Origin of the sequence: Ferrigenium straubiae (assembly GCF_051257895.1) — a bacterium.
Lineage (GTDB): Bacteria > Pseudomonadota > Gammaproteobacteria > Burkholderiales > Gallionellaceae > Gallionella > Gallionella straubiae.
On record NZ_CP194331.1, the window covers coordinates 2,499,002 to 2,666,173 of the forward strand.

Consider the following 167,172-nt stretch of genomic DNA (forward strand, 5'->3'; position numbering starts at 1 on the left):
AAACACACGGTGATTGTGAGTTCTGCAAGCGGCATTCTCCACACGCAGAGTGTCGATGTGGACCCGGGCAAGACGGCGCATATCAGGCCGAAATTCTGTGATTAGCGAGACTTTCCTGAGACAGGATTCATGCGGATGAATATCGCAATTAAAAATTCATTGGGATGGTTGCCATGATCAGCCAGATAGGGCGCTACGAGGTGCTCGGCGAGCTCGGTCAGGGCGCGATGGGCATCGTCTACAAGGCCAAGGATCCGCTGATCGACCGCGTGGTTGCGATCAAGACGATCAACCTCGGGCTCGCGCTGGACGAGAAGGAAGAATACGAAGGCCGCTTCTACCAGGAAGCCAAGGCGGCCGGGCGGCTCAACCACCCGAACATCGTGACCATTTACGACGTGGGCAAGAGCGGCGACGTGGCTTACATCGCCATGGAATTCCTGCAAGGGCGCGAGTTGCGCGACATCATGAACGACAGCGGGCTGTTGCCGGTCGATCAGGTGCTGGATATCGTCGCACAGGTGGCGCAGGGACTGGCCTATGCGCACGAGCATGACATCGTGCACCGCGACGTCAAGCCTTCGAACATCATGGTGGTGCGCGACGGGCACGTGAAAATTACCGACTTCGGCATTGCGCGCATGGCTTCCTCGGCGGTGCGCACCCAGACCGGCATGGTGCTGGGCTCGCCCAAGTACATGTCGCCGGAGCAGGTGATGGGCAAGGCGATTGACCAGCGTTCGGATATCTTCTCGCTGGGGGTGATGCTCTACGAGATGCTGACCGGGCAAGCGCCGTTCAATGGCGAGAATGTCAACGCCATCATGTACCAGACCCTGAATGCGGTGCCGGCACCGCCTAATACATTGAATCCCGCGGTACCGGAAATGGCCAATTTCATCGTGGCCAAGGCCTTGGCCAAGAAGCTCGCGGATCGCTACCAGAACGCCAAGGATTTTGCCGTCGATTTGCGCGCCTGCCGCGATACCTTGCCTCGTTCCGGTAAAGAGATCGATGTTTCGCCGCACGCCGGTGGCGAGAAGAAATTGCCTGATGTGATCGATATCAGTGCACGCAAGAACATGGATGAAGAAGAGGTAAAGCTGGCGGCGGGTTTGTCGTCGGCCTTCGACTCCGCTGCCGCGACCATGCGGTTGGCCGCGCTGACAGGCAGCAGCGAAGATGTGGACGAATTGGCAAAGACCCTGAAAATCGAGCGCCCGAGCGCGGCGGCAATCAGCCAGGCGGCGCCGTCAGCCAAACCCTCCCGCCCTGTTGCGCGCCCCAGCCCGGTAGAATCGCCCGCCAAATCCGGCGGCAGCAATCTGATGCTGATAGCCGTTGCGATCCTGGTCCTGCTGGGCATCGCCGCAATTCTCATGGCCTGATTTTACGGCCCAAAGATGGCGCTCCAGACTTCGCTGCGCCTTGCCGTGTTGCTGCTGTTATCCCATATGCTGGTCGCCACCGTGGTGTGCCTGACTGCGGTGCCGCCGATAGTCAGGCTGGCGCTGCTCGTGACTATCCTGCTGAGCCTGTTCTACTATCTGGTGCGCGATGCGCTGTTGCTGCTTCCGGGTTCGTGGCGCAAAATTTCGCTCGATCAGGACAGCGTGTCGGTAACCACCCGGGGCGGCTCCACCCTCTCCGGCAAGATCACAGGCGGGACCGCCGTCACTCCCTATTTCGCCGTATTGCGCATCAGGCCGGAGGGCCGTTATTTTCGGGTTTCCCGGACCATCTTCTCGGATATGCTGGGCAAGGATGAATTCCGCGACTTGCGCGTGCGCCTGAGATTTTCCCGGAAGTTGTTTTAAAGATTTTCGGGCGTGAGGATGGTGGGGCGCGGCTCCGCCAGCATGCCCGGATAGTCCTTGCTGAAATGCAGGCCGCGGCTTTCGTGGCGCAGCAGGGCGCTTTGCACGATCAGTTCGGCGTTCATCACCAGGTTGCGCAGCTCCAGCAGGTCCGAGCTGACGTGAAAGTTGGTGTAGTACTCATGGATTTCGTCCTGCAGCAACTGGATGCGGTGCTGCGCGCGCTGCAATCGCTTGTTGGTGCGCACGATACCTACATAGTCCCACATGAAGTGGCGCAATTCCGCCCAGTTGTGCGAGATGACGATCTGCTCGTCCGCATCCGTCACGCGGCTTTCGTCCCATGCGGGCAGGGGCGGCGGCGCCTCGTGCGGTTTGCCCAGGATATCGCGGACCGCGGCATCCGCGAACACCAGGCATTCCAGCAGGGAATTGCTGGCCAGCCGGTTGGCCCCGTGCAGCCCGGTGCAGGCGGTTTCTCCCACCGCATACAGGTTCTCCATATCGGTACGTGCGTTCAGGTCGGTGACGACCCCGCCGCAGGTGTAGTGCGCCGCGGGAACCACCGGGATCGGTTCCTTGCTGATGTTGATGCCCAGGCTGAGGCAGCGCGCGTAGATGGTCGGGAAATGTTCCTGCAGGAATTCGACCGACTGGTGCGAGATATCCAGATAGACGCAATCCAGTCCGCGCTTCTTCATCTCGAAGTCGATCGCACGCGCCACCACGTCGCGCGGGGCGAGTTCGGCGCGCTCATCATGCCAAGGCATGAAACGCGTGCCGTCGGGCAGCTTCAGGATGCCGCCTTCGCCGCGCACCGCCTCGCTGATCAGGAAGGATTTCGCGTGCGGGTGGTACAAACAGGTCGGATGGAACTGGATGAACTCCATGTTGGCCACGCGGCAACCGGCGCGCCAGGCCATCGCGATGCCGTCGCCGGTCGCCGTGTCGGGGTTGGTGGTGTAGAGGTAGACCTTGCCGGTGCCGCCGGTCGCCAGGATGGTGTCCCGGGCGGCGATGGTGACGACCTCGTCGCTCAGGCTGTTCAGGGCGTATGCGCCATAGCAGCGATTGTCCGGCAGGCCGAGTTTCCGGCCGGTGATCAGGTCGACCGACAGGTGGTTTTCCAGCACCGTGATGTTCGGGTGCTTCAGCACACGCGCGGCAAGCGTTTCCTGCACCGCATGGCCGGTTGCATCCGCCGCATGGATGATGCGCCGGCGGCTGTGCCCGCCTTCTCGGGTGAGGTGGTAGCCCGTGCCGCTGGAGCTGTCCCTGGTGAACGGCACGCCCTGATCAATCAGCCAGTCGATGGCGGCCTTGCCGTGCTCGACGACATAGCGCGTGACATCTTCATCGCACAGGCCGGCGCCGGCGGTGAGGGTGTCCTGGATATGCGCATCCAGCGTATCGTCGGCGGACAGCACGGCGGCAATGCCGCCCTGCGCCTGGCCGCTCGCGCCGTCCAGCAGGGATTTCTTGGTAATCAGCCCGACTTTCCGGTGATCGGCCAGCTTGATGGCCAGCGCCAGCCCCGCCAGGCCGCTGCCGATAATCAGTGTGTCAAATCGCAGCAATTGGAATCCCGATTTATTTACCCGGATAGAACTATAGCAGACCGAGGGCAAGGAACGGTTCCGTCCCCTCGGCCGCAATGAATGGGAACTTATTCCCTGTTATCGGGTCGGATTTTGCGCATAATAAAGCGGGCTAACGCGCGCGGGGCGAAGCGGTTATACTTGCCTCCGCAAAAGGCGCGACAGTCACGATAACAACTTGGAAAAGTCAGGGATGGCAGACCGGGAAATCGATCAGCAGTTGGTGGAGCGCGTCCAGCGCGGTGACAAGCATGCCTTTGATTTGCTGGTATCCAAGTACCAGCGCAAGCTCGGGCGGCTCATTTCCCGCTTCGTGCGGGACCCGGCAGAAGCCGAGGATGTCACGCAGGATGCCTTTATCAAGGCGTACCGCGCCCTGCCGGGGTTCCGCGGCGAGAGCGCTTTTTATACCTGGCTGTACCGCATCGGCATCAATACGGCAAAAAATCATCTGCTGGCGAACAAGCGGCGTGCGCCGACCAGCACGCCGTTCGATGCGGAAGAGGCCGAGTCGTTCGAGGAAGGCGGCCTGCTGCATGAGGTCAGTACGCCGGAAAATGAACTCATGAGCAAACAGGTTGTCGATGTCGTGCAGACTTCGTTGCAGCAATTGCCGGAGGATTTGCGCAGCGCGCTGACGCTGCGCGAGATCGAGGGTCTGAGTTATGAGGAAATCGCCAGTGTGATGAATTGCCCGATCGGCACGGTGCGGTCGAGAATCTTCAGGGCGCGCGAGGCGGTGGCAGAGAATCTGCGCCCGCTGTTGGAAACCAGCAAGGGTAAGAGGTGGTAGACATGAAACAGGAAATTTCTGCATTGATGGACGGCGAGTTGTTCGAGGACGAGGCGGAAGATTTGTTCGACCGGATCAAACAGGATTCTGATGCGCACAGGGATTGGGCGGTTTATCATCTGATCGGTGATGTGCTGCGCCAGCCGGAGCATATCCATTGCGACCTGGGTGCGAAGGTGCGCGAGCGCATGCAGGATGAACCCACCGTTCTGGCGCCGCGTAGCCGGGCGGTAAAACAGAAAATGCGTGCGGTTGCGCTGTCGGCGGCGGCCTCGCTGGCGGCAGTCGGAGCGGTGGTCTGGATGTCGTTGCAGATCAGCCCGGAATCCGCGCCGCAGATGGCGATGCAGCAGCCTGCCTTGCGCCCGGTCAGTGCGCAGATTCAGCCCAAGTCCAATGACTATTTGATGGCGCACCAGGAGTTTTCCCCAAGCATCGACATGAATGGCGGCGCCTCCTATATCCGCACCGTTTCCTACAGCAGCGATGAAAAATAACACCGGGGCCGGGACAGCGATGAGGATATGCATTGCGCTTTGCGGACTGCTGCTGGTCGCCGCCAATACCCATGCGGGAGAGCGGGAGGTCAGCCTCGACTGGCTGAAGACCGTCGCTTTCGCAGCCCACCAGACCGACTACAGCGGGGTGTTTGTTTACCAGTATGACAACCGCGTCGAGACTTCGCGCATCACCCATGTCGTCGAACCGGACAGCGAATATGAAAAGCTGGAGAGCCTGGATGGGCCCAGGCGCGAAATCATCCGCCACCACGGGCAGGTCTGGTGTTACATCAGCCACAAGATGGTGCAGGTGGACAGCCAGCAGGGGCGTAGCAGGTTTCCGTCCCTGCTGCCCGAGCAGTTGTCATCGCTGAGTGCGAACTATCAGGCCCGGGAGGCCGGAGTGGAACGGGTGGCCGGGCACAACACCCATGTCATCCTGTTCCAGCCCATGGATAACCTGCGTTACGCGCACAAAATCTGGGCGCACACCGATTCCGGCCTGCTCCTGAAGGCGGCCGTCTTGGGCGATAAAAACAAGGTGATCGAGCAATATACCTTTACCCAATTGCAAATCGGCGGAAACATCGACCGCTCCTGGATCGGCGCACAGGACTCTGCAGGGCGCGGCGTGGGCGTAGCGCCGGAAACCGCCAAGGGGGGCACCGCCATCAATAGCGGCTGGGTGGTGGATGCGCTACCGGCCGGCTTCAGGAAAACGAAGGAGATCCAGCGGCCTATGCGCGGCAAGCATGCCCCCGTGACGCAGATGGTGTTTTCCGACGGATTAAGCGCGATTTCCATCTTCATCGAGCCTAATGATGAAGACGAAGACGACAGGAATGGTTTGACCAGCCGCGGTGCGGTGAATCTGCATCACAAAGTGCTGGATAAGAATTTAATTACCGTGGTCGGCGAAGTTCCGCCACGCACGGTGATGCAGGTGCTCGACTCGGTGCGTTACAACGGTAAATAGCCCGAGGTGCGAAGAGGGGCGATCGGCAGTTTCTGATTTTTTTAATATAAGGAAAATTTATGCTAAAAAAATTGCTTGGTTTTATTGCGCTGGCTGCGGGGATTGCCTTGGGGGCATCGGCATACGCCAAGGAATTGCCGGATTTCACCGATCTGGTGGAAAAGCAGGGGCCGGCGGTGGTCAACATCAGCACCACGCAAATCATCCGCAACGCCCAGGGATTCCACAATATTCCCGAAGGCGATCCTTTCCATGAATTTTTCCGCCGCTTTGCCCCGCAGATGCCGCGTGAGCAGGAGTCGCAATCGCTGGGTTCGGGTTTCATCATCAGCGCAGATGGCTACATCATGACCAACGCGCACGTGGTGGACAGCGCCGAAAAGATCACCGTACGCCTCACCGACAAGCGCGAGTTCCGCGCCAAGGTCATCGGCGCGGACAAACGCACCGATGTGGCCCTGCTGAAGATTGAAGCGACCGGGCTGCCGAAAATTACCGTCGGCGATCCGAATAAACTGAGAGTGGGCGAATGGGTGGTTGCCATCGGCTCGCCGTTCGGCTTTGACAGCAGCGTGACGGCGGGCATTGTCAGCGCCAAAGGGCGCTCCCTGCCGCAGGATAATTTCGTGCCGTTCATCCAGACCGATGTGGCGATCAACCCCGGCAATTCCGGCGGGCCGCTGTTCAACATGAACGGCGAAGTGGTTGGCATCAATTCTCAGATATATACCCGTTCCGGCGGCTCGATGGGCTTGTCCTTCGCCATTCCGATCGACGTGGCGACGCAGGTGACCGAACAATTACGCACCAGCGGCAAGGTGACGCGCGGGCGCATCGGGGTATCGATCCAGGAACTGACGCGCGAACTGGCCGAGTCGTTCGGCCTGAGCAAGCCGGCCGGTGCGCTGATCAGTAGCGTGGAAAAAAACGGTCCGGCGGACAAGGCGGGCATCGAAGCCAGCGACGTGATCCTCAAGTTCGACGGCAAGCCAGTGAACAGCTCCAGTGATTTGCCGCGCATGGTGGCCGCCACCAAACCCGGCAGCAAGGTGACGGTCGAGCTGTGGCGCAAGGGCGCGTCCAAACAGGTCACCGTGGAGGTCGCGGAAATGCCGGAAGACGGCAAGCTGGCGCGCGCCGCGAAGAAGCTCGCCGACGATGTAGCCGAGGCGATCTCGCGCCTGGGCATTGCGGTCAGCGAACTGAGCAAGGAGCAACTGGATGAGTTGCAGATCAACGGCGGGCTGCTGGTGGAAGAGGTCAAGGGCTCGGCCGCGCGTGCCGCCGGGCTGCAGCACGGCGACGTGCTGCTGGCCATCGGCAACATCCCGATCCGCTCGCTGGGCCAGTTCAACGAGATACTCAAGCAGGTTCCCAAGGGGAAAAATGTCGCCTTGCTGGTGCGGCGCGACGATGCCGCCTCGTATGTGGCGATCCGCCTGGACGAGAAATAACACAACCCTGCGTACTCCGCCCGAATCGGCTAGAATTCGCGCTTTGCGAATCAGTCGGTTCAGGCGTTTTATTTAGGCACTCATGCAGTTAATCCGCAATTTCTCCATCATCGCCCATATCGACCACGGCAAGTCCACGCTGGCAGACCGCATCATTCAACTGTGCGGCGGGCTGTCCGACCGCGAAATGGAGGCGCAGGTGCTCGACTCCATGGATCTGGAGCGCGAGCGCGGCATCACCATCAAGGCGCAGACCGCCGCGCTGCAATACCGGGCGCACGACGGGCAGGTGTACAACCTCAATCTGATCGACACGCCGGGGCATGTGGATTTTTCCTACGAAGTATCGCGCTCGCTGTCCGCCTGCGAAGGCGCGCTGCTGGTGGTGGACGCCTCGCAGGGTGTGGAGGCGCAGACCGTGGCAAACTGCTACACCGCGCTGGATCTGGGCGTGGAAGTGGTGCCGGTGCTGAACAAGATCGACCTGCCGTCCGCCAACCCGGACAACGCCATCGAGGAAATCGAGGAAGTGATCGGTATCGATGCACACGATGCGGTGCGTTGCTCGGCCAAGACCGGCGAAGGCGTGCGGGACGTGCTGGAAGCGTTGATTGCCAGGGTGCCTGCGCCGCAAGGCGATCCGGATGCGCCTCTGCAGGCGCTGATCATCGACTCATGGTTCGACAACTACGTCGGCGTGGTGATGCTGGTGCGGGTGGTGAACGGCACGCTCAGGCCCAAGGAAAAAATCCTGCTGATGGCCACTGGTGCGCAGCAACTGACCGAGCACATCGGCGTGTTTACGCCCAAGTCGCAGAACCGCGAAACGCTCACGGCCGGGCAGGTGGGCTTCGTGATTGCCGGCATCAAGGAGCTGAAAGCGGCCAAGGTCGGCGATACCATCACCCATCAGGCCAGGCCTGCACAGCAGCCGCTGCCGGGCTTCAAGGAAATCCAGCCGCAGGTGTTTGCCGGATTGTTCCCGGTGGAATCGAACCAGTACGAAGCGCTACGCGACTCACTGGAAAAGCTCAAGCTGAACGATGCCGCGTTGCGCTACGAGCCGGAGGTATCGCAGGCGCTGGGCTTCGGCTTCCGCTGCGGTTTCCTCGGCCTGCTGCATATGGAAATCGTGCAGGAGCGGCTGGAGCGCGAATTCGACATGGACCTGATCACCACGGCACCGACGGTGATCTACGAAGTGGTGTTGCGCGACGGCACGGTGCTGATGGTGGACAACCCGTCCAAGATGCCCGACCCGTCTAAAATCGAGGAAATCCGTGAGCCGATTGTCACGGTCAACCTGTATATGCCGCAGGAATACGTCGGTTCGGTGATTACGCTGTGCACCCAGAAACGCGGCGTGCAGATCAACATGAGCTATCACGGCAAGCAGGTGATGCTGGTGTATGAAATGCCGATGGCGGAGATCGTGCTCGACTTCTTCGATAAGCTGAAATCGGTGTCGCGCGGTTATGCGTCGATGGATTACGAGTTCAAGGAATACCGCGCGGCGGACGTGGTCAAGGTGGACATGCTGATCAACGGCGACAAGGTGGATGCGCTAGCAGTGATCGTACACCGCGCCAACAGCCAGTACCGCGGACGCGAGGTGGCGGCCAAGATGCGCGAACTGATCCCGCGCCAGATGTATGATGTGGCGATCCAGGCGACCATCGGATCGAACATCATCGCGCGCGAAAACGTCAAGGCGCTGCGCAAGAACGTGCTGGCCAAATGCTACGGTGGTGACATTTCGCGCAAGAAGAAGCTGCTGGAAAAACAGAAGGCTGGCAAGAAGCGCATGAAACAGGTGGGTAGCGTGGAAATTCCGCAGGAGGCGTTCCTGGCGATTCTGCGTGTGGATGAATAGGAAGAATAATGGATTTCGCACTGGTTCTGTTTATATTGCTGCTGGTCACCGGCGGGGTCTGGCTGCTGGATCGCTTTGTGCTGGCGGCAAAGCGCGGCAGCGAAGCCGCCGAACCCTGGTGGATTGAATACGCCAAGAGCTTCTTTCCGGTGATCCTGATCGTATTTTTCATCCGCTCCTTCCTCGTCGAGCCGTTCAAGATACCTTCCGGCTCGATGATACCGACCCTGCAGGTGGGTGACTTCATTCTGGTGAACAAATTCACCTACGGCATCCGCCTGCCCATCGTCAACAAAAAACTGGTGCAGGTCAACGATCCGCAGCGCGGCGACGTGATGGTGTTCCACTATCCGGAAAACCCCTCGCTGGATTACATCAAGCGCGTGGTGGCGCTCCCCGGTGATACGGTCGAGTATCGCAGCAAGCGGCTCTGGATCAACGGCGTCGAGCAAACACAGCGGCCGGACGGCGATTACAATTACGTTGAGACCGGCCTTAATTTTGTGCATACTGAAAAGCGCCTCGAAATGCTGGGCGGGCGCCAGCATGCTGTGCTGGTGAACCCCGAGCTGCCGACGCTGCATCTGGGATCGGTAGCCGAGTTCAAGGGGCGCGAGAATTGCCGCTACGACAACGAGATGGTGCGCTGCAAGGTGCCGGATGGGCATTACTTCATGCTCGGCGATAATCGCGACAACAGCCGCGATAGTCGCTACTGGGGGTTCGTGCCGGACAATCAGATCGTCGGCAAGGCGTTTTTTATCTGGATGAATTTTTCCGATCTGAAGCGGATCGGCCTGTCAATCAACTGAGCCAAAGAGCAACAAGTCAAAGGGGGAGAGCGACATGAACAAGGCAATGCCGGCAAGACAACGTGGGTTGACCTTTTCCGGGTTTATTTTCGGGGCATTCATCCTGGTGCTGGCCAGCATCGGGGGGTTGAAGCTCATCCCGGCCTATATGGAGGAGGCAAAAATCAGCAACCTGTTTACCGTGATCGCCAATGACCCGGAAATGCAGAAGGCCAGCCCGCGCGACATCCGCATGTCCTTTGCAAAGCGCGCCTCGATCGACAACATCACAGTTATCACGCCGGAAGACATCGAAATCAACAGCAGCGGCAGCCGTATGGTGTTGAGCGCCAGCTATGCCGTCAAGATACCGCTGGTCGCCAACGTCAGCCTGTACTTGGAATTCAGCCCGACTGGTGCCAAATAAACAAAGCAGCGCGCTATGCAGGCAACTGGGGCATGTCTTTGCACAGCCCCAGTTGCTGCAGCACGCCTTGACCCACCGCAGCTACGCACCGGAGCATAACGAACGCCTGGAATTCCTGGGCGACAGCGTGCTGGGCTGCGTCATTGCAAAATACCTGTATGACAACTACCCGCAGCTGAGCGAGGGCGAGCTGTCGCGGCTGCGCTCCAACTTGGTCAGGGAAGACACGCTGGCGGTACTTGCGCAGCAACTCGGTCTGGGCAGCCAATTGCGGCTGGGCGAAGGTGAGCGCAAGAGCGGCGGCTTTCGCCGCCCTTCCATCCTGGCGGATGCGATGGAGGCGCTGTTCGGCGCGGTGTTGCTTGACGGCGGTTATACCGCCGCCGAAAAAGCCGTGCTGGGCCTGTATGTGCCTTATCTCGCGAAAGTCGATGTGCAGACGCTGGGCAAGGACGCCAAGACCCTGCTGCAGGAATACCTGCAAGGAAAACGCATTGCTTTGCCAACCTACACCATCCTTGCCACCGGCGGCCAGGCGCACGAGCAATCCTTCGAGGTGGAGTGTGCCATCCCTTCGCTGAAAATCGCCACGCGCGGCGCAGGTGGCAGCCGCCGCAGCGCCGAACAACAGGCGGCGCAGGCCGCCTACCAACAGATAACCAAGACAACATGACCGAACAAGACTCTGCGGGCACCCACGCTACGGATAGCACGCCCGAACCATTCCGCAGCGGCTTCATCGCCATCGTCGGCCGGCCCAATGTGGGCAAGTCCACGCTGCTCAATCACCTGATCGGGCAGAAGATCAGCATCACCTCGCGCAAGGCACAGACCACGCGCCACCGCATCCACGGCATCCTCACCGACGAGCATGCGCAATTCGTGTTCGTCGACACGCCGGGGTTCCAGACCAAGCACCTGAACGCGCTGAACCGCGGCATGAACCGCGTTGTCACCAGCAGCCTGCGCGACGTGCAGGTGGTAGTGTTCGTGCTGGAAGCGCTGCGCTACGACGAGCGCGACCGCGAGGTGCTCAAGCTGCTGCCGGACAACCGCCCCGTCGTGCTGGTCATCAACAAGATCGACGAGGTGGAGGACAAGGGACAATTGTTCTCGTTCGCCGAGCGCGTCGCGCAGGATTTCAAGTTCGCCGACATCGTGCCGGTCAGCGCGAAGCAGGGAGCGAAGCTGGACGAACTGCGCGAGGCCTTGCGCCGCCACCTGCCGCCGGGCGAACTGATCTACGACGCGGACGACGTCACCGACCGCAGCGAGCGCTTTCTCGCGGCGGAGCTGCTGCGCGAAAAAGTGTTCCGCTTCACCGGCGAGGAGCTCCCGTACTCGACCAGCGTGGTGATCGAGCAATTCAAGCTCGAAGGCAAGCTGCGCCGCATCCATGCCGCAATTCTTGTGGACAAGGAGGCGCACAAGGCGATGCTGATCGGCAAGAAGGGCGAGAAGCTCAAGGAGATCGCCACGCAGGCGCGCCTCGACATGGAAAAGCTGTTCGACGGCAAGGTGTACCTCGAGGTGTTCGTCAAGCTGCGCAGCGGCTGGGCAGACGACACGCGCGTGCTGCGCTCACTGGGCTACGAATGACCGCAGCCAGCCGGAACAGGCAGCAGGATGAGCCGGCCTTCGTGCTGCACAGCTACCCGTTTCGCGAGACCAGCCTGATTCTCGACGTGTTCAGCCGCAGCCACGGGCGTTTACCCATCATGGCACGCGGCGCGCGGCGGCCCAAGTCCAGCCTGCGTGGCGTGCTGATGAACTTCCAGCCGCTGCTGCTCTCATGGTTCGGCAAGGGCGAGGTGCGCACCCTGCACGGCGCGGAATGGCAGGGCGGCCAGCCCTACCTGCAGGGCACGGCACTGATGTGCGGCTTCTATCTCAACGAGCTGCTGCTCAACCTGCTGGCGCGCGACGACCCACACGAGCAACTGTTCGACTACTATCGCGCGACGCTGTACCGTCTCGCGCACGAAAGCGACCATGCCGCGACGCTGCGCTGTTTCGAGAAGCACCTGCTGCAGGAACTCGGCTATGCGTTGCAACTGACCCATGAAGCGCGCACCGGCGAACCGATAGTCCCGGAAGTCTGCTATCGTTATATTGTTGAGCGCGGCCCGGTGCCGGACGAAGGCGAGTCCGAGGCGGGCCTGCCGATCGCGGGCAAGACGCTGCTCGATATCGCGGTCGACGATTACGTCGATGCGGTTACGGTACAGCAGAGCAAGCAACTGATGCGCATGCTGCTGAACCACTATCTCGGCGGCAAGGCATTGCATACGCGCGAACTCATCAAGGACCTACAGAAACTATGAAACTTGGACTGAACATCGACCATGTCGCCACCCTGCGCCAGGCGCGCGGGTCGCGCTATCCCAACGTGGTACGTGCCGCGCTGATCTGCGAGGAAGCCGGCGCCGACGCGATCACGCTGCACCTGCGCGAAGATCGCCGCCATATCCAGGATGCAGACGTGGAAATTCTGCGCAGCATGCTGCAAACGCGCATGAACCTCGAGTGCGCGGTCACCGAAGAGATGATCGCGAATGCGCTGCGCATCAAGCCGCACGATCTGTGTCTGGTCCCGGAGCGCCGCGAGGAACTGACCACCGAAGGCGGGCTGGACGTGGTGCGCTACTTCGACGCGGTTAAGGCGGCCTGCGAGCGCTGCGCCGCGGCTGGCATCCGCGTGTCGCTGTTCATCGATCCCGACGGAAAGCAGATCGACGCCGCGCGGCGCATCGGTGCGCCGGTGGTCGAGCTGCACACCGGCCAGTACGCCGAGGCTGACAGCGTGCCGGAGCGCGAACATGAGCTGGAGCGCATCCGCGCCGCGGTAGCGCACGCCCATGCACAGGGCCTGCAGGTGAACGCCGGGCACGGCCTGCACTACCACAACGTGCAGCCTATCGTCGCGATCCCCCATATCGCCGAGCTCAACATCGGCCACGCGATCGTCTCCGAAGCGCTGTTTATCGGGCTGGATGCGGCGGTGCGCAAGATGAAGGCGCTGCTCGCTCAAGCATGATATTTGGCATCGGCACCGACATCGTCGAAATTTCCCGCATCGAGGCGATCTGGGCGCGCTACGGCGAGCGCTTCGCAGGGCGCATTTTGAGCGAGAGCGAACTGGCGGAGCTGCGCGGGCAGGCCGCTCCCGCGAGATTCCTCGCCAAGCGCTTCGCCGCCAAGGAGGCGTTTGCCAAGGCGGCTGGCAGCGGCATGCGCCCTCCCGTGAGCTTTCATCGTATCGGCGTCACGCACGACGGCCTCGGTAAGCCGGTGTTGCAGTTCGACGAGACCTTGCGCGCTTATCTGGCCCAGTTGGGTGTCAACAGGCACCATGTTTCGATCAGCGACGAGAGGGGGATGGTGGTGACGTTTGTGGTGCTGGAGAGCGTGTAGCCGGTCGGGTTACGGCCTGCGGCCTGACCCGACCTGCAACTACGCCTTATAGGGTTGCGCCGCGAGCCTTACGCAGTTAAGGATGGCCTAAAATTTCTTTTTGCTGAGCTAAATACACTTCATTGCTGATTAGGCCAGAATCATGGAGTTTTTTAGCTTCCTTAAGTTTTTCTTCTTTTGTTTGAATGGTTGCTGCCGCAGTCTTGGAAGATGAATCTTGTCGAGATTCGTTGCTGGAAATTGCAGGCGATTCTTTTTCCATTACGATAGTAATATCTGCAGGGTAGGCGTACATAGCGCCAGTTATCATGTCAGTAATGCCAAAATCAAGCATCACTCCTGTAACGCCGGCTGTTGTTGCGCCGCTAACTATCCTAGTCGTTTTTTGTGGGTAACCTGGGGCCGAGCACTGGACTATTATGTCGTCCTTGTCTTTGTGAACCAAGATGGTATTTGAACTCGAACTTACGGAGCCTAACTCACCATCACCCGTCCGGCTCAAAATGCATTTTGCTTCTTTGGGCTCAAGCTTAAAAGATAAGGTCTGCGAGGTACCTTGGGTTACAGATGCACAGCCTGTCAGGCCAATAATAAAAACGGGCAAAAGAATAATACGCATGCAAATTTCCTCTCCAATTGGAATGAATGTGAATAAATAGGGATCATCCTTTTCCCTCCTGACTACGATTGCAGTGTCCTACCATATCTAGCAATAAACAATATGCCGAGCGGCATATACACTTTTCTCTGGAGTTATGGTAAGTGGCGCTGCTTTCTAGTGAATCCCCCGTATAATCCGCCACATTTTGAATTGACCGAGTGGGAGCAGATATGGGCTTAGGGCCGGTGATGCTGGATGTGGCGGGCAAGGCGCTGGCGGCGGAGGACGAGGCGCGGCTCAGGCATCCGCTGGTCGGCGGGGTGATCCTGTTTGCGCGCAACTACGAGTCGCCGGGGCAGTTGGCCGAGCTGACCGCGGCGATCCACGCGCTGCGCACGCCGCCGCTGCTGATTGCGGTCGATCACGAGGGCGGGCGGGTGCAGCGCTTCCGCGAGGGTTTCACGAAGATTCCCGCGATGCGCGAGCTTGGCAAAATCTGGGATGCGCATCCGCAGCGCGCGCGGCACCTCGCGCAGCAGGCGGGCTATGTGCTCGCGGCGGAGTTGCGCGCGTGCGGCGTGGACTTCAGCTTCACGCCGGTGCTGGACGTGGATTACGGGCAGAGCAGCGTGATCGGCGATCGCGCCTTCCACAGCGACCCGCAGGCGATTGCCGAGCTGGCGCACAGCCTGCTGCTTGGCCTCAAGCACGGCGGCATGCACACGGTCGGCAAGCATTTCCCCGGCCACGGTTACGTGCAGGCCGACTCGCATCTGGAGATTCCGGTGGACGAGCGCGAGTTCGTCGATATCGAGATGTGCGACTTGGTGCCGTTCCGGCGCATGGTGGATTACGGCCTGAGCGCGGTGATGCCCGCGCATGTCATCTATCCCAGGGTGGACAGCCGTCCGGCGGGGTTTTCGCCGATCTGGCTCAAGCATGTGCTGCGCGGCCTGCTCGGTTTCGAGGGTGTCATCTTCAGTGACGACCTCTCCATGGAGGGCGCGACGGTCGCGGGCGGCATCGTGCAGCGCGCCGAGGCCGCGCTGAACGCGGGTTGCGACATGGTGCTGGTATGCAACAAGCCGGAATCGGCGGACGAGCTGCTGCAGGGGCTGCGCTGGGAGATGTCCGCCGTCAGCCGTGCGCGCCTCGCGCAGATGCGCGGCCGCGCGCATCCCGAATCGCTGGCGCAGCTGCACGAGCAGCATGCCTTCCTCAAGGCGCTCGACGAGGTCGCAGCCATCGGCATAGGCAACGCGGAACTGCCGCTGGCGTGATGCCGCCCCGCTTGAGATAATTCCCCGCATGACTTTCTGGTGGATAGAGCATGAGTGAATTACAGGCAGCCCTGCTGGCTATCGGCGCCGGCGTGATCGTCGCGGTGTATGTCTTCGGCTGGTGGCAGCAGCGCAAGTACCGGCGCAAGTTCGGCGCGGCATTCAAGGCGAGCCATGCGGACGCACTGTATCAGGAAAGCGCCGCCAGACCTGTGGAGCATATTCTGGAACCATTGGCCGGAGAGGCGCCGGTCGATGTGGCCGAAGAGGCCGCTCCTGCCGCAGAGATACCTGCCGCCACGCTGCTGGACGGCTCATGCGCCCTGCTGGAGGTGCGCAGCGATTTCATCATCGAATTGCACCTGGCCGAGCCCGGCCCGGCCACTGTGCTGCACGGGCTGTGGCAGCGCAAGTTCGATTTCGGCAAGCCGGTGCAGGTGTGCGGGCTGACCCTGACCAGCCGATGGGAACGCGCTATCGCCGAGAGCCAGACCCTGTATTCGCGCTTTCGCATCGCGCTGCAGCTGGCGGATCGCGGCGGCGCGATCAGTGCGGCGAAGCTCGCGGATTTTCGCGACCTGGTGCTCGGCGTCGCCAAGCAGATCAAGGCCGATACGGCCGTTCCGGATGTCGACGAGACGCACCACCGTGCGGTCGAACTGGATGTGTTCTGCGCCGACGTGGACCAGATGGTCGGGATCAACCTCGTGCCGCCCGGCGAGCGTATGCTGCCCGGCGCGAGGATCGCGCAGGCCGCCGCGCTGCACGGCATGACGCTGGAAGCGGACGGCGCCTTCCATCTGCTGGACGCGCAGGGGCATAGCGCGTTCAGCCTGACCAGCCAGGACAGCAAACAGTTCCAGCACCACATGCTGGAGACCTTCGCCACGCCGGGGCTGACGCTGCTGCTCGACGTACCGCGCGTGAGGAATCCGACCGTGCAATTCGACGAAATGGTGCGCGTCGCACACGAACTCGCGAGGGAGTTGCAGGCCAACCTGGTGGACGATCACCGCGTGGTGCTGAGCGACAACGGGCTGGCGCGCATCCGCGCGCAGATCGCCGCGGTCGAGGCGAAGATGGTCGAGAACGGCATCGCGCCGGGCAGCGGGCAGGCGCGCCGGCTTTTCACCTGATGGATGTCGCTGCACGCATCGCCCAATTGCGCGCCGAGGTCGAGCGGCACAATCACGCCTACTACGTGCTCGATGCGCCGATTATTCCCGATGCGGAATACGACCGGCTGTTCCGCGAACTGCAAACCTTCGAAGCACAGTACCCCGGACTTCTTACTCCCGATTCGCCGACGCGCCGCGTCGGCGGCAAGCCGCTCGATGCGTTCGCGCCGGTGAAGCACGCCGTGCCGATGCTCTCAATTCGCACCGAGACCGACATCAGCGATGCGGGCGCAATCGCTTTCGATGCACGGGTGCGCAAGGAACTCGGGCTGGGTGAGAACGATGCGCCGGTCGAATATTCCTGCGAACTGAAATTCGACGGCCTCGCGATCAATCTGCGCTACGAGCGCGGCGTGCTGGTGCAGGCCGCGACGCGCGGCGACGGCGAGACCGGCGAGGACGTCACGCAGAACGTGCGCACCATCCACTGTATCCCTCTGCATCTCAAGGGTTGCGAGGCCGAGGTGCTGGAAGTGCGCGGCGAGGTGTACATGAGTCGCCGCGATTTCGAGCGCTACAACGAGAAGCAGCGCGCGCAGGGGCTGACTACGCTGGTGAATCCGCGCAACGGCGCGGCGGGCAGCATCCGCCAGCTCGACCCGGCGCTCGCCGCGAAGCGTCCGCTGTCATTCTTCGCCTACGGCCTCGGCGAGGCACAAGGCTGGGCGCTGCCTGCGACGCATGGCGCGGTGCTCGATGCGCTCGCGAGGATGGGCGTGCCGGTCAGCGATGAACGCGCGGTGGTGTATGGTGCAAAGGGCTTGGTGGACTTTCATCAACGCGTCGCGGCCAAGCGCGACAACCTGCCGTTCGATATCGACGGCGTGGTGTACAAGGTCAACCGCCTCGCGCTGCAGGCCGAACTCGGCTTCGTCTCGCGCGAGCCGCGCTGGGCCTGCGCGCACAAGTATCCTGCCGAGGAACAGATGACCGTAGTGCGCGACATCGACATCCAGGTCGGGCGCACCGGCAAGCTCACGCCGGTCGCCAAGCTGGAGCCGGTGTTCGTCGGCGGCACGACGGTTTCCAATGCGACGCTGCACAACGAGGATGAGACGCGGCGCAAGGACGTGCGCATCGGCGATACGGTGATCGTGCGCCGTGCGGGCGATGTGATCCCGGAGGTGGTGGGCGTGGTCATCGACCAGCGCCCGGCAAATGCCGGTGAACCATTTGATTTGTTCAAGCGCCTGCACGGCAAATGCCCGGTATGCGGCAGCCGCATCGCGCGTGAGGAGGGTGAAGCCGACTGGCACTGCACGGGCGGCCTGTTCTGCCCGGCGCAGCGCAAGCGGGCGTTGCTGCATTTCGCGGGGCGCGGCGCGATGGACATCGAAGGGCTTGGCTACAAGCTGGTCGATCAGTTGGTGGACAGGGGGATCGTGAACACGCCTGCCGATATCTACAAGCTGGGCATGAACGCCGTCGCCAACCTGGAGCGCATGGGCGAGAAGTCTGCACTCAACCTGCTCGATGCTATCGAGCAGAGCAAGCGCACCACGCTGGCGCGCTTCATCTACGCGCTCGGCATTCTCAATGTCGGTGAGGCGACGGCAAAAGACCTGGCGCAGCACTTCGGCTCGTTGGATAATCTGCTCGCCGTCGATGCGGATGGCCTGCAGCAGGTACGTGATGTCGGGCCGGTGGTCGCGCAGAGTATCGTGGATTTTCTGGCGGAGGCGCACAACCGTGAAGTCATCGCGCAGTTGCGCGCCAGCGGTTTGCACTGGCCGGAGCATGAGCGGCGCAAGATGGCGGAGTTGCCCTTCAGCGGCAAGACCTTCGTACTGACCGGCACGCTGGGCAGCATGGCGCGCGACGAGGCCAAGGAAAAACTCGAGGCGCTCGGCGCGAAGGTGGCGGGCTCGGTGTCGAAGAAGACCGATTACGTGGTGGCGGGTGCTGAGGCGGGCGGCAAGCTGGACAAGGCGCGCGAGCTGGGGGTGGCGGTGCTGGATGAGCCGCAGTTTTTGGCGTTATTGGAGAGCACATGAAAAAAATTACCAAGGCGGTGTTCCCCGTCGCCGGCATGGGCAGCCGTTTCCTGCCGGCCACCAAGGCCAGCCCCAAGGAGATGATGCCTATCGTGGACAAGCCGCTGATCCAGTATGCGGTGGAGGAGGCGGTGGCGGCGGGCATCACCGACATGGTGTTCATCACCGGGCGCAACAAGCGCGCGATCGAGGACCATTTCGACAAGGCCTACGAGCTGGAGGCAGAGCTGGAGATGCGCGGCAAGGAGGAGCTGCTGCGCCTGGTGCGCGAGGTGATACCCGCACACATCAACTGCATTTATATCCGCCAGGCCGAGGCGTTGGGTTTGGGGCACGCGGTGCTGTGCGCGCAACCGGTGGTGCAGGACGAGCCGTTTGCGGTGATTCTCGCGGACGACCTGATCGACGGCGACACGCCCATCGTCAGCCAGATGGTGGAGGTGTTCGGGCAGCATCAGTGTTCCATCCTCGGGGTGCAGGACGTGCCGCGCGAGCAGACCCGAAGCTACGGCATCGTCGCGGCCACTCCGCTGGGGCCGGACATCGAAGAGGTGCACTCCATCGTCGAAAAACCCAAACCGGAAGACGCCCCTTCGACGCTGGCCGTAGTGGGGCGCTACATCCTCACGCCGCGCATCTTCCATCACCTGCAACAAGTGCAGGCCGGGGCGGGCGGGGAGATCCAGCTCACCGACGGCATCGCCGCGCTGATGCGCGAAGAGAAGATGCTTGCCTACCGCTTCAAGGGTATCCGCTACGACTGCGGCTCGAAGCTCGGCTATCTGCAGGCGACCGTGGCATTGGGATTGAGGCATCCGGAAGTGCGCGACGAATTTGCAGCTTATCTGGACAGTTTGAAATGACCATCCCGGCTCAGCGCGCCCGCGACATCCTGCAACAGGCCGAATTGCTGTATCCGGCTGAGCAGGTGCAGGCGGCGCTGCACCGGGTTGCGCGGCAGATCAATGCCGCGCTGGCGGAGACGCATCCGCTGGTGCTGTCGGTGATGGGCGGTGCGGTGGTGTTTACCGGGCAGCTGCTGCCGCTGCTCGATTTTCCGCTGGATTTCGATTACGTGCATGCGTCGCGCTACGGCGATGCGACGCAGGGCGGAAAAATATGCTGGAAAGTCGAGCCGTGCGAGAGGGTGCGCGGCCGCACGGTGCTGGTGCTGGACGACATTCTCGATGAAGGCCATACTCTGGATGCGCTGCGCCGGCGCGTGATGGAGCTGGGCGTGGGCAAGTTCTACAGCGCGGTGCTCGCCGACAAGCGGCATGGCAGGGACAAGCCGATCCATGCCGATTTTGTGGGGATAGAGGTGCCGGACAGTTTCGTGTTCGGCTACGGCATGGATATCGAAGGGGCATGGCGCAACCTGCCCGCCATTTATGCAGTGAAGGAGTAAGAGAATGAAAACCTCAAAAAATCGTAGCGAGCGGTTCGAGAGCAAGGCGCGCGGCGCGCAGCGACAGAGACATACCGAGTGGGTAGGCGACGAGCGAGCACCGTGCAACGCCGCTATCAAATCGCGCAGTAGATTTTTGGAGGTTTTCTAATGTTGGCAATCATTGGCGGTCGCGGCCTCACCGAACTCGCGAGCCTGAAAATCACCCACCGTCAGGTTATGCGCACGCCCTACGGCGAGCCTTCCGGCGCGTTCCTGTTCGGCATACTGAACGAGCACGAGGTGATCTTCCTCGCGCGCCACGGCTATGGCCACACCATCCCGCCGCACCTCGTGAACTATCGCGCCAATTTGTGGGCGCTGCGCGAGCAGGGCGTAACCAACGTCATCTCGGTTGCGACGGTGGGCGGCATCCGCGCCGACCTTGCGCCGGGCACCATCGCCGTGCCGGACCAGATCATCGACTACACCCACGGGCGCGATGCCACCTTCTACGATACGCGCGACCAGAACTACGCCAACGCGAATTTCACCCTGCCCTATTGCCCGGAATTGCGCGGCCGCATCCTGCGCGGCGCGGCCATGGTGCAGCAACCCTGCGTGGACGGCGGCGTGTATGCCGCGACGCAGGGGCCGCGCCTCGACAGCATCGCGGAGATCAACCGCTACGAGCGCGACGGCGCGGACATGGTCGGCATGACCGGCATGCCGGAGACCGCGCTGGCGATGGAGCTGGAACTGAATTACGCCATCATCGCCGTGGCCGTGAATTATGCTGCGGGGCGCGGCGACAACCTGCGTGGCGTCAACATGGAGCAGGTCAACGCCACCGCCGGCGCGGCGATGGAGCGGGTGCGCAGCATCCTCGAATGCGTGGTGACATGCAATGGCGATTAGGCCGGTGCTGCGCATGGGCGACGCGCGTCTCTTGAGGCGCGCCGAGCCGGTCCAGAACTTCGGCGAAGAGATGCGCGCCCTGCTGCAGGACATGCGCGACACCATGCAGGCACAGAACGGTGTGGGGCTGGCCGCGCCGCAGATCGGCGTGAACCTGCGCGTGGTGATCTTCGGCGTAGAGAAGAGTTCGCGCTACCCCGAGGCGGAGGCGGTGCCGGAAACCGTGCTCATCAACCCGTCCATCATGGTGCTGGATGAAGCCATCGAGGAAGCATGGGAAGGCTGCCTGAGCCTGCCCGGCCTGCGCGGGCTCGTGCCGCGCTTCCGGGACATCCGCTACAAGGGGTATGATGAACAGGGGGCGCCGGTTGAAAGAACGGCGAGCGGATTCCATGCGCGCGTCATGCAGCACGAGTGCGATCATCTGGATGGGATTCTCTATCCGATGCGCATCCGCGATCTCGGCAAATTCGGCTTCACTGAAGAACTGTTTCCAGGACAGGCATTGCAGGACGAGTAACGAGGTGCCGAGGAGCCCCAGTTAGGGAACCTCTGAATAAGTCCGTTCGCCCTGAGCTTGTCGAAGGGCATGTGAGTTACACATTAATTGATAGTTGCCTCCGTTCATGGTTCGACAAGCTCACCACGAACGGAGGATTTATTCAGAAGTTCCTTAGGTATTTTGTAGTCACGCATTCCACCAACACGGAGGTTCTGTCATGACACACAACCTGTTCAACACCTGCCAGTCCTTCACCCTCGCCAACGGCGAACAGGGCAGGCTGTATTCGCTGCCCGCGCTCGAAGTCGCCAACGTCGGAAAAATCTCGCGCCTGCCGGTGTCGATCCGTATCGTGCTGGAATCGGTGCTGCGCAACTGCGACGGCAAAAAGGTCACCGAGGCGCATGTGCGCGAGCTCGCGAACTGGCAGCCGAACGCGCCGCGCAGCGCGGAAATTCCGTTCGTCGTGGCGCGCATCGTGCTTCAGGATTTTACGGGAGTCCCGCTGCTCGTCGATCTCGCCGCGATGCGCGATGCCGCCGCGAAGCTGGGCAAGGATCCGAAGGTCATCGAGCCGCTGGTGCCGGTTGACCTCGTGGTGGATCACTCGGTGCAGGTGGACTACTACAACCGCCCCGATGCGCTGCGCCTCAACATGGAGATGGAATTCGAGCGTAACGGCGAGCGTTACAAGTTCATGAAGTGGGGCATGCAGGCGTTCGACACCTTCAAGGTCGTGCCGCCCGGCGTCGGCATCGTGCACCAGGTCAACCTCGAATATCTCGCGCGCGGCGTGCAGCACCGGGACGGCGTCTATTACCCCGACACGCTGGTTGGCACCGATTCCCACACCACCATGATCAACGGTATCGGCGTGGTCGGCTGGGGCGTGGGCGGCATCGAGGCGGAGGCCGGCATGCTCGGCCAGCCGGTGTATTTCCTCACGCCCGACGTAGTCGGCGTGCACCTCAAGGGCAGGCTGCGCGAGGGCGTCACCGCGACCGACCTCGTGCTGACCGTCACCGAGCTGCTGCGCAAACAGAAAGTGGTCGGCAAGTTCGTCGAGTTTTTCGGCGCAGGCACGGCGGCGCTCTCCGTGCCGGACCGCGCGACCATCGCCAACATGGCACCCGAGTACGGCGCGACCATGGGCTTCTTCCCGGTGGACGATGTCACAGTGGACTACCTGCGCTACACCGGCCGCACGGGTGAGGAGGTTGAGGCCTTTGCCTCTTACTTCAGGGCGCAGAACCTTTACGGCGTCCCGCAGGAGGGCGAGATCGACTATAGCGGCGTCGTGGAGCTCGACCTCGCGAGCGTCGAGCCGTCGCTCGCCGGGCCGAAGCGGCCGCAGGACCGCGTCGCGCTGTCGAAGATGAAGGAGACCTTCAATGCGCTGTTCAGCAAACCGGTCGCGGAGAGCGGCTTCAACAAGCCCGCTGCCGAGCTCGGCAAGCGCTACGCCACCGGCCTGCCTGAGCGCAGGGCAGGTGTCTGTACCCCGATTGCCGGCGGCGGCCTGCAGGAGGCGGGCAAGGTGCGCAGCGGCAGCGAACTGGAGATGCTCGACGACCACCCCAACCCCGCGCTGCGCTGCGAGACCACGGAGGAGATGCTGACCGAGGTACAGATCGGCCACGGCGACGTGCTGATCGCCGCGATCACCTCCTGCACCAACACCTCCAACCCGAGCGTGCTGCTCGCGGCGGGCCTGCTCGCGAAGAAGGCCGTGGCGAAAGGCCTGCATGTCGCGCCGCACATCAAGACCTCGCTCGCTCCCGGATCGCGCGTCGTGACCGAGTACCTGAGCCGGGCGGGTCTGCTGGAGCCCCTGGCGCAACTCGGCTTCAGCCTCGCGGCCTATGGCTGCACCACCTGCATCGGCAACTCCGGTCCGCTGGACGCGAAGCTCGAAGAGGTCATCGCTGCCAACGACCTGATAGCGGCGGCGGTGCTGTCCGGCAACCGCAACTTCGAGGCGCGCGTGCACGCCAGCATCAAGGCCAACTTCCTTGCCTCGCCGCCGTTGGTGGTGGCCTACGCGATCGCGGGCCGCGCGAACATCGATCTCGACCGCGAACCGCTCAGCACCGGCAAAAATGGTGAGGCGGTATACCTGAAGGACATCTGGCCGAACAGCGCCGAGGTGCAGACGCTGATGAAGCATGCCGCCGATCCGGTCGCCTACCGCAGGCTGTACAGCGACCTGACCCGCGACCTGCCGCTGTGGAACGCGATCCCCGCGCCCGCCGGAAACCAGTACCGCTGGGACGAATCGACCTACATCGCGTGCCCGCCGTTCTTCGAGCAATTCACCATGCATCCCGGCGGCATCACGGAAATCCGCAACGCCAGGGCGCTCGCGATCTTCGGCGACTCGGTCACGACCGACCACATCAGCCCGGCAGGCAGCTTCAAGCCAACCACCCCGGCGGGCCAGTACCTGCAAGGCAAGGGCGTCGCGGCGAAGGACTTCAACAGCTACGGCGCGCGGCGTGGCAACCACGAGGTGATGATGCGCGGCACTTTCGCCAATGTGCGCATCAATAACCTGATGCTGCCGCCGAAGGCCGACGGCAGCCGCGTCGAGGGCGGCCACACGCTGTACTACGGCGAGCAGATGGCGATCTACGATGCGGCGATGAAATATATCGCGGACGGCACGCCGACGCTGATCTTCGCGGGCGAGGAATACGGTACCGGATCGAGCCGCGACTGGGCGGCCAAGGGCACGCAACTGCTCGGCGTGAAGGCGGTCATCGCGAAATCCTACGAGCGCATCCACCGCAGCAACCTGGTTGGCATGGGCGTGCTGCCGTTGCAGTTCAAGGGCGACGCCAGTGTCGCCGCACTCGATCTCAAGGGCGACGAAACCTTCGACCTCGGCGGCATCGACGAGAACACGAGACCGCAGCAGGACGTGATGCTCACCATCATGCGCAACGACGGCACGACGCAGCAGGTGCCGCTGCTGCTGCGCATCGACACGCCGATCGAGGTGGATTACTACCGGCACGGCGGCATCCTGCCGTATGTGCTGCGCGAACTGGTGTCGAAATAGAGACAGTAAACATGTAGGGTGGGCACGTTTTTGTGCCCACGCGGTTCCGTTATTCAGGACAAACAACCATGTCACGTTACCGCCGTGCAACGGCTGCAGGCGCAAGCTATTTTTTCACGGCGGTCGCTTACCGGCGGCAGCCGATCCTGTGCGACGAAGCGATTCGCGATGCATTGCGCACTGCGATTGAAACGGTGCGGATAAAGCGCCCTTTCGCCATCGATGCATGGGTATTGCTGCCAGACCATTTGCATTGCGTGTGGACATTGCCCGAGGGCGATGCCGATTTTTCGACCCGTTGGATGATAATAAAGCGGGCGGTTTCTTTGGTATGCAGAGAAGATTATCGCCGCGCGGACTGGGTGACTGCTTCAAAGCTCAGACACCGCGAATCGACGATCTGGCAACGGCGATTCTGGGAGCATCAAATTCGCGATGATGATGATTTTGCCCGCCATGTCGATTACATTCACTTCAACCCGGTCAGACACGGGCATGCGAAACAGGTAGCCGATTGGCCTTATTCGACATTCCACCGCTATGTGAGTGACGGGGTATATGCGCATGACTGGGCGGGCGAGGTGGATTGCGTGGTGCCGGGATATGATTGACGCTGTCCGCGTGGGCACAGAGTGCCCACCCTACCCTTTGCCTGTACCAAAATAACAATGTAGGGTGGGCATGTTTTTATGCCCACGCGGATTTTTCCCATAGGAGGAAATCATGGCCACCAGAACCGAGCACGATTCCTTCGGCGGCATCGAAGTGCCCGCCGAGCGCCTCTGGGGCGCGCAGACGCAGCGCTCGCTGCGGTACTTCCACATCTCGACCGAGCGCATGCCGCAGGAGCTTATCCTCGCGCTCGCCGCGGTGAAGCGCGCCTGCGCGCTGGTCAATCGCGACCTCGGGCTGCTGGGCGAGGAGAAGACGACCGCCATCGTGCAGGCGGCCGACGAGGTGCTCGCGGGCAAGTATGACCAGGAGTTTCCGCTGTCGGTATGGCAGACCGGCTCGGGCACGCAGTGCAACATGAACATGAACGAGGTGCTCGCCAACCGCGCCTCTGAGTTGCTCGGCGGCACGCGCGGCGCGGGCCGCCTCGTGCATCCCAATGATGAAATCAATCTCGGCCAGTCGTCCAACGATATCTTCCCCACCGCTATGCATGTCGCGGCGGCCAGCGGCATCATCCGCCGGCTGCTTCCGGCGCTGCGCACGCTGCGCACGACGCTGGAGAAAAAATCCGCCGCATTCGGCGACATCGTCAAGATCGGCCGCACCCATCTGCAGGATGCGACACCGCTGACGCTGGGGCAGGAGTTCTCCGGTTATGCGGCGCAACTGCAGCACGCGGAAGCGGCGATCCTCGAAGGGATGACGCCGCTATGCCAGCTGGCCGCCGGCGGCACCGCGGTCGGCACCGGGCTCAACACCCATGCCGAATTCGGCACGCGCGTCGCCACCGAACTGGTGCGCGGCATCGGCCTGCCGTTCCGGAGCGCGCCCAACAAGTTTGCCGCGCTCGCCGCGCACGACGAACTGGTTGCGGCGCACGGTGCGCTCAAGACGCTCGCCGTCGCGCTGATGAAGATCGCCAACGACGTGCGCTGGCTCGCTTCCGGCCCGCGCTCCGGCCTGGGCGAGATCAGCATCCCGGAGAACGAACCGGGCAGCTCGATCATGCCGGGCAAGGTGAACCCGACGCAGTGCGAGGCGCTGACCATGCTGTGCTGCCAGGTGTTGGGCAACGATGTCGCGATCAGCATCGGCGGCGCGTCGGGCAATTTCGAGCTGAATGTATACAAGCCGCTCATAGCGCACAACTTCCTGCAGAGCGTGCGCCTGCTAGCCGACGGCATGCTGAGCTTCGAGGAGCATTGCGTGCGCGGCATCGAGGCCAACGAGGTGCGCATTGCGGAACTACTGGAACGCTCGCTGATGCTGGTGACCGCGCTGGCCCCGCATATCGGCTACGACCGCGCCGCCGAGATCGCCAAACGCGCGCATCGCGATGGTACCTCGCTGAAGCAGGCGGCGCTGGCCTTGGGTTATGTCACTGAAGCCGACTTCGACCGCTGGGTACGTCCGGCGGATATGGTGCATCCCCAAAAAGCATGAGCGGCTGGATTTTCATTCTGATCGCACTGACGCCCGGAATGATGCTGGCCGCGTATGTCGTCGGGCGCAAACGAGTGGAAGCCGCACTGCAGGCGAACGAGGCGCGCTTGCGGGAAATCATCGACATGATTCCGGTGGCGCTGTTCACCAAGGATTCCGCCAGCAGGATTATCTTGATGAACCGCGCCTGTGAAGAGCTATGGGGCATGTCTTTTTCCGAGGTGCAGGGCACCGATGCCAGCCGGTTCTTTCCTCCTGACCAGATGGCGCTTTTCCTCGCAAAGGACCGGGAGGTGTTTGCCAACGGGCATCTGGTCGACTTCGAGGAAATTGCGTGGAGGACCGCGCTGAAGGAGAACCGGGTCATGCATACCCGCAAGAAACCGGTCTTCGATGAGGCGGGCAAGCCGCTATACCTGATCGGGGTGTCTACCGACATCACCGAACGCAAACGGGCGGAAGAGATGATGAGGCGCCACAAGCTGGTCATCGAAACGGCGATGGACGGTTTCTGGATGGTCGATATGGCGGGCAACTTGCGGGGAGCCAACGAGGCCTATGCGAAAATGACCGGCTATACGGTGGACGAGTTGCTGACGATGCATATCAGCCAGCTCGATGTCGGGGAAAAATCCGCAGAAGAGGTTGCTGCGCATGGCAAGAAAATCATCGCGCAGGGCTTCGATCAATTCGAAGCGCGGCACCGCCGCAAGGACGGCCAGGAGATCGATGTCGAGATTTTCGCCAGATTCATGCCGGAAACGCAGACGTTTTTCGCTTTCCTGCGCGACATCACCGAACGCAAACGGGTGGAGCGCGAACTGCGCGAGCTGAACGAGCAACTGGAGGAGCGGGTGGCGCAGCGCACCCTGGAGTTGACGCAGGCCAAGCAGCTGGCCGAATCGGCCAATCGCACCAAGGGCGAGTTTCTTGCCAACATGAGCCACGAGATACGCACGCCGATGAACAGTATCCTCGGGATGGCGAATCTGGCGCTGAATAACGAGGCCGATCCGAAGAGCCGCGAATACCTCGAAAAAATACGGCTGTCCGGTGAGCATCTGCTCGGCATCATCGACGACATTCTCGATTTTTCCAGGCTGGATGCGGGGAAGCTGAAGATCGATGCCGTCGATTTTGATCTGCCCCGTGTGCTGGAGAACATCAACAACCTGGTTGCGGGAAAGGTTGCAGCAAAGGAACTGGAGCTCGTTTTCGATACCGATGACGGCCTGTGTATCAACCTGCGCGGCGATCCGCTGCGGCTCGCTCAGATAGTGGCCAATTATGTCGACAATGCCGTCAAGTTCACCGAAAAAGGCCGGGTCGTCATTCGCACCCGGAAAATCGAGGAGGATGAGACGAGTTGCCTGTTGCGATTCGAGGTGCAGGATAGCGGCATCGGCATGAGCGAGGCGGAGCAAGCCAGATTGTTCCAGCCATTCCAGCAGGTCGATGCTTCCGCCACGCGCCGCTACGGGGGCACCGGCCTTGGCCTGGCTATCTGCAAGCAATTGGCCGGCATGATGCAGGACGGGGAAGTGGGGGTGGAGAGCGCGACAGGGCAGGGCAGCACCTTCTGGTTCAGCGTGCGGCTCGGCAAGACCGGGCAGCCTTGCCGCGCGGGGGGCGAAAACAAGGTGCGCGTGCCGCCGGCCATTTCCGGCGCGCGCGTTCTCCTGGTGGAAAACAACCTCTTCAACCAGCAGGTGGCAAGGGAATTCCTGGTAAACGCCGGAGCCACCGTCTGCGTCGCCCAAAACGGCAAGGAAGCGCTCGACCTTTTGCAGAAGGAAAATTTTGATTGCGTGCTGATGGACCTGCAGATGCCCGTTCTGGACGGCCTTGAGACGACCCGGCTGATCCGCGCCAACCCCGTTTTCGCGAGAATGCCGGTGATTGCCATGACCGCGAGCGTATCGGAGAGGGATCGCGAGCGCTGTCTGGCCGCCGGCATGAACGACTTCATCAGCAAGCCATTCAAGCCCGGCTTGTTCTATGCCGTGATCGCCGGATGCCTTTCGGGGCAGGCGTCAGATTCCGCCATGCAGGCCTCAGCGGCGGTCAAGGCGTCAGGGACAGGCGATCCCGGCGTCATCGACTTCCAGGTGCTGGCAGAATTGACGGGCGGCAGCAAGCTGAAAATGCGTGAGTTCGCCTTCAAATTCATGGCCTCAGTCCGTCGGGACATGGCGGCGGTCGAAGCGGCGCTGGAACGCAAGGATTTTGCAGCTTTGGGTGCGCTGGGGCATCACATCGGGGCGCCGGCCAGGATGGCGGGCGCGACTGGGTTTGCCGACCTGTGCCGGGTGCTGGAGCAGGATTGCAGGAAGGGCGGGAGCATGGAGCATATCCGGGGTATTGTCAGTCAGATGCGCTCGTCGCTGGAGCATGTCGATGAGCAGATAAACAAGGAGTTCCCGCTATCCCCCGATAATCGTTGACAGTGATTTTTGGTTTTTGCCCTTGGTGTGAGAGCACGATTTTGAAAGCAGACCTGCCTATTTTTTCGGTGTTTCCTCTTTCTTCTTGCCGAACAGACCCTCGACCCAGCCCCCGACCTTTGCGCCCATCGAGGTGCCGAATCCCGGGCCCAGGATGGCCGTGCCGACCGCCGCACCCGCCATGGTTGCGCCGGTGGGGTAGAGCAGCGGGCTGTCGAGCGTTCCCGCGACGTTGAGCGGCACGGTGGCGCTGGTGCCCAGCGCCTTGACCTGGGCGTTGATGCGTCCCGACAGTTCCTTCTTCGGGGAAATATCCACGTCGCCGTCGACGGCCAGCGAGCCCGAGGTGATCCTGAGTTGGGTGAAGCGGTAGCCGCCGTGCTCCATGACGAGATGTCCGGATAGTTGCTCGAAGCGGGTTTCTCCGCCGCTTGCTCCCTGTCTGGCCGGATTGCTCGCGGCTTTCTGGATATCCACTCCATAGAGCACGCCGTTCTGGACGTTGAAAAGCGATTCCAGCCGCAAGGCATCCATGAGCCAGTCCGCGGATGCCGCCGACGCGGAGAAGACCGGTTTGGCAGTGAGCTTGCCGCTGACATGGGTGCCGGGCGACAGCATCGAGGCGATTTGCTTCAACTCGAGATGGCCGATGTCGAGACTGCCGTCGAGCCGCAGCCTTTTCTGCCAGTTGATGGTCAGTTTGCCCGCCGCCGTGCCGCCATAGAGCCTGGCGCTCATCTTGTCCAGGCTGATGTCGTTGGGTGTCGCTACTCCATTGATGATCAATTCGTCGAATACGAGCGGCGGCCCGGCCGGCAGCGTCCACGATTTTGCGCTGGCATCAATCAGGTATTTTGAATTCTCGGGTTTGATGGTTGCCTTGAGCTTGCCGTCCCGCGTGGTGATCGATGCGTCCTCCGGCTCTCCCTTGCTGTCGAGGCTTACGCGCGCGTCAAACGGGCCGAAGTTTGCCTTGCCGAACTTGAGCAGGGCGTTGCTGAGGCGGATGTTCTCGACCCGCGCCGGCGGCGGCTCCGGCGGTTTCGCGGTATCCGGCTCGGTCCAGGCCGCAATCTTGCCGATCCCCTCCGGCGTCAGCGCCAGCGAATCGATCTCGATGTCCTTGATGATCTTGGTCGGCTGCAGCAGCGAGAAAAGATCGGGGGTGACCGTCACCCTGCCGAGTCTGATGTCGCCGCTCGTGCCGAGCGTGATGCCGTCGACCGTGACATGCGGCAACGGCAGAGCGGCCAAGCGGATGCTTTTTATCGACACCGGCTCCTTGAGTTGGGCCGAGGCCTCTTTTTCGATCTGCGGGATGTAGTTGTCGAGCGGGATGAGAAACGGCAAGGCCACCGCGACTGCAAGCAGCAGCACGAGTGCGAGCAGGATGCGCTTGAGCCATTTCATGCCGTACTCCTTCCTCAACTTTCATTCTGGGTGTCGCGGGAGGCGGGTGGGGACGCGCAGTCAGGGCGGTGGTGCGTGTCCGGCGCTGAAGGCAACAAGCCTCGCGAGCAGGCGTTCCAGCGCGCGGTTGGCGGCGCGCACGCCGCCATAGGCATCCTCGCTCTCAGCGTTCTCGGTTTCGTCGAACTCAGCGCTGGCGATGATCCGCCGCGTGCCGGTGTCTATCAGTTGCGCGCTAAGCGTGATCTGCACGCGGCTCGGTTTTATGCTGAAATCCTGCTGCAGCCGGATAAGCTCCGTGTCGAGGCGCAGCGCGGCCGAAACCGGGGAAGGCGTTTGCACTACTGCATGGAACGCCCCGGAGCGCTCCAGCGCCTGGACAAGCAGCGGCGCGAGCATGCGCGTGGGTGTATCCGCCCAGCGGTTGCGCGAGTACACCTCGAGTTTGTGCGGCTGGCGCACCCAGACCATCTGCGCAGTGTCGAATCCCGGACGTGCGTGCGGCATGCTGACCGCGAGCACGAGATCGCGCTTCGGAGCCGATGCCGGGGAGGATGTCGGGGACGCCTCAAGCAGGTAGAGGTTGTCCGGCGGGGGCGGAGGCGGCAGCGCCGAGCAGCCGCCGAGCAGCGCAAGGGCTGATGCGGCCGGGGCAAGTATGCGCATGAGACGGTTCGGTGTCATTGCGTTTCCCTCATGATGTCATTCGCCCGGCCCGGGCGGCACGGCCGGCCGCCCCTGCAGCAGCATGCCGGGGTTGCGCTCCAGCGCCTCGCTGAAGCGGCGCAGCGAGGCGGTGAGTTCGCGCAGTTCGGCAATCGCCTGACGCGCCTCGGGCAGGGCTTCGGCGCGCATGCTCTCGACGGTGCTCGCGGTGCTCGATCCGGCGCGCGCGGTTTCGCCGGCCATCCGGTCGAAGGCATCGGCGCTACGCTGGAGGCGCTTGATGAGCTGCGGCAGTTCGGCATTCGCGAGCGTGCCTGATAGACGTTCCAGGTTTGCCAGCGTGTTGCGCAGCGCGGCGCGATTTTTTTCGTCCAGCAGCGCGTTGATGCTCTCGCTGCTGCGGTTGAGGTTGGTGAGCAGTGCGGTGACTGCGCTGTCCAGGCGCAGCATCAGCGACGGCCCGGTGCGGATCACCGGGTATTTTTCGCCGGGGGCGGCTTTCAGCGGAGGTGCGTCGCGGCTTTCGCCGGAAAGCTCGACATGGGCGATGCCGGTCAGCCCCTGCACCCGCAGCACCGCCACCGTGTTCTGCTTTACCGGTGTGCCGCGTTCGATGTCCAGGGTGAGCTGCACCTGCTCGGCATTGCCCGGCGCGAGCGCGATGCGGCGTACGCCGCCGACCTGCACACCGCGATAGCGCACCGGGGCGTCGAGGTTCAGGCCGGCCACCGATTCGCTCATGTAGACCAGGTAGGTATCGTAGGCCTTGCGGTAGGACTTGCCGCTGGAAAGCCACAGGATACCGCCGATCAGCAGCGCGCCGAGTATCAGCACGAAGGCCCCGATCACCGCGAAATTTACTTTCGATTCCATGCCTGCTCCCGTGCGCCGCGGCCGCGTGGGCCGTAGAAATATTCCCGTATCACCGGATGCTCCAATTGCGCGAGCTCCTGCATCGTGCCGATGCCCAGGATGCTTCCCTCATCCAGCACTGCGACGCGGTCTGCGGCGCGCCACAGCAGGTCGAGGTCGTGAGTGACCATCATGATGGTGATTCCGAGCGCATCGCGCAAGTGGCGTACCAGTTCGTCGATACCGGCTGCGCTCAGGGGATCGAGGCCGGCGGTCGGCTCGTCGAGGAAGAGCAGCTCCGGATCCAGTGCGAGTGCGCGCGCCAGCGCCGCACGCTTGCGCATGCCGCCGGAGAGTTCGCTCGGGTACTTTGCGCCGGCGTCGGCCGGCAGGCCGGTGAGGGCAATCTTGAGGGCAGCGATCTCGTCTATCAGTGCCGCGCCGATGTGGGTGTGCTCCCTGAGCACCATGGCGACGTTCTCTGTCACGGTGAGCGAGCTGAACAGCGCGCCACGTTCGAACATCATGCCGAAGCGGCGCCTGAGCGGCAGCGCCTCTTCGTCGGAGAGCCCGATCACTTCCTGGCCGAACACCCGGATTGAGCCGGATACCGGCGGCTGCAGCAGGATGATCTCGCGCAGCATGGTCGATTTGCCGCAGCCGCTGCCGCCGACCAATGCGAAGATCTCGCCGCGGTGCACCGAGAGGCTCACGTCGCGGTGCACCACCGCGGCGCCGAAGCGGGTGTTCAGGCCGCGGACTTCGATGACGTTGTCAGGGGCGGCGGTGCTCACAGTTTCAGCCAGCTGAAAACGATGGAAAACAGCGCGTCGGCCAGGATCACCAGGAAGATCGACTGCACCACGCTGGTCGTGGTCTGGCGCCCGACGCTCTCGGCGCTGCCGCTGACCTGGAATCCCTGGTAGCAGCCTACCAGCGCTATGATCACCGCGAACACCGGAGCCTTGCCGATGCCGATGAGAAATGAAGTCAGGCTGACTGCATCGTCGAACCTGTTTATGAAGGTGGTGAAACCGACATCGAGCTGCGCGCGCGCCATGACCATGCCGCCGAGCACGCCCATGATGTCGGTGTAGAGGGTGAGCAGTGGCAGCGCAATCACCAGCGCAATCACCTTGGGCAGCACCAGCAGGTCGAGCGGCCCGATGCCGATGGTGCGCAGCGCATCGACCTCCTCGGTTACCTTCATGGTGCCGATCTGCGCCGCGTAGGCCGAGCCGGAGCGGCCGGCGATGATGATGGCGGTGATCAGCGGCGAGAGCTCGCGCAGCATCGACAGGCCGACCAGGTCGGCGATGTAGATATTCGCGCCGACGCGCCTCAGTTGTTCCGCACCCTGGTAGGCGATGACGATGCCGAGCAGGAAGGAGAGCAGGCCGGTGATCGGCAGCGCTCCGACGCCGGCGGTTTGCAGGTTGTACAGGATGGGCCGCCAGCGGATGCGCCGCGGCTGCATCAGGGCGCGCATCAGCGCGGTTGCGCTGGCGCCGAGGAAGGACATCAGCCCGAGTGCGCCCAGCAGGCCTTCCCATGCGCTGCGGCCGAGATGCGTGAACATGCCGGGTGCGGGCGGCGGTGCGGAGAGGGGGGCTGTAGTGCGCGCGGAGATCAGGCGGAGCAGTGCCTCGAATTCCGGCCGCAGGCCGGTGAAGCGCACGGTGTGCCCGCTGGTTTCCAGCTCGCGCCGGATGCGGTGCAGCAGCCATGCGCCCGAGGTGTCCATCGCGGTGATGGCTTGCGCATTGATGAGCAGTTCGCCTTCGAGCGGCTGCGCGATTGCTTTCAGGCATGCCTCGATCCGGGCCTCGGTCTGCGCCGCCGAGCGCAACAGCCATGCGCCCTCGCAGCGCAGTTCGCGCGGCGTCGCGCCGGGGCGGATATCCGCGGCGGCCTGCGTCAGGGTGTGGCGTGGCGTGATCGATACGTTCATCTGTCCTTTCGGCCGACATCGTATTGAGCAGCGGGGCTGCGATGCGGGACAAGCAGATGGCTCCGTATCGCCTGCCGGATGCTATGACGCCCCGTGGGGGCTGTCAAATGAGTGCGAGGGAGGCCGCTTGTATCATTCGGCAGCGACAACCTTCAGCAATACCAGCGCCGCTCCGCTGCCGCCGTATCCGGGAGCCGCGTCGCAAAAGGCCAGCACGTCCGGGCGCTGCACCAGCCAGTGGCGCGCGAGCCTGCGCAGCACGGCTTCGCCGCCCGGACTGTTCATGCCCTTGCCGTGGATCACCAGCACGCAGCGCAGACCCCGCTGCGCCGCCTCATGCAGGAATTCCTGCAGCAGCCGGCGCGCAGCATCCGTGGTGTTGCCGTGCAGGTCGAGGCTGTCCTGCACCGGCCAGTGGCTACGCCGCAGTTTGCGCAGGGCCATGCGCGACAGGCCGTTGCGCAGGAATTCGCCCGGCGCGTCTCCGGCGGCGAAGTCGGACAGCGTGTCGGGGATTTCAGGCGGCGGGGCGGAAGCGCGCAGCAAGGGTCTGCGCGGCGGTTTGTGCGGCTCGATGCGGTTCTGTTCGGGCAGCGGCTGCACTTCGCCGACTGCCGCGCGGAACAGCGCGGCGTCTTCGGTTTCGATCTTGTCAGCGGGTTTCTTCAAAAAAGCGCCTCACCACGAAGATCACGAAGAACACGAAGAACACGAAGAACACGAAGAACACGAAGAACACGAAGGTTTACTGGATGTTGATTCGGATTTTTCTTCGTGGCCTTCGTGGTGAGCAGTGGTTTCAAGATTCAGATTTTTCCCAGCGAAGCGAGGTATTTGTCTGCATCCAGCGCCGCCATGCAGCCGGTCGCCGCACTGGTGCAGGCTTGGCGGTAGATCTGGTCCTGCACGTCGCCCGCCGCGAACACGCCGGAGATGCTGGTCGCCGTGGCGTTGCCCTGCTGGCCGCCGCGCGTGCGGATGTAGCCGTTGTCCATCTCCAGCTGTCCGGCGAAGATGTCGGTATTCGGCTTGTGGCCGATGGCGATGAACACGCCCTTGAGCGCGATGTCCTGTTTTTCGCCGCTGTGCACATGCCTGATGCGCATGCCGGTCACGCCGGAGGCGTCGCCGAGCACTTCGTCGAGCACTTGGTGCAGCTGCAGCACGATCTTGCCTTCCTTCACTTTTTCCATGAGGTGGTCGATCATGATGCGCTCGGCGCGGAAGGTGTCGCGGCGGTGCACCAGCGTCACGCGGCTCGCGATGTTTGCGAGGTACAGCGCCTCTTCCACCGCGGTGTTGCCGCCGCCGATCACCGCGACCTCCTGGCCGCGGTAGAAGAAGCCGTCGCAGGTCGCGCAGCCGGAGACGCCGCGTCCCATGAAGGCTTCCTCGGAAGGCAGGCCGAGATATTGCGCCGAGGCGCCGGTGCAGATGATCAGCGCGTCGCAGGTGTAGCTGCCCGCATCGCCGGTCAGCAGGAATGGCTTCTGCTGCAGCTTGGCGGTGTGGATGTGGTCGAAGATGATCTGGGTGTTGAAGCGCTCCGCGTGTTTCTGGAAGCGCGCCATCAGTTCCGGTCCCTGCACGCCGTCCGGGTCGGCCGGCCAGTTGTCCACCTCGGTGGTGGTCATCAGCTGGCCGCCCTGCGCCAGCCCGGTGATCAGCACCGGCTTGAGGTTGGCGCGCGCGGCGTACACGGCGGCGGTATATCCGGCGGGGCCGGAGCCGAGGATGATGAGGGGGTGGTGCTGGACGAGTGAATTCATGATGCCGCTTTCATTTCGTGGTTATTGTGGATGGGTGAAATTTAGCAGTGGCGGGCCGGGCTGTCGAGTTAAAATGCGCGCATCATGCGCCTCGCTTTATCCCTGCTGCTGTTGTGCTCTTTCGCCGCCCCATTCGCCAGACTTTCGGCGGCCGCCGAACTTCCCGGTATTCCCCAGTTCATCGACGAGATGGTCGCCAGACACCAGTTCCGGCGCGACGAACTGGAGAATGTGTTTGCCCGTGCGCAGCACAACCCCGCGGTGATCGAGGCAATCTCCCGTCCCGCGACCATCAAGCCCTGGCCGGAATACCGCGCGGCCTTCGTGAACCCGAAGCGCATCCGGCTCGGGCTGGAGTTCTGGGACAAATACCGCCAGACCCTGCGCCGCGCCGAGAAGAAATACGGCGTGCCGCAGGAGATCATCGTCGCGGTGATCGGCGTGGAGACCCTCTACGGGCAGAATGCGGGACGCTTCCTGGTGCTGGATGCGCTGACCACGCTGGCGTTCGACTATCCGCGCCGCGCGGATTTTTTTCGCGGCGAGCTGGAGAACTACCTGCTGCTCGCGCGCGAGCAGGAGTTCGACCTGCTGGCGATCCGCGGTTCCTATGCCGGAGCGATGGGTATCCCGCAGTTCATGCCGGGGAGCTACCGCAACTATGCGGTGGATTTCAACGGCAACCACAAGATTGACCTGCTGCGCGAGGACAGTGATGCGATCGGCAGCGTGGCCAACTATCTGAAAGGCTACGGCTGGATAAAGGGCGAGCCGGTCGCGGTGCGCGCGCGGGTCGGCGAAGAAAACTGCCTCGGCGAGATCAGGACGCCGCGCAGCCTCGCCGAATGGGTGACGGCGGGAGTGGCGCCGGCCGAAGGCTTCGCGCCGGACAAATCTGCGCGCCTGGTCGATTTTACGGTGGTGGGGGGCAAGGAGTTCTGGCTGGCGTTCAACAACTTCGAGGTCATCACGCGCTACAACAACAGCGATTTTTACGCGATGTCGGTGTTCCAGCTGGCCGAGGAAATCAGGGCGGCGCGCAAAAAGCCGCCTTAAAAATTGCTGCGGAGGGCATCTGCGGCGTTGCGCGGTACTCGCAATCCTCATGTACTTTTGTGTACATTCCGGTTGCTGCGTTCCGTGCGCCTTGCACCCTTCCCTCCTCGCGAATTTTTAAGACAGCTTTTAGGCTAGTCTGAAGAAGTGACCCGCCGTGCGCCGTTGTAGCGGTCGCGCCAGTATTTCTCGCGCATGCTCGTCACCATGATGGCCTTGCCGCTGCTCGGGGAATGCACGAAGCGCTCCTCGCCGACATAGATGCCGACATGCGAGAACGGCCGCTGGCGCGTGTTGAAGAACACCAGGTCGCCGGGAAGCAGCCGGCCGGCATCCGGCGGCTCCCCGATGCGGCCCATCTCCGCGCTGGTGCGCGGCAGCCTGATGCCCAGCGTGTTCAGGTAGACATGCTGCACGAAGCCGCTGCAGTCGAAGCCGCCGTCGCCGGAGCTGCCGTCGCCGGAGCTGCCGCCGTAGCGGTAGGGCGTATCGGCCAGGCTCAGCGCATAGAGCGCGACATCGTTCATGTGTACGGTGCGGTCCGGTTCCGGTGGGCGGCTGGAGGTGGCGCAGGCGCCGAGCAGCAGGGCGAGCAGGGTAAGGCAGAGGCGTTGCATGGTGTAAAATTTACGGCAAAGCGGCATGGTTTGCAAAGAAAATTATTCATATGAAAAACACACTCGTGGCTCTTGCATTGTTGCTGTGCTCCGCGCCCGCCTGGGCGGCGCTGGAGGTCATCGAGCTCCGGCATCGCAGCGTCGAGGAGGTGCTGCCCGTTGTCCGGCCGCTGCTCGGCGAGGATGAGGCTGCCAGCGGCATGAACTACCGGCTCATCCTGCGTGCCTCGCCGCGCAGCATCGAGCAGATCAGGAAAGTGCTGGAAAAAATCGATGTTGCGCCGCGCCGCCTCAAGATCACCGTGATGCAGAACGTGGACAGCGAGACCGTCGCGCGGCTGACCGAGGTGTCAGGCAGTGTCGGGGTTGGGCGCGACGCGCGGGTTACCGTGCCGGGCAGCGGCGACAGCAGCGGGCTGAATGTCGAGCTCGGGCGGGGGCAGGACAGGCTGAAGGCCAGGGTGGATTCCACCCGCTCGATCGAGGACGAGCGCAACACCCAGCGGCTGCAGGTGCTGGAAGGCAGCCGCGCGCTGGTGCGCAGCGGGCAGTCCGTTCCGGTCCCGCAGCGCCAGGTGATCCAGGATCGCTGGGGCACGCGGGTGATCGACAGCACGCAATACCAGGAAGCGGGCAGCGGTTTCTACGTGCTGCCGCGCGTTCAGGGTGACCGCGTAACGCTGGAGATCAGCGCGCAGAACGACGCGTTCGTGCCGGGCAGCGGCGACCAGCCGGCCATACGCGTCCAGCAGACCTCCAGCACCGTCTCCGGCCGCTTGGGTGAATGGCTTGAAGTGGGCGGAGTGGGACAGCAGAAGAGCGGAAACGACACGACCATCTCTACGCGCGATGTCTCCAAAACGCAGGAGCGGCGCAGCATCCTGATTCGGGTGGAAGAGGCCGAGTAGCGGCTACGGTTTAAGGTGTAAAAATGTTTGGGTTCAGCAATAAAGGAAAATCGAATGTTTCATGTTTCAGGGTTTGAATGTCAGTCATGCGGCTTGATGCCGCTCATCGATTCCACAAGATACGCGCAAGCGAACAGCAGGAGGACGGTATGAAGCTATCCGCACATCCGCTCTGGCTGGCGGGCTTCCGCCCGTTTTTTGCCTTGACCTGCCTGGCCGGACTGAGCCTGCCGGTCCTGTGGGCGCTGTTCTTTTCCGGCGCCGTCGCCGCTCCGGCGACCTCGTTCTCCACGGTGCAGTGGCATGCGCACGAGATGTTTTTCGGCTTCGGCTGGGCGGTGCTCGGCGGCTTCCTGCTGACCTCGACCAAGAACTGGGTGAAGGTGCGCGGCTACCACGGCAATGCGCTGATGTTCCTGGCCGCCGCGTGGCTTTTCGAGCGCATCGGCATGTGGTTCGAGGGCAGCTGGCCGCCGTTCCTGTTTCGGTTTTCCAATAACCTGTTCCTCGGGGCTATCGTGGCGATGGTGCTGTGGACGCTGATCCGCCACCGCAAGGACGACGCCTACCCCGGCGGCAATCTTTTTTTCCTGGTGATCCTTCCGCTTTTCCTCGTGGCGAAGAACCTGATGCTCAGCGCCGAATACGCGCCGATCGGCTGGAGCATGGCGCTGGGGCTGTTCCGGCTGGCCTTCCTGGTGATGCTGGAGCGGACGCTGGCGCAGTTCATGAAGGGCGTGTTCAATGTGGCGATCCTGCAGAAACCCGCGCTCGACAACCCGATCAAGCTGATCGGGCTGCTGCTGGTCTTCGAGAGCCTGATGCCGGCATTGCTCTCCGGCTGGCTGTCATTGCTGCTCGCGCTGCTGCTGCTAGTGCGCTTCGTTTTCTGGAAGCCGCAGCAGGCGATGCGGCGGCTCGACATCGGCATCATGTACCTGGGCTATCTCGCCATCGTCGCGCAGCTGCTGATCGAATTCTCCAGGCATGCGCTTCATGCCGGGCTGACCTCGTCGGTATCCATGCATGTGTTCACCTTCGGCGTGATGGGGCTGATCGTTCCGGGGATGATCGTCAGGATATCGAAGGGGCATACCGGCCGGAAGGTGGTATTCGATGCGCTCGACAAGCTGTGCCTGTGGATCATGATGCTGGCCTTCGCGCTGCGCCTGGTCGCGCCGCAGGTACACCCGGCTGCTTACGCGCACTGGATCCAGCTCGCGGCGGCGTGCTGGTTCGCCTGCTTCGCGCTGCTCGGCTGGCGCTACATCCCCATGCTCATGCAACCGCGCATCGATGGCAAGGAACACTAGAGCCTGAGGGGCAGGACCGCGTCAAGCGCGGGGTCCTGCCGAATCAATTCCTAGAACTGCTTACCGATATCCTCGATGGCATCCACCACCATGCTGGTGCCTATGGCAACCAGCAGGATGTCTGAAGCGACCCGCACATAGCGATGCCCGCTGGGTGGAGTAGGCAGGCGAGTTAGCAGGTCATGCGGCAGGTCGTAGCGCCTCAGGTCCGCCGGCAAAGGTTGCCCCATTGCCCATTTCTTGGCCTGGCCGGGCGGCAGGCAGCCGTTCTTCTTCTTGGCCAGTCCAGGCGGGCACTTGCCGGCGCGGAATTTTGCGCCGTAGTAGTCATTGACGATGCGGCGGTTTTCATCGTCGAAATGGGGTTTCCCCGATTCGCGGCGGCTGGCGTCCTTGCGATCCGCGGCGGGCTTTTCACTCTTTTTCTCAGGCTTGTTTCCTTGGTCGCCCTCGACCCAGGAAGGCCGGTCTGCGGCTGCCGGTGTGGCGGCAAACAGGGCAATCAGGGTAACGGCGCAAAGGCAGGCGGGAAGTTTGGAATGATGGCTCATGATGCATCTCCTGTTCTCGGTTTAGGATAGCGACGGGGTCCACTTACCTGAAATTTGGCGACTGCGGAGCCACTCTAGCGCATTCCCCTTGATGCAACAACGGGAGGGACTAGGCCGAAATATCTAGGTATTTCGGCATATATGATTTCCGGAATATTTTATGTATGGTGCAAGCCAGTTGTATTCACTGGCCGGTTCCAGGTTGGTGTATGCCCCGGCGCTGCATCGGATTTGCAGTGGTTTTGTTTCTCAAGCAAGGAGTCAGTCACATGGTAACGGGTACGGTCAAATGGTTTAACGATGCAAAGGGCTTTGGTTTTATCACTCCCGATAATGGCGGCGATGATCTGTTCGCGCATTTCTCCGCGATCAATATGAACGGTTTCAAGACCCTGAAAGAAGGCCAGAAAGTCAGCTTTGAAGTGGTGCAAGGCCCCAAGGGCAAACAGGCTTCAAATATCCAGGCAGCTTAACGGTCGCCTTTGATGGCGAAAACCGGCGCTCGGCGGAGTTGCCGGGCAGGCGGTTTTTGCTCGTTTTTTCTGCTGACTAGCCAGCGGGCCTGGGTCAGGCAGCCGGCGACGAGGGAAACTTCGCGCCGCGCCGTTCCGCCATATTTTTCCCCAACTCCATGATTTGTTGCGGGCTGAGCAGGCGTGCGGAAAGCGGCAGCAACTCCGTCTCTTCGAGGTGGATATGGCGGGTATAGCTGCCGGACAGCCTTTCGATCATCGCTTCGGAAATGGGTGTATTTACCCCTTCGGCAATCTTCACCAATGCCGCGCGCATTTCGCTCCAGGCCGAAAACATGACCACATGCTGCGCGAGCAGGCGGTCGACCAGCGTTTCGACCTCCTCCTTGTTCGGGACATCCAGGGCGACCAGCATGGGAAACAGGTTTTCCTCTTCGTCCTGATGATGGAACTGTCCGGCGGTGTCGAAGTAGCGCAGGATGGCTTGTGCAGCCTGCTGCGCTTGCTGGTCGCAGCCGTGCTTGGGCAGGTGGGCGGCCAGCTTGTGCAGGGTATCGAGTTGCCGCTTGATCTTGCCATGGCAGGCATGCAGCATTTCCAGCGGGTTGTCGAAGGTGGGTGCGGCTTCCTGGGATGCGAACGGGATCATCTTGCGGTCCTTATTGAATAAACGGTAGGGGATTGTGGTTGCGGGCGACCAGCACGATGTAGGCGAACACCGCCATCGCGCCGAACCACGACACCATGCGCGCCGCCCTGGTCTTGCCGTGCTTGAGTGCGATGGTGCCGAGCAGGATGTACAGCACCAGGCCGAAGAACTTGGCGGTCAGCCATCCATCGACGAAGGGGTACTGGCCGATGGTGAAAGCCAGCATGAGCGCGCTGGCGAGCAGCGCCGTATCCACGGCATGCGGCACCACCTTGACCCAGCGCTGCCGCATGATGGGGGAACCGCGGAAGCTCCAGATGCCGCGCAGGAAGAACAGCGCGAAGCTGAGGCCGGCGCAGGAGACGTGGATATGTTTGAGCAGGAAGTAACTCATGGAGAATCTCAGGGCGAAGTTTGTTCGATTTTCAACAGGGTGCGCCGGTAAACGGCGATGCCGGTATAGACGCCGTAGCCCAGCAAAGCTCCCTGCAGCAGCAGGCCAAGCATCACCAGCCACCCCGCCGCATTCCACCAGGGTGCCAGCAGCGCCGCGAAGAGCGTTGCACCGTGCAGCCGCAGGTGGTGCCACATTCCGGATTCCGGGATGATCGCCTTCATGTTCGGCACGCCGGTTTTCAAGCCGCCACGGAACAGGTGGAACCAGACCAGGAAGGGGACGATCTTGTAGAGCATGCCCTGGATCAGGGATAGCGCGAAACCCAGCAGGAAGGCCAGGGCCGAGAGCGTGCGCAACTGCTCGGCGGCCGATGGGAACGCCAGCGCGGCCAGCGAAAACAGTGCGGCAGCCATGAGCGAGGCCATGCCCATGCGGAAGAAACTCAGGGGGGCGTCCGGGATATGGCGGCGGCGCTGGCTTTGCAGCCTGAGCGTGACGACGGCGAAGCTGCAGGCCAGCACCCAGAAGATGGTCTCCGCGGCGAATCCCGCCCATCTTGGCGTAGATTCCGGCAGCAGCAGCGCGAGGTTCAGCAGCAGGGTGGCGAAGATGGCGGGGGCCAGCCAGACTGTCATCCATTTCGGGTAATTCGGGGTGAGTTGGAACATCGGCACGACCTGGTATGACACGCCGATGGCCAGCAGCAGCACCCAGCCGCCCAGGGCCAGGCTGATATGGGCAGCTGACAGCTTCGCGTAGGGCAACGCCAGGCCGTTGGCGTAGCCCCTCGCGAGCAGCATGCCGAGCACGACGGCCCCCGCGAGTGAGAGGATGGCCAGCAGCAGGGCGGTTTTCGTCGCATTCTTCGCGGTGGCACGCGCCACGCTGGTCAGGCTTGCGGCGATGAACACCAAAAAGGCCAAGCCGAGCAGCGGCCAGGAAAGATCGAGCAACACCGGTTTGCCCAGCATGAAACCGGCGGACAGGAACAGCACGCCCGCTATCAGCGGCAGGAAGGTGAGCCATGCCACCCATCTGGAGGCGGGCATCGGGCTGCCGATCACCACCGGCAGCAATTGCTGGACGGCACCCATCATGACCATCGCCATGAATCCCAGGGTGATGTGATGCGTGGCGGCGATCTGTGCGGGGGAGCGCAGTTCCGCGATCGGATTGCCGTCGGCCATGGCCAGCAGCAGCGCGGCCAGCGCGAGAAAAGCCGGCGCCACGGCGAAGAAGCGCAGCGGCACGCTGATCGGCGGGGCCTGTTCGGCGCTGAGTGAGGCTATTTTCATGCGGTGCGGGTAATCAGGATCTTGAAGTCGCCGTTCCCGAGTGCGGTGGCTTGCCATGTGTAACCGGCATCGCGCAGCATTTCGTAGAGCGGAAAGGGTTCGCGGTGAATCAGCACTAGCAGGGTCTCGTTGGCGGAAAGCGTTTGCAGTGCGCGGGCGATGTTCTCGAAAGGCTCAGGCGGAGGCAGCCCGCGTACGTCAAGTTCCGGCATTATGGTCAGGCAGCCTGCATGCGGCCGAAGAGGGCCTCCCGCTCATTTGCCAGAATCTGATCCATGATCGGATAGAGAATATTCTCTTCCTTGTTGTTGTGCTGCTGCATCACCATCAGCAGGGTTTCCGAAAGGCCGGAATATTCCTGTCCCTCCTTGCGCTCTACCGCCGCGCCCATCTGCTTGAGGAGTTCCTTGATCTGCGCGTGCTCCATGAGCATGATATGCACCGGGCCGGAAGGGCCGCCGGAAGACGATAGCGCCGGGAAGAGCACCTCTTCTTCCATGCGGAAATGCCGCGCCATGTCATCGCGGAAGGCATTGAAGGCGGCTGTGGCATCATCCCAGTCGTCGGTGAGGGCAGCCGTTTCGGCAACGGCGAACTCGCCGTCACAGGCTTTATGGTCGGCGGTCATGAATTCCGCAATGGTTGTCATGTCAGACTCCTTTTAATAATAGTCGAGTATTACTGTCGCCTATTATAACAATAAAACACCTGCCGTCGACACCTCATCTAGAGCTGGAAATCAGGCCGGCGCAGCGCACGCCGCTCAGCACTGCGCCTTCCAGCGTGGCCGGGTAGTCTCCGGCGGTGTAGTCACCCGCCAGCAGCAGGCCGGGCAGGGCGGTCTGCGGCGGTGGGCGCTGCAGACTGGGCACGCAGGCGAAGGTGGCGCGTTTTTCGGCAATGACCCTGAACCATTCCGGCGTTTCCCCGATGTCGAATTCCTCGCGCAACTCCGCGATCACCTTCTGCGCCAGTTGTTCCTGGGGCAGTTCCTGATGGATGCCTTCCGCGCTGATCACGGCGGCGAGCAGGCCGTGCTGCCCGGCGATCCGGCCCTTGTCGAACAGCCACTGGCTGAAGCGCTGGTGCAGGCCGATCATCGGGTGAGGCAGGGCGACATGCGCCGGATAGCGCAGATAGACGGTATAGATCGGCTGGTGCTCCAGGCCTTCGATCTGCGCCACGGCGCTTTCGAGCCCCGCGAGCGGACGCAGCAGTTTTGCGGCAACTAGGGGCGGCGCTGCGCAGACCACGTGGCTGAACCGCTCCATCCCTTGCGCGGTGGCGAGTTCGATGCCATTTCCATGGGGAACGATCGCCTCCACGCCGCAGGAGGTAAGCACCCTGCCGCCGTGCCGTTCGACATAGCCTGCGGCGCGCTGTGGAAACAGCGCGCTGAAATCGACGCGCGGCAGCAGCATGTCGCTGTCGCTGCGTTTCCGGTTCAACGCGTCGCGCAGCACATTGAGCAGCACCTGTGCGGAAGCCTTGCGGATCGGCGTGTTCAGCGCGGCGATGCACAGCGGCTCCCAGAGTTTGAAGGTCAGGTCGGCGTCTTGGCCGTGCCGCGCGAGCAGCTCGGTCACCGTGGTGTCGTTGCCCTCTCCCCCAACCCCTCTCCCGTGAACGGGAGAGGGGAGCCTGAAGTTCATGCGGCGCAGCGCGAGCATGAAGCGTGCGGCTTTCAGGCGTTCGCTCAGCGACAGTCCTTGCGCGCCCAGCAGCGCGGTCATCAGGTGCAGCGGCGCGGGCAGGCGCGGCGCGCGCAAGGAAAATTCGCCGTGCAGGTCGAGCTGCAGCGGCAGGCGCAGGAAGTCCCGCTCGATGTCGCCGCCGACCAGTTCGATCAGGCGCAGGGTCTCGCGGTAGCAGCCGAGCAGTAGATGCTGGCCGTTGTCCAGTTGGGTATCTTGGTGCAACACGCCGCGCGCGCGCCCGCCGAGTTGCCTCGCGCTCTCGAATACGGTGACGGGAATGCCGCGCGCCGCGAGCGTTACCGCGGCCGCCATCCCGGCGTAGCCGCCGCCAATGATGGCCGGGTTAAGAAATTGCTTTTCACGATTGCTCCCTCTCCCGCTTGCGGGAGAGGGTTGGGGAGAGGGTATGCCTTTCAGTTCTTCAGCCATGCCTTGAAGGCGAGCCAGAGCTTATAGCCGGGGCCGAGCGAAACCCGCTCGCGCAGGACATGGCAGCCGCTTGCGACGACCTCGTCCAGCGTGGCGCGATAGATCGCCGCCATGATGAGGCCGGTGCGCTGCGCCTTGCGGTCTGCCGCAGGGAGGTGCTCGAGCGCCTGCCGGTAGTAGCGCTGCGCGCGCTCGACCTGGAAGGCCATCAGTTTGTGGAAGTTCTCCGTCTCGCGCGCGTTGAGGATGTCCGCCGCCGCCACGCCGAACTGTTGCAGCTCGTCCATCGGCAAATAGATGCGGTTGCGCCGCGCATCCTCGCCGACGTCGCGGATGATGTTGGTGAGCTGGAACGCGATGCCGAGGTCGTGCGCGTATTTCAGCGTCTGGCGGTCACGGTAGCCGAAGATTTCCGCCGAGAGCAGGCCGACCACCGATGCGACGCGGTAGCAATACAGTTGCAGCGACTTGAAATCCGGGTAGCGCGGCAGGTCGATGTCCATCTCCATGCCGTCGATGATCTCCAGCAGGAGCTCCTGCGCGAGGTTGAATTGCCGCACCACCGGAACCAGCGCCTGACAGACGGGATGCTGCGGGTGGCCCGCGTAGATTTCCGCCACCTCGCCGCGCCACCAGTTGAGCGTGGCGCGCGCGACATTGATGTCCGAGCATTCGTCTACGACATCGTCCACCTCGCGGCAGAAGGCATACAGCGCGGTAATGGCGCGGCGCTTGTGCGGCGGCAGGAACAGGAAGCTGTAGTAGAAGCTGGAGCCGCTCTTCGCGGCCTTGTCCTGGCAGTACTGATCGGGGGTCATATCAGAAGATAAACGGTGCGCTTTTCATCGCCATGATAAACCAGTCGTGCGGGCGCAGCACCGGGCGGCGGCGGAACATGTCGAAGCGCACACCTTTCAGCTTGTCGAGGATGCGCAGCCCACCCGCGATGATCATGCGCATCTCCATGCCGATGCGTCCGGTGAGGATGCTGCCGAGCGGCGCGCCCGAGATCATCATCGCGCGCGCACGCCTCGCCTGGAAATACATCAGCTCGCGCCAGGCGTCGTCGACGATGCCCTGCGCGATCTGCTCCTCGGTGATGCCGCACTTCGCCATCTCGTCCTGCGGCAGGTAGATGCGCCCGATGGCGTAATCCTTCGCGACGTCCTGCCAGAAGTTGATCAGTTGCAGGCTGGTGCAGATGGCATCCGAATACTTGATGTTGACCGGCGTGGCTTCCCCGTAGAGGTGCAGCAGCAGCAGGCCGACCGGGTTGGCCGAGCGGCGGCAGTAGTCGAGCAGCTCGTCGAAGTTCGCATAGCGCTTCTTCACCACGTCCTGCGAGAAGGCGTCGAGCAGGTCGTAGAACGGTTGAATCGGCAGCGCGTGTTCCTTGATCACTGCGGCGAGGTTCTGGAACAGCGGCGTGATGGGCGTCTCGCCCTCATCGATGCGCGCGAGTTCGGTGCGGAAGGCGTCGAGCTGCGCGAGCCGCTCCTCATCCGGCAGCTCGCCCTCGTCGGCGATGTCGTCCGCCGCGCGCGCGAAATGGTAGATCGCCGCCACCGGCTTGCGCAGCCGCCTGGGCATCAGGATGGATGCGACGGGAAAATTCTCGTAATGCTCGACGGACGACATCAGAGCAGGTCGTTCTTGTGCAGCATGAACACAAACTGGTCGCCTGCGCTGACGTCCAGCCAGGTGAACGGCAGGTCCGGGTAGGCGGCTTCGAGCGCTTCGCGGTTGTGGCCGATCTCGACCACGAGGATGCCGTTTTCGCTGAGGTGCCCGGCGGCCTGTTCGAGGATGATGCGCGCCGCATCCAGCCCGTCCTGGCCGCTGCCGAGCGCGAGCTTGGGCTCGTGCAGGTATTCCTGCGGCAGCGTGGCTACCGACGGGGCATCCACATAGGGCGGGTTGCTGATGATGAGGTCGTACTGCCTGCCGTTGAGTTTGGCGAACAGGTCGGATTCGACGAGGTGCACGCGGTCCTGCAGGCCGTAGTCGGCGACGTTGCGTTCGGCGACGGCCAGCGCGGCCGGCGACAGGTCTACCGCGTCGACGCTGGCATAGGGGAAGGCATGCGCGGCGAGGATGGCGAGGCAGCCGCTGCCGGTGCACAGGTCCAGCACGCTGCCGATTTCTTCCGGCTCGGTGATCCACGGCGCGAGCTGTTCGAGCAGCAGTTCGGCGATGAAGGAGCGCGGCACGATGACGCGTTCATCCACGTAGAAGCTGAAGTCGCCGAGGAAGGCCTCGTGCGTCAGATAGGCGGCCGGCACGCGCTGCTCGACGCGCTGCTGGATGATGTTCAGCACCTCGGCACGCTCCATGTCGGTCAGGCGCGCATCGAGAAACGGATCGAGCCGGTCCGGTGGCAGGTGCAGCGTGTGCAGGATCAGGTAGGCGGCCTCGTCGTAGGCGTTGCTGCTGCCGTGCCCGAAGAACAGCTTGGCCTGGTTGAAGCGGCTCACCGCGAAGCGCAGGAAGTCGCGCACCGTATGAAGATTTTGCGTCGCGCCGGAAAAATAGTTGCTCATCAGTCGCCTCCGCCTCCGCCCCCACCGCCGTCGCGGTTGTCGTGGGGAGACTTGCGCCGGTTCGCCCAGGCGATGGAAGCGATCCACAGCAGCGCGACAGCAAGCAGGATCAGGATGAGATATTTCATTCGGTAAGCAGTTTATGCAGGGTGAGGTAATAGATTTCAGAAAGCGCGTCGAGGTCGGCCACCGCCACGCATTCGTTGATCTTGTGGATGGTCGCGTTGAGCGGGCCGAGTTCGATCACCTGCGGGCAGATGTCGGCGATGAAGCGCCCGTCGGAAGTGCCACCGCTGGTGGAAAGCCTGGCATCGATCCCCTGCACCTGTTTGATCGCGGCAGCGGCCGCATCGACCAGGTTGCCGCGCGGCGTGAGGTAGGGTTTGGCTGACAGTTCCCAGCGCAGCTCGTATTCCAGGCCGTGTTTGTCGAGGATCGCGTGCACCCTGCTCTTCAGGCCCTCCACCGTGCTCGCGGTGGAGAAGCGGAAGTTGAACAGGATGTCCATCGTGCCGGGCACTACGTTGGTCGCACCCGTGCCGCCGCGGATGTTGGAGACCTGCCAGGAGGTCGGCGGAAAGTATTCGTTGCCCTCGTCCCACACCGTCGCGGCCAGTTCGGCGATCGCGGGCGCGGCGAGGTGGATGGGGTTTTTGACCAGGTGCGGATAGGCGATATGGCCCTGTACGCCCTTGACGGTGAGCGCGCCGGACAGCGAGCCGCGCCGCCCGTTCTTGATGGTGTCGCCCGAAGTTTTTTCCGAGGTCGGTTCGCCGACGATGCAGTAATCGATCGGCTCGTTGCGTTCCCGCAACGCCTCGACCACGCGCACCGTGCCGTCCACCGCCACGCCCTCCTCATCCGAAGTCAGCAGCACGGCGATGGAGCCGCGATGCTGCGGATGGGCGGCGACAAATTTTTCGATCGCGGTGACGAACGACGCCAGCGGCCCCTTCATGTCGGACGCGCCGCGCCCGTACAGCATGCCGTCGCGCACCTCCGGTGTGAACGGGTCGCTGTCCCAGCGCTCCACCGGCCCGGCCGGTACCACGTCGGTATGACCGGCGAAGCACACCAGCGGCCCGGCATCGCCGCGCCGCGCCCAGAGGTTATCCACCTCGCCGCAGCGCATTTTCTCGAGCCTGAAGCCGAGCGGCGCGAGGCGCGCACCGACGATGTCGATGCAGCCGTCATCCAGCGGCGTGAGGGAGCGGCGCGCGATGAGCTGTTGGGCGAGTTGCAGGGTTTCAGACATGAGATGAACGGCTGTGCGCCAGTTTATTTATTTTCATCCAGGTTGAGTTTGATGCCGCCGAAATCGGCCTGCGGCTTCGGTTTCGGCGCTTCCTGCTCCTGGCTGAATACCGGAACCTTCATGGTGTTGGTGCGCTCCGAGAAGTCGATCAGCGTGGAGAGGTTGCTCGCGGAGTCGGCGTTGCGCAGCGCCTCCTCCTTGGTGATCTGGCCGGTCTTGAACAGCTTGTAGAGCGCCTGCTCGAAGGTCTGCGAACCCGCGGAAACGCTCTTCTCGATGGCGTCGCGGATTTTTTCGATCTCGTCGTTCTTGATCAGGTCGGCGATCAGCGAGGTGTTGAGCAGGATTTCCACGGCGGGCATCTGCTTGCCCTGCACGTTGCGCACCAGGCGCTGCGAGACGACCGCGCGCAGGCACATCGACAGGTCGGACAGCACGCTCTGGCGCGAGTCGTAGGGGAAGAAATTCACGATGCGGTTCAGCGCGTGGTAGCTGTTGTTGGCGTGCAGCGTGGTCAGGCACAGGTGGCCGGTCTGCGCGAAGATCAGTGCCTGCCGCAGCGTCTCGCGGTCGCGCACCTCGCCGATCATCAGCACGTCCGGCGCCTCGCGCATGCCGCTGGACAGCGCATTGTCGTAGCTGAGGGTGTCGGTGCCGATCTCGCGCTGGTTCACGATGGATTTGCCGTGCCCGAAGATGTATTCGACCGGGTCCTCGATGGTCAGGATATGGCCGCTCCTGGTGGTGTTGCGGTGTTCGATCATTGCGGCAAGGGTGGTGGACTTGCCGGAACCAGTTGCGCCGACCACCAGCACCAGGCCGCGCTTTTCCATGATCAGCTCTTTCAGTACGGTGGGCAGGTGCAGGGTTTCCACATTGTCGATCTTGCCCTTGACGTGGCGGATCACGATGGCCATATCACCGCGCTGGCGGAAGACGTTGACGCGGAAGTTGCCGAGGCCGTCATAGCGGAACGAGAAGTTCATCTCCATCTTCGCTTCGAACTCGGCGATCTGCTTCGGCGACATCATCTCGTAGGCGATGCGCTTGATGATCTCGGCGTCCAGGTTTTGCGCATTGACCGGCATCGCGATGCCCTCGATCTTGATGTTGACCGGCGCGCCCACCGAGAAGAACAGGTCTGAGGCCTGCTTGTCGACGGCCAGTTGCAGCAATGGTGTAACGATCATCATGCGCTCCTTAAAACCAAAATTGCGTTGCCATACTGCGTTGTGCTCCCAAAATCTTGCTTGCATATTGCCACATATGCGGCGCTGCGATTTTGGTCGCACGCCTTGTCTGGCTTATAACCGGCCACTTGGCCACCGTTTTGTGTTGGCCTAGTGGAATGGCTAGTAGTTCACCAGAAATTTTGACTTTCAGGAGCGCCTGAACAGATTGCTAAATCCCGCGCAGCAACTCATTGATGCCCACCTTGCCGCGTGTCTTCTCATCCACCTTCTTCACGATCACCGCGCAGTACAGGCTGTAGCTGCCGTCCTTGGAAGGCAGGCTGCCGCTGACCACCACCGAGCCGGCCGGGACGCGGCCGTAGCTCACCTCGCCGGTTTCGCGGTCGTAGATCTTGGTGCTCTGGCCGATGAACACGCCCATCGAGATCACGCTGTTGTCCTCCACGATCACGCCCTCCACGATCTCCGAGCGCGCGCCGATGAAGCAGTTGTCGCCGATGATGGTGGGGTTGGCCTGGATCGGCTCCAGCACGCCGCCGATGCCCACGCCGCCGGAGAGGTGCACGTTCTTGCCAATCTGCGCGCACGAGCCGACCGTCGCCCAGGTGTCCACCATCGTGCCTTCGTCGACATAGGCGCCGATGTTCACGTAGGAGGGCATGAGCACCACGTTCTTCGCGATGAACGCGCCTTTGCGCGCCGCAGCAGGAGGCACCACGCGGAAGCCACCCTCGCGGAAATCGCGGCTGTTGTAGTCGGCGAACTTGGACGGCACCTTGTCGTAGTAGTTGGTGAAGCCGCCCTTGATGAAGGAATTGTCCTCCATGCGGAACGACAGCAGCACGGCCTTCTTCAGCCACTGGTGCGTCACCCACTGCCCGTCGATCTTCTCGGCGACGCGCAGCTTGCCCTGGTCGAGCCGCGTGATGACGGTGTCGACCGCCTCCTTGAGTTGCGCATCGGCGTTGTGCGGGTTGATCTCCGCGCGGCGTTCAAAGCCCTGTTCGATGATTTGCTGCAATTGATCCATGACGATTTCCTAGAACAAAGTTGGTAGACGTTAGTCGTTAGCTGTCAGTTGGTGTTGTCCGCTATGCGGGTTGTGCTTTAACTGGCGACTAACGTCTAACGACTGAAGTTAACTATTCTCAGCGCCGCCTCCACCGTCTCTTCCGTATTCGCGACCAGCGCGAGGCGCACGAAGTTCTGGCCGGGGTTCACGCCCTGCGCGGTGCGCGCGAGGTAGCTGCCCGGCAGCACGGTCACATTATAGTCGCGATAGAGTTGTTGCGCGAAGGCGGTGTCGGCGATCGGCGTGCGCACCCACAGGTAAAAGCCGGCATCCGGCATGGCGACCGGCAGCGCCGGCTTGAGTATCTCCAGCACCCTGTCGAATTTTTCCGCGTACAGGCGGCGGTTTTCCGCGACATGCGCCTCGTCGTTCCATGCGGCGATACTCGCGGCCTGGATCGCCGGGTTCATCGCCGAGCCGTGGTAGGTGCGGTATAGCGTGAATTTCGCGATCACCGCCGCGTCGCCCGCGACGAAGCCGGAGCGCATCCCCGGCACGTTGGAGCGCTTCGACAGGCTGGAGAACACCACGAGGTTGCGGTAGTCGTTGCGCCCGAGTTGCTGCGCGGCCTGAAGCGCGCCGAGCGGCGGTTCATCAAAATAGATTTCCGAATAGCACTCATCCGAGGCGATCACGAAGCCGTAGCGGTCCGACATCTCGAACAGGGTCTGCCATTCGGTGAGCGGCATCACGCGCCCGGTCGGGTTGCCCGGCGAGCAGACGTAGATCAGTTGCGTGCGCTGCCAGACTTCTTCCGGTAGTTGCGCGAAGTTCAGCGCATAGTTGTCTTCGGGCAGGGTGTTGAGGAAATAGGGTGTTGCACCCGCCAGCAATGCTGCGCCCTCGTAGATCTGGTAGAACGGGTTGGGGCAGACCACCACCGGGTCGTTTTTGCTGCGGTCGATCATCGTCTGGGCGAAGGCGAACAAGGCCTCGCGGCTGCCGTTCACCGGCAGGACCTGGGTCTTTGCATCGGGTGCCGGAATGCCGTAGCGCGCCGCCAGCCAGTTCGCGATGGCATGGCGCAGCGCGTCGCTGCCTGCAGTTGTGGGATAATTCGCCAGCCCGTCGAGGTTGGCGGTCAGCGCATCCTTGATGAACTGCGGCGTGGCATGTTTCGGTTCGCCGATGGACAGGCTGATCGCGCGGTAGTCCGGATTCGGCTGAACTTCGCGGAACAGCGCGGCGAGTTTCTGGAACGGATAGGGCTGCAGCCGGTTCAGGTCGGGATTCATTTATTGCTGGCCTTGGTGAAATTCATGATGCCGCTGCCGGAATGACGGAATTTGAAGTCTTTCAATTATAAAGGCGTAACGAGTGCCATCAAAACAAAATCTACTGCCGGTTGCAGGCGTGCTGAGCGGCTCGCTGGTGTGGGGGCTGGTCTGGTACCCCTACCGCCTCCTGGAGAATGCCGGCGTGCCCGGTGCGCTGGCGACGCTGCTCACCTATCTGCTTGCGATAGTGTGCGGCGCGTTCATGCTGCCGCGCGTGTGGCGCGAGCTGCGCCTGCCCGGGAAGAACGGGGCAGGGTTGTGGGTGCTGCTGCTCGCGTTGAGCGTGGGCTGGACGAATCTCGGCTATGTGCTGGCGGTGCTGCACGGCGAAGTGATGCGCGTGCTGCTGCTGTTCTACCTCGCGCCGCTCTGGACGATCCTGCTCTCCTACTGGATGCTCGGCGAGCGGCTCAACCATTACGGTTACATCGTCATCGCGCTGTCGCTTGGCGGCGCGTTCGTCATGCTGTGGGAGCCGCAGTCCGGCCTGCCGCTGCCGGCCAACACGGCAGAGTGGCTCGGCCTCTCGGCGGGCATGGCCTTCGCCTTGTCCAACGTCGTGTCGCGGCGCGCCACGCACCTCAGCGTCGAGGCGAAATCCTGCAGCGTGTGGCTCGGCACGGCGCTGCTGACCGCGCCGCTGCTGTGGTGGCAGGGCGGCTTCCAGGAGCGCCTGCTGGCGATCGACGCGCAGGGCTGGCTGCTGCTCGCGCTGCTCGGCGCCGTGCTGTGCGCCGTCAGCTTCACCGTGCAATACGGCATCACCCACATGCCGGCCAACCGCGCCATCGTTCTGTTCCTCTCCGAACTGGTGGTCGCCGCCGTAGCGTCGTACTTCCTTGCCGGCGAGGCGATGGAGCTGCGCGACTGGATCGGCGCGACGCTCATCGTCTCGGCCAGCCTGCTGTCGGGCAGGCTGTGCGCAGAATCGAAGTAGGGGGCTTGCGGGCTGTCGATGCCTTGAAAGGCGAGCAGGGAAGGTGTTTCAGGCCAGGAATTTTTCGGAAATTTCTTCGTAGTACGCCTGCTCGCTTTCGGGATGAATCCCGAGTTCTGCCAGCACATCGTCGCGTATCTTCCACCAGAGCTGATGGTCGGTGCGGCCGATGCGGTGGTAGAAATGGATCGCCAGCTGCAATATCGCCACCAGGGTGCGCACCGCACCGAGCTCCTCGTGCGGCATCTCGTGGTGGTACAGGATCGCCTTGCAGATGAAGTCCGGCAGCTTCCAGTGGTGCGCCACCAGATAGCCGATGCTGCAATGGTCGGCATTGAAATGCGCATCTTCCTCGCTGAGGCTCGGCCAGCAGGTGGCCTTGTCCAGGCGCAGCTTACCGCAGTAATCGGGAAAGCGCTGCATCAGCACCGGCACGCCGCACTCGTGGAAAATCCCCGCCATGTAAGCCTGCTCGGGAAAGATGTTGCACACCGAGACGCGGTCCGCCGCGATCAGCGCCGCAATCTGCGCCACTTCCTGCGAGCGTGTCCAGAAGATGTCGAAGGATTTGCGCGTCGTGCCGGAGATGCTGGTGGAAAGCGCGACGGCCTGCACCAGGTTGCAGGTCTGCTTGATGCCGATCGTCATCAGCACCTGCTCGATTGAGTCGAATTTCTTGCCGTTGCTGAATGCCGGCGAGCGCGCCGCCTTGAACAGCATGGCGGTAATGCCCGGGTCGCTGGAGATGATGCGCGCCAGATCGCCCATGCTGTAGTTGTCCGAGGCGAGCTTCTTCTGCAGATCGAGCAGAACCTTGGGTTGCGGCGGAAGCTTGATGCCCTTGGCTACAAGTTCCTTTATGGCTTTTTCGGCATCGACTTGCATGGTTCCTGACCAGTAATGCTTTTATTCGTAGGGCCATTATACCGGTCAATGAGGGTAAGGGCAGGCTCGCTTCCGGTGCTCATCAGGGGGCGCTGATTGATGGAGAATAATCGAGCCTGACCCCTTTATTCAGGCTGCTACCTGCGGCCAATCGCTTGCATGTTGATTCGGCATTCAAGAAGGAATGCGAAGCTGATCCTGGTTAACATTTTTGCAAGCTTGGTAAAGGGTGTCCACCTATTTCACAAGGTAGAGATGTAACCCACTCATCAAACCCCACATCTCTATCAAAAGTTAGAGGAATTCTTAGGGCTTTTTCATTTTCGTCATAAAGCAATGAGATGCCAGGAGCGTTTTGTGCAGAATTTCTTGAAATCAGACTAACGCCTTTTTCATATTTTCCGCAGTAATAAGAATAGGAACTGATATTGCTGCGATGCATTTTTTTCGTGCCTAAAATGGTTGTAACCTCAACCGCATCAGGCAATAGAGTTACCTTGTAGCCGATGGATACAATGATTAATTGGTATAGAGAAAAAATAACCACGATAAAACCGAATATCATTCCCCAAGACTTGTAACTGTCCGGGTGTTGTATGAGTGCTTGTGCAAATACTCCAAAAAATATGAAGCAAATCGCCCAACATAAAAATTGCTGACTTCCTCTCGGTTTGTAAACTCTCGGGTATGTCATTTTGAATATTTTCGGGAGAGGCCTAACGTGGAGCTAAGGGGCCGCGCGCTTTTGCGCGGTCCCGCTTGAGTGCAGGGTTAGATTTCGCAGTTGCCTATACGACTGAATTGCCATGAAGAATGAGGCACAGGCGAGGAGAAATGGAATAGCTGCAGCGCCTTTATTTCCAAGGGCGAGACAAGCGGGGACGATAACAAGGGCAACTTTGGAACCAGAAAAATCGCAACCGATGGATGTAAAGACCCGGAACGAAAGCCAATAGGAGAGGATAGCAACCGTCAAAAAAAGAAGGATAGGCGCGACTCGCTTTTGTTGAAGCCGCTGTTTTCTGAGTTTGCTTGTTCGCTTGTCCATTCCGTTTCCGTAAGATGGTAGGCAGAGAAATCTAACGTAAAGTAGACACCCTAAAATTCACCGACAAAGGCGAGCCGCTCACTTGCCTTTCTCCATCCTGCGCTCCCGCATGTGCAGCTTCAGTTCCTCCCTGATTTCGCGCAGCTTGGCCTTCATGATCGCCTCGTTTTTGCTGCCGATGCGCATGAGGATGCGCTGGCCGATGGAGCGGGCTTCGAGGTCGGGGTCGGCGTACTTGTAGTAAACGCTGGGCTGGATCAGCGCGACCGGCTCCTTGATGTTTGGCGCGGCGAGCAGGTCGTCGATGGCGACGATGAGGCGGTCGTTGAAGTATTTCTTCGGGTAGCCCAGCTCCTCGTAGGCCTCCTGGAACAGAGGGTAGAGGCGCACATACAGCCCGACCAGTTTCTTCGCGTCGATCGCCTCGGCGACCTTCATGTAGGGCGCGTAGCGCGCCGCGTTCTTCGGGCTGATGGTCAGGCCGTTTTCCTTGCCCTCGGTAACGAGCCAGCCTTCCGCGCGCTCGATGGGCATCACGTTCATCGGTGCGCGCCTCTGCGGCAGGTTGTCGATGGTGGCGACGATGTTGCGGATGATGCGGTCGGTGCGGAAGACCTTCATCAGCGACTTGTTGCCGACCAGCCCGGCGAGGGCGTCGAGCACGAACTTGTCGCTCTCGCCGAGTGTGGGCAGCGGGGGCGGTACGGGAGGCGCCTCGATCACCTGGCGCACTTCTGGCTTGGGCGGCGGGGGAGGCGGTGCCTGCACCTGCATCGGCGGGGGCGGGGGAGGTGGGGCGGGCTTGAAGAGGAAATAGGCGGCGATGCCGCCGACGATGACGACTGCCGCAACAATAATGGCAACTGCGGTGTTCTTTTTCATGGTTCAGCCTCCTCGTTGAGTTACGGAGCCTTCGGGAATTCCGGCCCGTCATTCCGGCGAAGGCCGGAATCCAGTGTCCTGGTTGCGGTACAACCTGAAGGTTGTGCCTTTACTGAAATTTCATTTTCGATAAGCTGGACACCGGCCTTCGCCGGTGCGACGAATCCATAAGGCCTGTTATGCCACCGTCACTTCCTTCGATGCATACACATCCTGGATCGCATTCAATAGTGTCACGCCGTCCTGCATCGGCTTCTGGAACGCCTTGCGCCCCGAAATCAGTCCCATGCCGCCCGCGCGCTTGTTGATGACCGCGGTGCGCACCGCTTGCTGCAGGTCGTTCTTGCCCGACTCGCCGCCGGAGTTGATCAGGCCGGCGCGCCCCATGTAGCAGTTCGCGACCTGGTAGCGCACCAGGTCGATCGGGTGGTCGGTGGTCAGTTCGCTGTACACCTTGGGGCTGGTCTTGCCGAACTTGATCGCGTTGTAGCCGCCGTTGTTCTCGGCCATCTTCTGCTTGATGATGTCGGCGTTGATCGTCACGCCGAGGTGGTTGGCCTGGCCGGTGAGATCGGCGGCGACATGGTAATCCTTGTCGGCGGTCTTGAACGCCGGGTTGCGCAGGTAGGCCCAGAGGATCGTCGCCATGCCGAGCTCGTGCGCGCGCTCGAAGGCATCGGAGATTTCCTGGATCTGGCGGCGTGATTCGGGTGAGCCGTAGAAAATCGTCGCGCCGACCGCCACCGCGCCCATGTCGAAGGCCTGCTCGACGCTCGCGAACAGCGTCTGGTCGAACTCGTTGGGGTAGGTGAGCAGTTCGTTGTGGTTGATCTTCACGATGAACGGAATCTTGTGCGCGTATTTGCGCGCGACCGAGCCGAGCACGCCGAGCGTCGAGGCCACGCCGTTGCAGCCGCCCTCGATGGCGAGTTTGACGATGTTCTCGGGGTCGAAATAGATCGGGTTGGGCGCGAACGACGCGCCGCCGGAATGTTCCACGCCCTGATCCACCGGCAGCAGCGACAGGTAGCCGGTGTTCGCGAGCCGCCCGGTGCCGTAGAGCGCCTGCAGGCTGCGCAGCACACCGGGCTTGCGGTCCTTCATCGCGACCACGCGGTCCACGTAATCCGGCCCCGGCAGGTGCAGCGCTTCCTTCCTGATGCCGGTGCAGCGATAGCCCAGCAAATGCTCTGCTTCTTCACCCAGTAATTGCACGATGTTCGTCATGGTCTCGCTCCTTATGGTGGGACACTTCTCGGAGAAACACTGGAAAGCTCGCCCGGCTATCTTACTCCTCTGTGTATAATTTTGCGCATTTCAAACACCAGTCACGGACAGCATGACCACCCCAATCAAACCGCTCATCTTCGGCACCCCGCTCACCCCTTCCGCGATCCGCGTCATGCTGCTCGGCAGCGGCGAGCTCGGCAAGGAAGTCATCATCGCGCTGCAGCGCCTCGGCGTGGAGGCCATCGCCGTGGATCGCTACGCCGATTCGCCCGGCCAGCAGGTGGCGCACCATGCGCGCGTCATCAACATGATGGACGGGGCGCAACTGCGCGCGCTGATCGAAAAGGAGAAGCCGCACCTCGTCGTGCCGGAGATCGAGGCGATCGCCACCGACACACTGGTCGAGATCGAGCGCGAAGGGCTGGCGCGCGTCATCCCGACCGCGCGCGCCGCCAGGCTCACGATGAACCGCGAGGGCATCCGCCGCCTCGTCGCCGAGACCTTGAAGCTGCCGGTCTCACCTTATCGTTTTGCTAACAGCCTGGAGGAGCTGCGCGCCGCGATCGCGGAGATCGGCTACCCGTGTTTCGTCAAGCCGCTGATGTCGTCCTCTGGCAAGGGGCAGTCGAAAGTGGATAGTGCGGCGGATATCGAGGCCGCGTGGAACTACGCCGCCAGCGGCTCGCGTGTCACGCAGGATCGCGTGATCGTCGAGGGCATGATTGCCTTCGACTACGAGATCACCCAGCTCACGGTGCGCGCGATGGGCAGTAACGGTGAGGTCGAGACGCATTTTTGCGAACCCATCGGGCACTTGCAGGTGCACGGTGATTACGTCGAAAGCTGGCAGCCGCAGGCCATGTCGCCGCTCGCCCTGCAACGCGCGCGCGACATTGCAAAGAAGGTCACCGACGCCCTCGGCGGTCTCGGCATCTTCGGCGTCGAATTATTCATCAAGGGCGACGAGGTCTGGTTCAGCGAAGTCAGCCCGCGCCCGCACGACACCGGCATGGTCACGATGTGCAGCCAGCGCTTCAGCGAGTTCGAACTCCACGCGCGCGCCATCCTCGGCCTGCCGGTGGATGTGAGCCTCAAGGCACCGGGCGCCTCGGCGGTGATCTACGGGCAACTGGAGGAGCAGGGCATCGCCTTCGCGGGCGTGGAAGAAGCCCTGCGCGTGCCGCAATCGGATATCCGTTTGTTCGGCAAGCCGGAATCCTTCGCACGCCGCCGCATGGGCGTGGCGCTGGCGAACGGCAGGGATACCGGCGAGGCGCGGGAGCGCGCGAAGCTCGCGGCGGGAAAGGTGAAGCCGGTCAGGGGAGGCTAAGGTGTGGTGAGGTGTCGAACCACAACGGATGTGGCGCGCACTCCATTCATGCTTCGATACCTCAGCATGAACGGAGTGTATTGTTTTGCGTAACCGTAATTGCTCTGCGCTGCCTGCCTACGGAGCCCCGCCGCAGTCATAGATACCCGCCTTGGTGCGTTCCATTTCTTCCTTCATGCTGTAATGGTGCCCCGCCGCGCCAGCCGCGATGACGGCCGGGCTGGGATGCCCCTCGTATTCCAGCAGTGACTTGATGGCGCCGTTGATATCGTTTATCGGCGGCACTTCGAGCAACGCCAGGCGATCGTAGACGTCCTGGTCAATCGTGACTTGTACTTGGTTTGACATGATAGCCTCCTTGGGAATGTGGATAGACACGAGCAAAGTCTAGTCCGAACATCGGGGCATTTATATAGGGCCTATTACCTACCGTTGAACCGGAAGGCGTAGCCCATCGTAATGAGGTTTTGCCGGGTCGAAGCGCCGGGCAGGCGCTTCCCGTCACGGCGCCGGATTCGGGAAAACCTTATGCACCGCCTCGATCTTCTCCAGCACTTCCGCCGTCAGTGCCACCTCCGCGCTGTCCAGATTTTCCTGCAGCTGCCGCACGCTGGTCGCGCCGAGGATCACGCTGGTGGCGAACCAGCGCGTGCGCGCGTAGGCGAGCGCCATCTGTGCCGGGCTGAGCCCCGCTTCGTTCGCGATGCGCACATATTCCTTCGTGGCGGCAGGCACGTTGGGCTTGTGGTAGCGCTGGCCGAAGCCGGGAAATAAGGTAACGCGCCCTTTTTCCTGCGGATCGGCGAGGTACTTGCCGGTAAGCCAGCCGAACGCCAGCGGGCTGTAGGCGAGCAGGCCGACGTTCGTATGGCGGCAGACTTCGGTGAGGCCGCTCTCGAAGGTGCGGTTCATCAGATGGTAGGCGTTCTGTATTGAAATAATTTTCGGCAGGCCGAGTTGCCCGGCGCAGCGCAGGAATTCCATCACGCCCCACGGCGTCTCGTTGGACAGTCCGATGTGGCGCACCTTGCCGGCCTTGACCAGATCGTCCAGCGCCTGCAACTGCTCGGCGATCGGCACGCTGTCGCGCTCCTGCGCCGCATCGTAACTGGTTGCGCCGAACATCGGTACGTAGCGATCCGGCCAGTGGATTTGATACAAGTCTACGTAGTCGGTCTGCAAACGGCGCAGGCTGCCGTCGATCGCTGCGTTGATCTGCGCGCGGTCGATGCGCGGGCCGCCGCGTATCCACGAAAAACCGCGCGCCGGCCCGGCGATCTTGCTCGCGACGACCAATTGGTCGCGCCGCTGGCGCTTGAGCCAGGTGCCGAGGTAGCTCTCGGTGCGGCCTGCCGTTTCGGCGCGCGGTGCGACGGGGTACATCTCGGCGGTATCGATGAAATTCACGCCATGCGCCACCGCGAGGTCGAGCTGCGCGTGCGCCTCGACCTCGCTGTTCTGCTCGCCGAAGGTCATCGTGCCGAGACTCAATGTCGACACCATCAGGTTGCTGTTGCCAAGTTTGCGGTATTCCATATCCGGTCCGGAAAAATAGTAGGTCGGGTTTCAATCCGACACACCCTGTCAGGCTAAAGCCTGACCTACAACATGGCCGCTACCGAGTGCAGCGCATCCGGCGACAGGCTCGCAAGCGGGATGCGCCGCGCCTCATCGAGATTCGCATAGTGGTTGGAGGTCGCGCGGAAGTAGCTCGGGTCGTAGTGCAGCGTGAGCAGCTCGGCGACCAGCGCGGAAAAGTCGCCGGCGCGGATCAATGCGGCCCAGTTCTCCAGCCGCTTGGCGCCGTGGAAGCGGTGTAGCGCCTGCAGATGCGCGATCAGCGTCTCCGGGCTTTCGGGGTAGTGGCGGTAGTCCTCCAGCAGCCCGGCGACGCGCAGATCGAGCGGCGTCTCCAGCAGCAGGCACTTACCGGCGTGCATCGCGCCGGACAGCGCATCGGGCAGGGTGAGGTTGCCGATCTTGCTGCTCTCCGCCTCCACGTAAACCGGGCGCGCCGGGTCGAGCTGCCGCAGTGCCTGCAGCAACTCGCTGTCGAATTGTTTCTGCGAGGGCTGCGGTTCTCCGGGCAGCCTGCCCAGCACCGAGCCGCGGTGCCGCGCGAGCGCTTCGAGGTCGAGCACCTGCCAGCCATTATTAGCCAGCGCCGCGAGCAGGCGGCTCTTGCCCGAGCCGGTCGGGCCGCAGATCACGTTGAATGCAAACTGCTGCGGCAGGCGGGCGAGTTCATCCAGCACGCCGCGCCGGTAAGTCTTGTAGCCGCCATCGAGCTGGTGTGCCGCCCAGCCGACCTGCGCGAGGATGATGCACATCGCGCCGCTGCGCTGCCCGCCGCGCCAGCAGTAGACCAGCGGGCGCCACGACTTGGGGTGGTCGTGGAAGCGCGTCTGCAGGTGATGCGCGATGTTCTTCGCGACCAGCGCAGCACCCATCTTGCGCGCCTCGAACGGCGACACCTGCTTGTACAGCGTACCGACTTTGACGCGCTCCTCGTCGGACAGCACCGGGCAGTTGATCGCGCCGGGAATGTGATCCTCGGCGAATTCCGCCGGGGTGCGCACGTCGATAATTTCGTCAAATTCGCCGAGCTGTGATAGGTTCGCGGTTCTGAAAAGCATTGTTGAAAGAGGAGTTGATGTGTCTGAAGTGAAATTGACCCAATTGTCGCACGGTGGCGGCTGCGGCTGCAAAATCGCACCGGCGCTGCTGCAGCAGATCCTGGGCGAGGCCAAGCAAAAGCTGCCGTTCGCCGACCTGCTGGTCGGCACCGAGACCAGCGACGATGCGGCGGTGTACCGCCTCAACGACCGGCAGGCGGTCATCGCGACCACCGATTTCTTCATGCCCATCGTCGACGATCCCTTCGACTTCGGCTGCATCGCCGCGACCAACGCGCTCTCCGACGTGTACGCGATGGGCGGCACGCCGATCATGGCGCTGGCCATCGTCGGCATGCCGGTCAACAAGCTGCCGGTCGAGGCGATCCGCGCGATCCTGCGGGGCGGCGAGGCTGTCTGCGAGGAGGCTGGCATCCCACTCGCGGGCGGGCATTCCATCGATACCCCTGAGCCGATCTACGGGCTGGTGGCCATCGGCATCGTGCATCCCGAGAGGCTCAAGAAAAACAGCGGTGCGCGGGCGGGCGATGTGCTGATCCTCGGCAAGGGGCTGGGTGTAGGTGTGCTCGCTGCTGCGCTGAAGAAGGGCGCGCTGTCCGCCGAGGGCTATGCGCAACTGATCGCCATCACCACCCAGCTCAACACGGTGGGCAGCACGCTGTCCGAATCGGACGGCGTGCACGCGCTGACCGACGTGACCGGCTTCGGCCTGCTCGGCCACCTGCTGGAAATATGCCGCGGCTCCGGGCTGGGCGCGGAGCTGAAGTTCGACCGGGTGCCGGTGCTCCCCGAGGCGCTCCCGCTCGCGCAGCAGGGTATCGGCCCCGGCGCGATCGAGCGCAACCTCGCGAGCTACGGGCATGAAGTGGACTTCGCGCCGCACCTGGAGGAATGGCAGCGCCGCCTGCTCGCCGACGCGCAGACCAGCGGCGGGCTGCTGGTGAGCGTCGCGCCGGAGGCGGCGGACGGGGTGCTGGACTGCTTCAGGAGCGCCGGGTTCGCGCATGCGGCGGTGATCGGCGAGATGCTGCAGGGTGCGCCGAAGGTAACGGTAATTTAGAAGCTGTCTGAAAATTGCAGCGTCGGCCGCAATGATATGATGCGCGGCGTTTGCAGCGTAAACACAAGACAATGAACCTCCTCAAAGCCCTCGCCACCGTCAGCAGCCTGACCCTGCTTTCGCGCATCCTCGCCTTCGTGCGCGACGTGCTGATCGCGCGGGTGTTCGGCGCGGGGGCGGCGACCGATGCGTTCTTCGTCGCCTTCAAGCTGCCCAACCTGCTGCGCCGCCTGTTCGCCGAGGGCGCGTTCTCGCAGGCCTTCGTGCCGATCTTCGGCGAATACCGGAACCGGCGCGGGCACGACGAGACCAAGCTGCTCGTCGATCACGTCACCACGATGCTGGCGCTGATCCTGTTCGTGGTCACGCTGATCGGCATCGTCGCCGCACCCATCCTCGTCTACATCAGCGCGCCGGGTTTTGCGGCGGATGCGGGGAAGTTCGAGCTCACCGTGCGATTGCTGCAAATCACCTCGCCGTACATCTTCTTCATCTCGCTGGTCTCGGTCGCGGCGGGCATCCTCAACACCTACAACAAATTCTGGGTGCCGGCCTTCGCGCCCATCCTGCTCAACGTCTGCTTCATCGGCGGCGCGCTGTGGCTCGCGCCTTATTTCGATCCGCCGATCCTGGCACTGGCCTGGGCGGTGTTCGTCGCGGGCATCGTGCAACTCGTGTTCCAGTTGCCGTTCCTGAAGAAGATCGGAATGTTGCCGAGCATCCGCCTCAACCTCAAGGATGAAGGCATGTGGCGCGTCATCAAACAGATGGGGCCGGCGGTGTTCGGCGTGTCCATCGCGCAGATCAGCCTGATTATCAACACCATCTTCGCCTCGTTCCTCGTCGCGGGCAGCGTGTCCTGGCTGTATTACGCCGACCGGCTGATGGAATTTCCCAATGGCCTGCTCGGCGTGGCGCTCGGCACCATCCTGCTGCCCTCTTTATCCAAATGCCACTCCAGCAACGACACGGTCGAATACTCGAGGCTGCTCGATTGGGGTCTGCGCCTGACCATCATGCTCACGCTGCCCGCCGCGCTGGCGCTAGGCATGATCGCCGTGCCGCTCTTGGCGACCTTTTTCCAGCACGGCGTATTTTCCGCGCACGACGTGCTGATGACGCGCAACGCGCTGGTCGGCTACAGCATCGGGCTGGTCGGTATGATCCTGGTGAAAATTCTCGCCCCCGGTTTCTACGCGCGGCAGGACATCAGGACGCCGGTGAAGATCGGCATCGCCACGCTGGTCGCGACGCAACTGATGAACCTCGCCTTCATCGGCTGGCTGCAGCACGCCGGCCTCGCGCTCGCCATCGGGCTCGGCGCATGCTTTAACTCCGCGATCCTGTTCCACCTGTTGCGCAAGCGTGGCATCTACCGGCCCGAGCCGGGCTGGGCGAAATTCTTCGCCAAGGTGTGCGTCGCGCTGCTCGCGCTCGGCCTCGTGCTGTGGTTCGGCATGGGCGCAGAGCAAAGCTGGCTGACCCGCACCGGCTGGCCGCGCATCCTGCACCTGGCCGCGCTGGTCGCGGGTGGTGTGGCGGTGTATTTCGTGGTGCTCGCCGCGCTGGGGTTCCGCCCGAGGGATTTTTCCAAGCGGGCGGTGAGTTGAACTGCCGCTTCTGCGGCTTGCCCTCGATTGTGGCGGGTAAAATAATTTGAAGCCGATCCTTTATAATCGGAAATGCGCAATTTCAAGGCCCAGATAATCGACTCTGGAGCTAGCCAGAACCCATTCCTCGCGATGGCTGAGGCTGGCGTTCAACCTGAAGAAATCAAGCAATTTGTCATCGACACATTGCTTCCATACTTTGAAAACCGCGATATCCTCGAAGAGTTTGCGATCGATGTATTAGCGCCGGAAGTTGTGAATATCTACAAGACAAAACAGAACCCAACCATCGAAGCTGGGTTTCACTTTGTGTTGCAACTTTATAGGCGCGCCAAGCTTTCTGATGGAAATGCATCACTGAATGCTTGTGCAGACGCCGAAGGCGATATTTCAGCAGGCCTTGCCCACTATTGGAGTTGCATGTATCTGGAGCAAGAAAAAGCCGAGCTTGAAATTCACGAATTTGCCTTTGAATGCTTTAGGCTTATGGGTACGCTGATCGAAGCATGCATTCAGCCTTTCCTTCGCGATCTATTGCGCCAAGCAAGAATTGTTCGGGGAAAGAATCCCACCCTACCAACTAATATGTCACTAGGAAATCTGGTAGGAGAGCTGTTTGATACGCTCGGTTTTCCAGAATTGATGGCCCCGTCTCCGTGGGGAATACGGCTTAACCAATGGCGAAACATTGCGCAGCATCACAGAACACGAGTTGAAGCTGACCGTATTGTTGGTACGTATGGGGAACATCCAAACGAACAAGAAGTGTCTCTGTCGCGCAGCGAGTTGATGGAGGCTCTCAGGGCCATTGCGGCAATTTTCAACGCTATTAAGCTAGCTCGAACGATCTACTTCATTGACAACCTCCGGCAGTTGAAGCCGTTACTCCGTGAAACAAATCTTCGAGAGGATGCTCGCCTCCTATCCATTGTTACTGCGATCTCCTCGCAGGGCTTCCGTGTTTCGAACATTCACCTCTCGGATTCCGAAGCCACACTAGAACTAGTCGACCTGCAAAGTCCTTCGGAGCAGCGGGTCATACATGCCAGTCAATTTCTTTTGCCCCTGTGGGCGGAAACAGAGCGCGCAAGCCTAAAGGTTGTATATAGCAATCAAGCTGGCGACTACGTTGTCGAGTTCGAAACAACCGGCGAAGCATGCTCATTGCTGGACAGTGAAGAGGCTACCGTTGAGCAGTACCTTCAACAGGTTTCATTTAAGCGACGTCCCACATGATAGAGCTGTTCAAGAATTAAAGGGGTTAGCTCAGCTTCACCTTTTATCTAGCCGCTCAGCGCTAGATGCGTTCCACCAGTTTCTCTACCTGCTGGGCGGTGGCGTCCCATATCCCCGTCGGCCCGGCCTTTATGATCTCATCCCCCTGCCAGTTTTCGAGATGCTTAAGCATGGTTTCCTCGACCCAACCGGCGAACTTGTCGCGTTCCTCCTTCAGTTTTTTCAGTTGCGTGCTGGCTACAAAGGCAGCCTATGCTGCTTGCCGCAATTCGTAATCCGCAATCAACACATCGGCGGGCAAGTCCAAGCCTTCGGACAGCCGCCGGATCATGGCAAGGGTGAGCGGGCGGGTGCGGTTTAATACCTCGGCCACGCGGCCACGGGTGCCGATGTAGGGCTCCAAATCCTTGCGCGTCAGGCCGCGCGTTTCTATCACGTAGTTCAAAAAATCGATGGGGTCGGGTGCGGGGATGGGGTGATGCCTGGCTTCGTATTTCTCCACCAGCATTGCCAGTACTTCGACTTTGTCCGCTTGCGGTGTGCCCTCCGGCGCATCGAACAGCACTTCGATTTCGCGCAGGGCTGCCTTGTATTCGGTTCTGGTTTTGATCGGTTTAAGTTCCATTTCTATACCCTTTCCGCGTTGATCGCGTCGTATTCGGCGTGGGTTCCAACGAAGCGTATGTACATCATGCGCCGGTTGTAATGCACGGCAACTACCAGGCGAAAATCATTGCCCTTGATGTTGAACACCACGCGGTTGCTTCCCACGAAACTGGCATTGCGGTGCGCCGCCTTGATTGCCGCCGGGTTTTTCCAGTCTGCCCGGCTGGCGTCGACAAACCACGCGCGCAGCGGCGTTTCCGCTTGCGGATGCTTGTTCCAGAATTCACGCAGGGTGCTCACGGCTATTACTCGCATGATGCCACTCTAGCATGCTCCCATTGTGGGTGCAATGATGCCGAGGCTATCGGGCGGTTGGCGGATGTCCGCGGATAAAAGCCTGTTATGTGCTGTGTGAGGATGAGGCGTTGCCATGAGCCTGGCAGGGCGCAACAAGCAACGCGCATGGCTTGGGCATCAATCAACCCATGTGGCGCAATACGCTTCCGCTATGGTGCTAGCGCTTTTCCGCGCGCAGCAGCGCATGCACGATCTCGCACACCATGGCCTTGTGTTTTGGCGTCAGGCGCTGGAAATCTTCCGGCAGGGAGGCGATGGCTTCTTCACCATAGGTGGCCCGCTCCTCCTCTACCTTGAATGTGGTCATATTCTTTTCGCCTTCTCCGTAGTGCAGCCAGTGGGGCGAGGCCTTCAGCCATTTTGCGAGGGCGCGGATTTTGTCCCCTGCGGGAATCGCCTCCCCGTTGAGCCACTTGCGCACGGCCTGGGCCGTGACCGGCTTGCCCAGATAACGCCGGTTGAATTCGTAAGCCACATGCGTGGGGCTGGCCGTGCCGATCCCAGCATCGTTCAGCAGGCGCGTCAGCCGCTTGCCGAAGGATTCTTTTTCGTTCATCAAAGTCATGTTTCAAAGCTATCACTTGGCAGGTAACTACCGGTTGCTTTGTGTGGTAACTGGTAGTAGATTGCGTGGGTGATCGGGCGTAATGGGTATTCACCGTGGACATTTGCTTTCCGCAGAATGAAGTGCATCGCATTTTCCGGCTAACTGGGACGCCGCTCGGAAAGGGCGGGTTTTCATGGAGCGCAAAATGGGCAGGCATGCATTCAAACTTTCGATAGAAGGCGACATGACGATTCCCCTGGTGGAGGAACTGGAGGAGGCGATCCTGCCTGTCATCGGGAAGTGCCGGCAAATCGAGATCGATCTCTCGCAAGTCTCGGAAATCGATCGGGCAGGGCTGTTGCTGATGGTGGTCCTCAAACTGGAAGCATTTACGCAAAATGTAGGTTTGTATTTTACTGGGCATAGCGAGCCTGTCATGGAAATGCTTGATTTGTGCGATTTGGGGAGGTTGCTCGATGCGCCTGCCGTGGCGGGGTTTGCCAGGCGTGGATTGATGTCTCACCGAATGGGCAGTGCGCGTTGACCTCGCGATCGTCGCACGCGAAGAGATTCAGGGAACCTTCTCAGCGCTCGATGCGCTCCACCAGCCTTTCCACCTGCTGGGCGACGGCGTCCCAGATGCCCATCGGCCCTGCGCTGCTGATGCTGTCCTCACGCCAGTTTTCGAGCGGTCTCTTGCGGGTTTCATCGAGCCAGGCGGCGAGCCGGTCGCGCTCCTCCATCAGTTTCTCCAGTTCCGCGCTGATGTCGGCCTCTCCGGGAGTGTGATTCAGCCTCTTCTCGGCCTGGGCCAGCAGCTCATCGACATGCCGCAGGCGCAGGTCGTATTCGCTGATGCGTTGCTCCGCCAGCAAGCGGTAGATGTCTCTCATTTGCGCCTCCGGTATCGGTGTGTCCGGAAGCATTATTTGTGCGGGGCCATCCCGCACAATGGGGGGGAAGTATGCAGTGGGCTACTTGTCGTTCAGCAACCCCTGCATCGCCGCGACCGGTTTGACCTGCGGGAAATACACCTGCTTATAGAAGTTGCCGAGGTTGCTCGACCACGGCATGCCGTCGCTGCGCCCGATCTGTTTCCAGTAGTCCATGAGGGCGGTGTCGTAGGCGTCGATGGCGGCCGGGTAGCCGGAGGCGTCGTAGTGCTCGTCGTGGCGGAAGGTCTTGATGTCCATGCGTGGCTTCGGTAGCACGTCATCCCTGATATGGCCGATGCACAGGCCGACCAGCGGGAAGGTGAGCGGCGGCAGGCCGAGCAGGTCTATTATGCCATGCGGGTTGCGGCGGATGCCGCCGATCGGGACGATGCCGAGGCCGAGCGATTCGGCGGCGGTGATCAACGTGCCGAGGACGATGCCCGCATCAGTCGCGGCGACGCCGAAGCCTTCCATACTTTCGTGGATGATCTGCGCCTGTCCCGCCTTGCGCGTACCGAGGTCGGTCTTGTGGAAGTCGATCGCGATGACGATGAACACCGGCGCCTGCGCGATCCACGGCTGTCCGCCGGCAAGTTCGGCGATGCGCGCGCGCTTTTCCGCGTCGCGCACCACGACCAGCGAAATCTCCTGCGCGTTCATCGAGGTCGGTGCGCGGTGTGCGGCGGCGACGATTTCATTGAGCATTTCATCGCTGACCGGGTCGGGTCTATAGCTGCGGATGCTGCGGTGGGATTGCTGGATGCGCAGGGTCTCGTTCATGGTTTTCTCCTGATTTTCATGGTGGATGCCGCTCTTGATGATGGAAATATATCCCCGTAGGAGCGCAGCTTGCTGCGCGAAAATTCACTTGTCACAGAGTACGATCGCCCGATGAATCGGGCTCCTACGGGGCAACGGAACATGATTTCACGTTAAGGGTTGACGTGCATGGCCTTCGCCACCGCCTCGTGGGTCAGGTGCGGGGCGAACAGCTCGATAAAGTCGTAGGTATAGCCGCGCAGGTATTCGTTCTTGCGGATCGCGATGCGCGTGGTGTTGGGCTTGAACAGGTGCTTGGCGCCGATCATGCGCAGGTGCCGGTCGCGCTCCGGGACGAAGGCGATCTCGGCGAGGATGCCGATACCCAGCCCGAGTTCCACGTAGGTTTTGATCACGTCGGCGTCGATGGCGGTGAGCGCGATGTTCGGCGTTATGTTCGCCTTCTCGAAGGCCTCGTTGATCTTGCCGCGTCCGCTGAAGGCGAAGTCGTAGGTGACGATGGGGTATTGCGCGATTTTCGCCAGCGTCAGCCGCTTCTCTTCCAGCAGCGGATGCCTGGGCGGCACGACCACGCAGTGGTGCCATTCGTAGCACGGCAATGTAACGAGGTCGTCATACAGCGACAGGCTTTCGGTGGCGATCGCGACATCGGCCTCGCCGTTCAGCACCTGCTCGGCGATCTGCGTCGGGTTGCCCTGATGCAGGCCGAGCTTCACTTTCGGGTAGCGTTTGATGAATTGCTTGACCACGGGCGGCAGGATGTAGCGCGCCTGGGTGTGCGTGGTGGCGATAGTCAGGTGGCCGCTGTCCTGCGCGTGGAATTCCTGCCCGACCTGGCGGAGGTTTTCCGCGTCGTGCAGCATGCGCCGGGCGATGTCGAGGATGGCCTGGCCGGGCTCGGTGATCGCGACGACGCGCTTGCCGTTGCGCACGAAGATGTCGATACCCAGCTCCTGCTCCAGTTGCCTGATCTGCTTGCTGATGTTGGGCTGTGAGGTGTACAGCACATCGGCGGCATCGGAAATCTTCAGGCCGCGCCGCACGATCTCGTTGAAGTAGCGCAGTTGCTGTAAATTCATGGCGGCGTTCCTATATAACCAATAGTTATGTAATGTTAACAGAAAACCATTTGGGAATATAATCCCGCGTGGCTAGAATGCGCTCCTGAATTTTACGGGTGGTTTGCATGGACTGGATGTACACACTGTCAGGCTTTCTGGTCGGGCTGATCGTCGGCATCACCGGCGTGGGCGGCGGGTCGCTGATGACGCCGCTGCTGGTGCTGTTCTTCGGCGTGTCGCCGGCCACGGCGGTGGGGACGGACCTGCTGTATGCCTCGCTGACCAAGACGGTGGGCGGCTGGGTGCACGGGCGGCGCGGCACGGTGGACTGGAAGGTGTTCGGCCTGCTCGCGATGGGCAGCCTGCCGGCCGCCGTGATCACGATCGCGCTGCTGAAGTACCTCGCGCTGGACGAAAAATCCCTGCGCAGCTTGGTGACCGGCGTGCTGAGCGTGGCGCTGCTGGCGACTGCGGCGGCGTTGCTGCTGAAGGATCAGATCAAGAAGCTCGCGCGGCGCAGGGACGGCACGGTGTACGAGCTGCACCACCGCTACCTGCCGGCCGCGACGATCGCGACCGGCGCAGTTGTCGGCGCGCTGGTGACGGTCTCCTCCATCGGCGCGGGCGTGCTGGGCACGGTCGCCCTGCTGTTCCTCTATCCGCGCATGCCGGCGGTGAAGGTGGTGGGCACGGACATCGTCCATGCCGTGCCGCTGACCGCGCTGGCCGGGATGGGGCACATGGCGCTGGGCACGGTGGACCTGGTGCTGCTGGGCAGCCTGCTGCTGGGCTCGCTGCCCGGCATCTGGATCGGCAGCCACCTGAGCGCGAAGGTTCCGGAGCATGTGCTGCGCCCGGTGCTGGCGAGTATGCTTTTAATCATTGGCATCAAGATGGTGATGTACTAATTAATTTCTATCGCCATGTATAACTTTAAGGAAATTTCGATGAGCGTGAACACACAGGATTTGTCCGACCAGGCGGAAATCGACCGCTTCGAGCAGACCATCCAGGCCTTTAACGCCGGGACTCTGGATCTCGATCGCATGACGGCGGTGCGCCTGCAGCATGGCGTATACGGCCAGCGCCAGCACGGCGTGCACATGTTCCGCATCAAGGTGCCCGGCGGGCGCATGACGCCGGACCAGCTGGATGCGGTCGCGGATGTCGCCGCAGACTACTCGCAGAAAGACATTGCGCATATCACCACGCGCCACTCGCTGCAGATCCATTTCATCCCGCTCGACAGCACGCCCGCCGCGATGCGCCGCATCGCCGAGGTCGGCATGACCACGCGCGAGGCGTGCAGCAACACGGTGCGCAACATGACGGCCTGCGGCCTGTCCGGCGTGTGCCCGCGCGAGCGCGTCGATGTGACGAAGCATCTCGACTTTGCGGTGGTGCATTTCCTGCGCAACCCGCTCAACCAGCAGTTGCCGCGCAAATTCAAGTTCAGCTTCTCGGCCTGCGAGGCGGATTGCGCGCAGGCGATGCTGCACGACTGCGGCGTGGTGGCGATCGAGAAGGACGGTCAACACGGCTTCATGGTCAAGGCGGGCGGCGGCCTCGGGCACAAGCCGCGCGAGGCGATCGTGGTCGAGGAATTCATTCCCGAGCGCGAGCTGCTGTTCTCGCTGGAGGCGCTGGTAGCGCTGCACAACCGCTATTCCGACCGCACCAAGCGCGCCAAGTCGCGCATCAAGTTTCTCGTCGAACGCTTCGGTGAGCAGGGCTTCGTGGAGAAATACCGCGAGGAGTTCGAGCGCACCAGGGAGGCGCTCGCCGCGCAGGCCTGGCCGCAGGGCGAATGGCGCGCGCCGACCGCTGGCGAAATCCCCGGCCCCGGCGCGCCGCGCAGGCTGTTCCCGCAGCATCAGGCTGGTTTATCTGTGCTGCCGGTCGCGGTGCCGAACGGCGACCTGAATGTGGCGCAGTTGCGCGGGCTCGCCGCGCTGTTGCGCGCGCAGGGGCTGGACGAAATCCGCACCACGCAGGACCAGAACCTCTCCATCTTCAACGTGCCTCAGTCCAGCGTGGCCGTACTGCGCAGCGGCCTGGCCGAACTCGGCCTGCGCGAGCCGGCCGCCGGGGACAACGTCGTGGCGTGCCCCGGCACCTCGACCTGCCGCCTCGGCATCACCGCCAGCCCGGTAATCGCGCCGCAACTGTCCGGCGGCAAGGCCGACCTGCGCATCCGCGTGTCGGGCTGCCACAACGGCTGCGCGCAGCCGGAAACCGGCGACATCGGCATCTACGGCGAAGGCAAGCGCATGCACGGCAAACTGGTGCCGCATTACCAGATGTACTTCGCGGGCAGCGGCATGCAGAACGGTGCGCTGGCCGTGAAGGGCCTCGCATTGCCGGTGGCGCGCATCAAGCAGGGCATAGAGCGCGTACAGGCGGCGCACCTCGCCAGCGGCGAGGCGAGCTTCTTCGCCTGGGCGCGCGCGCAGGCACCGGATTATTTCGCGCAGCTGCTGGCCGACCTCGCCGAGGTGAAGGCCGAGGATTTGCAGTCGGTGATGCGCGATTACGGCGAGGCCGGCGACTTCCGCGTGCTGAACATGGGTGGCGGCGAATGCGCGGGCGTGTCGCAGGTGCTGATCGGTGCGAATTTCTTCGAGGCGGCGCACGAGCGCGAATACCGCAACGCACTGGTGTTCCAGCGCAAATACGACGAGGCGGCGCACTGCAACGAGGCGATCCTGCGCCTGCTCGGCTCGGGCATCGTGCAGTTGCTGGAGGGAGCGCATGACGGCGACCTCGAACAGCTCGCCGCACAACTGCGCGAGCTCACGCCCGGCGCACTCGCCGAGGAATTCGCGCAGGCGGCGGGCAGCCTCGGCGGCGATGCCGAGATTGACGCCGACACGCTCGCGGCGATCAGCGCGGCGGTGGACGGGTGGACGGTCAAGGCGGCGTCCTTCGCCTCTGAAAAGGATGCACAGCTCGACCTCACGGAGGCCCTGCCAAAATGAGCCTGCAACAAAAAATCGAACAGACCGTTGCCGTGCTGCAGCAGGCCGCGCGCGACTTCGCTCCGGTGTGCTTTGCCAACAGCCTCGGCGCGGAAGACATGGTGCTGACCGACCTGATCGCCAGACACAAGTTGGATATCGAGATGTTCAGCCTCGATACCGGCCGCCTGCCGCAGGAGACCTACGACCTGATGCAGGAAGTGCACCGGCTCTATGGCGTGCCGCTGAAAATCTATTTCCCGGACTGCACCGCGGTCGAGGAGTATGTCGGGCAGAACGGCGCGAATGCGTTCTACGACAGCGTGGAACTCCGCAAGCGCTGCTGCTACATCCGCAAGGTCGAGCCGCTCAGGCGCGCGCTCGTGGGCAAGCGTGCCTGGATCACCGGCATGCGCCGCGAGCAGGCCGTCACGCGCGGCGGCCTGGAAGTGTCGTCGTTTGACGTGGAGCACGGCCTGCAGAAATTCAATCCGCTGCTGGACTGGACGAATGCCGAGGTATGGGAGTACATCAAACAAAACGATGTGCCGTACAATAAGCTGCACGACCATTTCTACCCCAGCATCGGCTGCGCGCCCTGCACGCGCGCGGTGACCCCCGGCGAAGACATCCGCGCCGGAAGGTGGTGGTGGGAAGACCCGGAAAACAAGGAGTGCGGCCTGCATGTTGGAAAAAGCAGCCCTATAAAACGCGCATGAATAAATCGTCATTCCCGCCTTCGCGGGAATGACGAATGAATTTGATGCTTGAAAAATGAAAGAAAACTGAAGATGACTGCACATACTTTTACCCATCTGGATGCGCTGGAAAGCGAGTCCATCCACATCATGCGCGAGGTCGCGGCGGAGTGCAAAAACCCCGCCATGCTGTTTTCCGGCGGCAAGGATTCCATCGTGATGCTGCGCCTTGCCGAAAAGGCGTTCCGCCCGGCGCGCTTCCCCTTCCCACTGGTGCATATCGACACCGAGCACAACTTCCCGGAGGTGATTTTCACCCGCGACAAGCTGGCTGCCGATCTGGGTGAGCGGCTCATCGTGCGCTCGCTGGAAGACTCGATCAAGCGCGGCACCATCGTCATCAAGGATCCGGACAAGCCGCGCAACCCATACCAGTCCGTGACGCTGCTCGAGACCATCGCCGAGTTCGGCTTCGATGCCTGCATGGGCGGCGCGCGGCGCGACGAGGAAAAGGCGCGCGCGAAGGAGCGCATCTTCTCGTTCCGCGACGAGTTCGGCCAGTGGGACCCGAAGAACCAGCGCCCCGAGCTGTGGGACATCTACAACACGCGCGTGCATGCGGGCGAGAACATCCGCGTGTTCCCGATCTCCAACTGGACCGAGATGGATATCTGGCAATACATTGCGCGCGAGAAGCTGTACATCCCGGAAATCTACTATGCGCACGAGCGCGAAGTGATCCGCCGCGGCAGCGCGGTCATTCCGGTGTCGCATCTGGTGCAGCCCAAGCCGGGCGAAAAAGTGGAGGTGCTCTCGGTGCGTTTCCGCACCGTAGGCGACATGACCTGTACCGCGCCGGTGGAATCGACCGCACGCAATGCGCAGGAAATCATCGACGAGACCTCGACCACGCGCATCACCGAGCGCGGTGCGACACGCATGGACGACCAGACTTCGGAGGCTTCGATGGAGCTGCGCAAGAAGGAAGGGTATTTCTGAACCGTCATTCCGGCGCAGGCCGGAATCCAGATAATTAAAGAAGGACCACCGCAACGCGGTGACAAGGCCTAAGGCATATTGAATAAACCGCTGGATTCCGGCCTGCGCCGGAATGACGAAGCCGAAAAATTTGAGGTTACATTATGAGCAACACGACACAACTGTTACGTTTCATCACCGCCGGCAGCGTGGACGACGGCAAGAGCACGCTGATCGGCCGCCTGCTGCACGACTCGAAGTCGATCTTCGAAGACCAGCTCTCCGCAATTTCCAAGACCAGCGAGAAGCGCGGTATGGCCGCCGTTGACCTCTCGCTGCTAACTGACGGCCTGCAGGCCGAGCGCGAGCAGGGCATCACCATTGACGTGGCCTACCGCTACTTCGCCACGCCGAAGCGCAAGTTCATTATTGGCGACACGCCGGGCCACGAGCAGTACACGCGCAACATGGTCACCGCCGCGAGCACGGCGAACCTGGTGGTCATTTTGATCGATGCGCGCAAGGGTGTGCTCACGCAGACGCGCCGCCATACTTTCCTCGCGAGCCTGGTCGGCGTGCCGCACATCGTGCTGGCCGTGAACAAGATGGACATGGTCGATTACTCCGAAGACACGTTCAACGCTATCGTCGCCGAGTACCGCGCCTTTGCGGCACAACTCGGCATCCATGAAGTGACCTGTATCCCGATGTCCGCCCTGAACGGCGACATGGTGGTGGAGCATGGCGACAACCTGAGCTGGTACAAGGGCGCACCGCTGCTGGAATTCCTGGAAAACGTGGCGATCGATTACGACGTGAACACCGCCGATTTCCGCTATCCGGTGCAATGGGTGTGCCGCCCGCAGACGCAGGAATACCATGATTTCCGCGGCTACATGGGGCGCATCGAATCGGGCGAGGTCGCGGTCGGCGACGAGATCACCGTGCTGCCCTCGGGCCGCACCAGCAAGGTGAAGGGGATCGTTGCCTACAACGACAAGCTGCAGCGCGCCTATGCGCCGCAATCCATCACCATCACGCTGGCCGACGAGATCGACATCTCGCGCGGCGACATGTTCGTGAAGGGGGGCGGAAATCCGCCCAGAGTGGAAAAGGAATTCGAGGCCATGCTGTGCTGGCTGGCCGAAGCGCCGCTGGACAAGAATCGCAAGTACATCATCAAGCACACCACGCGCATGGTGAAATGCCTGTTCTCGCACCTCGACTACCGCGTCGACGTGAACACCCTGGCGCACCACGAAACCGACAAGCTCAACATGAACGACATCGCGCGCGTTGCGATGAAGGTGCAGCAGCCGTTGGTGTTCGACCATTACCAGCACAACCGCGCCACCGGGAGCTTCATCGTGATCGACGAGGCGACGAACAACACCGTGGCGGCAGGGATGATCGTTTAACTCCCTGTCTTTGTGATCTCATTGGATGTTCGTTGGGCGGGTCTTGGCCCCGCCCTTTGATTTGCCTGGGCCTCCTCCTGCGCTGCTGCGCAATACAATCGTTGTGTGCTATCTTTCGCGCCATGCAAGTCGTTGAAACCTCCCCGATGCCATGAGCCTGTTTGCCCTGATCGCCGCGCTGTTGCTGGAGCAACTCCAGCCGCTCTCCTCGCGAAAATATCTGCATGGCTGGCTGTCCGGCTACGTCGATTTCTTCCAGCGGCACTTCAATGCCGGGCAGCACAGGCACGGCAAGATCGCCTGGCTGCTGGCGGTGCTGCCGTTGCTGGCTGGCGCGGTGGCGCTGTACTGGCTGCTGTGTCATGTGCATCCGGTGTTTGCCTGGGCTTTCAACGTGCTGGTGCTGTACCTCACGATGGGCTTTCGCCAGTTCAGCCACTATTTCACCGACATTCATGAGGCGTTGCGCAACGACAGGCTGGACGAGGCACGCGGGCTGCTGACCCGGTGGCGCGGCATTCCTGCGCACGAACTGAATGCCGAGGAAGTGGCGCGTGTCACCATCGAGGAAGCGCTGATCGCCTCACACCGCAACGTGTTTGGCGTGATCGTGTGGTTCGTGCTGTTCAGCGCAGTCGGCCTGGGCGGCGCGGCGGGCGCCTTGCTGTACCGTCTCGGGCAGTTCCTGCGCAAGCGCTGGGATGACGAGGATGCCGCCGCCGAGCCGGATATCCTGACGGGGGAGGACTGGGGCGGCGGCGAATTCGGCGGCTTCGCGCGCCAGGCGTTCTATGTGCTGGAATGGCTGCCGATCCGCATGACCGCCGCAACTTTCGCCATCGTCGGCGACTTCGAGGATACGGTGTATTGCTGGCGCACCCAGGCGGCGAGCTGGCCCGACCCTGAGGCGGGCATCCTGCTGGCCAGCGGCGCGGGGGCGCTCGGCGTGCGCCTCGGCATGCCGATCCCGCAGGGCGGCCTGCCGCTCGACAGGCCGGAGCTCGGCGTGGGCGACGATGCCGATGCCGACTTCATGCGCAGCACCATCGGCCTGGTGTGGCGCTCGGTGGTGTTCTGGATGATCCTGCTGTTGTTGCTGACGCTGGCGAGTTTACTGGGCTGACAGCGGCCTTCCGTGCCAGCCATGCCCCTCCCGAAACCACCCCAGCCCGCCATCCGGCGCCTGTCCCCGCTGCGCGACTTGTGGCCTTTCCTGCGTCCCTACCGTGCGCGGATCGCGCTTGCGCTTGCCTTGCTGTGCCTCGGCTCGGCCACCATGCTGCTGGTGCCGTTGGCATTCCGCGATCTGATCGATTTCGGTTTCGGGCAACGGGAAACAACCGGCAGCGGGCTGTTCGGCACATCCGGCCTGAGCAGTCACTTTGTCCTGCTGTTCGGGCTGGCGGCCCTCTGGGCGCTGACCGTGGCAGCGCGCTATTACACCGTGACCTGGGTCGGCGAGCGGGTTACGGCGGACCTGCGCAGCGCGGTGTACGCGCGCATGCTGATGCAGTCGCCGCAGTTCTTCGAGACGCTGCAGACCGGCGAAGTGCTCTCGCGGCTGACGGGCGATACCACGCTGATCCAGACCGTGGTCGGCAGCGCGATTTCGATGGGCCTGCGCAGCCTGTTCCAGTTCATCGGCGGCATGGTCATGCTGGCCGTGACCAGCTTCTACCTGTTCTCCCTGAACATCGGGCTGATGGCCCTGCTGATGCTGCCGATCTTCGCCATCGGCCGCAGGGTGAAGAAGCTGTCGCGCGAATCGCAGGACAGGATCGCCGACGCCTCGGCGCTGGCCAGCGAGATCCTCAACGCGATTCCGACGGTGCAGGCCTATACCCAGGAGCCGCAGGAAACCGGGCGCTTCGCGGGCCGCGCGGAGGCGAGCTTCGTCAGCGCGATCCGGCGCACGCGCGTGCGCGCTGCGATGACCGTCGTGGTCATCACCGCGGTGATGGGCACCATTATCTTCGTGCTGTGGGTCGGTGCGAACCAGGTGCAGCAGGGCAGCATGACCGGCGGGCAGCTGGCCTCGTTCATCCTCTACGCGGCGCTGGTGGCGGGCGGGGTGGGCACCATGGCGGAGACCTGGGGCGACGTGATGCGCGCGGCGGGGGCGACCGAGCGCCTGCTGGAGCTGCTGCATGCGGAAGCCGCCATCGTCGAGGCCGCCGCACCGCAGCCGCTGCCGAAGCCTTCACAGGCGGCGCTGCGCTTCGAGCAGGTCACCTTCCGCTACCCGGCGCGCCCGCAGCTCGCGGCGCTGTACGACGTCACGCTGGATGTCGCTCCCGGCGAAACTGTCGCGCTGGTCGGCCCTTCCGGCGCGGGCAAGACCACGCTGTTCCAGCTCTTGCTGCGCTTCTACGACGTGACGGACGGCTGCATCCGCTTCAACGGGCTGGACATCCGCCAGCTTGCGCTGCGCGAGCTGCGTGACAGGATCGCCATCGTGCCGCAGGACCCGGTGATCTTCTCGGCCGATGCGCTGGAGAACATTCGCTACGGCCGCCCCGATGCGAGCGACGCGGAAGTCGTCGCCGCCGCGAAGGCGGCGCTGGTGGACGAATTCATCGACCGTCTGCCGGAAGGCTACCAGACCTTCCTCGGCGAGCGCGGCATCCGCCTCTCCGGCGGACAGCGCCAGCGCATCGCCATCGCGCGCGCGATCCTGAAGGATGCGCCGCTGCTACTGCTCGACGAGGCCACCAGCGCGCTCGACGCGGAATCCGAAATCCTCGTGCAGCAGGGCTTGAACGCCGCGATGCAGGGGCGCACCACCCTCATCATCGCGCACCGGCTGGCCACCGTGCAGAAGGCCGACCGCATCGTCGTACTGGAGGAGGGGCGCATCATCGAGACCGGCGCGCCGGAAGACCTGCGCAAACAGGACGGGCTTTACGCGCGGCTCGCGAGCCTGCAGTTCGACGTTTGAACCGGCATCTCATCAGGACTTACGCCGCCTCCACAGCCATATGCCGGCTCCCGCCGCCAGGATGATGACCAGCACCGTTTCCTCGAATTGTTTGAGGTTGCCAATCCAGCTTTCCAGCGCCACGCCGAAATAGTACCCGGCTGACGCCACGGCAACGGCCCAGACCAGGGCGCCGGCCATGTTGAGCAAGGCGAATACCAGAAACGGGATGCTGCTCATGCCGATCACGAAGGGCCCCGCAATACGCAATCCATAAAAGAATCGTACTCCGAGGATGAGCGGAACATGATAACGATCCAGCAGCGACTGCACGACAGGCGCCTTGCGGCGCAGGGCGGGAAAACGCTGTAACAGCCGTTCGCCCTGCCACCGCCCGAGGAGGAACGCCGACTGGTCTCCCAGCGTGCTGGCGACAAAGGCGATGGCGATGACCCAGGATAAGTCGAGCATGCCGCGATGGGCGGCGAAACCGGCGGCGATCAGCACCGTCTCGCCTTCCAGGAAAGTGCCCGCGAACAGGGCATAGTAGCCGTAGCTGGCGATCAGTGCGGTGAGCGTCATGGCAATGGCTGCCTCAAGTTAACGGTGATCTTTACTTGAAATAGGCCTTGGTGATGTACTGGGACAGCATCCGCTCGGTGTTGAAGAACGATGCGTTGAGCGCGATCGAGTGGCGCATCAACTCGGCATAGCGATCCGGCTCGTTGCAGAACATCGGCAGGATGATCATCTCCAGCTTGTTGTACAGCGCGTGAGCGTCTTCGGCGCGGTTGTCGTGGCTCGCCATGCTGGCATCCTTGTCTCCGCCTATCGCCCAGCCGGTTATGCCTTCGATGCATCCTTCACCCCACCAGCCGTCCAGGATGCTGAACGAAGGAATGCCGTTGACGGCGGCCTTCATGCCGCTGGTGCCCGAGGCTTCGAGCGGCGGCTGCGGCGTGTTGAGCCAGAGGTCTACGCCGGAGGTGATCAGTTTTGCCAGATCGATACCGTAATCTTCCAGGTAAACCAGTTTGATTTTCCCCTTGAGCACCTCACTGATCTCGTGGATGCGGCGGATGACTTCCTTTCCCGGCGTGTCCTGCGGGTGCGCCTTGCCCGCATAGACGAGCTGGAACGGGCCGACCGTCTCCGCTATTCCGATGAGCCTCGCGGTGTCCCAGAACAGCAGGTCGGCGCGCTTGTAGACCGCCGCGCGCCGCGCGAAGCCGATGGTGAAGACATCGGGCTCGAAGTTCATGCCGGTGCGCCGGTTCACCTCTGCGAGAAGCGCTTCCTTTGCCTGGCGGTGCGCTGCCCAGATATGCCGTTTGGAGAGGTTGAGCGCGTAACGCAGGCTGGCGTTGTCCTCGCGCCAGCCCGGAATATGCTCGTCGAACAGCCTGGCGATGGAGGGACAGGCCCAGGTGGCCGCATGCACGCCGTTGGTGATGGAATGGATGTCGTACTTGGAGAACATCTGCTGTGCCACATGCCCGTGGCTCTTTGCCACGCCGTTGATGTAGTGGCTGTTGTCGAGCGCGAGGGAAGTCATATTCATCACGGCGTTGGGGCAAAATTCCTGCTCGCGTTCCGCAAACGCCCCCTCATAACCGGTGATCACGCTGTGCACGAGGTCCAGTGGAAACCTGTCCTGCCCGGCAGGCACCGGCGTGTGGGTCGTGAAAATGCACCTGGGTTTGACCAGATGCACCATCTCCGGCGTGATGGTGTGCCGGGTCTGCTCGTAGGCCATGTCCCAGGCTTGCCGGGAAAGTTCATACGCGAGCTCCAGGGTCAGCAGCGCGGCATGCCCTTCGTTCATATGGAAGCGCCTGATTTCGTTGGAGCCCCCATTCCCTCCGTAACCCAGGGCGCGCAGCATCCTGACCCCACCGATGCCCAGCACCGCCTCCTGGCAAAGCCGGTAGCGCAGGTCGCCGCCGTAAAGATGGTCGGTGAGGGGGCGATCCTGTGCGGCATTCTGTTCGAGGTCGGTATCGAGGAAATAAACCGGTACGCTGGAACCACCCACGCCTTTGACTTCGTACCTCCAGGCGCGCAGCAGAACCTGCCGCCCTTCGATCTCGATCGAGCAGCGCGGCTCCATTTCCTCCAACAGTTCGGCTACCGGCCAGACGGCGTCCGCTTCGCTTTGCCAGCCTGCGGCATCGAGCCGCTGGCGGAAATAGCCCTTGCGGTGCAGCAGGGTCACGACGACCATCGGAATGCCCAGATCCGCGGCGGAGCGCACGGTGTCTCCGGCCAGGATGCCGAGGCCGCCCGCATAGGTCGGCATGGCCTCAATGAGGCCGATCTCCATGGTGAAGTAGGCGATGTAGTCCTTGCCGTCCATGCCGGCCAGCGGGAAGGTTCGGCTACTTCACCGTCAAGCGTTTGGCAATCTCGGCGACATGCCGGCCCTGGAAGCGGGCGATCTCCAGCTCGTTCTCGCTCGGCGTGCGCTTGCCGTCGCCGCCAGCCAGAGTCGAAGCGCCGTAGGGCGAGCCGCCGGTGATCTCGGTCATCACGGTGAGTCCCTTGCAGGAATACGGCACGCCGACGATCACCATGCCGTGATGCAGCAGAGTCGAGTGGAAGGAGGTGATCGTCGTTTCCTGCCCGCCGTGCTGCGTGCCGGAGCTGGTGAATACGCTGCCGACCTTGCCGATCAACGAGCCGTTCATCCACAGCTTGCCAGTCTGGTCGAGGAAATTGCGCATCTGGGCGGCCATGTTGCCGAAGCGCGTCGGCGTGCCAAAGATGATCGCATCGAAATTGGCCAGTTCTTCGACGGTTGCGACCGGCGCCTTCTGGTCCAGCTTCACGCCCATGGCGCGGGCCCGGTCTTCGGGAATGATTTCCGGCACGCGTTTGACCACCGCCTCCACGCCGTCCACCATATATACTCCCTCGGCGATGGCATCCGCCATCTTCTCGATATGCCCATACATGCTGTAATACAAGACGAGTACTGTTGCCATGACAAGACCTCCTGTAGTTTCAGAATTAACACGATTAACACATACCAGACATCAGCGGCTTGCGGTGCGACTGAATCTTGTCAGACACGCTATCACCAAAACCCTTCGTTAACAATCAGATAAATGCCTTAGGAGCTACCCTGAAAGGAGCCATGGCGTCGTGCGGTATTCGAGTCCTGCCGCCATGCGGCGGGGTTAAAACAACTGGATGTCGTCGGAGTAATGCTCGCCGGCCAGCTTCCCGTCGGCAACCAGGTCCTCATAGGAACAGACCTGGTTCCTGCCGTGGTCTTTTGCGTAATACAGCGCCTGGTCCGCCCGGCCCACTATGGACGAAGGAACGTCGACGTTGACCAGGCGGGCGAAGCCGATGCTGACAGTCACCTTGCCGACCTGCGGGAAATGATAATGCTCGATCGCAGCACGGAAACGTTCCAGCACGCCTTTCGCGCTTTTCTGGCTGGCCCGGTCCAGCACGATGACAAATTCCTCGCCGCCGAAGCGGAACAGCTTGTCGGTCTGCCGGAAGGTTCGCCGCATGTTGCGCGAGAGCAACAGCAGCACCTCGTCGCCGTACAGATGCCCGAATTTGTCGTTGATACGCTTGAAGTGGTCGATGTCCATCACGGCCAGCCAGTGCGGCGCCTCGGTGTTTTCCGCACGCCGTACCAGATGCGGAGGACTGAGGGCGGTCAGCGCCTCGCCGGATGCCGAATGATCCGCAATGATCTTGCCGATGTTGTTGTCGAAAGTGCGGCGGTTCAGCAGGCCGGTGAGCGTGTCGGTTTCACTCTCGTCGAGTATCGCCAGATAGTTGCTGTACACCTTCAGGAAAGCCGAAATGAGGTGCTTCTCCGTGTCGCTGTGGGCATCCGAGATTATCTCGAGCAAACCGGCCATGCCATGCTGTCCGGCGATGGGATAGACGGACAGGAATGTCTTCCCGTCCAGCGGTTGTATGAGTTCTTTTCCGGAAGAGCAAACGGAGCTGAAATCGGCCCTACCTGAAACGGCAATGCTGATTTCCGGATCGGCCGATGCGTCGTCGGGATGGCTGCAGGCTTCCGCCACCAGGATGGCCTCATCGCCCCGGTCGGTGGGCAGGATGCGGTACATCGTGATGCGGCTGCTGGGTATCAGCTCGGTCAGCGTGTTTAACAACGTCCGGGCCAGCAGGTCACGGTCGCGCTGGCCGGTGATGGTGACGACTGATTGCAACACGCCGGCAGGCGTATTCCGTTTTGAAGCAGGGCGCAGAGAATGGGGCATTTGATACGAATTCCGATGCTGGGCGGGCTTGGGTTGCAGCCATCATAGCACCGGGAGAAACGTGGGTGGACTGATTGTTGCTCCGGGCTTCTTGCCTAGCTCGCATATTTCATGAGGCATTTCATGTAGGAGCCCGGTTCGCCGGACGATTTGCCCGCAAGCCTTATCGCGCAACAAGTTGCGCTCCTGCGTTCCATCCGGTTTTCATTTTGGCTGCAATCCCAATTGGATTTCACGCCACAGGCTTATCCCAATATCCACAAGGTTTTTCGTCGAATTCAACGAAGAGCAATGAAATATGCGGGCTAACCGCACGAGCCTTCCGAAGGGCTTTCGCCGGTTGACTTGTCGTTCTGCGTTGCCGGTTTAGGTTGCTGCCCAGCCTGCGCCTGCACGGCCAGCTTCTTCTGCGCGCGCAGTTCGAAATATTTTTCCGCGACCGCGCCCAGGATCGCAGCAGGCAGGAAGGCCAGCAGTTCCCAGTTTGGCGAGGCGAGCAGGGCGATAGCCGGGCCGGGGCAATAGCCGCTGATGCCCCAGCCGATGCCGAACAGGATCGCCCCGAGGATCATCGTGCGGTCGATATGCGTTTCCCTGGTAATCACGAAACGCTCCGCCAGCACAGGCTTGCCCATGCGCAGGATGAAACGGAAGCTGATGAGCGTGACGCCCACCGCGCCGCTCAGCACGAACAGCAGGCTCGCGTCCCACGGCCCGGCGACATCGAGGAAGCCCAGCACCTTCTGCGGGTGCGTCATGCCGGACAGCGCGAGGCCGAAGCCGAACAGCAGGCCTGCCAGCACACTCGCCAGATTGCGGCTCATCACATCACCCCCAGCAGGCGGCGCACCACGAAGGTGGTGACGATCGCGGTCAGCAGGAAGACCAGGGTCGCAACCAGCGAGCGCAGCGACAGCCGGCCGAGGCCGCACACGCCGTGGCCGCTGGTGCAGCCGTTGCCCAGCGAAGTGCCGTAGCCGACCAGGAACCCCGACACGACCAGCAGCCATACGGGAAAGGTTGCGCGTGCCGCCGGTGCGTTGTCATACATCGCGTAATACACCGCCGCGCCGCCCACCACGCCGGCGAGGAACAGCACGCGCCACAGCATGTCGCCCGGATTCGCGAAGAACAGACGCCACAGGATGCCGCTGACCCCGGCCAGCCTGCCGTTCAGCCACAGCAGCAGCGTGGCGGCAATGCCGATAAGAGCGCCGCCGATCAAGGCGGGCAGAAAAGCGTCGATGCCAATAACCATGTCAAACTTTCTCAAACAAGCCGCGCATGGTAGTGGCGTTGGGGAAGACTTTCAAGCCGTTCTGGCCGCGCAACCGCTGCGAGCCGTTACCCGCTTCCTGCGGTGTTGCCGGTCAGGTGGTGCCAGCTCGCGCAGCCAGGAGGCGGTTTTCGCGTCGCAGGTCGTGATAGAAGATCGCCTGGGAGACGGTGTTTTTCAACAGATATTCGCGCCAGGGTTTGCCGATGTAGCCGTAAATCTCGGAGCGGTTGATTGCATTCGCCAGCGTGTCCTTGTCGGCATGTCCGGACAGCAGGATGCGCACCGCATCCGGCTGTATCTTGCGGAATGCTTCGAGGAAGCGCAAGCCATCCATTTCCGGCATCAGGTAGTCCGCGATCACCACGTCATAGTCGATCTGTTTGGCGCGTTCCAGTGCCTGAATGGGCGAAGTGGTGGTGAAGATGTTGAAGCGCAGGTCGCGGCGCTCCAGCGGCAGGGTCGGGTCGGCCTGATACAGCATTGCAGTATGCAGGTCGGACCAGCCGCCGCGTGCGTTCAGGTCGTGGGTGATGGCGTTCAGCATGTTCGCCTCGTCGTCCACGACCAGCACCTGATACAGCCGGTCCGGATTCGGCGGGCGTTGCCAGTGATGTTGTTGCCGATACTGTTCCGCGAGTCGGCGGTTTTCCAGAATCTGCTCACGGTGCGCCAGCGCTTCGGCCAATGTGGCCGCCAGGCTGGGACTGTCCCACGGTTTGTCAATGAAGCGGTAGATATGCGCTTCGTTGACCGTGCCGACCAGCGCATCAAAATCGGCCTGGCCACTGAGCATCAGGCGCACTGCATCAGGTTGCAGTGCGCCAAATTGCCTGAGGAACTCGACGCCGTTCATTTCGGGCATCCGGTAATCGACGATCGCCACGTCGAAGCGGGCACCCCGGCAGTGCTGCAATGCCTCGCGGGGGTTAATGAACGCTTCTATGGCATAGCCGCCCTGCAATTCGCGTCGCAGTGCGTTGATGACGTTCTGTTCGTCATCGACCAGAAGTATTCGATACATGGTTGCTTCCTCCACTGTTCGCTGCTATACCGAATGCGTATAGATCGTCAGCGGTTTGCCGGCCGCCTGCTCGAATTCCTGTATCTTGCGGATGTATTCCGCGTTCAGCGTCGAGTCCTTGAGCAGCAGCAGCATCCCGTTGCTGGTCTCGATGTCGCGGGTAATCAGCATGCCTTCGCGCAGTTGGCTGCTGGCCAACTGGAACTCGGACCCGACATGGGCGTGCGGCCCCTCATGGGCAACCAGCTCGCGCAACATGTCGACAACCTGTGGGTCGTAGCGTGTGCCGCGGCCTTTGATGACCATGTCGAGCGCCTCGCCAGGGCCCAGATGATCGCTTTCGATCAGGCCTTCCTGCAGTGATTCATAATCGCTGGCGACCAGCAGGATGCGCGCGCCCAGGGGAATGGCGGATGCACCCAGGCCGGATGAGTTTCCGTTGTAATGCTCGCGATGATGGCGAATCAGCTGGGCGGCATCGGCTAATGGAGCAAGCGCCATCAATATCGCTGCCGCGCGCAGCGGGTGTTTGTCGAACTGGACGCGTTCTTCGTGGGACAGCTCGGTGAAAGGCCTGTCGAGCAGGCGGTCAGGCAGGCCGATCTTGCCGATGTTGTGCAGCAAGCCGGCAACCTCCAGGTTCGTGACCTCCGTTTCAGGGAGGTTCATCCTGCGTGCAATGTCGCAGCATAGTTGCGCGATGCGCCGCGAATGCCCGGCCATCGCGCCCTTGCGCAATTCCATCAGGTTGGCGAAGACCTGGATGGTGGTGAAATAATCTTTCTTGAGTTGCGCCAGCGCATCGCGCAGCTCCTCGGTACGCTGGCGCACCTTGTCTTCCAGGGTGGCGTTCAGCGTCTTCAGCTCGTTGAACTGGCGCTGGGTCAGCGCATCCAGCCGCTGTTTCTCCGCGAGCAGGCGCTTGTGTTCCAGCGCATCGCGCACGATCAGTATCATGTCGTTGTCGTCCCACGGCTTGGAGACGTAGCGGTAGATTTCACCGCGATTGATCGCGGCGATGGTCGAGGCCATGTCCGCATAACCCGTCAGCAAAATGCGCAACACATCCGGCCATTTGATGCGTATCTGCTCCAGCATCTCGGCGCCGTCCATTTGCGGCATGCGCATGTCGCAAATGACCAGGTCGATATTTTCCTTTTCCAGCAGCGCAAACGCTTCCGCGCCGCTTTCCGCCGTCAGGACGTTGTAGCCGAGCGGCCGGAACAGGCGTTTCAGCGCTGCCAGGATGTTGGCCTCGTCGTCGATGAGCAATAACGTGGGTTTTGCGTCCGGTGCTGGTTCGGGGGGTGCGGTCATGTCTCCTCCTTGTGGTTGTCCGGCTGCACTGGCAGGGTGACGCGGAAGGTGGAGCCTTTACCAACTTCGCTATGCACCTCGATCTTGCCATGATGGCGCTCCATGATGCCGTAAGAAACCGGCAAGCCGAGGCCGGTGCCGGTGCCCACCGGTTTGGTGGTGAAGAAGGGGTCGAAGATGCGCGGCAAGATGTCGGGCGGGATGCCTGCGCCGGTGTCGCTGATCTCGACCCAGACCCGGTCTCCCTCCTGCCCGGTGCGGAGGGTGATGGTGCCGTGCGTTTCGATGGCCTGTACGGCGTTCACCAGCAGGTTCATGAATACCTGTTCGAGCTGCGAGGGCAGGCAGTAGACTTGCGGCAATACGCCGAATTCCCTGACGACCTCGCATTTGTATTTCAGCTCGTTCCGCACGATGGCGAGGGTGTTCTCCAGACATTTGGCCAGATCCGCCCAGCGCCATGTTTCGTCGGCGCTGGAGCGGGAAAAATCCTTCAGGCCCAGCACGATCTCCTTGATGCGTTCCAGCCCTTCGCGCGACTCGGCAAGCAGGGACTGGATATCGTCGCGCAGGAAGCCGAAATCGAGTTTTTCCTTGAGCGCCTGCACCTCCTGCAGCCCCGGATGCGCGCACGTCAGCGCGGCTTTTTCGTATTCGTTCACTACCGCAAGAATGTCGGCCAGGTATTTCTCCAGCGTGCCGAGGTTGGAATTGATGTAGCCGACCGGGTTGTTGATCTCGTGCGCCACGCCGGCCGCGAGCAGGCCGATCGAGGCCATTTTTTCCGATTGCAGGAGTTGCTGCTGCGTGGATTTCAATTCCGCGTTGGCGTGCTCCAGTTGTTCGTTGGCTTCAACCAGCCGGGCATTGGTGGTTGCGGCCTGTTCGTATTGCGCCATCAATTGCTTTTCCAGCCGCTTGCGTTCGGTGATGTCTTCCTTGATGCCGATGTAGTGGGTGACATGTCCGCCGGCATCGCGTACCGGGGAGACGAAGGTGGACTCGATGTATTCTCTGCCGTCCCTGCGCCGGTTGATGAATTCGCCTTTCCAGGCTTCGCCGCGCGTGAGGTGCGTCCACATGTCGTCGTAGGTTTCCCTGGGGGTCTTGCCGGATTGCAGGATGCGGGGGTTCTGCCCGATCAGTTCGGCGCGGCTGTAGCCGCTTGCCCTGACGAAGCCCTCGTTGATGTATTCGAGCTTGGCGTCGAGGTCGGTGATCGCGATCGAATTGGGGCTCTGTTCTACGGCCAGCGAAAGCTTGCGCAGCGATTCCTCGGCCTGTTTGCGCACGGCCTCGCGGCTGAGATTTTCCAGCGCATAGCCGAGGTCCTCGGCCATCTCGATCAGCAGGTCCCGTTCGTTTTTGCCGAAGGCATTCGCTTCACCCGCATAAAGCGAAAATGCCCCGATTACTACACCGTCCCGATGCAGCGGTAGCGCGGCTGAGCTGCGCCAGCCCAGGGCAGCGCCGCGCTCGCGCCAGGGAGCCGTGAGCGTGGAATTCAGGAAATCCTGACACCAGAATGGCCGGTTTTCGCACAGTGCCTTCGCGGTCGGGCCTTGCCCGTATTCGCTGCAGGCATCCGCCGAGATTTTGATGTCGCGCAGGTATTCCTCCGCGCCTTCGCCGCTGCTGCTCGCCGGGATGAGCATGCGCGTGTTGGGATCGATCAGGCCGATCCAGGCCATTTTGAAACTGCCGTATTGCACGGCAATACGGCAGACTTGCGCGAACAGATCGGTCTCGTTTTTACTGCGCACGATGGCCTGGTTGCAACGGCTCAGCGCCGCATAGAGCTGCTCCAGCCGCCGGATATCGGCCTCGGCCTGCTTGCGCTCGGTGATGTCGCGTGCGGACGCGAACAGCAGCTTCTCGCCGATGGCCGGGGACGCCCTCCATTCCAGCCATCTGTAGCCGCCATCCCGGCAGCGGTAACGGTTGGAGAATTGCACGGTCTTGCCGCCGGCCAGTTGGCGCTCGACTTCCTGTACCGTCGCTGCCCTGTCGTCGGGGTGGATCAGGTCGAGGAAAGGCATGGCAAGGATTTCCTGCATGGTGTAACCGAGCAGCTCCTGCCATGCGGGGTTGATCTTCAGGAAATACCCGTCAGTCGTTGCGATACACACCAGGTCGGGAATCAGGTCGAAGAACCTTGCCAGATCTTCTTCTGCGCGCTTGCGCGCGGTAAAATCCTCAAAGGTGATGATGTTTCTGTTGCCCGCGGAAGAGAGGGATATCCTGACGTGGCGGATGGAGCCGTCCTTGCAGGTAACCCTGACTTCCCTGGGCTCGATGTCGCTATGTTCCCGGATGGCCTTTCCTGCCTGCGCTATCCATATGGCACGAAGTTGTTCCCGGTATTCCTCGTCCGGATAGGCCAGCCTCCACCAGTGCTGTATGTCCGGCATGTCCTCCATCGTGTAGCCGAACAGATCGGTGAACTTGCGGTTCATCATGATGATCTTCTCGTCCGTGTCCACGCCGACATCCACAAGCATGGCGATCGGGGAATGCTCGACGAGTGTGCGGAAGTCGGATTCGCTTTGGCGCAGCACTTTCTCCGCCACCTTGCGCGCGCGAATGCCTTGCTCCAGCGACAGGGCGCCCTGCACGGCGGAAGCCAGACGCTGCAGGCGGTCCTTCGTCACGTAATCCCTCGCGCCCATCTTGATCAGCCGGACGGCGGCGCTGTCGGATAACACGCCGGTGACCATGATGACCGGGATATCGGGATGGGTCTGCCGCACGAGGGCCAGCGCGGAGCCGCCGTCGAAATTGGGCAGGCTGAAGTCGCACAGGGCGATGTCCGGCTCGAACTCCTCCAGCGCGCGGACGAAAGCCTCGCGCGTTTCGACGCGCAGCAGTTCGACTTCCTTCCATTCGGCCTCGAGCTCCGCACGGATCAGTTCGCTGTCGCTCGCGTTGTCTTCGAGATTGAGGACGCGCAGTTTTTCCTGGGTGGGGGGGGTATCGGGCGGGCTCATGTCGGGGCATTCCCGTCTGCGCAGGGGGATGGGGAGATTGTTGTCCGGAACTTGCCGCATCCTTTGGACATCCCGATGCAGCGCGGCGCATAGTCCGGCCTCGTCCCGGCAACGAGGTGTTTTACGGCGTATTCCATGGCGTGTTCCATCATTGAAACTCCATTGACTGGCAACGTCGTGGCGCATGAGCGATGGGCTTGCGACTGGATTGGCGACCCGTCCGAAGCATACCACCCCGATTGAGGGGAAGCATATATGCCAAAATGCCTATATATTTTCGCCCGGTCGTTGCCGGTCCGGAAAACAGTTCGTGCATCGGCCATGCACGGGCAAGCCGCTACTCCTTGCTTGCCGTACAATCCACCCATGCATACCCAACCCTACACCGCACTCACCCCCGATGCCGTGCTCGATGCGCTGGACAGCATCGGCCTGCGCCCCGACGGACGTTTGCTGGCGCTCAACAGCTACGAGAACCGCGTTTATCAGGCGGGCATGGAAGACGGCCCGCCGCTGGTCGCCAAGTTCTACCGCCCCGCACGCTGGCCGGATGCGGCGATCCTGGAGGAGCATGCGTTTGTCGCCGAACTGGCCGGGCGCGAAATTCCGGTGGTGCCTGCTTTAATCATCGACGGGCGCACGCTGCACACCTGCAATGGATTTCGTTTTTCGGTGTTCGCCCGGCACGGCGGCCGCGCGCCGGAGATGGACGACTGCGACACGCTGGAATGGATGGGGCGCTTCATCGGGCGCATTCATGCGGTCGGCGCGCTGGAGCCTTACCGGCATCGCCCGGTATTGAATATCGAGAGCTTCGGCATCGAGCCGAGCGAATACCTGCTGGCGCACGATTTCATTCCTCCGGAGTTGCGCGAGGTGTATCGCGGCGTGGTCGCGCAGGCGCTGGACGGCGTGAAGCGCTGTTTCGAGCGCGCCGGCGAGCTGCGCTTCCTGCGCCTGCACGGCGACTGCCATGTCGGCAATGTGCTGTGGACCGATCTCGGCCCGCACTTCGTCGATTTCGACGACAGCCGCATGGGGCCGGCGGTTCAGGACTTGTGGATGCTGCTCTCCGGCGAGCGTGCCGAGCAGGCGCAGCAGCTCGGCGACCTGCTGGCGGGCTATGAGGATTTCTGCGAGTTCGACCCGCGCGAGCTACATCTGGTCGAGGCGCTGCGTACCTTGCGCCTGATTCATTATTCCGCGTGGATTGCGCGGCGCTGGGACGACCCGGCGTTCCCCGCGGCTTTCCCATGGTTCAACACCCAGCGCTACTGGCAGGACCGCATCCTGGAATTGCGCGAGCAGATCGCGCTGATGGACGAACCGCCGTTGTGGGCGGTATAGGGCGCGCGCAGGCCGATCACTCGCCCGCAGGCTTCGGCGGCACGTCGCGGCAAAACCGGTAGGTGTTCTTCCCGCTTTGCTTCGCGAGGTACATGGCTGCATCGGCCTGCATGATGAGTTTTTCGATGCCTTCGGAGTCATCGGGGTAGGTGGAGATGCCGATGCTGCCCCCGATATGGCATTGCCGGCCGTCCAGGTCGAAAGGTGCGGACAGGGCGGCGATGATCTTGTTCGCCATCAGCGCGGCATTCTGTTCCGATCCGATGTTGTTCAGCGCGAAGGTGAATTCGTCCCCGCCCACCCGAGCCACCACATCCGAGGCCCGGATGACTTCCTTCAGCCTTTCGGCGACTTCCTGCAGCAACTGGTCGCCCGCACCGTGCCCCAGCGTGTCGTTGACCTGCTTGAAACCGTCCAGGTCGAGGAACAGGGTCGCCACTTTGTATTTATTGCGTTTGGCCAGGTGAATCAGATTTTCGAGGCTATTCAGGAACAGGATGCGGTTCGGCAGGCCTGTCAGGTAATCGTGGTGGGCGAAATGCGCCAGTTGCTGCTCGACCAGTTTGCGCTCCGTGATGTCGCGGACGATGCCGATGAAGTAGCGCAACTCTCCCAGCATCATTTCCGATATGGATATTTCCAGCGGGAACTGTTCGCCGCTCTTGCGCAGCGCGGTCACCTCGCGGCCGCGCACCCCGATTATCCTGCTCCGGCCGGTTTGCAGGTAGTGGCTGATATAGGTGTCATGCTGGCTCCGGTCCGGCTCCGGCATCAGCATCTTTACATTTTTGCCCAAGACTTCCTGCTGCAAGTAGCCGAAGATTTGCTCGGCTGCCGGGTTGAACCCTTTGATTTGCCCGGATTCGCTGATCGTGATGATGCCGTCCATCACGTTCTGGATGATGGATTGCAGCTGATCCTGGCTTTTCTCGAGCTCTCCCTTGACCTGCTTCAGGTTCGTCACCATCTGCCAGAACAGCTTGACCTCGGCGCCGCCCGCCACCCGCTTGTCGCCGAAAACCCTGGTCGCCTCCTCGGCGATCGAATCGTCGTGCGACAGGTTGTATACGATGCAGTCGGGGTAATTCCTGCAGGCCTGCAGCGCTTCGGCGGCGTTGTTATAGGTCGGGATGCCGTGTTTCCTTGCGAGCTGGAGGCCGGCCGCACCGGGATTGGTGTCCACCATGGCCACGACCTTGACCAAGCTGTCTTCGAGGAACATTTCAAGCAGGGCGCTCCCCCCGCGTCCGGCTCCGATAATCAGGACGGGGTACCCGTGTATCTTCTGCATCGCCATGCCCAATCTTTCGTATCTGTGTTCGCGAAATTCTACTGGAATAACCCGCGCTGGGTAAGGGTCAATTGGCCCGGCTGATCTGCTGGAACAGCTCCAGCCTTCTTGCGTCGATCTTGCCCGCCGCGGCGGCTTCCCGCAGCGCACAACTCGGCTCATGCGTGTGGCGGCAGTCGTGGAAGCGACACTGGCCGAGGTATTGCGCGAACTCGACGAAGCCCTGTTCTATCCCGCCGAAGCTCAGGTGGTGCAGGCCGAACGCCTGCACGCCGGGGCAGTCGATCAGCGAACTGCTCTCATCCAGCCGGTACAGGCGCGCGTGGGTGGTGGTGTGCTTGCCGGAATCCAGGGCGCTGGAAATCTCGCGCGTGGCGGCCTGCGCCTCGGGCAGCAGCGCGTTGATCAGGGTGGATTTGCCCATGCCGCTTTGTCCGACCAGCACGCTGGTGTGCCCTTGCAGGAACGGGCGCAGGGCCGATACATCCAGCTTTGCGCTGAGCTCCAGCACGCGGTAACCGATGGCGCCGTAGGGTGCGAGCCGTTCGCGCGCGGCGGCTGCGGCCCCGGCGAGGTCGCACTTGTTCAGCACGATCAGCGTATCGAGCTTCTGGTCGTGCGCGGCGACGAGGCAGCGCGCCAGCAGTTCGTCGCTGAACGAGGGCTCGGCGGCGACCACGACGATGATCTGCGTGACGTTCGCCGCGATGAGTTTCTCGCGGAATGCGTCGGAGCGGTGCAGCAGCGAGCGGCGCGGCGCAATGCGCTCGATCACGCCCTGTGCGCCGCTCTCCGCCGAGGCCTCGCCGGTGAGCTTGATTTCCACGATGTCGCCGCACACCACCTCGCTTTTTTTGCCGCGCGTCAGGCAGAGCATCTCGCTGCCGTCATCGAGGTGCACCAGGTACTGGCGGCCGAAGGCAGCAACAACTCTGCCTGTTAGTGCAGTATTCAAAGCTTGAACAGCGCATCCACTTTCGCGGCGCAGATGAAGTCGTTTTCCGACAGGCCGCCGATGGCGTGGGTGGAGTATTCCACCCGGCAGGCATTGTAGGTCACGGTGAGATCGGGGTGATGGCCTTCGCGGTGCGCCATCCAGGCGATGGCGTTCACGAAGGCGATGGTCTGGTAGTAATTCTTGAAGGGATAAGTCTTGCCGATCAGCTTGCCGGATTGTTGCCAGCCTTCCAGTTGCCGCATCAGACGGTCGATTTCCGCTTGCGGCAGCGGCGGCACTCCGCCTTCACAGGGTTTGCATTGCTTGCTGGCCAGGTCGCATGCTTGTTCCATGATGTTCTCCTCAATTTGATTGAAGACGGAGGGACTGCAGATGCGCGACGCGTAGCGCCGCGGGCGGGTGCGAATCGTAGAATGCGGAATACAGCGGATCGGGGGTGAGCGTGGCGGCATTGTCCTGGTACAGCTTGACCAGCGCACTGACCAAATCCGTTGCGGCGGCCTGCTGCGCAGCATAGGCGTCGGCCTCGAACTCGTGCTTGCGCGAAAAGGCTGACAGCAATGGTTGCAGCAGGAAACTTAACAGCGGCAGGATCATGAAGAACAGCAGCAGCGCGAGCGCGGTGGAGGGGGTATGCACGCCCAGTCCCTCATAGAACCACGCGGTCTGCATCAACTGGCCGAGCAGCCACAGGAATCCCAGGCTCATGGCGAAGGTCGCCACGATGCGCTTCAGCACATGGCGGCGCTTGAAGTGGCCGAGTTCGTGCGCCAGCACCGCCTCGACTTCGTTGCCGCCCAGGCGCTCCAGCAGCGTGTCGAAGAACACGATGCGCTTGGTCTTGCCGAAGCCGGTGAAGTAGGCGTTGCCGTGCGCGCTGCGTTTCGAGCCGTCCATCACGAACAATCCGCTGGAGGTGAAGCCGCATTTGGCGAGCAAGGCCTCGATGCGTGCCTTCAGCGCCTCGTCCTGCAGCGGCGTGAACTTGTTGAAAAGCGGTGCGATAAACGCCGGATAGATGAACAGGATGAACAGGTTGAACGCCATCCATACCAGCCATACGTACAGCCACCAGAATGCGCCCATCGCGGACATCAGCCACAGTACGCCGGACAGCAGCGGCAGGCCGAGGATTGCGCCGAGCAGCAGGCCTTTCAGCGCATCCTTGAGATACAGCGCCAGAGTCATCTTGTTGAAGCCGAAGCGCGCCTCGATGACGAAGGTACGGTAGATGTTGAACGGGGCTTCCAGCAGCGACGAAAGCAGCAGCACCGCAACGATGGTCGCCACGCCCTGCGCGAGCGGCGCATCGAACCAGCCGTTGCACAGACCGGCGACGGACTGGATGCCGCCGCCGAGCGTGAAGGCCAGTAGCAGCGCGGCATCGAACAGGATACTGAGCATGCCGAAACGGGTCTTGGCGGAGGTGTAGTCCGCCGCCTTCTGGTGGCTGGCGAGCGTGATCTTTTCGCGGAACGCCTCCGGCACCGCGGCGCGATGCGCAGCGATATGCGCCAGATGGCGCCGCGCCAGCCACAACCTGGCGAGGGAGGTGCAGGCCAGGGTGACAACAAAAATGAAGGTGAATTGCGTCGCGGTCATGGAGGTATTAATTTGAGAAAAAGCATTTTTCACCACGAAGGACACGAAGATTTCATGCGGTGTTTCTTCGTGCTCTTCGTGGTTCCCGATTGCCGTTCTGAAAAATCAATCCGGTTTTCGTGATGGGCGCGCTTGTGACACAATACGCGCCTTCCTGTTCACATTTTAAGACGCGCGAATTATGGCACAGAATCAGAACCACCTAGTCTGGATAGACCTGGAAATGACCGGCTTGAGCCCGGATACCGATCGCGTGATCGAGGTCGCGCTGGTGATCACCGACAGCAACCTGGAAACCATCGCCGAGGCGCCGGTGCTGGTGGTGCATCAGACGGACAGCGTGCTGGATGGCATGGACGCATGGAATAAATCCACCCACGGCAAATCCGGCCTGATCGAGAAGGTGAAAGCCTCCACGCTGGACGAGGCCACGGTCGAGGCGCGGATGGTCGAGTTCCTCAGGGAATATGTGCCGTCCCGCACCTCGCCGATGTGCGGCAACTCGATCTGCCAGGACCGGCGCTTCCTGGCGCGCTGGATGCCGAAGTTCGAGGAATACTTCCATTACCGCAACCTCGATGTGAGCACCATCAAGGAGCTCGCCAAACGCTGGAAGCCGGAAGTGGCGCAGGCCCTGAAGAAGCACAACAAGCACGAGGCCCTGGCCGATATCTACGAATCAATCGCGGAGCTGCGGCACTACCGCGAGCACTTCATCAAGCTGTAGCCATAGGCTACCAACGCTCAGAAGTTGTCTTAAAAATTCGTGAGGAGGGATGGATGCAAGGCGCACGGGCTTTGCATGGCCATCCGACTAAGCTGTCAAAAAACGCCAGCCAAGTCGTTGGTCAACGCAGCAACCGGAATGTACAAAAGGTACATGAGGATTGCGAGTACCGCGCAACGCCGCAGACGCCCTCCGCAGCAATTTTGAAGACAGCTCTCAGGTCTTCTGCTTGATGGCCAGCACCGCCTGGTTGCGCAGGGTGCGCAGCAGCGAGAGTTGCTGCTGCGACATGTGCAGGCTGTTGGGATTGAGCATGTCCCCGTAGAACAGGCCGATCGCCTTGCCGTTCAGCATCAGCGGCAGCAGGACGAAGCAGGGCGCATAGGCCGCGTCCCGGTACCAGCCGGGAATCTTGTCCGAGATGTTGAGCGCGTAGATGTCCTCGATCGAGATGTCGAGGCCCTTTTCAACCGACAGGTGGAACACGTCGGGCACGAACTGCAGCGGGAAGCGGAATTTTGGGATCAGTTCGTTGATCCCGGCGCCGAAACCGAAGCGCGCGAGCATCGCGCCCAGCTTGTTGTTGCGAATCATGATCAGGGTGCGGTTGAACCCCATGCCGCGGTGCATGGTTTCCAGCACCATCTGCAGGATGTCGTTGAGCTGGTAGTCGCCCATCATGGTGTTCGACACGTCCTGGATGCCGGCGCTGAGTATCGCGCTGGGGTCGAGCAGGCCGGCGGCATCTTCGCCATCCTTCGGCGTTGCCATCAGGTCGAGGCCTGACATGCCGTCCGGCTTGGCCTTGTTTTTTGCCTTGCCGGCCGACAGGGTGCGTCCGTTCCACTGACGTATCCGGCTCAGTATCGGGCTGTTGGCGGTGCTGATGCCCAGCGTCGCCGAACGGTTGGATAACTCATTGAGCCCGGTGTGGATGGCAGCGGACAATTCCCCTTCGGATATCTCGATCGCGTCGCCGTAGCGTGCGGCCAGGTCGGCCAGCGATTGCTGTTTGTCCTGGGCGCTGGACGAGGTGGAGATTTCGCAGAGCTCGTGGGCGAGATTGACCGTCATGGCCAGCCTGTCCAGTTCGCCCTGCGCGGGCCTGACTTTCTCGCCGGACAGCTTGCGCATGCCGGCAATCAGCCGGGGCGGGAAATTCCAGCTGCGCACCACCCCCAGCCCCAGCTCGGGATAGGAGATGCCCAGTATCCTCGCGGACGCCTCGTCCTCGCTTTCTCCCTGCTTCATCAGGCGGGAGATTTCCTGGCTCTCCTCGAAGAAATAATAGATGCCGAGCATCCTGCCCAGGTTGTGGAACATGGAGCAGACCATCGCTTCCTCGATATCGCAGATATCGTGCCGGGCCGACAGTTGCGCGGCGATCACGCCGGAGAAGGTCGCCTTGACGATCTCATCCTTGAGCTGCGCCGCCTGCGGCTTGTTCTGCATGAACTCCAGCAGGATCAGTGACGTGGCAATGTTGCGCACCGTCTCGAAGCCGAGGATGACCACGGCCTTGGAAATGGTGTTGATGGTGCCGCCGAACTGCCCGTAAGAGGCGGCATTGACCACTTTCAGCAGCTTGTTGGTGAGCGCGAGGTCTTGCAGGATGACGCCAGCGAGCCTGCTGGTGCTTTCCGTCTCCGAAGCGACGACCTGGTTGATTTCGGAAATGATGCCGGACAGGGCGGGGAAGTCCTGCTTGCTGCGCATGCGGTGGAGCAGGAATTCCGTCGCCGCGTTGCGCGTCTCGCTGAGGTAGTCCTGCAAGTCCTGCTTCATGGCGGTGGCGCTCGGGTAGCGCTCGGCCGGTTTTTTCGCCACGGCCTTGAGGATGATCGCCTCCAGTTTTTCGTCCATCTGCTCGTTGTGGACGGAGGGCGGGGCGATCTGCTCGTGCGCCGCGCGATTCAGTACCTCGAACATGTTCTCGCCGCCGACTGCGAATTCACCCGTCACCATTTCGTAGAGCACCGTGCCGAGGGAATAGATGTCCGAAAGGGAATCGCCGCGCTGCCCGGAAATGATCTCGGGCGCCACATAGCGCGGCGTGCCGCTCAGGGGTGAGGCGATGGTCTGCTGGTGGTCGCCGGTCGTTGTCGCCAGCCCGAAGTCCATCACCATCGGCGTGCCGCTCTTTGCGATCATGATGTTGGCGGGCTTCATGTCCAGGTGGGAGATGCCCTGCCCATGCGCGTAGGCGAGGCCCTCCAGCACGCCGCAGGCGATTTCCGCCGCCCGCGCAAATGGCTGGGCCTTCTCCTGCTTCAGCACCTGCGCGAGGGTCTTGCCCTCGACGTAGGCATAGACGAGGTAAGGAGCGCCCTGATCCTCGCCGGAATCGTACAGCGTGATGATGTTGGGGTGCTGGAGCTTGCTGACGATGCGCGCCTCGTGGATCAACTGCTCGGTCTTGTGGCCGAGCTTGCGCAGCGTCTTGATGGCGACTTTCCGGTCGAGCTGCGGATCGTAGGCGAGATACACCGTTCCCTGGCCGCCCCTGCCGAGCTCGCTCAGGGTTTCAAAACGGCCGATGAGTTCCTTGGACATGGTTAACCAGAGTCAGATGAGAGCTGAAGATATTTTTGTAAAGGCGCCGGGGATTGCGTGTCCTGCTGGCAAGAAACGGCGTATTGCCCCGGCGTTAATGGGGGCATTTTACACCAAGGCGCCGTACTTCCCGCCCTGCGGTTTCCCAGGCTGCGCAAATTGCCTCGCCGGGAAGCATCACGACGATCGCGGGCATGGGGTAAGAACGCTGCGGACAAGCACTTATTCTTCCATGCGCCCCGGATATTTTTCAGGCAGGCTCTGCACCTCGATCCCGGTTCTCCACAACTGTGAGATTACCCGCTGCGCCTTGTCCGGCGTGGCGCTGCTCCAGAAGCGTTCCGTGCCGGCGCGCGCCTCATGCGACAGCAGGCCTGCATCTGTAAGGCGGCGGCGCAGCTCGCGCGCGATCGCGGCGGAGGGATCGACGATGGCGACCGACGGACCGGCGATCTTGCGGATCAGCGGGGCGAGGAAGGGGTAGTGCGTGCAGCCGAGCACGAGGGTGTCGGCCTGCCGCTCCAGCAACGGCAGGACATATTGTTCGAGCAGCGCGCGGGTCCTTGCGCCGGAAAAGTCGCCGGCTTCCACCTGCTCGACCAGGCCGGGGCAGGCCTGCACCAGGATATCAACGTCGGCGCCGAAGCGCGCATGCAGCCGCTCGAAATTTTCGCTGGCCAGCGTCCTGCCGGTGGCCAGCACGCCGATCACGCCGGAGCGGGTGCTCGCCGCCGCCGGCTTGACGGCGGGCTCCATGGCCACGATCGGCAGCGAGAATCTCGCGCGCAGCGCCGCGACAGCCGCGCCGGTCGCCGTGTTGCACGCGACCACGATGGCCTTGGCGCGCCGGCTCACCAGGAACTCGACGATGGCAATCGAGCGCGCCTCGATCAGCGGAGCGGGTTTGTCGCCGTACGGTGCATGCCCGGAATCCGCGACATACAGCAGGTCTTCATGCGGAAGCTCGCAGCGGATTTCGCGCAGCACCGACAGCCCGCCGACGCCGGAATCAAAAACGCCTATGGGATCGGTCACGGCCATTAGAGGCCGCGTTTCCTGCGCTGGCTGACCTGCTCACCGGCGACACCCCAATTGTCCGTGGGAACTTCGTCGATGACGACCATGGTGGTTGCCGGATTCTTGCCAAGCACTTCCCTGAGCAGGCTGGTGACGCCCTCGATGAGCCGCGCCTTCTGCTCGGAGGTGACGCCTTCTTCGGTGATCTTGATGTTTACGTAGGGCATGGTGATTATTCCGGTAAGTATTCGAGTGATCCCAGCAGGGCTATTTCTTCGCCCCCAGCGCCAGCGCATTGAGCCGGCCCTGTTCCAGCTCCGCCGCATCCGGCTCGATCAGCCAGCCCTGCAGGTTATCCATCACCAGGTCGGTCAGCGCGTGCAGCCAGTCGTTGCGGTCGTTGAGGCAGGGGATGTAGTGGTATTCGCCGCCGCCCGCGTGCTGGAAGGTTTCCTTGCCTTCCATGGCGATTTCCTCCAGCGTCTCCAGGCAGTCGGCGACGAAGCCGGGGCAGACCACGTCGAGGCGCTTGAGCTTCTGCTGACCCAGTTCTTTCAGCGTCGCGGCGGTGTAGGGCTTGAGCCATTCCCCCTTGCCGAGGCGCGACTGGAAGCTGACGGCGTATTGCCCTTCTTTCAGGCCGAGCTCCCGCGCGAGCAGGCGCGCGGTCTTCCGGCTTTCGCAGTGGTAGGGGTCACCCTTGTCCAGCATTTGTTTCGGCAGGCCGTGGAAGCTCATCAGCAGCTTTTCCGGCCGCCCATGCTTCATCCAGTAGTCGTTGATGCTGTTCGCCAGCGCCTTGATGTAGCCGGGGTGATCGGGGAAACTCCGGATAGTGCGGATGGCCGGCATGTTGCGCATGCGCTGTAGTTCATCGAACACGATGTCGCACACCGTGGCGGTGGTGCTCGCGGCGTATTGCGGGTACATCGGCACGACCAGGATGCGCTGGCAGTTCTGCTCCCTGAGCTTGCGCAGCACGGCAGGTATCGAGGGGTTGCCGTAGCGCATCGCATAGTCCACGACGAACGGCACCTTGGTGCGCTGGCTCAGATAGCCTTGCAGCAGCACGGTCTGTTTCTCGGTATAGACACGCAGCGGCGAGCCTTCCTTCAGCCAGATGCTCGCGTATTTCGCGGCGGATTGCTTCGGGCGCGTGTTGAGGATGATGCCATTGAGGATCAGCCACCAGAGCGCGCGCGGCATCTCCACCACGCGCGGGTCGCCGAGGAATTCCTTCAGGTAGCGGCGCACGGCTTCGGGTGTCGGCGCATCCGGCGTACCGAGGTTGACCAGCAGGATGCCGGTTTTCGCGGGTGTGCCGTGGGTATATTCAGGTTCGGTCTGGTAGTTCATTTTAAGTTTGCGACAGCGCGTTACCCAGCAGCCTGGCGGTAATGTCCACGATAGGGATGACGCGCTGGTAATCCATGCGCTTCGGGCCGACCACGGCGAGCGCGCCGACCACCCGGCCGCCGGCGGAGTAGGGCGCGGTGATCACGCTGCACTCGTCCAGCGAGGCGAGGCCCGATTCGGCCCCGACGTAAATGTGGATGCCCTGTCCCTTGCGTCCGGCTTCCAGCAGTTGCAGCAACTCGGTCTTCTGCTCGAACAGGCTGAATAGGCCGCGCAGGCGGTTCATGTCGGTGGACAGGTCGTCCACATGCAGCAGGTGGTGCTTGCCGCTGATGACGTAATCCCCGGATTTCTTCGCCGCCGCCTCGTCGCCCGCGGCGAGTGCCGCCGCCATCAGCGCGCTCATGTCCTGGTGCAGTTCGCGCAGTTCGCCGCGCAATTTCTCGCGAATCTGCGAGAAGCTGCAGCCGGCGTAGTTCTGGCTGAGGAAGTTGCCCGCCTCGGTGAGCTGCGACTGGGTGTAGTCCCTCTCCATCAGCAGCACGCGGTTCTCCACCTCGCCGTCCGGCATCACGATGATCAGCAGCACGCGTTTCTCGCCGAGGCGCAGGAATTCGATCTGGCGTACGGTGACGGCGTCGCGCCGCGGTGTGGCGACCACGCCGGCGAACTGCGTCAGTTCGGAGAGGATGCTGGAAGCTTGCGCGATCAGCCGCGACGGATTGTCCGGTTGCAGTTTGCTTTCCATGCGCTGCACATACGAACTGTCCAGCGGCTTGGTCACCAGCATGGTGTCGATGAACAGCCGGTAGGCCAGACCGGTCGGGATGCGCCCCGCCGAGGTGTGCGGGCTGCTGACGAGGCCGATGTCCTCGAGGTCGGCCATCACGTTGCGGATGGTCGCCGAGCTGACATCGAGGCCGGAATACTGCTGCAGCGCGCGCGAGCCGACTGGCTGGCCGTCGCTGATGTAGCGTTCCACCAAGGTCTTGAGCAGGATTTGCGCGCGTTCGTTGAGCATGGCGGAATTCTATCACCAGCGGATTGCAGGCGTGTTCTGCTTGAATGGTTAGCGATTCAAATAGCGCCTCAAATATAGACCACGATCTGAATTGATGGCACACTTGCCAGCGACTCGACCACAACTCGATGTTTGAAAATTTGATGAGGCAAAAAATGAAAACAAGACCCAAGGTGATACTTTCGACAATCGATGCAGAACGGCTGGAGAGGCTTCTGGAGTCACTGCACAGCAACGCGGTTCCGGGCAAAGCCGATTTGGAGGCGGAGCTGGCGCGCGCAGAGGTGGTGGACCCGAAGGATATTCCGCCTTCCGTCGTGACCATGAATTCAACGGTTAAATTCAAGGTCGAATCCTCAGCCGAAGAATTTTGCCTGACGCTGGTGTATCCCAAGGATGTGGAACCCAGTGGCGGGACGATTTCGATTCTGGCGCCTGTCGGGAGCGCTCTTTTGGGGCTTTCACAGGGAGATACCATCGAGTGGCCCCGGCCCGGCGGCGGGATGCAAAAAGTCCAGATTCAGGAGGTTATTTACCAGCCTGAGCGCTCCGGCGAATTCAATCGTTGAAATATACGGTTGGCGGGACGATTTATTACTTGACCGTACAAGCGTCAGTTATCGGCAATCGGATCGAACTCATGCATTTTTAACGTGAAGCACGCGAAGCGTTCGTTTGCCCTTTCTCCCGCTTGCGGGGGGAAGTTGGACAGGGGGAGAGCGTAGCGAGGGGATCGGGCATGGCAAGTTTTCACGTGTGTTGTTCCGCTTTAGCGGAATACAACCACGGGGACGCCCTTTCCGGGTGCATCATCAGGGGGTGGCGCTTGCCATGCCCGTTAGAGTGAGGAGGCGCCGGCTTGGAGCAGCATACCTCCATAGGCAACGCAGCAGCGGCATATGATTTCGATCCTGCGCGCGCGCAGCGAATCATTGCTACGCTCGACCTGAATGCGGATGAGAACCTGACGCGGCAGCTTCGCGCCGGTTTGCCGGGCGGGAATATGGAGGCGCTGGTCGATGCCTGCCTTGCAAAACTGGCGCGCAATCCTGATTTTGCGTCTATTGGCCGGGGCGGTTTTGGCGCAGCTTTCCGGCAGGGGTGGGTGGACTACCTGCAATGCTTTGGCCTGGGTTTCGATACTCCTGCCCATTTTTCCGGGCGCATGGCATTTTCCGCCGCCTGTGCACGCACAGGTATTCCACTCGGCCTGTTGCATCTGCAACATGACCTGATTCTTCAGTCTGTCATCGAGCTTCTTGCGGCAAGCGGAAAGCCTGTGCAAAACCTTCAATCGCTGGCTGTTTATGTTTTGAAACTCGGTGCACTGGATGCCTATCTGGCAACCGAAGGCTACCGCGAAGCCAGGATCGACACGCTGCAGGAAGCCTTGACCGAATCGCATGAGGAAATGTCGCGCCTGCACCATAGGGCCTCGACTGACCAGCTTACCGGTCTGACGAGCTTCAGCAGCCTGATGGAGAAACTGGATCGGCAGATCACGGAAGCTGAGGAGCGGAAACAGCCACTGTGCGTCATGATGGCCGACCTGGATTTTTTCAAGAAAGTCAACGATACCTACGGCCACATGATCGGCGATATGGTATTGCGGCATACGGCAGAGCGGATCCGGGCAGCGGTGCGCGATTTCGATATCGTGGGGCGCTTTGGCGGGGAAGAATTCACTGTCGTTCTGAAAAACACCGATGCCGGTTTGGCGAAAGCCATCGCGGAGCGTATCCGCGAAGAAATCGCCGCCACTCCCATGCATATCAAGGGAATGAACATCCGCATTACCATCAGCCTGGGCGGGGCGATGATGAAGCGGGGAGAAACCAGGGAGGCTTTGCTCAACCGCGCCGATACAGCCCTGTACGAGGCCAAGCGAACCGGACGGAATCGCGTGGTGTTTGCCGCATCGTAGGGCTGCCGGGCTGGGTGAAACGCGCCGTTTATATTGGTGCATCCACTTATGCGGTTGCCCCCTCCGGGGAATTGCCCCTACATGGTTTACCTTATCGACCCATGGCCAATAAGGGCGTCTAATTGGTGTCGATGAGCGGCCACGCGGACTCTATATCCGTTCTCCAGATTCGCTAGATTCTGGTCTGTCGCAGCCTCCGCCGGGCTACTTGGTACATACGCTCGCACTTGCCGTGGAAACTCGATCACGATGCACGGCAAGACTATATGCCGGTGAGTGCGCCATATCAACCCGCTGGCCAAGTGGTAAGAGAAGCACCGTAGAAGTGGATTGTAGTTAACACTAAACCAAAAGGAGAGTGACTATGTCCGACCATACCCCAAGCAGAACCAAGCGGAGAAAAATTGCCACCGCCGCGCTAGGTGCAAGCCTGGCCGCCATACTTCTTATTGGCGCTGGCACTGCCGCCGCCGACAAGAACCTGTACCCCGGAACCAAGGTTGGCGAGTCCATGCCAAAGGTCAAGGGAATTCCGCCGGCGCTGGCCAAAAACCTGGCAAGTTTCGATGACCTCGACTTCCGGGTCTACACCGGCCAGCAGTGGCAGGACTTCCACAAGACTCACACGCAGGACGTTGTAGTGCACTGGCCTGACGGCCACCAGACAAAAGGCCTCGAGAAGCACATCGAGGACGTGAAGTACATGTTCACGTTCGCGCCCGACAACCGGATCAAGGAGCACCCGGTCCGGTTTGGCACTGCGGATGGCCAGTGGACGGCCGTGACCGGCTGGCTAGAGGGTACCTTCACGAAGCCGATGGTTCTTCCGGATGGCAAGGCTATTGAGCCGACCGGCAAGGCTTACCGCATCCCGATGGCGACGATAGGCCACTGGAACAAGGATGGGATCATGTTCGAGGAATTCCTTTTCTGGGACAACGGCGAGTTCATGAAGCAGATCGGGCTGCAATAAACTGCAACAGCCAGAAGGGGCAAGCCACTCGCACCAGTGTCACGGTTCTCCTGGCATCAATGCTCAGCTTCGAGAGGTGGATAAAGACGATGACGTGGACCTACGTGATGGAAGAGGTGGCATTACCGGAGGGCGGCATGGCGCCGGTTTATCCGCTGGGGGTTAATGTCGTCATCGCGCGCGTCGGCGGAACGGTCTACGCTGTCTCGGGAAAATGCGCACACATGGCTTGTCCGTTGTTCTGCGGCTCGCTCGACGGCCATACTCTTGCCTGTCCGTGCCACGACTGGCGCTACGACATCAGGACGGGAAAATTCCTTGATGCGCCCGAGCTTGCCCTTGCTGCCTACCCCGCAAAATCCGAGGCAGGCAAACTGTTCGTCAATCTCGGCTGAAAGGAGAATGCGATGACGAAGGTTTCCATGTACACGCTATCCACCTGCCCCTGGTGCAGAAAAACCAAGAAGTTCTTCGCTGAACGCAACATCTCGTTCGATTTCACGGATTACGATCTCGCCGACGAGGCAACGCAGCGCAAGATCATGGTTGAGCTCGATGCCGAGGGGGCCAGCGGCTTTCCATTCGTCCGGATCGGCGATCAGGTCGTCGTAGGCTACCAGCCCGATCGCTACACTAAACTGCTGGGACTCTCCGAATGAATACCGAATCCAGAAAAAAGGCACTGCGCCACTTTTTCGGCAAGGTTGTCGAGCCGATGGGCTTCAAGTTCACGCCGGACACCGAACTGGCGGAGTTTCTCCTCGATCAGGAGGTAATGCTTGAGGCCAAGCACGGCGTGCCCTTCTGTCCCTGCCAGCCGATCCGGCACGACCGTTCTCGCGACATGCAAATCGTTTGTCCGTGCATACCGTTCCACCGCAAGCATTTCGATGCCATGAAGCGTTGCTGGTGCGGGTTATTCGTACATCAGGACGTCACGGATCCGGACAGCTTGCCGCAAGTGCCGGCAAAGGAGATGGGCATTGAGTAACAACTTCATCCGGGCAATCAGAACCGCCGAGGTTGCGCCGGGAGGAATGAAGGCGGTCGAGTTGAATGGACGCGAGCTCGTCATCTGCAACTGCGGGGGGACTTTTTATGCGATTGGCCGGCGCTGTGGACACATGAACGCGCCGCTCGAAATGGGGACGCTCGATGGCTCAATCCTCACCTGCGCCATGCATTGCGCCCAGTTTGACGTTACGACGGGAGAAGCGCTCGCGGGTCCCGTGCCCCCCTACTTGGGAAACGAGTCACCTCCGCCAAGGACCGCAGCTTTACTCCAGAACGTCGGTACGCTGATGCAGCACATCCGCACTGAACCCATCCGCACCTACGAGGCAAAAGTCGAATCCGAGTGGGTGCTGGTCGCGCTTTAGCGCATTTGCAGGCCTGTTGAAGTCGTCACTAAAGGAGAAAACATCATGCCAATGCTGGCGGTGCAGGTCGGATAAGCAGTACTGGCACAATACTTTAACAGGAGAAAGAAATGAACTCAGTGAATAAGACACGCGACGTAGCCGTGATTGTCGGCAGCCTCAGGAAGGATTCAATCAACCGAAAAGTGGCCAACGCACTCGCCGAGCTTGCGCCTGCTACGCTGAAGCTCAGCATCATCGAAATCGGGCACTTGCCGATCTACAATCAAGACGGGGATGAGAATCCACCAGCGGAATGGGTGGCATTTCGCCAGCGCATCATGGCAGCCGACGCCGTGCTCTTCGTTACGCCGGAGCATAACCGTTCGGTCCCTGCCGCCCTGAAGAACGCTATCGATATCGGCTCAAGGCCTTATGGCAAAAACGCATGGAGCGGCAAGCCGGGTGCGGTCGTCAGCGCGTCGCCAGGTGCCATCGGCGGGTTCGGCGCCAACCATCACCTGCGCCAGTCACTGGTGTTTCTGAACGTACCGGCGATGGCGCAGCCGGAAGCCTATCTCGGCGGTGCCGATAAGTTATTTGATGCACATGGCAAGCTAGCCAACGACGGGACGCGCAAATTTCTGCAGGATTTCCTGCAGGCGTTTGGCGCGTGGATCACGGCGAACACCAAATCATAACTGCGGATTTGCGCGCGACACCGCGAGCAGAAAGGACATGTCATGGACAGCCAGTTGCTGAACTATACGGGTAAAGTCGTGATGATCACCGGGGCCAGCAGCGGCATTGGACGTGCCACGGCTCTCGCCTTTGCCCGCCAGGGCGCAAAAGTCTGCATCGGCGATGTCAGCGCGGGTGCTGCGGAAACCGTCGAGCTGATCAAAAAAGAAGGTGGCGAAGCGCTTTTCGTCAAGACGGATGTCAGCCAGGTCGCGTCGGTCGAAGCGCTCGTCCAGGCCACGGTGGATGCTTTTGGCGCTTTGGACTGCGCCTTCAACAATTCCGGCATTCTGCCGCCGACCAAACCTCTGGCCGAGACGGAGGACTCCGACTTCGACAAGGTCATCGCGGTCGATCTCAAGGGCGTTTTTTTGTGCATGAAGTATGAAATCCGCCACATGCTCAAGGCCGGTGGCGGCGCAATAGTCAATACTGCTTCCGTAGCCGGCGTCATTGGCGACCCCGGCATGTCGCCTTACGTGGCCGCCAAGCACGGCGTGATTGGCCTGACCAAAGCCGCCGCGATCGATTACGCAACTAAAGGCATCCGCGTAAACGCGGTAGCCCCCGGCCTGGTGGAAACCCCCATGACGGCGGGCTGGCTGAAGGACCCGGCCTACCGCCAGATGGTCATCGGCAACAGCCCCCTCGGTCGTCCGGCACGCCCGGAGGAAATAGCCGGAATGGTGCTGTTTCTCTGCTCGCCTTCAGCCAGTTTCGCCACTGGGGGTGTGTATATGGTGGATGGAGGCCAGTCAGCCCATTAAACCTGATAGCCGCCACGGTGGAACTTCGACTTGATATAGGAGACGATTATGGCACAGCGCGCATTAGTAACAGCCGGCGCGTCCGGCATCGGGAAAGAAATTGCGAGAGCCTACGCGGCGAACGGCGCCAAAGTCTGCGTTTGCGACATCGATGCGAAGGCGCTGGATACGGCGGCGAAGGATATTCCAGGCCTGAAGACCATCGTCTGCGACGTGTCAAAACGTGATGACATCGAACGCATGGTCGCCGCTTCCGTCGAGGCGCTGGGCGGGCTCGATGTGCTGGTGAACAACGCCGGCATCGCAGGGCCAACGGCGCCCGTTGAGGACTCTGACCCCGATCAATGGGAGGCGGTGATGACCGTCGATGTCATTGGGACGTTTCACGTCACACGCCATTGCATTCCACACCTGAAAAAATCCGCCTCCGGAAGCATCGTCGTGATGTCGTCGGTCGGCGGACGCTTCGGCTATCCGAACCGCAGCGCATACTGCACGGCGAAGATGGGGCTGATCGGTTTCGCCAAAACGCTTTCGCGCGAATTGGGTCAGTACAATATTCGCGTCAACGCCATCGCGCCGGGAGCCGTCGGCGGTGGCCGCATCGAACGCGTTCTTCAGGGCCGCGCCGCCGCGGAACACAAAACGCTGGAAGAAGTCAGGGCGGCCGCGATGAGCGTCCAGTCGCTGAAACGTTTTGTCGATCCCGGGGACATTGCCGCGCTGATCCTGTTCCTGACATCGGAAGCGGGAAAGTCAATCTCCGGCCAAGTACTGCCCATCGACAACGACGCACAGACTTCCGCATAATTCACTCGGCGGCAAACAAACCGAATTAGCATCGGCAGCGCACGGCAGGGGGCAGGTCAGGTAATTACCCCGCCGCTGGCATATAATTCATCCATAATACGAAATTTCATCGCCATGCCGATAAAACCACCCGCGCGTCCGGAACATCCATTCGCCGGACGGGCTCGCTAAAGATGCCGGGGTTACCGCCGATCCCTCCCGATTTTGTTTGGCCGTTCGCGCCGGCGCCCGCATGGATAGCTGGCGTGGTTGCGACACACCACCGAGTGTAATCTTGGCTATTCCTCTTGGAACCGTCGAATGAGTGCGCTTGCAATCCTTGTTCTGCTCATCCTGATCTGCGGATTTTTTGCCCTCGCCGAAATGGCGCTGGCAGCTTCGAGGCGTTCCCGCCTGCAGCTGTTGGCCGATGCGGGCAACCACTCGGCAGCGAGCGCGCTACGTATCAAGTCCATGCCGTCGCGCTTCATCGCCGCCACGCAAACGGGGCTGACGGCATCAAGCCTGCTGGCCGGTATTTTCGGCGAGAACGCCCTGGCCGGTCACATCGAACATTTCATCGAGACATCGCTGCCGCTATTGAACGCCGTTCGCGCCGAGGTGGCGATCACGACGACGGTGGTGGTGGTCACTGCGTTCGCTATCGTCTTTGGCGAAATCGTGCCCAAGCGCATTGCGCTCGCCTATCCGGAAAAGGTGGCCAGCCTGGTTGCGCCGTTCATGCACTTCTTCATTCGCGTGCTGTCGCCGGCTATTCGCCTGCTGTCGTGGTCGGCGGACATGGTGCTCAAACTGTTGCCTTTCAGGTCTGCGCCGGAAGTCACCGGCGTAGAAGACATACTGGCTGCGCTTGACGAGGGCGAGCGGTCCGGCGCCATCGCTCCCGAGGAAAAGCACCTTCTCGGCAACGTTTTTCTGCTGGAAGGCCGGCATGTCGCGGCGGTGATGACGCCGCTCAAGGATGTGGCCTTCATCGATCTCGATCGCTCGCATAACGAGAATCTTCACGTTCTGCGCGGCTCGCCGCATGGCCGCTATCCTGTCTGCAGGGGCAGCATGCAACAGGTCATCGGCTTGGCCGAAAGCCGCACGCTACTGCGCGAAGCCCTTTCAGGCGAGTTGAGTTTTGCCAAGCTGCAGATGACCCCGCCGCTCTATGTGCCGATGGCGCTGACGCTGATGGAGTTGCTGAGGGCATTTCGCGAACACAACACGGACTTTGCCCTGGTGGTCAACGAATTCGGTGCGACCGAGGGGGTTGTCACCATCAGCGACCTGTTCCAGACCATGGCCGGCAACATGATGCCGGGTGCGGACGATCCGGCACTGGCGCTGGCCGTGCAGCGCGAGGACGGGTCCTGGCTGCTCGACGGCTTGCTGCCTATTGACGAGTTGCAGGACAAACTCGGGATCGCTGGGCTTGGCGACGAGGCGCAGGGGCTCTACCATACGGTGGGTGGGTTTGTGGTCGCGCACATGGGCAAGATACCCAAACGCGCGGAAAAGTTCAGCTATGGCGATTGGCAGTTTGAGGTTGTGGATATGGATCACAACCGGGTCGATGAGGTGCTCGCTACTTGCACAACCGCGCTCCCCGGCAACAATGGCGCTCGATCAACCCAAACAATCCAAGAGAGTTGAGCGAATGCCGCATGACATCAGCCTGATTACCACGATAGGCTCAACCGCTGCCGATGCAGCCCTATACGAGGCCAGGCAAACTGGACGGAATCGCGTGGTGTTTGCCGCCTTCAGACTGCCGGGAGCCGGACTGGACACCGAAGCTGCCTAGAGAGACTTGCCCTTCGCCGGACTGACATCCAGCGGAATACTTGCTGCCGCACGCGCTGGCCGTCGCGCTGTGCGGGTAGCCGCCCTGCCACTGGCATATAATCTATCCATGACACGAAATTTCATCGCCATGCCGATAAAGCCACACTCACGTCCGGATCATCCATTCGCCGGACGGACTCGCTAAAAGATGCCGGGGTTACTGCCGATCCCTCCCGATCTTGCATGGCCGTTCGCGCTCGCGCTCGCATGGATAGCTGGCGAGTTCGCCCATCGCCTGATCGGCATGCCGCGCATCAGCAGCTACGGCATCGTGGGTTTTCTGCTGGCGTCGGGGCAAGCCGGTTTTCTGCCAGAATCGGACGGCGGAATTATCATGTTGCTGGCGAATATCGCTTTCAGCCTGATCCTGTTCGAGCTGGGCTACCGCATCAACCTGCGCTGGCTACGCACCAACCCGTGGCTCGGCATCACCAGCCTTGTTGAGGCCGGCGGCACCTTTGCCGCCGTATACGCCGTCGCGCAGTGGTTCGGCACACCCTTCATTCCATCCCTGCTGCTGTCCGCGCTTGCCATGGCCACGTCTCCGGCGGCAGTGTTGCGGGTCGTCAACGAGCAGCGCAGCTCCGGGCAAGTGACCGAGCGGATATTGCATTTGTCCGCCTTCAATTGCGTGCTTGCCGTATTTGTTTTCAAGGTCGTCGTCGGGTTGTGGGTGTTCCAGAGCACTGGGGATGTTCTTCACGCGCTATGGAACAGTCTGGCCGTGCTGCTGGTATCCGCCGCCCTTGGCGGCCTCTTTGGCATAGCCGTCACTGGATTGCTGCGCAAGCTGGGCAATACCGGGCGCGATGCCACCGTTGCCTTCGCAATCGCGGTGATTATTCTTGTCGCCCTGACCCATACGCTCAAGTTTTCGCCGGTGCCGGCAGCCTTGGCCTTTGGCCTGATGGCGCGCCACCGGCGCATTGTCCTCAGCCAGGCGCAACAGAATTTCGGCGCGCTGGGAAATCTGCTGACCGTGCTGCTGTTCGTATTCATGGCGGCCACACTGGAGTGGACGATGGTGATGTCCGGCGCGGGCCTTGCCTTGGCGCTGGTGGCCGTCCGTTTTGCGGCAAAGACACTGGGCGTCGTCGCCTTTGCCCACGTCAGCGGCATCACCCGGCGCAAGGGGCTGCTGACGGGGATGGCGCTCACGCCGTTGTCGGCATTTGCGATCTTGCTGCTGGAACAGACCCGCCATTTGGGGATAGGCCTCGTGGATCAAGTGGCGGCATTGGCGGCCACCACGCTGCTGCTGGAGGTGATCGGCCCCATCGTCACGCAGTGGGCATTATCCCTGGCCAAAGAAGTTCCGGATAATAAGGGGAACTGAATATGCCGCTTGAATCTTTCAAGACTTCGCAGTCGCTGACGCTGGGAGTCGAACTGGAACTCCAGCTCATCAATCTTACCGATTTCGACCTGTCGGCCGCTTGCCCCGACATGCTGCACTTGCTGAGGCGCTCGGCCTTTCCGGGTAACGTCACCCCGGAAATCACCGACAGCATGATCGAGATTGCCACCGACGTGCACACGGGCCACGATGGCCTCCTGAACCAATTGCAGAGCATCCGCGACACCCTGGTGCGCGCGGGGGATCGTCTTAATGTCGGTGTTTGCGGCGGCGGCACCCACCCCTTCCAGCGATGGTTCGAGCGCAGGATATTTCCCAAGCCGCGCTTCAAGGAGGTGTCGGCACTGTATGGATACCTCGCCAAACAATTCACCGTGTTCGGCCAGCATGTGCATATCGGGTGCAGCTCCGGCGACGAGGCGCTTTTCCTGCTGCACGCGCTGAACCGCTACGTGCCGCACTTCATCGCCCTGTCCGCATCGTCCCCCTATTTTCAGGGAGGAGATACGCTATTCAATTCAGCGCGGTTGAATTCCGTATTCGCTTTCCCGCTAAGCGGGAGGGCGCCATTTATATTGCGCTGGGCAGAATTCGAGCGCGACTACTTCGCCAAAATGGAACACACGGGCGTGGTCAGGAGCATGAAGGATTTCTATTGGGACATCCGGCCCAAGCCGGAATACGGCACCATCGAACTCCGGGTCTGCGACACTCCGCTGACAGTGGAGAGGGCGGCAGCACTGGCCTGCTACCTGCAGGCGCTCTGCCGGCATCTGCTGACGCGGGCCGAGGCGCCGCCCGCCGAAGACGATTACCTCGTCTATAACTACAACCGCTTCCAGGCATGCCGCTTCGGGCTCGACGGTTCGCTGGTGCATCCCAAATCGCATGAAACCCTGTCGTTGCGCGAGGACATACTGGCCACCCTGCGCCATATCGAGCCGCACGCCGAGGCGCTTGGAGGCCTTGCGGCGATGGAATGCCTTGGTGCAATCGCCCATGAAGGCAACGATGCATGTTATCTACGCCAGCAACATGCCGGCAGCGGTAGCCTGGAAGGCGTGGTCGATGCCGCATTAGGCCGCTTCCGCGCGGCTCCCGATAAAACTCCGGCGAGTGGTTTACCTGTGCATCCATAGGCCGGCGCCTCGAATGAAAGCGCTGGAGGCCCTCGCATGGGGGGCATGGTAGACTCAAGGCCAGAGCAGCAAACATCGCAAGCATGCCCCTTGTGGAAATTGCAGACGACAATCCAGAATAATCCGGAAAAACTGACCAAATGCCTCATGACATCAGCCTGATTACGACAATTGCCGCAGCCCTGGGGCTGGCCATGATTCTTGGCTTTGCCGCATCGCGCCTGCGCATGCCGCCGCTGATCGGCTACCTGCTTGCCGGCATCGTCATCGGCCCGGCCACGCCGGGGTTCGTCGCGGACATCGAGCTTTCCCGCCAACTCGCCGAAATCGGCGTGATCCTGCTCATGTTCGGCGTCGGCCTGCATTTCTCGCTCGACGACCTGCTTTCGGTGCGGCGCATCGCGGTGCCGGGCGCGCTGGTTCAGATCATGGCGGCGACGATGCTGGGCATGGTTACGGCAATATACTGGGGATGGAGCATCGGCGCGGCGCTGGTGTTCGGCCTCTCCCTGTCGTGCGCCAGCACGGTCGTGCTGCTGCGCGCGCTGGAGGCGCGGCGCGTGCTTGAATCGATCAACGGCCGCATCGCGGTAGGCTGGCTGATCGTCGAGGACCTCGCGATGGTGCTGGTGCTGGTGTTGCTGCCCCCTTTTGCGGGATTGCTCGGGGAGGGCGGAGCGCCTGTCTCCGCAGAATCGTTCGGCGACCTGCTGGCGCCGCTCGGCGTCACGCTCGCCAAGGTGGCCGCGTTTATCGCACTGATGCTGATTATCGGGCGCCGCCTGTTTCCCTGGCTGCTGTGGCAGGTGACGCGCACCGGCTCGCGCGAACTGTTCTCGCTATGCGTGATCGCGGCTGCGCTGGGTGTGGCCTACGGCTCGGCCAGACTGTTCGGCGTGTCGTTCGCGCTGGGTGCGTTCTTCGCCGGCATGATGATGCGCGAGTCGGAGTTCAGCCACCGTGCCGCAGACGAGTCGCTGCCGCTGCGCGACGCGTTCTCGGTGCTGTTCTTCGTCTCGGTCGGCATGTTGTTCGAACCCATGGTGCTCGTCGAGCAGCCCGCGAAGGTGCTCGCGGTCACCGCCATCATCATGATCGGCAAGACCCTCGCCGCCATCGCGCTGGTGCTGGCCTTCCGCTACCCGCTCAACACCGCGCTGACGGTCGGCGCAAGCCTCGCCCAGATCGGCGAGTTCTCGTTCATTCTCGCCGGAATGGGGATGTCCCTAGGGCTGTTGCCGCAGCAGGGCTACAGCCTGATTCTCGCGGGGGCGCTGGTCTCGATTGCGCTCAATCCGCTGGCCTTCGCCGCCGTCGCGCCGTTTCAGAAGTGGCTGCGCGCCCGTTCCGAATTGGCGCGCAGGCTCGAACTGCGCGACGATCCGCTGGCGCAGCTGCCGATGTCGGTCGATCAGGCGCTGCTGAGCGGCCAAGTGGTGCTCGTCGGCTACGGCCGGGTCGGGCGCCGCATCGCCGATGCGCTCGCGGAGCGGGGCATCCCGTTCGTCGTCGCCGAGCAGAACCGCGAACTGGTGGAGAAATTGCGCGCACGGCATATTCCCGCCGTGTCGGGTGATGCCTCCGACCCGGCAGTGCTGATCCAGGCGCATATCGCACGGGCCAGCATGCTGGTCATTGCCACGCCGGACACGTTCAACGTGCGCAAGATGGTCGAGATCGCGCGCACGCTCAACCCGGCCATCGAGGTGGTGTTGCGCACCCACAGCGATGAGGAAGCGGCGCTGCTGCAAAAGGAAGGGGTCGGCAAGGTGTTCATGGGCGAACACGAGCTGGCGCAGGGCATGGCGCGGCATGTGCTCGCGACGATGGAGCGGCCGCCCAATGGCTGAAGGCGGACATCCTCATGGCGATGCGCCTGACTGGCATACCCTGGATATCGACTGCGTCGCCGAAAAACTGCGTACGGATCATCATGGCCTGACCGACGAGGAAGCCGCACGGCGTCTGGCGCGCTACGGGTCGAACCGGCTGTCCTCCCCTCCAAGAAAGCCTGCCTGGCTGCGTTTCGTCCGCCAGTTCCACAATGTCCTGATCTACGTGATGCTGGCCGCCGCTGCCATCACGATCCTGCTGGGCCACCTGATCGACACGGCGGTACTGCTGTTCGCCGTGATCGTCAATGCCTGTATCGGGTTTATCCAGGAGGGCAAGGCGGAGCAGGCCATCGACGCGATCCGCAACATGCTCTCACCGCGCGCTGCGGTGTTGCGCGACGGCGAGCGCATCGACATCGACGCCGGATTGCTGGTGCCGGGCGATGTGGTGATGCTCGCCTCCGGCGACAAGGTGCCCGCCGACTTGCGCCTGATTACAGAGAAGGGGGTGCGCGTCAACGAAGCCATCCTGACGGGTGAATCCGAGGTGGTGGAGAAATCGCTGGCGCCCGTCGCGGCCGATGCGCCGCTGGGTGACCGCGCCTGCATGCTCTATTCGGGCACGCTGATTGCCTCCGGGCAGGCGAGCGGAATCGTCGTGGCAACCGGGACCGCCACCGAGATCGGGCGCATCGGTGCGCTGCTCGAGCAGGTGCATGAAGTTACCACGCCGTTGTTGTGCCAGATCGCCACTTTCGGCCGCTGGCTCGCGCTGGTGATTTTGCTGCTGGCCGCCGCCACCTTCGCCGTGGGCATCCTGTGGCGCGGCTACCTTCCGGGCGAGATGTTCATGATGGTGGTCGCGCTCGCGGCATCGGCGATTCCCGAAGGGCTGCCCGCGATCATGACCATCACGCTGGCGCTCGGCGTGCGGCGCATGGCCGGACACCATGCCATCATCCGGCACCTGCCCGCCGTGGAGACGCTCGGCTCGGTGACAGTCATCTGCTCCGACAAGACCGGCACGCTGACCCGCAACGAAATGACGGTGCAGCGCGTGGTCACCGCAAACCGCGTGTTCGAGGTCAGCGGCGCGGGCTATGCACCCGAGGGCGCGTTCCATCTTTCCGGGATGGCAGTGCCAGTCGATGATTGTCCGGAGCTGCCGCAGATCGCGCGCGCCGCTGTGCTTTGCAACGACGCCCGGCTGGGCCGGCGCGGCGACGCATGGAAGCTGCACGGCGACCCGACCGAGGGCGCGCTGCTCTCCCTCGCGATCAAGGCCGGGCTCGACCCGGCGGCGGAGCGGGGGAGCCTGCCGCGCTCCGATGCCATTCCGTTCGAATCCCAACATCGCCTGATGGCGACGCTGCATCACGACCATGAAGGCCGGGGATTCATCTATGTCAAGGGCGCACCGGAGCGCATCCTCGAGATGTGTGACTGGGAGATGCGCGACTGGCAGGGGACGGAGGCGGAGTGGGCGGTTGATGACGGCTATTGGCACCGCCAGGTGCAGGCGTGCGCGGCAGACGGGCTGCGCGTGCTGGCGATTGCCATGAGGCGCGTCGATGAATCCCAGCGTGAGGTGCATTTTTCGGATTTAAAAGGCGGCTTTACCCTGCTCGCGCTGACCGGCCTCATCGATCCCCCGCGGCAGGAGGCGATCGAGGCCGTGGCGGCGTGCGCCGCCGCCGGCATCCGGGTCAAGATGATCACCGGCGATCATGCCGATACGGCGCGCGCCATCGGCGCGCAACTGGGCATCGGCCTGAACGGGCGGGTGCTGACTGGCGACGAGATCGAGCTTATGGATGACGGGCAGTTGCGTCGCGCGGCATCCGATACCGATGTATTCGCGCGCGCCAGCCCGGAGCACAAGCTGCGCCTGGTGGAGGCCTTGCAGGCGGCGGGGCAGGTGGTTGCGATGACCGGCGACGGCGTCAACGACGCCCCGGCGCTGAAGCGCGCGGATGTCGGCATCGCGATGGGGCTGAAGGGCACCGAGGCGGCCAAGGAGGCGGCGGACATGGTGCTGGCCGACGACAACTTCGCCACCATCGGCAACGCGGTTCGCGAGGGTCGGGGCATCTACGACAACATCCAGAAATTCATCCTGTTCATGCTGCCGACCAACGGCGGCGAGGCGCTGGTGGTGATCGCCGCGATTCTGTTCGAGCTGGCGCTGCCGCTGACACCCGCGCAGGTGTTGTGGATCAATCTGGCCACCGTCAGCACGCTGGGGCTCGCGCTGGCCTTCGAGCACCCCGAGCACGACGTGATGCGCCGCCGTCCGCGCGACCCGAGCGCGCCGCTGATTTCCTGGTTTTTCGCCTGGCGCGTGGTGATGGTTTCGGTATTGATGATGACGAGCGCGCTCGGCCTGTTCCTGTGGGAACTCGGACATGGCGCCAGCCTGGAAGCCGCGCGCACCATGGCGGTCAGCGCGATCGTGTTCGCCGAGATGTTCTACCTGCTCAACAGCCGCTACATCTTCCGTCCGGTGCTCTCGCTCGACGGGCTGCTCGGCAACCGCTACGTGCTGCTGGCTATCGCTGCCTGCGCGGCCCTGCAAGTTTCCTATGTTTACGCCGGACCGTTACAGGCGGTGTTCGGCTCGACCCCCCTGGCGGTGGGCGAATGGCTGAAAGTGTTTTTTGCCGGTATGCTGGTCTTCGTATTTGCCGAGGTGGAAAAGGCGCTGATCGTGCATTCGAGGCGCAGGCGGCATCGCAGGCATGCCGGGGCCTGATAGTACATTTCATTGCTTTGTGAGGAGGAATACCATGGACAACATCAAACTGCTGGCCGCCACCGATTTTTCCGATGATGCCCGCCAGGCGGCCTTGCGTGCGGCTGACCTTGCCGCGCAATTGGGCGCGCAGCTCGAACTGCTGCACGTGATGAGCGGCACGTCGCTGAGTTCCCTGCGCGAACTGTTCAACCTGGGCAGCGAGGCGGATGCCAGGCTGCTCGACGACGCGCGGCGCATGCTGGGCGAGCTGGCCGAGGAGGTCGCCGAAAAAACCGGCTTTGCCGCGATACCGCGCGTGCAGACCGGGCATGTGGTGAACGAGATCATTTCGGCGGCCGACCAGGCGGACATGCTGGTGCTGGGTGCGCGCGGCCTGAGTCCGCTGCGCGACGTGTTCCTCGGCACGACGGCCGAAAAGCTGCTGCACAAATGCAAACGCCCGGTGCTGGTGAGCAAGCGCCCGCCGCACGGCGCTTACCGGCGCGTCATCGTTCCGGTGGACCTGTCCCCGCATTCGGCCGCCGCGTTGCGCATGGCGGCATGGGTCGCGCCGCAGTCCTACATAACGATCATCCATGCCTTCGATGTGCCCTTCGAGGGCAAGCTCTGGCTGGCGGGAGTGGAAGACGCGGAAATACAGCATTATCGCGCGCTCGCACGGGAACGGGCGCAGGACAAGATCGAGGCGCTGATGCGGGGGCTGGGCGACTCCTCCTTGAGGTTGCACCAGATGGTCGAGCACGGCGATGCGGCCCGCGTCATCCTCGAGCAGGAGGAAGAAATGAATCCCGACCTGATCGTCATCGGCAAGCGCGGCCAGTCGATCATGGAAGAGCTGCTGCTCGGAAGTGTGGCGCGGCATGTTTTATCCAACGCCCGGTGCGACGTGCTGGTGGTGAACGAATAAATAGGCAGGAGCGAAACCTGCAACCGCGGAGAATCGACATGAAATATACAAGCTCACATAAGCTGCCTCTTCTCATCGTTATGGCTGCAATGGTCTTTCAAAGCCATGCTGCATTTGCCGGAGACGAGAATCTATCCGCAGGGCAGACTCTTTATTTGCCGGTTTATTCGTATATCTGGCATGGAGACCGGGTCGTCAATAAGCGCTATCCATTGAAGACACCGGTTTCGGTCCTGGTGAGCATTCGTAACACTAACCTCAAGACACCGATCAGGCTGAATTCCGCGCGCTATTTCGATACCGGGGGCAAGCTGCTGAAACAGCTTGTGGCTTTGCCGGTAATGATCGAACCGCTGGGCACCCATGAGTTGTTTATCGAAAAACAGGAAACGCAGGGCGGGTCCGGTGCGAATCTCATCATCCAATGGGAAGCGGAAACCGCAGTCAATCCTCCAATCGTGGAAGCCGTACATGCAGAGATAAAGGGGCATTCCACCTTCACTTTCGTCACAAAAGCGCAACCCATAAGCGGAGAAAAATAACCGCTGAAGCATTCGCCATAACTGTGTTGTGTACCTTGCATTCATTTCGCTTCGCAAACTTTTCGTCCTGACTTCCAATGTGTTCGCAATCGGAAATACGGCCTTCCCGGTATTCCGGTTTTCCCGCCGCTGCCCTAGGCTGCGACTGATCCGAAAGTGAAGGAGGCAAGATGCGCAAGATTGGTCTGCAACAATGCCTGCTTGCCGGAACGCTGGCGCTGGGCGCTTCACCCGGCATATCCGCCGGGCAGGAGCCGAGCGCCATTGAGGAGGTTTTCGGAGTTACGCCGGGCCAGCGGCGCAACCACACCAAGGACGCCTGCGCGGTATGGCGCTGGAGTGCAGGCTTCTCGATGGAAGACTGCTGCACATACGAACTGTCCAGCGGCTTGGTCACCAGCATGGTGTCGATGAACAGCCGGTAGGCCAGACCGGTCGGGATGCGCCCCGCCGAGGTGTGCGGGCTGCTGACGAGGCCGATGTCCTCGAGGTCGGCCATCACGTTGCGGATGGTCGCCGGGCTGGCATCGAGGCCGGAATACTGCTGCAAGGCGCGCGAGCCGACCGGCTGGCCTTCGACAAGCTCAGGCCGAGCGGAATACTTCAAGTTACTCGGCTAACGTGCTGCCGGCAGATGCCGGATCGTTAAAAAACTCCACCGCCACCGCCTCATCCCTGGTACGCCGCATCGGCGGCAGGCTCTGCCAGATGCGCTTGCCGTAGTGCTTGCCGATGATGCGCGGGTCGCAGATCATCAGCACGCCACGGTCGGTCTCGTCGCGGATCAGCCGCCCAGCGCCCTGCTTGAGCGTGATGATCGCGCGCGGCAACTGGTACTCCATGAAGGCGTTGCGGCCCTGCTTCTTCATCTGCTCGATGCGCGCCGCGAGCACCGGGTCGTCCGGCGGCGCGAACGGCAGCTTATCGATGATGACCAGCGACAGCGCCTCGCCGCGCACGTCCACGCCCTCCCAGAACGACTGGCTGCCGAGCAGCACCGCGTTGCCGTGCTCGCGGAAGCGCGTGAGCATCTCGTTGCGCGAGCCCTCGCCCTGTAGCATCAGCGGGTAGTCCCAGCCGCGCCGCTCGAATTCCGCCAGCAGGATTTCGTGTGCGCGCTGCATCGCGCGCAGGCTGGTGAACAGCAGGAAGGCGCGCCCCCGGCTGGCCTCGATCAGCGGCAGCGCGGCCTGCACCACTGCCTCGGTATAGCCCTCGCTGTTCGGCTCCGGCAGGTTCTGCGGCACGTATAGCAGCGCCTGCTCGCCGTAGTCGAACGGGCTATCCCAGCAGGCGGTCTTCGCCTTGAGCAGCCCCATCTCGGCTTGGTAGAGCGAGAAGTCCTTCTTCACCGCCAGCGTCGCGGAGGTGAAAATCCACGCGCGCGCGCTGCCGCCGATCTGCTTCTCGAAGATTTCCGCGATGGACAGCGGCGTGGTGTTGAGTTGCAGCGAGTGGTGGAAGACTTCCAGCCAGCGCACCTGATCCGGCTCGTCGCCTTTCTGCCATTTTGCCAGTTGTTGCGCCAGCCCCTGTGCGCGCTGCCAGCAATTCTCCAGCCCCTCGCTGCGTTCCGCCTGCTTCTCCAGCAGGCCGGAAAGCTGCGCGAGCTTCTCGCCCAGCGCCTTCAGCGCAGGCGCGAACTCCCTGAAGTTTTCCGCCGCGCTGGCGGGCAGCCGCCCTTCCTTCTTGAATACCAGCCGCAGGTCGCGCGCCGCCCTGTCCAGCTCGTCGCAGGCTTTGGGCAGCGGCGCAAAATCCTTCGCGGCGGCCGCCGTCTCGATGCGCGCATCGCTGGCGAGATCGAGCAGTTGCGAGGTGGAGAGGCTCTCGCCGAAGAACAGGCTCGCGGTCTCCGGCAACTGGTGCGCCTCGTCGAAGATAACCGTGTTGCAGGCCGGCAGCAGTTCCGCCACGCCCTCGTCGCGCAGCATCACGTCGGCGAAGAACAGGTGATGGTTCACCACCACGATGTCGGCCTTCATCGCCTCGGAGCGCGCCTTGAGCACGAAGCATTCCTTGTGCTGTGGGCATTCCTGCCCGAGGCAGTTGTCGCGTGTCGAGGTGGCATGCATCCAGATCGGCGCGTTCTCAGGTACGTCCGCCAGCCCGCTCTTGTCGCCGCTGTCCGTCACCTTGGCATAGTGCTTGATCTTGCCGAGATGGCGCACGTCCTCGCGCGTCTTGAACAGCCCGTCGGAATGCGCACGCTCCAGGTGGTAGTGGCACACATAGTTCGCGCGCCCCTTGAGCAGCGCGACCGACACCGGTGCCTTTAGGGCGTCGCGCACGGTCGGCAGGTCTTTCTGGAAGAGTTGGTCCTGCAGGTTTTTGGTGCCGGTCGAGATGATGACCTTGCCGCCGTTGAGCAGCGCGGGCACGAGGTAGGCGAAGGTCTTGCCCGTGCCGGTGCCCGCCTCGGCGACCAGGATCGCATTGTCGCGGATCGCCTCAGCCACCGCGAGCGCCATCTCGCGCTGCTGCGCGCGCGGGCGGAAGGCCGCGACTTCGGTGGCAAGCGGACTCTGTTCGGAAAAGAAACGTTCGACTTCGGCGGACACGGTAGGGAGATTAAGGGAGGTGGTTATTTGCTGGCGGCAGCGTTATAGTGCGGCGGCAATTTTACGCGAGTGAAGAGGATGGGAATACAGGATATGCAAAAATATTCAGCCACTTCCTGTTCCGTGCGGCCGAGTTCCGTAGGGTGGATAAGCGTAGCGCATCCACCAAGCTAAAAAGGATGCAACGTGAGCAATTATCGCAGGGCATATCTTCCCGGCGGCATTTACTTCTTTACCGTCGTCACCTTTAATCGCGCCCCAGTTTTTACCGATGAAAATCGCGTCGAAGCGCTAAGGCAGGCATTCCGCAAGGTGAAGGCAGCTCGTCCTTTCGAGATTGACGCGATGGTCATCATGCCCGAGCACCTGCACTGTATCTGGCGCATGCCGGAAGGCGATGCCGATTATTCTTCCCGCTGGCGCGAGATCAAGAAGGCCACTTCGCGCCAGATTAGCACCGCTACCAATGCGCGCAACGAGCGCATGGTGTGGCAGCGCAGATTCTGGGAGCATGCTATTCGTGATGAGGAGGACTGGCGCAGGCACATGGATTACATTCATTACAACCCGGTAAAACACGGCTTGGCGAGTTCCCCCGGCGAATGGGCATGGTCGTCATTCGATAATGCAGTGAGCAAGGGGTGGTATGAGCAAACGTGGGGTGATCGCGAGCCGGCAACCATTGTTGGAATGGATTGCGAATGATGATGGGGTGTGTTTATGGAATGCAAAATGGTGGATGCGCTGCGCTTATCCACCCTACGTCCGTGCTCAGGACTGGCTTGCTGCATCCTGAAACCTCCAACCCAACTTACGAGAATCGATAAATATGCAGATTTGGGTGGATGCCGATGCGTGTCCCAAGGTCATCAAGGAAATCCTGTTCCGCGCGGCGGAGCGGCGGCAGATCCAGCTGACGCTGGTGGCGAACAAGATGCTGTATTGCCCGCCGTCCAGGGTCATCCGGGCGATGCAGGTGCCGGCGGGTTTCGACGTGGCGGATAACAAGATCGCCGAGCTGGTCGAGGCGGGCGATCTGGTGATTACCGCCGATATTCCGCTGGCTGCCGAGGTGATCGCGCGGGGCGGTCATGCCCTGAATCCGCGCGGGGAATTTTACACCAGGGACACGATCCAGGAGCGGCTGACGATGCGCAACTTCATGGATGGCCTGCGCGGCAGCGGCGTGGATACGGGCGGCCCGCCGGCGCTCAGCCAGGGCGACCGCCAGGCATTCGCGAACCAGCTGGACAGGTTTCTGGCGAAACTTGCGTAGGTTTCGATTCGATCAGCGCAGCCACTGGTTCAGCAGCCACCTCGCCCACTCGGTCACTTCCGTCGCAGTCATGCCGATGGCGGCATGCTGCTGCGCCAGTGCGTCGCCCGCCGCGCCGTGCAAGTGCACCGCGAGCAGCAGCGCGTCGTCCGCGCTCATCCCCTGCGCGATGAAGGCGGCGATCATGCCGGCCAGCACGTCGCCCATGCCGGCCGCGCTCATGCCGGGGTTGCCGGTCTTGTTCATAAATAGCCTGCCATCGCACGTGGCGCACAGGCTGGAAGCGCCTTTCAGCACCACGCTGCAGCCGAATTTCTGCGCCAGTTTTTGCACCACCGCGACGCGATCCGCCTGGACTTCCCCGGTCTCGCAGCCCAGTAGGCGCGCGGTTTCGCCGGGGTGCGGAGTGAGCACGGTCGCAGCCTTGCGGCTGCACAGGTCATCCTGCAAGTCGGTATGGCGGGCGAGCAGATTCAGCGCGTCGGCGTCCAGTAAGACGGGCGATCTGGATTTCAGCGCTTCATACAGCAGTTTGTGGGCCTCATTCGAAATGCCCATGCCGCAGCCGATCACCAGCACATTGAAATTGTCTTTCACGTTTGCACCCTCTCCCGCTCGCGGGATAACCAGCGACTTGGCTGCGGTTGTATGCAGCCTAGTCGAATGGCTAGTTGTTTCACCTAGAGGGTTGGGGAGAGGGTGAAGCAAGTCGTGCGCCTTGCGCAGCATCAGTTCTGGCTGCACCGGATCGACGCTCGGGGCGTTGTCGGCCAGCAGCCCCGCATGCACGCAGCCCGCGCCCAGCTTGAGCGCGGCGCGCGCCGCGAGCAGCGCCGCACCGACCGTGCCGGCCGCGCCGCCGATCACCGCGACGTTGCCGAACATGCCCTTGTGGCTGTCCTGCGGGCGCTTCGGGAAGTTCGCCATGACCTGCTTCTGCGTGAGGATAGGGATGCGTTTGCCCATTTCCGGTCAGGTACTGAGTGTGGGGCGCATAGTATAATCCCGCCCCGAGTTTAATTTCACCGTCCTCGCCATGTTTCAAGTCTCGATCGGCACCGCCGCCTTATCCGCCTTCCGCCTCGAAAAACTGCGCGCCGCCCTGAGCGATGCCGCCCCCGGCGTCGCCCTCGCGGACACGCGCCACTGCTATTTCAGCGCACTCAATGGCCAGGCTCTGAGCCAGGCGCAAGCCAAATTGCTGGGCAGGGTGCTGGGGCTGGGCAAGGCGGCGGGCGAACCCGCCGATGCGGATAAATGCCAGCGCCTGCTGGTGGTGCCGCGCCTCGGCACGATCTCGCCCTGGTCCACCAAGGCCACCGACATCGCGCAGCATTGCGGGCTGTCCGGCATCGAACGCATCGAGCGCGGCGTGGTGTATTACCTCTCCACGAATAACGGCAAGCCGCTGGGCAAGGCCGGACTGGCCGCGGTGCTGCCGCTGCTGCATGACCGCATGACGGAGACGGTGCTGGATAGCATCGACGGCGCGGCGGAAAAAATCTTCAAACACGGCAAGCCGCAGCCGCTCGAAACGGTAAATGTCCTGAAGGGCGGGCGCAAGGCGCTGGAGAAGGCCAACTGCGAGATGGGCTTGGCGCTGTCTCCCGACGAGATTGACTACCTCGTCGAGAATTTCAGGAAGCTGGAGCGCAACCCGACCGACGTCGAGCTGATGATGTTTGCGCAGGCGAATTCCGAGCACTGCCGCCACAAGATTTTCAATGCCGACTGGGTGATCAACGGCGAGGCGCAGGACATGTCGCTGTTCGGCATGATCCGCAACACCCACAAGGTCAGCCCGCAGGGCACGGTGGTGGCCTATTCCGACAATTCCTCGGTGATTGAGGGCGCGCGCGTCGAGCGCTTCTACCCGCGTGAGGGCGGGGCTTACGCGTTCAGCGAGGAGCTGACTCACACCCTGATGAAGGTCGAGACGCACAACCACCCGACCGCCATCGCGCCGTTCGCGGGCGCGGCCACCGGCAGCGGCGGCGAGATCCGCGACGAGGGCGCGACCGGCAGCGGCTCCAAGCCCAAGGCCGGGCTGTGCGGGTTCTCGGTGTCCAACCTGAATATTCCTGGGTTTGTGCAGCCGTGGGAAAAATATAGCCCTCTCCCTAACCCTCTCCCGCAAGCGGGCGAGGGGATGATCCCCTCTCGCACTTGTGGGAGAGGGGCCGGGGGAGAGGGAGCGCAGCAATACGGCCGTCCCTCCCGCATCGTCTCTGCCCTGCAGATTATGCTCGACGGCCCCATCGGCGCGGCGGCGTTCAACAACGAGTTTGGCCGCCCGAACCTGGCCGGTTATTTCCGCACCTTCGAGGAGCAGGTCGGCGGCGAGATGCGCGGCTACCACAAGCCGATCATGCTCGCGGGTGGCGTGGGTAACATCTCCGCGATCCACACGCACAAGCACGACCTGCCAACCGGCGCGCTGGTGGTGCATCTCGGCGGCCCCGGCATGCTGATCGGCCTCGGCGGCGGCGCAGCGTCCTCGATGGACACCGGCGCGAACGCCGAGAACCTCGACTTCGACTCGGTGCAGCGCGGCAACCCCGAGATGCAGCGCCGCGCGCAGGAAGTGATCGACCGCTGCTGGCAGATGGGCGAGAACAACCCCATCCTCTCGATCCACGACGTCGGCGCGGGCGGCATGTCGAACGCGCTGCCGGAACTGGTGCACGGCGGCGGCAAGGGCGCGCGCTTCGAGCTGCGCAAGATCCCGCTGGACGAGACCGGCATGTCGCCGAAGCAGATTTGGTGCAACGAGTCGCAGGAGCGTTACGTGCTGGCAATCGCGCCGGAGCGCCTCGAAGAATTCCGCGCGCTGTGCGAACGCGAGCGCTGTCCGTTCGCGGTGGTGGGCACGGCGATCGACGCGGACCAGATTACCGTGCACGACGCCGAATTCAACAACGACCCGGTGGATATGCCGCTGTCGGTGCTGCTCGGCAAGCCGCCGAAGATGACGCGCAATGTGGCGCGCGAGACGCCGCGCCTGACATCGTTCGACAGCAACCCCATCGAATTGCGCGATGCGGTCGAGCGCGTGCTGCGCCTGCCGTCGGTCGCGAACAAGACCTTCCTCATCAGCATCGGCGACCGCACCGTGGGCGGCATGACCGCACGCGACCAGATGGTCGGCCCGTGGCAGGTGCCGGTGGCCGACGTCGCGGTCACGCTGATGGGCTTCAACACCAATCGCGGCGAGGCCTTCGCCATCGGCGAGCGCACCCCGCTCGCGCTGATCAACGCGCCCGCCTCGGGGCGCATGGCGGTCGGCGAGGCGCTCACCAACATCGCCGCCGCATCGATAGAGAAAATCGGTGACATCAAGCTCTCCGCAAACTGGATGGCGGCGGCGGGACACCACGGCGAGGACGCCGCGCTGTTCGATACCGTGCGCGCGGTCGGCATGGAGCTTTGCCCGCAGCTCGGCATCGGCATCCCGGTCGGCAAGGACTCCATGTCTATGAAGACCACCTGGACCGAAACTCCCTCTCCCTCGCAGGGAGAGGGCAGGGGAGAGGGCAGGGGAGAGGGGGTGAAAAAAGAAGTCACCGCCCCCCTCTCTCTCATCGTCTCCGCCTTCGCGCCTTGCCCCGATGCGCGCCACACGTTCACGCCGCAGCTCTCGCCCTACCTCGATACCGCGCTGCTGCTGATCGACCTCGGGCAGGGCAAGAACCGCATGGGCGGCTCAGCGCTGGCGCAGGCCTACAAGCAGGTCGGCGACGTCGCGCCGGACGTGGACGATGCGCAGGTGCTGAAGAACTTCTTCGGACTGGTGCAGAGCCTGAACGCCAAAGGCAAGCTGCTCGCCTACCACGACCGCTCCGACGGCGGCGCGTTTGTGACGCTGTGCGAGATGGCGTTCGCCTCGCACATCGGCCTCGACATCAGGCTCGACGAGCTGCATGGCGACACGCTGCGCGCGCTATTCAACGAGGAGCTTGGCGCGGTGGTGCAGGTGCGCAGCCGCGACGTGCCGCATGTCCTGCAACTGGCGCGCGATGCCGGGCTGAAGAGCGTGCAGCAGATCGCCACGCTGAACGAAACCGGCATGATCGAGATTTCACGCGGCGGCGAGAAGCTGTTCAGCGAGAGCGGTGTGAGCCTGCAGCGCATCTGGTCGGAGACGACGTACCAGATGCAGAAGCTGCGCGACAACCCGGCCTGCGCGCAACAGGAATTTGATCGCATCCTCGACGCCGCCGACCCTGGATTGCATGCGAAGCTGACTTATGACCCGAATGAAAATCCAACCCCCGTTCGCCCTGAACTTGTCGAAGGGAGAGCGGTGCTGACCCGCCCCAAAATCGCCATCCTGCGCGAGCAGGGCGTGAACGGCCAGCTCGAGATGGCCGCGGCCTTCGACCGCGCCGGCTTCGCAGCGGTGGACGTGCACATGAGCGACATCATCAGCGGCCGCGTCAAGCTGGCCGACTTCAAGGGCTTCGCTGCGTGCGGCGGCTTCTCCTACGGCGACGTGCTCGGCGCGGGCGAGGGCTGGGCGAAATCCATCCTGTTCAACCGCAGGGCGCGCGACGAGTTTGCGGCGTTCTTCGGGCGCAGCGACACCTTCGCGCTGGGCGTGTGCAACGGCTGCCAGATGATGAGCAACCTGCACGAGATCATCCCCGGCGCGGAAAACTGGGCGCACTTCTCGCGCAACCAGTCCGAGCAGTTCGAGGCGCGCTTCACGATGGTCGAAGTACAAGAATCGCCCTCGATCTTCTTCAGCGGCATGGCGGGCAGCCGCATGCCCATCGTCGTCTCGCACGGCGAGGGCTACGCCGACTTCTCCGATGCGAAGAAGCTCAGGGCCGCGCAGGACATCGTCACGCTACGCTACGTGGACAACTACGGCAACGTGACCGAGACCTACCCGCTCAACCCGAACGGCTCGCCGCAGGGCATCACCGGCCTCACCACGCCGGATGGCCGCTTCAGCATCATGATGCCGCACCCCGAACGTGTGTTCCGCGCCGTGCAGAACTCCTGGTATCCGCGCGAGTGGCAGGAGAACGGGGCTTGGTTGCGGATGTTCCAGAATGCAAGGAAGTGGGTGGGGTAGAGTAGTCGTGGTTTGAACAAAAAAGGCGATGATGATCGCCTTTTTTTGTTCAGGGGTTTCACTGGGGTAATGCGAAGCTGACCCTTTTAGTTCTTTCTTTTAGTTCTTTTAGCTCTGTTTTTATAGATAGCTAGTTGCATCAAAATAATAATCTTGAGATGTCGCTAGCCGCATTAAGGCCGCCACGATAATCGCTTCCACTTTTCGACAGTGTAAAAGTGTAACGATCATCCCCCTCAAATACGACTTTGATGTGTTTTCCATCCTCGGAAACTTCAAAGCCCATATCTTCGAGTGCCCCCCGGCACTTGGCATCCATAGTTTTGTAATCCCGTAGAAGGGCCTTTAGTCGCTCTTTTAGAGAGATGTTTTCGCCAACAGGAGGATTAGCCTCGGCTATGCTGGTCAATACGTGCTTTCGACGACTGTCATCGGGCACTCGTCCGGCTGCATCGCTCAGAGCATCGTGGACAATTGAAATTAGCTCTCCTGGATATAAATCGCGCTCTTTGCCAGTTCGCAAGGAAAGGCCAGCCTGCATGGGGTTAAGGGCTTGGTATTTTCTTATCTCAGCTTCAAGGCGATGGATTTCTTTTTCCGCATCGTCTAATTCTGCTTCTTTTGCAGTTAGTTCTCCTCCAAAAGCAGCAATATATTTGTCAATTTCCGTTGAGCCTTGCTCTTTCAGTAAGTTGTAGCTTCTCCTTGAGAGAGCTTCTCGTACGGCAGACCAAGTGCAACGAGATAGTGGTCGTCTGTTTGAGAGAGCATTGCGCACCTCTTCAATAACGGCACTTTCAATTTCATCAGAAGATTCATAACCTCGACCGAGAAAGAATGAGCGACGACCACCACCATCTGGCCAGTAGATTCCGATTGTTCCGCCGTAAACGTTTTGCGAATCTACTTCGCTCATGAGTCTTATGGAAAATGCGCGATTGGGCTCTACCATGACATGAGCCATGCCAGAAAGCGCGCTTGCAAGTTTATTTACATCAACAATATGGCCTTGCTTGTAAGTTGAACTTACATATACGAGGGGCAGTCGGTAGTTCGCTTTTCCAGAAATGCAGCGGCCAGCAAACTCAATATCATCGTTTCCGAGAATAAGTGGTGTGTCAGCAACCTGAATTTCACCATCAAGGCCACCCCCAAGACACTTAATGAGTGTTCGCACTACGACTGGTTTTTTTGGTAAGGGTAATCTTGTCGAGGGATGAAGAGATTCACAAGAGATGCGAATCCCTACCCATGAGTCTGTACTTTGCTTGGAAAAAGCTATTGAAGTGACCCACTCAAGGTTGCCGTCAACTTTTGTATAGCGCACGGCAGCAGATTCAGTATTGGAAGCGGAGGCAATTAATGATTCAATGGACTCGTTAGGCTTTCGAGCAGTCCACTCGTCAGAATTGGAAATATTTTTTAAGTCAGCTTCGGTAAAGGTTGTGTGGCGAGAACCAAGAATCCACTCACGGATGGCGTGTAAGAAGTCGATTGCACTTCGCGAAGAGCCGATAGGAAATTCTGTTGCAAAGGTTTGCATTTACCTTGCTCCAATTAAATGAATTAAACAGGTTTAATCAAGCTGCTCAGCAGCAGATTTATTTTGAAGTAAATGGTACGAGCCAGCAGCTTGCCGCAGCTGCGCAAAGAAAACCCGGTGAGACTTGCAGTCAAGCTAATGCTCCCTCTTTTGAACAAGTAAACGGCCAATGGCAATGTTCCCGTCGGTGCGGGAATCGGTTGCGCCAGCCTCCTGTTCTGGGATTCCGCCGGTTGCCCCGGGCCGATGCGTGCGGCGCGGTGTGCTTTGTGGCGAAACTGCAAGTGGGGCGCACTTTAGGGGAGTTCTCCGGCGGCTGTCAATGCCGATATGGCTAGGCGTGTGCCAAGATGCTGCGCGTTGCGATCTCGCGCGAGCTTGTGTTTGCGCGCGCTTCGAAGGTGCTGTTTTCCGCCAACTGTCTCGCTTCGATCTCGCGGCTGCCCGCCGAGGGGAATTGCAGGTAGCTGCGTACGTGTTGCGCGGCCCGTTTGGCGCATTGCAGATGTTCCGGCTTGGTGTTCCAGCCCCAGTAATCGCCGTGCCCCGCGCCGTCGTTCGGCTGCTGGTCGAGATTGCCTGGGGCGGCGAGGTCGGCCCATCTGGCGTGTCCCAGCGCGGTGGGCAGGAAGCCTTCCGCGCCGGAGGCGAGGGTCTGCCCGGCGGGGAAGGCGAACGACAGGGCGCTATCTGCGCCCGAATACAGGCTGCGCGCCCCTTCGCGCAGCACTTGGTCGTAGGACGGGCGCAGGCGGCGCGGCGGATCGCGCTGTTCCAGCATGAAGGTCGGCACGGCTCCGGCCATGAAGACGATGCGCTCGATGTGCGGCGGGGGCAGGCGGTCTTTCAGGGCCAGCAGCAATTCGCTCGCCAGGCGGCAGCCCATCGAGTGCGCCACGATGTCGATGCGCGCGCCATCGCGGGCGTGTTCAGCAAGGTAGGCGGCGAGCCGTTCGGCGGTCTGGATGGCGTGCCTGATGCTGCCCATGTAGAAAAGAAACGAGAGGATGCCCCATGCGGCATCGCCCGGCCAATACACTTCGACGAAGGTGCGCCCGATACCGTAGCGCTCGCCGCTATCCAGGTCGCGCTGGCGGGCGTGGAAACCGTCATAGGCTTTTTGCGCATCCGCCGCATCGTTGTTGTAGCCGTGGATCAGCAGCACCAGATGTTGCGCCTCTTCGAGCGCCCTCTTGTCGGAAACCTCCGGATGGGGGCTGACTTCGCCGCCGACCGGCTTTTCGCGCCAGGAGAGCCTGATGCGTTGCACTTTTGGCATGGTCAGGCTCTTGCGCGCAGGCCGCTGATGGCGGCAACCACGTCCTTGGCGAACGGTGCGAGCATGCCCGCCAGCAGCGACAGGAGCACCAGCACCAGTAAGTCGTTGGCGCTGTCGACCTTGTTGGTGCTGGCCAGCGCATAGGCGGTCAGGGTTGCGCCGGTGGCGATGGAGATAAGCTGGTTGAGCCGCGCCCAGCGGTATTGGGTGCGGTTCTGGAACATGTCGAGGCGGCGCGCGATGAGATTGCCGAGGCGCGCCCGCGCCTGCTGTGCGGCACGCCCTTCGCTTTCCTGTTTCAGCCGCTGTGCCTCGTCGGCTGCGTAGCCCTCGCTTGCCGTGCGCTTTGCGAAGTCCGCCCAGCGCCGGCTGTCATCGGGCGCGCCGCCGGTTTGCGCCAGTTTCATCTGCAAATCCTCACGGGTGAAGAATGCGTAGGCATGCGGGTAGCGGTCGGGATATTCCAGCGACAGGTTGGCCGCGGCCTGGGTCTGCCCGAGCATGCGCTCGGTCGGCTGGTCGAAAAGTACGCCGGCATTCTGTTCGCCGCCCGCGGCGAGCACGAGCACTTCCCGGAGGCAGTCCGGCTCGGGCATCCACCGCGCCAGTTCGCGCCGATGGAAGCGGCGGCGGAATGCGGTCAGCCCCTTGGCGAGTTCGATGAAGGCCATCGACAGAGTGCCGATGGCTGCCAGAAGGAGCGCGTAATCGAGGGTCTTGTTCGAAATGGCTTCGATGATGGTTGCCACAGATGCGGTGTCGGTCATGGCGGTATCTCCGTTGGGGTTGCTGGCGATCGGGAACGGTGCGCGGCATGCCTCATGGAGCTGTTTCGGCGGCGACGCCTGTGCGGCATTCTAGGCAGTCGGTTCGCCACGTACAATAGACCTGAATGCCTATGTATTTCGGCCTAGGAGTGAGAGTTGCGCCGTCCAATGAAAAAGGGGGATGCCGGCGGCATCCCCCTTTTTATCCGACCGAGTAGCGGTTACTCGATCTTGGCCTTGGTGCGCAGGTCGTCGATCGCCTTCTTGACTGACTGCTGCTGCAGGCGCTGTTGCAGTTGCGGTTTGACTTCCTCGAACGGTGGCGCCTTCAGGTCGCGCGTGTCTTCCAGTTTGACGACATGCCAGCCGAATTGCGACTGCACCGGTTCCTTGGTGTATTCGCCCTTTTTCAGGTTGAGCATCGCGTTGGCGAATTCAGGCACGAAATTGCCCGGCACCGCCCAGCCCAGTTCGCCGCCGCGTTGCGCGGAACCGGCATCCTTGGATTTTGCGGCGAGCTTCTCGAACTTGGCCTTCTTGCCGAGTTGCGCGATGATGTCCTTGGCCTCGGCTTCGGTATCCACCAAGATATGGCGGACGTTGTATTCCTTGTTGCCCAGCTTGGCTTTTAGCTTGTCGTATTCCTGCTTGAGTTGGTCGTCGCTGATCGGGTGGTTCTTGGCGTAGTCCTGCACGAAGGCGCCGGCCAGCACGGACTGCCTGGCCAGTTCGATCTGCTGCACGGTATCGGTATTCTTGTCCAGGCCGAGCTTGGCTGCTTCCTGCGCCATCAGTTCGACGTTGATCATGTCCTCGCGGATCGCCTTGCGCAGTTCCGGGCTGTCCGGCTGGCCTTGTGCGGCGGCTGCCTTGACGCGCAGGTCGATGCGCGCCTGCGGGATGGAAACGCCATTTACCATCGCAGCGGATTTCTCTTCGGCGAAGGCGGGGTTGATCGCCAGCGCGCCCAGAATGGCCAGTGCCGCAAATTTGCTTGTCTTCAGCATTGTTGAGTCCTTTTCAACGGTTGAGAATCGATAATCGGCTATGCGCCGTCGGGGCGCACAGCACGCGCCCTCTTAATTTTTGCAGCGCGGAATATATCACACAGCAGGGCGGTCAGGCGGGCAATACCTTGCGGAACGGCTGGACGCTGATTTGCCGGAATACGCCGTCGGTGGCATAGGGGTCGGCTCTCGCCCATTCCTGCGCGGCCTGCAATGACGCGAATTCGGCAACGATCAGGCTGCCGGTGTAGCCTGCCGCGCCCGGGTCGAGCGCGTCCACGGCGGGAAAGGGGCCGGCCAGCAGCAGCCGGCCTTCGTTCTGCAGCGCCTGCAGGCGCGCCAGGTGCGCCGGACGCGCCGCCATGCGCTTTTCCAGGCTGTCCGGGATGTCCTGCCCGGTGATCGCGTACCACATCAGTTACCTTCTTTCTTTTCGTCCACGTACTTCGCCAGCCACATGCTCTGTCCCAGGATGAACACCACCATCAAGGCGGTGAAGCCGAACAGCTTGAAGTTCACCCAGGTGTCGGTTGAATAATTGAACGCCACATACAGGTTGAGGAAACCCAGCACCGCAAAGAACAGGCTCCAGCTCAGGTTGAGGCGGTTCCAGACATGCAGCGGCAGGGCGATCTTTTCCTGCAGCAGCGCGCGCATCAGGTTCTTGCTGAACAGCAGGTTCGAGAACAGCAGGATGGCCGAGAACAGCCAGTACAGCACGGTGGGTTTCCACTTGATGAAGGTTTCGTCGTGCAGCAGCAGCGTGGCGCCGCCGAAAACGGCGATGATGGCGAAGCTTACCCACAGCATCACATCCACCTTGCCGTGCCGCCATTTGGTCCAGGCGATCTGTGCGACGGTCGCGGCGATGGCCACGCCGGTCGCGATATAGATATCGAACGTCTTGAAGGCGATGAAGAACAGGATGACGGGGAACAGGTCGAAGAGCAGTTTCATTATCTAAAATCCTACTTGCACCACGAAGAACAAGAAATTAAATAGCCGTTGCACGCCCGGGCTTGTCCGGCGGACAGGCTGGTTTTCTCGTAACGATATTTTGAAATCACTTCGTGTCCTTCGTGGTGAATTGGTTCAGTTGCGATCCAGCGCGAGTGCGGTGGAGTTGATGCAGAAACGCAGGCCGGTGGGCGGAGGACCGTCCGGGAACACATGCCCGAGGTGCGCACCGCATTGCTTGCAGAGCACTTCCATGCGCTTCATGTCGTGGCTGTCGTCCACGCGTGTGGTGATGTTCTCCGGCTTGTACGGCTGCGCGAAGCTCGGCCAGCCCGAGCCGGAATCGAACTTGGCCTCGGAGTCGAACAGCGCCGCGCCGCAGCATACGCAGCGGTAGATGCCGGGGTCGTGGCAGTCCCAGTACGCGCCGCTGAAGGCTGCTTCGGTACCGCACTGGCGGCATACCTCGTACTGTTCCGGGGTGAGTTCCTCGCGCCATTCGGCATCGGATTTTTCGACGGGAGCGGTCACAGCACCTCGCCGGCGTAATCAGCCAGCCGCGAGCGTTCGCCGCGCATCAGCGTGACATGGCCGCCGTGTTCCCAGCCCTTGAAGCGGTCCACCACATAGGTCAGGCCGGAGCTGCCCTCGGTGAGGTAGGGCGTGTCGATCTGCGCGATGTTGCCCATGCACACTACCTTGGTGCCGGGGCCGGCACGCGTCACCAGCGTCTTCATCTGCTTGGGCGTGAGGTTTTGCGCCTCGTCGATGATCACGTACTTGTTGAGGAAGGTGCGCCCGCGCATGAAGTTGAGAGACTTGACCTTGACGCGCGAACGGATCAGGTCGCGCGTCGCCGCACGTCCCCAGTCGCCGCCATCCTCCTCAGACTTGTTCAGCACGTCCATGTTGTCTTCCAGCGCGCCCATCCACGGCGTCATCTTTTCTTCCTCGGTGCCGGGCAGGAAGCCGATGTCCTCGCCCACCGGAACCGTCACGCGGGTGATGATGATCTCCGAATACAGCTTGGCCTCCAGCGTCTGCACCAGGCCGGCCGCGAGGGTCAGCAGGGTCTTGCCGGTGCCCGCCTGCCCGAGCAGGGTGACGAAATCGATCTCCGGGTCCATCAGCAGGTTGAGCACGAAGTTCTGCTCACGATTGCGCGCGGTGATGCCCCACACGTTGTTCTTGCTGTGCGTGTAATCGGTCAGCGTGCGCAGCAGGGCGGTCTTGTCGTCCTGCTCCAGCACCACGGCATAGAACGGCGTGCCGTTTTCCTGGTAGACGAACTGGTTGACGAACATCGCCCCGCACAGCGGGCCGCGTATCTGATAATAGGTGTGGCCTTCCTTCTGCCAGGACTTCATGTCCTTGCCGTGCCTGTCCCAGAAATCCTCCGGCAATTGCAGTACGCCGGTGTAGAGCAGGTCGGTGTCTTCGAGCACCTTGTCGTTGAAGTAGTCCTGCGCCTCCAGGCCCAGCGCGCGCGCCTTGATGCGCATGTTGATGTCCTTGGAGACCAGAATCACCGCGCGCTGCGGGTAGAGCTTCTGCATGCCGATGACCACGCCGAGGATCGCGTTGTCCGCCTTGCCCAGTTCAAGGTGCTGCGGCAGTTCATGCTTGATGAAGCTGGTTTGCAGGAACAGCCGGCCGGTGCAGTTCTTGTGCGCGGCGGATTCCAGTGCGATGCCTTCCTCTATCTTGTGCGGCGCGTCGCTGACGATCTCGTCGAGGAAGCGGCTTGCCTGGCGCGCGTTGCGCGCGACTTCGGTCATGCCTTTCTTCTTGTTGTCCAACTCCTCCAGCACGAACATCGGCAGGCAGATGTCATGTTCCTCGAAACGGAACAGGCTGGTCGGGTCATGCAGCAATACGTTGGTGTCCAGCACGAACAGCTTGGTCTCCTGCTTTGCAGTCTTGGCAGGCTTTTTACTTGGGGAGGGAGACATGAAGTTCCTTTTGGATTAAGGGGCTGATGAAAAAGTTACAAGGTGAAGGCCTGGCCGCAGGTAGCGGGCAAGGAGAAACCAAGATGTCGTTTTCTGGCATAAGGCATTTGCTCAACGTGCCGCCATTCTTGTCAAAAAACGTTGCAAAGGCAAGCATTGGGTGCCTGGTTAATCCGAGGGGTCGGCTTGTGGCCCGGTATCTGGGCAAGGCCTGCTGCAGTCCGGCGTAACGATGTATCGTACGCAATTTCGCCCACTGTGCTTGGCGCTGTAGAGGGCAGTATCCGCCGTTTCCAGAAAGCAGGTTGCATTGCAGATGGTATCCGGCTGATAAGTGGTGATGCCTACGCTGATCGTAATGTGGTCGGCAATCGCCGATTCGTCATGAGGGATATTCAGTTCGGAAACGGCAAGACGCAGCTTTTCCGCGACGATCTGGCCTCCTTCCGGTCCGGAATCGGGAAGGATGATGGCAAATTCCTCGCCGCCATAGCGCGCCACCACGTCGGTCGGTCGGTTCAGTTGCGACTTGAGCGCCTGCACGACCGAGATCAGCACCCTGTCGCCGGCAGGATGGCCGTATTTGTCGTTGTAGGGTTTGAAATAGTCCACGTCCAGCATGATGAGGGAGAGCGGAACGTTCTGCCGCAGGGCACGGCCAAATTCGGCGGCAAAGCGTTCGTCGAAAAAGCGCCGGTTGTAGGCGCCGGTCAGCGCATCCGTGATGGCCTCCTTGCTGAGCCTTTCAGTGTGCGATTTCAGGACCCGTTCGCGCTTGACGGATAAGGTGGCGTCGGCAATCTGGATCAGGCAGAGATACTTTTCTTTGCTGGTGACGATGGGGGTGATGACGATGGATTGCTGTATGCGCCCCTGTTTGTGCTGCGTGACCGGCAGGGGGTAGAGCGGCAATGGGGAGCGGTGCAGCGCATTGGAAAGGATGATTGGCAGTTTGCGCTGCAGCACGTTCTTGAGGGCGGCTTTGAAGGAGGCAGACAGTCCGTCTGGGAACAGCGATTCGAGAAAGCGGTTCAGGGCAAATTCGGCCGGAATCCCGCTGTGCAGGGCAACCCAGTCATTCCACAGCAGAATTTTGCCTTCACTGTCGACCAGGATCAGGCCGGACTTGATGCTGTCCCAGATTTTTCCCGCGATTTCTTCCCCGGCGTTTCCCGGGAAGGCAATCCCATTTTTCACTAGCGTTGGAATCATGCGTGCTCTGTTTTCAGATGTCGGCTATGAACCGGTCGATATGGGCGAGAAGCTTTTGCAGCGATGAAGAACTCAGCAGAAATACCAGGTAGCCCTGTGAATGGTGCTTTTCGATAGTCAGGTCGATGTGCAGCACCAGCACGAGCGGGTGGTCCACTTCCGAAATGATCTGTTGCAGCACCATTTCTGTTGTGCCGACGGAATAGGCCGGCAGGGAACTGTGCAGTGTGAGGTTGAGCATGTCCGCCATCGAGGAAAGGCAGGCGTTCAGTATGATATTACCCAATTCGCACATGGCTTCCTGCTCGAATTCGGCCACTTCTTCGACGCTTACTTGCGAATTCATCATGTCGTGCACGATTTCCAGTGCGCGATCTTCAGTGAATAGCAGCATGGCATCGGCATCAAACGGCCCACCGAAACTCTGTTTGACTGCGCCTAGTCGCGTGTTGCTGAGCGACAAAGCCTCCGCATTGATCTCAGAGGATTGGTAAAGCTGGATGCTTGGCACGGACAGTTTTACTTCGTCGCCGACGATTTCGCTCAGGCTGGCTGCGGCACGGCCTGCGCCGATGTTGAAAATCTCGGTCAGTGCATCGAGTTGCAGATCGGACAGCAGGCTCATGTTCGGCTTTCGAAAAAGTCGAGCGCCTGCGCCACGCTTTTTTCCGTGACCGGTTTGGCGACGAACCGCGCGCCAAGCTCGGCGGCGCGAGTCTGGTAGCTTTGCTGGATATTGGACGAAAAGACGGCAATGCGGATGCCCGGATACCTGGCAAGGATTTGCGCGGCCGCCTCGGTACCGATGATGCCAGGCATGTTAATGTCCATGGTGCAGTAATTCGGTGTGTCGCGATCTACGATCTCCAGAGCTTCATTGCCGCTGGCAGCTTCGATGATGATCCATTTCGGGTATTTGGCGAGTACGAAGGTGCGTATCATCATGCGTGATACGCGGCTGTCATCTACGATGAGCAGCGTTTTAATGCTGTTGCGGTGCGGCACACAAATTCTCCCCAAGCGAATCGTTTTTATGGGAATAATTCTAACGCAATTCAGTATTTCCTAAGCATCTTTCGATGTGAAAGCCTTTTCCCGGGAGGCTCTGGTTTGGTTGACAGACTGTGCAATAAAAAACTACATTTACCGGGTTACAGGGCCTGTCCCGCCGGGCTCAACAAACAAACGCCAATCAGGAGATCGCATGCCCAACATCCAGTCCGTATTGCATGAAACCCGCGTTTTCAATCCTCCCGATGAGTTCGTCAAACAGGCCAACGTCTCCGGCATGGAGAGCTACCGGGCGCTGTGCGAGGCGGCGGAGCAGGACTATGCGGGCTTCTGGGCCAAGCTGGCGCGCGAAACCCTGCTGTGGAAGCAGCCTTTCACGAAGTCGCTGGACGAGAGCAATGCACCCTTCTTCAAGTGGTTTGAGGACGGCGTGCTGAATGTTTCCTATAACTGTCTCGACAGGCATCTCGACACCCAGCCGGAAAAGACCGCGATCATCTTCGAGGCCGACGACGGCACGGTGACGAAAATCAATTACCGCGACTTGCACGCGCGCGTCTGCCAGTTCGCCAATGGCCTGAAATCGCGCGGCATCAGGAACGGCGATCGCGTCGTCATCTATATGCCGATGAGCATCGAGGCGGTGGTCGCGATGCAGGCCTGCGCACGCATTGGCGCGATCCACTCGGTGGTGTTCGGCGGGTTTTCCTCCAAGAGCCTGCACGAGCGCATCACCGATGCCGGCGCGTGCGCGGTGATCACTGCCGATGCGCAGATGCGCGGCGGCAAGGTGATGCCGTTGAAGCCGGCGGTGGATGACGCGCTGGCGATGGGCGGCTGCGACATGGTGCACAGCGTCGTCGTCTACCGGCGCGCTGCCTGTGAGACCGCCTGGAATGCCGGGCGCGATGTCTGGTGGCATGACGCGGTGAAGGGGCAGGGTACGAGCTGCGAGCCGGAATGGGTCGGCGCGGAACACCCGCTGTTCATCCTCTATACCTCCGGCTCCACCGGCAAACCCAAGGGCGTGCAGCATTCCAGCGGCGGCTACCTGCTCGTGGCGATGCTGTCGATGCAATGGGTATTCGATTACAAGCCGACGGATATTTTCTGGTGCACCGCCGACGTGGGCTGGGTCACCGGCCACAGCTATGTGACCTACGGCCCGCTCGCGATGGGCGCGACGCAGGTGATCTTCGAGGGCGTGCCGACTTACCCCGATGCCGGACGCTTCTGGAAGATGATCCAGGATCACAAGGTGACGACCTTCTATACCGCGCCGACGGCAATCCGCTCGCTCATCAAGCTTGGCGGCGACTTGCCGGGGAAATATGACCTGTCCAGCCTGCGCCTGCTCGGTTCGGTCGGCGAACCGATCAACCCCGAGGCCTGGATGTGGTACTACACCGAGGTCGGCCGCTCGCGCTGCCCGATCGTGGACACTTGGTGGCAGACCGAAACCGGCGCGCACATGATCGCACCGCTGCCCGGTGCGATGCCGATTAAACCCGGCACTTGCACGCTGCCGCTGCCCGGCATCATGGCGACCATCGTCAACGAAGCAGGCGACGAAGTGCATGACAAGCACGGCGGCTTCCTTGTCATCAAGCGCCCCTTCCCGTCGCAAATCCGCACCATCTGGGGTGACCCGGAACGCTACCGCAAGGCCTATTTTCCCGATGAGATGCGCGGCGCCTACCTCGCGGGCGACTCCGCGCACCGCGACGAGGATGGCTATTTCTGGATCATGGGGCGCATCGACGATGTGCTGAACGTCTCGGGGCATCGCTTGGGGACGATGGAGATCGAATCGGCGCTGGTAGCCAACCCGCTGGTCGCCGAGGCGGCCGTGGTTGGCAAACCGCACGAGATCAAGGGCGAGGCGATAGCGGCCTTCGTCGTGCTGAAGGGCGCGCGCCCGGAAGATCAGGCCAAGGTCAGGGAGATCGCCGAAAGCCTGCGCAACTGGGTCAGCAAGGAAATCGGCCCGATCGCCAAGCCGGACGAAATCCGTTTCGGCGACAACCTGCCCAAGACGCGCTCCGGCAAGATCATGCGCCGCCTGCTGCGCGCCATCGCCAAGGGGGAGGAAATCACCCAGGATGTCTCTACTCTTGAAAACCCCGCAATATTGGAGCAGCTCAAAAACGCAGTACATTAGGCAAATCTCGAGGGTGTCGCCTATCTCTATATTGTGGGGTTTCGGCGTAGGCTAGCTCTGCATAGCCATTCGACTGGGCGCTCTTGCGAGTGCCAAGTCGCTGGTTAACGTGAGCGTAGCGAACGTTAAGCGCAGCGGCCGGAGCCAAAACCCGGCCATCCTCGAGCAATTGAAGAACGCAGTGCGTTGATTAATTTGATTTAGCCGTTATTTTCGGTTGACCCGCTCGCCCTGCGCCGGTACCATCGCGGAAATTTTGAGCCAACTGGAACTACGCACGTGCCATTGATTCGACGGATTTTCTTTGCGCTGCTTGCCGTTTGCACTCTAGCCACCCCAGCCGTTCAAGCCGAAGAACAGCTCGCCCTGAGTACCTCTCCTGCCGCTACACCTGCTCCCCTGAAGCTTTCGACTGCCCGCAACATCGAACTGGAACTCATCTCGGACAGCGAACTGGCAGCGCGTGACCTCTGGGCGCGCATCCGCAACGGCTTCTCCATGCGCGATCTGGACAGCCCGTTGGTGGCAAGGCACGAGAAATGGTATGCCAGCCGCCCCGATTACGTGGCGCGCATGACTGAGCGTGCGCGCCGTTACCTTTATCACATCACGGTCGAAGTGGAACGGCGCGGCATGCCCAGCGAGATCGCGCTGCTGCCGATGATAGAAAGCGCCTTCAATCCCGGCGCCTATTCGACCAGCCGCGCCTCGGGCATCTGGCAGTTCATTCCTTCCACCGGCAAAAATTTTGGTATGCAGCAGAACTGGTGGTATGACGGTCGGCGCGATGTCATCAGCGCAACCAACGGCGCGCTCGATTATCTGCAAAAACTGCATGACATGTTCGGCGACTGGGAATTGGCGCTGGCCGCCTACAACTGGGGCGAGGGCGCGGTGCAGCGCGCACAGGCGCGCAACCGCAAGCGCAGGCTGCCGGTAAATTACACCAGCCTGAAAATGCCCAATGAGACGCGCAACTATGTGCCGAAACTGCTGGCCGTCAAGAACATCGTCGCCAATCCCGCGAGCTTCGGGCTGGTGCTGGAGGATATTCCTGACAACCCCTATTTTGCCGCCGTCTCAACCACCAAGCACATCGACGTGAAGCTGGCCGCCCAATTGGCTGACATCCCGATGGAAGAATTCGCCGCGCTCAATCCCGCGCATAACCGCCCGGTCATCCTGCAGGACAACAGCGATTTGATCCTGCTGCCGGTAGACGCAGTCGAAACCTTCCGCGCCAATCTGGAGAATTACGACAAACCGCTGGTCAGCTGGCAGGCCTACCAGCCGAAAAAAGGCGAACGGCTCGACCATCTTGCGCCGCGCTTCGGCCTTTCCGTGGAAACGCTCAAGTCGGTGAACGGGCTGTCGGGACGCGCCAAGGTCAGTACTGGCCAGACACTGCTGGTGCCGGTCAACGGCGAGGAAAGCGAAGCGGACGAAGAATTCGAGGCGTTCAACATGCATCTTTCTCCCACCGGCGATAGTGCCGTCAAGCACATCGTGCGCAAGGGCGATACGCTGGGTGGCATTGCGCGCCGTTATCACGTCAGCGTTGCCGGCCTGAAAGAGTGGAACAAGGGGGCATTGAAAATACTCAGGGTCGGCCAGGCCATCAACGTCATGCAAGCGGCATCCCGCAAGCCTTCCAGCCGCCTGAGCAAGTCCGGGAACGGTGCGTTAAGGCGCGCAAGTGCCGTTTACAGCAGGCATCCTGGAACCTAGTTTCGCGGCGAAAGTTTTTCAGAGAGCGCGGCGAGGAAGCGGTATCCCTTCCATATCCGCCATCCACCCTTCACCAGACCAAGCACACCGCGCCGGCGAATCACAACCAGCGCGGCCACGTCGGCGACCAGCACGGGGTGGGAACGCAGAAAACGCACGACTGCCAATCCCTGATCCGCCAGCGCCAGCGGGGCTTGCCAGCGTGCGCCAACTCCGGCTACCTGTTCGCGCTGCGTGGCGATTCTTGCCAGCAGTTCGCCGCGACGCTGCATTACCGCAGACATTTGTTTATTCATGGCCGGTTTCCAGTCGTTCGCGGTCTTTGGATAATTCGGCCAGGCTGGCGGAAAACAGGCGGGATTTTGCCTGGGCCTTGCTGCGCAGCAACATCGCCATCAGCGAGCCCAGTGCAAAAAAAACAGCACTCAACACACCAAGCGCTGCGAGGCGGTGATCGTCCCAGAACAGCACCACGACGAACATTGTGAGCAGCAATATGCCCATGCCGAAACAGAATAGTGCAGCCGAAGCAAAAAAGAGCATTTGCGTTAAACGCAGACGCTCTTCCTGTAGTTCATTCGCCAGCAGCTCAAGCCGCGTCGAAACGATGGAGGTCAGTGTGGACAGTAGCCGCTTGACCGACCCCATCAGGCCGGGGCTTGTTTCCGGCATCGCTTAACGGCTACGTGAGATCAGCATGCCGATGATCAGCCCGGCTCCGGCAGCGATGCCGACGGATTTCCACGGATTTTCATGTACATATTCATCGGTCGCCTTAGCCGCCTGCCTGGTTTTTGCAACCACGGCCTCCTCTGCTGCCATGAGGCGCCCCTTGGCATGGGACAGGCTCTCCTGGATGCGCTCGCGCGCCGAGGACACCTTCTCGCCCGCTTGGCCGGCGGTTGCACGCAGCAGTTCTTCCGCATCCGCTACCACCACGCGCAAATCCTGCATGAGCTTCTCCTTGCTGACTTCGTTTTCCATGCTTGCTTGTCTGTTCATTATTCGCTCCTTTGGATGGATAAAGAACTGCAATAGGTTAACGCTCAACTGTCCGAGGACTACCGGATACTCCGACGCCTTTGTAATCCTAAAACTCACGGGCGTCAATCCGGACTATTCCCTATTCAGGCTATCGCCCTACTGGTGAGGGGCAATTGGCCGGGAATCAGCCCCTTCCCTTGCTGTCGATACGCGGCACGGCGGACAACAGGGTTTGTGTGTAAGGATGGTTGGGCGCGCGCAATACCTCTTCCGCAGTGCCGCGTTCGACAATGCGCCCCTGGTACATCACGCACACTTCATGCGCGAGGTATTCCACCACCGCGAGGTTGTGCGTGATGAACAGGTAACTCAGGTTCAATTCCCGTTGCAGCGCTTTCAGCAGGTTCAGGATTTGCGCTTGCACCGATACATCCAGCGCGCTGGTCGGTTCGTCGCAGATCAGCAGTTGCGGCGATACGGCCAGCGCGCGTGCGATCGCGATGCGTTGTCGCTGCCCGCCGGAGAACTCATGCGGATAGCGCCACTTGGCGTTGTGCGCCAGGCCGACCTGGTCGAGCAGGGTGTCGATATGCGTCTGGCGCGCCGCGCTGTCGCCTCCGATGCTCAGTGCGGCCATGCCCTCTTCGAGAATTTCCGCGACGCGCATCTTCGGGTTCAGCGAGGCGTAAGGATCCTGGAACACCATCTGCATCGCCGCACGCCGCGCGCGCAATTCGCGCCCCACAAGTCCGGTCAGCTCGCGCCCGGCAAACTGCACGCTGCCCGCCGTGGGCGGAATCAATTGCAGCACGGCCTTGCCCAGCGTGGTCTTGCCGCAGCCGGATTCGCCGACCAGCGCCAGCGTGCGCCCCTGTGGAATCGCCAGCGACACGCCGTCTACCGCCTTCACCTGCCCGACTGCGCGCTGCAGGATGCCTTTGCGGATGGGGAAATAGACTTGCAGGTTTTCGACCTGCAAGAGAGAAGGGGTAGAGCCGTGAAGGGAGAAGGGGGAAGAGGGAAGGGTAGATGGCGCTTCTGGTTTTTCCCCTTCTCCCTTCTCTCTTTTCCCTTCTCCATAAAGATGGCACCTCACCCCCTGTCCATCCCCAACCGCAGTCCAGCCCGGTGTCTGTTCGCTGCACAACGTCCACGCCTTGTTGCAGCGCGGTGCAAAGCGGCAGCCCTGCGAGATGCTGCCCGGCGGGGGTACGCTGCCGGGAATGGCGGCCAGCGCTTCTCCGCGCCGCGCCGCATCGGGCAGGGCGGCGAACAATTGTTGTGTGTAGGGATGCAGCGGCTGGGCAAACAACTGCGCGCGGCTGGCCTGCTCGACGATCTGCCCGGCATACATCACCCCGACCCGGTGCGCCATTTCCGCCACCACGCCGAGATCGTGGGTGATCAGCAGCAGCGACATGCCGCAGGCGTCCTGTGTGTCGCGCAGCAGTTGCAGCACCTGCGCCTGAATCGTCACGTCCAGCGCGGTGGTCGGCTCGTCGGCAATCAGCAGTTTTGGCTGTCCGGCCAGCGCCATCGCGATCATCACGCGCTGTTTCATCCCGCCGGAAAACTGGAAGGGATATTCGTGCAAACGGCGCGGAGCATCGGGGATGCCGACCTGTTGCAGCAGGTCGATGCAGCGTGCCTCTGCCGCCGCGCCATGCAGATTCTGATGCAGAGCCAGCGCCTCGGCGATCTGCTGCCCGACTGCCAGCACCGGGTTCAGGCTTAAGCCTGGCTCCTGGAAAATCATCGCCATCGTGCCGCCGCGTACCTCGCGCATTTCGCGCTCGCGCAGTTGCGTCAGTTCGACGCCATCGAGCTGCACCGAACCGCCCGCATGCGCCACGCCATCCGGCAACAGGCGCAGCAGCGACAGCGCGGTCATGGACTTGCCGCAGCCCGATTCGCCGAGCAGCGCAAAGGTTTCGCCCGCAGCAATCTTGAACGAGATGCCGTCCACGATGCGCGCACCGTTGCGTAGTTGAGTCACCAAGCCGGAGACGCTGAGGATATCGCCCATTACGCCGCAGCCTCCGTCCGGCTCAGGCGCGGGTCGAACGCGTCGCGCACCGCGTCGGCAAACAGGTTGGCTGCGAGCACCAGCACCAGCATGAAGCCGAAGGCTGCCGTCAGCGCCCACCACACCATCGGTTCGCGCGCCATTTCCAGCCGCGCGGCGTTGATCATCGTGCCGAAGCTGATCATCGACGGATCGACGCCGACGCCGACATAGGATAGCACCGCCTCGGCCAGCACCAGCGCGCTGAAATCCATCACCAGCGCGATCAGCACAATATGCATCACGTTCGGCACGATGTGGCGCATGAGGATGCGCATGGAAGATACGCCGAAGGACTGCGCCGCCTGGATGTATTCCAGCTCACGCAGCTTGAGCGTCTCGCCGCGCAGCAGGCGGCATAGCCCGGTCCAGCTCGTGACGCCGAGGATCAGGCACAGGAACACCAAGCGCAGGTCGGCACGCGACGCGGAGGTATCGAACCACTCCGGGTGAGTGTCGATGGTGACCTGCATCATCAGCACCGCCGCCGCGATCAGCAGCACGCTCGGAATCGAACTCAGCACGGTGTAGACATACTGGATGACGTCGTCCACCCAGCCGCGGAAATAGCCTGCTGCGATGCCGAGCAGCAGCGCCAGCGGCAGCGTGACCAGCGTGGTCACCGTGCCGATGATCAGCCCGGTGCGGATGCTCTTCAGCGACAGGTAGAGCACATCCTGTCCGACTTTGTCGGTACCGAGCACGTGGTAGGCGGAGGCCAAGCTGACAACGGTGCCGACCAGGGTGGCGAGAATCAGCGTTGCGACCAGCATGGGGCGCAGCGGCAAGCCGCGTTGCGCCAGCCATCGCCGGCCGGTCAGCGCAATCAGCAGCCCCGCCAGAAACCCGCCCAGCGCACCCAGCAGGGCGCGCTTCAGCATGTTGCCGCCGCGCTGCGCTGCATCGGCCAGGTGTGCGCCGCCGTATTTCAGGCGCGGATAGTCGCGCAGCACGTTGCCCTGTGCGTCAGTCACGCTCTCCTTGGCATGCAGCGTCAGCGCGAAAGGCGCGGAATAGGTCTTTTCGGTCCGCGTGCGCAGTGGCTCGACCAGCTTGTCGAACACGCTCAGTACCTCCGGCGAATACACTTTCTCGCCGCCATTGCTTTGCGGCAGCGCGGCACGGTAATGCAGGGTATCCAGCAATCCGACCAGCAGGAATAGCGACAGCACCAGCAGCGACACCATCGCCGTGGCACTTTGTGCGACGCGCCGCCACGGCAGCAGCAGATGCTCGCGTCGGCGCACATACCAGGCCGTCGCGATACCCGCTGCCAGCAGCAGGAATACCAGCGCGTCGCTCCATAGGATGACCGGTATGAAGCTCATTGCAATCTCACCCTCGGATCAACTATGGTGTAGGAAATGTCGGTGAGGATCAGCCCCGCGATATACAGCGCCGAGCCGAGGAATACCATTGCGCGCACTACGGAAAAATCCTGCGCGTTGATCGCGTCGATGGTGTAGCTGCCGAGGCCGGGAATGCCGAAGAACGATTCGGTGAGCAGGCTGCCCATGAACAGCAGCGGGATCACCACGACCACGCCGGTGAGGATCGGGATCATCGCGTTCTTCAGTACATGGCGGAACAGCACGCGCAGCTCGGATAGGCCCTTGGCACGCGCGGTGCGCACGTAGTCCTTACCGATTTCTTCGAGGAAGATGGTGCGGTACCAGCGGCTGCTGGAGCCGATGCCGCTGACCACGCCGATGAGGATGGGTAGCACCACGAACTTGAAGCTGTCGGCTCCGCCCGCATAGCCGGAAATCGGTACGAGGTGCCAGAGCTTGCTCACGACGAACTGCCCGCCGATGATATAGAACAGGCCGGAGATGGACATCAGCAGTACGCACAGCGACACGCCCGCGATGTCCAGCGCGGTGGCGCGGAACAGCGTCATCAGCAGCGCAAAACTGACATAGACGACGAGCCCGATGAGGAAGGTCGGCAGCGCGATCGCCAGGCTCGGCATCATGCGTGTCTGGATTTCCCGTGAAATGCTGCGCCCGTCGTCGGAGTAACCGAAGTCGAAGGCGAACATGCTGGCGGACTTCTGCCAGAAAATCGTGTCGGTGGCTTTGCCCGCGCCGCTCGCGGTGCTATTCAGGAACAGCGGCTTGTCGTAACCGCGCTGTTGCTTCCATTTTTCGATCGCCTCGGGTGTGACGCGCTTGATCCCGAGTTGCATGCGCGCCATGTCGTCCGGGGTGTTCACCACGAAGAACAGCGCAAAGGTGAGCAGGTTTACCCCGATCAGGATCGGCACGGCATACAGGATGCGGCGCAGCAGGTAGGCAAGCATCGGGTTTCTATGGGCGGGTGGGTAACGGTTGCGCGAATTATAGGGCAATATCCCGTTAAAAGCCGGTATCAAGGTTGACCAAAATGCCGCCAACCTTTATCTTACGCGGTTCTTTTTGGCTTAAATCTCAGGGTGTTTGTGATGGAGTTGACCGGCGCGGAGATACTTATCCGCTGTTTGCAGGAGGAGCAGGTCGAATATGTGTTTGGCTATCCCGGCGGGGCGGTGTTGTTCATTTATGACGAGCTGTTCAAGCAGGACAAGGTCAAGCATGTGCTGGTGCGCCACGAGCAGGCTGCGGTGCACGCGGCCGACGGCTATGCGCGCTCTTCCGATAAGGTGGGCGTGGCGCTCGTCACCTCCGGGCCGGGGCTGACCAATGCCGTGACCGGTATCGCCACTGCCTACATGGATTCCACGCCGATGGTCGTCATCAGCGGCCAGGTTCCGACCGGCGCGATCGGCGAGGATGCCTTCCAGGAAGTCGATGCGGTGGGCATCACCCGTCCCTGCGTGAAGCACAACTTCCTGGTCAAGGACGTGAAGGACATCGCCTCGACCATCAAGAAGGCGTTTTACCTCGCCAAGTCGGGGCGTCCCGGCCCGGTGCTGGTGGATATCCCCAAGGATGTGTCCAACCACAGGACCACCTTTGAATACCCGGCCAGCGTAAACATCCGCTCCTATCATCCGGCAGGGAAGGGCGACAGCGGCCAGATCAGGCACGCCGCGCAGATGCTGCTGGAAGCCAAGCGCCCGATGATCTATGCGGGCGGCGGCGTGGTGCTGTCCGATGCCTCCGCGCAACTAACCGACCTGGTGCGCTTGCTGGACTTCCCATGTACCAACACGCTGATGGGACTCGGCGGTTTCCCGGCCAGCGACAAGCACTTCGTCGGCATGCTTGGCATGCACGGCACCTATGAAGCGAACATGGCGATGCAGCATTGCGACGTGCTGCTGGCGGTCGGCGCGCGCTTCGACGACCGCGTGATCGGCAACGTCGAACACTTTGCCGAAGTGCCGCGCAAGATCATCCACATCGACATCGATCCCTCCTCGATCGCCAAGCGCGTCAAGGTGGATCTGCCCATCGTCGGCGATGTGAAGCTGGTGCTCGATGAGTTGCTGGATGTGCTGCGCGGCAGCAGGCAAAAAACCGATGCCGCGGCTGTTGCCGCGTGGTGGAAGCAGGTGGACGAATGGCGCGCCGTGGGCGGCAGAATGCGCTACAAGAATTCCACCGAAATCATCAAGCCGCAATTCGTCATCGAGAAGCTGCATGAGATTACCGGCGGTGATGCGTTCATTACAACCGACGTCGGGCAGCACCAGATGTGGACGGCGCAGTATTATAAGTTCGACAAGCCGCGCCACTGGGTCACTTCCGGCGGCCTGGGCACGATGGGTTTCGGCCTGCCGGCGGCGATGGGCGTGCAGATGGTCAACCCCGGCGCGACGGTGGCCTGCGTGACGGGCGAGGGCAGCATCCAGATGAACATCCAGGAACTGTCCACCTGCAAGCAATTCCACCTGCCAATCAAGATTATCGCGCTCAATAACGGCTATCTGGGCATGGTGCGGCAGTGGCAGGAGTTTTTCCACGGCAACCGCTATTCCGAGACCTACATGAATGCACTGCCGGATTTCGTCAAACTGGCCGAGGCGTACGGCCATGTCGGGATGCGCATCGAGAAGCCCGCTGACGTCGAACCGGCGCTGAAAGAAGCCTTCGCGCGCAAGCACGACCTGGTGTTCATGGATTTCCGCACCGATCCGACGGAAAACGTCTACCCGATGGTTCCCGGCGGCCGGGGCTTGTCGGAGATCATCCTGGCGGAGGAACTGTAATGCGGCACATTATTTCCCTGCTGATGGAAAACGAGGCGGGCGCCCTGTCGCGCGTGGCGGGCCTGTTCTCGGCGCGCGGTTATAATATCGAATCCTTGTCGGTTGCGCCGACCGAAGACCCGACCCTGTCGCGCATGACCATCGTCACCAGCGGTTCGGATGCGGTGATCGAACAGATCAACAAGCAGCTCAACAAGCTGGTGGATGTCGCGGCAATGATCGACCTGAGCGAGGGAGAGCATCTCGAGCGCGAGCTGATGCTGGTCAAGGTGCGCGCCGAAGGCGATGCGCGTAAGGAATTGAAAAGCATGGCGGATACATTTCGCGGACGCATCATCGATGAGACAAGCCATACCTACACGATCGAGTTGACCGGCTCATGCGCCGAACTGGACAGCCTCCTGGAAAAGATCGGCCGTGACCTGATCCTGGAAACGGTGCGTACCGGTGCTTCCGGTATCGGGCGCGGCGACAGGATTTTGAAACTGTGAATAACCGTGAAAAGTGAAACGTGAAAGGTGAAACGCGAGGATGAGCATGCCCGCAGACACCTTTCACGTTTCACGTTTCACATTTCACGCATTTTTTAAGGAGTAGTTATGAAAATTTATTACGACAAAGACGCAGACCTTTCCCTGATCAAGGGCAAGCAGGTAACCATCATCGGCTACGGCTCGCAGGGCCACGCCCATGCCCAGAACCTGAAGGAATCAGGCGTCAACGTGACGGTCGCGCTGCGCAAGGGCGGTGCATCCTGGGCCAAGGCCGAGGCTGCCGGTCATAAGGTTGCCGAGATCGCCGATGCGGTGAAGGGTGCCGATGTGGTGATGATTCTGTTGCCGGACGAAACCATGCCGGAGGTGTATCACGCCGACGTGGCAAAGAACCTGAAAGCCGGCGCCGCATTGGCGTTCGCCCACGGCTTTAACATCCACTACAACCAGATCGTGCCGCCCGCCAATGTGGACGTGATCATGATCGCGCCGAAAGGTCCCGGCCATACCGTGCGCTCCGAGTACCTCAAGGGCGGCGGCGTACCGACCCTGATCGCGGTGTACCAGGACAAGTCCGGCAAGGCCAAGGATATTGCCTTGTCCTATGCGGCGGCGAACGGCGGCACCAAGGGCGGCGTGATCGAGACCAACTTCCGCGAAGAAACCGAGACCGACCTGTTCGGCGAACAGGCCGTGTTGTGCGGCGGTGCGGTGGAGCTTGTCAAGGCAGGCTTCGAGACGTTGACCGAAGCGGGCTACGCGCCGGAGATGGCCTACTTCGAATGCCTGCACGAACTGAAGCTGATCGTCGACCTGATGTATGAAGGCGGCATCGCCAACATGAACTACTCGATTTCCAATAACGCGGAATACGGCGAATACGTGACCGGCCAGCGCGTGATCGCCGGCGAGGCGCGTGCCGCGATGAAGGAATGCCTGAAGAACATCCAGAACGGTTCCTACGCCAAACAGTTCATCCTGGAAGGCCGCACCAATTATCCGGAAATGACCGCGCGCCGCCGCTTGAATGCCGAACACCCGATTGAAAAAGTCGGCGGCCAGTTGCGCGCGATGATGCCGTGGATCGGCAAGAACAAGCTGGTCGACCAATCGAAGAACTAGGCTGGTAGCTGGTAGCTCGCAGCCTGTAGCTCCACTCCGGGGAGCTTTGGGTGAGGGTGCTACCAGCCACAAGCTACCTGCTACAGGCTTAAATGAAAAATTATCCCCACCCCATCATCGCCCGCGAGGGCTGGCCATTCCTGATCGGCTCCATCGCCCTTGCGTTGCTGTTGTCCGGCCTTACCGGCGGCATCCCCGAATTCCTGGCTTGGGTGGTTGTGCTGTTCGTAGTGCAGTTTTTTCGCGACCCTCCGCGCGAGATTCCACAGGATGCCGGTGCGGTACTGTCACCTGCCGATGGCCGGGTCATCAAGGTCGAACGCACCCAGGATCCCTATGGGCAGCGTGAGGCGATTCTGATCAGCGTGTTCATGAACGTGTTTAACGTACATTCCAACCGCAGCCCGGTGGATGGTACGGTCGAGCAGGTGCAGTATTTTCCCGGCAAGTTCGTGAACGCCGATCTCGACAAGGCTTCCGCGGAGAACGAGCGCAATGCCGTGGTGTTGAAGACTGCAGGCGGGCAGGCCGTGACCTTTGTCCAGGTGGCGGGGCTGATCGCGCGGCGCATCCTGTGCTACGTTAAGGCGGGCGATCAGTTGGCGCGCGGCCAGCGCTACGGTTTCATCCGCTTCGGCTCGCGTGTGGACGTTTACCTGCCGCTGGATGCCGCCGTGAAGGTCAGCATCGGTGACAAGGTGTCGGCAACCACCACCATTCTGGCGGTTCTCCCCCAAAGCTGATAGCCTAGGTACATGGACGAATTCGACATCCGCAAGCCGATGAATCTGCGCAGGCGCGGCATTTACCTGCTGCCCAACCTGTTCACCACCGGCGCGCTGTTCGCCGGTTTCTACGCGATCGTGCAGGCGATGAATCAGCGCTTCGAGTTTGCGGCTGTCGCGATCTTTGTTGCCATGGTGCTGGACGGGATCGATGGTCGCGTGGCACGGCTGACGCATACGCAAAGTGAATTCGGCGCCGAATACGATAGCCTGTCCGACATGGTTTCGTTCGGCGTCGCACCGGCGCTGGTCGTCTACGAATGGGCGCTGAAGGGGCTGGGCAAGTGGGGCTGGTTCGCCGCCTTCATCTACTGCGCCGCTACCGCGTTGCGCCTCGCGCGCTTCAACACCAACATTGACGTGGTCGATAAACGCTATTTCCAGGGTTTGCCCAGCCCGGCCGCCGCCGCGCTGGTGGCGGGCTTCGTCTGGGTGATGCTGGATTACGGTTTCAAGGGCGGTGATCTGCGCTGGTATGCGGCGGCGCTGACGGTGTTTGCAGGGCTTTCCATGGTCAGCAACCTGCCGTTCTACAGTTTCAAGGATCTGAACATGCGCAAGAGCGTGCCGTTCGTGGCGATTTTCCTGATTGCGCTGTTCTTCATCCTGATCTCCAGTTACCCGCCCGGTGTGCTGTTCGCGTTGTTCATGGGTTATGCTCTGTCCGGCTATGTGCTGTGGGTGCTGCGCTTGCGCAAAAAACAACAGCCCATTGCCTGAAGCGATAAAACTGGTAATATCCACCCCATGCATTTTTCTACGCTCATCGCGACACTCCACTCCACGTTCAGCCTGCTGGCTGCGCTGCTGCTGCGCTGCGTGCGCTAATCACACCTTGCAAATTTGAAGTGAGCGCGCGAACCGTACAACGGTTACGCAGGTTTAACCTATCCGCACCGGAGTTTTACCATGACAGACAAATTGATTATTTTCGACACCACCTTGCGCGACGGCGAGCAGAGCCCCGGCGCGTCGATGACCCGGGAAATGAAGATTCGCATCGCTCGCCAGCTCGAAAAGCTCGGCGTAGATGTGATCGAGGCGGGCTTCGCCGCCGCGAGCCCGGGCGATTTCGAGGCGGTCAAGGCGGTCGCCGAAACCGTGAAAAATTCCACGGTGTGCTCGCTGGCGCGCGCCAGCGAGAACGACGTGCGTCGCGCCGGCGAGGCGATCAAGCCCGCCAAGTCCGGGCGCATCCACACCTTCATCGCCACCAGCCCGATCCATATGCAGCACAAGTTGCGTATGACCGAGGATCAGGTGGTGGAGCGTGCGGTCAGCGCGGTGAAGTGGGCGCTGGAATACACCGATGACGTGGAATTCTCCGCCGAGGATGCGGTGCGCTCGGAGATGGACTTTCTGGTGCGCGTGTTCGACGCGGTGATTAAGGCCGGGGCCAAAACAATGAACGTGCCGGACACGGTGGGTTATTCGATTCCCGCCGCGTGGGGCGAGCGCATCAAGCAATTGATCGCACGCGTGCCGGGTTCGGACAAGGTGGTCTGGTCCACGCATTGCCACAACGATCTGGGTCTTGCGGTGGCGAATTCGTTAGCCGCGGTGATGAACGGCGCGCGCCAGGTCGAGTGCACCATCAACGGCCTCGGCGAACGCGCCGGCAACGCCTCGCTGGAAGAAGTCGTGATGGCGATCAGGACGCGCCGCGACGTGTTCAACCTCGACACGCGCATCGATACCACGCAGATCGTGCCGACTTCCAAGCTGGTTTCCAGCATCACCGGCTATCCGGTGCAGCCGAACAAGGCGATCGTGGGCGCGAACGCCTTCGCGCACGAATCCGGCATCCACCAGGACGGCGTGCTCAAGCACCGCGAGACCTACGAGATCATGCGCGCCGAGGATGTGGGCTGGAACGCCAACAAGCTGACGCTGGGCAAGCTCTCTGGGCGCAATGCCTTGCGCCAGCGTTTTGCCGAATTGAATATCGAGTTCGATTCGGAAGAGGCATTTAATGCCGCATTCCAGCGCTTCAAGGAACTGGCAGATCGCAAGCACGAAATTTTCGATGAGGATTTGCAGGCCTTGGTCAGCGACGAGGCGGTGGCGCATGTCAGCGAGCATTACCGCCTGGTTTCCATGCGTGCCCACAGCGAGACCGGGATATTGCCGGTCGCCAGGGTGGTGATGGGCATCGGCAGCGAGCAGCACGAGGCCGAGGCGCAGGGCGGCGGACCGGTGGATGCAACTTTCCAGGCCATCGAGAAAATCGTGCACAGCGGCACCGAGCTGCAACTGTATTCGGTGAATAACATCACCAGCGGCACCGACGCGCAGGGCGAGGTGACGGTGCGTTTGGCCAAAGGTGGCCGGATCGTCAATGGGCAGGGCGCGGATACCGACATCGTGGTGGCCTCGGCCAAGGCTTATCTGAATGCGCTCAATAAGTTGCACAGCAAGCTTGAGCGCGCTCATCCGCAGTTGTGAAGGGAGCTTCCGGAAATCCGGTTTGTTCGGGCGTCTTGCCATCTCCGGGGGGCTGCAATAGGTTTAGCGCGCCTACCCTAACATTTTGAAACAATTATTCTTGAACCAGCGACAGGATGCGCAGTCATAATTCTGCCCTCGCAACTTGCGAGGCAGAATAATTCTGAACTCCCGCTATTCCCCCAAATTTTACCGGAGATTATCTTGAAGAAAATTTTGTTGAGTTCGACGTTTCTACTGGCTTCGCTGGCGGCCAATGCAAGTTGGGCAGAATGCCAAATCATTCCGCATTCTCAATGCCCTCATGCAGAGTTTTCCGGAAAAAATCTGGTGCAGGCGAATTTGCAGGAAGCGCATCTCTGGGAAGGCGACCTATCGCGCGCCAACCTGACCAAGGCCAATCTCAGGAGCGCACAGATTTACCACGGCAAGCTGATGGGTGGTAATTTCACCGAAGCGGAGATGACCGACATCACGCTGTATTACGCCGACCTGACCGGCGCCAACCTGACTGGGGCGAATCTGACCCGCGCCAAGCTCAAGGGTGCAAACCTCAGCGAAGCCAATTTGACCGATACCAATCTGACCGATGCGGAAATTGACAACGCAAAGTTCAACAACGCTATTTTCTGCCGTACCACGATGCCGAATGGTGTGGTGAACAGCGGTGCGAATTGTCCCGCCAAAAAAACCGCCAAGGCTGACCAGGCCGAGGCTGTGGAGAATGCCATCAATGGCTGCGTGATCCAGCCGCGCACGGTATGCATGAATGCTGCGCTGTCCGAGTCCAACCTGGGCTCCGCCAATCTTTCCGGTGCGCAACTCTTCATGGGCAACCTCGCGCAGGCCAACCTGTTCAAGGCCAATCTCGGCAAGGCCAACCTGACCGAGGCCAACCTGGCGCGCGCCAACCTGACCCGCGCCAACCTGGCGCAAGCCAATCTGACCGAAGCCAACCTGAACAAGGCGGTGCTGCGCGGCGCGCAACTGGAGCACGCCAACCTGACGGGGGCGATCCTGCTGAACGCCGATCTGACCGATGCCGACCTGAGCGGCGCCAATATCGCCGGTGCCACGCTGACCGGTGCGACTCTGTGCAATACCGTCATGCCCAACGGCACGGTGAACAATAGCAGTTGCATGCCTGAAAAAAAAACGGAGCCGGTTACTGAGCCGGTGAAGGCCGAACCGGTAAAAGCCGAGCCGGCCGTAGCGGAAATCAAGCCGGTTCAGCCGGTTAAGCCGGCGGCAAAAGCAAAGACCAAGAGCAAGTAAATCGGCGGATCAAAGAGAAAGGGCACGCGATGCGTGCCCTTTTGTTTTTCGGGCCAGTCGATGCGCGGTCTGGCTACGCCGAGAGTTTCAATGCGGTCAGCGCGAGCCGTTTGCCGAGCGCCATGCATAATTTTTTCTCGGCTTCCGAAACCGGCTGGTCGCCGGAAATACCGGCTACATGGCTCGCACCATACGGTGTACCGCCGCGTTGTGTGGCGGAGAGCTCCGGCTCGGAGTAGGGCAGGCCGACGATGATCATGCCGTGATGCAGCAGCGGCAGCATCATCGACAGCAGGGTGCTTTCCTGTCCGCCGTGCATGCTGCCGCTGGAAGTGAACAGCGCGGCGGGTTTGCCGGCCAGCGCATGCCTCATCCACAGCCCTCCGGTGCCGTCCCAGAAATGTTTCATCGCGGAGGCCATGTTGCCGAAGCGGGTGGGGCTGCCCAGGGCGACGCCGATGCATTCCTCGAGGTCGCGTAGTTCGGCGTAAGGCGCGCCGTCGGGCGGAATGCAGGGCTCGGTCGCCTCGCACACTGCAGAAACCTTGGGCACGGTGCGCAGCCTCGCGCGCACGCCGCCTGCCTGCTCGATGCCGCGCGCGACGAGCTGCGCCATCTGCCGCGTGGCGCCGTGCTGGCTGTAGTACAGCACCAGGATTTCCTTGTCGGTTATCATGCGTGCATTATAGGGAAACGAATTGGACATGCAAAAGAATTGGCGGGACTCTCTGAATTTTATGCGCTTCGTCGCGCTGCGCTTCCATCAGGACCGTTGTATCCAGATTGCGGCGAGCCTGACCTTTACCACGCTGTTGTCGCTGGTGCCGTTGCTGACCATCGCCCTGGCAATGTTTTCGGCGTTTCCGGTATTCGAGGATTTTTCCAGCCAGATCAAGGCTTACCTGGTCAGCAACCTGATGCCGGACATGGCGGGGAAAATCATCACGCAATATATGCGGCAGTTTGCCGAGAGCGCGATGCGCCTCACGGCGGTCGGCATCGTGTTTCTTGCGGTGACGGCCATGCTGATGATGCTGACCATAGACCATGCGTTCAACACCATCTGGAGGGTGTCCCGCCCGCGGCCGCTGTTCAAGCGGCTGGTGATCTACTGGGCGGTGCTCACGCTCGCACCGCTGCTCATCGGCGCGAGCCTGTCGCTGACTTCCTGGCTGGTCGGGCTGTCGATGGGCTACGCCAAGCAGATTCCGGTGTTTGGTGTGGGTTCGCTGAAGATACTGCCGGTGTTGTTCACCACGCTGGCGTTCGCCATGCTGTTCGAACTGGTGCCGAACCGCCATGTGCCGCGCTCGCATGCCCTGATCGGCGCGGTCGCGGCCGCAGTCGTCTTCGAATCCATGAATCGCGTGTTCGGCTATTACATCAGTCATTTTCCCACTTACAAGCTGGTGTACGGGGCGTTCGCCAGCGTGCCGGTTTTCCTGATGTGGATTTATCTGTCCTGGCTGGCCACCCTGCTCGGCGCGGTGATCGCGGCGTCGCTGTCGCACTGGCGCGCTCCTGCAGCGCAGAATTCATCGCCCGCCGCCCGGTTGCTGGACGCGCTGCGCATCCTGCAATTCCTGGCGATCGGATTGCAGCAGGGCAGGGTGAGCACCTTCCCGGAAATGTCCGGGTCTCTGCATCTCGGCTATGACACGCTGGAGAAAATTCTCGAAAAGCTGGTCGGCGCCGATATGGTGCGCAAGGCGGAGGGGCAAGGCTGGTTGCTGATGCGCGACACGAAACATACTCATGCCGCCGAACTGTTGCACCTGTTCGTGCTTGATTGCGGCGCATTGCCGGCCGGCCCGAGCGACGACCCGCTGCGGCAATGGATTGCGGCCTGTGCCGGGCAGATCGAACAGGGTGCCGATCTGACCTTGCAGGAGCTTTTTGCGCGCGGCGCCGAGCCTTGCGGGCTGGCTTCCGGAGGCGGCGCGTAACGGCGTATAGAGCGTGGCTGCGCAGCCTGCCGGAATTTTGAGGGCGGGCCGTTTTACGGTATCATCGCACTCCATGACCAAGTATATTTTTATCACCGGCGGCGTTGTGTCTTCTCTCGGGAAGGGCATCGCCGCCGCTTCACTTGCGGCCATCCTCGAATCGCGCGGCCTCAAGGTGACGATGCTCAAGCTGGACCCCTACATCAACGTTGACCCGGGTACGATGAGCCCGTTCCAGCACGGCGAGGTGTTCGTCACCGAGGACGGTGCGGAAACCGACCTGGACCTGGGGCATTACGAGCGCTTTATCTCCGCGAAGATGCGCAAGGCCAACAACTTCACCACCGGGCAGATTTACGACAGCGTGATCCGCAAGGAGCGGCGCGGCGAGTATCTGGGCAAGACGGTGCAGGTGATCCCGCATATCACCAACGAAATCCAGGCGTTCGTCGAGCGTGGCGCGGCCGCCTCGCATGACGGCAAGGTCGATGTGGCGATTGTCGAGATCGGCGGCACGGTCGGCGACATCGAGTCGCTGCCGTTCCTCGAGGCGGCGCGGCAGATGGGACTGCGCATGGGGCGCAACCAGGTGGCTTACGTGCACCTGACCCTGGTGCCTTACATCGCGACCGCCGGCGAACTCAAGACCAAGCCGACGCAGCACAGCGTACAGAAGCTGCGCGAGATCGGCATTTTCCCCACCGCGTTGCTGTGCCGCGCCGACCGGCGCATTCCCGACGACGAGCGCGCCAAGATTTCGCTGTTCGCCAACGTGCGCGAAGAGGGCGTGATCTCGATGTGGGACGTGGACAGCATCTACAAAGTCCCGCAAATGCTGAACGAACAGGGGCTGGATCGCATCGTTTGCGAAGAACTGGCGCTGACCCCGCCGCCAGCCGACCTGTCGGTGTGGCAGAAACTCGTTGTCGCGCAGGAGAATCCCAAGCACCACATCACCATCGGCATGGTCGGCAAATACGTCGATCTGACCGAGTCCTACAAGTCACTGATCGAGGCGCTGCGCCATGCCGGCATCCATACCTCGACCAGGGTGGATATCGAGTACATCGATTCGGAAAACCTCGAGACTTCCGGTGCGCAGAGCTTGGCGCATTTCGACGCAATTCTGGTACCGGGCGGCTTCGGCAAGCGCGGCACCGAAGGCAAGATCGCCGCGATCCGCTTTGCGCGCGAAAACAAGATACCTTACCTGGGCATCTGCCTGGGGATGCAGCTCGCGGTGATCGAATATGCGCGACATGTCGCGGGCATGACTGACGCGAACAGCACCGAATTCAACCTCGAATCCGAGCATCCGGTCGTGGCGCTGATCACCGAATGGCGCGATCGTGACGGTAAAGTGGAGAAGCGCGGCACTGATTCGGATATGGGCGGCACGATGCGCCTTGGCTCACAACGCTGCCCGATCAGATCCGGCACGCTCGCACAGCACATCTATGGTGACGAGGTGAACGAGCGGCACCGCCATCGCTATGAGGTGAATAACCATTACGTGCCCGCGCTGGAGAAGGCCGGGCTGATTATTTCCGCGCGCACCCCTTCCGAGGATCTGCCGGAGATGATGGAACTGCCGCAGTCCATGCACCCGTGGTTCGTCGGCGTGCAGTTCCATCCCGAATTCACTTCCACCCCGCGTGCCGGTCATCCGCTGTTCAGGTCCTATATCGAGGCGGCATTGCGCCGCAAGGAATCGGTATGAAGCTGTGTGGATTTGAAGTCGGCCTGAATCGGCCGCTGTTCCTGATTGCCGGTCCATGCGTGATCGAGTCTCGGCAAATGGCGCTGGATACTGCCGGGGCGCTGAAGGAAATCTGCAATGAATTGAAGATGCCCTTCATCTACAAGTCCTCCTACGACAAGGCCAACCGCAGTTCCGGAAAGTCGTTTCGCGGCTTCGGCCTGGATGCCGGGTTGAAAATTCTCGACGAAGTGAAGGCGCAAATCGGCGTACCGGTGCTGACCGACGTGCATGACATCGAGGAGATCGCGCCGGTTGCGGCGGTCGTGGATGTGCTGCAAACCCCGGCCTTCCTGTGCCGCCAGACCGACTTCATCCAGGCCGCGGCGAGCGCGGGCAAGCCGGTGAATATCAAGAAGGGGCAGTTCCTGTCGCCGTGGGATATGCAGAACGTTGTGGCAAAGGCGCGCGACGCCAGTGGCCAGGAAAACATCATGGTCTGCGAGCGCGGCGCATCGTTCGGCTACAACAACCTGGTGTCGGACATGCGCTCGCTCGCGGTGATGCGCAATACCGGTTGCCCGGTGGTGTTCGATGCGACGCATTCGGTGCAGCTGCCGGGCGGGCAGGGCACGGCCAGCGGCGGGCAGCGCGAGTTCGTGCCGGTGCTTGCGCGTGCGGCGGTCGCGGCAGGGATTTCCGGTTTGTTCATGGAGACGCATCCAGACCCGGCCAAGGCGCTGTCGGATGGACCGAATGCTTTTCCGCTCGGGCATCTCAAGGCGTTGCTACAGACCCTGATGGCGCTGGATGAGACTGTCAAGCGGCAGGGGTTGATCGAAGAAAATCTCGACCTGAAAAATATTTAAGCAAAGTAGAGGAAAAATTATGAGCGCTATCGTTGACGTAATCGCCCGTGAAATCCTGGATTCGCGCGGCAACCCCACCGTGGAAGCGGATGTGCTGCTGGAGTCCGGCGTGATGGGGCGTGCCGCCGTGCCGTCCGGTGCATCCACCGGCACCAAGGAGGCCGTGGAACTGCGCGATGACGACAAGCAGCGCTACCTCGGCAAGGGTGTGCTCAAGGCGGTGGAATACGTGAACACCGAAATCGCTGAGGCGATCGTCGGGCTGGATGCGGCGGAACAGGCTTTCATCGACCAGACCATGATCGAGCTGGACGGTACCGAAAACAAATCACGCATTGGTGCGAATGCGATCCTCGCGGTGTCGATGGCCGTGGCTCGTGCCGCGGCGGAAGAAAGCGGCCTGCCGCTGTACCGCTACCTGGGCGGCGCCGCACGCATGGAAATGCCGGTGCCGATGATGAACATCATCAACGGCGGGGCGCACGCCGAGGGCGGTGCGGACATCCAGGAATTCATGATCGTCCCCGTGGGCAGCCAGAGCTTCCGCGAGGCGCTGCGCTGCGGCGCCGAGGTATTCCACAACCTGAAAAAAATCCTGCACCACCGCGGCCTCAGTACCACGGTGGGCGACGAGGGCGGCTTCGCCCCTGCACTGGGCTCCAACGAGGCCGCGCTGAAAGTCATCGTGGAAGCCATCGAGGCCGCAGGTTATACGCCCGGTGCAGACGTGGCAATCGGCATCGATGCCGCCGCGTCGGAATTCTACAAGGACGGCCAGTACCACCTGAAGGCGGACGGGCTGACCCTTAGCTCCGCGCAGATCATCGACCTGTACGCCGCCTGGGTGGACAAGTATCCGGTCATCACCATCGAAGACGGCATGAGCGAGCATGACTGGGAGGGCTGGAAGCAACTCACCGCGCGCCTCGGCAAGAATATCCAGCTGGTGGGCGATGACGTGTTCGTCACCAATACCAAGATCCTGCGCGAAGGCATTCGACAAGGGCTGGCGAACGCCATCCTGATCAAGGTTAACCAGATCGGCACCCTGACCGAGACCTTCGCCGCAATCGAAATGGCCAAACGTGCCGGTTATACAGCGGTGATCTCGCACCGCTCCGGCGAGACCGAGGACTCATTCATCGCCGATCTCGCGGTGGCAACCAACACCATGCAGATCAAGACCGGCTCTCTGTCGCGCTCCGACCGCATGGCGAAGTACAACCAGTTGCTGCGCATTGAGGAAGACCTGGGCGATACCGCCTCCTATCCGGGGCGCGAGGCGTACTATCAGTTGAGTTAATGCGTGTTGTCACACTGATACTGGCTATCCTGCTGCTGTTGTTGCAGTACCCGCTATGGCTGGGCAAGGGAAGCTGGTTGAAAGTATGGGATATGAACCGCCAGGTCGAGGCACAGCAGCAGGTCAATCAGCAGACCCAGGCACGCAACGCCATGCTGGACGCCGAAGTGCGCGACCTCAAGCAGGGAACCGAAGCCATCGAGGAGCGCGCACGCAGCGAACTCGGCATGATCAAGCGCGACGAAGTTTTTTTCCAGATTCTGGAAAAACCATCCGCACCGGTGGCGCCGAAGCAGCCGGAACTCTCGCCGGCTTCTGCCGTTTCCGGCGCCATCAGATAACGCATCCAGGGATTTCCGTAAAATCTATTTGATGAGGCAGTGTTTCGCATAATCGGTGGTCTCATTGAGACTCCACTCACCTTTGGGTTTTTCCTTCAGGTTCGCGCACCATTTTTCGCTTCCTACTTCAGGCGCACAACCCCCGAGCGATAAAGCCAGCAGGGCAGTCAGGACGAGCATGACGAAGCGTGTTGTTGCATTCATGGAAAAAATCCTTTTCAAACGGTTGAAGTGCGGACGATGCATCCGGGATGAGGCGCCATTCTGCAGGCGGGCTGCAAAAAGCTCAATCCGGGCAGCATGCTGAGTAAGCCGCCGCCCCAACAAAACAACAAGGCCTCCTGTTTTGGACAGGAGGCCTTGTCGGTTTTGAGCAAGCCTTGCAGCTTACCGCCGGGCGGCGGCCTCGTCGTGCTCGATCATCTGCTCCATCAGCATAAGCATCATGTCCATATGCTTGCCCGCCATTCCCATCATCGGACAGCCGCCACTACCCATCATGGGGCAACCCGCGCCGCCCATCATGCAGCCACCTGAGCCACCGGAACCACCCATCATTGGGCACTTCATGTCGCCACCCATCTTGCAACCAGAGCCGCCCATCATGGGACAACCCATCATATGGCCTTGCCCCTGTGTGGCACCCGCCTGCCCCTTTTCCACGAGCTCCATGCCGCAAATCGGGCAGAGGCCCGGCTGGTCGCGCACGACGTTGGGATGCATGGGGCATGTCCAGACTTTTCCTTCTGGGCTGGACGTGGTTTTACCGGTGGCCGTCTGGGCGGGGTTAGCCTGTGCGGCGGGAGCGGCATCGGGATTGCTGTCGGGCTGGCCGGCCGGATTGCCGCCCATCATGGGACAGCCTGCACCGCCCATCATGCCGCAGCCTCCCATCATATGGCCACCTTTCATGTGGCCGCCTCCCATCATGGGGCATCCCTTGCCCATGCCGCCCATCATGTCGCGCACCATCTTGATGCTGTCGAGCATGCTCTTCCGGTGTTCCTGCAGGAGCTTCTGGCGTTTCTTCGGGTCCTTGGTCTGATGGATGGTTGCCATCTGCGCCTGCATCTTGTTCATCGACTTCATCGACTCCTGCATCATGTTCTCATGAGCACTCATCTGTTCATCCATCCCGGCGGTTCCGGCCTGTGCCGCCTGCGCAGTTTTTTCAGGATGGTGGGCATCCTCCGCAAGGACGGGTTGAGCAAACAGTGCAATTGCCGCAAGAAGGGGGACTAATAGAAGTTTTTTCATTTTTTGTTCTCCTGATGGACGAATTGAGATTCAAACCTGGAGTACAGCAGTCCAAGATATTGCGGGCTAATGTTGCCATACCCTGAAACAAATCGCCACTGGGCGGCATGTTGACTCGGCTGCCGATAAAACAACAAGGCCTCCTGTTTCTGGCAGGAGGCCTTGAGTATTCCGGGAATCCGGCAGCCGGCTTACTTGCCGAGACCGGACAGCATTTCAGCCGCGCGCACCGTGTTCGCCACCAGCATGGTGATGGTCATCGGGCCGACGCCGCCGGGCACCGGGGTGATCCAGCCGGCCACTTCCTTCGCCGAATCGAAATCCACGTCGCCGCACAGCTTGCCGTCGGGCAGGCGGTTGATGCCGACGTCGATCACCGCCGCACCCGGCTTGACCATGTCGCCGGTGATCATCTTCGCCCTGCCGGTGGCGACGACGAGGATGTCGGCATCGCGCGTGTACTTGGCGAGGTCGACGGTCTTCGACGTGCAGATGGTGACGGTGGCGTTGTGCTGCAGCAGCATCAGCGCCATCGGCTTGCCGACGATGTTGCTGCGCCCGACCACCACGGCGTGCTTGCCTTCGATGGCGACGCCGCATTTTTCCAGCAGAATCATCGCGCCGTAGGGGGTGCAGGGGGCGAAGCGCATGTTGCCGGTGACCAGCGCACCGACGTTCATCGGATGGAAGCCGTCCACGTCCTTGTCCGGGCTGATGGCTTCGAGCACCTTGCCGCTGTCGATATGCTTGGGTACGGGCAGTTGCACGAGGATGCCGTGGATCTTCGGGTCGTTATTCAACTCGGCGATCTTCGCCAGCAGCGCAGTTTCCGGAGTGTCGGCGGACATGACGATGTGCTCGGAATGCAGGCCGAGTTCGGCGCAGGCCTTTACCTTGTTGGCGACGTACACCTTGGAGGCGGGGTCTTCGCCGACGATGATGACTGCAAGCCCAGGCGTGACGCCTCTGGCTTTCGATGCATCGGCGCGTTCCTTCCACTCGGCGCGCACCTGCTGGGCGATGGTTTTGCCGTCGATAATCCGTGCTGTCATGATTTGCTCCCGTCTGTTGTATGCGTTAGATGCCGGTAAATATTTTCTTCCGGTACTGCTCGATGCCGTTCATGATTTCCGTACGGGCCGCTTCAGCCCCTTCCCAGCCCTTGATCTTGACCCATTTGCCCGGCTCCAGCGCCTTGTAGAGCTCGAAGAAATGTTTGATCTGCTCCAGCGTGATCTTCGGCAGATCTTCGTAAGACAGAACTTCATGGTAAAGCGGGGTCAGCTTGTCGGTGGGCACGGCGATGATCTTGGCATCACCGCCGCCTTCATCCTCCATGCTCAACATGCCGACCGGACGGCAGGGGATGATGGCGCCATGAACGATAGGGAATGGGGTAATCACCAGCACGTCCACCGGGTCGCCGTCGTCAGCGATGGTTTCCGGGATGAAGCCGTAATTGCACGGATAGCGCATCAGCGATCCGATGAAGCGATCCACCACCAGCACGCCGGATTCCTTGTCTACTTCGTATTTTACCGGATCGGCGTGCTTGGGGATTTCGATGATGACGTTGCATTCATGGGGAACCTTGTCGCCGGGGTGCACATTTAACAAGCTCATACTATTCCTTAAAGTTGGCAAAATAAAAAACGCGCAATTATAAGCGAAGCAGGGCGATGCCGCAGAGCCGTATTCAGTTTAGAATGAAGCATCTTTGTCACTGGGAGGTGATGTCATGGCAGCGCAAGGGAAGCTAATCGGCAAAATGGTCATCGGCCAATCGGGAGGCCCCACCGTCGTCATCAACCAGTCGCTGGTCGGCGCGGTGCTGGCGGCGCGCAAACAGCCCGGCATCACCGGCATCCTCGGCGCGCGACACGGCATCGCCGGCATCATGAAGGAAGATTTCATCGACCTGACCACGCAGAGCGTCGAACAGCTTGAGCTGGTCGCCACCACCCCGGCGGCGGCGCTCGGTTCGGTGCGATTGAAACCCGGAAAGGCCGAATGCGAGAAGGTGTTCGAGGTGTTCAGGAAGAACGACGTGCGTTATTTCTTCTACATTGGCGGCAACGATTCTGCCGAGACCGCGCACATCATCGCCGAGATGGCCAAAGAGGCGAACTACGATTTCTGCACCGTGCATATCCCCAAGACCATCGACAATGACCTCAAGGTCACCGACCACTGCCCAGGCTTCGCCTCGGCGGCGCGCTTCGTGGCACTCGCCTTCATGGGCGACGACCGCGACAATCGTGCGCTGCAGGGCATCAAGGTCAACGTGGTGATGGGGCGCAGCGCAGGTTTCCTCACTGCCGCCTCCGCACTGGCGCGCCAGGCGGAAGGCGATGGTCCGCACCTGATCTACCTGCCGGAGCGCGTGTTCAATGTCGAAAAGTTCAAGCAGGACGTGCGCGAGACGATGGCGAAATACGGCCGCTGCGTGATTGCCGCCTCCGAGGGTATCTCCGACAAGGACGGCAACCCGATCTCCACCAGCGGCGAGCGCGACTCGCACGGCAACATCCAGCTCTCCGGCAGCGGCGCATTGGGCGACACGCTGGCCGCGCTGGTGAAGGAAGCCTTCCCAGGTCAGAAGGTGCGCGTGCGCGCCGACACCTTCGGCTATCTGCAGCGCTCCTTTCCGACGATTGTTTCGGAGATCGACGCCAGGGAGGCGCGCGAAGTCGGCGCCGTGGCGGTGAACCATGCCGCCGGCACCGGCCAGCCCGGCTCGGTGGCGATCCGCCGCCTCAGCAGCAAACCATACGCCAGCGAATGCTTCATTACCCCGTTGTCGTCGGTGGCGAAGGTTGCCACCGAAATGAAGGACGAATACATCAACACGGCGGGCAACGACGTTACACAGGCATGGATCGACTACGTCGCCCCGCTGGTAGGCGAGTTGCCGAAGATGGGCCGTCTGTAGGATATTCTGGCCACTTCTGGCGATTCGGGCGTGACGAATTTGGAGATATCACGGCAATCACAAAAAGGCCGCACTTTCTCGAGCAGGTAAATCAGGCATGAAGGATAAGCAACGTGGCGCATCCGCCGCGAAGGACATGGCCGCGCCTGCCGAAAAAAACGGTTTGATGTTTTTCGGCTGCGGCGTCACGCGATGAATGAGCAACTAACCATCAGCTGGACCGAGGCGGGCAGGGCCTGTTCCGCGCGCTGGCGGTCGGAGAGCGGAGCGCCGCCGCCCAAGCGCGTGGTCGTCGCCGACGACACGATGAAGGCGGACGAGGCATATCGCCTAGCCTGCGAAGGTACCGCGCTGTTGTGGCGCGGCGATTACCAGAACGCGCGCCAGTTGCTGCAGGCGATGTCGCGGCGCGCGAATCGCAAGGCGCGCAGGACCTCCGCATTGCCCGCCGAGGCGTTCCACCTTCATCGCCAGGCACAGTCGCAACGCGCGCGCACGCTGGCCATGGTCCTGCTGCCGCTGGATCGCGACTACGCAATCCCGCTACGCCGTGCCCCGGATATGCGCCAGGCATGCATCGAAGCGTATGGTCCGGCAAGCGGAGCTTCGGTGGTCCCGCTGCGCGAATTGCTGGGGCTGATCGGCGCGCATGAGTGGCGCAAGAAGGGCGTCGAGATTGTTGTCCTTGGCGTATCAGGGCTGGGCGCGCGCATCCATCCGCACTACGGCGTGTTCTCGCCGGTGCGCGGCGAGTATGTGGGGCTGGTGAACGAGGCGCCGCTGCCGTCAACGGCATTGGCTTTCGATATTGGCACCGGCACCGGCGTGCTGGCCGCAGTACTGGCACGCCGTGGCGTGAAGCGCGTCGTGGCGACCGATCAGGACCCGCGCGCCTTGGCCTGTGCCCGCGACAATCTGGCGCGGCTGGGGTTGGACGGGCAGGTGGAATTGGTGCAGGCGGACATGTTCCCTGCCGGACGCGCGCCGCTGGTTGTCTGCAACCCTCCGTGGATCCCGGCGCGGCCCAGCTCCCCGATAGAACATGCGATATTCGATGTCGACAGCCGCATGTTGCGTGCCTTCATCGGCGGGCTGCCCGCGCATCTGGAGCCGGGCGGCGAGGGTTGGCTGGTGCTGTCGGATATTGCCGAACATCTCGGGCTGCGCACCAGAGACGAGCTGCTGGCACTATTCGATGCGGCAGGGCTGCGGGTGGCGGGGCGGATGGATGTCAGGCCGCATCACCCCAAGGTCTCGGATGTTGATGATCCGCTGCACGCCGCGCGCGCGGCGGAGGTGACCTCACTGTGGCGGCTGGCGGTCAAGGGTTGAGGGCGCAAGCTGGTTTTGACACAAAATTGCCAGGCAATCCTGTTATTACGTTGCCCGACAGCGGATGCTCGTGACGTGCAGCCGCCCCTTTGTAAGACGATCCGCGAGATTGAAATGAGCGACTGCTCCTCGGTGCGGATTCAACCCGTCGATGCAACAAGTTGGTTAAATCGTTCAGCCGGTGTTTCGTAGTTTAGCGTCTTCCTTGGACGTTCATTTAGCTTCCTCGCCACGCCATTTAGCTGTGCTTGCGTGTATCCGGAGATGTCCATCCCTTTTGGGAAGTACTGTCTCAACAATCCATTGGTATTTTCATTCGTCCCGCGCTGCCAAGGATTCTGAGGGTCACAGAAATAGACCTTGATGTCGGTCGCCAAGGTAAAGCGCTTGTGGTCCGCCATCTCCTTACCTCGATCCCACGTCAGCGATTTGTAAAGTTCCTGCGGCAGCTTGTGAGCATGTTTGATCAATGCATTTATGACGGTCTCGGTATCTTTTCCTGCCACCTTCACCAACATCACATAGCGTGTCTGGCGCTCAACAAGTGTCGCAATCTGGCTACTTAAAGTCCCACACAGCAGGTCGCCCTCCCAGTGGCCTGGCACTGCCCGGTCTTCTGCCGTGGCCGGACGCTCGCTAATCGATACCGCATCGGTGATTCGGCCATGATTATCCGTCTTCTGCGTATGATGCCGCGAACGGCGCATGACTCGCGTGCGCCGCAGGTGGGCCAGAAGTTCCTTCTTCAATGCGCCTCTGGCCTGGATGTAGAGGCTGCGATAGATGGTCTCGTGTGACACCTGATAGTCCTCGTCATCTGGATAGGTGCATTTTAGCCATCCGGCAATCTGCTCCGGTGACCATGCCATTTTCAGTTTGCCTGCCACGATATGTGCCATCGCGCGGTTCTTCACCAGTTTACAAGGTTGGGGGCGATGCGCACGCTCCCAGGCAGCCTGGTCGGCCTGGCTTGCGCGATAGCTCTTTCGATCACCGTTACGTTCGATCTCTCGACTAATTGTCGAAGCGGCACGGCCAAGCTTCTTGGCGATAGAGCGGATTGAATCCCCTGCAACGACTGATCGAGAGATTTCTTCACGTTCAGACAAGGTTAGTGCCAGTCTCGAACGACGTCGAGGAATCGGCCGAATGCCGCCGGCCTCAGACAAAATTCGCTCGATTGATGAATGGTATCGATCAAACAGCTGCGCGATCTGCTGAAGGGAATCGCCTTTCTGCCAGCGATCCCACATCAGCGCCTTCTGGGATTCAGTGTAATGAATGCGAGGTCTTTGTTTCATCTGCAACACTCCTTTCGCTTTCGCAAAGTTTAGTGTGTTGCATCGACGGGTTGAATCCGCA

Annotated in this window: 164 protein-coding genes (1 of these 164 running past the window's edge); 82 read left to right on the forward strand and 82 right to left on the reverse strand. The window is 61.6% G+C overall.

Annotated features, from left to right (window positions below; genetic code table 11):
• The 3 genes from ACRRNM_RS12135 to ACRRNM_RS12145 all read left to right on the forward strand — a co-directional run.
• On the forward strand, window positions 1-105 hold the 3' portion of the coding sequence (locus ACRRNM_RS12135) for a hypothetical protein (protein ID WP_435628453.1). The gene continues 1,179 nt to the left of window position 1, outside the view; the window shows 105 of its 1,284 coding nt (coding positions 1,180-1,284); its start codon lies beyond the left edge, outside the window; it ends in the stop codon at window positions 103-105.
• Window positions 106-173: 68 nt separating this feature from the next.
• Window positions 174-1,388 carry a serine/threonine-protein kinase gene (locus ACRRNM_RS12140; RefSeq protein ID WP_435628454.1) on the forward strand — a complete coding sequence of 405 codons (1,215 nt, stop codon included), beginning with the start codon at window positions 174-176 and terminating at the stop codon, window positions 1,386-1,388.
• A 15-nt stretch (window positions 1,389-1,403) separates the two neighbouring features.
• Window positions 1,404-1,817 carry a protein YgfX gene (locus ACRRNM_RS12145; protein WP_435628455.1) on the forward strand — a complete coding sequence of 138 codons (414 nt, stop codon included), beginning with the start codon at window positions 1,404-1,406 and terminating at the stop codon, window positions 1,815-1,817.
• Here the strand turns inward: ACRRNM_RS12145 and nadB are convergent.
• Window positions 1,814-3,394 carry an L-aspartate oxidase gene (gene nadB, locus ACRRNM_RS12150; RefSeq protein ID WP_435628456.1) on the reverse strand — a complete coding sequence of 527 codons (1,581 nt, stop codon included), beginning with the start codon at window positions 3,392-3,394 and terminating at the stop codon, window positions 1,814-1,816. The genes ACRRNM_RS12145 and nadB overlap by 4 nt on opposite strands.
• 214 nt (window positions 3,395-3,608) lie before the next feature.
• Between nadB and rpoE the strand changes: the two genes are divergently transcribed.
• The 12 genes from rpoE to acpS all read left to right on the forward strand — a co-directional run bounded on the left by rpoE (window position 3,609) and on the right by acpS (window position 13,643).
• On the forward strand, window positions 3,609-4,208 hold the full coding sequence (rpoE, locus tag ACRRNM_RS12155; RefSeq protein ID WP_435628457.1) for an RNA polymerase sigma factor RpoE: 600 nt from the start codon (window positions 3,609-3,611) through the stop codon (window positions 4,206-4,208).
• 2 nt (window positions 4,209-4,210) lie between these two features.
• Window positions 4,211-4,705: a sigma-E factor negative regulatory protein gene (locus tag ACRRNM_RS12160; protein ID WP_435628458.1), complete on the forward strand. Its 495-nt coding sequence runs from the start codon at window positions 4,211-4,213 to the stop codon at window positions 4,703-4,705.
• Window positions 4,695-5,684 carry a MucB/RseB C-terminal domain-containing protein gene (locus ACRRNM_RS12165; protein ID WP_435628459.1) on the forward strand — a complete coding sequence of 330 codons (990 nt, stop codon included), beginning with the start codon at window positions 4,695-4,697 and terminating at the stop codon, window positions 5,682-5,684. Before ACRRNM_RS12160 ends, ACRRNM_RS12165 begins: the two co-directional genes overlap by 11 nt.
• 59 nt (window positions 5,685-5,743) lie before the next feature.
• Complete coding sequence (locus tag ACRRNM_RS12170; RefSeq protein ID WP_435628460.1) at window positions 5,744-7,138, forward strand: DegQ family serine endoprotease; 1,395 nt, start codon at window positions 5,744-5,746, stop codon at window positions 7,136-7,138.
• Between the two features lie 82 nt (window positions 7,139-7,220).
• Window positions 7,221-9,011 (forward strand): translation elongation factor 4, encoded by a 1,791-nt coding sequence (gene lepA, locus ACRRNM_RS12175; protein WP_435628461.1) that lies wholly within the window; start codon window positions 7,221-7,223, stop codon window positions 9,009-9,011.
• An 8-nt stretch (window positions 9,012-9,019) separates the two neighbouring features.
• The gene (gene lepB / locus ACRRNM_RS12180) at window positions 9,020-9,823 is read left to right on the forward strand and encodes a signal peptidase I (protein ID WP_435628462.1); all 804 of its coding nucleotides are present in this window, start codon (window positions 9,020-9,022) and stop codon (window positions 9,821-9,823) included.
• A gap of 34 nt (window positions 9,824-9,857) precedes the next feature.
• A complete protein-coding gene (locus ACRRNM_RS12185) occupies window positions 9,858-10,229 on the forward strand; it encodes a DUF4845 domain-containing protein (protein WP_435628463.1) in 372 nt (123 codons plus the stop codon).
• Window positions 10,219-10,902, forward strand: a complete 684-nt coding sequence (rnc, locus tag ACRRNM_RS12190) for a ribonuclease III (RefSeq protein WP_435628464.1) — start codon at window positions 10,219-10,221, stop codon at window positions 10,900-10,902. The genes ACRRNM_RS12185 and rnc overlap by 11 nt, the downstream gene beginning before the upstream one ends.
• Complete coding sequence (gene era, locus ACRRNM_RS12195) at window positions 10,899-11,828, forward strand: GTPase Era (protein WP_435628465.1); 930 nt, start codon at window positions 10,899-10,901, stop codon at window positions 11,826-11,828. Before rnc ends, era begins: the two co-directional genes overlap by 4 nt.
• The gene (gene recO / locus ACRRNM_RS12200) at window positions 11,825-12,553 is read left to right on the forward strand and encodes a DNA repair protein RecO (RefSeq protein WP_435628466.1); all 729 of its coding nucleotides are present in this window, start codon (window positions 11,825-11,827) and stop codon (window positions 12,551-12,553) included. Before era ends, recO begins: the two co-directional genes overlap by 4 nt.
• Window positions 12,550-13,266: a pyridoxine 5'-phosphate synthase gene (gene pdxJ, locus ACRRNM_RS12205; protein ID WP_435628467.1), complete on the forward strand. Its 717-nt coding sequence runs from the start codon at window positions 12,550-12,552 to the stop codon at window positions 13,264-13,266. Before recO ends, pdxJ begins: the two co-directional genes overlap by 4 nt.
• Window positions 13,263-13,643, forward strand: a complete 381-nt coding sequence (gene acpS, locus ACRRNM_RS12210) for a holo-ACP synthase (protein ID WP_435628468.1) — start codon at window positions 13,263-13,265, stop codon at window positions 13,641-13,643. The genes pdxJ and acpS overlap by 4 nt, the downstream gene beginning before the upstream one ends.
• Window positions 13,644-13,719: 76 nt before the next feature.
• On the opposite strand, the gene ACRRNM_RS12215 is transcribed toward acpS, so the two are convergent.
• Window positions 13,720-14,262, reverse strand: a complete 543-nt coding sequence (locus tag ACRRNM_RS12215; RefSeq protein WP_435628469.1) for a hypothetical protein — start codon at window positions 14,260-14,262, stop codon at window positions 13,720-13,722.
• Window positions 14,263-14,474: 212 nt separating this feature from the next.
• Here ACRRNM_RS12215 and nagZ point away from each other — a divergent pair, with 212 nt between their 5' ends.
• The 11 genes from nagZ (at window position 14,475) to ACRRNM_RS12270 (ending at window position 29,126) form a co-directional block, all read left to right on the forward strand.
• Complete coding sequence (gene nagZ / locus ACRRNM_RS12220) at window positions 14,475-15,524, forward strand: beta-N-acetylhexosaminidase (RefSeq protein WP_435628470.1); 1,050 nt, start codon at window positions 14,475-14,477, stop codon at window positions 15,522-15,524.
• A 50-nt stretch (window positions 15,525-15,574) separates the two neighbouring features.
• Window positions 15,575-16,660, forward strand: coding sequence for a cell division protein ZipA C-terminal FtsZ-binding domain-containing protein (locus tag ACRRNM_RS12225; protein WP_435628471.1), 1,086 nt, complete (start codon window positions 15,575-15,577; stop codon window positions 16,658-16,660).
• Window positions 16,660-18,696, forward strand: coding sequence for an NAD-dependent DNA ligase LigA (gene ligA / locus ACRRNM_RS12230; protein WP_435628472.1), 2,037 nt, complete (start codon window positions 16,660-16,662; stop codon window positions 18,694-18,696). The genes ACRRNM_RS12225 and ligA overlap by 1 nt, the downstream gene beginning before the upstream one ends.
• Window positions 18,693-19,559: a UTP--glucose-1-phosphate uridylyltransferase GalU gene (galU, locus tag ACRRNM_RS12235; protein ID WP_435628473.1), complete on the forward strand. Its 867-nt coding sequence runs from the start codon at window positions 18,693-18,695 to the stop codon at window positions 19,557-19,559. Before ligA ends, galU begins: the two co-directional genes overlap by 4 nt.
• On the forward strand, window positions 19,556-20,104 hold the full coding sequence (locus ACRRNM_RS12240; protein ID WP_435628474.1) for a hypoxanthine-guanine phosphoribosyltransferase: 549 nt from the start codon (window positions 19,556-19,558) through the stop codon (window positions 20,102-20,104). Before galU ends, ACRRNM_RS12240 begins: the two co-directional genes overlap by 4 nt.
• A gap of 150 nt (window positions 20,105-20,254) precedes the next feature.
• Window positions 20,255-21,001, forward strand: a complete 747-nt coding sequence (locus ACRRNM_RS12245) for an S-methyl-5'-thioinosine phosphorylase (RefSeq protein ID WP_435628475.1) — start codon at window positions 20,255-20,257, stop codon at window positions 20,999-21,001.
• Entirely contained in the window at window positions 20,991-21,521 is a 531-nt protein-coding gene (gene def / locus ACRRNM_RS12250) for a peptide deformylase (protein ID WP_435628476.1), read from the forward strand. Before ACRRNM_RS12245 ends, def begins: the two co-directional genes overlap by 11 nt.
• Before the next feature lie 199 nt (window positions 21,522-21,720).
• Window positions 21,721-24,564, forward strand: coding sequence for an aconitate hydratase (locus ACRRNM_RS12255; RefSeq protein WP_435628477.1), 2,844 nt, complete (start codon window positions 21,721-21,723; stop codon window positions 24,562-24,564).
• 68 nt (window positions 24,565-24,632) lie between these two features.
• A complete protein-coding gene (locus ACRRNM_RS12260; protein WP_435628478.1) occupies window positions 24,633-25,175 on the forward strand; it encodes an REP-associated tyrosine transposase in 543 nt (180 codons plus the stop codon).
• Window positions 25,176-25,287: 112 nt separating this feature from the next.
• Window positions 25,288-26,682, forward strand: coding sequence for a class II fumarate hydratase (fumC, locus tag ACRRNM_RS12265; protein ID WP_435628479.1), 1,395 nt, complete (start codon window positions 25,288-25,290; stop codon window positions 26,680-26,682).
• The gene (locus ACRRNM_RS12270; protein WP_435628480.1) at window positions 26,679-29,126 is read left to right on the forward strand and encodes a PAS domain S-box protein; all 2,448 of its coding nucleotides are present in this window, start codon (window positions 26,679-26,681) and stop codon (window positions 29,124-29,126) included. The genes fumC and ACRRNM_RS12270 overlap by 4 nt, the downstream gene beginning before the upstream one ends.
• A gap of 57 nt (window positions 29,127-29,183) precedes the next feature.
• Here the strand turns inward: ACRRNM_RS12270 and ACRRNM_RS12275 are convergent, their stop codons facing one another.
• The 7 genes from ACRRNM_RS12275 to trxB all read right to left on the reverse strand — a co-directional run bounded on the left by ACRRNM_RS12275 (window position 29,184) and on the right by trxB (window position 35,774).
• Complete coding sequence (locus ACRRNM_RS12275) at window positions 29,184-30,536, reverse strand: AsmA family protein (RefSeq protein WP_435628481.1); 1,353 nt, start codon at window positions 30,534-30,536, stop codon at window positions 29,184-29,186.
• A 60-nt stretch (window positions 30,537-30,596) separates the two neighbouring features.
• Window positions 30,597-31,220: an ABC-type transport auxiliary lipoprotein family protein gene (locus tag ACRRNM_RS12280; protein ID WP_435628482.1), complete on the reverse strand. Its 624-nt coding sequence runs from the start codon at window positions 31,218-31,220 to the stop codon at window positions 30,597-30,599.
• An 18-nt stretch (window positions 31,221-31,238) separates the two neighbouring features.
• Window positions 31,239-32,075, reverse strand: a complete 837-nt coding sequence (locus ACRRNM_RS12285; protein WP_435628483.1) for an MlaD family protein — start codon at window positions 32,073-32,075, stop codon at window positions 31,239-31,241.
• Window positions 32,060-32,848, reverse strand: a complete 789-nt coding sequence (locus ACRRNM_RS12290; RefSeq protein WP_435628484.1) for an ABC transporter ATP-binding protein — start codon at window positions 32,846-32,848, stop codon at window positions 32,060-32,062. The genes ACRRNM_RS12285 and ACRRNM_RS12290 overlap by 16 nt, the downstream gene beginning before the upstream one ends.
• Complete coding sequence (locus tag ACRRNM_RS12295) at window positions 32,845-34,005, reverse strand: ABC transporter permease (RefSeq protein ID WP_435628485.1); 1,161 nt, start codon at window positions 34,003-34,005, stop codon at window positions 32,845-32,847. Before ACRRNM_RS12295 ends, ACRRNM_RS12290 begins: the two co-directional genes overlap by 4 nt.
• Before the next feature lie 132 nt (window positions 34,006-34,137).
• Window positions 34,138-34,674: a Smr/MutS family protein gene (locus ACRRNM_RS12300; RefSeq protein ID WP_435628486.1), complete on the reverse strand. Its 537-nt coding sequence runs from the start codon at window positions 34,672-34,674 to the stop codon at window positions 34,138-34,140.
• Between the two features lie 137 nt (window positions 34,675-34,811).
• On the reverse strand, window positions 34,812-35,774 hold the full coding sequence (gene trxB / locus ACRRNM_RS12305; RefSeq protein WP_435628487.1) for a thioredoxin-disulfide reductase: 963 nt from the start codon (window positions 35,772-35,774) through the stop codon (window positions 34,812-34,814).
• 84 nt (window positions 35,775-35,858) lie between these two features.
• On the opposite strand from trxB, the gene mltB reads away from it, so the two are divergent.
• Window positions 35,859-36,830: a lytic murein transglycosylase B gene (gene mltB / locus ACRRNM_RS12310; RefSeq protein WP_435628488.1), complete on the forward strand. Its 972-nt coding sequence runs from the start codon at window positions 35,859-35,861 to the stop codon at window positions 36,828-36,830.
• Between the two features lie 134 nt (window positions 36,831-36,964).
• On the opposite strand, the gene ACRRNM_RS12315 is transcribed toward mltB, so the two are convergent.
• On the reverse strand, window positions 36,965-37,447 hold the full coding sequence (locus tag ACRRNM_RS12315) for a C40 family peptidase (protein WP_435628489.1): 483 nt from the start codon (window positions 37,445-37,447) through the stop codon (window positions 36,965-36,967).
• A gap of 50 nt (window positions 37,448-37,497) precedes the next feature.
• Here ACRRNM_RS12315 and ACRRNM_RS12320 point away from each other — a divergent pair, with 50 nt between their 5' ends.
• Entirely contained in the window at window positions 37,498-38,355 is an 858-nt protein-coding gene (locus tag ACRRNM_RS12320) for a secretin N-terminal domain-containing protein (RefSeq protein WP_435628490.1), read from the forward strand.
• 149 nt (window positions 38,356-38,504) lie between these two features.
• On the forward strand, window positions 38,505-39,668 hold the full coding sequence (locus ACRRNM_RS12325) for an NnrS family protein (protein ID WP_435628491.1): 1,164 nt from the start codon (window positions 38,505-38,507) through the stop codon (window positions 39,666-39,668).
• Between the two features lie 50 nt (window positions 39,669-39,718).
• Here the strand turns inward: ACRRNM_RS12325 and ACRRNM_RS12330 are convergent, their stop codons facing one another.
• Window positions 39,719-40,219, reverse strand: a complete 501-nt coding sequence (locus tag ACRRNM_RS12330) for an RcnB family protein (RefSeq protein WP_435628492.1) — start codon at window positions 40,217-40,219, stop codon at window positions 39,719-39,721.
• Window positions 40,220-40,488: 269 nt separating this feature from the next.
• Between ACRRNM_RS12330 and ACRRNM_RS12335 the strand changes: the two genes are divergently transcribed.
• Entirely contained in the window at window positions 40,489-40,692 is a 204-nt protein-coding gene (locus ACRRNM_RS12335) for a cold-shock protein (RefSeq protein ID WP_435628493.1), read from the forward strand.
• 94 nt (window positions 40,693-40,786) lie between these two features.
• Here the strand turns inward: ACRRNM_RS12335 and ACRRNM_RS12340 are convergent, their stop codons facing one another.
• From ACRRNM_RS12340 to dapC, 14 genes are all read right to left on the reverse strand, one after another.
• A complete protein-coding gene (locus tag ACRRNM_RS12340; RefSeq protein ID WP_435628494.1) occupies window positions 40,787-41,341 on the reverse strand; it encodes a hemerythrin domain-containing protein in 555 nt (184 codons plus the stop codon).
• A gap of 10 nt (window positions 41,342-41,351) precedes the next feature.
• Window positions 41,352-41,735, reverse strand: a complete 384-nt coding sequence (locus tag ACRRNM_RS12345; RefSeq protein ID WP_435628495.1) for a SirB2 family protein — start codon at window positions 41,733-41,735, stop codon at window positions 41,352-41,354.
• Window positions 41,736-41,743: 8 nt separating this feature from the next.
• Entirely contained in the window at window positions 41,744-43,033 is a 1,290-nt protein-coding gene (locus ACRRNM_RS12350) for a hypothetical protein (RefSeq protein WP_435628496.1), read from the reverse strand.
• The gene (locus ACRRNM_RS12355; protein WP_435628497.1) at window positions 43,030-43,245 is read right to left on the reverse strand and encodes a DUF2249 domain-containing protein; all 216 of its coding nucleotides are present in this window, start codon (window positions 43,243-43,245) and stop codon (window positions 43,030-43,032) included. The genes ACRRNM_RS12350 and ACRRNM_RS12355 overlap by 4 nt, the downstream gene beginning before the upstream one ends.
• A gap of 5 nt (window positions 43,246-43,250) precedes the next feature.
• Window positions 43,251-43,682, reverse strand: a complete 432-nt coding sequence (locus tag ACRRNM_RS12360) for a hemerythrin domain-containing protein (protein WP_435628498.1) — start codon at window positions 43,680-43,682, stop codon at window positions 43,251-43,253.
• Window positions 43,683-43,755: 73 nt separating this feature from the next.
• On the reverse strand, window positions 43,756-45,159 hold the full coding sequence (gene hpnE / locus ACRRNM_RS12365) for a hydroxysqualene dehydroxylase HpnE (RefSeq protein ID WP_435628499.1): 1,404 nt from the start codon (window positions 45,157-45,159) through the stop codon (window positions 43,756-43,758).
• Window positions 45,144-45,977 (reverse strand): presqualene diphosphate synthase HpnD, encoded by an 834-nt coding sequence (hpnD, locus tag ACRRNM_RS12370; protein WP_435628500.1) that lies wholly within the window; start codon window positions 45,975-45,977, stop codon window positions 45,144-45,146. Before hpnD ends, hpnE begins: the two co-directional genes overlap by 16 nt.
• A 1-nt stretch (window position 45,978) precedes the next feature.
• Window positions 45,979-46,797, reverse strand: a complete 819-nt coding sequence (gene hpnC / locus ACRRNM_RS12375) for a squalene synthase HpnC (protein ID WP_435628501.1) — start codon at window positions 46,795-46,797, stop codon at window positions 45,979-45,981.
• Complete coding sequence (prmB, locus tag ACRRNM_RS12380; RefSeq protein ID WP_435628502.1) at window positions 46,797-47,699, reverse strand: 50S ribosomal protein L3 N(5)-glutamine methyltransferase; 903 nt, start codon at window positions 47,697-47,699, stop codon at window positions 46,797-46,799. Before prmB ends, hpnC begins: the two co-directional genes overlap by 1 nt.
• Window positions 47,699-47,827 (reverse strand): hypothetical protein, encoded by a 129-nt coding sequence (locus ACRRNM_RS12385; protein ID WP_435628503.1) that lies wholly within the window; start codon window positions 47,825-47,827, stop codon window positions 47,699-47,701. The genes prmB and ACRRNM_RS12385 overlap by 1 nt, the downstream gene beginning before the upstream one ends.
• Window positions 47,824-48,954: a succinyl-diaminopimelate desuccinylase gene (dapE, locus tag ACRRNM_RS12390; RefSeq protein WP_435628504.1), complete on the reverse strand. Its 1,131-nt coding sequence runs from the start codon at window positions 48,952-48,954 to the stop codon at window positions 47,824-47,826. The genes ACRRNM_RS12385 and dapE overlap by 4 nt, the downstream gene beginning before the upstream one ends.
• 23 nt (window positions 48,955-48,977) lie before the next feature.
• Window positions 48,978-50,144: a PilT/PilU family type 4a pilus ATPase gene (locus ACRRNM_RS12395; protein ID WP_435628693.1), complete on the reverse strand. Its 1,167-nt coding sequence runs from the start codon at window positions 50,142-50,144 to the stop codon at window positions 48,978-48,980.
• A gap of 211 nt (window positions 50,145-50,355) precedes the next feature.
• A complete protein-coding gene (dapD, locus tag ACRRNM_RS12400; RefSeq protein ID WP_435628505.1) occupies window positions 50,356-51,177 on the reverse strand; it encodes a 2,3,4,5-tetrahydropyridine-2,6-dicarboxylate N-succinyltransferase in 822 nt (273 codons plus the stop codon).
• Between the two features lie 95 nt (window positions 51,178-51,272).
• The gene (dapC, locus tag ACRRNM_RS12405; RefSeq protein WP_435628506.1) at window positions 51,273-52,454 is read right to left on the reverse strand and encodes a succinyldiaminopimelate transaminase; all 1,182 of its coding nucleotides are present in this window, start codon (window positions 52,452-52,454) and stop codon (window positions 51,273-51,275) included.
• 82 nt (window positions 52,455-52,536) lie between these two features.
• Between dapC and ACRRNM_RS12410 the strand changes: the two genes are divergently transcribed.
• Window positions 52,537-53,433, forward strand: coding sequence for a DMT family transporter (locus ACRRNM_RS12410; protein ID WP_435628507.1), 897 nt, complete (start codon window positions 52,537-52,539; stop codon window positions 53,431-53,433).
• A gap of 48 nt (window positions 53,434-53,481) precedes the next feature.
• Here ACRRNM_RS12410 and ACRRNM_RS12415 read toward each other — a convergent pair whose 3' ends face one another.
• The 4 genes from ACRRNM_RS12415 to ACRRNM_RS12430 form a co-directional block, all read right to left on the reverse strand.
• A complete protein-coding gene (locus ACRRNM_RS12415; RefSeq protein WP_435628508.1) occupies window positions 53,482-54,318 on the reverse strand; it encodes an HDOD domain-containing protein in 837 nt (278 codons plus the stop codon).
• 202 nt (window positions 54,319-54,520) lie between these two features.
• Window positions 54,521-55,012 carry a hypothetical protein gene (locus ACRRNM_RS12420; protein ID WP_435628509.1) on the reverse strand — a complete coding sequence of 164 codons (492 nt, stop codon included), beginning with the start codon at window positions 55,010-55,012 and terminating at the stop codon, window positions 54,521-54,523.
• Window positions 55,013-55,444: 432 nt separating this feature from the next.
• Window positions 55,445-56,248, reverse strand: a complete 804-nt coding sequence (locus tag ACRRNM_RS12425; RefSeq protein ID WP_435628510.1) for a DUF3014 domain-containing protein — start codon at window positions 56,246-56,248, stop codon at window positions 55,445-55,447.
• 177 nt (window positions 56,249-56,425) lie between these two features.
• Window positions 56,426-57,475: a class I fructose-bisphosphate aldolase gene (locus ACRRNM_RS12430; protein WP_435628511.1), complete on the reverse strand. Its 1,050-nt coding sequence runs from the start codon at window positions 57,473-57,475 to the stop codon at window positions 56,426-56,428.
• 112 nt (window positions 57,476-57,587) lie between these two features.
• Here ACRRNM_RS12430 and purT point away from each other — a divergent pair, with 112 nt between their 5' ends.
• Entirely contained in the window at window positions 57,588-58,808 is a 1,221-nt protein-coding gene (gene purT, locus ACRRNM_RS12435; protein WP_435628512.1) for a formate-dependent phosphoribosylglycinamide formyltransferase, read from the forward strand.
• 117 nt (window positions 58,809-58,925) lie between these two features.
• Here the strand turns inward: purT and ACRRNM_RS12440 are convergent, their stop codons facing one another.
• From ACRRNM_RS12440 to mnmH, 3 genes are all read right to left on the reverse strand, one after another.
• On the reverse strand, window positions 58,926-59,156 hold the full coding sequence (locus ACRRNM_RS12440; protein WP_435628513.1) for a hypothetical protein: 231 nt from the start codon (window positions 59,154-59,156) through the stop codon (window positions 58,926-58,928).
• A 153-nt stretch (window positions 59,157-59,309) separates the two neighbouring features.
• Window positions 59,310-60,344, reverse strand: a complete 1,035-nt coding sequence (locus tag ACRRNM_RS12445; protein WP_435628514.1) for an NADP(H)-dependent aldo-keto reductase — start codon at window positions 60,342-60,344, stop codon at window positions 59,310-59,312.
• Window positions 60,345-60,409: 65 nt separating this feature from the next.
• A complete protein-coding gene (mnmH, locus tag ACRRNM_RS12450; RefSeq protein WP_435628515.1) occupies window positions 60,410-61,444 on the reverse strand; it encodes a tRNA 2-selenouridine(34) synthase MnmH in 1,035 nt (344 codons plus the stop codon).
• 19 nt (window positions 61,445-61,463) lie between these two features.
• Here mnmH and selD point away from each other — a divergent pair, with 19 nt between their 5' ends.
• From selD to ACRRNM_RS12465, 3 genes are all read left to right on the forward strand, one after another.
• Complete coding sequence (selD, locus tag ACRRNM_RS12455) at window positions 61,464-62,504, forward strand: selenide, water dikinase SelD (protein ID WP_435628516.1); 1,041 nt, start codon at window positions 61,464-61,466, stop codon at window positions 62,502-62,504.
• 71 nt (window positions 62,505-62,575) lie between these two features.
• Window positions 62,576-64,114, forward strand: coding sequence for a murein biosynthesis integral membrane protein MurJ (gene murJ, locus ACRRNM_RS12460; protein WP_435628517.1), 1,539 nt, complete (start codon window positions 62,576-62,578; stop codon window positions 64,112-64,114).
• A gap of 72 nt (window positions 64,115-64,186) precedes the next feature.
• On the forward strand, window positions 64,187-65,350 hold the full coding sequence (locus tag ACRRNM_RS12465) for a hypothetical protein (RefSeq protein ID WP_435628518.1): 1,164 nt from the start codon (window positions 64,187-64,189) through the stop codon (window positions 65,348-65,350).
• Window positions 65,351-65,600: 250 nt separating this feature from the next.
• Here the strand turns inward: ACRRNM_RS12465 and ACRRNM_RS12470 are convergent, their stop codons facing one another.
• From ACRRNM_RS12470 to ACRRNM_RS12480, 3 genes are all read right to left on the reverse strand, one after another.
• Window positions 65,601-65,975: a helix-turn-helix domain-containing protein gene (locus tag ACRRNM_RS12470; protein ID WP_435628519.1), complete on the reverse strand. Its 375-nt coding sequence runs from the start codon at window positions 65,973-65,975 to the stop codon at window positions 65,601-65,603.
• Between the two features lie 2 nt (window positions 65,976-65,977).
• Window positions 65,978-66,271 (reverse strand): type II toxin-antitoxin system HigB family toxin, encoded by a 294-nt coding sequence (locus ACRRNM_RS12475; RefSeq protein ID WP_435628520.1) that lies wholly within the window; start codon window positions 66,269-66,271, stop codon window positions 65,978-65,980.
• A 199-nt stretch (window positions 66,272-66,470) separates the two neighbouring features.
• Complete coding sequence (locus ACRRNM_RS12480) at window positions 66,471-66,869, reverse strand: hypothetical protein (protein WP_435628521.1); 399 nt, start codon at window positions 66,867-66,869, stop codon at window positions 66,471-66,473.
• A 184-nt stretch (window positions 66,870-67,053) separates the two neighbouring features.
• Here ACRRNM_RS12480 and ACRRNM_RS12485 point away from each other — a divergent pair, with 184 nt between their 5' ends.
• A complete protein-coding gene (locus ACRRNM_RS12485) occupies window positions 67,054-67,404 on the forward strand; it encodes an STAS domain-containing protein (protein ID WP_435628522.1) in 351 nt (116 codons plus the stop codon).
• A 40-nt stretch (window positions 67,405-67,444) separates the two neighbouring features.
• Here ACRRNM_RS12485 and ACRRNM_RS12490 read toward each other — a convergent pair whose 3' ends face one another.
• The 3 genes from ACRRNM_RS12490 to cysB form a co-directional block, all read right to left on the reverse strand.
• Window positions 67,445-67,753 (reverse strand): hypothetical protein, encoded by a 309-nt coding sequence (locus ACRRNM_RS12490; protein ID WP_435628523.1) that lies wholly within the window; start codon window positions 67,751-67,753, stop codon window positions 67,445-67,447.
• Between the two features lie 81 nt (window positions 67,754-67,834).
• Window positions 67,835-68,575: an NADPH-dependent oxidoreductase gene (locus ACRRNM_RS12495; RefSeq protein WP_435628524.1), complete on the reverse strand. Its 741-nt coding sequence runs from the start codon at window positions 68,573-68,575 to the stop codon at window positions 67,835-67,837.
• Window positions 68,576-68,727: 152 nt separating this feature from the next.
• On the reverse strand, window positions 68,728-69,654 hold the full coding sequence (gene cysB, locus ACRRNM_RS12500) for an HTH-type transcriptional regulator CysB (RefSeq protein WP_435628525.1): 927 nt from the start codon (window positions 69,652-69,654) through the stop codon (window positions 68,728-68,730).
• Window positions 69,655-69,761: 107 nt separating this feature from the next.
• Between cysB and ACRRNM_RS12505 the strand changes: the two genes are divergently transcribed.
• The 7 genes from ACRRNM_RS12505 to ACRRNM_RS12535 all read left to right on the forward strand — a co-directional run bounded on the left by ACRRNM_RS12505 (window position 69,762) and on the right by ACRRNM_RS12535 (window position 78,625).
• The gene (locus tag ACRRNM_RS12505) at window positions 69,762-70,544 is read left to right on the forward strand and encodes a sulfite exporter TauE/SafE family protein (RefSeq protein ID WP_435628526.1); all 783 of its coding nucleotides are present in this window, start codon (window positions 69,762-69,764) and stop codon (window positions 70,542-70,544) included.
• A 39-nt stretch (window positions 70,545-70,583) separates the two neighbouring features.
• A complete protein-coding gene (locus tag ACRRNM_RS12510) occupies window positions 70,584-72,614 on the forward strand; it encodes a nitrite/sulfite reductase (protein WP_435628527.1) in 2,031 nt (676 codons plus the stop codon).
• Entirely contained in the window at window positions 72,611-73,312 is a 702-nt protein-coding gene (locus ACRRNM_RS12515) for a phosphoadenylyl-sulfate reductase (protein WP_435628528.1), read from the forward strand. Before ACRRNM_RS12510 ends, ACRRNM_RS12515 begins: the two co-directional genes overlap by 4 nt.
• 72 nt (window positions 73,313-73,384) lie before the next feature.
• Complete coding sequence (gene cysD, locus ACRRNM_RS12520) at window positions 73,385-74,290, forward strand: sulfate adenylyltransferase subunit CysD (RefSeq protein WP_435628529.1); 906 nt, start codon at window positions 73,385-73,387, stop codon at window positions 74,288-74,290.
• A 143-nt stretch (window positions 74,291-74,433) separates the two neighbouring features.
• Window positions 74,434-75,687, forward strand: coding sequence for a sulfate adenylyltransferase subunit CysN (cysN, locus tag ACRRNM_RS12525; protein ID WP_435628530.1), 1,254 nt, complete (start codon window positions 74,434-74,436; stop codon window positions 75,685-75,687).
• Between the two features lie 151 nt (window positions 75,688-75,838).
• Window positions 75,839-76,810, forward strand: coding sequence for a CobD/CbiB family protein (locus tag ACRRNM_RS12530; protein WP_435628531.1), 972 nt, complete (start codon window positions 75,839-75,841; stop codon window positions 76,808-76,810).
• 21 nt (window positions 76,811-76,831) lie between these two features.
• On the forward strand, window positions 76,832-78,625 hold the full coding sequence (locus tag ACRRNM_RS12535; RefSeq protein ID WP_435628532.1) for an ABC transporter transmembrane domain-containing protein: 1,794 nt from the start codon (window positions 76,832-76,834) through the stop codon (window positions 78,623-78,625).
• A 12-nt stretch (window positions 78,626-78,637) separates the two neighbouring features.
• Here ACRRNM_RS12535 and ACRRNM_RS12540 read toward each other — a convergent pair whose 3' ends face one another.
• The 9 genes from ACRRNM_RS12540 to ACRRNM_RS12580 form a co-directional block, all read right to left on the reverse strand.
• On the reverse strand, window positions 78,638-79,186 hold the full coding sequence (locus ACRRNM_RS12540; protein WP_435628533.1) for a DedA family protein: 549 nt from the start codon (window positions 79,184-79,186) through the stop codon (window positions 78,638-78,640).
• Window positions 79,187-79,217: 31 nt separating this feature from the next.
• A complete protein-coding gene (glgP, locus tag ACRRNM_RS12545; RefSeq protein WP_435628534.1) occupies window positions 79,218-80,960 on the reverse strand; it encodes an alpha-glucan family phosphorylase in 1,743 nt (580 codons plus the stop codon).
• A 22-nt stretch (window positions 80,961-80,982) separates the two neighbouring features.
• Complete coding sequence (wrbA, locus tag ACRRNM_RS12550; protein WP_435628535.1) at window positions 80,983-81,588, reverse strand: NAD(P)H:quinone oxidoreductase; 606 nt, start codon at window positions 81,586-81,588, stop codon at window positions 80,983-80,985.
• A gap of 195 nt (window positions 81,589-81,783) precedes the next feature.
• Window positions 81,784-82,809 carry a GGDEF domain-containing protein gene (locus ACRRNM_RS12555; RefSeq protein ID WP_435628536.1) on the reverse strand — a complete coding sequence of 342 codons (1,026 nt, stop codon included), beginning with the start codon at window positions 82,807-82,809 and terminating at the stop codon, window positions 81,784-81,786.
• Window positions 82,810-83,162: 353 nt separating this feature from the next.
• Complete coding sequence (locus tag ACRRNM_RS12560; RefSeq protein ID WP_435628537.1) at window positions 83,163-83,681, reverse strand: DUF6691 family protein; 519 nt, start codon at window positions 83,679-83,681, stop codon at window positions 83,163-83,165.
• A complete protein-coding gene (locus ACRRNM_RS12565; RefSeq protein ID WP_435628538.1) occupies window positions 83,681-84,115 on the reverse strand; it encodes a YeeE/YedE family protein in 435 nt (144 codons plus the stop codon). Before ACRRNM_RS12565 ends, ACRRNM_RS12560 begins: the two co-directional genes overlap by 1 nt.
• A gap of 112 nt (window positions 84,116-84,227) precedes the next feature.
• Complete coding sequence (locus ACRRNM_RS12570) at window positions 84,228-85,157, reverse strand: response regulator (protein ID WP_435628539.1); 930 nt, start codon at window positions 85,155-85,157, stop codon at window positions 84,228-84,230.
• Window positions 85,158-85,181: 24 nt separating this feature from the next.
• Window positions 85,182-86,474, reverse strand: coding sequence for an HD domain-containing phosphohydrolase (locus ACRRNM_RS12575; RefSeq protein WP_435628540.1), 1,293 nt, complete (start codon window positions 86,472-86,474; stop codon window positions 85,182-85,184).
• Window positions 86,471-89,461, reverse strand: a complete 2,991-nt coding sequence (locus tag ACRRNM_RS12580; protein WP_435628541.1) for a PAS domain S-box protein — start codon at window positions 89,459-89,461, stop codon at window positions 86,471-86,473. The genes ACRRNM_RS12575 and ACRRNM_RS12580 overlap by 4 nt, the downstream gene beginning before the upstream one ends.
• Before the next feature lie 366 nt (window positions 89,462-89,827).
• Here ACRRNM_RS12580 and ACRRNM_RS12585 point away from each other — a divergent pair, with 366 nt between their 5' ends.
• Window positions 89,828-90,808, forward strand: coding sequence for a serine/threonine protein kinase (locus ACRRNM_RS12585; RefSeq protein WP_435628542.1), 981 nt, complete (start codon window positions 89,828-89,830; stop codon window positions 90,806-90,808).
• 16 nt (window positions 90,809-90,824) lie between these two features.
• On the opposite strand, the gene ACRRNM_RS12590 is transcribed toward ACRRNM_RS12585, so the two are convergent.
• From ACRRNM_RS12590 to ACRRNM_RS12605, 4 genes are all read right to left on the reverse strand, one after another.
• Entirely contained in the window at window positions 90,825-92,099 is a 1,275-nt protein-coding gene (locus ACRRNM_RS12590; protein ID WP_435628543.1) for a diguanylate cyclase domain-containing protein, read from the reverse strand.
• Between the two features lie 67 nt (window positions 92,100-92,166).
• On the reverse strand, window positions 92,167-93,054 hold the full coding sequence (rsgA, locus tag ACRRNM_RS12595) for a ribosome small subunit-dependent GTPase A (protein ID WP_435628544.1): 888 nt from the start codon (window positions 93,052-93,054) through the stop codon (window positions 92,167-92,169).
• Window positions 93,051-93,389 (reverse strand): 4a-hydroxytetrahydrobiopterin dehydratase, encoded by a 339-nt coding sequence (locus tag ACRRNM_RS12600; RefSeq protein WP_435628545.1) that lies wholly within the window; start codon window positions 93,387-93,389, stop codon window positions 93,051-93,053. The genes rsgA and ACRRNM_RS12600 overlap by 4 nt, the downstream gene beginning before the upstream one ends.
• Window positions 93,390-93,399: 10 nt before the next feature.
• Entirely contained in the window at window positions 93,400-94,659 is a 1,260-nt protein-coding gene (locus ACRRNM_RS12605; RefSeq protein ID WP_435628546.1) for a M48 family metallopeptidase, read from the reverse strand.
• A gap of 181 nt (window positions 94,660-94,840) precedes the next feature.
• Between ACRRNM_RS12605 and orn the strand changes: the two genes are divergently transcribed.
• Window positions 94,841-95,386 carry an oligoribonuclease gene (orn, locus tag ACRRNM_RS12610; protein ID WP_435628547.1) on the forward strand — a complete coding sequence of 182 codons (546 nt, stop codon included), beginning with the start codon at window positions 94,841-94,843 and terminating at the stop codon, window positions 95,384-95,386.
• Between the two features lie 216 nt (window positions 95,387-95,602).
• Here the strand turns inward: orn and ACRRNM_RS12615 are convergent, their stop codons facing one another.
• From ACRRNM_RS12615 to hrcA, 5 genes are all read right to left on the reverse strand, one after another.
• Complete coding sequence (locus ACRRNM_RS12615; protein WP_435628548.1) at window positions 95,603-97,939, reverse strand: protein kinase domain-containing protein; 2,337 nt, start codon at window positions 97,937-97,939, stop codon at window positions 95,603-95,605.
• A gap of 222 nt (window positions 97,940-98,161) precedes the next feature.
• Window positions 98,162-98,980, reverse strand: coding sequence for a glutamate racemase (gene murI, locus ACRRNM_RS12620; protein ID WP_435628549.1), 819 nt, complete (start codon window positions 98,978-98,980; stop codon window positions 98,162-98,164).
• Complete coding sequence (locus ACRRNM_RS12625) at window positions 98,980-99,183, reverse strand: 2-hydroxymuconate tautomerase family protein (RefSeq protein ID WP_435628550.1); 204 nt, start codon at window positions 99,181-99,183, stop codon at window positions 98,980-98,982. Before ACRRNM_RS12625 ends, murI begins: the two co-directional genes overlap by 1 nt.
• 40 nt (window positions 99,184-99,223) lie before the next feature.
• Window positions 99,224-100,312, reverse strand: a complete 1,089-nt coding sequence (hemH, locus tag ACRRNM_RS12630) for a ferrochelatase (RefSeq protein ID WP_435628551.1) — start codon at window positions 100,310-100,312, stop codon at window positions 99,224-99,226.
• Between the two features lies 1 nt (window position 100,313).
• The gene (hrcA, locus tag ACRRNM_RS12635) at window positions 100,314-101,333 is read right to left on the reverse strand and encodes a heat-inducible transcriptional repressor HrcA (protein ID WP_435628552.1); all 1,020 of its coding nucleotides are present in this window, start codon (window positions 101,331-101,333) and stop codon (window positions 100,314-100,316) included.
• Between the two features lie 155 nt (window positions 101,334-101,488).
• Between hrcA and rnk the strand changes: the two genes are divergently transcribed.
• The 18 genes from rnk to ACRRNM_RS12725 all read left to right on the forward strand — a co-directional run bounded on the left by rnk (window position 101,489) and on the right by ACRRNM_RS12725 (window position 118,274).
• Window positions 101,489-101,902, forward strand: coding sequence for a nucleoside diphosphate kinase regulator (gene rnk / locus ACRRNM_RS12640; RefSeq protein WP_435628553.1), 414 nt, complete (start codon window positions 101,489-101,491; stop codon window positions 101,900-101,902).
• A 290-nt stretch (window positions 101,903-102,192) separates the two neighbouring features.
• A complete protein-coding gene (locus ACRRNM_RS12645; RefSeq protein ID WP_435628554.1) occupies window positions 102,193-103,257 on the forward strand; it encodes a GGDEF domain-containing protein in 1,065 nt (354 codons plus the stop codon).
• Window positions 103,258-103,621: 364 nt separating this feature from the next.
• Window positions 103,622-104,230 carry an ester cyclase gene (locus ACRRNM_RS12650; RefSeq protein WP_435628555.1) on the forward strand — a complete coding sequence of 203 codons (609 nt, stop codon included), beginning with the start codon at window positions 103,622-103,624 and terminating at the stop codon, window positions 104,228-104,230.
• Between the two features lie 89 nt (window positions 104,231-104,319).
• Window positions 104,320-104,625, forward strand: coding sequence for a Rieske (2Fe-2S) protein (locus tag ACRRNM_RS12655; protein ID WP_435628556.1), 306 nt, complete (start codon window positions 104,320-104,322; stop codon window positions 104,623-104,625).
• Between the two features lie 12 nt (window positions 104,626-104,637).
• Window positions 104,638-104,889, forward strand: coding sequence for a glutaredoxin family protein (locus tag ACRRNM_RS12660; protein ID WP_435628557.1), 252 nt, complete (start codon window positions 104,638-104,640; stop codon window positions 104,887-104,889).
• Window positions 104,886-105,221 carry a ferredoxin-thioredoxin reductase catalytic domain-containing protein gene (locus ACRRNM_RS12665; RefSeq protein WP_435628558.1) on the forward strand — a complete coding sequence of 112 codons (336 nt, stop codon included), beginning with the start codon at window positions 104,886-104,888 and terminating at the stop codon, window positions 105,219-105,221. Before ACRRNM_RS12660 ends, ACRRNM_RS12665 begins: the two co-directional genes overlap by 4 nt.
• Window positions 105,214-105,609 carry a Rieske (2Fe-2S) protein gene (locus ACRRNM_RS12670; RefSeq protein ID WP_435628559.1) on the forward strand — a complete coding sequence of 132 codons (396 nt, stop codon included), beginning with the start codon at window positions 105,214-105,216 and terminating at the stop codon, window positions 105,607-105,609. Before ACRRNM_RS12665 ends, ACRRNM_RS12670 begins: the two co-directional genes overlap by 8 nt.
• 110 nt (window positions 105,610-105,719) lie before the next feature.
• The gene (locus tag ACRRNM_RS12675) at window positions 105,720-106,289 is read left to right on the forward strand and encodes an NADPH-dependent FMN reductase (protein ID WP_435628560.1); all 570 of its coding nucleotides are present in this window, start codon (window positions 105,720-105,722) and stop codon (window positions 106,287-106,289) included.
• Between the two features lie 42 nt (window positions 106,290-106,331).
• Entirely contained in the window at window positions 106,332-107,096 is a 765-nt protein-coding gene (locus tag ACRRNM_RS12680; protein WP_435628561.1) for an SDR family NAD(P)-dependent oxidoreductase, read from the forward strand.
• Window positions 107,097-107,144: 48 nt separating this feature from the next.
• The gene (locus tag ACRRNM_RS12685) at window positions 107,145-107,906 is read left to right on the forward strand and encodes an SDR family oxidoreductase (protein WP_435628562.1); all 762 of its coding nucleotides are present in this window, start codon (window positions 107,145-107,147) and stop codon (window positions 107,904-107,906) included.
• A 300-nt stretch (window positions 107,907-108,206) separates the two neighbouring features.
• Window positions 108,207-109,547, forward strand: coding sequence for a hemolysin family protein (locus ACRRNM_RS12690; protein WP_435628563.1), 1,341 nt, complete (start codon window positions 108,207-108,209; stop codon window positions 109,545-109,547).
• Window positions 109,548-109,551: 4 nt separating this feature from the next.
• Window positions 109,552-109,698, forward strand: coding sequence for a hypothetical protein (locus ACRRNM_RS12695; RefSeq protein ID WP_435628564.1), 147 nt, complete (start codon window positions 109,552-109,554; stop codon window positions 109,696-109,698).
• A gap of 189 nt (window positions 109,699-109,887) precedes the next feature.
• A complete protein-coding gene (locus tag ACRRNM_RS12700) occupies window positions 109,888-111,075 on the forward strand; it encodes a cation:proton antiporter (protein ID WP_435628565.1) in 1,188 nt (395 codons plus the stop codon).
• 2 nt (window positions 111,076-111,077) lie between these two features.
• Window positions 111,078-112,235, forward strand: coding sequence for a YbdK family carboxylate-amine ligase (locus ACRRNM_RS12705; RefSeq protein ID WP_435628566.1), 1,158 nt, complete (start codon window positions 111,078-111,080; stop codon window positions 112,233-112,235).
• Between the two features lie 140 nt (window positions 112,236-112,375).
• A complete protein-coding gene (gene ybaL / locus ACRRNM_RS12710) occupies window positions 112,376-114,085 on the forward strand; it encodes a YbaL family putative K(+) efflux transporter (protein WP_435628567.1) in 1,710 nt (569 codons plus the stop codon).
• Window positions 114,078-116,822: a cation-transporting P-type ATPase gene (locus tag ACRRNM_RS12715; RefSeq protein ID WP_435628568.1), complete on the forward strand. Its 2,745-nt coding sequence runs from the start codon at window positions 114,078-114,080 to the stop codon at window positions 116,820-116,822. The genes ybaL and ACRRNM_RS12715 overlap by 8 nt, the downstream gene beginning before the upstream one ends.
• Before the next feature lie 34 nt (window positions 116,823-116,856).
• A complete protein-coding gene (locus ACRRNM_RS12720) occupies window positions 116,857-117,732 on the forward strand; it encodes a universal stress protein (protein WP_435628569.1) in 876 nt (291 codons plus the stop codon).
• A gap of 38 nt (window positions 117,733-117,770) precedes the next feature.
• Complete coding sequence (locus tag ACRRNM_RS12725; RefSeq protein ID WP_435628570.1) at window positions 117,771-118,274, forward strand: DUF3124 domain-containing protein; 504 nt, start codon at window positions 117,771-117,773, stop codon at window positions 118,272-118,274.
• On the opposite strand, the gene ACRRNM_RS12730 is transcribed toward ACRRNM_RS12725, so the two are convergent.
• Both ACRRNM_RS12730 and ACRRNM_RS12735 read right to left on the reverse strand, forming a co-directional pair.
• Entirely contained in the window at window positions 118,240-118,881 is a 642-nt protein-coding gene (locus ACRRNM_RS12730) for a hypothetical protein (protein ID WP_435628571.1), read from the reverse strand. The genes ACRRNM_RS12725 and ACRRNM_RS12730 overlap by 35 nt on opposite strands.
• A 1-nt stretch (window position 118,882) precedes the next feature.
• Window positions 118,883-120,835 carry an ATP-dependent DNA helicase gene (locus tag ACRRNM_RS12735; RefSeq protein ID WP_435628572.1) on the reverse strand — a complete coding sequence of 651 codons (1,953 nt, stop codon included), beginning with the start codon at window positions 120,833-120,835 and terminating at the stop codon, window positions 118,883-118,885.
• 186 nt (window positions 120,836-121,021) lie between these two features.
• On the opposite strand from ACRRNM_RS12735, the gene ACRRNM_RS12740 reads away from it, so the two are divergent.
• Together ACRRNM_RS12740 and ACRRNM_RS12745 are read left to right on the forward strand one after the other, a co-directional pair.
• On the forward strand, window positions 121,022-121,540 hold the full coding sequence (locus ACRRNM_RS12740) for an REP-associated tyrosine transposase (RefSeq protein WP_435628573.1): 519 nt from the start codon (window positions 121,022-121,024) through the stop codon (window positions 121,538-121,540).
• Window positions 121,541-121,664: 124 nt separating this feature from the next.
• On the forward strand, window positions 121,665-122,111 hold the full coding sequence (locus tag ACRRNM_RS12745; RefSeq protein WP_435628574.1) for a YaiI/YqxD family protein: 447 nt from the start codon (window positions 121,665-121,667) through the stop codon (window positions 122,109-122,111).
• Window positions 122,112-122,123: 12 nt separating this feature from the next.
• Here the strand turns inward: ACRRNM_RS12745 and ACRRNM_RS12750 are convergent, their stop codons facing one another.
• Complete coding sequence (locus ACRRNM_RS12750; protein ID WP_435628575.1) at window positions 122,124-123,077, reverse strand: NAD(P)H-hydrate dehydratase; 954 nt, start codon at window positions 123,075-123,077, stop codon at window positions 122,124-122,126.
• Between the two features lie 70 nt (window positions 123,078-123,147).
• Here ACRRNM_RS12750 and purL point away from each other — a divergent pair, with 70 nt between their 5' ends.
• Window positions 123,148-127,191 carry a phosphoribosylformylglycinamidine synthase gene (gene purL, locus ACRRNM_RS12755; RefSeq protein WP_435628576.1) on the forward strand — a complete coding sequence of 1,348 codons (4,044 nt, stop codon included), beginning with the start codon at window positions 123,148-123,150 and terminating at the stop codon, window positions 127,189-127,191.
• A gap of 139 nt (window positions 127,192-127,330) precedes the next feature.
• On the opposite strand, the gene ACRRNM_RS12760 is transcribed toward purL, so the two are convergent.
• From ACRRNM_RS12760 to ACRRNM_RS12810, 11 genes are all read right to left on the reverse strand, one after another.
• A complete protein-coding gene (locus ACRRNM_RS12760) occupies window positions 127,331-128,734 on the reverse strand; it encodes a hypothetical protein (protein ID WP_435628577.1) in 1,404 nt (467 codons plus the stop codon).
• A 334-nt stretch (window positions 128,735-129,068) separates the two neighbouring features.
• Window positions 129,069-130,013, reverse strand: coding sequence for an esterase/lipase family protein (locus ACRRNM_RS12765; RefSeq protein ID WP_435628578.1), 945 nt, complete (start codon window positions 130,011-130,013; stop codon window positions 129,069-129,071).
• Window positions 130,014-130,015: 2 nt separating this feature from the next.
• Window positions 130,016-130,780: a hypothetical protein gene (locus tag ACRRNM_RS12770; protein ID WP_435628579.1), complete on the reverse strand. Its 765-nt coding sequence runs from the start codon at window positions 130,778-130,780 to the stop codon at window positions 130,016-130,018.
• Window positions 130,781-131,001: 221 nt separating this feature from the next.
• A complete protein-coding gene (locus tag ACRRNM_RS12775; protein ID WP_435628580.1) occupies window positions 131,002-131,787 on the reverse strand; it encodes a peptidylprolyl isomerase in 786 nt (261 codons plus the stop codon).
• A 112-nt stretch (window positions 131,788-131,899) separates the two neighbouring features.
• The gene (locus ACRRNM_RS12780; RefSeq protein WP_435628581.1) at window positions 131,900-132,202 is read right to left on the reverse strand and encodes a YciI family protein; all 303 of its coding nucleotides are present in this window, start codon (window positions 132,200-132,202) and stop codon (window positions 131,900-131,902) included.
• Window positions 132,202-132,744 (reverse strand): septation protein A, encoded by a 543-nt coding sequence (locus ACRRNM_RS12785; protein WP_435628582.1) that lies wholly within the window; start codon window positions 132,742-132,744, stop codon window positions 132,202-132,204. Before ACRRNM_RS12785 ends, ACRRNM_RS12780 begins: the two co-directional genes overlap by 1 nt.
• A 135-nt stretch (window positions 132,745-132,879) precedes the next feature.
• Entirely contained in the window at window positions 132,880-133,275 is a 396-nt protein-coding gene (msrB, locus tag ACRRNM_RS12790; RefSeq protein WP_435628583.1) for a peptide-methionine (R)-S-oxide reductase MsrB, read from the reverse strand.
• On the reverse strand, window positions 133,272-134,696 hold the full coding sequence (locus ACRRNM_RS12795) for a PhoH family protein (RefSeq protein ID WP_435628584.1): 1,425 nt from the start codon (window positions 134,694-134,696) through the stop codon (window positions 133,272-133,274). The genes msrB and ACRRNM_RS12795 overlap by 4 nt, the downstream gene beginning before the upstream one ends.
• Before the next feature lie 168 nt (window positions 134,697-134,864).
• Window positions 134,865-135,908 (reverse strand): GGDEF domain-containing protein, encoded by a 1,044-nt coding sequence (locus tag ACRRNM_RS12800; protein WP_435628585.1) that lies wholly within the window; start codon window positions 135,906-135,908, stop codon window positions 134,865-134,867.
• Window positions 135,909-135,921: 13 nt separating this feature from the next.
• Complete coding sequence (locus ACRRNM_RS12805) at window positions 135,922-136,533, reverse strand: chemotaxis protein CheC (protein ID WP_435628586.1); 612 nt, start codon at window positions 136,531-136,533, stop codon at window positions 135,922-135,924.
• Window positions 136,530-136,913, reverse strand: a complete 384-nt coding sequence (locus ACRRNM_RS12810) for a response regulator transcription factor (protein ID WP_435628587.1) — start codon at window positions 136,911-136,913, stop codon at window positions 136,530-136,532. The genes ACRRNM_RS12805 and ACRRNM_RS12810 overlap by 4 nt, the downstream gene beginning before the upstream one ends.
• Before the next feature lie 199 nt (window positions 136,914-137,112).
• Between ACRRNM_RS12810 and acs the strand changes: the two genes are divergently transcribed.
• Together acs and ACRRNM_RS12820 are read left to right on the forward strand one after the other, a co-directional pair.
• Entirely contained in the window at window positions 137,113-139,080 is a 1,968-nt protein-coding gene (gene acs / locus ACRRNM_RS12815) for an acetate--CoA ligase (protein ID WP_435628588.1), read from the forward strand.
• Between the two features lie 279 nt (window positions 139,081-139,359).
• The gene (locus ACRRNM_RS12820; protein WP_435628589.1) at window positions 139,360-140,808 is read left to right on the forward strand and encodes a transglycosylase SLT domain-containing protein; all 1,449 of its coding nucleotides are present in this window, start codon (window positions 139,360-139,362) and stop codon (window positions 140,806-140,808) included.
• On the opposite strand, the gene ACRRNM_RS12825 is transcribed toward ACRRNM_RS12820, so the two are convergent.
• The 6 genes from ACRRNM_RS12825 to ACRRNM_RS12850 form a co-directional block, all read right to left on the reverse strand.
• The gene (locus ACRRNM_RS12825; protein WP_435628590.1) at window positions 140,805-141,104 is read right to left on the reverse strand and encodes a YqjK-like family protein; all 300 of its coding nucleotides are present in this window, start codon (window positions 141,102-141,104) and stop codon (window positions 140,805-140,807) included. The genes ACRRNM_RS12820 and ACRRNM_RS12825 overlap by 4 nt on opposite strands.
• Window positions 141,097-141,480 (reverse strand): phage holin family protein, encoded by a 384-nt coding sequence (locus tag ACRRNM_RS12830; protein ID WP_435628591.1) that lies wholly within the window; start codon window positions 141,478-141,480, stop codon window positions 141,097-141,099. The genes ACRRNM_RS12825 and ACRRNM_RS12830 overlap by 8 nt, the downstream gene beginning before the upstream one ends.
• A 3-nt stretch (window positions 141,481-141,483) precedes the next feature.
• Window positions 141,484-141,810 carry a DUF883 family protein gene (locus tag ACRRNM_RS12835; protein ID WP_435628592.1) on the reverse strand — a complete coding sequence of 109 codons (327 nt, stop codon included), beginning with the start codon at window positions 141,808-141,810 and terminating at the stop codon, window positions 141,484-141,486.
• Between the two features lie 166 nt (window positions 141,811-141,976).
• Window positions 141,977-143,818: an ABC transporter ATP-binding protein gene (locus tag ACRRNM_RS12840; RefSeq protein ID WP_435628593.1), complete on the reverse strand. Its 1,842-nt coding sequence runs from the start codon at window positions 143,816-143,818 to the stop codon at window positions 141,977-141,979.
• Entirely contained in the window at window positions 143,818-145,185 is a 1,368-nt protein-coding gene (locus ACRRNM_RS12845) for an ABC transporter permease (protein ID WP_435628594.1), read from the reverse strand. Before ACRRNM_RS12845 ends, ACRRNM_RS12840 begins: the two co-directional genes overlap by 1 nt.
• Window positions 145,182-146,159: an ABC transporter permease gene (locus ACRRNM_RS12850; protein ID WP_435628595.1), complete on the reverse strand. Its 978-nt coding sequence runs from the start codon at window positions 146,157-146,159 to the stop codon at window positions 145,182-145,184. Before ACRRNM_RS12850 ends, ACRRNM_RS12845 begins: the two co-directional genes overlap by 4 nt.
• A gap of 141 nt (window positions 146,160-146,300) precedes the next feature.
• Here ACRRNM_RS12850 and ilvB point away from each other — a divergent pair, with 141 nt between their 5' ends.
• From ilvB to ACRRNM_RS12885, 7 genes are all read left to right on the forward strand, one after another.
• Window positions 146,301-148,010: a biosynthetic-type acetolactate synthase large subunit gene (ilvB, locus tag ACRRNM_RS12855; RefSeq protein ID WP_435628694.1), complete on the forward strand. Its 1,710-nt coding sequence runs from the start codon at window positions 146,301-146,303 to the stop codon at window positions 148,008-148,010.
• On the forward strand, window positions 148,010-148,501 hold the full coding sequence (gene ilvN, locus ACRRNM_RS12860; RefSeq protein ID WP_435628596.1) for an acetolactate synthase small subunit: 492 nt from the start codon (window positions 148,010-148,012) through the stop codon (window positions 148,499-148,501). The genes ilvB and ilvN overlap by 1 nt, the downstream gene beginning before the upstream one ends.
• A 108-nt stretch (window positions 148,502-148,609) precedes the next feature.
• Window positions 148,610-149,626 (forward strand): ketol-acid reductoisomerase, encoded by a 1,017-nt coding sequence (gene ilvC, locus ACRRNM_RS12865; RefSeq protein ID WP_435628597.1) that lies wholly within the window; start codon window positions 148,610-148,612, stop codon window positions 149,624-149,626.
• A gap of 92 nt (window positions 149,627-149,718) precedes the next feature.
• Window positions 149,719-150,369 (forward strand): phosphatidylserine decarboxylase, encoded by a 651-nt coding sequence (locus ACRRNM_RS12870; RefSeq protein WP_435628598.1) that lies wholly within the window; start codon window positions 149,719-149,721, stop codon window positions 150,367-150,369.
• A 12-nt stretch (window positions 150,370-150,381) separates the two neighbouring features.
• Window positions 150,382-151,131 carry a CDP-diacylglycerol--serine O-phosphatidyltransferase gene (gene pssA, locus ACRRNM_RS12875; protein WP_435628599.1) on the forward strand — a complete coding sequence of 250 codons (750 nt, stop codon included), beginning with the start codon at window positions 150,382-150,384 and terminating at the stop codon, window positions 151,129-151,131.
• 189 nt (window positions 151,132-151,320) lie between these two features.
• The gene (locus ACRRNM_RS12880) at window positions 151,321-152,856 is read left to right on the forward strand and encodes a 2-isopropylmalate synthase (protein WP_435628600.1); all 1,536 of its coding nucleotides are present in this window, start codon (window positions 151,321-151,323) and stop codon (window positions 152,854-152,856) included.
• Window positions 152,857-153,186: 330 nt separating this feature from the next.
• Window positions 153,187-154,131, forward strand: coding sequence for a pentapeptide repeat-containing protein (locus ACRRNM_RS12885; RefSeq protein WP_435628601.1), 945 nt, complete (start codon window positions 153,187-153,189; stop codon window positions 154,129-154,131).
• Between the two features lie 73 nt (window positions 154,132-154,204).
• Here ACRRNM_RS12885 and wrbA (ACRRNM_RS12890) read toward each other — a convergent pair whose 3' ends face one another.
• On the reverse strand, window positions 154,205-154,807 hold the full coding sequence (wrbA, locus tag ACRRNM_RS12890; protein ID WP_435628602.1) for an NAD(P)H:quinone oxidoreductase: 603 nt from the start codon (window positions 154,805-154,807) through the stop codon (window positions 154,205-154,207).
• 28 nt (window positions 154,808-154,835) lie between these two features.
• On the opposite strand from wrbA (ACRRNM_RS12890), the gene ACRRNM_RS12895 reads away from it, so the two are divergent.
• From ACRRNM_RS12895 to ftsB, 5 genes are all read left to right on the forward strand, one after another.
• Window positions 154,836-156,077, forward strand: a complete 1,242-nt coding sequence (locus ACRRNM_RS12895) for a YihY family inner membrane protein (RefSeq protein WP_435628603.1) — start codon at window positions 154,836-154,838, stop codon at window positions 156,075-156,077.
• A gap of 73 nt (window positions 156,078-156,150) precedes the next feature.
• On the forward strand, window positions 156,151-157,797 hold the full coding sequence (locus ACRRNM_RS12900; protein ID WP_435628604.1) for a CTP synthase: 1,647 nt from the start codon (window positions 156,151-156,153) through the stop codon (window positions 157,795-157,797).
• Window positions 157,794-158,645, forward strand: coding sequence for a 3-deoxy-8-phosphooctulonate synthase (gene kdsA, locus ACRRNM_RS12905; RefSeq protein ID WP_435628605.1), 852 nt, complete (start codon window positions 157,794-157,796; stop codon window positions 158,643-158,645). The genes ACRRNM_RS12900 and kdsA overlap by 4 nt, the downstream gene beginning before the upstream one ends.
• A 19-nt stretch (window positions 158,646-158,664) precedes the next feature.
• A complete protein-coding gene (gene eno / locus ACRRNM_RS12910) occupies window positions 158,665-159,948 on the forward strand; it encodes a phosphopyruvate hydratase (RefSeq protein ID WP_435628606.1) in 1,284 nt (427 codons plus the stop codon).
• Entirely contained in the window at window positions 159,948-160,289 is a 342-nt protein-coding gene (gene ftsB, locus ACRRNM_RS12915; protein WP_435628607.1) for a cell division protein FtsB, read from the forward strand. The genes eno and ftsB overlap by 1 nt, the downstream gene beginning before the upstream one ends.
• 24 nt (window positions 160,290-160,313) lie before the next feature.
• Here ftsB and ACRRNM_RS12920 read toward each other — a convergent pair whose 3' ends face one another.
• The 4 genes from ACRRNM_RS12920 to ppa form a co-directional block, all read right to left on the reverse strand.
• Complete coding sequence (locus ACRRNM_RS12920; protein WP_435628608.1) at window positions 160,314-160,493, reverse strand: DUF3012 domain-containing protein; 180 nt, start codon at window positions 160,491-160,493, stop codon at window positions 160,314-160,316.
• Between the two features lie 183 nt (window positions 160,494-160,676).
• The gene (locus ACRRNM_RS12925; protein ID WP_435628609.1) at window positions 160,677-161,546 is read right to left on the reverse strand and encodes a heavy metal-binding domain-containing protein; all 870 of its coding nucleotides are present in this window, start codon (window positions 161,544-161,546) and stop codon (window positions 160,677-160,679) included.
• Between the two features lie 191 nt (window positions 161,547-161,737).
• Complete coding sequence (folD, locus tag ACRRNM_RS12930) at window positions 161,738-162,598, reverse strand: bifunctional methylenetetrahydrofolate dehydrogenase/methenyltetrahydrofolate cyclohydrolase FolD (RefSeq protein WP_435628610.1); 861 nt, start codon at window positions 162,596-162,598, stop codon at window positions 161,738-161,740.
• A 25-nt stretch (window positions 162,599-162,623) separates the two neighbouring features.
• Complete coding sequence (ppa, locus tag ACRRNM_RS12935) at window positions 162,624-163,169, reverse strand: inorganic diphosphatase (RefSeq protein WP_435628611.1); 546 nt, start codon at window positions 163,167-163,169, stop codon at window positions 162,624-162,626.
• 115 nt (window positions 163,170-163,284) lie between these two features.
• On the opposite strand from ppa, the gene ACRRNM_RS12940 reads away from it, so the two are divergent.
• Both ACRRNM_RS12940 and ACRRNM_RS12945 read left to right on the forward strand, forming a co-directional pair.
• A complete protein-coding gene (locus ACRRNM_RS12940; RefSeq protein ID WP_435628612.1) occupies window positions 163,285-164,478 on the forward strand; it encodes a 6-phosphofructokinase in 1,194 nt (397 codons plus the stop codon).
• A gap of 192 nt (window positions 164,479-164,670) precedes the next feature.
• The gene (locus tag ACRRNM_RS12945) at window positions 164,671-165,810 is read left to right on the forward strand and encodes a methyltransferase (protein WP_435628613.1); all 1,140 of its coding nucleotides are present in this window, start codon (window positions 164,671-164,673) and stop codon (window positions 165,808-165,810) included.
• A gap of 140 nt (window positions 165,811-165,950) precedes the next feature.
• Here ACRRNM_RS12945 and ACRRNM_RS12950 read toward each other — a convergent pair whose 3' ends face one another.
• Entirely contained in the window at window positions 165,951-167,111 is a 1,161-nt protein-coding gene (locus tag ACRRNM_RS12950) for an IS30 family transposase (RefSeq protein WP_435626700.1), read from the reverse strand.
• Between the last annotated feature and the right edge of the window lie 61 nt (window positions 167,112-167,172).

Coding starts and splice junctions, on each gene's coding strand:
- ACRRNM_RS12140 (WP_435628454.1), top strand. CDS start 174: ATGATCAGCCAGATAGGGCGCTACGAGGTGCTCGGCGAGCTCGGTCAG.
- ACRRNM_RS12145 (WP_435628455.1), top strand. CDS start 1,404: ATGGCGCTCCAGACTTCGCTGCGCCTTGCCGTGTTGCTGCTGTTATCC.
- rpoE (WP_435628457.1), top strand. CDS start 3,609: ATGGCAGACCGGGAAATCGATCAGCAGTTGGTGGAGCGCGTCCAGCGC.
- ACRRNM_RS12160 (WP_435628458.1), top strand. CDS start 4,211: ATGAAACAGGAAATTTCTGCATTGATGGACGGCGAGTTGTTCGAGGAC.
- ACRRNM_RS12165 (WP_435628459.1), top strand. CDS start 4,695: ATGAAAAATAACACCGGGGCCGGGACAGCGATGAGGATATGCATTGCG.
- ACRRNM_RS12170 (WP_435628460.1), top strand. CDS start 5,744: ATGCTAAAAAAATTGCTTGGTTTTATTGCGCTGGCTGCGGGGATTGCC.
- lepA (WP_435628461.1), top strand. CDS start 7,221: ATGCAGTTAATCCGCAATTTCTCCATCATCGCCCATATCGACCACGGC.
- lepB (WP_435628462.1), top strand. CDS start 9,020: ATGGATTTCGCACTGGTTCTGTTTATATTGCTGCTGGTCACCGGCGGG.
- ACRRNM_RS12185 (WP_435628463.1), top strand. CDS start 9,858: ATGAACAAGGCAATGCCGGCAAGACAACGTGGGTTGACCTTTTCCGGG.
- era (WP_435628465.1), top strand. CDS start 10,899: ATGACCGAACAAGACTCTGCGGGCACCCACGCTACGGATAGCACGCCC.
- recO (WP_435628466.1), top strand. CDS start 11,825: ATGACCGCAGCCAGCCGGAACAGGCAGCAGGATGAGCCGGCCTTCGTG.
- pdxJ (WP_435628467.1), top strand. CDS start 12,550: ATGAAACTTGGACTGAACATCGACCATGTCGCCACCCTGCGCCAGGCG.
- acpS (WP_435628468.1), top strand. CDS start 13,263: ATGATATTTGGCATCGGCACCGACATCGTCGAAATTTCCCGCATCGAG.
- ACRRNM_RS12215 (WP_435628469.1), bottom strand. CDS start 14,262: ATGCGTATTATTCTTTTGCCCGTTTTTATTATTGGCCTGACAGGCTGT.
- nagZ (WP_435628470.1), top strand. CDS start 14,475: ATGGGCTTAGGGCCGGTGATGCTGGATGTGGCGGGCAAGGCGCTGGCG.
- ACRRNM_RS12225 (WP_435628471.1), top strand. CDS start 15,575: ATGAGTGAATTACAGGCAGCCCTGCTGGCTATCGGCGCCGGCGTGATC.
- ligA (WP_435628472.1), top strand. CDS start 16,660: ATGGATGTCGCTGCACGCATCGCCCAATTGCGCGCCGAGGTCGAGCGG.
- galU (WP_435628473.1), top strand. CDS start 18,693: ATGAAAAAAATTACCAAGGCGGTGTTCCCCGTCGCCGGCATGGGCAGC.
- ACRRNM_RS12240 (WP_435628474.1), top strand. CDS start 19,556: ATGACCATCCCGGCTCAGCGCGCCCGCGACATCCTGCAACAGGCCGAA.
- ACRRNM_RS12245 (WP_435628475.1), top strand. CDS start 20,255: ATGTTGGCAATCATTGGCGGTCGCGGCCTCACCGAACTCGCGAGCCTG.
- def (WP_435628476.1), top strand. CDS start 20,991: ATGGCGATTAGGCCGGTGCTGCGCATGGGCGACGCGCGTCTCTTGAGG.
- ACRRNM_RS12255 (WP_435628477.1), top strand. CDS start 21,721: ATGACACACAACCTGTTCAACACCTGCCAGTCCTTCACCCTCGCCAAC.
- ACRRNM_RS12260 (WP_435628478.1), top strand. CDS start 24,633: ATGTCACGTTACCGCCGTGCAACGGCTGCAGGCGCAAGCTATTTTTTC.
- fumC (WP_435628479.1), top strand. CDS start 25,288: ATGGCCACCAGAACCGAGCACGATTCCTTCGGCGGCATCGAAGTGCCC.
- ACRRNM_RS12270 (WP_435628480.1), top strand. CDS start 26,679: ATGAGCGGCTGGATTTTCATTCTGATCGCACTGACGCCCGGAATGATG.
- ACRRNM_RS12275 (WP_435628481.1), bottom strand. CDS start 30,536: ATGAAATGGCTCAAGCGCATCCTGCTCGCACTCGTGCTGCTGCTTGCA.
- ACRRNM_RS12280 (WP_435628482.1), bottom strand. CDS start 31,220: ATGACACCGAACCGTCTCATGCGCATACTTGCCCCGGCCGCATCAGCC.
- ACRRNM_RS12285 (WP_435628483.1), bottom strand. CDS start 32,075: ATGGAATCGAAAGTAAATTTCGCGGTGATCGGGGCCTTCGTGCTGATA.
- ACRRNM_RS12295 (WP_435628485.1), bottom strand. CDS start 34,005: ATGAACGTATCGATCACGCCACGCCACACCCTGACGCAGGCCGCCGCG.
- trxB (WP_435628487.1), bottom strand. CDS start 35,774: ATGAATTCACTCGTCCAGCACCACCCCCTCATCATCCTCGGCTCCGGC.
- mltB (WP_435628488.1), top strand. CDS start 35,859: ATGCGCCTCGCTTTATCCCTGCTGCTGTTGTGCTCTTTCGCCGCCCCA.
- ACRRNM_RS12315 (WP_435628489.1), bottom strand. CDS start 37,447: ATGCAACGCCTCTGCCTTACCCTGCTCGCCCTGCTGCTCGGCGCCTGC.
- ACRRNM_RS12320 (WP_435628490.1), top strand. CDS start 37,498: ATGAAAAACACACTCGTGGCTCTTGCATTGTTGCTGTGCTCCGCGCCC.
- ACRRNM_RS12325 (WP_435628491.1), top strand. CDS start 38,505: ATGAAGCTATCCGCACATCCGCTCTGGCTGGCGGGCTTCCGCCCGTTT.
- ACRRNM_RS12330 (WP_435628492.1), bottom strand. CDS start 40,219: ATGAGCCATCATTCCAAACTTCCCGCCTGCCTTTGCGCCGTTACCCTG.
- ACRRNM_RS12335 (WP_435628493.1), top strand. CDS start 40,489: ATGGTAACGGGTACGGTCAAATGGTTTAACGATGCAAAGGGCTTTGGT.
- ACRRNM_RS12340 (WP_435628494.1), bottom strand. CDS start 41,341: ATGATCCCGTTCGCATCCCAGGAAGCCGCACCCACCTTCGACAACCCG.
- ACRRNM_RS12345 (WP_435628495.1), bottom strand. CDS start 41,735: ATGAGTTACTTCCTGCTCAAACATATCCACGTCTCCTGCGCCGGCCTC.
- ACRRNM_RS12350 (WP_435628496.1), bottom strand. CDS start 43,033: ATGAAAATAGCCTCACTCAGCGCCGAACAGGCCCCGCCGATCAGCGTG.
- ACRRNM_RS12355 (WP_435628497.1), bottom strand. CDS start 43,245: ATGCCGGAACTTGACGTACGCGGGCTGCCTCCGCCTGAGCCTTTCGAG.
- ACRRNM_RS12360 (WP_435628498.1), bottom strand. CDS start 43,682: ATGACAACCATTGCGGAATTCATGACCGCCGACCATAAAGCCTGTGAC.
- hpnE (WP_435628499.1), bottom strand. CDS start 45,159: ATGGCTGAAGAACTGAAAGGCATACCCTCTCCCCAACCCTCTCCCGCA.
- hpnD (WP_435628500.1), bottom strand. CDS start 45,977: ATGACCCCCGATCAGTACTGCCAGGACAAGGCCGCGAAGAGCGGCTCC.
- hpnC (WP_435628501.1), bottom strand. CDS start 46,797: ATGTCGTCCGTCGAGCATTACGAGAATTTTCCCGTCGCATCCATCCTG.
- prmB (WP_435628502.1), bottom strand. CDS start 47,699: ATGAGCAACTATTTTTCCGGCGCGACGCAAAATCTTCATACGGTGCGC.
- ACRRNM_RS12385 (WP_435628503.1), bottom strand. CDS start 47,827: ATGAAATATCTCATCCTGATCCTGCTTGCTGTCGCGCTGCTGTGGATC.
- dapE (WP_435628504.1), bottom strand. CDS start 48,954: ATGTCTGAAACCCTGCAACTCGCCCAACAGCTCATCGCGCGCCGCTCC.
- ACRRNM_RS12395 (WP_435628693.1), bottom strand. CDS start 50,144: ATGATCGTTACACCATTGCTGCAACTGGCCGTCGACAAGCAGGCCTCA.
- dapD (WP_435628505.1), bottom strand. CDS start 51,177: ATGGATCAATTGCAGCAAATCATCGAACAGGGCTTTGAACGCCGCGCG.
- dapC (WP_435628506.1), bottom strand. CDS start 52,454: ATGAATCCCGACCTGAACCGGCTGCAGCCCTATCCGTTCCAGAAACTC.
- ACRRNM_RS12415 (WP_435628508.1), bottom strand. CDS start 54,318: ATGCAAGTCGATGCCGAAAAAGCCATAAAGGAACTTGTAGCCAAGGGC.
- ACRRNM_RS12420 (WP_435628509.1), bottom strand. CDS start 55,012: ATGACATACCCGAGAGTTTACAAACCGAGAGGAAGTCAGCAATTTTTA.
- ACRRNM_RS12425 (WP_435628510.1), bottom strand. CDS start 56,248: ATGAAAAAGAACACCGCAGTTGCCATTATTGTTGCGGCAGTCGTCATC.
- ACRRNM_RS12430 (WP_435628511.1), bottom strand. CDS start 57,475: ATGACGAACATCGTGCAATTACTGGGTGAAGAAGCAGAGCATTTGCTG.
- purT (WP_435628512.1), top strand. CDS start 57,588: ATGACCACCCCAATCAAACCGCTCATCTTCGGCACCCCGCTCACCCCT.
- ACRRNM_RS12440 (WP_435628513.1), bottom strand. CDS start 59,156: ATGTCAAACCAAGTACAAGTCACGATTGACCAGGACGTCTACGATCGC.
- ACRRNM_RS12445 (WP_435628514.1), bottom strand. CDS start 60,344: ATGGAATACCGCAAACTTGGCAACAGCAACCTGATGGTGTCGACATTG.
- mnmH (WP_435628515.1), bottom strand. CDS start 61,444: ATGCTTTTCAGAACCGCGAACCTATCACAGCTCGGCGAATTTGACGAA.
- murJ (WP_435628517.1), top strand. CDS start 62,576: ATGAACCTCCTCAAAGCCCTCGCCACCGTCAGCAGCCTGACCCTGCTT.
- ACRRNM_RS12465 (WP_435628518.1), top strand. CDS start 64,187: ATGCGCAATTTCAAGGCCCAGATAATCGACTCTGGAGCTAGCCAGAAC.
- ACRRNM_RS12470 (WP_435628519.1), bottom strand. CDS start 65,975: ATGGAACTTAAACCGATCAAAACCAGAACCGAATACAAGGCAGCCCTG.
- ACRRNM_RS12475 (WP_435628520.1), bottom strand. CDS start 66,271: ATGCGAGTAATAGCCGTGAGCACCCTGCGTGAATTCTGGAACAAGCAT.
- ACRRNM_RS12480 (WP_435628521.1), bottom strand. CDS start 66,869: ATGAACGAAAAAGAATCCTTCGGCAAGCGGCTGACGCGCCTGCTGAAC.
- ACRRNM_RS12485 (WP_435628522.1), top strand. CDS start 67,054: ATGGAGCGCAAAATGGGCAGGCATGCATTCAAACTTTCGATAGAAGGC.
- ACRRNM_RS12490 (WP_435628523.1), bottom strand. CDS start 67,753: ATGAGAGACATCTACCGCTTGCTGGCGGAGCAACGCATCAGCGAATAC.
- ACRRNM_RS12495 (WP_435628524.1), bottom strand. CDS start 68,575: ATGAACGAGACCCTGCGCATCCAGCAATCCCACCGCAGCATCCGCAGC.
- cysB (WP_435628525.1), bottom strand. CDS start 69,654: ATGAATTTACAGCAACTGCGCTACTTCAACGAGATCGTGCGGCGCGGC.
- ACRRNM_RS12505 (WP_435628526.1), top strand. CDS start 69,762: ATGGACTGGATGTACACACTGTCAGGCTTTCTGGTCGGGCTGATCGTC.
- ACRRNM_RS12510 (WP_435628527.1), top strand. CDS start 70,584: ATGAGCGTGAACACACAGGATTTGTCCGACCAGGCGGAAATCGACCGC.
- ACRRNM_RS12515 (WP_435628528.1), top strand. CDS start 72,611: ATGAGCCTGCAACAAAAAATCGAACAGACCGTTGCCGTGCTGCAGCAG.
- cysD (WP_435628529.1), top strand. CDS start 73,385: ATGACTGCACATACTTTTACCCATCTGGATGCGCTGGAAAGCGAGTCC.
- cysN (WP_435628530.1), top strand. CDS start 74,434: ATGAGCAACACGACACAACTGTTACGTTTCATCACCGCCGGCAGCGTG.
- ACRRNM_RS12530 (WP_435628531.1), top strand. CDS start 75,839: ATGAGCCTGTTTGCCCTGATCGCCGCGCTGTTGCTGGAGCAACTCCAG.
- ACRRNM_RS12535 (WP_435628532.1), top strand. CDS start 76,832: ATGCCCCTCCCGAAACCACCCCAGCCCGCCATCCGGCGCCTGTCCCCG.
- ACRRNM_RS12540 (WP_435628533.1), bottom strand. CDS start 79,186: ATGACGCTCACCGCACTGATCGCCAGCTACGGCTACTATGCCCTGTTC.
- glgP (WP_435628534.1), bottom strand. CDS start 80,960: ATGGACGGCAAGGACTACATCGCCTACTTCACCATGGAGATCGGCCTC.
- wrbA (WP_435628535.1), bottom strand. CDS start 81,588: ATGGCAACAGTACTCGTCTTGTATTACAGCATGTATGGGCATATCGAG.
- ACRRNM_RS12560 (WP_435628537.1), bottom strand. CDS start 83,681: ATGAGCCGCAATCTGGCGAGTGTGCTGGCAGGCCTGCTGTTCGGCTTC.
- ACRRNM_RS12565 (WP_435628538.1), bottom strand. CDS start 84,115: ATGGTTATTGGCATCGACGCTTTTCTGCCCGCCTTGATCGGCGGCGCT.
- ACRRNM_RS12570 (WP_435628539.1), bottom strand. CDS start 85,157: ATGTATCGAATACTTCTGGTCGATGACGAACAGAACGTCATCAACGCA.
- ACRRNM_RS12575 (WP_435628540.1), bottom strand. CDS start 86,474: ATGACCGCACCCCCCGAACCAGCACCGGACGCAAAACCCACGTTATTG.
- ACRRNM_RS12580 (WP_435628541.1), bottom strand. CDS start 89,461: ATGAGCCCGCCCGATACCCCCCCCACCCAGGAAAAACTGCGCGTCCTC.
- ACRRNM_RS12585 (WP_435628542.1), top strand. CDS start 89,828: ATGCATACCCAACCCTACACCGCACTCACCCCCGATGCCGTGCTCGAT.
- ACRRNM_RS12590 (WP_435628543.1), bottom strand. CDS start 92,099: ATGCAGAAGATACACGGGTACCCCGTCCTGATTATCGGAGCCGGACGC.
- ACRRNM_RS12600 (WP_435628545.1), bottom strand. CDS start 93,389: ATGGAACAAGCATGCGACCTGGCCAGCAAGCAATGCAAACCCTGTGAA.
- ACRRNM_RS12605 (WP_435628546.1), bottom strand. CDS start 94,659: ATGACCGCGACGCAATTCACCTTCATTTTTGTTGTCACCCTGGCCTGC.
- orn (WP_435628547.1), top strand. CDS start 94,841: ATGGCACAGAATCAGAACCACCTAGTCTGGATAGACCTGGAAATGACC.
- ACRRNM_RS12615 (WP_435628548.1), bottom strand. CDS start 97,939: ATGTCCAAGGAACTCATCGGCCGTTTTGAAACCCTGAGCGAGCTCGGC.
- murI (WP_435628549.1), bottom strand. CDS start 98,980: ATGGCCGTGACCGATCCCATAGGCGTTTTTGATTCCGGCGTCGGCGGG.
- ACRRNM_RS12625 (WP_435628550.1), bottom strand. CDS start 99,183: ATGCCCTACGTAAACATCAAGATCACCGAAGAAGGCGTCACCTCCGAG.
- hemH (WP_435628551.1), bottom strand. CDS start 100,312: ATGAACTACCAGACCGAACCTGAATATACCCACGGCACACCCGCGAAA.
- hrcA (WP_435628552.1), bottom strand. CDS start 101,333: ATGCTCAACGAACGCGCGCAAATCCTGCTCAAGACCTTGGTGGAACGC.
- rnk (WP_435628553.1), top strand. CDS start 101,489: ATGAAAACAAGACCCAAGGTGATACTTTCGACAATCGATGCAGAACGG.
- ACRRNM_RS12650 (WP_435628555.1), top strand. CDS start 103,622: ATGTCCGACCATACCCCAAGCAGAACCAAGCGGAGAAAAATTGCCACC.
- ACRRNM_RS12655 (WP_435628556.1), top strand. CDS start 104,320: ATGACGTGGACCTACGTGATGGAAGAGGTGGCATTACCGGAGGGCGGC.
- ACRRNM_RS12660 (WP_435628557.1), top strand. CDS start 104,638: ATGACGAAGGTTTCCATGTACACGCTATCCACCTGCCCCTGGTGCAGA.
- ACRRNM_RS12665 (WP_435628558.1), top strand. CDS start 104,886: ATGAATACCGAATCCAGAAAAAAGGCACTGCGCCACTTTTTCGGCAAG.
- ACRRNM_RS12675 (WP_435628560.1), top strand. CDS start 105,720: ATGAACTCAGTGAATAAGACACGCGACGTAGCCGTGATTGTCGGCAGC.
- ACRRNM_RS12680 (WP_435628561.1), top strand. CDS start 106,332: ATGGACAGCCAGTTGCTGAACTATACGGGTAAAGTCGTGATGATCACC.
- ACRRNM_RS12685 (WP_435628562.1), top strand. CDS start 107,145: ATGGCACAGCGCGCATTAGTAACAGCCGGCGCGTCCGGCATCGGGAAA.
- ACRRNM_RS12690 (WP_435628563.1), top strand. CDS start 108,207: ATGAGTGCGCTTGCAATCCTTGTTCTGCTCATCCTGATCTGCGGATTT.
- ACRRNM_RS12695 (WP_435628564.1), top strand. CDS start 109,552: ATGCCGCATGACATCAGCCTGATTACCACGATAGGCTCAACCGCTGCC.
- ACRRNM_RS12700 (WP_435628565.1), top strand. CDS start 109,888: ATGCCGGGGTTACTGCCGATCCCTCCCGATCTTGCATGGCCGTTCGCG.
- ACRRNM_RS12705 (WP_435628566.1), top strand. CDS start 111,078: ATGCCGCTTGAATCTTTCAAGACTTCGCAGTCGCTGACGCTGGGAGTC.
- ybaL (WP_435628567.1), top strand. CDS start 112,376: ATGCCTCATGACATCAGCCTGATTACGACAATTGCCGCAGCCCTGGGG.
- ACRRNM_RS12715 (WP_435628568.1), top strand. CDS start 114,078: ATGGCTGAAGGCGGACATCCTCATGGCGATGCGCCTGACTGGCATACC.
- ACRRNM_RS12720 (WP_435628569.1), top strand. CDS start 116,857: ATGGACAACATCAAACTGCTGGCCGCCACCGATTTTTCCGATGATGCC.
- ACRRNM_RS12725 (WP_435628570.1), top strand. CDS start 117,771: ATGAAATATACAAGCTCACATAAGCTGCCTCTTCTCATCGTTATGGCT.
- ACRRNM_RS12745 (WP_435628574.1), top strand. CDS start 121,665: ATGCAGATTTGGGTGGATGCCGATGCGTGTCCCAAGGTCATCAAGGAA.
- ACRRNM_RS12750 (WP_435628575.1), bottom strand. CDS start 123,077: ATGGGCAAACGCATCCCTATCCTCACGCAGAAGCAGGTCATGGCGAAC.
- purL (WP_435628576.1), top strand. CDS start 123,148: ATGTTTCAAGTCTCGATCGGCACCGCCGCCTTATCCGCCTTCCGCCTC.
- ACRRNM_RS12760 (WP_435628577.1), bottom strand. CDS start 128,734: ATGCAAACCTTTGCAACAGAATTTCCTATCGGCTCTTCGCGAAGTGCA.
- ACRRNM_RS12765 (WP_435628578.1), bottom strand. CDS start 130,013: ATGCCAAAAGTGCAACGCATCAGGCTCTCCTGGCGCGAAAAGCCGGTC.
- ACRRNM_RS12770 (WP_435628579.1), bottom strand. CDS start 130,780: ATGACCGACACCGCATCTGTGGCAACCATCATCGAAGCCATTTCGAAC.
- ACRRNM_RS12775 (WP_435628580.1), bottom strand. CDS start 131,787: ATGCTGAAGACAAGCAAATTTGCGGCACTGGCCATTCTGGGCGCGCTG.
- ACRRNM_RS12780 (WP_435628581.1), bottom strand. CDS start 132,202: ATGTGGTACGCGATCACCGGGCAGGACATCCCGGACAGCCTGGAAAAG.
- ACRRNM_RS12785 (WP_435628582.1), bottom strand. CDS start 132,744: ATGAAACTGCTCTTCGACCTGTTCCCCGTCATCCTGTTCTTCATCGCC.
- ACRRNM_RS12795 (WP_435628584.1), bottom strand. CDS start 134,696: ATGTCTCCCTCCCCAAGTAAAAAGCCTGCCAAGACTGCAAAGCAGGAG.
- ACRRNM_RS12800 (WP_435628585.1), bottom strand. CDS start 135,908: ATGATTCCAACGCTAGTGAAAAATGGGATTGCCTTCCCGGGAAACGCC.
- ACRRNM_RS12805 (WP_435628586.1), bottom strand. CDS start 136,533: ATGAGCCTGCTGTCCGATCTGCAACTCGATGCACTGACCGAGATTTTC.
- acs (WP_435628588.1), top strand. CDS start 137,113: ATGCCCAACATCCAGTCCGTATTGCATGAAACCCGCGTTTTCAATCCT.
- ACRRNM_RS12825 (WP_435628590.1), bottom strand. CDS start 141,104: ATGAATAAACAAATGTCTGCGGTAATGCAGCGTCGCGGCGAACTGCTG.
- ACRRNM_RS12830 (WP_435628591.1), bottom strand. CDS start 141,480: ATGCCGGAAACAAGCCCCGGCCTGATGGGGTCGGTCAAGCGGCTACTG.
- ACRRNM_RS12835 (WP_435628592.1), bottom strand. CDS start 141,810: ATGAACAGACAAGCAAGCATGGAAAACGAAGTCAGCAAGGAGAAGCTC.
- ACRRNM_RS12840 (WP_435628593.1), bottom strand. CDS start 143,818: ATGGGCGATATCCTCAGCGTCTCCGGCTTGGTGACTCAACTACGCAAC.
- ACRRNM_RS12845 (WP_435628594.1), bottom strand. CDS start 145,185: ATGAGCTTCATACCGGTCATCCTATGGAGCGACGCGCTGGTATTCCTG.
- ACRRNM_RS12850 (WP_435628595.1), bottom strand. CDS start 146,159: ATGCTTGCCTACCTGCTGCGCCGCATCCTGTATGCCGTGCCGATCCTG.
- ilvB (WP_435628694.1), top strand. CDS start 146,301: ATGGAGTTGACCGGCGCGGAGATACTTATCCGCTGTTTGCAGGAGGAG.
- ilvN (WP_435628596.1), top strand. CDS start 148,010: ATGCGGCACATTATTTCCCTGCTGATGGAAAACGAGGCGGGCGCCCTG.
- ilvC (WP_435628597.1), top strand. CDS start 148,610: ATGAAAATTTATTACGACAAAGACGCAGACCTTTCCCTGATCAAGGGC.
- ACRRNM_RS12870 (WP_435628598.1), top strand. CDS start 149,719: ATGAAAAATTATCCCCACCCCATCATCGCCCGCGAGGGCTGGCCATTC.
- pssA (WP_435628599.1), top strand. CDS start 150,382: ATGGACGAATTCGACATCCGCAAGCCGATGAATCTGCGCAGGCGCGGC.
- ACRRNM_RS12880 (WP_435628600.1), top strand. CDS start 151,321: ATGACAGACAAATTGATTATTTTCGACACCACCTTGCGCGACGGCGAG.
- wrbA (WP_435628602.1), bottom strand. CDS start 154,807: ATGATAACCGACAAGGAAATCCTGGTGCTGTACTACAGCCAGCACGGC.
- ACRRNM_RS12895 (WP_435628603.1), top strand. CDS start 154,836: ATGCAAAAGAATTGGCGGGACTCTCTGAATTTTATGCGCTTCGTCGCG.
- ACRRNM_RS12900 (WP_435628604.1), top strand. CDS start 156,151: ATGACCAAGTATATTTTTATCACCGGCGGCGTTGTGTCTTCTCTCGGG.
- kdsA (WP_435628605.1), top strand. CDS start 157,794: ATGAAGCTGTGTGGATTTGAAGTCGGCCTGAATCGGCCGCTGTTCCTG.
- eno (WP_435628606.1), top strand. CDS start 158,665: ATGAGCGCTATCGTTGACGTAATCGCCCGTGAAATCCTGGATTCGCGC.
- ftsB (WP_435628607.1), top strand. CDS start 159,948: ATGCGTGTTGTCACACTGATACTGGCTATCCTGCTGCTGTTGTTGCAG.
- ACRRNM_RS12920 (WP_435628608.1), bottom strand. CDS start 160,493: ATGAATGCAACAACACGCTTCGTCATGCTCGTCCTGACTGCCCTGCTG.
- ACRRNM_RS12925 (WP_435628609.1), bottom strand. CDS start 161,546: ATGAAAAAACTTCTATTAGTCCCCCTTCTTGCGGCAATTGCACTGTTT.
- folD (WP_435628610.1), bottom strand. CDS start 162,598: ATGACAGCACGGATTATCGACGGCAAAACCATCGCCCAGCAGGTGCGC.
- ppa (WP_435628611.1), bottom strand. CDS start 163,169: ATGAGCTTGTTAAATGTGCACCCCGGCGACAAGGTTCCCCATGAATGC.
- ACRRNM_RS12940 (WP_435628612.1), top strand. CDS start 163,285: ATGGCAGCGCAAGGGAAGCTAATCGGCAAAATGGTCATCGGCCAATCG.
- ACRRNM_RS12945 (WP_435628613.1), top strand. CDS start 164,671: ATGAATGAGCAACTAACCATCAGCTGGACCGAGGCGGGCAGGGCCTGT.
- ACRRNM_RS12950 (WP_435626700.1), bottom strand. CDS start 167,111: ATGAAACAAAGACCTCGCATTCATTACACTGAATCCCAGAAGGCGCTG.